Source organism: Nocardiopsis sp. YSL2 (genome assembly GCF_030555055.1).
GTDB lineage: Bacteria > Actinomycetota > Actinomycetes > Streptosporangiales > Streptosporangiaceae > Nocardiopsis.
Genome location: NZ_JAMOAO010000001.1, coordinates 2,872,400 through 3,095,758, shown reverse-complemented (window position 1 = coordinate 3,095,758; position 223,359 = coordinate 2,872,400). Strand labels below are relative to the sequence as shown.

At 70.8% G+C, this 223,359-nt stretch carries 238 protein-coding genes, 1 tRNA gene, 3 pseudogenes and 1 riboswitch (1 of these 243 running past the window's edge); of the genes and pseudogenes, 77 read left to right on the top strand and 165 right to left on the bottom strand.

Annotation, left to right across the window (positions count from 1 at the left end):
• The first annotated feature begins 82 nt into the window (after positions 1-82).
• Positions 83-619, top strand: a complete 537-nt coding sequence (locus tag M1P99_RS13660) for a GNAT family N-acetyltransferase (RefSeq protein ID WP_304453033.1) — start codon at positions 83-85, stop codon at positions 617-619.
• A 76-nt stretch (positions 620-695) separates the two neighbouring features.
• A complete protein-coding gene (locus tag M1P99_RS13655) occupies positions 696-1,637 on the top strand; it encodes a TAXI family TRAP transporter solute-binding subunit (protein WP_304453032.1) in 942 nt (313 codons plus the stop codon).
• Between the two features lie 52 nt (positions 1,638-1,689).
• Here M1P99_RS13655 and M1P99_RS13650 read toward each other — a convergent pair whose 3' ends face one another.
• The 4 genes from M1P99_RS13650 to M1P99_RS13635 form a co-directional block, all read right to left on the bottom strand.
• Positions 1,690-3,207 (bottom strand): HAMP domain-containing sensor histidine kinase, encoded by a 1,518-nt coding sequence (locus M1P99_RS13650; RefSeq protein WP_304453031.1) that lies wholly within the window; start codon positions 3,205-3,207, stop codon positions 1,690-1,692.
• Between the two features lie 3 nt (positions 3,208-3,210).
• Positions 3,211-3,879 (bottom strand): response regulator transcription factor, encoded by a 669-nt coding sequence (locus M1P99_RS13645; RefSeq protein ID WP_304453030.1) that lies wholly within the window; start codon positions 3,877-3,879, stop codon positions 3,211-3,213.
• A gap of 199 nt (positions 3,880-4,078) precedes the next feature.
• Entirely contained in the window at positions 4,079-4,522 is a 444-nt protein-coding gene (locus M1P99_RS13640; RefSeq protein ID WP_304453029.1) for a DoxX family protein, read from the bottom strand.
• A gap of 140 nt (positions 4,523-4,662) precedes the next feature.
• Entirely contained in the window at positions 4,663-5,142 is a 480-nt protein-coding gene (locus M1P99_RS13635) for a MarR family winged helix-turn-helix transcriptional regulator (protein ID WP_304453028.1), read from the bottom strand.
• An 81-nt stretch (positions 5,143-5,223) separates the two neighbouring features.
• Here M1P99_RS13635 and M1P99_RS13630 point away from each other — a divergent pair, with 81 nt between their 5' ends.
• The 4 genes from M1P99_RS13630 (at position 5,224) to M1P99_RS13615 (ending at position 8,111) form a co-directional block, all read left to right on the top strand.
• Positions 5,224-6,012, top strand: coding sequence for a dioxygenase (locus tag M1P99_RS13630; protein ID WP_304453027.1), 789 nt, complete (start codon positions 5,224-5,226; stop codon positions 6,010-6,012).
• Between the two features lie 53 nt (positions 6,013-6,065).
• On the top strand, positions 6,066-6,632 hold the full coding sequence (locus M1P99_RS13625) for an NADAR family protein (protein ID WP_304453026.1): 567 nt from the start codon (positions 6,066-6,068) through the stop codon (positions 6,630-6,632).
• A 66-nt stretch (positions 6,633-6,698) separates the two neighbouring features.
• Positions 6,699-7,433 (top strand): SDR family NAD(P)-dependent oxidoreductase, encoded by a 735-nt coding sequence (locus M1P99_RS13620; protein WP_304453025.1) that lies wholly within the window; start codon positions 6,699-6,701, stop codon positions 7,431-7,433.
• A 435-nt stretch (positions 7,434-7,868) separates the two neighbouring features.
• Complete coding sequence (locus tag M1P99_RS13615; protein ID WP_304453024.1) at positions 7,869-8,111, top strand: hypothetical protein; 243 nt, start codon at positions 7,869-7,871, stop codon at positions 8,109-8,111.
• Positions 8,112-8,179: 68 nt separating this feature from the next.
• Here the strand turns inward: M1P99_RS13615 and M1P99_RS13610 are convergent, their stop codons facing one another.
• Positions 8,180-8,938, bottom strand: coding sequence for an SDR family NAD(P)-dependent oxidoreductase (locus M1P99_RS13610; RefSeq protein WP_369696558.1), 759 nt, complete (start codon positions 8,936-8,938; stop codon positions 8,180-8,182).
• Between the two features lie 68 nt (positions 8,939-9,006).
• Between M1P99_RS13610 and M1P99_RS13605 the strand changes: the two genes are divergently transcribed.
• Positions 9,007-10,002 carry a helix-turn-helix transcriptional regulator gene (locus M1P99_RS13605; protein ID WP_304453022.1) on the top strand — a complete coding sequence of 332 codons (996 nt, stop codon included), beginning with the start codon at positions 9,007-9,009 and terminating at the stop codon, positions 10,000-10,002.
• A gap of 75 nt (positions 10,003-10,077) precedes the next feature.
• On the opposite strand, the gene M1P99_RS13600 is transcribed toward M1P99_RS13605, so the two are convergent.
• Together M1P99_RS13600 and M1P99_RS13595 are read right to left on the bottom strand one after the other, a co-directional pair.
• A complete protein-coding gene (locus M1P99_RS13600) occupies positions 10,078-11,385 on the bottom strand; it encodes an Ig-like domain-containing protein (RefSeq protein ID WP_304453021.1) in 1,308 nt (435 codons plus the stop codon).
• A 477-nt stretch (positions 11,386-11,862) separates the two neighbouring features.
• Positions 11,863-12,681: a helix-turn-helix transcriptional regulator gene (locus M1P99_RS13595; RefSeq protein WP_304453020.1), complete on the bottom strand. Its 819-nt coding sequence runs from the start codon at positions 12,679-12,681 to the stop codon at positions 11,863-11,865.
• Between the two features lie 186 nt (positions 12,682-12,867).
• On the opposite strand from M1P99_RS13595, the gene M1P99_RS13590 reads away from it, so the two are divergent.
• Positions 12,868-13,419, top strand: a complete 552-nt coding sequence (locus M1P99_RS13590) for a TIGR03086 family metal-binding protein (protein WP_304453019.1) — start codon at positions 12,868-12,870, stop codon at positions 13,417-13,419.
• 180 nt (positions 13,420-13,599) lie between these two features.
• On the opposite strand, the gene dacB is transcribed toward M1P99_RS13590, so the two are convergent.
• From dacB to M1P99_RS13565, 5 genes are all read right to left on the bottom strand, one after another.
• Complete coding sequence (gene dacB, locus M1P99_RS13585) at positions 13,600-15,261, bottom strand: D-alanyl-D-alanine carboxypeptidase/D-alanyl-D-alanine-endopeptidase (protein WP_304453018.1); 1,662 nt, start codon at positions 15,259-15,261, stop codon at positions 13,600-13,602.
• A gap of 279 nt (positions 15,262-15,540) precedes the next feature.
• Positions 15,541-17,712, bottom strand: coding sequence for an ABC transporter ATP-binding protein (locus M1P99_RS13580; protein WP_304453017.1), 2,172 nt, complete (start codon positions 17,710-17,712; stop codon positions 15,541-15,543).
• Positions 17,709-18,629, bottom strand: coding sequence for an ABC transporter permease (locus M1P99_RS13575; RefSeq protein WP_304453016.1), 921 nt, complete (start codon positions 18,627-18,629; stop codon positions 17,709-17,711). Before M1P99_RS13575 ends, M1P99_RS13580 begins: the two co-directional genes overlap by 4 nt.
• Positions 18,622-19,632 (bottom strand): ABC transporter permease, encoded by a 1,011-nt coding sequence (locus M1P99_RS13570; RefSeq protein WP_304453015.1) that lies wholly within the window; start codon positions 19,630-19,632, stop codon positions 18,622-18,624. Before M1P99_RS13570 ends, M1P99_RS13575 begins: the two co-directional genes overlap by 8 nt.
• Before the next feature lie 162 nt (positions 19,633-19,794).
• Positions 19,795-21,495, bottom strand: coding sequence for an ABC transporter family substrate-binding protein (locus M1P99_RS13565; protein WP_304453014.1), 1,701 nt, complete (start codon positions 21,493-21,495; stop codon positions 19,795-19,797).
• A 658-nt stretch (positions 21,496-22,153) separates the two neighbouring features.
• On the opposite strand from M1P99_RS13565, the gene M1P99_RS13560 reads away from it, so the two are divergent.
• Positions 22,154-22,627 (top strand): hypothetical protein, encoded by a 474-nt coding sequence (locus M1P99_RS13560; protein WP_304453013.1) that lies wholly within the window; start codon positions 22,154-22,156, stop codon positions 22,625-22,627.
• 428 nt (positions 22,628-23,055) lie between these two features.
• The gene (locus M1P99_RS13555) at positions 23,056-23,670 is read left to right on the top strand and encodes a rhomboid family intramembrane serine protease (RefSeq protein WP_304453012.1); all 615 of its coding nucleotides are present in this window, start codon (positions 23,056-23,058) and stop codon (positions 23,668-23,670) included.
• A gap of 92 nt (positions 23,671-23,762) precedes the next feature.
• On the opposite strand, the gene M1P99_RS13550 is transcribed toward M1P99_RS13555, so the two are convergent.
• The 4 genes from M1P99_RS13550 to dcd form a co-directional block, all read right to left on the bottom strand.
• Positions 23,763-24,695, bottom strand: a complete 933-nt coding sequence (locus tag M1P99_RS13550; protein WP_304453011.1) for a glycine betaine ABC transporter substrate-binding protein — start codon at positions 24,693-24,695, stop codon at positions 23,763-23,765.
• Positions 24,696-24,744: 49 nt separating this feature from the next.
• Positions 24,745-25,980, bottom strand: a complete 1,236-nt coding sequence (locus M1P99_RS13545; protein WP_304453010.1) for a proline/glycine betaine ABC transporter permease — start codon at positions 25,978-25,980, stop codon at positions 24,745-24,747.
• On the bottom strand, positions 25,977-26,972 hold the full coding sequence (locus tag M1P99_RS13540) for a glycine betaine/L-proline ABC transporter ATP-binding protein (RefSeq protein WP_304455683.1): 996 nt from the start codon (positions 26,970-26,972) through the stop codon (positions 25,977-25,979). Before M1P99_RS13540 ends, M1P99_RS13545 begins: the two co-directional genes overlap by 4 nt.
• A gap of 425 nt (positions 26,973-27,397) precedes the next feature.
• The gene (gene dcd, locus M1P99_RS13535; RefSeq protein WP_304453009.1) at positions 27,398-27,988 is read right to left on the bottom strand and encodes a dCTP deaminase; all 591 of its coding nucleotides are present in this window, start codon (positions 27,986-27,988) and stop codon (positions 27,398-27,400) included.
• 156 nt (positions 27,989-28,144) lie between these two features.
• On the opposite strand from dcd, the gene M1P99_RS13530 reads away from it, so the two are divergent.
• A tRNA-Gly gene (locus M1P99_RS13530) sits at positions 28,145-28,218 on the top strand.
• 98 nt (positions 28,219-28,316) lie between these two features.
• Here the strand turns inward: M1P99_RS13530 and M1P99_RS13525 are convergent.
• The 6 genes from M1P99_RS13525 to M1P99_RS13500 form a co-directional block, all read right to left on the bottom strand.
• A complete protein-coding gene (locus tag M1P99_RS13525; RefSeq protein WP_304453008.1) occupies positions 28,317-29,465 on the bottom strand; it encodes a tyrosine-type recombinase/integrase in 1,149 nt (382 codons plus the stop codon).
• Complete coding sequence (locus tag M1P99_RS13520; protein WP_304453007.1) at positions 29,465-29,689, bottom strand: helix-turn-helix domain-containing protein; 225 nt, start codon at positions 29,687-29,689, stop codon at positions 29,465-29,467. The genes M1P99_RS13525 and M1P99_RS13520 overlap by 1 nt, the downstream gene beginning before the upstream one ends.
• Positions 29,689-31,368 carry a replication initiator gene (locus M1P99_RS13515; RefSeq protein WP_304453006.1) on the bottom strand — a complete coding sequence of 560 codons (1,680 nt, stop codon included), beginning with the start codon at positions 31,366-31,368 and terminating at the stop codon, positions 29,689-29,691. The genes M1P99_RS13520 and M1P99_RS13515 overlap by 1 nt, the downstream gene beginning before the upstream one ends.
• Complete coding sequence (locus M1P99_RS13510; protein WP_304453005.1) at positions 31,368-32,771, bottom strand: FtsK/SpoIIIE domain-containing protein; 1,404 nt, start codon at positions 32,769-32,771, stop codon at positions 31,368-31,370. Before M1P99_RS13510 ends, M1P99_RS13515 begins: the two co-directional genes overlap by 1 nt.
• Positions 32,771-33,019 (bottom strand): hypothetical protein, encoded by a 249-nt coding sequence (locus M1P99_RS13505; RefSeq protein ID WP_304453004.1) that lies wholly within the window; start codon positions 33,017-33,019, stop codon positions 32,771-32,773. The genes M1P99_RS13510 and M1P99_RS13505 overlap by 1 nt, the downstream gene beginning before the upstream one ends.
• A gap of 106 nt (positions 33,020-33,125) precedes the next feature.
• Complete coding sequence (locus M1P99_RS13500) at positions 33,126-33,533, bottom strand: plasmid replication, integration and excision activator (RefSeq protein ID WP_304453003.1); 408 nt, start codon at positions 33,531-33,533, stop codon at positions 33,126-33,128.
• A 287-nt stretch (positions 33,534-33,820) separates the two neighbouring features.
• Here M1P99_RS13500 and M1P99_RS13495 point away from each other — a divergent pair, with 287 nt between their 5' ends.
• The 3 genes from M1P99_RS13495 to M1P99_RS13485 are packed head-to-tail and all read left to right on the top strand — an operon-like array spanning position 33,821 to position 35,508.
• Positions 33,821-34,558: an XRE family transcriptional regulator gene (locus M1P99_RS13495; RefSeq protein WP_304453002.1), complete on the top strand. Its 738-nt coding sequence runs from the start codon at positions 33,821-33,823 to the stop codon at positions 34,556-34,558.
• Positions 34,559-34,574: 16 nt separating this feature from the next.
• The gene (locus M1P99_RS13490; protein WP_304453001.1) at positions 34,575-35,030 is read left to right on the top strand and encodes a Clp protease N-terminal domain-containing protein; all 456 of its coding nucleotides are present in this window, start codon (positions 34,575-34,577) and stop codon (positions 35,028-35,030) included.
• 4 nt (positions 35,031-35,034) lie between these two features.
• Entirely contained in the window at positions 35,035-35,508 is a 474-nt protein-coding gene (locus tag M1P99_RS13485; protein ID WP_304453000.1) for an NUDIX hydrolase, read from the top strand.
• A gap of 4 nt (positions 35,509-35,512) precedes the next feature.
• Here M1P99_RS13485 and M1P99_RS13480 read toward each other — a convergent pair whose 3' ends face one another.
• Positions 35,513-36,025, bottom strand: a complete 513-nt coding sequence (locus tag M1P99_RS13480; RefSeq protein WP_304455682.1) for an HD domain-containing protein — start codon at positions 36,023-36,025, stop codon at positions 35,513-35,515.
• 49 nt (positions 36,026-36,074) lie between these two features.
• Positions 36,075-36,560 (bottom strand): GntR family transcriptional regulator, encoded by a 486-nt coding sequence (locus M1P99_RS13475; protein WP_304452999.1) that lies wholly within the window; start codon positions 36,558-36,560, stop codon positions 36,075-36,077.
• Positions 36,561-37,573: 1,013 nt separating this feature from the next.
• Here M1P99_RS13475 and M1P99_RS13470 point away from each other — a divergent pair.
• Positions 37,574-38,308: an XRE family transcriptional regulator gene (locus M1P99_RS13470; RefSeq protein ID WP_304452998.1), complete on the top strand. Its 735-nt coding sequence runs from the start codon at positions 37,574-37,576 to the stop codon at positions 38,306-38,308.
• Between the two features lie 482 nt (positions 38,309-38,790).
• On the top strand, positions 38,791-39,309 hold the full coding sequence (locus tag M1P99_RS13465; protein WP_304455681.1) for a DUF2335 domain-containing protein: 519 nt from the start codon (positions 38,791-38,793) through the stop codon (positions 39,307-39,309).
• A gap of 1,008 nt (positions 39,310-40,317) precedes the next feature.
• On the opposite strand, the gene M1P99_RS13460 is transcribed toward M1P99_RS13465, so the two are convergent.
• From M1P99_RS13460 to M1P99_RS13450, 3 genes are all read right to left on the bottom strand, one after another.
• Positions 40,318-40,983: a DUF4333 domain-containing protein gene (locus tag M1P99_RS13460; protein ID WP_304452997.1), complete on the bottom strand. Its 666-nt coding sequence runs from the start codon at positions 40,981-40,983 to the stop codon at positions 40,318-40,320.
• 346 nt (positions 40,984-41,329) lie between these two features.
• Positions 41,330-42,409: an ACR3 family arsenite efflux transporter gene (arsB, locus tag M1P99_RS13455; protein ID WP_304452996.1), complete on the bottom strand. Its 1,080-nt coding sequence runs from the start codon at positions 42,407-42,409 to the stop codon at positions 41,330-41,332.
• Complete coding sequence (locus M1P99_RS13450; RefSeq protein WP_304452995.1) at positions 42,406-42,720, bottom strand: helix-turn-helix transcriptional regulator; 315 nt, start codon at positions 42,718-42,720, stop codon at positions 42,406-42,408. Before M1P99_RS13450 ends, arsB begins: the two co-directional genes overlap by 4 nt.
• A gap of 92 nt (positions 42,721-42,812) precedes the next feature.
• Here M1P99_RS13450 and M1P99_RS13445 point away from each other — a divergent pair, with 92 nt between their 5' ends.
• The 3 genes from M1P99_RS13445 (at position 42,813) to M1P99_RS13435 (ending at position 45,208) form a co-directional block, all read left to right on the top strand.
• Entirely contained in the window at positions 42,813-43,220 is a 408-nt protein-coding gene (locus M1P99_RS13445; RefSeq protein ID WP_304452994.1) for an arsenate reductase ArsC, read from the top strand.
• A gap of 184 nt (positions 43,221-43,404) precedes the next feature.
• A complete protein-coding gene (locus tag M1P99_RS13440) occupies positions 43,405-43,980 on the top strand; it encodes a TetR/AcrR family transcriptional regulator (protein ID WP_304452993.1) in 576 nt (191 codons plus the stop codon).
• Between the two features lie 115 nt (positions 43,981-44,095).
• Positions 44,096-45,208 (top strand): SDR family oxidoreductase, encoded by a 1,113-nt coding sequence (locus M1P99_RS13435; protein ID WP_304452992.1) that lies wholly within the window; start codon positions 44,096-44,098, stop codon positions 45,206-45,208.
• Between the two features lie 173 nt (positions 45,209-45,381).
• On the opposite strand, the gene M1P99_RS13430 is transcribed toward M1P99_RS13435, so the two are convergent.
• On the bottom strand, positions 45,382-46,059 hold the full coding sequence (locus M1P99_RS13430) for a hypothetical protein (RefSeq protein WP_304452991.1): 678 nt from the start codon (positions 46,057-46,059) through the stop codon (positions 45,382-45,384).
• Between the two features lie 314 nt (positions 46,060-46,373).
• Between M1P99_RS13430 and M1P99_RS13425 the strand changes: the two genes are divergently transcribed.
• Both M1P99_RS13425 and M1P99_RS13420 read left to right on the top strand, forming a co-directional pair.
• The gene (locus M1P99_RS13425; protein ID WP_304452990.1) at positions 46,374-47,156 is read left to right on the top strand and encodes a hypothetical protein; all 783 of its coding nucleotides are present in this window, start codon (positions 46,374-46,376) and stop codon (positions 47,154-47,156) included.
• 389 nt (positions 47,157-47,545) lie between these two features.
• The gene (locus M1P99_RS13420; protein WP_304452989.1) at positions 47,546-50,131 is read left to right on the top strand and encodes a glycoside hydrolase family 9 protein; all 2,586 of its coding nucleotides are present in this window, start codon (positions 47,546-47,548) and stop codon (positions 50,129-50,131) included.
• A gap of 15 nt (positions 50,132-50,146) precedes the next feature.
• Here M1P99_RS13420 and M1P99_RS13415 read toward each other — a convergent pair.
• From M1P99_RS13415 to M1P99_RS13400, 4 genes and pseudogenes are all read right to left on the bottom strand, one after another.
• Positions 50,147-51,024 (bottom strand): annotated as a pseudogene (locus M1P99_RS13415) (IS5 family transposase).
• A 291-nt stretch (positions 51,025-51,315) separates the two neighbouring features.
• Positions 51,316-52,455 carry a sorbosone dehydrogenase family protein gene (locus tag M1P99_RS13410; RefSeq protein ID WP_304452988.1) on the bottom strand — a complete coding sequence of 380 codons (1,140 nt, stop codon included), beginning with the start codon at positions 52,453-52,455 and terminating at the stop codon, positions 51,316-51,318.
• A 75-nt stretch (positions 52,456-52,530) separates the two neighbouring features.
• Positions 52,531-53,274: a spermidine synthase gene (locus M1P99_RS13405; protein ID WP_304452987.1), complete on the bottom strand. Its 744-nt coding sequence runs from the start codon at positions 53,272-53,274 to the stop codon at positions 52,531-52,533.
• A gap of 96 nt (positions 53,275-53,370) precedes the next feature.
• Complete coding sequence (locus tag M1P99_RS13400; RefSeq protein ID WP_304452986.1) at positions 53,371-54,501, bottom strand: aromatic acid exporter family protein; 1,131 nt, start codon at positions 54,499-54,501, stop codon at positions 53,371-53,373.
• A 199-nt stretch (positions 54,502-54,700) separates the two neighbouring features.
• Between M1P99_RS13400 and M1P99_RS13395 the strand changes: the two genes are divergently transcribed.
• Positions 54,701-55,066, top strand: a complete 366-nt coding sequence (locus M1P99_RS13395; RefSeq protein ID WP_304452985.1) for a DUF3140 domain-containing protein — start codon at positions 54,701-54,703, stop codon at positions 55,064-55,066.
• Between the two features lie 60 nt (positions 55,067-55,126).
• Here the strand turns inward: M1P99_RS13395 and M1P99_RS13390 are convergent, their stop codons facing one another.
• The gene (locus tag M1P99_RS13390; protein WP_304452984.1) at positions 55,127-55,603 is read right to left on the bottom strand and encodes a hypothetical protein; all 477 of its coding nucleotides are present in this window, start codon (positions 55,601-55,603) and stop codon (positions 55,127-55,129) included.
• Positions 55,604-55,869: 266 nt separating this feature from the next.
• A complete protein-coding gene (locus M1P99_RS13385; RefSeq protein ID WP_304452983.1) occupies positions 55,870-56,394 on the bottom strand; it encodes a hypothetical protein in 525 nt (174 codons plus the stop codon).
• A 112-nt stretch (positions 56,395-56,506) separates the two neighbouring features.
• Here M1P99_RS13385 and M1P99_RS13380 point away from each other — a divergent pair, with 112 nt between their 5' ends.
• Entirely contained in the window at positions 56,507-56,740 is a 234-nt protein-coding gene (locus M1P99_RS13380) for a hypothetical protein (protein ID WP_304452982.1), read from the top strand.
• 65 nt (positions 56,741-56,805) lie between these two features.
• On the opposite strand, the gene M1P99_RS13375 is transcribed toward M1P99_RS13380, so the two are convergent.
• Together M1P99_RS13375 and M1P99_RS13370 are read right to left on the bottom strand one after the other, a co-directional pair.
• The gene (locus tag M1P99_RS13375; protein ID WP_304452981.1) at positions 56,806-57,153 is read right to left on the bottom strand and encodes a hypothetical protein; all 348 of its coding nucleotides are present in this window, start codon (positions 57,151-57,153) and stop codon (positions 56,806-56,808) included.
• A gap of 176 nt (positions 57,154-57,329) precedes the next feature.
• Positions 57,330-57,839, bottom strand: a complete 510-nt coding sequence (locus M1P99_RS13370; RefSeq protein WP_304452980.1) for an ATP-binding protein — start codon at positions 57,837-57,839, stop codon at positions 57,330-57,332.
• Positions 57,840-58,104: 265 nt separating this feature from the next.
• On the opposite strand from M1P99_RS13370, the gene M1P99_RS13365 reads away from it, so the two are divergent.
• The 3 genes from M1P99_RS13365 to M1P99_RS13355 all read left to right on the top strand — a co-directional run bounded on the left by M1P99_RS13365 (position 58,105) and on the right by M1P99_RS13355 (position 60,611).
• Complete coding sequence (locus tag M1P99_RS13365; protein ID WP_304452979.1) at positions 58,105-58,929, top strand: helix-turn-helix transcriptional regulator; 825 nt, start codon at positions 58,105-58,107, stop codon at positions 58,927-58,929.
• A gap of 11 nt (positions 58,930-58,940) precedes the next feature.
• Positions 58,941-59,150 carry a DUF397 domain-containing protein gene (locus tag M1P99_RS13360; protein WP_304452978.1) on the top strand — a complete coding sequence of 70 codons (210 nt, stop codon included), beginning with the start codon at positions 58,941-58,943 and terminating at the stop codon, positions 59,148-59,150.
• 165 nt (positions 59,151-59,315) lie between these two features.
• On the top strand, positions 59,316-60,611 hold the full coding sequence (locus tag M1P99_RS13355; RefSeq protein WP_304452977.1) for a hypothetical protein: 1,296 nt from the start codon (positions 59,316-59,318) through the stop codon (positions 60,609-60,611).
• Between the two features lie 53 nt (positions 60,612-60,664).
• Here the strand turns inward: M1P99_RS13355 and M1P99_RS13350 are convergent, their stop codons facing one another.
• The 5 genes from M1P99_RS13350 to M1P99_RS13330 form a co-directional block, all read right to left on the bottom strand.
• Positions 60,665-61,828, bottom strand: coding sequence for a VWA domain-containing protein (locus tag M1P99_RS13350; RefSeq protein WP_304452976.1), 1,164 nt, complete (start codon positions 61,826-61,828; stop codon positions 60,665-60,667).
• Positions 61,825-64,308 carry a DUF5682 family protein gene (locus M1P99_RS13345; protein WP_304452975.1) on the bottom strand — a complete coding sequence of 828 codons (2,484 nt, stop codon included), beginning with the start codon at positions 64,306-64,308 and terminating at the stop codon, positions 61,825-61,827. The genes M1P99_RS13350 and M1P99_RS13345 overlap by 4 nt, the downstream gene beginning before the upstream one ends.
• On the bottom strand, positions 64,308-65,342 hold the full coding sequence (locus M1P99_RS13340) for an AAA family ATPase (protein WP_304455680.1): 1,035 nt from the start codon (positions 65,340-65,342) through the stop codon (positions 64,308-64,310). The genes M1P99_RS13345 and M1P99_RS13340 overlap by 1 nt, the downstream gene beginning before the upstream one ends.
• Positions 65,343-65,468: 126 nt before the next feature.
• Positions 65,469-66,986 carry a DUF5691 domain-containing protein gene (locus M1P99_RS13335; RefSeq protein ID WP_304452974.1) on the bottom strand — a complete coding sequence of 506 codons (1,518 nt, stop codon included), beginning with the start codon at positions 66,984-66,986 and terminating at the stop codon, positions 65,469-65,471.
• Entirely contained in the window at positions 66,983-68,272 is a 1,290-nt protein-coding gene (locus M1P99_RS13330; RefSeq protein ID WP_304455679.1) for an SWIM zinc finger family protein, read from the bottom strand. Before M1P99_RS13330 ends, M1P99_RS13335 begins: the two co-directional genes overlap by 4 nt.
• Before the next feature lie 495 nt (positions 68,273-68,767).
• On the opposite strand from M1P99_RS13330, the gene M1P99_RS13325 reads away from it, so the two are divergent.
• Positions 68,768-70,048 carry a cytochrome P450 gene (locus M1P99_RS13325; protein ID WP_304452973.1) on the top strand — a complete coding sequence of 427 codons (1,281 nt, stop codon included), beginning with the start codon at positions 68,768-68,770 and terminating at the stop codon, positions 70,046-70,048.
• Here the strand turns inward: M1P99_RS13325 and M1P99_RS13320 are convergent.
• From M1P99_RS13320 to M1P99_RS13310, 3 genes are all read right to left on the bottom strand, one after another.
• Entirely contained in the window at positions 70,023-71,000 is a 978-nt protein-coding gene (locus tag M1P99_RS13320; RefSeq protein WP_304452972.1) for a TIGR03557 family F420-dependent LLM class oxidoreductase, read from the bottom strand. The two genes, M1P99_RS13325 and M1P99_RS13320, sit on opposite strands and share 26 nt — an antisense overlap.
• A gap of 12 nt (positions 71,001-71,012) precedes the next feature.
• Positions 71,013-73,109, bottom strand: coding sequence for a catalase (locus M1P99_RS13315; protein WP_304452971.1), 2,097 nt, complete (start codon positions 73,107-73,109; stop codon positions 71,013-71,015).
• A gap of 183 nt (positions 73,110-73,292) precedes the next feature.
• Entirely contained in the window at positions 73,293-73,706 is a 414-nt protein-coding gene (locus tag M1P99_RS13310; RefSeq protein ID WP_304452970.1) for a ChaB family protein, read from the bottom strand.
• Between the two features lie 324 nt (positions 73,707-74,030).
• Between M1P99_RS13310 and M1P99_RS13305 the strand changes: the two genes are divergently transcribed.
• Complete coding sequence (locus M1P99_RS13305; protein WP_304455678.1) at positions 74,031-74,867, top strand: serine aminopeptidase domain-containing protein; 837 nt, start codon at positions 74,031-74,033, stop codon at positions 74,865-74,867.
• A gap of 72 nt (positions 74,868-74,939) precedes the next feature.
• On the opposite strand, the pseudogene M1P99_RS13300 reads toward M1P99_RS13305, so the two are convergent.
• Positions 74,940-75,329 (bottom strand): annotated as a pseudogene (locus M1P99_RS13300) (DUF6177 family protein); the annotation flags it as partial.
• A 483-nt stretch (positions 75,330-75,812) separates the two neighbouring features.
• On the opposite strand from M1P99_RS13300, the gene M1P99_RS13295 reads away from it, so the two are divergent.
• Entirely contained in the window at positions 75,813-76,259 is a 447-nt protein-coding gene (locus M1P99_RS13295; protein WP_304452969.1) for a hypothetical protein, read from the top strand.
• Between the two features lie 692 nt (positions 76,260-76,951).
• Here the strand turns inward: M1P99_RS13295 and M1P99_RS13290 are convergent.
• The 8 genes from M1P99_RS13290 to M1P99_RS13255 form a co-directional block, all read right to left on the bottom strand.
• The gene (locus tag M1P99_RS13290) at positions 76,952-78,277 is read right to left on the bottom strand and encodes an ABC transporter substrate-binding protein (RefSeq protein ID WP_304452968.1); all 1,326 of its coding nucleotides are present in this window, start codon (positions 78,275-78,277) and stop codon (positions 76,952-76,954) included.
• Between the two features lie 68 nt (positions 78,278-78,345).
• Positions 78,346-79,533: a branched-chain amino acid ABC transporter permease gene (locus tag M1P99_RS13285; RefSeq protein ID WP_304452967.1), complete on the bottom strand. Its 1,188-nt coding sequence runs from the start codon at positions 79,531-79,533 to the stop codon at positions 78,346-78,348.
• A gap of 2 nt (positions 79,534-79,535) precedes the next feature.
• The gene (locus M1P99_RS13280; protein WP_304452966.1) at positions 79,536-80,387 is read right to left on the bottom strand and encodes a branched-chain amino acid ABC transporter permease; all 852 of its coding nucleotides are present in this window, start codon (positions 80,385-80,387) and stop codon (positions 79,536-79,538) included.
• 11 nt (positions 80,388-80,398) lie between these two features.
• Complete coding sequence (locus tag M1P99_RS13275) at positions 80,399-81,196, bottom strand: ABC transporter ATP-binding protein (protein ID WP_304452965.1); 798 nt, start codon at positions 81,194-81,196, stop codon at positions 80,399-80,401.
• Positions 81,193-82,041 (bottom strand): ABC transporter ATP-binding protein, encoded by an 849-nt coding sequence (locus M1P99_RS13270; RefSeq protein ID WP_304452964.1) that lies wholly within the window; start codon positions 82,039-82,041, stop codon positions 81,193-81,195. Before M1P99_RS13270 ends, M1P99_RS13275 begins: the two co-directional genes overlap by 4 nt.
• A 129-nt stretch (positions 82,042-82,170) precedes the next feature.
• A complete protein-coding gene (locus tag M1P99_RS13265) occupies positions 82,171-85,065 on the bottom strand; it encodes a LuxR family transcriptional regulator (protein WP_304452963.1) in 2,895 nt (964 codons plus the stop codon).
• Positions 85,066-85,521: 456 nt separating this feature from the next.
• Positions 85,522-86,454, bottom strand: coding sequence for a carbohydrate kinase (locus tag M1P99_RS13260; RefSeq protein ID WP_304455677.1), 933 nt, complete (start codon positions 86,452-86,454; stop codon positions 85,522-85,524).
• Positions 86,455-86,495: 41 nt separating this feature from the next.
• Entirely contained in the window at positions 86,496-87,827 is a 1,332-nt protein-coding gene (locus tag M1P99_RS13255) for an AGE family epimerase/isomerase (RefSeq protein WP_304452962.1), read from the bottom strand.
• A 257-nt stretch (positions 87,828-88,084) separates the two neighbouring features.
• Between M1P99_RS13255 and M1P99_RS13250 the strand changes: the two genes are divergently transcribed.
• Positions 88,085-90,082 carry a cation:proton antiporter gene (locus M1P99_RS13250; protein ID WP_304455676.1) on the top strand — a complete coding sequence of 666 codons (1,998 nt, stop codon included), beginning with the start codon at positions 88,085-88,087 and terminating at the stop codon, positions 90,080-90,082.
• Between the two features lie 164 nt (positions 90,083-90,246).
• On the opposite strand, the gene M1P99_RS13245 is transcribed toward M1P99_RS13250, so the two are convergent.
• The 5 genes from M1P99_RS13245 to putP form a co-directional block, all read right to left on the bottom strand.
• Entirely contained in the window at positions 90,247-91,149 is a 903-nt protein-coding gene (locus M1P99_RS13245; RefSeq protein WP_304452961.1) for an alpha/beta fold hydrolase, read from the bottom strand.
• Positions 91,150-91,295: 146 nt separating this feature from the next.
• The gene (locus tag M1P99_RS13240) at positions 91,296-92,630 is read right to left on the bottom strand and encodes an acyltransferase (RefSeq protein WP_304452960.1); all 1,335 of its coding nucleotides are present in this window, start codon (positions 92,628-92,630) and stop codon (positions 91,296-91,298) included.
• Between the two features lie 260 nt (positions 92,631-92,890).
• Positions 92,891-93,730 (bottom strand): ammonia-dependent NAD(+) synthetase, encoded by an 840-nt coding sequence (gene nadE / locus M1P99_RS13235; protein WP_304452959.1) that lies wholly within the window; start codon positions 93,728-93,730, stop codon positions 92,891-92,893.
• 61 nt (positions 93,731-93,791) lie between these two features.
• Positions 93,792-94,376 carry a putative glycolipid-binding domain-containing protein gene (locus M1P99_RS13230; RefSeq protein ID WP_304452958.1) on the bottom strand — a complete coding sequence of 195 codons (585 nt, stop codon included), beginning with the start codon at positions 94,374-94,376 and terminating at the stop codon, positions 93,792-93,794.
• A gap of 137 nt (positions 94,377-94,513) precedes the next feature.
• The gene (gene putP, locus M1P99_RS13225; RefSeq protein WP_304452957.1) at positions 94,514-96,094 is read right to left on the bottom strand and encodes a sodium/proline symporter PutP; all 1,581 of its coding nucleotides are present in this window, start codon (positions 96,092-96,094) and stop codon (positions 94,514-94,516) included.
• A 1,435-nt stretch (positions 96,095-97,529) separates the two neighbouring features.
• Between putP and M1P99_RS13220 the strand changes: the two genes are divergently transcribed.
• From M1P99_RS13220 to M1P99_RS13145, 16 genes are all read left to right on the top strand, one after another.
• Positions 97,530-98,243 (top strand): LuxR C-terminal-related transcriptional regulator, encoded by a 714-nt coding sequence (locus tag M1P99_RS13220; RefSeq protein ID WP_304452956.1) that lies wholly within the window; start codon positions 97,530-97,532, stop codon positions 98,241-98,243.
• A 496-nt stretch (positions 98,244-98,739) separates the two neighbouring features.
• Positions 98,740-100,545, top strand: coding sequence for a fatty acyl-AMP ligase (locus M1P99_RS13215; RefSeq protein ID WP_304452955.1), 1,806 nt, complete (start codon positions 98,740-98,742; stop codon positions 100,543-100,545).
• A gap of 44 nt (positions 100,546-100,589) precedes the next feature.
• On the top strand, positions 100,590-102,305 hold the full coding sequence (locus M1P99_RS13210; protein WP_304452954.1) for an acyl-CoA dehydrogenase family protein: 1,716 nt from the start codon (positions 100,590-100,592) through the stop codon (positions 102,303-102,305).
• Positions 102,302-104,032 carry an acyl-CoA dehydrogenase gene (locus tag M1P99_RS13205; protein WP_304452953.1) on the top strand — a complete coding sequence of 577 codons (1,731 nt, stop codon included), beginning with the start codon at positions 102,302-102,304 and terminating at the stop codon, positions 104,030-104,032. Before M1P99_RS13210 ends, M1P99_RS13205 begins: the two co-directional genes overlap by 4 nt.
• A 34-nt stretch (positions 104,033-104,066) precedes the next feature.
• Positions 104,067-104,357 (top strand): acyl carrier protein, encoded by a 291-nt coding sequence (locus tag M1P99_RS13200; RefSeq protein WP_304452952.1) that lies wholly within the window; start codon positions 104,067-104,069, stop codon positions 104,355-104,357.
• Positions 104,354-105,289: a 3-oxoacyl-[acyl-carrier-protein] synthase III C-terminal domain-containing protein gene (locus tag M1P99_RS13195; RefSeq protein ID WP_304452951.1), complete on the top strand. Its 936-nt coding sequence runs from the start codon at positions 104,354-104,356 to the stop codon at positions 105,287-105,289. The genes M1P99_RS13200 and M1P99_RS13195 overlap by 4 nt, the downstream gene beginning before the upstream one ends.
• Before the next feature lie 18 nt (positions 105,290-105,307).
• Positions 105,308-106,684, top strand: coding sequence for an ATP-grasp domain-containing protein (locus tag M1P99_RS13190; RefSeq protein ID WP_304452950.1), 1,377 nt, complete (start codon positions 105,308-105,310; stop codon positions 106,682-106,684).
• A complete protein-coding gene (locus M1P99_RS13185) occupies positions 106,681-107,973 on the top strand; it encodes a type III PLP-dependent enzyme (RefSeq protein WP_304452949.1) in 1,293 nt (430 codons plus the stop codon). The genes M1P99_RS13190 and M1P99_RS13185 overlap by 4 nt, the downstream gene beginning before the upstream one ends.
• 3 nt (positions 107,974-107,976) lie before the next feature.
• On the top strand, positions 107,977-108,255 hold the full coding sequence (locus tag M1P99_RS13180; RefSeq protein WP_304452948.1) for an acyl carrier protein: 279 nt from the start codon (positions 107,977-107,979) through the stop codon (positions 108,253-108,255).
• 3 nt (positions 108,256-108,258) lie between these two features.
• A complete protein-coding gene (locus tag M1P99_RS13175) occupies positions 108,259-109,167 on the top strand; it encodes a hypothetical protein (RefSeq protein WP_304452947.1) in 909 nt (302 codons plus the stop codon).
• Complete coding sequence (locus tag M1P99_RS13170) at positions 109,164-109,826, top strand: acyl-CoA dehydrogenase family protein (RefSeq protein ID WP_304452946.1); 663 nt, start codon at positions 109,164-109,166, stop codon at positions 109,824-109,826. The genes M1P99_RS13175 and M1P99_RS13170 overlap by 4 nt, the downstream gene beginning before the upstream one ends.
• Complete coding sequence (locus M1P99_RS13165) at positions 109,823-110,986, top strand: acyl-CoA dehydrogenase family protein (RefSeq protein ID WP_304452945.1); 1,164 nt, start codon at positions 109,823-109,825, stop codon at positions 110,984-110,986. The genes M1P99_RS13170 and M1P99_RS13165 overlap by 4 nt, the downstream gene beginning before the upstream one ends.
• Entirely contained in the window at positions 110,983-112,311 is a 1,329-nt protein-coding gene (locus M1P99_RS13160; protein WP_304452944.1) for an MATE family efflux transporter, read from the top strand. The genes M1P99_RS13165 and M1P99_RS13160 overlap by 4 nt, the downstream gene beginning before the upstream one ends.
• Positions 112,312-112,341: 30 nt before the next feature.
• Complete coding sequence (locus M1P99_RS13155) at positions 112,342-113,739, top strand: condensation domain-containing protein (RefSeq protein ID WP_304452943.1); 1,398 nt, start codon at positions 112,342-112,344, stop codon at positions 113,737-113,739.
• A 136-nt stretch (positions 113,740-113,875) separates the two neighbouring features.
• Positions 113,876-115,324, top strand: a complete 1,449-nt coding sequence (locus M1P99_RS13150; RefSeq protein WP_304452942.1) for an NAD(P)/FAD-dependent oxidoreductase — start codon at positions 113,876-113,878, stop codon at positions 115,322-115,324.
• A 472-nt stretch (positions 115,325-115,796) separates the two neighbouring features.
• A complete protein-coding gene (locus M1P99_RS13145; protein WP_304452941.1) occupies positions 115,797-116,228 on the top strand; it encodes a DUF732 domain-containing protein in 432 nt (143 codons plus the stop codon).
• Positions 116,229-116,412: 184 nt separating this feature from the next.
• Here the strand turns inward: M1P99_RS13145 and M1P99_RS13140 are convergent, their stop codons facing one another.
• Together M1P99_RS13140 and M1P99_RS13135 are read right to left on the bottom strand one after the other, a co-directional pair.
• Positions 116,413-116,604 (bottom strand): DUF397 domain-containing protein, encoded by a 192-nt coding sequence (locus M1P99_RS13140; protein WP_304452940.1) that lies wholly within the window; start codon positions 116,602-116,604, stop codon positions 116,413-116,415.
• Between the two features lie 9 nt (positions 116,605-116,613).
• Complete coding sequence (locus tag M1P99_RS13135; protein ID WP_304452939.1) at positions 116,614-117,465, bottom strand: helix-turn-helix transcriptional regulator; 852 nt, start codon at positions 117,463-117,465, stop codon at positions 116,614-116,616.
• Positions 117,466-117,691: 226 nt separating this feature from the next.
• On the opposite strand from M1P99_RS13135, the gene M1P99_RS13130 reads away from it, so the two are divergent.
• The 10 genes from M1P99_RS13130 (at position 117,692) to M1P99_RS13085 (ending at position 122,279) form a co-directional block, all read left to right on the top strand.
• The gene (locus M1P99_RS13130) at positions 117,692-117,973 is read left to right on the top strand and encodes a hypothetical protein (protein ID WP_304452938.1); all 282 of its coding nucleotides are present in this window, start codon (positions 117,692-117,694) and stop codon (positions 117,971-117,973) included.
• 139 nt (positions 117,974-118,112) lie between these two features.
• Complete coding sequence (locus M1P99_RS13125; RefSeq protein WP_304452937.1) at positions 118,113-118,385, top strand: hypothetical protein; 273 nt, start codon at positions 118,113-118,115, stop codon at positions 118,383-118,385.
• Between the two features lie 5 nt (positions 118,386-118,390).
• Positions 118,391-118,654 carry a hypothetical protein gene (locus tag M1P99_RS13120; RefSeq protein WP_304452936.1) on the top strand — a complete coding sequence of 88 codons (264 nt, stop codon included), beginning with the start codon at positions 118,391-118,393 and terminating at the stop codon, positions 118,652-118,654.
• A gap of 89 nt (positions 118,655-118,743) precedes the next feature.
• A complete protein-coding gene (locus M1P99_RS13115) occupies positions 118,744-119,181 on the top strand; it encodes a hypothetical protein (protein ID WP_304452935.1) in 438 nt (145 codons plus the stop codon).
• A gap of 94 nt (positions 119,182-119,275) precedes the next feature.
• Positions 119,276-119,467, top strand: a complete 192-nt coding sequence (locus tag M1P99_RS13110) for a DUF397 domain-containing protein (RefSeq protein WP_304452934.1) — start codon at positions 119,276-119,278, stop codon at positions 119,465-119,467.
• 65 nt (positions 119,468-119,532) lie between these two features.
• Entirely contained in the window at positions 119,533-119,880 is a 348-nt protein-coding gene (locus tag M1P99_RS13105) for a hypothetical protein (protein ID WP_304452933.1), read from the top strand.
• Positions 119,881-120,099: 219 nt separating this feature from the next.
• Positions 120,100-120,933 carry a hypothetical protein gene (locus tag M1P99_RS13100; RefSeq protein WP_304452932.1) on the top strand — a complete coding sequence of 278 codons (834 nt, stop codon included), beginning with the start codon at positions 120,100-120,102 and terminating at the stop codon, positions 120,931-120,933.
• A gap of 69 nt (positions 120,934-121,002) precedes the next feature.
• The gene (locus tag M1P99_RS13095) at positions 121,003-121,128 is read left to right on the top strand and encodes a hypothetical protein (RefSeq protein WP_304452931.1); all 126 of its coding nucleotides are present in this window, start codon (positions 121,003-121,005) and stop codon (positions 121,126-121,128) included.
• A gap of 17 nt (positions 121,129-121,145) precedes the next feature.
• On the top strand, positions 121,146-121,532 hold the full coding sequence (locus tag M1P99_RS13090) for a hypothetical protein (RefSeq protein WP_304452930.1): 387 nt from the start codon (positions 121,146-121,148) through the stop codon (positions 121,530-121,532).
• Positions 121,533-121,613: 81 nt separating this feature from the next.
• The gene (locus M1P99_RS13085; protein ID WP_304452929.1) at positions 121,614-122,279 is read left to right on the top strand and encodes a hypothetical protein; all 666 of its coding nucleotides are present in this window, start codon (positions 121,614-121,616) and stop codon (positions 122,277-122,279) included.
• Here the strand turns inward: M1P99_RS13085 and M1P99_RS13080 are convergent.
• The 6 genes from M1P99_RS13080 to M1P99_RS13055 all read right to left on the bottom strand — a co-directional run bounded on the left by M1P99_RS13080 (position 122,276) and on the right by M1P99_RS13055 (position 126,238).
• A complete protein-coding gene (locus M1P99_RS13080; RefSeq protein ID WP_304452928.1) occupies positions 122,276-122,572 on the bottom strand; it encodes a hypothetical protein in 297 nt (98 codons plus the stop codon). The genes M1P99_RS13085 and M1P99_RS13080 overlap by 4 nt on opposite strands.
• A gap of 273 nt (positions 122,573-122,845) precedes the next feature.
• Positions 122,846-123,982 carry an IS30 family transposase gene (locus M1P99_RS13075; protein ID WP_304455660.1) on the bottom strand — a complete coding sequence of 379 codons (1,137 nt, stop codon included), beginning with the start codon at positions 123,980-123,982 and terminating at the stop codon, positions 122,846-122,848.
• A 534-nt stretch (positions 123,983-124,516) separates the two neighbouring features.
• Positions 124,517-124,765: a hypothetical protein gene (locus tag M1P99_RS13070; protein WP_304452927.1), complete on the bottom strand. Its 249-nt coding sequence runs from the start codon at positions 124,763-124,765 to the stop codon at positions 124,517-124,519.
• Positions 124,749-125,024: a hypothetical protein gene (locus tag M1P99_RS13065; RefSeq protein ID WP_304452926.1), complete on the bottom strand. Its 276-nt coding sequence runs from the start codon at positions 125,022-125,024 to the stop codon at positions 124,749-124,751. The genes M1P99_RS13070 and M1P99_RS13065 overlap by 17 nt, the downstream gene beginning before the upstream one ends.
• On the bottom strand, positions 125,021-125,185 hold the full coding sequence (locus M1P99_RS13060) for a hypothetical protein (protein ID WP_304452925.1): 165 nt from the start codon (positions 125,183-125,185) through the stop codon (positions 125,021-125,023). The genes M1P99_RS13065 and M1P99_RS13060 overlap by 4 nt, the downstream gene beginning before the upstream one ends.
• Positions 125,186-125,233: 48 nt before the next feature.
• Positions 125,234-126,238, bottom strand: a complete 1,005-nt coding sequence (locus tag M1P99_RS13055; protein ID WP_304452924.1) for a DUF932 domain-containing protein — start codon at positions 126,236-126,238, stop codon at positions 125,234-125,236.
• A gap of 220 nt (positions 126,239-126,458) precedes the next feature.
• On the opposite strand from M1P99_RS13055, the gene M1P99_RS13050 reads away from it, so the two are divergent.
• A complete protein-coding gene (locus M1P99_RS13050) occupies positions 126,459-126,956 on the top strand; it encodes a hypothetical protein (protein ID WP_304452923.1) in 498 nt (165 codons plus the stop codon).
• Positions 126,957-126,997: 41 nt separating this feature from the next.
• Positions 126,998-127,258, top strand: a complete 261-nt coding sequence (locus M1P99_RS13045; protein WP_304452922.1) for a hypothetical protein — start codon at positions 126,998-127,000, stop codon at positions 127,256-127,258.
• A 60-nt stretch (positions 127,259-127,318) separates the two neighbouring features.
• Here M1P99_RS13045 and M1P99_RS13040 read toward each other — a convergent pair whose 3' ends face one another.
• The 9 genes and pseudogenes from M1P99_RS13040 to M1P99_RS13000 form a co-directional block, all read right to left on the bottom strand.
• Positions 127,319-128,461, bottom strand: a complete 1,143-nt coding sequence (locus M1P99_RS13040) for an N-acetylmuramoyl-L-alanine amidase (protein ID WP_304452921.1) — start codon at positions 128,459-128,461, stop codon at positions 127,319-127,321.
• Positions 128,462-128,464: 3 nt separating this feature from the next.
• Positions 128,465-128,797, bottom strand: coding sequence for a hypothetical protein (locus M1P99_RS13035; protein WP_304452920.1), 333 nt, complete (start codon positions 128,795-128,797; stop codon positions 128,465-128,467).
• A 90-nt stretch (positions 128,798-128,887) separates the two neighbouring features.
• Positions 128,888-129,172: a hypothetical protein gene (locus M1P99_RS13030; RefSeq protein WP_304452919.1), complete on the bottom strand. Its 285-nt coding sequence runs from the start codon at positions 129,170-129,172 to the stop codon at positions 128,888-128,890.
• A complete protein-coding gene (locus tag M1P99_RS13025; protein WP_304452918.1) occupies positions 129,169-129,660 on the bottom strand; it encodes a hypothetical protein in 492 nt (163 codons plus the stop codon). Before M1P99_RS13025 ends, M1P99_RS13030 begins: the two co-directional genes overlap by 4 nt.
• A gap of 51 nt (positions 129,661-129,711) precedes the next feature.
• A complete protein-coding gene (locus tag M1P99_RS13020; protein ID WP_304452917.1) occupies positions 129,712-130,251 on the bottom strand; it encodes a hypothetical protein in 540 nt (179 codons plus the stop codon).
• Positions 130,252-130,262: 11 nt separating this feature from the next.
• On the bottom strand, positions 130,263-130,787 hold the full coding sequence (locus tag M1P99_RS13015; protein WP_304452916.1) for a hypothetical protein: 525 nt from the start codon (positions 130,785-130,787) through the stop codon (positions 130,263-130,265).
• 5 nt (positions 130,788-130,792) lie between these two features.
• Positions 130,793-131,170, bottom strand: coding sequence for a hypothetical protein (locus M1P99_RS13010; RefSeq protein WP_304452915.1), 378 nt, complete (start codon positions 131,168-131,170; stop codon positions 130,793-130,795).
• An 89-nt stretch (positions 131,171-131,259) separates the two neighbouring features.
• Entirely contained in the window at positions 131,260-134,898 is a 3,639-nt protein-coding gene (locus M1P99_RS13005; RefSeq protein WP_304452914.1) for a carbohydrate binding domain-containing protein, read from the bottom strand.
• Positions 134,899-137,399: 2,501 nt separating this feature from the next.
• Positions 137,400-138,278, bottom strand: a pseudogene (locus tag M1P99_RS13000) (phage tail tape measure protein); the annotation flags it as partial.
• Here M1P99_RS13000 and M1P99_RS12995 point away from each other — a divergent pair.
• Positions 138,277-138,825 carry a hypothetical protein gene (locus M1P99_RS12995; protein ID WP_304452913.1) on the top strand — a complete coding sequence of 183 codons (549 nt, stop codon included), beginning with the start codon at positions 138,277-138,279 and terminating at the stop codon, positions 138,823-138,825. The pseudogene M1P99_RS13000 and the gene M1P99_RS12995 sit on opposite strands and share 2 nt — an antisense overlap.
• Here the strand turns inward: M1P99_RS12995 and M1P99_RS12990 are convergent.
• The 18 genes from M1P99_RS12990 to M1P99_RS12905 all read right to left on the bottom strand — a co-directional run bounded on the left by M1P99_RS12990 (position 138,822) and on the right by M1P99_RS12905 (position 152,395).
• A complete protein-coding gene (locus M1P99_RS12990) occupies positions 138,822-139,235 on the bottom strand; it encodes a hypothetical protein (RefSeq protein ID WP_304452912.1) in 414 nt (137 codons plus the stop codon). The two genes, M1P99_RS12995 and M1P99_RS12990, sit on opposite strands and share 4 nt — an antisense overlap.
• 95 nt (positions 139,236-139,330) lie before the next feature.
• Entirely contained in the window at positions 139,331-139,840 is a 510-nt protein-coding gene (locus M1P99_RS12985; RefSeq protein ID WP_304452911.1) for a hypothetical protein, read from the bottom strand.
• 4 nt (positions 139,841-139,844) lie between these two features.
• Positions 139,845-140,267, bottom strand: coding sequence for a hypothetical protein (locus M1P99_RS12980; RefSeq protein ID WP_304452910.1), 423 nt, complete (start codon positions 140,265-140,267; stop codon positions 139,845-139,847).
• Between the two features lie 3 nt (positions 140,268-140,270).
• Positions 140,271-140,612 carry a hypothetical protein gene (locus tag M1P99_RS12975; protein WP_304452909.1) on the bottom strand — a complete coding sequence of 114 codons (342 nt, stop codon included), beginning with the start codon at positions 140,610-140,612 and terminating at the stop codon, positions 140,271-140,273.
• Positions 140,609-141,262, bottom strand: a complete 654-nt coding sequence (locus tag M1P99_RS12970) for an FkbM family methyltransferase (RefSeq protein WP_304452908.1) — start codon at positions 141,260-141,262, stop codon at positions 140,609-140,611. Before M1P99_RS12970 ends, M1P99_RS12975 begins: the two co-directional genes overlap by 4 nt.
• Positions 141,255-141,914, bottom strand: a complete 660-nt coding sequence (locus M1P99_RS12965) for a hypothetical protein (protein WP_304452907.1) — start codon at positions 141,912-141,914, stop codon at positions 141,255-141,257. Before M1P99_RS12965 ends, M1P99_RS12970 begins: the two co-directional genes overlap by 8 nt.
• The gene (locus M1P99_RS12960) at positions 141,911-142,831 is read right to left on the bottom strand and encodes a glycosyltransferase (protein ID WP_304452906.1); all 921 of its coding nucleotides are present in this window, start codon (positions 142,829-142,831) and stop codon (positions 141,911-141,913) included. The genes M1P99_RS12965 and M1P99_RS12960 overlap by 4 nt, the downstream gene beginning before the upstream one ends.
• The gene (locus tag M1P99_RS12955; RefSeq protein ID WP_304452905.1) at positions 142,828-143,277 is read right to left on the bottom strand and encodes a hypothetical protein; all 450 of its coding nucleotides are present in this window, start codon (positions 143,275-143,277) and stop codon (positions 142,828-142,830) included. Before M1P99_RS12955 ends, M1P99_RS12960 begins: the two co-directional genes overlap by 4 nt.
• On the bottom strand, positions 143,277-143,837 hold the full coding sequence (locus tag M1P99_RS12950) for a hypothetical protein (protein WP_304452904.1): 561 nt from the start codon (positions 143,835-143,837) through the stop codon (positions 143,277-143,279). Before M1P99_RS12950 ends, M1P99_RS12955 begins: the two co-directional genes overlap by 1 nt.
• A 3-nt stretch (positions 143,838-143,840) precedes the next feature.
• Positions 143,841-144,350 (bottom strand): histone-like nucleoid-structuring protein Lsr2, encoded by a 510-nt coding sequence (locus tag M1P99_RS12945; RefSeq protein WP_304452903.1) that lies wholly within the window; start codon positions 144,348-144,350, stop codon positions 143,841-143,843.
• 56 nt (positions 144,351-144,406) lie between these two features.
• The gene (locus tag M1P99_RS12940; RefSeq protein WP_304452902.1) at positions 144,407-145,882 is read right to left on the bottom strand and encodes a phage major capsid protein; all 1,476 of its coding nucleotides are present in this window, start codon (positions 145,880-145,882) and stop codon (positions 144,407-144,409) included.
• A 79-nt stretch (positions 145,883-145,961) separates the two neighbouring features.
• Positions 145,962-146,915, bottom strand: coding sequence for an HK97 family phage prohead protease (locus M1P99_RS12935; RefSeq protein WP_304452901.1), 954 nt, complete (start codon positions 146,913-146,915; stop codon positions 145,962-145,964).
• Positions 146,908-148,320: a phage portal protein gene (locus M1P99_RS12930; protein ID WP_304452900.1), complete on the bottom strand. Its 1,413-nt coding sequence runs from the start codon at positions 148,318-148,320 to the stop codon at positions 146,908-146,910. Before M1P99_RS12930 ends, M1P99_RS12935 begins: the two co-directional genes overlap by 8 nt.
• Before the next feature lies 1 nt (position 148,321).
• Positions 148,322-149,830: a terminase large subunit gene (locus tag M1P99_RS12925; protein ID WP_304452899.1), complete on the bottom strand. Its 1,509-nt coding sequence runs from the start codon at positions 149,828-149,830 to the stop codon at positions 148,322-148,324.
• Positions 149,751-150,023 carry a hypothetical protein gene (locus tag M1P99_RS12920; protein WP_304452898.1) on the bottom strand — a complete coding sequence of 91 codons (273 nt, stop codon included), beginning with the start codon at positions 150,021-150,023 and terminating at the stop codon, positions 149,751-149,753. Before M1P99_RS12920 ends, M1P99_RS12925 begins: the two co-directional genes overlap by 80 nt.
• A 189-nt stretch (positions 150,024-150,212) precedes the next feature.
• A complete protein-coding gene (locus tag M1P99_RS12915; RefSeq protein WP_304452897.1) occupies positions 150,213-150,515 on the bottom strand; it encodes an HNH endonuclease in 303 nt (100 codons plus the stop codon).
• A gap of 805 nt (positions 150,516-151,320) precedes the next feature.
• Positions 151,321-151,536 carry a hypothetical protein gene (locus M1P99_RS12910; protein ID WP_304452896.1) on the bottom strand — a complete coding sequence of 72 codons (216 nt, stop codon included), beginning with the start codon at positions 151,534-151,536 and terminating at the stop codon, positions 151,321-151,323.
• A 55-nt stretch (positions 151,537-151,591) separates the two neighbouring features.
• Positions 151,592-152,395 carry a hypothetical protein gene (locus tag M1P99_RS12905; protein WP_304452895.1) on the bottom strand — a complete coding sequence of 268 codons (804 nt, stop codon included), beginning with the start codon at positions 152,393-152,395 and terminating at the stop codon, positions 151,592-151,594.
• An 84-nt stretch (positions 152,396-152,479) separates the two neighbouring features.
• Here M1P99_RS12905 and M1P99_RS12900 point away from each other — a divergent pair, with 84 nt between their 5' ends.
• On the top strand, positions 152,480-153,283 hold the full coding sequence (locus M1P99_RS12900) for a hypothetical protein (protein ID WP_304452894.1): 804 nt from the start codon (positions 152,480-152,482) through the stop codon (positions 153,281-153,283).
• Positions 153,284-153,319: 36 nt separating this feature from the next.
• Here the strand turns inward: M1P99_RS12900 and M1P99_RS12895 are convergent, their stop codons facing one another.
• From M1P99_RS12895 to M1P99_RS12630, 54 genes are all read right to left on the bottom strand, one after another.
• Complete coding sequence (locus tag M1P99_RS12895) at positions 153,320-153,778, bottom strand: hypothetical protein (protein WP_304452893.1); 459 nt, start codon at positions 153,776-153,778, stop codon at positions 153,320-153,322.
• A complete protein-coding gene (locus M1P99_RS12890; RefSeq protein WP_304452892.1) occupies positions 153,775-154,461 on the bottom strand; it encodes a hypothetical protein in 687 nt (228 codons plus the stop codon). The genes M1P99_RS12895 and M1P99_RS12890 overlap by 4 nt, the downstream gene beginning before the upstream one ends.
• A gap of 139 nt (positions 154,462-154,600) precedes the next feature.
• Entirely contained in the window at positions 154,601-154,954 is a 354-nt protein-coding gene (locus M1P99_RS12885; RefSeq protein WP_304452891.1) for a hypothetical protein, read from the bottom strand.
• Positions 154,951-155,295, bottom strand: coding sequence for a hypothetical protein (locus M1P99_RS12880; RefSeq protein WP_304452890.1), 345 nt, complete (start codon positions 155,293-155,295; stop codon positions 154,951-154,953). Before M1P99_RS12880 ends, M1P99_RS12885 begins: the two co-directional genes overlap by 4 nt.
• 378 nt (positions 155,296-155,673) lie before the next feature.
• A complete protein-coding gene (locus M1P99_RS12875) occupies positions 155,674-156,258 on the bottom strand; it encodes a hypothetical protein (protein WP_304452889.1) in 585 nt (194 codons plus the stop codon).
• Positions 156,255-156,644 (bottom strand): hypothetical protein, encoded by a 390-nt coding sequence (locus M1P99_RS12870; protein ID WP_304452888.1) that lies wholly within the window; start codon positions 156,642-156,644, stop codon positions 156,255-156,257. Before M1P99_RS12870 ends, M1P99_RS12875 begins: the two co-directional genes overlap by 4 nt.
• Positions 156,641-156,853 carry a hypothetical protein gene (locus M1P99_RS12865; RefSeq protein WP_304452887.1) on the bottom strand — a complete coding sequence of 71 codons (213 nt, stop codon included), beginning with the start codon at positions 156,851-156,853 and terminating at the stop codon, positions 156,641-156,643. Before M1P99_RS12865 ends, M1P99_RS12870 begins: the two co-directional genes overlap by 4 nt.
• A complete protein-coding gene (locus M1P99_RS12860; RefSeq protein ID WP_304452886.1) occupies positions 156,850-157,599 on the bottom strand; it encodes a hypothetical protein in 750 nt (249 codons plus the stop codon). The genes M1P99_RS12865 and M1P99_RS12860 overlap by 4 nt, the downstream gene beginning before the upstream one ends.
• Positions 157,596-157,766, bottom strand: coding sequence for a hypothetical protein (locus M1P99_RS12855; RefSeq protein WP_304452885.1), 171 nt, complete (start codon positions 157,764-157,766; stop codon positions 157,596-157,598). The genes M1P99_RS12860 and M1P99_RS12855 overlap by 4 nt, the downstream gene beginning before the upstream one ends.
• Complete coding sequence (locus M1P99_RS12850; protein WP_304452884.1) at positions 157,759-158,109, bottom strand: hypothetical protein; 351 nt, start codon at positions 158,107-158,109, stop codon at positions 157,759-157,761. The genes M1P99_RS12855 and M1P99_RS12850 overlap by 8 nt, the downstream gene beginning before the upstream one ends.
• Positions 158,106-158,279 (bottom strand): hypothetical protein, encoded by a 174-nt coding sequence (locus M1P99_RS12845; RefSeq protein WP_304452883.1) that lies wholly within the window; start codon positions 158,277-158,279, stop codon positions 158,106-158,108. Before M1P99_RS12845 ends, M1P99_RS12850 begins: the two co-directional genes overlap by 4 nt.
• Positions 158,276-158,671 carry a hypothetical protein gene (locus M1P99_RS12840; protein WP_304452882.1) on the bottom strand — a complete coding sequence of 132 codons (396 nt, stop codon included), beginning with the start codon at positions 158,669-158,671 and terminating at the stop codon, positions 158,276-158,278. The genes M1P99_RS12845 and M1P99_RS12840 overlap by 4 nt, the downstream gene beginning before the upstream one ends.
• The gene (locus M1P99_RS12835) at positions 158,668-158,988 is read right to left on the bottom strand and encodes a hypothetical protein (RefSeq protein WP_304452881.1); all 321 of its coding nucleotides are present in this window, start codon (positions 158,986-158,988) and stop codon (positions 158,668-158,670) included. Before M1P99_RS12835 ends, M1P99_RS12840 begins: the two co-directional genes overlap by 4 nt.
• Positions 158,985-160,115 (bottom strand): hypothetical protein, encoded by a 1,131-nt coding sequence (locus M1P99_RS12830; protein WP_304452880.1) that lies wholly within the window; start codon positions 160,113-160,115, stop codon positions 158,985-158,987. The genes M1P99_RS12835 and M1P99_RS12830 overlap by 4 nt, the downstream gene beginning before the upstream one ends.
• Positions 160,112-160,309, bottom strand: a complete 198-nt coding sequence (locus M1P99_RS12825) for a hypothetical protein (RefSeq protein ID WP_304452879.1) — start codon at positions 160,307-160,309, stop codon at positions 160,112-160,114. The genes M1P99_RS12830 and M1P99_RS12825 overlap by 4 nt, the downstream gene beginning before the upstream one ends.
• On the bottom strand, positions 160,306-160,794 hold the full coding sequence (locus tag M1P99_RS12820) for a hypothetical protein (RefSeq protein ID WP_304452878.1): 489 nt from the start codon (positions 160,792-160,794) through the stop codon (positions 160,306-160,308). Before M1P99_RS12820 ends, M1P99_RS12825 begins: the two co-directional genes overlap by 4 nt.
• 7 nt (positions 160,795-160,801) lie before the next feature.
• Complete coding sequence (locus M1P99_RS12815) at positions 160,802-161,086, bottom strand: hypothetical protein (RefSeq protein ID WP_304452877.1); 285 nt, start codon at positions 161,084-161,086, stop codon at positions 160,802-160,804.
• A gap of 100 nt (positions 161,087-161,186) precedes the next feature.
• A complete protein-coding gene (locus M1P99_RS12810) occupies positions 161,187-161,828 on the bottom strand; it encodes a hypothetical protein (RefSeq protein ID WP_304452876.1) in 642 nt (213 codons plus the stop codon).
• 20 nt (positions 161,829-161,848) lie between these two features.
• Positions 161,849-162,232: a hypothetical protein gene (locus M1P99_RS12805; protein ID WP_304452875.1), complete on the bottom strand. Its 384-nt coding sequence runs from the start codon at positions 162,230-162,232 to the stop codon at positions 161,849-161,851.
• The gene (locus tag M1P99_RS12800) at positions 162,229-163,056 is read right to left on the bottom strand and encodes a hypothetical protein (protein WP_304452874.1); all 828 of its coding nucleotides are present in this window, start codon (positions 163,054-163,056) and stop codon (positions 162,229-162,231) included. The genes M1P99_RS12805 and M1P99_RS12800 overlap by 4 nt, the downstream gene beginning before the upstream one ends.
• A complete protein-coding gene (locus M1P99_RS12795) occupies positions 163,056-163,343 on the bottom strand; it encodes a hypothetical protein (protein ID WP_304452873.1) in 288 nt (95 codons plus the stop codon). Before M1P99_RS12795 ends, M1P99_RS12800 begins: the two co-directional genes overlap by 1 nt.
• Positions 163,340-163,750, bottom strand: coding sequence for a hypothetical protein (locus tag M1P99_RS12790; RefSeq protein ID WP_304452872.1), 411 nt, complete (start codon positions 163,748-163,750; stop codon positions 163,340-163,342). Before M1P99_RS12790 ends, M1P99_RS12795 begins: the two co-directional genes overlap by 4 nt.
• On the bottom strand, positions 163,747-164,070 hold the full coding sequence (locus M1P99_RS12785) for a hypothetical protein (RefSeq protein WP_304452871.1): 324 nt from the start codon (positions 164,068-164,070) through the stop codon (positions 163,747-163,749). The genes M1P99_RS12790 and M1P99_RS12785 overlap by 4 nt, the downstream gene beginning before the upstream one ends.
• Positions 164,067-164,291, bottom strand: coding sequence for a helix-turn-helix domain-containing protein (locus M1P99_RS12780; protein ID WP_369696584.1), 225 nt, complete (start codon positions 164,289-164,291; stop codon positions 164,067-164,069). The genes M1P99_RS12785 and M1P99_RS12780 overlap by 4 nt, the downstream gene beginning before the upstream one ends.
• A 68-nt stretch (positions 164,292-164,359) precedes the next feature.
• The gene (locus M1P99_RS12775) at positions 164,360-164,641 is read right to left on the bottom strand and encodes a hypothetical protein (protein ID WP_304452869.1); all 282 of its coding nucleotides are present in this window, start codon (positions 164,639-164,641) and stop codon (positions 164,360-164,362) included.
• Positions 164,638-165,117, bottom strand: coding sequence for a hypothetical protein (locus M1P99_RS12770; protein ID WP_304452868.1), 480 nt, complete (start codon positions 165,115-165,117; stop codon positions 164,638-164,640). Before M1P99_RS12770 ends, M1P99_RS12775 begins: the two co-directional genes overlap by 4 nt.
• A complete protein-coding gene (locus M1P99_RS12765; protein WP_304452867.1) occupies positions 165,114-165,818 on the bottom strand; it encodes an ATP-binding protein in 705 nt (234 codons plus the stop codon). The genes M1P99_RS12770 and M1P99_RS12765 overlap by 4 nt, the downstream gene beginning before the upstream one ends.
• Positions 165,811-166,944 (bottom strand): hypothetical protein, encoded by a 1,134-nt coding sequence (locus M1P99_RS12760; protein ID WP_304452866.1) that lies wholly within the window; start codon positions 166,942-166,944, stop codon positions 165,811-165,813. Before M1P99_RS12760 ends, M1P99_RS12765 begins: the two co-directional genes overlap by 8 nt.
• Positions 166,944-167,252 carry a hypothetical protein gene (locus tag M1P99_RS12755; RefSeq protein ID WP_304452865.1) on the bottom strand — a complete coding sequence of 103 codons (309 nt, stop codon included), beginning with the start codon at positions 167,250-167,252 and terminating at the stop codon, positions 166,944-166,946. Before M1P99_RS12755 ends, M1P99_RS12760 begins: the two co-directional genes overlap by 1 nt.
• Before the next feature lie 56 nt (positions 167,253-167,308).
• A complete protein-coding gene (locus tag M1P99_RS12750) occupies positions 167,309-167,506 on the bottom strand; it encodes a hypothetical protein (RefSeq protein WP_304452864.1) in 198 nt (65 codons plus the stop codon).
• 71 nt (positions 167,507-167,577) lie between these two features.
• The gene (locus M1P99_RS12745) at positions 167,578-167,919 is read right to left on the bottom strand and encodes a hypothetical protein (protein WP_304452863.1); all 342 of its coding nucleotides are present in this window, start codon (positions 167,917-167,919) and stop codon (positions 167,578-167,580) included.
• A gap of 49 nt (positions 167,920-167,968) precedes the next feature.
• The gene (locus M1P99_RS12740; protein WP_304452862.1) at positions 167,969-168,271 is read right to left on the bottom strand and encodes a hypothetical protein; all 303 of its coding nucleotides are present in this window, start codon (positions 168,269-168,271) and stop codon (positions 167,969-167,971) included.
• 16 nt (positions 168,272-168,287) lie between these two features.
• Entirely contained in the window at positions 168,288-168,473 is a 186-nt protein-coding gene (locus M1P99_RS12735) for a hypothetical protein (protein ID WP_304452861.1), read from the bottom strand.
• On the bottom strand, positions 168,470-168,730 hold the full coding sequence (locus M1P99_RS12730) for a hypothetical protein (protein WP_304452860.1): 261 nt from the start codon (positions 168,728-168,730) through the stop codon (positions 168,470-168,472). The genes M1P99_RS12735 and M1P99_RS12730 overlap by 4 nt, the downstream gene beginning before the upstream one ends.
• Positions 168,727-169,038: a hypothetical protein gene (locus tag M1P99_RS12725; RefSeq protein WP_304452859.1), complete on the bottom strand. Its 312-nt coding sequence runs from the start codon at positions 169,036-169,038 to the stop codon at positions 168,727-168,729. Before M1P99_RS12725 ends, M1P99_RS12730 begins: the two co-directional genes overlap by 4 nt.
• Positions 169,035-169,178 (bottom strand): hypothetical protein, encoded by a 144-nt coding sequence (locus tag M1P99_RS12720; protein ID WP_304452858.1) that lies wholly within the window; start codon positions 169,176-169,178, stop codon positions 169,035-169,037. Before M1P99_RS12720 ends, M1P99_RS12725 begins: the two co-directional genes overlap by 4 nt.
• Entirely contained in the window at positions 169,175-170,143 is a 969-nt protein-coding gene (locus M1P99_RS12715) for a hypothetical protein (protein ID WP_304452857.1), read from the bottom strand. Before M1P99_RS12715 ends, M1P99_RS12720 begins: the two co-directional genes overlap by 4 nt.
• Positions 170,136-170,678 (bottom strand): hypothetical protein, encoded by a 543-nt coding sequence (locus M1P99_RS12710; protein WP_304452856.1) that lies wholly within the window; start codon positions 170,676-170,678, stop codon positions 170,136-170,138. The genes M1P99_RS12715 and M1P99_RS12710 overlap by 8 nt, the downstream gene beginning before the upstream one ends.
• Complete coding sequence (locus M1P99_RS12705) at positions 170,671-171,054, bottom strand: hypothetical protein (protein WP_304452855.1); 384 nt, start codon at positions 171,052-171,054, stop codon at positions 170,671-170,673. The genes M1P99_RS12710 and M1P99_RS12705 overlap by 8 nt, the downstream gene beginning before the upstream one ends.
• A complete protein-coding gene (locus M1P99_RS12700; protein WP_304452854.1) occupies positions 171,051-171,401 on the bottom strand; it encodes a hypothetical protein in 351 nt (116 codons plus the stop codon). Before M1P99_RS12700 ends, M1P99_RS12705 begins: the two co-directional genes overlap by 4 nt.
• Positions 171,401-171,922 (bottom strand): hypothetical protein, encoded by a 522-nt coding sequence (locus M1P99_RS12695; protein ID WP_304452853.1) that lies wholly within the window; start codon positions 171,920-171,922, stop codon positions 171,401-171,403. Before M1P99_RS12695 ends, M1P99_RS12700 begins: the two co-directional genes overlap by 1 nt.
• Complete coding sequence (locus M1P99_RS12690; RefSeq protein WP_304452852.1) at positions 171,919-172,893, bottom strand: helix-turn-helix transcriptional regulator; 975 nt, start codon at positions 172,891-172,893, stop codon at positions 171,919-171,921. Before M1P99_RS12690 ends, M1P99_RS12695 begins: the two co-directional genes overlap by 4 nt.
• Entirely contained in the window at positions 172,877-173,203 is a 327-nt protein-coding gene (locus tag M1P99_RS12685; RefSeq protein WP_304452851.1) for a hypothetical protein, read from the bottom strand. Before M1P99_RS12685 ends, M1P99_RS12690 begins: the two co-directional genes overlap by 17 nt.
• Positions 173,200-173,487 (bottom strand): WhiB family transcriptional regulator, encoded by a 288-nt coding sequence (locus M1P99_RS12680; protein ID WP_304452850.1) that lies wholly within the window; start codon positions 173,485-173,487, stop codon positions 173,200-173,202. The genes M1P99_RS12685 and M1P99_RS12680 overlap by 4 nt, the downstream gene beginning before the upstream one ends.
• Positions 173,484-174,185 carry a hypothetical protein gene (locus M1P99_RS12675; protein ID WP_304452849.1) on the bottom strand — a complete coding sequence of 234 codons (702 nt, stop codon included), beginning with the start codon at positions 174,183-174,185 and terminating at the stop codon, positions 173,484-173,486. The genes M1P99_RS12680 and M1P99_RS12675 overlap by 4 nt, the downstream gene beginning before the upstream one ends.
• Complete coding sequence (locus M1P99_RS12670) at positions 174,182-174,916, bottom strand: hypothetical protein (protein WP_304452848.1); 735 nt, start codon at positions 174,914-174,916, stop codon at positions 174,182-174,184. Before M1P99_RS12670 ends, M1P99_RS12675 begins: the two co-directional genes overlap by 4 nt.
• A 51-nt stretch (positions 174,917-174,967) precedes the next feature.
• Positions 174,968-175,516, bottom strand: a complete 549-nt coding sequence (locus M1P99_RS12665) for a hypothetical protein (RefSeq protein ID WP_304452847.1) — start codon at positions 175,514-175,516, stop codon at positions 174,968-174,970.
• Between the two features lie 2 nt (positions 175,517-175,518).
• Complete coding sequence (locus tag M1P99_RS12660; RefSeq protein ID WP_304452846.1) at positions 175,519-175,764, bottom strand: hypothetical protein; 246 nt, start codon at positions 175,762-175,764, stop codon at positions 175,519-175,521.
• Positions 175,764-176,186, bottom strand: a complete 423-nt coding sequence (locus tag M1P99_RS12655; protein WP_304452845.1) for a hypothetical protein — start codon at positions 176,184-176,186, stop codon at positions 175,764-175,766. The genes M1P99_RS12660 and M1P99_RS12655 overlap by 1 nt, the downstream gene beginning before the upstream one ends.
• Positions 176,183-176,419, bottom strand: a complete 237-nt coding sequence (locus M1P99_RS12650; RefSeq protein WP_304452844.1) for a hypothetical protein — start codon at positions 176,417-176,419, stop codon at positions 176,183-176,185. The genes M1P99_RS12655 and M1P99_RS12650 overlap by 4 nt, the downstream gene beginning before the upstream one ends.
• Positions 176,416-177,057 (bottom strand): hypothetical protein, encoded by a 642-nt coding sequence (locus tag M1P99_RS12645; RefSeq protein WP_304452843.1) that lies wholly within the window; start codon positions 177,055-177,057, stop codon positions 176,416-176,418. Before M1P99_RS12645 ends, M1P99_RS12650 begins: the two co-directional genes overlap by 4 nt.
• The gene (locus M1P99_RS12640; protein WP_304452842.1) at positions 177,050-177,883 is read right to left on the bottom strand and encodes a Rad52/Rad22 family DNA repair protein; all 834 of its coding nucleotides are present in this window, start codon (positions 177,881-177,883) and stop codon (positions 177,050-177,052) included. The genes M1P99_RS12645 and M1P99_RS12640 overlap by 8 nt, the downstream gene beginning before the upstream one ends.
• A gap of 173 nt (positions 177,884-178,056) precedes the next feature.
• Positions 178,057-178,632: a hypothetical protein gene (locus M1P99_RS12635; RefSeq protein WP_304452841.1), complete on the bottom strand. Its 576-nt coding sequence runs from the start codon at positions 178,630-178,632 to the stop codon at positions 178,057-178,059.
• Positions 178,629-179,096, bottom strand: a complete 468-nt coding sequence (locus M1P99_RS12630) for a hypothetical protein (RefSeq protein WP_304452840.1) — start codon at positions 179,094-179,096, stop codon at positions 178,629-178,631. The genes M1P99_RS12635 and M1P99_RS12630 overlap by 4 nt, the downstream gene beginning before the upstream one ends.
• A gap of 45 nt (positions 179,097-179,141) precedes the next feature.
• Here M1P99_RS12630 and M1P99_RS12625 point away from each other — a divergent pair, with 45 nt between their 5' ends.
• A complete protein-coding gene (locus M1P99_RS12625; RefSeq protein WP_304452839.1) occupies positions 179,142-179,423 on the top strand; it encodes a hypothetical protein in 282 nt (93 codons plus the stop codon).
• 17 nt (positions 179,424-179,440) lie between these two features.
• Here the strand turns inward: M1P99_RS12625 and M1P99_RS12620 are convergent, their stop codons facing one another.
• The 3 genes from M1P99_RS12620 to M1P99_RS12610 form a co-directional block, all read right to left on the bottom strand.
• Positions 179,441-179,644, bottom strand: a complete 204-nt coding sequence (locus tag M1P99_RS12620) for a hypothetical protein (RefSeq protein WP_304452838.1) — start codon at positions 179,642-179,644, stop codon at positions 179,441-179,443.
• A gap of 671 nt (positions 179,645-180,315) precedes the next feature.
• Entirely contained in the window at positions 180,316-180,525 is a 210-nt protein-coding gene (locus tag M1P99_RS12615; protein WP_304452837.1) for a BldC family transcriptional regulator, read from the bottom strand.
• Positions 180,526-180,555: 30 nt separating this feature from the next.
• Entirely contained in the window at positions 180,556-180,870 is a 315-nt protein-coding gene (locus M1P99_RS12610) for a helix-turn-helix domain-containing protein (RefSeq protein WP_304452836.1), read from the bottom strand.
• Positions 180,871-181,268: 398 nt separating this feature from the next.
• On the opposite strand from M1P99_RS12610, the gene M1P99_RS12605 reads away from it, so the two are divergent.
• Positions 181,269-181,469 carry a hypothetical protein gene (locus M1P99_RS12605; RefSeq protein ID WP_304452835.1) on the top strand — a complete coding sequence of 67 codons (201 nt, stop codon included), beginning with the start codon at positions 181,269-181,271 and terminating at the stop codon, positions 181,467-181,469.
• Positions 181,470-184,278: 2,809 nt separating this feature from the next.
• Here the strand turns inward: M1P99_RS12605 and M1P99_RS12600 are convergent.
• From M1P99_RS12600 to M1P99_RS12580, 5 genes are all read right to left on the bottom strand, one after another.
• Positions 184,279-185,361, bottom strand: a complete 1,083-nt coding sequence (locus M1P99_RS12600) for a ribonucleotide-diphosphate reductase subunit beta (RefSeq protein ID WP_304452834.1) — start codon at positions 185,359-185,361, stop codon at positions 184,279-184,281.
• A gap of 110 nt (positions 185,362-185,471) precedes the next feature.
• Positions 185,472-188,045 carry a ribonucleoside-diphosphate reductase subunit alpha gene (locus M1P99_RS12595; RefSeq protein ID WP_304452833.1) on the bottom strand — a complete coding sequence of 858 codons (2,574 nt, stop codon included), beginning with the start codon at positions 188,043-188,045 and terminating at the stop codon, positions 185,472-185,474.
• Between the two features lie 157 nt (positions 188,046-188,202).
• Positions 188,203-188,396, bottom strand: a riboswitch (cobalamin riboswitch).
• Between the two features lie 307 nt (positions 188,397-188,703).
• Positions 188,704-189,276 (bottom strand): hypothetical protein, encoded by a 573-nt coding sequence (locus M1P99_RS12590; protein WP_304452832.1) that lies wholly within the window; start codon positions 189,274-189,276, stop codon positions 188,704-188,706.
• Between the two features lie 26 nt (positions 189,277-189,302).
• The gene (locus M1P99_RS12585; RefSeq protein WP_304452831.1) at positions 189,303-191,030 is read right to left on the bottom strand and encodes an NYN domain-containing protein; all 1,728 of its coding nucleotides are present in this window, start codon (positions 191,028-191,030) and stop codon (positions 189,303-189,305) included.
• Positions 191,031-191,226: 196 nt separating this feature from the next.
• Entirely contained in the window at positions 191,227-194,109 is a 2,883-nt protein-coding gene (locus M1P99_RS12580) for a sigma-70 family RNA polymerase sigma factor (protein ID WP_304452830.1), read from the bottom strand.
• Between the two features lie 205 nt (positions 194,110-194,314).
• On the opposite strand from M1P99_RS12580, the gene M1P99_RS12575 reads away from it, so the two are divergent.
• Positions 194,315-195,058 (top strand): hypothetical protein, encoded by a 744-nt coding sequence (locus tag M1P99_RS12575; protein WP_304452829.1) that lies wholly within the window; start codon positions 194,315-194,317, stop codon positions 195,056-195,058.
• 269 nt (positions 195,059-195,327) lie between these two features.
• On the opposite strand, the gene M1P99_RS12570 is transcribed toward M1P99_RS12575, so the two are convergent.
• From M1P99_RS12570 to M1P99_RS12545, 6 genes are all read right to left on the bottom strand, one after another.
• Complete coding sequence (locus tag M1P99_RS12570; RefSeq protein ID WP_304452828.1) at positions 195,328-196,170, bottom strand: hypothetical protein; 843 nt, start codon at positions 196,168-196,170, stop codon at positions 195,328-195,330.
• Between the two features lie 986 nt (positions 196,171-197,156).
• Complete coding sequence (locus M1P99_RS12565; RefSeq protein ID WP_304452827.1) at positions 197,157-198,047, bottom strand: ATPase; 891 nt, start codon at positions 198,045-198,047, stop codon at positions 197,157-197,159.
• 13 nt (positions 198,048-198,060) lie between these two features.
• Positions 198,061-199,386 carry an EsaB/YukD family protein gene (locus M1P99_RS12560; protein WP_304452826.1) on the bottom strand — a complete coding sequence of 442 codons (1,326 nt, stop codon included), beginning with the start codon at positions 199,384-199,386 and terminating at the stop codon, positions 198,061-198,063.
• 55 nt (positions 199,387-199,441) lie between these two features.
• Positions 199,442-200,401: a TNT domain-containing protein gene (locus M1P99_RS12555; protein WP_304452825.1), complete on the bottom strand. Its 960-nt coding sequence runs from the start codon at positions 200,399-200,401 to the stop codon at positions 199,442-199,444.
• 69 nt (positions 200,402-200,470) lie between these two features.
• Complete coding sequence (locus M1P99_RS12550) at positions 200,471-200,770, bottom strand: pore-forming ESAT-6 family protein (protein WP_304452824.1); 300 nt, start codon at positions 200,768-200,770, stop codon at positions 200,471-200,473.
• Between the two features lie 26 nt (positions 200,771-200,796).
• Entirely contained in the window at positions 200,797-201,126 is a 330-nt protein-coding gene (locus tag M1P99_RS12545) for a hypothetical protein (RefSeq protein ID WP_304452823.1), read from the bottom strand.
• Between the two features lie 504 nt (positions 201,127-201,630).
• Here M1P99_RS12545 and eccCa point away from each other — a divergent pair.
• The 6 genes from eccCa (at position 201,631) to M1P99_RS12515 (ending at position 211,510) form a co-directional block, all read left to right on the top strand.
• A complete protein-coding gene (gene eccCa / locus M1P99_RS12540) occupies positions 201,631-205,635 on the top strand; it encodes a type VII secretion protein EccCa (protein WP_304452822.1) in 4,005 nt (1,334 codons plus the stop codon).
• A 121-nt stretch (positions 205,636-205,756) separates the two neighbouring features.
• Positions 205,757-206,125 (top strand): DUF6507 family protein, encoded by a 369-nt coding sequence (locus M1P99_RS12535; RefSeq protein WP_304452821.1) that lies wholly within the window; start codon positions 205,757-205,759, stop codon positions 206,123-206,125.
• 57 nt (positions 206,126-206,182) lie between these two features.
• Entirely contained in the window at positions 206,183-209,023 is a 2,841-nt protein-coding gene (locus M1P99_RS12530) for a DNA/RNA non-specific endonuclease (protein ID WP_304452820.1), read from the top strand.
• Positions 209,023-209,481, top strand: a complete 459-nt coding sequence (locus M1P99_RS12525; RefSeq protein WP_304452819.1) for a hypothetical protein — start codon at positions 209,023-209,025, stop codon at positions 209,479-209,481. The genes M1P99_RS12530 and M1P99_RS12525 overlap by 1 nt, the downstream gene beginning before the upstream one ends.
• Before the next feature lie 8 nt (positions 209,482-209,489).
• On the top strand, positions 209,490-210,851 hold the full coding sequence (locus M1P99_RS12520) for a DUF6177 family protein (RefSeq protein WP_304452818.1): 1,362 nt from the start codon (positions 209,490-209,492) through the stop codon (positions 210,849-210,851).
• Between the two features lie 80 nt (positions 210,852-210,931).
• A complete protein-coding gene (locus M1P99_RS12515) occupies positions 210,932-211,510 on the top strand; it encodes a hypothetical protein (RefSeq protein WP_304452817.1) in 579 nt (192 codons plus the stop codon).
• 15 nt (positions 211,511-211,525) lie between these two features.
• Here the strand turns inward: M1P99_RS12515 and M1P99_RS12510 are convergent, their stop codons facing one another.
• The 3 genes from M1P99_RS12510 to cutA all read right to left on the bottom strand — a co-directional run bounded on the left by M1P99_RS12510 (position 211,526) and on the right by cutA (position 213,278).
• Positions 211,526-212,182 carry a GNAT family N-acetyltransferase gene (locus tag M1P99_RS12510; RefSeq protein WP_304452816.1) on the bottom strand — a complete coding sequence of 219 codons (657 nt, stop codon included), beginning with the start codon at positions 212,180-212,182 and terminating at the stop codon, positions 211,526-211,528.
• A 140-nt stretch (positions 212,183-212,322) separates the two neighbouring features.
• Positions 212,323-212,946, bottom strand: coding sequence for a hypothetical protein (locus M1P99_RS12505; RefSeq protein WP_304452815.1), 624 nt, complete (start codon positions 212,944-212,946; stop codon positions 212,323-212,325).
• Entirely contained in the window at positions 212,943-213,278 is a 336-nt protein-coding gene (cutA, locus tag M1P99_RS12500) for a divalent-cation tolerance protein CutA (protein WP_304452814.1), read from the bottom strand. Before cutA ends, M1P99_RS12505 begins: the two co-directional genes overlap by 4 nt.
• 75 nt (positions 213,279-213,353) lie before the next feature.
• Here cutA and pyrE point away from each other — a divergent pair, with 75 nt between their 5' ends.
• Complete coding sequence (pyrE, locus tag M1P99_RS12495) at positions 213,354-213,887, top strand: orotate phosphoribosyltransferase (RefSeq protein WP_304452813.1); 534 nt, start codon at positions 213,354-213,356, stop codon at positions 213,885-213,887.
• A 161-nt stretch (positions 213,888-214,048) separates the two neighbouring features.
• Here the strand turns inward: pyrE and M1P99_RS12490 are convergent, their stop codons facing one another.
• The gene (locus tag M1P99_RS12490; protein WP_304455675.1) at positions 214,049-214,438 is read right to left on the bottom strand and encodes a RodZ domain-containing protein; all 390 of its coding nucleotides are present in this window, start codon (positions 214,436-214,438) and stop codon (positions 214,049-214,051) included.
• A gap of 411 nt (positions 214,439-214,849) precedes the next feature.
• On the opposite strand from M1P99_RS12490, the gene fbaA reads away from it, so the two are divergent.
• From fbaA to M1P99_RS12455, 7 genes are all read left to right on the top strand, one after another.
• On the top strand, positions 214,850-215,872 hold the full coding sequence (gene fbaA / locus M1P99_RS12485) for a class II fructose-bisphosphate aldolase (RefSeq protein ID WP_304452812.1): 1,023 nt from the start codon (positions 214,850-214,852) through the stop codon (positions 215,870-215,872).
• 187 nt (positions 215,873-216,059) lie between these two features.
• Complete coding sequence (locus tag M1P99_RS12480) at positions 216,060-216,476, top strand: DUF3151 domain-containing protein (RefSeq protein ID WP_304452811.1); 417 nt, start codon at positions 216,060-216,062, stop codon at positions 216,474-216,476.
• Positions 216,477-216,718: 242 nt separating this feature from the next.
• Complete coding sequence (locus M1P99_RS12475; RefSeq protein WP_304452810.1) at positions 216,719-218,002, top strand: adenylosuccinate synthase; 1,284 nt, start codon at positions 216,719-216,721, stop codon at positions 218,000-218,002.
• Between the two features lie 56 nt (positions 218,003-218,058).
• On the top strand, positions 218,059-219,309 hold the full coding sequence (purD, locus tag M1P99_RS12470; protein WP_304452809.1) for a phosphoribosylamine--glycine ligase: 1,251 nt from the start codon (positions 218,059-218,061) through the stop codon (positions 219,307-219,309).
• Between the two features lie 251 nt (positions 219,310-219,560).
• A complete protein-coding gene (locus tag M1P99_RS12465) occupies positions 219,561-220,466 on the top strand; it encodes a phosphoribosylaminoimidazolesuccinocarboxamide synthase (RefSeq protein WP_304452808.1) in 906 nt (301 codons plus the stop codon).
• A gap of 370 nt (positions 220,467-220,836) precedes the next feature.
• Positions 220,837-222,132 (top strand): UDP-N-acetylglucosamine 1-carboxyvinyltransferase, encoded by a 1,296-nt coding sequence (gene murA, locus M1P99_RS12460; RefSeq protein ID WP_179829732.1) that lies wholly within the window; start codon positions 220,837-220,839, stop codon positions 222,130-222,132.
• A gap of 265 nt (positions 222,133-222,397) precedes the next feature.
• Positions 222,398-223,359: the 5' portion of a transcriptional regulator gene (locus tag M1P99_RS12455; RefSeq protein WP_304455674.1), read on the top strand. The gene runs 289 nt beyond the window's last position; the window shows 962 of its 1,251 coding nt (coding positions 1-962); the start codon lies at positions 222,398-222,400; its stop codon lies beyond the right edge, outside the window.

The window sequence follows — 223,359 nt, the reverse complement described above, 5'->3', positions numbered from 1 at the left end:
GGTCAGTGAAGCCTGTGTTTCTCCGTGTTTCACCGTGTTAAATGGTTTGCCGCCGATCGGCCGCCTCCGATAGGAAGCGGGAATGCTGAGAGGTAGCAAGGTCGGGCTCAGGGCCCGGCACGCGGAGGACATCCCCCTCCTGCGGACCGAGCTCTACGACGACGTGGTGAACGGCTCGCGCGCCGAAAGCCGTCCGTGGCGGCCGATGACGCCCGGCCAGGAGGACTTCCCGCTCGCGGTGGACGACACGGTGCAGGGACTCGTCCCGTTCTCCGTGGTGGAACTGGACGGCGGCACGCTGGTCGGCACCGCGAACCTGTGGGGCATCGACAACCACAGCCGGTCCGCGCACATCGGGCTGGGGCTGCGGCCGTCCTTCCGCGGCAGGGGCTACGGCAGCGACGTGGTCGCGGTGCTGTGCCACTACGGCTTCGTGGTGCGCGGGCTTCGGCGGCTGCAGATCGAGACGCTGGCGGACAACGCGGCGATGCTGCGCGCCGCCGAGCGCAACGGCTTCGTCCGCGAGGGCGTGCTGCGCTCCTCGGCCTGGGTGCTGGGCGAGTTCCTGGACGAGGTGCTGCTCGGGCTCCTCGTCGAGGAGTGGAAGCCGGAGGACTAGGGCGCCGAGGGTGCGAGTCCGCCGGGCCCGAGGCGCCGGGGCGACGAGAGCGCCGACGTGTGCCTAAGCTGCGTCTATGCGAGTGAGTGGACCCGGTCGGCGCGCCGTCCTCCTGGGCGCGACGGCCGTCGCGCTCGGCGGATCCGTGGCCGGCTGCGGCCGGGGCGGCGTGCGCGGCCTGCCCGAACTGGTGGTGGCGACGGGGCCGCCGGGCGCCGTCTACCGGCAGATCGGCGGGGAGATCGCCGCGATCCTGGACGAACGGCTCCCGGACACCGACGTGCGTGCCGTGCAGACGGGCGCCTCGCACGCGAACCTGGCCCTGCTGGCCTCCGGTGAGGCCCACCTGGGTCTGGCCGCGCTCGACTCGATACTCGACTCCGGCGACGGCGGCGCCCTCATGGCGATCGGCCGCCTCTACGACGCCTTCGTGCACCTGGTCGTGCTGGTCGGCTCTCCCGTGTGGCGGGCGTCCGACCTGGAGGGCCTGCGCGTGTCGGTCGGCGCGACCGACTCGGGGACGGAGTTCACCGTGGCCCAGATCGTCGCGGAGACCGGCCTGGACTTCGAGGCGGTCCGCCTCAACCAGTCCGAGTCGGCCGCGGCCCTGGCCGACGGGGAGATCGACGCGATGTTCTCACTGACGGGACTGCCGACTCCGGCGATCGCCGACCTCGCGGAGGAGCGCGCGGTGCGGCTCATCGACCTGTCGGACACGGCCGACGCCCTGGCCGACGCGCACCCCGACTCGTACCTGCCGGCGAACCTTCCGGCCACCACGTACGAGGACGTGCCGTCCACGCCGACGGCGGCCATCCCGAACCTGCTGCTGTGCCGGGAGGACCTGTCCTACGACGCCGCGTACACGGTGACCGACACCGTGTTCACCAGCGCCGCGCGACTGGCCGACGGGAGCCCCGTGGCGGCGCAGATCAACGTGCGGACCGGGATCTCCACGGGGGTCGTTCCACTGCACCCGGGCGCGGCCGACTGGTACCGGGAGAACAAGCCGACCTGAGGCGCGGTGGTGGCGGCCGGCCCCGGTGGCGCGGCGCCGCGGGACCGCGCGCTCACCGCCGCGGCCGGTCGACCCCGCCCGGACCGTCCTCGTCGCCGTCCCCTGGCCGGGCCTCCCCGTGAGCGTGCTCGGCCGCGTCGCCGTCCGCGTCATCCGTGTCGTCGGCGCCGTCGCGTGCCTCGGCCCGAGGCAGGGTGATCACCACGCCGAACCCCCGCCGGTCCCCGGACCGCAGCCCCTCCTCCAGTGCCAGCCGGCCGCCCGCCTGGCGGACCAGGTCGGCGACGATCGCCAGCCCCAGACCGGTGCCCTCGGTGTTCTGGTGCCGCGAAGACCGCCAGAACCGGGCGAGCGCGGCTTCCCTCTCCTCCGTCGGCAGCCCCTCGCCGTCGTCGAGGACCAGGAGCCTGACGTCGTCCGCACCCTCCGGCCGCAACCGGATCTCGACGCGGGAGCCGCGCGACAGCCGGATGGCGTTGCTGAACAGTTCGTCCAGGATGCTGCCCAGACCGCCCGCGGGGGCCTGCGCCCACACCCCGGCGGGAACGTCGGTCGCCACCGTGAAGCCGCGTGCGTCTCCCAGGGCGCGCCAGCGCGACACACGGGTGTCGATCACGGCGGCGACCTCCACAGCGTCCGTGCCGGTGATGCTCTCCAGGCGCGTGGCCGCCAGGAGCGAGTTGAGCATCCGGTGCATCACCATGGTCTCGTCGACGGCGACGGCGTGCGCTTCCCTGGCCTCGTCCGTCGTCAGGTGCGGCGCGAGGTTCTCCACGGACAGCCGCAGGCTCGCCAGGGGGTTGCGCAGCTGGTGGGAGGCCTCGGACACGAACGACCGCTGGCGTTCGAGGGCGCCGCGCACGACCGCGACCATCGTGTTGAACGACTCCGTGAGCCGCCGCAGCTCGGGCGGGCCGCGCTCGGCGTCCACGCGCACCTCCAGGTCGCCCGAGGTCACGGCGGTGGTCGCCGCGTCCAGGCGGCCGATGGGGCGCAGCACCCATCGCGACAGCGGCATGGCGGCCGCCGCCAGCAGCACGAGCGGCGCCAGGCTGATGAGCGCGAGCCACCCCCAGGAACGCAGGACGGACGCGCCCAGGCCCTCCGGGGAGACGGCCACGACGATCGCGCCCTCGACCTCGCTGTCCCGTCCGATCGGCTCGGCGACCACGAGGGCCTCGGTCGTCCACGGCCACACCGTGGCCGGCGCCCCGGGCCGCTCCCCGGCCAGCGCCAGCCGCACGGCGCTGACCTCCCCGGCCGACTCCACGATCTCCCGCAGATGCCCGGGCGGTTCGGAGCCCACCACGAGTTCCTCGGCGGGCGAGACCACCGCCACCGGGGTGTCGTAGAGCTCCCGGTAGCGCTCGAGCTCCTGGGCGAGGGTGTCCTCGCGGCCGGCCTCCAGGGCGGTGCGCGCCAGCGAGGCGAAGCGGCTCGCGTCCGCCAGGCGGTCGACGTACACGTCCTGGGTGCGCTGGTGCGCGATGACCGTACCGATCGGCACGGCGACCGCCGCCACCAGCACGAACGCCACGGGCAGCAGGAGGATGAGCAGTCGCCGGATCACGGGTTACGCCCGATCCAGGACGTAGCCGACACCGCGCACGGTCCGGATGCGCACGTCCTGGCCGATCTTGCCCCGCAGCGAGGCGACGTGCGTGTCGAGGGTCCGCGAGGACGCCTCCCAGGACGCGCCCCAGACCTGGTCGAGGATCTGGTCGCGCGCCACCACGGCGGGCGAGCGCTGGGCGAGCAGGACCAGCAGGTCGAACTCCTTGCGGGTCAGCCTGAGTTCCCGGTCCCCCACCCGTGCCTCGCGCGCGTCGACGTCCAGGGTGAGCGGTCCCACCGACACCGCGGGTTCGCCCTCGTCGGCCTCGGCCCGCGCGGACCGCGTCCGCCGCAGGACGGCGTCGATCCGAGCCAGGAGTTCGGCCACCCCGAACGGCTTGACGACGTAGTCGTCGGCGCCGGCCCGCAGTCCGCGCACCCGCTCGCGCTCCTCACCCCGCGCGGTGACCGCGATGATGGCGGTCTGGGGGCGGTCGCGGAGCCGACGCAGGAGGTCGATCCCGTCCAGGTCGGGCAGCCCCAGGTCCAGGAGTACGACGTCCGCCGGCGGAGCCTCCAGCGCCCGCTCGGCGGTGGCCACCCGCTGCACGTCGTAGGACGCCGACCGCAACGCGGTCACCAGCCCGCGCGCGACCCGGTCATCGTCCTCGACCACGAGTATCCGCATGCCAGCATCGTAGGCCGACTCAGGATGGGTCCGGCGCCGCGTCGGGGACGTCCGCGCACGTGGCCCTCCCTCTTCCGACTCGCAGACGGGCGACGCGAACCGTCGCCGCCACCGGACGACCGGAACCGCGCGCGCGGGAGTCGGCCGCCCGGTGCTCGGGCGGCCGACGACGGTGCGTGGGGCGGCGGTACCGCCGGGGTCAGGAGTTCCCGGCGGGCGCGGCCTCGGCGTCAGGGCGGGTGCGGGTTCGGCCCCAGGGCAGGAGGCGGTCCAGGGCGAAGCGCCCGCCCGCGAACCCGAGGGCGAGGGCGGCGGCACCGAGGACCAGTGGAAGCTCGTAGCCGCCCACGAGGGGCTGGCCCGCGTGGACGGTCGCGATGGCGACGGCCATCTGCGCGGCGAGCACCGGGCCGGCCGCCGGCAGGACGAGGCCGAGGATGAGCAGCGCACCCCCGATGATCTCGACCCCGGTGCCGAGCAGGGCGCTGTACTCGGGGAAGGGGATCCCGACCGAGCCGAAGAACCCGGCGGTCCCTTCCAGGTCGGCGGCCTTGTCCAGGCCGTGGGCGACGAAGGTGGCGCCGACGACGATCCTGGCGAGCAGGGCCGTGACGTCGCTGATCCGGAGTGACCGGTCGGTCATCGGGTTCTCCATTCCGTGAGCGGGTGTCCCGGGAGGCGAGTCAGCACTGTTGAGAGCGCAATCTTTTCCCAGGAAGCTACATACTAAAGCGTACGCCACGGATACTCAGCGTGTTCCTCGCCACGACGGGCGCCCGTGGGTCAGGCGCTCCAGGGCGTGGGGGACTCCGCACCCAGCGCGTCGAGCATGGCCGCCGAGATCTCCCGCAGTCGGTCGACCTGCTCGTCGGTGAGCGGGTCGAACACCACCCGCCGCACCTCGTCCACGTGACCGGGCGCCGCCTCGCGCAGAGTCGCCAGGCCGGACTCGGTCAGCGCGGCGACGGTGGTCCTCCGGTCACCCGGGCGCTTGTACCGGCGGATCAGCCCGTCGGCCTCCATCCGGGAGACCGCGTGCGAGAGCCGACTCGGCGACGACAGCAGGCTCTCCGCCAGCGCCGTCATCGTCATCTCGCGGTTCGGCGCCTCCGACAGCACCACGAGCGCGTGGAAGTAGGCGTGCGGCAGCCCTGAATCCCGCCTGAGCTGGCGGTCCAGCGCGCTCTCCATCAGACGGACGGCGGCCATGAAGGTGCGCCAGGCCTCCTGCTCGCTGTCGCTGAGCCACCTCGTGTCGGCCATCGGGCCCGGCCCCTCCGAAATATTTGAGCGTTCAATTATGTTCTGGTCAGACATCAAGAGATCCTAGCCCCGGAGGCTTCCATGCAGACGCGTCCACAGCGCATGCCGGCCCTCTACCTCAGCCACGGAGCGCCGCCGCTGGCCGACGACACCGAGTGGACCCGTGAACTCGCCGCCTGGTCCGCCGACCTCCCCCGGCCCCGCGCGATCCTCATGGTCTCCGCGCACTGGGAGGACGCCCCGCTGACCGTGGGCGCGACGACGGACGCGGCGCCGCTGACCTACGACTTCTGGGGCTTTCCGCAACGCTACTACGCGGTCACCTACGCCCACCCCGGAGCGCCGGAACTCGCCCAGCGCGTCAGCGCCCTCGTCTCCGGGCCCGGGCGACACGTCCACCAGGACCCGTCCCGCGGCCTGGACCACGGCGCGTACGTCCCGCTCAAGGAGATGTACCCGGACGCCGACGTCCCCGTCCTCCAGGTCTCCATGCCGACCCTGGACCCCGCGGAGCTGCTCGACCTGGGCCGGCGCCTGGCACCGCTGCGCGAGGAGGGCGTACTCATCGTTGGCAGCGGGTTCACCACGCACAACCTGCGCGAGATGTCGCCCGCGGCGCACGGGGACGTGCCCGCCTGGTCGTCGGAGTTCGACGACTGGGCGCACCGCACCGTGCTCGACCACGACGTGGACGCGCTCCTGGACTTCGAGCACAAGGCGCCCGCGGCGTCGCTGGCCCACCCGCGCAGCGACCACTTCGCGCCGCTGTTCGTCGCACTCGGGGCGAGCCTGGACGCGCACGACCGGTCGAGGTCCACCGTCGACGGGTACTGGCACGGCATGGCCAAGCGCTCGTTCCAGTTCGACTGACCGCGCCCGAAAACCAGTGTGGGAACGTCGGTGCTTCCTGCCAGAATCACGGCATGTCCCACGGCACCCACCCCACGGACGCCCGATCCGTGAGCGAACTCCTTCTGGCACGGGAACGCGCCAAGTTCCTGCTCTTCTGGGGCCACCGACCCCCGGTGTCCGGCGGCGTGTCGGCCTCCTGCCTCTCCCAGTGGTGGTCGGCCGAGTTCACCGTGGACGGGGTCACCTACGCCACGGCGGAGCACTACATGATGGCCGGCAAGGCCCGCCTGTTCGGCGACGACGCGGCCGCCGAGCTGATCGTCGCGGCGGGCCACCCCCGTGACGCCAAGGTGCTCGGCCGCCAGGTGCGCGACTTCGACCAGGAGGTCTGGGAGGCCGCCCGGTTCGAGATCGTGGTGCGCGCAAACGTCGCCAAGTTCGGACAGAATCCGCGGCTACGCGACTTCCTGCTCGGCACCGGGCGACGGGTCCTGGTCGAGGCCAGCCCGCGCGACAAGGTGTGGGGGATCGGCATGAGCGCGCGCGACGAGAACGCGGAGAGACCCGGGGCCTGGCGGGGGGCCAACCTGCTCGGCTTCGCCCTCATGGAGGCCCGCCACCGCCTCGCCACCGGCTGAACGGGGCCGAACGAGGCGTCGGATTTCCGCCAGCACGGGATTCCCGGGTTCGCCAACCTGGAACACATGAACGAACTGGAGAGCAGGACGGCACTGGTCACCGGCGGCAGCCGAGGGATCGGCGCGGCGGTCGCGCTGCGGCTCGCCGAAGCCGGGGCCAACGTCGCCATCACCTACATCAGCGACGAGGCCGCCGCGACCGAGGTCGTGCAGAAGATCAGGGCGACCGGGCGGCGGGCCGTCGCCCTGCGGGCCGACAACGGGGACGCCGTCCAGGCGGCCGGTGCCGTCGACCGTGTGGTGGCGGCCCTCGGCGGCCTGGACATCCTGGTCAACAACGCCGCTTCCGTCCCCTTCGTGCCCTCCGACGAGGTCACCCAACTCGACCGGGTCCTGGCGGTGAACGTCAAGGTCCCCTTCCGGACCACCCAGGCGGCACTGCGCCACATGGGCGAGGGCGCCAGCGTGGTCACCATCGGCAGCAATGTCACCGAGTATGTCCCCTTCCCGGGGCTCACCCTGTACGCGATGAGCAGGTCGGCGCTCCTGGGTATGACCCGCGGTCTGGCCCGCGAAGTGGGACCGCGGGGAATCACCGTCACCCTCCTCAGCCCGGGGCCGATCGACACCGACGCCAACCCGGCCGACGGCCCGAACCCCGACGGCATCCGTTCCCTGGTCCCGCTCGGCCGTTTCGGGCGCGCCGAGGAGATCGCCGACACCGTGGTCCACCTGGTCGGCCCGGGCGGCCGGTTCGTGACCGGCACGGAGATCCACGTCGACGGCGGTATCAACGCCTGAGCGAACCACGGGCGACACCACCCGCGCCCCGCGGCGGTGCCACCGCGGGGCGGGCGCGAAACGAGCGAAAGGGACCGGAGCCGAAGGCTCACCGTTGAGGGTGGAAGCCCCCACCCTCCGCGCAGCGCACCGTGGGGGCGATGGTGGGAGACGGGAGGGAAAGTCCGAGATAAAGTCGAAATCCACCGACTCGCGTGAAACGGCAACAGAATTCCCGTGACGTACACCCGGATTTCGCACCCGGCCGCCCCCTGGCAGGAGTAGAGTCCGAAATCGCGGACAGCACGGTGCCCCAGCACCACAGGCACTCGCGCGCGCCGACCGACGGCTGCGCGCACCCCAGGAAAACGTTCCTTCGAGCGCGATATTCGCGCTGATCGATGTGCCGGGCACCGTCCTTCCTTTCGACAGGACGAGATCACCCAGGGGATTCCCATGGCCTATTACCGCATTCAGCTGAGCGACGGTTCCTCCCACACCCTCCAGGCGGTGCGCATGCGCACCGACGCCCGCAGCCTCTACCTGGAGGAGCACAGCGCCGGGCAGTGGCAGGAGGTGTTCGCCAACCCGCTGACGGACGTCGAGCGCGTCCAGCGACGCTTCACCGAGAACGACGGCACCTGGACCTGGCTCAACGAGCGCCTGCCCGCCCCGGTCGGCGGCGTGCGCGCCTGGTGACCGGCCCCGGGTGACCCGTGGGGCCGCGCGGAGCGGTGCCCGGCGGCCCCTGTGGGACCTTGCCCCTCCTACCAGTCCAGGACCCCGTACGTGTCCGGGTCCTGTGCCAGGGCCAGGTGGCCCCACAGCACACCGGACGGGCCGTCCTCCGGCAGCGTGGCCAGGTGCAGGCTCACGCGGGCGCCCTGCTCGGCCGAGCGGGGGCCGGAGTGCCCGTTCATGTCCGTGGCGCAGTACCCGGGGTTGGCCGCGTTGACCTTGGCCGGCGTCCCGGCGAGCGCCTTGGCGTACAGGGCGGTCACCATGTTCAGCGCGGCCTTCGACGCGGGATAGGCGGCGTCCATCTCGACGTCCTTGAAGGGGTCCTCGGGGTGGGTCAGCGACGCGATCGAGCCGAGTTCGCTCGACACGTTGACCACCCGGGCGGCCTCGGACCGGCGGAGCAGGGGGAGGAAGGCGTCGGTCACCCGCACCACCGACACCACGTTCACGTCCAGCACCTCGCGGAACTGGTCGGTGTCCGACCGTCCCATCCCGCCCCAGCCCAGCGCGATCCCGGCGTTGTTGACCAGGGCGTCGAGTCGCCCGAACTCCTCCTCCACCCGGGCGGCCGCCGCCTTGACGCTCGTGGCGTCGGTGATGTCGATCGCCAGAACGCGCGCGTCGACACCCTCCTCCCGCAGCGCGCGTTCGGCCTCCGCCCCGCGCTGGGCGTCCCGGGTGCCCACCAGTACCGTCATGCCCTCCAGACCCAGCAGCCGCGCGGTCTGGAATCCGATTCCCCTGTTCGCCCCAGTGACGAGGGCGACCTTCGTGTGTTCGCTCATGGGCCCCATCGTGGTGGCCGCCGCCCTCCGGCGGGAGAGACCCGTCGAGGCTGGTATCGGCTGTACCAGTGTCAGACGGCCGCCGGTACGGCACTCTGGAGGTCACCGACGGACAGGAGGCCCCGACCGTGGACCGCACCGAACTCGCGGCGTTCCTGCGCGACCGCCGGGCGCGCATCGGCCCCGCCGACGCGGGTCTGCCGGAGACCGCGCGGCGCAGGACACCCGGGCTGCGCCGCCAGGAGGTCGCCCAGCTCGCCGGGATGTCCGTGGAGTACTACGTGCGCCTGGAGCAGGCGCGCGGCCCCAATCCGTCCCGCCAGGTGCTCTCCGCGCTCGCTCGCGCCCTGATGCTCAGTGCCGACGAACGCGCCTACCTGTTCCGGGTGGCCGGGACGGAGCCGCCGGCCGTCCGGTCCCCCGACCGGAGCATCACCGACGGCGTGCGCCACCTGCTGGCCAACCTCACCACCACCCCCGCCTACGTCCTCGACGCCAAGTACGACGTGCTCGCCTGGAACCGCCTCGCGCCGCACTTCATCGGCGACGTGTCGTCTCTGCCGGAGGACCGGCGCAACATCATCGAGTGGCTGTTCTCGCTGCCGGAGGACGACCCCCAGTGGGCCGACGCGAGCACCGACCACTTCAGCCGCTACTCCGTGGCCGACCTGCGCGCGGCCTACGCCCGCTACCCGGGCGACCGGGACATCGCCCGCATGGTGACCACCCTGCTGGGCTCCTCACCCCGGTTCGCGCACCTGTGGGCGTCGATGGACGTCCACGAGCGCCGCGGATTCGCCAAGCGGATCCACCACCCGAGCCTGGGCACCCTGGAGTTCGCCTGCCAGGTGCTGCTCGTACCCGACACCGACCAGCGGGTGATGATGTACTGCCCGGAGCCGGGCTCGCCGACCGAGGAGGCCATGCGCCACCTGTACGCCCAATCGGCGGGCCCCTCCGCGGACCGGCCGGGCGACGCCCCGCAGCCGGAGTTCCGGGCACCGTGCGGACCCGGCGACTTCGTCCACGCGCAACGGCTCCGAACCGTGTCCGAGGCGCTCTGACGGCCCCGGGCACACGGAAGAGGGGCGCCGGGAACCTCGCGGTTCCCAGCGCCCCTCGTGCGCGCGTCGGGCGGCCTACTCGGTCTCGCCGAAGACGGAGCCGGGGGTGCCAGAGCCGTCGGTGGCCTGCGGCTCACCGGTGGCGCTGCCCTCCAGCCACTCGTCCCAGGACTTCTGCCAGTAGCCCCAGCCGTTGTTCCACTCGATCTCCCGATCGGTACCGGTCGTGTCGAGGACGTCGCCCATCAGGATGTTCTCGAACATCCACCGGGCGTCCTCCGACCGCATGTTGGTGCAGCCGTGGGAGGTGTTCGCGGAGCCGATGCTGGGGTTGTAGTCCGCTTCGTGGATGAACTCGCCGCTGTTGGAGGTGCGGATGGCGTACTGGACGTCGACCCGGTAGGAACCCGGGGAGTCCGGGGGCACGCCGAGCGTCGCCGAGTCCATGGTCAGGTGCCGGTAGCGCTCCATGAACACGTGCGTTCCGGAGGTGGTGGTGTAGGCCCGGGTGGTACCCATGCCGTTGCTCACGTCCAGGGTGCGCTCGTGCTCCCCGTCGATGGTGATCTCCATCTCGTGGTCGGGCACGTGCTGGGTCGCGATCAGCTCGCGACCGACCTCGAAGTCGATCTGGTAGTTGCGCGCGCCGTAGACGCCCTCGGAGGCCTCGACACCGGCGAGGTGGAGGTCGACGGTGACGTTCTGGTACGGCTCCCAGTACTCCTCGGTGCGGAACACGGCCATCTGGTCGGAGACCCAGTTCCAGGCCCCGTCGACGTCCTGCTCGGCCGTGACCTCCATGGAGTTCTCGACCTGCTCCTTGTTGGCCACAGGGAGGTCGAAGTTGATGACCACCGGCATACCGACACCGACCGTGTCACCGGAGTTCGGGAAGTTCGACGCCAGTTCCAGCTTCATGCCGGGAGTGGCGGGCAGGGTCGTGAACTCGTGGACCAGCTCGGTCTCCTCGCCGGCCGCGTTGGCGGCGGTGGCGGTGACCACGACCTCGGCGCCCGGGGTCAGGGCCCAGTCGCTGGTCCACTCGGTCTCGTCCTCGCTGAGCCGACCGGTCATCTCGAAGGGGTCCTCGGCGGCCTCCCCGCCCTCGACCCCGGCCTCGGAGGGGACCACCTGGTCGACCTGGACGTCGGTGATGACACCGTGCTCCGCGGTGACCTGGATGGGGGAGTTCGGCGCGAGCTGCTCGGTTCCGTCATCCGGGGTGATGGCCAGCTCGGCGGGATCGGTGTCCTCCGGGGCGGCGGTGTTGCTCTGCGTCTCCGCTTCGCCCCCAGAGGAGGTGCAGGCGGTGGCGGCCAGCGCGAGCGCGGCCAGCGCGACGCCGAACCGGCGCACCGTCGTCGGGTGGGTGATGCCCCTCACGTCTGGACCTCCGTGTTTTCCGTTGAGCCGTGTCCGACGCCATACGTCCATAGCAGTTAAGACGCACGGAACCGGAAATGGTTCTGAAATCCCGCGCATCGGTATCAAGCGGTTATCCCGGTCGCCGCCGGCCCGTGGTCAGGGGAACCGAACCGCCGACGATACAACCCGGGGGAACCCGTTCCGGCCCCGGGGGCCGGATGATGTGTTCGTACTCCACTCGATCCGTGCGGCCGGTCTCGCCCGGGGCGAGGAGGCCCGACTCGGTTCCGCGCTCTGCCCTCCCGGCCGCAGGACGGTACGGATGGGGAGACGGCGCGCGGGGTGGGACGACCGCGGGCGGTCGGGGTCGAGTGCCGAGGAGCGCCCGTCCACTGAGTCGTCGAGGTCGTGGGGTACGTCGGGCCATTCTACGCGCATTCGGATGCACCACTGAGGCCACACCGTCCGTCCGAAACCCCGCCCGCGACGGCTCGGTCAGGACCCCGCGACCGGCCGTGAGCCCGCCGCGGCACCGCTGCGCGCCGCGTAGGCGGCGGGCGGAACACCGATGACCGAGGTGAACTCCCGGGTGAGGTGCGACTGGTCGCTGAACCCCAGTTCGGCGGCCACGCCGCTCCAGTCCATCACGCCGCCCCTGCGGGCGCGTTCGGCCGCCTCGTAGAGCCGGTAGCGGCGGATCACCGTCTTGGGGCCCAGCCCGACGTGGTCGGCGAAGCGGCGTTGGAGCAGGCGCACACCCATGCCCTCGCGCCGGGCCAGCGGCGCCACACCCACGACGGTCGGGTCGGCCGCGACGCGTTCCACCACGTCCATGGTGTCCTCGGCGGGGTGGCGGTCGGCGGGCACGCGCGCGGCCAGGTAGCGGTCCACGTCGGCGATCAGCCGCGTCGGATCGTCCTGCCGGAACTCGGCCCCGTCGAACACCTCGCCCAGCGGCAGGACGGCGTCCACGATCCCGTTCATCGGACGGCCGAGGAAGGGCCGGAATCCGGCAGGCCGGAACATCACCCCGAGCGCCCACCCGGTCCCCGTCAGGCGGCGCGAGGTGAGCCGCGTGGTCGGTCCGTGCACGGCGGCCCCGCCCCCGGCGAACACGACGTTCACGACGGGGTGGGCCAACACCTGCTGGGTGAAGGGTTCGTCCTCGGGCAGGTCCCAGGAGGCCACCCAGTAGCGGTCCACGAACCGGGCGAGGCCTTCCGAGGGCGCGGACCGGTCCAGCCGGAACCGGGTCAGCCCGGCGCCGGGGTCGATGATGCCGCGCGCGTCCTCGTCCACGGGAAGGGGATCCACACTCCCAGCCTAGAACGTGTCCGACGGCCCGTTCCGGGTACCCGGCGGCCGGATCGGTCCCCGACCGTCCAGGTCAGGGCGCGCGTGACGAACACGCGTTCCCGTGTCGCGTTTGTTCAAGACGGCGCGTTCCAGGATGGGTGAATCTGGACCTCCCCACCCGGTGAACACGACCAGGAGAGCGCGATGAGCGACATTGCCACCCGCTACGCCCGTCTGTCCGACGACTTCGCCGCCACCGTGGCGGCCGTCCCCGGGGACCGCTGGTCGTCCGAGTCCCCCTGCGAGGGGTGGACGGCCCGCGACGTGGTCGCCCACGTGGTGGAGACCCAGGGCATGTTCCTGCGGTTGGTCGGCCGCGATCTCGGCGACATCCCGTCGGTCGCCGAGGACCCGTCGGCCGCCTGGGACGCGGCCCGCGTCGTGGTCCAGGCCGACCTGGACGACCCCGAGCGCGCCGGCGCCGAGTTCGACGGATTCTTCGGCCGGACGACGTTCGCCGAGGCCGTCGACCGCTTCCTCAACTTCGATCTCATCACCCACCGCTGGGACCTGGCACGCGCCACCGGCCAGGACGAGCGGATCGATCCCGCGGACATCGCCTGGGCACGCGAGGCGACCAGGGTGTTCGGCCCGCACCTGCGCCGAGAGGGCGTGTGCGGACCCGAGCTCACCCCGCCGGACGGCGCCGACGAGCAGACCCGGTTCCTGGCCTTTCTCGGCCGCCGGGCCTGGTAGCGCGCGCCCGGCCCGGCCCGGCTCCCGGTTCCCGGATGCCCGCTCCCGGCACGCCCCGTCCACAGGGTGTGGACAAGGCGGGGGCCGCGCGAGGGCGTCCTCGCGCGGCCCCGACAGCACATCCGGTCGGCCGGTCAGCGGGGCGTCCTCACCGGTCCGACCCCAGCGGCCCAGTGGCCGTCAGCAGGCCTCCACCCACGTGCACTCCAGGTCACCGCTTCCGGCCGGAGCGGTGCTGGGGGCCTCGGCCCCGCCGCGCGCGAGCGTGCGCACCGGGCCCGTGTGGCCCATGTACTCGGCCAGCCGCGCCGCCACCGCGTCCTGCACGCCCCACGGCGCCCAACCGGTGTGCCCGTTGTTGATCACGCTGAACACCAGATCGTCGCCGTCGGCGCCGTGCACGTACCCGGACAGGGCGCTCACGCCCGACAGCGTTCCGGTCTTCGCGCTCACCACGCCCTCGGCGGCCGTGTCGCCCATGCGCCCGGACAGCGTGCCCCCCACGAACGGGTCGGGGTCGCCCGCGACCGGCAGGGAGTCGTGCCACGCCTCGAACCAGGGTTCGTCCCGCACCTGCGTGTAGAGGTCGACGACGCTCGACGCGGTGGCGAGGTTGCCGCGCGACAGGCCGGAGCCGTCGTGCATGCGCATGTCGCCCGTGTCCACGCCCAGCCCGGTCAGCGCCTCCTGGGTCCCGGCCAGCCCGGCCTCCCACGAGCCCTCGCCCGCGACCTCCCGGCCGATGCCCTTGACCAGCATCTCCGCGTGCATGTTGTTGCTGAACTTCAGCAGCGGGACCAGGGTCTCCTCCAGGGTCGGGGACTCGTGGTCGCCCAGGACCACCGGCCCCTCGCCCTCGGGCAGCGCCCCCAGGTCCACGTCTCCCTCGACCTCGACGCCGTGCCGCTCCAGGGCCCGCTCGAAGACGTGCGCCGTGAACGCGGCCGGCTCGTCGACCGTGCGGACCCTGGTCACCGGCTGGGAGCCCTCGGGCAGCGAACCGGTGACGGCGATCGTGTTGGTGTCCAGGGGACGGGTGATGGAGAGCGTGTCGGTGCTGTCGGCGGCACCGGTCACGGCCTGGTTGTCCAGCTCCATGTACCCCTCGGCCAGGCCCAGGTCGACCTCGACCGGCTCGCCCTCGGTGCCCGCCGCCACCTCGACCTCGGTCACGCCGGTGTCGTAGCGCTCCCCGTGCGCCAGCGTCAGCGCCGAGATCTGCGCCGCGTACGCGTACGGCTCGTCGGTGGGGTCCCAGTCGTCCACCTGGCGCTGGTCGTCGAACCAGGTGTCGTCGGCGTACAGGTCGCCGGTCACCGTGGTGACGCCCGACTCAGCCACGTCGGCGGCCAGGGCGTCCAGGTCGGCCTCGGAGAGCATGGGGTCACCGTTGCCGACCAGGTAGAGGTCGGTCACGGAGCCGCCGTAGTCCGGGCCCTCCTCCACCGCGACCTCGGTACCGAACGTGTGGTCGGGCCCCAGGACCTCCAGGGCGGCCACGGTGCTGAACAGCTTCAGGTTGGAGGCGGGCAGCAGCTGGGTGTCGGCATCGCGCGAGTACAGCCGTTCACCGGTGTCGGGGTCGGTGACGACCACACCGGAGACGGCCCCTTCGAGCGAGGGGTCCTCCAGCAGCGCGTCGATGTCGGCACGGAGCTCGTCGAGCCGGGCGGCGTCGTCGGTGCTCTCCACGGTGTCGGCGAGGACCGGCCCGGCCGCCAGCGTCGAGAGGGGCAGGAGCGGCACGGTGACGAGTGCGGTGGCCGAGAGCCACGCCCATCCTCGCTTCCTCTCACCCCGTCTCCTCCGGGTCGCGGGGGTCGGTCGGGGAGTGGCAGACATTGATCTCCTCGGGGGATCAGGCACGTATGCGCGGCAAGAACCTACACGAATCCCATCGGGTACGGGCCTTTCCCACGTTCACCCGGCGCGCCGTGATGTGGGTCACATGTGCACGCCGCGGCACGAAACCGCTGTTCACCCGCCCACGCACCGGACCACCGCCACCGCGCCTGCCACCGCACACCCGCGCCCCCGCACACGAGGGCGCCGGGGGAACCGGCCTGACGGCCTTCTCCCCCGGCGCCCTCACCGTGCTGCACCGGCCACGGCCGGTCCGGTTCAGATCAGCTCGACCACCTGCGAGTAGTGGCAGGCGTCGAGGTGGCCTGTCCCCCGGTCCAGCAGCTCCGGCGGCTCCTCCACACACCGCACGCGCTCGGCCTCGCTCAACTGCCCCGCGAACTTCGGGCACCGGGTCCGGAACCGGCAGCCCGACGGCGGATCGGACGGACTCGGCACGTCGCCCGTCACGATGATCCGCTCCCTCGTGCGCTCCTTCACCGGGTCCGGGAACGGGATCGCCGAGATCAGCGCCTGCGTGTACGGGTGCGCGGGCGCGCGGAACATCTGCTCCGTCGTCCCCGTCTCCACGATCTTGCCGAGGTACATCACCGCCACCCGGTCGGCGATGTGCCGGACCACCGACAGGTCGTGCGAGACGAACAGGTACGACAGCCCCAGCTCCTCCTGGAGGTCCTCCAGCAGGTTGATCACGCCCGCCTGGATGGACACGTCCAGGGCCGAGACCGGCTCGTCCAGGATCAGCACCTTCGGGTTGAGCGCCAGGGCGCGCGCGACGCCGATCCGCTGCCGCTGCCCGCCCGAGAACTCGTGCGGATAGCGGGAGCTGTGCTCGGCGTTGAGCCCCACCAGCGCCAACAGGTCCTTCACCCGCTTGCGCGCGTCCGGCCCCCGCTGACCGTGGATGCGCATCGGCTCGGCGATGATGTCCGCGACCGTCATCCTCGGGTCCAGCGAGGCGAACGGGTCCTGGAAGACGAGTTGGAGGTCGCGGCGCAGCGGGCGCATCTGGCGCGCGGACAGGGTGTGCAGCGGCTTGCCCATGTAGTGGACCGCGCCGGAGGTCTGCTTGATCAGCTGGAGGATCAGCCGGGCCGTCGTGGACTTGCCGCAGCCGGACTCGCCCACCAGGGCCAGGGTCTCGCGCTCACGCAGCTCCAGGGAGATCCCCGAGACCGCCTGCACCTCACCGATCCGCCGCTTGAGCAACCCCTTGGAGTGGACCGGGAAGTTCTTCACCAGGTCGGTGACGGCGACGATGGCCTCGCCCCCGCCGCGTTCCCCGGCAACGGCCGTATCCGACTCGCCCTCTTCCGTCGTGTCCGTCCCGGCGGACCGGAACAGGTCGTCCGGGCCGGACTCCCCCAACTGGTCGCTGAAGTGGCACGCGGCGACGTGCGCGGTGGTGTCGCCCTCCGGCACCCGGACACGCTCCCCGTGCTCGTCGGTGGCCAGCAGCCGGGGCTCCTCCTCGTGGCAGATCTCCTTGGCCATCGGGCAGCGCGGGGAGAAGGCACAGCCCTTGGGCATCGCCAGCAGGGCGGGCGGAGTGCCCTTGATGGGAGTCAGCCGTTCGTGCCGGTCCTCGTCCATCCGGGGCAGCGATCCCAGCAGCCCCAGGGCGTAGGGCATGCGGGGACGGTAGAACACCTCCTCCACGGGCCCCATCTCCACCATGCGGCCGCCGTACATCACACCGACCCGTTCGACCTGCCCCGCCACGACGCCCAGGTCGTGGGTGATCAGGACCAGGGCCGCCCCGGTCTCCTGGCGTGCGCGGTCCAGCGCCTCCAGGACCTGCGCCTGCACGGTGACGTCGAGCGCGGTCGTCGGCTCGTCGGCGATGATGACGTCCGGTTCGTTGGCCATCGCGATGGCGATCACCACCCGCTGGCGCATACCGCCCGACAGCTCGTGCGGATACTGCTTCAGGCGCTGTTGCGGGCTGGGGATCCCGACGATCTCCAGCAGTTCCAGGGCCCGGTCCATCGCGGCCTGCTTGGTCACCTTGCGGTGGGCGAGCACGGCTTCGGCGATCTGGAAGCCCACCGTGTACACGGGGTTGAGCGAGGTGAGCGGGTCCTGGAAGATCATCGCGATCCGGTTGCCGCGCACCTTGCTCATCTGGGCGTCGGTGAGGCCGACGATCTCCTGCCCCAGCACACTGGCCGAGCCGGTCACCTTGGCGTTCGGGGGCAGCAGGCCCATGATCGCCATGGAGGTGACGGACTTGCCGGATCCCGACTCGCCCACGATGCCCAGGGCCTCACCCCTGCGCAGGACGTAGGAGACATCGCGGACGGCGGGCAGCGGCCCGTCGTCGGAGGGGAAGGTGACGCTGAGGTCCCGGACCTCCAGCACCACGTCGTCGTGTGCCACGGTGACCGCTCTCTCGTCTTTCTCGTCGCTCGTGTGGTCCGTCGGGTTCATCGCCGTCCCACCGCCTGTCGCGGGTCCAGGGCGTCGCGGAGCCCGTCGCCGATGAAGTTGATCGTCAGGCAGATGATCACGAGCAGCACACCCGGCGGGTAGAAGAGCCAGGGGCGCGTGGACGCCGCGGTCCGCGCCTCGCCGATCATCTGTCCCAGGGAGATGTCGGGGAGCTGGATACCGAAGTTGAGGAAGGACATGCCCGCCTCCAGCAGGATCGCCACGGCGACCAGCAGTGTCGCGGCGACGATGATCGGACCGGCGGCGTTGGGCAGCAGGTGGCGGACGATGATCCAGCCGGGCGAGGCCCCCGCCGCCCTGGCGGCCTCCACGAACTCCTGTTCGCGCAGGGACAGCACGACGCCGCGCACCACGCGGGCGATCTGGGCCCAGGAGAACATCGCGATGATCAGCGCGACCGCGTACCAGGTGGTCCCGCCGCGCACGCTGCCCGCGATGGCGGCCACCATGACCAGGAGCGGCACGATCATGAACACGTCCACGACGCGCATCATGAGGGCGTCGATCCGGCCGCCGTAGTAGCCGGCGGTGGCGCCCCAGAGGGAGCCGACGACCGTGCCGAGGATGGACACCGTGAACGCGACCTTGAGCGTCTGCTGGGTGCCGCGCATGAGCTGGCCCAGCACGTCGTGCCCGGCCGTCGTCGTACCGAAGGGGTGATCGGCGTTGGGCGGCACGCTCGGCGGGATCTCCCGGTGGACCAGGTGGTCCCAGGTCCACACGTAGGGTCCCACGAAGGCGACGAGCGTGATGATGACGAGCAGGACGAGGCTGATCATCGCCGGCCGGTGCCGCAGGAACCGGCGGGTGATCATCTGCAACTGTGTGCGCTCGGCACCGCCGACGCTCTCGGCGTCGGCCTTGGGAGTGGCGATGGGCGCCCTGTTCTCACTCAAAGCGGATCCTCGGGTCGAGCACGCCGTACAGCAGGTCGGCGATGAGGTTGGCGACGATGACGGCGGTGCCACTGAGCATCAGCCACGCCATGAGCGCGAAGGAGTCGTTGGCCTCCACCGCGGCGATGAAGAACTCGCCGAGGCCGCGCCACTGGAAGACGCGTTCGGTGAGCACCGTGCCGTCGATGATCCCGGCCATGCCGACGGCGACCACGGTCGTCAGGGGGATGAGCGCGGTGCGCAGGGCGTGCCTGCGGATGACGACGCGGTTGGGCAGCCCCTTCGCACGGGCCAGGCGGACGTAGTCGCTGTTCAGCACCTCCAGCATCGAGGTCCGCTGGTAGCGGCTCCACGAGGCGAAGCTGGTCAGCATGAGCACGATCGTGGGCAGCGTCATGTAGGCGAGGGCGTTCATGAACCGCCCCCAGGTGTCGAGCCCCTGGGCCTGGTAGGTGCCGTCGCCGATGGTCGCGAAGACCTGGACTCCGACGAGTTCGTTGAAGCCCACCCCCGCCTGCTGCATGATCCCGGCGAACCAGAAGGTCGGCATGGCCAGGGCCAGGAATCCCACGAAGGTCAGGGTGTAGTCGAGTTTGGAGTACTGGCGCATGGCGCTGATCACGCCGGACAGGACCGCCAGGCCGAGGGCGAAGACCATGGCGGCCGTCACCAGGCGCAGCGTGACGCCCAGGCGGTCGGCGATGTTCTCGCCGATGTCGTAGGTGGCGCTCTGCGTGGAGGGGCCGAACTGCCCCTGGAGCAGGCCGATGTCTCCATTGCCCCCGATCCCGGTCATCCAGAGCCAGTAGCGCTCGGGCATCGACCTGTCGAGGTAGAGGCGTTCCTCCTGGAGTTCGATGACCGAGGGGTCGGGCGGCGGCTGCTGCATGCGCAGGTCGGAGAGGGGGTCTCCGGAGACGTCGATGAGGACGAACGTGAGAACGGAGGCGAGGAAGAGGACGGGTATCGCGCCCAGGACGCGCCGCACCGTGTATACGAGCATGGGTGTGATCCTTCAGGGGTGAACGAGGACCGGCCCGGGCACGGGAGGATGTCCCGCACCCGGGCCCGAGGGGGCACTGCGCCGAAAGCGGCCATTGAGGGTGCCCCTCCCCCGTGTCAACGCCGCCGGGGCGGTGGCGTTGACGGGAGGGCCTGCGCCGAGTTACTCGGCGAGGTCCCACTCGCCGATGTTGTAGGTGGCGCGGTAGCTGGACTGGAGGTTGTCCTCGATGTTGGCGACCCGGTCGTTCACGAAGAAGTAGTTCGGCTCGTGCATGATCGGGAGGACGTAGGCCTCCTCGACCACCAGCGCGGCGGCCTCGTTGGCGTACTCGGCGGCCTCCTCCTGGCTCGCCGCACCGCCCACGGCCTCGACGAGCTCGTCGACCTCGTCGTTCGAGAGCTTGCCGAAGTTGCTGCCGCTGTCGCTGTGCCAGTACTGCTCCGGAGCGGTGGTGAAGTACGGGGTACCGCTCCAGCCGAACTGGATGATGTCGTAGTCCTGCTCGGACAGGACGCCGCCCAGGTCGTCGATGACCTCGATCTCGGCCTCGATGCCGATCTCGGCGAGGTGCGCCTGGATGAGCTGCAGGGAGGTGCTGCGGGTCTGGGTGTCGGTGGCGCGCAGACGGAGGGGGCCGACCTGCTCGCCGTCGAGGGTGAGGGTGTCGCCGTCCAGCTCGTAGCCCGCGTCCTCGAGGATCTCGATCGCGGCGTCGCTGTCGCCGGTGCCCTGGCCGGAGTCACCGATGACGTCGGTGAAGAACTGGCTGTCGTTGCCGAAGACGTGGTTGTTCTTCAGCTCGTACTCGGGGTAGCCGGCGCCGAAGTTGCGGCTGGCGATGTCGTCGCGGTCGATCGCGGTGAAGATCGCGCGGCGCAGCTCGACGTCCTCGAGCCACTCGTTCTCGAGGTTGAGGTCGACGTGCTCCCAGATGTTGCCCTCGCCGACGGAGAGGCTCACCTGCTGGAGCCCTTCCAGCTCCTGCATGACGTCCTCGGAGTACTGGGCGGGGTTGGCGCCGTCGATCTCACCGTTGTTGATCGCGTTAACGAAGGTGCTCTCGTCGGTGTTGAACGGCATGATGATGCGGTCGAGCTTGGGGGCCTCGCCGAACCACTCGGGGTTGGGCTCCTTGACGACCTGGTTCTCCAGGTCGCCGTCGGTGATCATGTACGGACCACCGGACCACTCGGGCCGGGTCTCGTGCAGCCACGTGAAGAACTCGCCGAGCTGGTCGGGGTCGTCGACGTCCCAGCCGTTCTCCTCCGCCAGGTGGGCCGGGTAGAAGCCGCCGCCCGTGCTGTGGGCGTCGACCTGGCTCATCCACTCGGCGTCGGCCAGGCCCTCCTTGAGGGTGAAGGTGATGGTCTTGCCGTCGACCTCCATCTCCTCGACCATGTCGGCGGTGGTGCCGCCCCTGGAGTCACAGGTCGTGCAGTATCCGGAGTCCGGGGAGGCGGACATCATCACGCTGACGCGGATGTCCTCACCGGTCATCGGCTCACCGTCGCTCCACACCGCGTCGTCGGCGAGCGTGAAGCTGTACTGGAACGGCCCCTCGTCGAGGTCGTCGTTGATGAGCGTGGGCTCCTCGGCGAGGACGTCCATGTTGTACTCGTAGGTACCGTCCGGCTGCCACTGACCCGTGTAGGGGAGCACACCGGAGAGCGTCTGGATCGTGTAGACGCTGCCCCCGGCGGAGCTGATGCTCGCCCACGCGGCGGGAAGACTGTTGATCACCCAGGTGACCTCCTTCTCCCCCTCCGCATCGCTGCCTCCGCCGCCAGAGCAGGCGGTCAACACCATCATCGCGGAGGCGCCCGCCGCGCCGAGCGCCAGGAGTTTCCTTCGTTTGTGCATCAGTTACACCCTTGATCACTTATCGCAGCCAACGCGCGCAGATTGCCTGGTTCGCGCATACCCGCCGAACTTAGGCGATTAGTGCTCTAGAAGACCAGTGGGTGAAATGTCTGTATAGCCCTACTGCCGGATTCGTGACCGAGCCGCAACCGGTTCGCCGCCATCGGCGCCCGACTACTTCACACGTGCTACACGCATTCGTTATACGAATGAGCGACGCGCATCCGCGCAGGCCACGGAGCACCCCGCCGGCCCGCACACCGACCCCGGATTCGGTCGCACCGGAATGAGCGGGTATGCCCATCCATGCCACTGGAAGAACATTCGAGAAAGTAAACGGCGTTTAACTACAAAGGCCACACACGCCGCTACGCAGAGAGAAGCAGGCGGGTCGCCGCAAAGCGCTTCAGCGGACGAGGCGGGCGCGGACTCCCCGGCGGGGAGGGTCACCCCGAAGACATCTGAATACATGGGATCTTCGGATGATAAGCAGAATTACCCGACAAAGAAGACAGAGGACTTAAATCCGCACATACCACGCGACGAAGCACGCACATCGACCTGTCCGAAACCACGCAGCCGTGCCCTCAGAGCCGATAGGGTTTCCAACGGCGACAGCCGCCGCCCCCGTGAGATCTCCACGAGAGAGGCATGTTCTGTGTCCGATACAGTCCGCCTGGTCTGCCCAGCAGGCCGCAAACACGTGGAGTTGTGGGCTGGCTACGCACTGGTGGTCCTGGGTATCGTGGCGTTGGCCGCCGATCCAACGCACTGGGCCAACATCACGCTCGGAGTACTGATCGCCGCCATGGGCACTGCCCTGGCGGTCCACGGCCACCTGATCAGGGTCCCCGTGCTGGAGGTCTCCGACGGCGAGTTCCGCTACGAGCGGGGCCGGTACGTCGTGAGCGTCCCCTTCCACGACATCGGTTCCTACTACGTGCTGCCAGGCCGGATCCGCTCGCTGGGGCTCTGCGACACAGCGGGGCGCCCCAAGCGCTTCCCGTCGCTGCAGAGCCGCCGCTCCTCGCGTACCTACCTGCCGCTGACCGGCATGACCAAGCCCGCCAAGGTCGAGTCCTTCATGGCGATGGCCGGCATTCCCCCGCGCAAGCGCTCGCTGTCCGCCTGAGCGGGGCGGAACGCGCGGCCGGGCCTGGGTGCCTCTGCGCCTCGACCGGCGTGAACACCGGTTTCCGCACCCGCCGACGGCCCGCCGCGCGCCGAAGGGTGGCGGTGCCGGGGCGCCGCCCCGCGCGGCCCGTGGACGGACGTGCCCTCCCGCCCGGTTTCGGTCCCACACCCTGAGCACTGGATCGTGAACCGGAAGCGGTACCCGGTCGCGTCGCCGGGGCCGCGTCCGACCAGGCGGCGACTTCCGACTCCCCCTGACCCTTCCTTTCGGTCGCGGTTGAAACACTGTGAGCATGTCCGGAACTCGGCACGGGCTGAGCGGATCATCCCCGACCAACCCACCAGACGCGCATCACATCGGACAAAACCACCCCACACGCCCCACGCGCATACCGCCACAAGGTCGGGTCCTCTACCCTCGATGACGTGAACCGCTCCAGAATCACCGCCATCCTCACCGTCGCGGGGATGCTCGCGGCCATGTGGGTCTTCGAGATCATCGACAGCTTCATGCTGCGTGGAGACCTCGACCGTGAGTTCGGTCTGCGCTCGTGGGACATCGACGCGCCCTGGACCCTGCTCACCGCGCCCCTCATGCACGGCAACCTCGCACACCTGGTCGGCAACTCGCTGCCGTTCCTGGTCCTCGGATCGCTCGTGGCCTTCAGCGGCCTGAGCCGGTTCCTGCTCACCACGCTGATCGTGGCCGTGGTCAGCGGTGTGGGCGTGTGGCTGTTCACCGCTCCCCCGTCGATCACGGTGGGCGCCAGCGGACTCGTCTTCGGCTACTTCGGCTACACGGTCCTGCGCGGCATCATCGAGCGCAAGACCGTCGACATCGTCATCATGATCTGCGTGATCATCTTCTACGGAACGATGATCTGGGGGGTCCTGCCCCAGTACCCCGGCGTCTCCTGGCAGGCGCACCTGTTCGGGTTCATGGGCGGCCTGCTCGCGGCCTACCTGCTGCCCCGCCGCGAGAAGCCGCGCCAGATCAACCAGTGGAACAACGGGGCCCAGGGCGGCTACTACGCCCCCTGAGGCACACGTGCCCCACACATGACGGACGGGCCGTCTCCCCGCGGGGAGACGGCCCGTCCGCGTCGGTCACGACGCAGGATCGGAACCCTGTCCTAGAACTCCACGCCCTCGGCGGCGTCGCCCAGGGTGCGCTCGACGAACTCCGGGTTCTCCGAGAGGTAGACGCGAGCGCCCTCCTCCGGGTCGTCCTCGTACTCGTCCAGCGTCAGACGCTCCAGCTCACCGAGCTCGTCGTCGGACATGGTGAACTCGCCCATCCACTCGGCGACCTCGGGGAAGTCCTCCGCGAAGCCCTCACGGCCGATCGCGTGGATGCTCTCCGCGTCGCCCATGAGGCCCTCGGGGTCCTCGAGGTCCTTGAGGTCGTACTGGGCGTAGGCGATGTGCGGCCGCCACAGGGTGACGACGATCGGCGCCTCCTCCTGGTAGGCGGAGTCGAGCTCGGCGAGCATCGCGGACGTGGAGGACTCGATGAGCTCGAAGTCCTCGTCCAGCCCGTAGCCCGGCATCGCCTCTTCCTTGGTGACGCGCACCAGGCCCGAGCCGGACTCGATGCCGACGATGCGGTTGTCGAGGTCCCCGGCCGCGTCGGGCAGGTCCTCGATGCTGTTGACGTCCTCCATGTAGGTGGGCACCGTCAGCGTGAGCTTGGCGTTGTCGTACCAGGAGCCGAGGTCCTCCAGCTGGTCGCCGTACTCGTCCCAGTAGTCGGCGTGCGTGACCGGCAGCCAGGTGTCCAGGAACAGGTCGACGTCGCCGTTGGCCGCGCCCTGGAAGACCGGGGCCACGTCCAGGTCGGTGACCGTGACGTCGTAGCCCTTCTCCTCCAGGAGGACCTTCCACATGTTCGTGGCGGCGATGTCCTCCTCCCACGGGATGAGGGCGATGCTGATCTCGCCGCCACCCGCGCCCTCTTCCTCCTCGGGACCGTCGGCCAGGCCGCTGCCCCCGTCGTTGCCACAGGCGGTCAGCATCAGCACGCTGCTCAGGCCGAGGGCCGCGAAACTCGCGAAACGCTTGTTCATGGTTCCTCACTCTTCCGTCGGGAATCTGCTTCGGTCACGTCGGGCGGTGTCACGAACTGGAGCGTCCGGCACGCGCTTGCGGGGAGTTGCTGCTGACCGCCGCGGTCAGCCGGTCGAGGAAGATCGCCAGGATGACCACCGCGATGCCGGCCTCGAAGCCCAGGGCACCGTCGTTGCGGGAGATGCCCTGGTAGACCTGGTTGCCCAGGCCGCCGGCGCCGACCATGCCCGCGATGACGACCATCGACAGGCTGAGCATGATCACCTGGTTGACGCCGGCCATGATCGTGGGCAGGGCGAGGGGCAGCTGGATACCGGTGAGGATCCGTCGGGTCGGCGCACCGAAGGCCTCCCCCGCCTCCACCAGCTCCTTGTCGACCTGCCGGATGCCGAGCTCGGTCAGGCGCACACCGGGCGGCATGGCGAACACGATGGTGGCGACGACGCCGGGCACGGAACCGATGGAGAAGAAGAAGATGGCCGGGATCAGGTAGACGAACGCCGGCATCGTCTGCATCAGGTCCAGGACCGGCTTGGCGATCTTGCTGACCGTGGTGTTGTAGGCGGCCAGGACGCCGATCGGGATCGCGATGACCACGGCGACGAGGCTGGCCACGAGCACCAGGCCCAGCGTGTCCATGGCGTTGGCCCACTGGTTCACCGAGGCGACCAGGGTCAGCGCGATGACCGCGAACAGACCCATCCGCCAGCCGGCGATCGTGTACGCGAGCAGGCTGAACAGCAGGATCATGACCAGCGAGAGCGGCGCGACGACCAGCATGGGCAGGACGAGCCACCCCAGCAGGACCGTGACGAGCCAGCCGCCGGCGACCACCGCCGTGCGCGTGCGGGTGCGCTGCTCCATGGCGCCGAGCACCGTCACCGCGACGAGGAACAGCAGCGAGATGCAGAAGTAGGCGTCGACACCGTTCTGGTCGAACAGCGCCATGGCCCACAGGAACAGCTGCGGCGGCAGGCTGTTGATGACCAGGTTGCCGAAGAGGAACAGCCACTGCAGGACGTAGAGCAGTGAGGCCGCGCCCACGATCGCCAGCAGGGGGACCCGGCGCACACGCAGCAGCGGGGCGGCGATGATCACCGCGGCGATGAAGGCCAGCTGGCCGGCCGCGGGCTCCACGAAGAAGCCCGACAGCGCTCCCACGGCCCAGCTGATGAATTCTCCGACCGCGTCGAAGAACCAGCCGAAGCTGCTCTTCAGCCAGCGGTTGAGCGCTTCGAAGCCGACGCCGAGCGGCAGGGTGGGCGGAAAGTCGATCGGTGTCACGAGGTCTCCTTCCCGGCCGAGAGGGCTGCGAGCACGGAGGTGCGCGTCACCACCCCCAGCACGCCGCCGTCCCCGTCCACCACCCGCAGGCGGTCGGCCGTGGTCATCTCGGCGTACAGGTCGGCGATGGGTGTGTCCGCGCCGACCTGTGCGAGACCGTCGTCCGGCGTGACCGCGGGATCCAGCGCCGATGCGGCGGTCAGCACGCGCGTGCGGTCCACGTCCTCGGTGAAGCGCTCGACGTAGTCGTTGGCCGGTTCGCTGAGGATCTCCTGAGCGGTACCGACCTGGGCGACCCGGCCGTCGCGCAGCACGCAGATGCGGTCACCGAGGCGCATGGCCTCGTTGAGATCGTGCGTGATGAAGATGATGGTCTTGCCCAGGCTCTCCTGGAGTTCCAGGAGCTGGGTCTGCATGTCGCGGCGGATCAGCGGGTCCAGCGCGCTGAAGGCCTCGTCCATGAGGATGATCTCGGTGTCCGCGGCCAGTGCGCGGGCCAGGCCGACGCGCTGCTGCATGCCGCCCGAGAGCTGCTCCGGGAGCTTGTCCTCCCAGCCGCCGAGGCCCACGAGCCCCAGGGTCTCCCGCGCCTTGGCCTCGCGGTCGGCGCGCGACAGGCCGCGCAGCTCCAGACCGTAGGCGGCGTTCTCCAGCACCGTCCGGTGCGGCAGGAGCGCGAAGTGCTGGAAGACCATGCTGACCTTCTCGCCGCGAAGCTTGAGGAGGTCCTTCTTGCTCAGGGCGGTGATGTCGACGCCATCGACCTCGACCGTTCCCGCGGTGGGGTCCAGAAGGCCGTTGAGCATGCGGATCAGGGTGGACTTACCCGATCCGGACAGGCCCATGACGACGAAGATCTCGCCCGGTTCGACCTCGAACGAGACATCGATGACGGCGGCCGTCACGTCGAGGTCGGCGATGGTGTCCCGGTGGCTGCCGTCGGCGAGCCGCTCGACGGCGGCGGCCGATTGTCGTCCGAACACCTTGTACAGGTTGTCTGCGCGTACTGCTGGCACGGTCTCCTCTATGGGGCTGTCCCGGCCGCGGGACACAGCGGGACGACCCTTGTCAGCCCCATTGCTACCCGCGGTTGTCTCAGGTGAGCGGTGTGCGCAGAGCCCCCTGGCGCGCCCCTGTTCAGGGCGAGACCGCTACCTGGTTCACGTCGGGGCGCCACCCTACCGAGATGAGAACGCACAGGTCAGACACAATGTCACTAGCAGATAACATGTTTACTTGCCGTAAGAAGCGTCCGCCGACTTGTGACACCGGATGGCGGGGCTCGAAAGCGCCATTTTGTGATCTATACCACAGACCATTTTAGGGTTATCCGGGTCACAGTTGTGAAACAGGCGCACAGAGAGACAGAACGTGTCAAAGCATGATCATACCGTAAGGTCCATTTGAGCTCCAGACCTCAGTCCGTCTCCGCGGCGACGCGTGTCCGGCTGAAGTTCAGGTGCGACCGCGAAGGAGTCGGCCCGCGTTGTCCCTGGTAGCGGGACCCGTATCCGGCGGAACCGTAGGGGAATTCGGCCGGGGAGGACAGCCGGAACATGCAGAGCTGGCCGATCTTCATCCCGGGGTACAGCTTGATCGGGAGCGTGGCCACGTTGGACAGCTCCAGGGTCACGTGCCCGGAGAAGCCGGGGTCGATGAACCCGGCCGTGGAGTGGGTCAGCAGACCGAGCCGCCCCAGGGAGCTCTTGCCCTCCAGCCGGCTGGCGATGTCGTCGGGAAGGCTGACCACCTCGTAGGTGGACGCCAGGACGAACTCGCCGGGATGGAGGATGAAGGCCTCGTCCCCGTCGGTCTCGACCAGCCGCGTCAGGTCGGGCTGTTCGACCGAGGGGTCGATGTGGGGGTACTTGTGGTTCTCGAACACCCGGAAGAAGCGGTCCAGTCGAACGTCGATGCTCGACGGCTGGACCAACCCGGGGTCGAAGGGGTCGATCCGGACACGTCCGGAGTCGATGTGGGACCTGATGTCGCGATCGGAGAGCAGCACGCTCCGAACTTACCGCCTGCGAGAACACCCCGTCGTGGGCCGGGCTCGCGAGCGCGTGGAAGCGGCGCGGGAGCGCGTCCCGGCGCCGACTTGCCCACCGGGCCCGGAGTTGGGCTAGGATGACATGCGTTGCCAGCCGTACCAAGGGCAGGCCGCGCGGATGTAGTTCAATGGTAGAACTTCAGCTTCCCAAGCTGATAACGCGGGTTCGATTCCCGTCATCCGCTCCACAGAGCAAAAGGCCAGGTAGATCGGTGAAAACCGAACACCTGGCCTAACGCGTTTCTTGGGGTCCATACGGGCCGCGTGCCCGCTACGTGCCCGATGCTCAGACCGGAGCACCCGCCGAGGGCGGATCGTCGCCGTCGTCCGCACGGGTTCGCCGCAGCTCCTCGGCAGCCCTCTCCCCCAGCCGGTCCGCCACCTCCTGAGCACGCTCGTCCCGGGCGTGAAGGTAGATCATCGCCGCCCGGGGACTGGAGTGCCCCATCCTGTTCATCAGCTCCCTCAGCGATGCCCCGGCCTCAGCCGCGTAGGTGTTGCCCGTGTGCCGCAGGTCGTGAAGGTGGACGTCCTCCAGACCGGCGTCAGCGCAGGCGTCCGCCCAGTACTTCGAGAAGTTGCTACGCCGAAGCTGGTTGCCCTTGACCCCGACGAACACGAACCCGTTCGGCCCAGGAGCGGCATAGGTCTCCAGGTGTTCCCGTAGGTCCGCGATGATCAGTGAGGGAAGCCGCACGGTACGGGCACCCGCCTTGGACTTGGGCTTGCCCTTCTCCAGACTGCCGATGTCGTAGACCGTCTCCCGCACGGTCACCGTTCGCTTGTCCAAGTCGAGGTGACGGCGCCGGAGGCCGGCCAGCTCACCCCACCGCAGACTGCCGAACGTCGCCAGCAGCACGAGCGCCCGGTAGCGCGGCTTGATCGCGTCGGCCAGCTTGAACACCTCGGCGACCGACAGCACCGGGCGTTCCTCGCTGTCCTCCTGGCCCGCGCCCTCGATCTGGCACGGGTTCTCACGGATGAGCTTGTCCCGCACGGCGGTGTTCAGCACGGCCCGCATGAGCCGGTACGCCTTGGGAACCTGAGCCCTGCCCCGGGCCTTCCTGCGCTTGGCCGCCCGCCACTTGCGGATATCGGCCTCCTGGATGTCCTTCAATCCCATGTTGCCGAACGTGGGGTTCAGGTGGAGCCGAAGGAGGTCTTCGTAGGTGCGTCGACTCTTGGGGGTCAGTTCGCGGTTCTCCACCCACTCCGCCGCGTACTCGGAGAAGACGTCATCACCCGCGTTCGGGTCCCACCAGCCGTCTCGGTTGATCTCAGCTTCCTTCAAGGCCAACCAGCGGTCCGCCTCCTTCTTCGTCGCGAAGGTGTGCGGGGCCGGATGGTCGACGCCGTCAGGGCCGGGATAGCGGACCTGGTAGCGCCCCGAACTGAGCTTGCGGATACGGCCGAACCGTCGCTTCTTCGCAGCCACTACGCGGCCCTCCTCATGTGGAGTCGCAGCGGTTCCACGACGCCAGCGGTGATGAACTCTTCAAGCGCGCTTTCGGGGATGCGCACGTGCCGTCCGATACGGACGAAGGTGATGCGCCGTTCCTCGATCAGGCGTCGGGGGTAGCGCTCGGAGGTGTTGAGGCGTTCGGCCGCTTGCGCCACGGTCAGCAGGCGGCCGGTCGGACGGGTCTTGGTCGAAGCCATCAGGCAGCCCTTTCCATTGCCGAACGTTCGGGGGTACGTGCTGCATCGAGTTGGGCCCGGCGTTTGAGTGCTTCGCCGACCGCTCGGAGGAGGCGTTGTTCGCGGGGAGCGACGTCGGGGTCTGTGGGTCGGGCCAGCTCCCAGGCGAAAGAGCCGCTAGCCACCGACAACACCAGGGGACGGTGGTTGTCTTCGTCGCCCTGGCCGTCGTCGGTGGGGTCGACACCGAGGGCGTACAGGACCCAGGCCAGCCGGTCAGCCTTGTGATCAGCCAGGGTCTTGCCCGACCACTTGCGCGAGACCAGGACGCGGCGGCCCGCGTAGCCCAGGTACTCGCGACGGTGAGCCTTGGACCGGCAGAACCCGGGGCGCATCCCCGGCTTTGCGTTCTCGGGCTGGATGCCGTAGCGGAGCCAGTTCGAGCACCGGGGCGAGCACGGCTCGAAACGCAGAGCGTCCAGGAGGCGGTCAATGTGCTGTTCCTGGCGCACCGTCTCGGCGGCATGGCACTCGGCGATGTCCTTCGTCAGATACTTCGCCAGGTAGCGCACACACCGGTCAGCATCAGCCGAACCAGCCACCACCCCCTTGGCATCGACCTGACGGCCGAACCGCGCCACGTGATGGGGCTCCGCGTCGGGATCGGCGTCGAGTTCATCCAACGCCTCATCCCAGGTCGGCAGTACTTCCCCTGTCGACGGGTCGACAAAGACACCTGTCACCTCATCCCACTCGGGAAGGTGGTCGCCCTCGAAGACCACACGATCAGCGTTGGGCCACCACACCTGGTGGTACGTCGCCGCCGCGATCTGCCGCAGCTCGGCCCGGGGAATCGTGCCCCGTGTGGCCATGTGCAGATGCGGGGCCAGGCGGCGTTGGGGTTCCACGGCCGCGAAGTACTGCACATCGAATCCGGCCACCCGTCGAAGGTTCTGCACGAACCGGTCGATGAGCTTGGAGAAGTGCAGCGCGTCCCGAGCCGCACGCCGGTAGTCGTAGGTCGAGAAGTCCACCGGGGTGCCGTCCGAGCGCACCCGCCCGTACGAATCCAGGGTGAGCGTGATGAACAGCGAGGGCCGGAACACCTTGCCCGAGGCCGGATCGGTGAAGGCCCGCCCGACCGTCTTACGGGTCATCGGTCGCTTGGGAAGGTCCGGGACGTCCTGACGGCGCTTGGTCGAGCGCACCCGACGCGACCCCGACGAGGAGGTATCAGCCGAGCGGGTGACCGACCCCCGCAGCCCGGACGCCGTGATCTCCTCATCCAGGTCAGCGATCACCGCGTCGAGTCGCGCCAGGTCCTCAGCCGAGGCCGCCCCCGTGGAGGCGAGCCGGTCCCGCTCGGCCGTGACCATCGCCCGCTGTTCCACCCAACCGCGTTGTTCCTCTGAGGGCGGGTCAGGCTGCACGACGGGCTCTGAGGCCAGGTGCCAGCCCTCTTCACACTGCGTCCGTCGCAGGGACCTCTTCCGCTTCGCGCAGGCCGGGCACCGGGATTCCAGCGTGGAGCCGCACGGAACATCGATCACCTCCGTCCGGCCCGTGGCGATGTCAGTACGTCGAAGCGAGACGGGCCGGATGCACACGCCGTGGTCGGCGGCGACCTGTTCGGCGACCTCACGGGCCAGGGGTTGTGCGAGCCGTTCGGCCCGAGTGCTCTTCCCCGTGGGTGTGGGCATCAGACCTCCTCCGAGCCGTAGACGTCGGTCATGGCCGTGATGTTGTCGTCGGAGACGTAGGCGGCCCGGACCCGGACCGGGGCCGGTGAGGTCTCCATCCGCACGAAGCCCACCCCGGGAAGGGTCGGGTCGATCAGGTGGGCGTTCGCACCCCGGTCCCGGGCCCCTTCTCCGAGGATCATGTCGACCTGGGACGCCTCGTCCAGACGGAGCGCGACCTTGTCCGGAAAGAGGTTGCGCAGGTTCATGACCTCTTTGCGGGGGTCCTGGAGTGCGGCCAGGACGGAGAAGCCGACCGAGCGCCCCTGCGAGGTCAGGGTGGCGATGGCGTTCTCCGAGCGCTTCCGAATGTCCCGGTCGGGGTGATACGCGGTCAGGAACGCCACCTCGTCCAGGACCACCAGGACGAACGGGTCCTCAACGGTCGGGGTGTGTGAGCGCCGCTTGCCCGCATACCGGCGAGCCCGGTCCTGCATCCATTCCACCGCCGCTTCCAGCACCGCCACGGCGGCTTCCCCAGTGTCCGCGTACTGGGCGAACAGAGTCCGTCCGTAGGACAGCTCCATGCGCTTGGGGTCGATCGCCCACACCTGCGCCGTTCCGGAGTCGATCGCGGGCAGCATGGCTCGGATAGCGGACCAGATCACCGATCCCTTGCCCGCACCGGTCACCCCAGCCACCAGGACATGAGTCCCGTGCAGACGGAGCCGCCATTCAGAGCCGTCCTCACACACCCCCACGGGCAGCGCCGCGAGGTCGACCCGCTCCGGCAGGTCCAGGGCAGGGACGGGTTCGGCGAGGGTGTCGTGCCGGAGGAACTCCAGAGTGATCTTGCGCGGCCCCTCCACCACCACCCGGCAGGACGGGGCACCGAACCCGTGGGCGAGTTCGGCCACGCGGGTCTCAAACTCCGCAGGCGAAGTCCCAGCCACCAGGGCGACGCGGACGCGGTCGGCCCATTCCGAGCAGGTGACACGGCGGATGCGGGGCAGGTAGCGGCGTTCCTGGTAGGACTCGGCCAGCCCGGAGATCACCAGCACGGGTTGCCAGTGGCGCCGGTAGACGAACACGTGCCGCCACCAGGCAAGCAGGCGAAGCGTGACGCAGGTCCGGTAGGAGTCGGGCCAGGTCCGCCACCACACCAGCGAGGCAACCGCAGCCGTGGCCCAGAGTCCGGCCAGGCCGGGCCAGTCCAGCCACCACCAGGCGGCGAACGACACGGCCACGGTGGCGACGAGGACGGGGAAGCGGAACGGGAGAGTGACCAGGAAGCGGGTCAGCCGCCAGATCCAGGAACCCAGGACAACGATCCCGGGCGTCTCGACGATCGGGGTCGTCCACCGCACACCCTGTGCGGGAGTCGGCAGGGTCGGGGAGGTCTGCGGGGTACCGACCTTGGCCATCACCGCTCACCCCCGCCCACAGAGTCGATCCGGGCCAGGATGCGGTCGCGCATCAGGCGGGCGCAGTCGGCGACCTCGGCCGCGTCCGGGTTGCCGTCCTGGGCCAGGACCGTGAACAGGCGTGCCTTGAAGTCGAAGAAGGCCGCACGGTCGGAGTCGGTGGAGGGGTGGGAGTCGACCGCGTCCAGGAACAGCCGGACCAACTGCGGACCGGTCAGGCCGGACAGGTCGGTGGGGTAATCGGACATACTGAAGACACCTCTTCGCGGAGCTTTCGCAGGTAACGGGAGGGGTGGAAGGGGCGGTCGACGGTGTTGCAGCACCAGGCCGCCCCGCTTACATGTCAGGAGACGGTCACGCCGCTTCCTTGGCCGGAGCACGACGACCACCAGCAGCACCGCCGGGAGCCTTCACACCACGGGCCCGCAGCGAGTACGCCACCCGGGGACGGCGGCCGTTGTCGTCGACGTAGGGCATGACCGCCATCGCCTCGAACTCGATCGGCCGGAACGGCAGGCCCGGGACCTCGTCCGGCAGGGTCGGGCACACCTCGGCGGCGACCTTGACCTTCACCGACTTGGCCTTGCCCCGCGCCTCGGGATCGGCGTCGATCACGTCCACCGCCCACAGCGGCAGACCGGTCTCCTTGTCCATCTGCGGACGCTTGGTCTCGAAGTCCGTAATCGCCTCCACACCCAACGCGAAGGCACCGTGCGGGAACACCGTCCCGAAGCTCACCGGCAACGCACCCTGAATAGCCATATCGGCAGTCCTCTTCTCATGGTTTTCGCAGTTCGCGGCCCTGGTTAGCGATCGCTCGGCGATCACTCGGCCAACTTAGATACATGTATAGCATGTATCGAAGTGATGGACCAGTGGTCAGCGGACGGGGTCGGGGTTGGTCGTTGAGTCCGCTGTCACCGGAGGTTCGGCGACTGTGACCACTGTCCCCTGGCAGGACGGGACGAGATCACTACATGGCTGGACGTGTTCAGGACGTCTCGATAATGTGAGCGCGTCCCTAGACATCCAGCGAACCCCCGGAGTACATGCCGAACGAGAGGTTGCGAGCCGCGCTGCTCCAGCGCGGGGCCACGCCGGCCGAACTGGCCGAGGCGATCGGTGTCGATGCCAAGAGCGTGGAGCGCTGGATCACCCAGGGCCGCACGCCCTACCGCCGGCACCGCTTCTCGGCTGCCTCGTTCCTCGGCGTGGAGGAGACCTACATCTGGCCCGAGGCCCTGTCCCCGGAGCAGAGCAAGGCCGCTTCACAGAGCGAGATCGTGGAGCTCTACCCGCACCGGTGGAGCGTCCCCGCGGATCTGTGGAAGCGCCTCTTCGAGGCCGCCCAGCAGGAGATCTCGGTCCTGGTGTTCAGCGGGTTCTTCCTCGCGGATGACCCGAGCATGATCAAGCTCCTGTCGGACAAGGCCAAGGCCGGGGTCCGTGTGCGCATCCTGCTCGGCGATCCGGAGAGCGAGGCGGTGGCCCAGCGCGGCAGGGATGAGGGGTTGGACGACCTGTTGGCGTCCAAGATCCGGAACGTGATCGTGCTGTACAAGTCGCTCCGCGCTGTCGAGGGCACGGAGTTCCGCCTGCACGGGACGACGCTGTACAACTCGCTCTACCGTGCTGATGACCAGTTGATCGTGAACACGCATGTCTACGGCGCGATGGCGTCCCAGGCCCCGGTCTTCCACCTGCGTAAGATCCCCGGCGGCGAGATGATGAGCACCTACCTTGAGAGCTTCGACAAGGTGTGGGGCCAGGCGACCCCGCTCGACTGACCCTGGAGTGACGACCATGTTCGAGCTGTTCAACGACGAGGCGCGTCGGGTGGTCGTCCTGTCTCAAGCAGCGGCGAAGGACCTCAAGCACAAGCAGATTGGAACTGAGCACCTACTGCTTGGGCTACTCGCGGAGAGCGCGGGATTCGCCGCCCGTGTACTGGCCCCTCATGGGATCGACCACGACATAGTTCTAGCAGAGGTGGTCCGGACTCGGGGCCGCAACAGATGGCTCTTCAAGAGGTATCTGCGCTTCACCCCGGAGACCAGGAAGACATTGGAGCAGTCCCTGCACGAGTCGATACGGCTCCAGCACAACCACATCGGTGCGGAGCATCTGTTGCTCGGCTTGCTCCACGATGGCCACGGTCCGGCGGTTTCCCTGCTAAGCGGACTCGGCGCTCCCCCTGAGTTGGTGCGTGAACAGGTGAACCGGGTCTGTGCCGACCGATCGAACCACATCCGGGAGTAGATGCGTGGGAAAGCGGATCGACTACTACGACGACCCCGAGGCGCCGACCGCGAACAGCCTCGTCCCGTCAGTGAACGTGTTCGTCGTCAACGAGCGCGACGAAGTCCTGATGATCTGCCGCACCGACAACGGCAACTGGGCCGTGCCCGGGGGCGCGGTGGACCTGGGCGAGTCCGTGCCACAGGCCGCCGTGCGGGAGACCCTGGAGGAAACCGGGATCACCTGCGAGATCACCGGAATCGCCGGGATCTACAGCGACCCGAAGCACATCATCTTCTACACGAGCGACGGTGAGGCCCGGCAGGAGTTCTCCATCGCCTTCACCGCCCGCCCCCTCGAAGGCGAGCCCACGCCGAGCGACGAGTCGAAGGAAGTCGTGTGGGTGCCCAAGAACGAACTGGGCGGTTACCAGATGGACCGCTCCATGCGCCTACGCGTGGACCACTTCCTCAGCGGAGGCCCCACCCACATCGGATGAACGGTCAACGCACCTCGGCCAGGCGTTGTTCGACGGAGCGCACCGACGCCGTCAGCAGCGGCGAGGAGCGCGTGATGGAGCGGTGAACCAGGTCCTCAGGCGCGTAGCGTTCCAGAATCTCCGACAGCCGACGCTCGACAGGCAGATGGACGCCGTCCGGCCCCGTGGTCATGTCGGAGTAGGTGAGCGCGTCCAACAGATCTCCCGGAGGAGCGGCGAACTCGTCCTTGAGAGGAGCGAGCAAGCCGCGTTCCTCAGCTTCGACCACAGCGCAGGAGTGGTAGGCCACCAAGGAGCACAGACCTTCGTCGGCCTCCTGGACCTCGCGCAAGTACCGCGCACCGTCGAGAGGATGGAAGCCCGTGGTCGCCAGATCCGGTGAGTACCCGATGTCATGCAACCAGGCAGAGGCTTCCACCAAGTCGGCGTCATCACCGAGCACGGCCCGCAGGGAACGCGCCTGTTCCGCTACCCCCTGGGAGTGCGCCCAGCGTCGGGGAAGCGGTCGTTCGAGCAGTTCTCGCGCGAGATCCCGCGCCCAGTGAACATGTCTCACATGTACCAGGCTAGCCGTCGGTCGTTTCGGCCCTCATAACGAACCGGCCCTTACCGTGCACGACGACGACGAGCCCGGTCCCCTCCAGTTCGGACAGGGCTTGACGAGCGGTACCCCGGGATACCTCGTACTCCCGGACGAGTGCGGCCTCACTAGGTAGGGCATCACCGGGAGCCAGTTCCCCGCTGGTGATCCGTTCCCTGAGGTCGGAGGCGATGCGCCGGTACTGGGCCGGAGGCGCCGAGTCAACGCCGGCACTTGCGCGTTCATCAGCGGTGCACACGACTCGCCCTGTTCCTGGGAGTGCTTTGATCAGCCGCTCCTTCTCCAAGGTGGCCAGAGCCCGGCGCACGGTGGTTCGCGCGACTCCGAACTCTTCACCGAGGGCCGCCTCAGAGGGCAGGGCTCCCCCAGGCGCGAACTCTCCACTGTCGATGCGGGACCGCAGGGCGTCCGCGATCTGGTGGTAGGTCCCCCAATGGGTGCGCGAGCTCAAGCGGGTTCCTCCGAGGCAGAACGGCGATCAACCTTGTCCACGATCAGGACAACGTTTCCAGGACATCAGTATGGGCGAGGGGCGTGCAGATCCGGCTCCGGAGGCAGAGGCGAGACACAGTCCCCGTACTCATAGTCGGACTCACTCAGCGGTGGCGCTCCCCACTCCTGTTGCACGGCGATCACCTCGCCCTGGCGCTCGACAGCCCGCCGTTCCCTGGCGGTGAGTCCGTCCGGGATCGGGTCCACCTCGGGCGTTCGGTCGCGGTGAGTCATGACTGCCGCCTCTGCGAAGGTATGGCGGGAGTAACGCCCCGGGTGCGCAGACGCTCTTCCAGTGCTTCGGGGCTGTACTCGATCTCGGTGCGCCAGGGAGCACACCGGTCGTAGGCGGTGGCCACCCAGAAGCGCCCGGTCCACACGATGCGATGGCTTCGCCCCCACCGCCGGCGCAACCGATCCAGGACGACGCCGGGTGGTTCCCAACGGTCGCCCCGGGTGTCCTCATGGTGACCGGTGTGGCCGGGGTCCCGCTGGCAGGTGCGTAGAAACCCCGAGGCGTCAAGTCGGGCCTCGCCGCAGAGAGGAGATCGGAAGCTCATGCGGCAACCGCCTCTCGGGAGATCTCCAGAAGGAGTTGCAGACCGAGGGTCGAGCGGTCGGCCGGCCGCGGCTTCTTCGCGTGCAGGACGTACGGCCGGACGATCTGCGCCCGTGGCGCGACCCCGTAGGGCGGAGGCGCAGGAGTGAACGGCAGGCGGTCGCACGTCCTGGGCGTGACAGGTCGGCGCTCTGTCGGTCCGCATGTCCGAAGGTGGGTGATCAAGTTCCGCATGGTGTCCCCTGGAACAGTCCGGGTCGGCCCAGCGGGATCGCAGGATGCGCCGGGCCCTCACATGCGGAAACGATGCTCTGAGTAAGCGGACATGTGTACCACGTATCGGACATCTACAGGGACGTCTAGGGACGTCTTCTGTTATCGTCGGGTCCCCGCACACCGGAGGACACCGCGACGTGAACGCTGCACTGCGCAATGCCCTGGCCGCATCCCAGCTCACCGAGACCGACGTAGCCGCTCACCTTGGAGTTGATCCCAAGACCGTCCGCCGATGGCTCTCCGGCCAACGGCCTTACCCTCGCCACCGCTGGGCGCTGGCAGATCTTCTCCAGGCCGACGAAAACACCCTCTGGCCAAAGAACAGGCGAGAAGATGAAGCACACGCACCCGGGTCCGAGCACGTTAAACGTGTCTATGCACACCGCTGGCAGGTACCCAGGGAAGTGTGGTGGGACCTGTTCAGCTCAGCAGAGCAAGAGATCGGCATCCTGGTCTACAGCGGGCTCTTCTTCGCAGACGATGCGGGCATGGTGGAACTTCTCGCCTCCCGAGCCCGCGATGGCGTGAAGGTTCGGATTCTGCTGGGAGACCCGGACTCGCCCCATGTGAAGCGGCGCAGCGAAGAGGAAGGCATCGGTGATGCGCTGGCGGCCCGAGCGCGCAACGCTCTGACCCTGCTCCGCCCACTCACAGATATCGACGGCGTCGAGATCCGGCTCCACTCCACCGTGTTGTACAACTCCATCTACTTGACCGAAAAGCGTGCACTGGTCAACCAGCACATCTACGGCCTACCGGCAGCCAAGTGTCCAACGGTCGACGTCCATCGAACCTCATCTCTCGACATACTGGAAATTTATTTCCATAGTTTCGAACTCACCTGGAAAGGTGCGCATCCAGGTGATGCGTGATACTCCCGTGGTTATTGCCGAGTTGAGACGTGTGGTGTGAATTAAGATAAAACTCACGGCAGTGACCCTACCCATACCCTCAGTCCTCACAAGATCCAGGGGTACCCACCCCTACATCTTGACAACGCTCCATCATGAAGTCCCATATATAGTGGCAGAAGGCTCTGTGGATGAGATTCTTGAAGGAGTGGGACTCGGCTCACCCGACCTACTTCCCTGCTGGAATTTCATGAGATAGAATGGGAACAGGAAAATGAAGAGGGCTGGTGAACCATGGGAAGAAAAAATGCTCCTCGAAACATTGGAATCGGGTCCATCTTAGACATTCGAGGCGAGACCACTGTTAGGGCACTAAGAAAGAAGAAACCACACGAAAAACCCTCATCGGTAGATGCAAAAAAGATCAATGGGGATTGGGTGATCGTCGGAAAAGAGATATCAAAGTCCAGTCGCAAGATTCGTGAAAAGTAATATAGGTGGTCATGCAGGACGATTCAGAATCTAGCGACAAGGGAAAATCCTCAGGCGAGGAGGAGGCGGCGCTCGAACTTCCTCAGGATTCGGAGGAACTTGAGGAAGCCGAACTGCTCGACCCTCAAGCGAAAAAAATACGCCAGATCGTCAGAAGAACTATCGTGGAGACGAGCGGACCTCTTCCGCAACCATCGATCCTCCGCGAATACGATGAAATTCTTCCCGGCCTTGCTGACCGCATCGTTTCCATGGCTGAATCTGAACAAAAGCATCGACACCGGATCGATGAAGTTGATTCAAGGATGCCATTTGAAATAGCAAAAAGGGGCCAGCGGTACGGGATGACGTCTGTCATCCTTGTAATTTCCCTTTCCGCAATCCTTGTCTTTCTTGGCCACCCTACAGCGGCCGTTGGGCTGGCCTCGGCCGTTTTGGTTGCGCTCGCAGCCGTCTTTGTTACTGGGCAATTTAGCTCAAGGAAAAAAGAAGGGAGTGAGGCTGCAGACGATGAAGAATTGGACAAATAATAACATTCAGAGAGCGTCTAAAAAATTATTGCCGAGTTGGGCTGTATGGGATCAAGGCGACGGCGCAAGCGCCGTCGCGGCGGCTCGCCGCCCGGCGAGGGCTGCGGGCTGCCGCCCGGTCCCTCGCTCGGTCGGCAGCCGCATCCTCTTGTCTCTATGAAGCGACCGCACGCGATCAGCGGACCCAGTCAGGGTCTGGTGGTACCAAGGGGCCGTGCCCCCTGGACCCCCCGGGCCCGCATGGAACCTGGCGCGACACAGGACGTGCGGGGGTACAGGCCGATCGCGCCAGAACCCATGCGGGATCGGAACCGTGGTGAAGGACCATCCGGGGTTGCTGAATCGGGGCGTAACGTGGGTGCGAACGCGCCGGCCCCGCAGGCGCATCCGTCCGCCCATCCGTGAGCAAGACCCGTCACTGACGCCGTGCCCGATACGTGCCCGTCAGGGAGGCGACGGAGGGGGACTCACGGTCACTCAGACGCTGATCGCCCGCTGTGGCCCAGGTCAAGGGTTCGCAGATCAGCCGGATTCCACGGCCTCGAATTCCCAAGCTGATAACGCGGGTTCGATTCCCGTCATCCGCTCCACGCATGAATAAGGCCAGGTAGTTCGGGGTTTTCCGAACACCTGGCCGAACTGCTTTCCGGGGCTCCGTCCAGGTCGCCGTGCCACATACGTGCCCGATGCTCAGACCGGAGCACCCGCCGAGGGCGGATCGCCGCCGTCGTCCGCACAGGTTCGCCGCAGTTCCTCGGCCGCCCTCTCCCCCAGCCGGTCCGCCACCTCCTGAGCACGTTCGTCCCGGGCGTGAAGGTAGATCATCGCCGCCCGGGGACTGGAGTGCCCCATCCTGTTCATCAGCTCCCGCAGGGACCCCCCGGCTCAGCCGCGTCGGTCCCGTGTCGTCCGACCGCACCGCGGCGTACTGCCGGGGCGAGCGCACGGCCTGACCCGCGTACGGGACATGCCGCCGCACCCACCCCGGCAGTGCGCCGGCGCGCGGGCCTATTCGTCGAACTCGATGTCCCACATGACGGTGCTGCCCTCGACGGAGGTCACCGTGACGGTGATGTAGCGGGTACCGCCGTTCTCGGAGAACTGGCAGCCCAGCTGGGCTCCCACCTCCGCGAGGAGGTACATCCCGTCGCAGACCATGTTCTCGGGGGAGTGCCCTGCCGCCTCCAGCACGGCGGTCGACTGGTTGATGACCTCCGTGTTGGTGACCTGGCCACCACTCGCCGCGCCGCTGGAACTGCCGTTGGAGGCCTCACCCGCGGGGGCGGCCTCCTCTTCGGGCGCGGTGTCCTCCTCGGGGGCGTCGCCCGCGGCGTCGCCGCCGGTGGTGTCGTCGACCACGACGTCCCACTGGACGTCGCCCCCCTCGACCGAGGTCGTCGTGACGGTCACCCCGAGGGTCTCGCCGCCGTGGGTGAGCTCGCAGCGGATCTCGGCACCCACCTCCGCGGGCAGGTCCTCGGGGCAGGTGAACTCGTCGGGAGTCTCGCCGACCTGCTCGGCCAGGATCTCGCTCGAGCGTTCGGCGACCTGCTCGGCGTCGACGGCGCCGGGGCCGCCGATGCTGAAGTCGAACGAGCAACCCGTGGACAGGAGCAGGGGAAGCGCTCCCAGTGCCGCTCCGGCGATGATTCCGTGACGTCTGTTCTGCCGCATCGCGGCCTCCTGGATCTTGGGGGACTTGCCACATGGAGTGACGCCAGGAACGGTGCGCTGGTTCGGCATCCGCGCGTTTCGATATGCCGTCACGCTCAGGTACCCGGTTCGACGACCGGGTACCTGGAGCGCGGACGGGAACCGGCCACGGGAACCGAGGAGTCGCTCTGCTGCCACGGCTTCGCTGGTCAGGGCATACCTGAACGCGAACCTGGCACGTGGGCGCCACCGCTGACGACCGCGGAACCGGCCAGGGCACCCGTGGGATGGTGCTCGCCGGCTGCCGACCCGGCCGGTTCCTCCCCAGCCGGGTCGCCACCGCCCGCGGCCGGTCCCCGCGGACCCGCTACCGGCGGTCGGCGGCGAAGCGGCGGCGCCAGGCCAGGGACACGTAGACCAGGGCGATGAGCACCGGCACCTCGATCAGCGGGCCGACGACCCCGGCCAGGGCCTGGCCCGAGGTGACGCCGAAGGTGGCGATGGCGACCGCGATGGCCAGCTCGAAGTTGTTGCCCGCCGCGGTGAAGGCCAGCGTCGTGGTGCGGTCGTAGTCCATCCCGATCGCCTTGGCGAAGGCGAAGGTGCCGAACCACACCAGGACGAAGTAGACCAGCAGCGGAACGGCGATGCGGGCCACGTCCAGCGGTCGGCTCGTGATGGTCCCGCCCTGCAGCGCGAAGAGCAGCACGATGGTGAACAGCAGCCCGTACAGCGCCCAGGGGCCGATCCGGGGCAGGAACGCCGACTCGTAGCGCTCCCGTCCCATCCGGCGCTCACCCAGGAAGCGGGTCAGGAAGCCCGCCGCCAGGGGTATGCCCAGGAAGATGACCACGTTCAGCGCGATCATCCACGGGGAGACGTCGATCCCGTCGGTGTCCAGGCCCAGCCAGCCGGGCAGCAGGTCGAGGTAGAACCAGCCCAGGAGTCCGAACGCGAGCACCTGGAACACGGAGTTCAGTGCGACCAGGACGGCGGCCGCCTCCCGGTTTCCGCAGGCCAGGTCGTTCCAGATGATGACCATCGCGATGCAGCGGGCCAGTCCGACGATGATGAGACCGGTCCGGTACTCCGGCAGGTCGGCGAGGAAGATCCAGGCGAGGGCGAACATCACCGCGGGGCCCACGACCCAGTTCACGACCAGGGAGGAGATGAGCAGCCGCCGGTCGCGGGTGACGGTGTCGAGCCGGTCGTAGCGGACCTTGGCCAGCACGGGGTACATCATGACGAGCAGGCCCAGGGCGATGGGCAGCGAGATCCCGCCCACCTCCAGGGCGGCCAGCGCGTCGTTCAGTCCGGGGACCAGGCGGCCCAGGCCGAGGCCGATCCCCATGGCGAGCAGGATCCACACCGCCAGGAAGCGGTCGAGTGTGGAGAGTCTGGCGGCGACGGAGCCGGTGTCCGGGGCCGTGGTGTCGGAGCGGGTCATGGGCAGGCCCTCTTGGTGTCGGCGGCGATGGTCGCACGGGCGGTCGCGGCCAGGTCGCCCAGCGCACCGGAGAGGGACTCCAGGGCCTCGGGACGCAGCCGGTAGTAGGTGAACCGACCGCAGGGCTCGGTCTCGACGAGGCCCGCCTCGCGGAGGACGCGCAGGTGGTTGGACAGGTTGGTCTGGCGCGCACCGGTCTCCTCGACCAGGTGCGTCGTACAGAGGGTCTCGTGGGCGAGCAGGGAGACGATGCGCATGCGCAGCGGGTCCCCCAGAACCCTGATGAGGTCAGTGTCCACTGATGTCAGCATGCACTGATGATGCCATATCATTCGGGACTGATACGAATCCTCCGCTGCCCCGGGCTCCCGCCGGGGGCACCCCCGGAAGAAGGTGGCACCCCATGACCGACCGGCCCTCCGTGCTGTTCGTCTGCGTCCACAACGCGGGCCGTTCCCAGATGGCCGCCGCCTGGCTGCGGCACCTGGCCGGCGACCGCGTGGAGGTGCGCTCGGCGGGCTCGGCCCCGGCCGACACCGTCAACCCCGCCGTCGTCGCGGCCATGGACGAGGTCGGCATCGACATCACCGACCAGAGGCCCAAGATCCTGACCACCGACGCGGTCGAGGCCTCCGACGTGTGCATCACCATGGGCTGCGGCGACGTGTGCCCGGTCTTTCCCGGCAAGCGCTACCTGGACTGGACCCTGCCGGATCCGGCGGGCCAGGGTGTGGCGGCCGTGCGGCCCATCCGCGACGAGATCGAGCAGCGTGTCCGCACGCTCCTGGCGGAGCTGGGCGTCTCCGTCTGACGCATCCGCCGCGCCCGGCCCCGCGACGGGCCGGGCCAGGACGCCCGCGGACGCCGGGGCCTGACCATCGGGCCCCGGCCGCCGGGCCCCAGGTGCCGAGCATCGGACCCCGACCGCCGGGCGCCGGGCATCGGGCGCCGTCATGGGCTGGAAAAAATATGTAGATCGGTCTAGTGTGACCCGCATGGGAACCAAGGGGACGGCCACACGTGCGCGGCTCATCGGGGGTGCGCGCGAACTGCTCGAGGCCCACGGCTACGCGGGAACAGGACTCAACCAGGTCCTGGCCGCCAGCGGGGCCCCACGGGGCTCGCTGTACTTCCACTTCCCCGGCGGCAAGGACGACCTGGTCACCGCGGCGCTGGAGGCCGCGGGCGCCGAGGTGGGCGCCGCACTCGCCGACCTGGCCGACGAGGCGCCCGACGCGGTCGCGCTCGCCCAGCGAATGATCGACCTGTTCACGGACAGGATGGTCGGGTCGGACTTCACCAAGGGCTGCCCGATCGCCGCCACCGCGGTCGACGTCGCCGCCACCAACGACCGCGTGCACGAGGTCTGCACGCGCGTCTACTCGTCCTGGCAGCGGGAGCTCGCGCTCCGGCTCGCCGCCGAGGGGCGCGACCCCGGGACCGCGGACGCGCAGGCCTGGTCCGCGCTCTCCCTCGTCGAGGGCGCCATCCTGCTCGCCCGGGCGACCCGCAGCCGCACTCCCCTGGACCGGGCCCGGGGGTCGGTCGCACTGCTGCTCAAGGACGACTGACCCCCCAGGACCAGCCCTCCGAACGACCCGGACACCGCCCCGGCACACAGTGATCCGGGCTCGCGAAGCGGGCTTGTGCGCCAAAAATATGTAGACCGATCTATAAAGGAGAACCATGCGACCTCTCCACGCGGAAACGAACCCACGGGCCCTCGTGCTCGGGGCGACCGGACTCATCGGGCGCTGGCTCCTGGCGGAGCTGCTGCACGACGGCCAGGCCGCGGCCGCCGGTACCCGCAGCGGCGGCAGCGAGGAGGCCCTGCTCTCCTGGCTCCGCGAGCACTCCGTACCCACCACACGACTCACCACTGTCCGCGTCGACCTCGCCAGGCCCGACCTCGGACTCGACGACGCCGACGCGCGACGGCTGCGGGACGTGCGCGACGTCTACAACTGCGCCGGGAGCTACCGCTTCGGCATGGACCGTGAGGAGTCCCGGGCGGCCAACGTCGACAGCGCGCTGCACGCGCTCACCTGGGCGTCGCGCCGGCCCGGGCTGCGGCGCGCGGTCCACGTCACCGGGTACCGCGCGGGCGCGGTCCTGACCGCTCCACCCACGCCGGCCGAGGCGGACCGGCTCTACCGGGAGCGCGGCGCCTACGAGGCGGCCAAGATCGAGGCCGACGCCCTCGTGCGCGACCTCGCCGCGCGCGAGGGCGTTCCGCTGAGCATCGTCAACCCCTCGACCGTCATCGGCGACTCCGAGACGGGCGAGTCCGGGCAGTACATCGGCCTGGCCCAGACCGTCCGCGACCTCTGGCGCGGACGGCTACCGCTCCTGCCGGGCGGGTCGTCGACCTTCGTGCCGGTGGTGACCGTCGACCACCTCGCGCGCTTCCTCGCCGCGGTCCCGGGCCACGACTCCGCCGGAGCCGGTGCCGGTCCCGGTGCCGTTCGCGCCCACTGGGTGCTGGACGACGGCACTCCCCCTCTGCACGAACTCCTCCGCGGGCTCGCCGCGCACCTGGGCGTCCGGGCCCCGTGGGGCAGGGTGCCGGTCGGGCTGCTGCGCCGCCTGCCGCGCGGGCTGACCGGCGTCGAACCCGAGACCCTGACCTTCCTCAGCGCCGACCGCTACGACACGGCATCGGCCGACGCCCTGGCCCGCGCGGCGGGCCTGTCCCATCCGCCGGTGTGGCCCGCGCTCCGGCTCTGGGCCGACCGGCTGGTCGCCGAGGACTTCGGTGACGGCCCCCGGCCCCGGCCCGTACGCACCGCGGGCCCGTGAGCCGGCACGGCGACCGCCTCCGCGGCGACCGCACGCGGGCGGTGCGCCCTCGCCCGCCCTGGTCCCGCCCCTGACGGGAACGTCGGCCGTCCTGAGGGGCGGGCCGCAGGGCCTGCCCCTCCGGCCTTCCCCGTGGGCCGGTCGAATCACAAGGAACCGGATGTCCCCACGGATCAGTCCAGATATCGCAGGAACCAGCCGCCGACACCGCCCAGAACAGCACCGGCCATCGTTCCCGTCCCCATGCCCAACAGCAGAAGCACGGGAGCCGGCCACTCGGCGGGCGCCGCGGAAGCACCCAGGAAGATCACGGGCATGGCTCCGGCCCAGGCCAGGGCACTGGCCCCCACCCACCGCCATGGATGGGCCACCCGCCGGCGGAGCACGAGCGCCTGCGCCGCGCCGAGGGCCGCACCCATGAGCGCGCCCAACGAAGCCGCGAGACCGACCACGACCGGCACGGCCGGTTCGGTCATGCCTTCCGTGTCGGACAGCACCGACGGCAGTGAGCCGGCGGCCCAGCCCAGGCCCGCGACCACGACCGTCGCCACGATCCACGGGACGGCCGTGCCGGGCAGCCACCGCCGCAGACCCAGGGCCTGCGCGGACCCCAGGACCAGCCCCTCCACCAGGCCGCCCGCCAGGACGAGGCCGACCACGCCCGCGACCCCCGGAGCACCGGCCGGTTCGCCGACAAGGGCCTGCGACACCACGACGGCGCCGACGGCGGCGGTCATGCCCACGGCTTCGGCACCGGCGCACAGCAGGACCCACAGGCCGACCGAGGGCGGAGCGGCGGTCCGCGCCGGAACCGCCGCCCCACCCGGTGCCGTTCCCGCGCTGTCATCCATTCGAGCGACCTCCTCCGACCGCCCCAGCGTCTCCCCTGCGCGCGGCCCTGCCCAGGGTCGATCGACCCCATCAGGGCAGGCCGCCGTCCAGCCCCGGCGCGTCCGGGCGCACCCTGAGACGGCCCGGCGCGGACCGGCGTACCCGGAAGCAGCCCCGCCAGCGGCCGGGACCGGCCGGAGACCGCGCGGCCCGCGACGGGTCGGATCGGCGACAGGGCCGTGGGAGCTGTACGATCGGTGCGGCCAATCCTCCCTCATCCGTGCCCCCGGGCAGCGTGCGGCGGGGCCCACGGCGACCACGGAAACGGACACTCATGGACGTCGAGGCAACCCAGGTGATGACCCGCACGGGTCAGTTCACCACCCCTGTCAGCTGGGAGACCCCCGTGCGCAGCCGGCTGGCCGCGGCGATCGACCGGCTGTCGGGCCCCCTGGCCGAACTGGTCGAACGCGACGCCAACGACGGAGACACCCGCCTGCTGGTCGCCGACTTCCTCAGTGTCGGCCTGAACTACAGCAAGTACCAGGAGCTGACGACCGAGTACCGCACGAGCGGCGACTCCGTCGACTACGCGATCATCCTCGACGGCGACGTGTTCGCCCCGGTCGAGGTGAAGGGTGTCGGCCAGGAGCTGGACATCCGCAACATCCAGATGGCCCGCCGGGTCGCCGCCGAACAGGGCGCGCGCTGGATCGTGCTCACCAACGGGCGGCTGTGGAAGGTGTACCACCTGCGCCCCCAGGAGGACGGTGACTCGACCCAGCCGGTGCCGGTGATCGACGTCGACCTCATGGACCGCGACTCGCACGAGCGCACGGTCGATCTGCTGTTCCACCTCACCCACGAGGCCGTCGAGCACGGTCGGCTGGACGCGCTGCGCCGCTGGCGCGAGTCGACCGAGGCCGCGCCGCTCGCCCGGATCCTGCGGTGGGACACGGTGGTGTCGGCGATCCTCGCCGAGCTCCGCGAGGTGTCCGAGCACCCGGGTCACGCCGGGGACGCCGCCGAGGTGCTCCGCGCGCTGACCGAGGAGGTCATCGCCAAGGGCCTGCTGCCCGCCGGCGACGAGGGGAACGACGAGGCCGAGGAGGCCTGAGCGCACACGCTTCACGACCCGCCCGCCCCGGCTCCGCCGCGGGCGGGCCTCGTCGTGTGCCGCCGCCCCGGCCCCTTCGCGGTGTCGCGAACCCGGAATCCTGTCCACACCCTGTGGACGGATCTGGCTGAGCGCGACACCGTCCACACCCTGTGGACAGGACCGGACCCCGGCAGGCCCCTGTCGGCGACCGCGCGGAACCGACTCCTGCAAGCCGTGGGTGGGGTCGGGCTCTGAGCACGGCTCCGAACGCTCGGGCGGCGCCGGGCCGCGCGGCGTCTGCGCTTACCCCCATTGACAGGGGTGGCCGCTCCCACGACCATGCGTCTGGGAGCGCTCCCAACCTCCGCGGCGGCCGACCGGTCGCCCACCCCCAGCGGAAGGAAGCCATGACCACCCCGACCAGGGTGCTCGCGCTCAGCGCGTGCGCCGCCCTCACCTGCGGCCTTCTCACGGCCGCACCCGCCAGCGCCGCCGACGACCCCGTCGAGCAGATCGTCAACGGCGACTTCTCCGACGGCGCCACCGGATGGTGGGCCAGCGCCGGCATCGAGATGGGCGTCATCGACGGCGCCCTGTGCGCCGACGTCCCCGGAGGAACCGAGAATCCCTGGGACGCCATCATCGGACAGGACGGCGTCCCCCTCCAGGCCGACGAGTCCTACGACTTCACCTACACCGCCTCCGGAGCGGACGGAGTCGTCGTGCGGGCGCTCGTCCAGGAACCCGTCGACCCCTGGCGCACCGAACTGGACGAACGCCCGGCCCTCGGCGCCGATCCCGCCCGCTTCGAGCACGTCTTCACCGCCTCCACGGACATGCCCGACGCCCAGGTCGCCTTCCAGATCGGCGGCGCCGCCGAGGACTGGACCTTCTGCCTGGACGACGTGTCCCTGCTCGGCGGGGCCGAACCCCCCGTGTACGAGCCCGACACCGGCCCCCGCGTACGCGTGAACCAGGTCGGCTACCTGCCGCAGGGCCCCAAGAACGCCACCGTGGTCACCGACGCCGAGCAGCCCCTGCCCTGGGATCTGGCCGACGCCGACGGCACCGTCGTGGCCGAGGGCGAGACCGTTCCCCGGGGTGTGGACCCGAGTTCCGACCAGAGCGTGCACTCGGTCGACTTCGGCGGGTTCACACAGGCGGGCACCGGCTTCACCCTGACCGCTGACGGCGAGACGAGCCACCCGTTCGACATCGCCGCCGACCCCTACGCAGACCTGGCGACCGACGCCCTGGACTTCTACTACACGCAGCGCAGCGGCATCGAGATCAGCGACGAGATCGCCCCCGGCTACGGCCGCCCGGCCGGTCACGCCGGAGTCGAGCCCAACCAGGGGGACACCGAGGTCACCTGCCATCCCGACACCCCCTGCGACTACTCCCTGGACGTCTCCGGCGGCTGGTACGACGCCGGGGACCACGGGAAGTACGTGGTGAACGGCGGCATCTCCGTCCACCAGCTGATGAGCGTGTACGAGCGGGCGCACCACGCCCCCACCGGCGATCCCGACCGGGTCGCCGACTCGACTCTCGCGATCCCGGAGCGGGACAACGGCGTGCCCGACGTCCTGGACGAGGCGCGCTGGGAAATGGAGTTCCTGCTCAGCATGCAGGTGCCCGAGGGCGAGGAGCTGGCGGGGATGGCGCACCACAAGGTGCACGACGCCGCGTGGACGGGCCTGCCGCTCATGCCCGACCGCGATCCACAGCCCCGCTACCTGCACCCGCCGTCGACGGCGGCCACCCTGAACCTGGCCGCCACCGCCGCCCAGTGCGCCCGGGTGTTCGCACCCTACGACGCCGACTTCGCCGACACCTGCGCGCAGGCGGGCGAGGCCGCCTGGGACGCGGCCCTGGCGCACCCCGACCGCTTCGCCGAGGCCGGCGGTGAAGGCGGTGGCCCCTACGACGACGACACCGTGGCCGACGAGTTCTACTGGGCGGCGGCCGAGCTGTACCTCACCACGGGCGCGGCGGAGTACGAGGACGCCGTGACCGGCTCGGAGCTGCACACCGGCGGGGCCTTCACCGCCTCGGCCTTCGACTGGCGCTGGACCGCGCCCCTGGGACGGCTCCAGCTCGCGACCGTCCCCAACACCCTCGACGGCCGCGACGAGGTCCGCGCGTCCGTGGTGGCCGCCGCCGACCAGTACCTGGCGGCCGCCGAAGAGCACCCGTACGGCCTGGTCCTGAACCCGGAGGACGGGGTCCTCGTGTGGGGGTCCAACGGACTGGTCCTCAACACCATGGTCGTCCTGGCGAGCGCCTACGACCTGACCGGGGAGGCGCGCTACCGCGACGCCGTCCTGGAGGGGATGGACTACGTGCTGGGGCGCAACGCGCTCAACCAGTCCTACGTGACCGGGTACGGCGAGAACGACGCGGTCAACCAGCACAGCCGGTGGTACGCCGCCCAGCTGGACCCGTCGCTGCCCCCGCCGCCCGACGGCACGCTGTCGGGCGGACCGAACTCCGACACCGCCACCTGGGACCCGGTCAGCCGGGCCAACCTGACCGGTTGCGCACCGCAGTTCTGCTACATCGACCACATCGACGCGTGGTCGACCAACGAGTTGACGATCAACTGGAACTCGGCGCTGGCGTGGGTGTCGGCGTTCGTCACCGACCAGGGCGAGGCGGCGCCCCCGGCCGCGCCGACCTGCGAGGTGGACTACACGGTGCACGGCGCGTGGGACAGCGGGTTCACCACCCAGGTGACGATCCGCAACACCGGGGACGAGCCCGTGGACGGCTGGGAACTCGGGTGGTCGTTCACCGGCGGGCAGTCGGTGGGCCGGCACTGGAGCGGTGAGCTGGAGCAGTCGGGCCCCCGCGTGACCACACGGGACCTGGGCTGGAACGCGGCGATCGAGCCCGGGGAGCAGACGACGTTCGGCTTCGTCGGCACGCGCTCGGGCGGACCCGACCCGGCCCCCGAGCTGTTCCGCCTCAACGGAGCGGTCTGCGGCTAGGGCCTGTTTGGAAAGTCAGAGCCATTCGTTGATGGCAGCGATCTGGACGGTGGCCTCGTAGCGAAGGGCGAGCTTGTCATAGCGCGTGGCCACCGCCCGGTTGCGTTTGAGCCGGTTGATCCCGCACTCCACCGCGTGCCGGGCCCGGTAGTCGACCTTGTCGAAGCCGGGCGGACGACCCCCACTCCGCCCCTTGCGTTTGCGGTTGCGCACCCGGTCGGCGGGTTCGGGAATCGTCGCTCTGATCTTGCGTCTGCGCAGGTAGGCACGGATCTTCTTCGAGCTGTAGGCCTTATCCGCGCGTACCCGCACCGGCCGGGTGCGCGCCGGACCACTGCGATCCCGCCCCGCCACGCGGATACGTTCCATGACCGGCTCGAACTGAGGGGCGTCCCCGCGCTGGCCGGCCGTGACCACCACCGACAAGGGCTTTTGGCGCTGCTCGCAGGCCAGGTGGATCTTGGTGGTCCACCCGCCCCGCGAGCGTCCCAGAGCGTGGTCGTCGGGCTCGTCCGTTTCGTGATCTGGGCCCTCCCCCTTTTCGCGGCTCCGGCGGCGTGCTGGTGGGCGCGCACGATGGTGGAGTCGACGTTGACCTGCCAGGTGATCAGGCCCGCCGCGTCGGCCAGGGCGCGCAGGGCGTCCAAAATTCGGGCCCAGGTGCCGTTGCGGGTCCAGCGGCGGAAGAGGTCGTAGACGCTCTGCCAGGGGCCGTAGCGCTCGGGTACGTCGCGCCAGGGGGCGCCGGCCCGCACCCGCCAGCGGATGCCGTTGATCAGGGTGCGCTTGGAGCGCGAGGGCGGACGGCCGGTGGCCGGCACGGGCAGGAGCGGTTCGAGCACAGACCATTGGGCGTCGGTGAGGTCACCGCGCCCGGGGCCGGGTAGGGTCACAGCGAAGCCTTCGGTGGGCTTGGTCTTCTTGGTCGTTGACTGATCTACCGAAGGCTTCGCCTATGTGCGGGGTGACACGCCTGGCGTGACCAGATCGGTGCTTTTGCCCCTGATCACACCAGTTACCAAACAGGCCCTAGGCGCGGCGCGGAACTCGCCCTCAGGGCGCCCGCGGGGAGGGGCCGGCACGGTGCCGGGCCCTCCCCGGCCGGGTGCGCGGTGGCGGGCGGCGGTGCCCGTCACCGGCCACGCGTCGTCGCCTGTCGGCCGTCGGCCGTCGGCTTTCCGGCCCTACCGCAGGGGGACCCGCAGTACGCGGTCGTCCCCGTCCTCGGGCGACCCGCGGCCGTCGAGGTTGCTGGTGGTGAGCCACAGCGCGTCGCCGCCCGGCTCGGCGACCACCGTGCGCAGGCGCCCGTGGTCGTCCTCGAAGTACGCCTCCGGCTCGCCGAGTCCGCCCTCGCCGTCCAGAGGAACCCGCCACAGGCGCTCGCCGCGCAGCGCGGCCACCCACAGGGCGTCGTCCGCGATGGCCGCGCCGCTGGGCGAAGCCTCCGTGGGCGACCACGTCAGCAGGGGGTCGGTGTACTCGTCCCCTCCGCCGGGGCCCTCCACCTCCGGCCACCCGTAGTTCGCTCCCGGCTCGATCAGGTTGACCTCGTCGAGCGCGTCGGCCCCGAACTCGGTCGCGTACAGGCGCCCGTCGGCGTCCCAGGCCAGACCCTGCACGTTGCGGTGCCCGTAGCTGTACACGTGGTTGTCGAACGGGTTGCCCTCGGCGGGCTCGCCGTCGCCGGTGACGCGCAGGATCTTGCCCGCCGGCGAGTCGGTGTCCTGGGCCAGGGGCCCCTGGGCGGCGTCGCCGGTGCCCACGTACAGCAGGTCGTCGGGGCCGAAGGCGATGCGGCCGCCGTTGTGGCTGCCCGCCTTCGGCAGGCCGTCCAGGATGACGTCGGCCCGGCCCAGCTCGCCCTCGTCGGCGTCGTACCCGATCCGGCTGATCCGGTTGTCGGACCGCGCCGTGTAGTACACGTACACGTACGGGTCGTCGGGGAACGCCGGATCGACGGCCAGCCCCAGGAGGCCGCCCTCTCCGCCGGGCACGACCCCCTCCACCCGCCCGGCTCCGGTCACGGTGCCGTCGGCCGCCACGTGCGCGACCTCCGCGGAGTCGCGCTGGGCGACGAGCGCCGATCCGTCCGGGAGGAAGCCCACTCCCCACGGGACCTCCAGGCCGGTGGCCAGGTCCGCGGGCTCGCCGGGTTCCCCGGAGCCGGTCCCCGGGGCCTCCTGGTCGGTGCTCTCCCTCCCCGGCGAGCCGGACTCTTCCGGCGCCGGCGGCGTGTTGGTCCCGTCCGTCGCGCACGCGCCCGCCAACAGCAGGACACCGAGCACCGCGGCGGTTCTGGAGCGGTGTCCGCTATGTGCCATACCGCTCCCCTGCCCCGCCCACCGCGGCCCTAACTCCCGCCCGGGTCCGCGACCCGGGTGCCGCGCCCGCTCACATCACTCGCGCGGCTTCGACGCCACGTAGACCGTGTTGGTGGCGGGTCGGTCCTGGTACGGGTTGGGGAAGCTGACGACCTCGGCGCGTACGCCGGTGAACTCCCCGCGCAGGACGTCCATGTAGGCCTCGTCGGGCGGGTCGTTGGACCACAGGGTGAACACGCCGCCGGGCCGCAGGTGCTCGGCGAGCCGGCGTGTGCCCTCCGCCTCGTAGAAGGGGGCGTGGGCGGGGTTCAGCAGGTGGCGGGGCGAGTGATCGATGTCCACGACCACCGCGTGGTAGCGGGCTCCGGGCGAGCCGGGCTCCAGCCCGCCGGCCGGGTCGGCGGCGCGGGCGAAGAAGTCGCCCTGGGACAGGTGGCAGCGCGGGTCGGCGCTCAGCGTCTCCCCGGCCGGGATGAGCTTCTCCTCGTGCCAGTCGATCACCTCCTGGAGCGCCTCCACCACCACGAGGGAGCGGACGGCGTCGTCCTCCAGGACGGTGAGCGCGGTGTGGCCGAGCCCGAGCCCGCCCACGGCGACGTCGAAGCCGCCCTCGGGCGGCGGGCCGGCGGACCGCAGCGCGGCGAGGGCGATCCGTGCGACCTCCACCTCCGCGGCGACGAACAGGCTCGACATCAGGAACTCGTCGTCGAGCTTGATCTCGTAGACGTCGGCGCGCGCGGCGGGGTCCCAGCGCCGGCGCAGGCTGATCTCCCCCATCGGGGTGGCGCGCCAGCCCAGTTCCTGGATGCGTAGGCTCATCGGACTCCCTTGTCACTGCGGCGGTCGTGGACCCGTCCTCCGACCCTACGGGCCCCGCGCGCCGCGACCGCTCGTCGACGCCGGGGCCGCCACCGCTCACCCCCGCTCGGCGACCGAACGGCCTTCCTCCAGCTCGTGCAGCAGGCGTTCGACGTCGGTGAGCAGGGACCCGCGCACGTGCCAGGCGTGCTCGTCCCTCCCGCGTTCCAGATCCTCCTGGCACCGGTCGACGGTCTCCTTGGCCGACTCCAGCCGCCGGCTGAGGCCGTGCGGGACACGGTCGCTCTCCCAGGCCCGGTCCTCGTGCAGCGTCCACAGCACGTCCGAGACCGCGTCGAGCAGGCCGCCGTACGCACGCAGGAAGTCCTCGCTCTGCGCGGGCAGCCGACTCGTGCCCCGCTCCAGGGTGTCGAGCGTGCTCGTGATGGACCGCAGGTGCCAGGACGCGCGGTCCAGGGCGTTGATCCAGTCCCGGTAGGTCCGCAGGCTGACCGTGGAGCCGCTCCGGGCCAGGGCCCGGCGCGGATTGAACCGGAACCGCTCGTCCTGGCTCTCCACGGCGGCCCGGGCGTTCTCCCTCGTGGCGGACAGGCTTCGGGCGATCCTGACCCAGCGGCGGGTGTCCAGTCCCTCCCGCCCCTCGCGCAGTCCCTCGGCGATCTCGTCGACGAGGTAGGCCATCGCGTCGGCGAACCCGCGCACCGCGTCCTCGGCGTCCCGGAAGCGGACGGACGGGGCGAGGACGAGCTGGGTCAGCAGGGCCGAGGCCGAGCCCACGCAGACCATGATCAGGATCTCGCCCAGCGACGCCGCGCTCGCCGCGGTTCCTCCGGCGAACGCGAACGCCGCCACCACGGGGATCTGTCGCCCCTGCTCCCGGAACAGGGACGCCTGTCCCACGACCAGGGCCGCCAGGACGACCAGGGCGAACGCCCACAGGTGCACGCCGACCGTGAGACCTGCGGCCCCGGCGGCCAACACCCCGAGGAAGACCGCGGCGACGTAGCGGCTGGAGTCGAGCACGGACCGGTAGACGCTGGGGCGGACCACCAGCAGAGCGGAGAACGGCGCGAAGGCCACCTGCGAGCTGTCCATGATCAGGGCCGCCACCGCCCAGGCGAGTGTGGACGCGACCACACTCCGCAGGATGAGGACCACCCGCTCGCGCTCGCGGCCCCGTCCGCGGACGGCGCGCCGCAGGCTCTGCCCCAGGTGTTCGCCCAGCACGGCGTCTCCTCGGTTCCTCGCTCCCGCGGCCCGGCCCCGCCGCCGACCGCGTCCCCCGTCGTGTACCCGTCCGTCTGCCCCGAGGGCGACAGGGCGAAACGGCGGGTCCGCTGGCCGGGCCGGAGCACGTATGACGGGCGGCCCGCCCGGGTAGCGCCCCCGTTGAGGCCGGACACCCGTCGAAGAGAGGAGGAGGACCATGGCTCACCACGATCCCGAGGTGGACAAGGTCTGGGACGACTTCCACTCCATGGTGAACATGACCGGGGAGGAGCTGCGGGTGTGGCTGCTCACGGACGCCTCCGGCGAGAAGTCCTTCGAGCAGCCCGAACCCGATCTGAACGTCTCCAGCCAAGGCGAGGAGATCGTGGCGGTCCTCGACAAGCGCAAGGCCGACGTCACGGAGTCCGACGTCCGGCTGATGGGCGACGTGGCGCGCTTCGTCCACGACGAGCTGGCCGAACCGAACCGTGAGGACCCGGGCTGGCGCCGCCGCCTGATGTCGGTGGGCCACGACCCGCTGCGGCCGGACTCGGTCTGGCCCGGTGAGGAGGGCGCGCCGTAGGCCGTCCGTATCGCCCCGGGCCGTTCCGACCGCCCGGACGGTTCGGGCCTCCCGGGCCGCCTACATGCGGACCAGCACGAGCACACCGCAGGACCAGCCGAGCAGCGGCAGGACGGCCCAGCCCGCCCGCGACTCCAGGTCCGCCACGAGTTCGTCGACGGCCCGGTGGTGGTCGTCGGGCACCGCGTCCCTGGGTTGCCGGTCCAAGTCGTCGATCGCCGCCAGGGACGCGGGCCGCCCGCCCTCGGCGGCCTCCGGCCCACCAGTGGCGGGCGGGTCGGAGGGCTCCGAGGGCTCCGGGGGCTCCGGGGGCTCCGGGGGCCCGGCGGTCGCCGAGGCTTCGGAGGATTCCGGTGGGGCGGTGCGCGACGCGCGGTCGAGGACGGGCAGCTCCGCTCCGTGCACCGTGTCCCCGATGTCGTCCAGGAGGTCCCCGCCCTCCGGTTCCCCTGCGCTCCGCCGCTCGGGCGCGTGGAAACCGAAGTAGGCGGTCACGGCCCTGCGGGCGTCGCCCAGCCCGTCCGCGAATCCAGTCACACCGCTCCCCCGTTCCCGGACACCGACGACGGCCCACCGGTCCCGACCGGGCCGTCCAAGGGATCCATCGTCCCCTGCTGGACGGTCCAGCAGGTCGGCCTGTCCGGAATCGGACACCCGGCGCGAACCCCGCGCCCTCCAGGCGGCCGCCGGTCAGGATCGCCAGTACGGCACCGACCACGGCGATGGCGACCGTCTCCCGGGTGAGGCGGGCCACGTCGATGCTTGTACCGAGCCGGTCCGCGCCGCTTGGCTGATGTCACTCGTCAAAGGCCCGGCCCGACGGTACGGCTCGAGACCAAGGCACGGGCCGCGATCCGCAGCTGCGCTTCCCACACCGCCTCCTCAAGCCCCAGTGTGTACTCGATGCAACACGCGCATGGCGGGAGGAGCGCCAGGAATGCTCTCTCTTCAGCGGTCTCGACCTCTACCTGCGACCACTCGTCCGATGCCGATTCGGCGAGGGCTACCTCCCCGGCGATGAATCTCGTGGCCAGCCTTCGCAGCGCATACCGTCGGGCCAAGTGGTGATCGGGTATCGCGATCCCCGATTCTGCGAGAGCCTGCTCAAACGCGTCGCGGATGTACCGAGGATCGGCAAGGCGTGGCAGACCGGCAAGCTCGCACAGGGCGGGGGTGTCTACACCCGCCGCGATTGCCTGGGCAGCGGTCATCGGCAGGTCTTCCGGACACATCTGATCCGCCTGATACAGCCATGCCGCCTCTTCCAGAGGCAGATAGGCGCCGCATGCGGGGTCGTCGGATTCGGACGCGTTTCCTATTGCCGCCATGGTGCATGCGAGGCTAGCACTGCAGGCGAGGGCGCCCGGATTCTGACCGCACCAGCAGATTGCTCTGCGGGCCGACCCGGCACTCGTGCCGTTTTCCTGCACGGCAGTCGGTGTGGCGTTCTGGGCTTTGACGTGGCCGATCGACCTGGACATCCACCGGATTCCAGCCAACACGGCGAAGGCCGAGCCCGAACACTGGCACTTCGACTTCCGTTACCTGTACCGGATCGAGGAGTCGTCCGTTCAGCTCCAGGCCGAGGAGGTCGGGGGCCACGCTTGGCATCCGCACACAGAGATTCCGCAGGAACGGCTGGCGCAGAAGTTGGCTCGGGTTCTCGGCGACTGAGCAGGGAACTGGCTTGGGCCGCACCGAACACCTCGCGCTGGTGCGGCCTCCACGCTGGCTCACAGTCAGCCCAGTAGCGCGATGAAGGGTTGGACGAGGGTACCGGCCGCAGTGGCGAGGGCGTAGCCGACCCACGGCCAGCCGACGGGGCGGCTGCGGGGCCTGCGGTGGCTCGCCGGGCGGCGGGGGCGGTCCGAGCGGCGCGGGAGCGGCGGGCGCTCGCGCCTGGGGCGGGGAATGCGCACGGGTTCGGGTACCGGTGCGGGTCCGTCACCTGGCCGGGAAGCGGGGTCGGGCTCCCTGCGCGGGCGGGACTCCCCTTGGAGGCGGGGTTCCGCGGGCTCGGCCTCGGCCATCCACAGGGGCAGGTCGCCGTGGACGAGCCGGTGTCGCAGCCGAGGAGTGTCGGGCATCTGAGCCAGGAGCGCGCGTTCCCTCGGGGTCCGGCCCAGCGAAGCGAGCGGGGCCGCAGGAGCGGCCGAGGGACGCGAGGGAAGCGTGGGACGGCTGAATCGCCGCCCCCTGGGCGCGTTCAGAACTCGGCGCATGTCCGGGGCGATACCGGAGGCCGGGGCGGACGTCGCCGTCGTCATACCGTCTCCCGAAGTGTGGGATAGGTGAACTCCGCCCAGATCACGGTGCCGAGGACACTGTGCGTGCCGGTACCGGACCAGCGCTGGGTGCCCCACTCCGTGGCCAGGTGGTCGATGAGCAGCAGGCCGCGGCCACGTTCGGCCTCCTCCCACTCCTCAGCCGTGCGCTGGGCGGGGATCATCGGCCGGGAGTCCACGGGCCCGTCGTCGATGACGGACAACCGGAGCGTGGTCTCCCAGGTGGTGACGACAGGCGTGGACAGGATGCGCATCACCGTCCCGTCGGGCCGCCCGGACCTGCTGTGGGCGACGGCGTTGGCGAACGCCTCGCTCGCACACAGGGCGGTGCTGTCGACCAGGTCGTCGGGGATCCCGACGAGTTCGGCGAGGTCCGCACGCATGTCGGCGCGGACGCGGGCCGCGATCGCGGGCCTTCCGGGGTAGAGGCGCGCTGCCCAGCGCCGCCCCGGGTAGGCGGGCGTCGGACTCTGCGATACAACAGGCATGTCGGTGACTCCTCAGTTCTGCACGAATTGACCCGCCGACCATGCCCTGGGGGTGTTACCAGCACCCGCCAGGGCTTCGTCGCACCTCGTCTTAGGGCACGTTGCCAGCGAGAACAGCCGGTTCTCAGCACGTCGATCTCCCTGAACTCCCGTGCTAGCGGGGCGAACCAGCCATAGTTAGAGTATGACCCTGAGTAATCTCATTGGCAAGGCTAACTGGCAACTCTAATTAGATGGGACGTTTATGCCAATCACCACACCCACCGTGGCCCAGTGGCAACTGGGCAGGGAGCTCCAGCGACTCCGGGAGCGGCACAGTCTCACGATCACCGACGTCGCCCGGATTCTCGAAGTCACCATCTCCACCGTGAGCCGTTGGGAGGCCGCACTACGGGTGCCTCGCGAGAAGGAGCTTCGGCAGCTCACCAGGCACTACGAGTTGTCATCCCAAGAAGCCGAGGCCCTGATCCAGATTCGCCGTCAAGCGGGCAAGCGGGGTTGGTGGCAGTCCTACGACCTGCAACAGCGCTACGGGACGTTCATCGGGCTGGAAGCGAGCGCCTCGGAGATCGAGGCGTACACGAGTTCCGTCGTCACGGGTCTGTTCCAGACGGAGGACTACGCGCGCGCCGTGATCACGGGAGTCAGTAACTCTGTCACCCCTGACGACCTCGAACGGCAGATCGAGGTTCGCCGACAGCGCGTCAGTCGCGTGCTGTCAGAGGACGGGCCCGACATGTGGGTGATCCTCGGCGAGAGCGCGGTGCGTCAGCAGGTCGGGGGTCCGGACGTCATGCGTGCGCAGCTCACGCACCTGCTGGACCTGTCCGCGCATCCCAAGGTCACCCTCCAGGTCATCCCGCATGTCGCCGGAGCCCACATCGGGATGGTGGTACCGACCTTCATGATCCTGAAGCTGCCCATGTCCGGACTCTCGACCGTTTATGTGGAGAGCTACCGGAGTAACCTCTTCCTCGAAAGTGCTGAGGATCTGCACGACCACGAGGCGATCTTCAACCAGCTTCGGTTGGCCGGGGTCGGCGGGAACATGTTGCGGAAGCTGCTGTCGGACATCCGCAGAGATCTGTAGAAGGACGAGCGATGACACCTGAGAGTCAGTCCATCATCCCGACGGCGGCGAGCTGGAGGAAGGCGAGCTACAGCGCCGACCAGACCGCGTGTGTGGAGGTGGCCGACTGGGCGACGGGGGCCGCTGTCCGCGACACCAGGCACAGAGACCTCGGCAGCCTCGCCTTCACCCCGGGCGAGTGGCAGGCCTTCCTGGACACCGCCAAGACCGACCTCCACTAGGCACCCCGGACATCGGCCACCCTGCCAGCACGTGGTGGCCGGTGCCGGTCCGTGCCGACCCGACGAGTGGAGCCCGCCCCCATGTGGTCCTTCTTCCGTCGCGGAAGCTCTTCGACCGAACCCCCGCCGCCCCCTCCGCCCCCTCCGGTCCCCCCGGTCCAGGAGATGGAGGGCGAGTTCCCCCGGCACTACGACCACGAGGTCCGGCTCGGCGTACGCGTCCCCCAACCCCAGGCGGCGGCGTTCCTCGCGCTGGTGCGCGGTCGGCCATGGCGGTTCCGTGAGGTCGGAGCGACACCCGAACACCGGGACTACGACGTGCACGTCCCGGTCTCCGGTGCCGCCCTCGGCTCGACCGTGGCGGCCGCCGTCGGGTTCCGCAAGGCACGTGACCGTTCTGGAGTCGACGCGCGGATCATCACCTCCGCACGGCTGCGGCCCCGCCAGGCCCGCACCCAGACCTACCTCGTGCTGCCACGCGTGCAGGCGAAGAAGGTACCGGCCGTCCTGCTCCTCGCGCTGACCTGGTGGCGGGCCAGGGGGCGGGTCCACGCGCAGAGCCTGGCGGAGGCCCGGTCCCTGTTGCCGGAGTTCGCGGCCAGGCACCCGGAGGCCGGGCCGGCGGACTCGCTCACGGTCGTCGGTCTCCCTGACCGGGTCCACTCCTCCGACCACCACCCGGTGCTGGGCGCCGTGGTGCTCGGCGCGTTCCTGCTGGTGTGCGGCGTCCTGCTGTTCGTCGCGTGGCGCGCCGGAGAAGCCACCCTCACGACCATGTTCACCGTGTGGATCGCCGTTCCCTGTCTGTACGGCGCGTGGCAGGTCGTGATCCGGATCCCGGAGAGCCTGGCCAACACCTGGTTCCCGCTGGTCATCACCGTCCTGGCGATCCCCGCAGCGCTGGCGTTGGGCGACTTCAGCCTGACCGTGTACCTGGACGCCTTCGGCATCGGCGCCAACGAGGTGGCGCTCTCGGGGATCAGCCGCTTCGCGGCGACGACCGAGAGCGCGCCCCGGGTGATCCAGGCCGTGGTCGTCTCACTCGGCCTGTTCGGACTGGTCCGGCACTTTCACCTGCTCAGTCTCGGTGTCGCCCCGTTCCTCATCGGGCTGATGGCGGTCCTTCTCGTCCTCGTCCACGTGCTGGGCGCGCTGACGGACCAACTGCGTGAGGACACCGCCGGGGGTGAGGCCCATGTCGAGGCCTACCGGACCGAGGGCGGCGAGGCCCGATTCCACAGCGGTGTGGAGCCGACGGTGGTGTGCGTCGATCCGGGTGAGGCCCCCGTCATCCGTGTCGGCCCACCGCTGACGACGGACCGGCCGGTCCTGTACTTCAAGGGCGCGAAAGACGTCGACCTGCTGTGGGACCGGGACGAGGGTGTCACCCGGGTGCCGCGGTTCTCGGTCACCCTCACCCCGGTCGACACACTCGACGATCCCTGCCCGGCGACGGGCTGAGCACCAGGCGGATGGGGCCGCGCCGGTCGGCGCGGCCCCTTCCGCGCCTTCGGTCAGGCGTCCTGGTGGTGGTCGACCCAGGCGGTCAGCGGCAGGCCCTGGATGGCGGCGGCCATGAGCTCCGGAAAGGCGTCCGGGGTGCAGGCGAAGGCCGGGACGTCCATCTCGGCCAGGGCGGCGGCGTTCTGGCGGTCGTAGAACGGCGCGCCCTCGTCGGACAGGGCGAGCAGGACCACCACCTGCACGCCGGCGGACTTCATCGCGGCCACGCGCTTGAGCATCTCCGCGCGGACGCCGCCCTCGTAGAGGTCGCTGATCAGCACGAACACCGAGTCGTTGGGCTTGGTGATCAGACCCTGGCAGTAGGCGATGGCCCGGTTGATGTCCGTACCGCCGCCGAGCTGGGTGCCGAACAGGACCTCGACCGGGTCGGTCAGCTCCTCGGTCAGGTCCACGACCGCGGTGTCGAAGGCCACCAGTGAGGTGCGCAGCGCGCTCATCGACGCCAGCACCGCACCGAACACGCTCGCGTACACGACGGAGGAGGCCATCGATCCGCTCTGGTCGATCGCCAGCACCACGCCCTTCTGCACCCCGCGGCTGCGCCGCCCGTACCCCACGAGGGTCTGCGGCACGATCGTGTTGTGCTCGGGCAGGTAGTGCGCCAGGTTGCGGCGGATCGTGGTGTTCCAGTCGATGTCGGCCACCCGGCGCGGCCGGGTCGTGCGCGAGGACCGGTCGATGGCTCCCCGCACCACCGAGCGGGTCTTCTGCGCCACCCGGCGTTCGAGGTCGTCGACCACCGTGCGCACCACCGCGCGGGCGGACTCGCGGGCCTCGTCCGGCATCACCCGGTTGAGCGAGAGCAGCGTGCCCACCAGGTGCACGTCGGGTTCGACGGCCTCCATCATCTCCGGTTCCAGCAGGAGCCGGTGCAGACCGAGCCGCTCCATGGCGTCCTTCTGCATGACCTGCACGACGGAGGTCGGGAAGTACTCCCGGATGTCCCCCAGCCACCGCGACACCCGCGGGGCGGACGCCCCCAGGCCCGCGGAGCGGCGGCCGTCCGCGCTGCCGGAAGCGCCGTCGCCCCGGTTGTACAGGGCCTCCAGGGCGGCGTCCATGCCCTGGTCGGCGCTGGTCAGCCCGCCCCCGCACTGCGCCTCGCGGCCCAGCACCAGGCGCCAGCGGCGTTCCCGTTCGTCCACGGCGTTCACGCGTGGCTCCTTCCGTTGGTGAGGACGGCCAGTGCCGCGGCCACGGCGGGCGCGGCCCGGTCCGCGTCGACGAGGCGGCGCTCGGACACGGAGTGGTCGGGCCGCGGCGACCCGCCGATCCGGGCGGCCGCCTCGCCGATCGCGCGCCGCTCCGGGGCGTCGAAGGCGCCGAACGTGCGCCGCAGCAGAGGCAGCACCGCCGTGAACCGCTCCTCGGGCAGGCTCAGCAGCCAGGTGTCGATGAGCCCGAACAGCTGCTCGTCGTGGACCAGGATGAGCCCGCTGCCCTGCAGGAACCCCTCCAGCCACGCGGCGGCGTCGGCGGGTTCGGTCCCCGGCGACATCGCCAGGCCCAGCCGGCGGCGCAGTTCGTCGGCCGACAGCAGCCCACCGTCCGACAGCATCCGGTTGATCCGTCCGGCGATGCGCCCCGGGAGGGTGTCCCGCCGGGACAGGGCGACGAGCGCGCTCGTCCACTCGTCGGCCGCGTCGCCGCCGAGCAGGGACGCCGCGTCGTGCGTGTGGTCGATGCGCCGGACGAACTCGGCCGCCGCGTCGTCGTCCAGCCCGTGCACCGCCGGGGCCAGCCCCACGCACACCCGCCGTAGGATCTGCTCGGCGACCGCGCGCAGGTGGCCGCCGTCGGTGCCGCGCACGTCGCCGTACCGGGCCGAGCGCGCCAGCGCCGGGAGCGCGGCCATCAGGTGGGTGACGTCGCTGTCGGTGGCGGCGCGGTCGGTGAGCAGGGACAGCACGTGCGGCAGCGCGTCACCGAGTTCGGCCAGCAGGCACTGCTCGGTGAGGGCCGTGAGCGCGGGCAGGTCGGCGTCCGCGGCGAGGTCGACCGCCCGGGCGGCGGCGGCCGAGGCCACAGTGGTGCCCCACCGGCTCGCCTCGATCAGCGCGACGTCCATGTCGGGTTCCCAGCGCAGGCGCCAGGCCTCCCGGAACGTGCCGCGCCGCCCGCCGCCGGTGTGGCGGGGCACGCCCCAGGCCACACCGAGCATGCGCAGCCGGTGCAGCAGCACACCGCGCTCGCGCTGGCTCTCCTTGCGCAGGTCGAGATCGAGTTCGCGGTCGAAGGGCTCGGGCCTGAGCCGCAGCCGCTTCTGGGCGGCGGTGAGGTCGCGCTGCAGCGGCACCATGGGCGTGCTGGGCGGAACGGCGCCCATGCGCTCGCCGATCGCCATCCGGCGGTGGACGAGCGCCGCGCGGGCGGTCTCGCCCTCGCACAGGACGGAGGTGAGCGCCTCGGACACCTCGTCGAGCCCCGCGAGCGGCCGCCCGCGCAGGACGGACAGTGTCTCCGAGAGCCGTACCCCCTCGATGACGTGCGAGGAGGAGACCGCCTGCCCCTCCTCGCGCAGCAGGCGCGCGGCGTCGGTGAGCCAGCGGTGCACCGGCCGGTCCGGGGCGGTGAACAGATGGTGGTACCAGCCCGGGGAGGACACCCCCGCGCCGTAGCCGCTGTCGGCCGCCAGCCGCCCGTGGGTCCACGGCACCCACGTGGCGTTGACCTTCGCCTTGGGCAGTCCGCGCAGCAGCGCGGTGTCGTCCTTGATCGGGTAGTCGTTCACGTCGCGCAGGGCGGGGGCGTGCCAGGCCCCGCAGACGACGGCGACCCGGTCGTGCCCCTCCTTGAGCACTCTGCGCAGGGTCTGGCGCATGTACGCCTCCCGGCGCGCCTCCCGGCCCCGCTCCGGTCCCGTCTCGGCGCGCACGGCCGCCATGGCGTCGGCGATCGCGGGGAACGGCGACGGCTGGTCGTCGCGCCGCTGCTCGATGACGTCGTCCCACCAGCGCTCGGTGTCGTCGTAGCCCGCGGCCCGGGCGAGCACGCCCAGCGGATCCACCCGGACCCGGTCGGCGGACCGTTCGGCCGCGGATGGGGCCTGCTGCCCCGGAGCCTCCTCCTCGTCCTGCCTCGGAGCCTTCTCCCGGTCCTGCTCCTGGTGCTCCTCGCCCGGTCCGTCCTTCTCCTGCTCGGCCTCCGCCCGCGCCTCGGCGCGGGCCACCCGCTCGGCCAGGGTGTGCGCGGCGGGCAGGTCGCAAAAGCGCACGGGGACGTCGTGCTCGACGGCGTAGCGCAGCGCCTGCCATTCCGGGGAGAAGGAGGCGAAGGGCCAGAACGCCCACCCGTCGCCCGCCGCCACCCTCAACGGACGGCCTCCGGCCGCAGCGCCTCCCGCTTCGTCGCCCGCCGCCACCCTCAACGGACGGCCTCCGGCCGCAGCACCTCCCGCTTCGTCGCCCGCCCTCGGCGTGTCGCCCTTGGGGGTGTCGGCGAGGTAGGCCAGCAGGGCGACCGGCGGCTCCAGCTCTCCCACCAGGGAGGTGAGCGCGTCCGCCTCGGGCGGCCCCTCGATCAGCACGGCGTCCGGCTTGATCTCCTCCAGGGCCGCCCGGACCGCCCGGGCCGAGCCCGGGCCGTGGTGCCGCACGCCCAGGACGTGCAGTCCACCGGTGTCCAGTCGGGGCATCAGGCGCTCACCTCGCGGCAGGCGCGGTAGAACTCGCTCCAGCCCTCGCGGCCGCGCGCCACGGTCTCCAGGTACTCGCGCCACACCACGCCGTCGGAGACGCGGTCCTGCACCACCGCTCCCTGGATGCCCGCGGCGACGTCGGCCGGCCGCAGCAGGCCGTCACCGAAATGGGCGGCCAGGGCGATGCCGTTGGTGATGACCGAGATCGCCTCGGCGGTGCTCAGCGTGCCGCTGGGCGACTTGACCTTGGTGCCGTTGTCCTCGGTCACCCCCGAGCGCAGCTCGCGGAAGACGGTGACCACGCGCTGGATCTCGGTGAGGCTGGTGGGGACCTCGGGCAGGTCCAGCGAGCGGCCGAGCTGCTCCACGCGCTGGGTGACGATGCGGACCTCGTCCTCCGCGCTGTCGGGGACGGGCAGCACCACCGTGTTGAAGCGGCGGCGCAGCGCGCTGGAGAGGTCGTTGACGCCGCGGTCGCGGTCGTTGGCGGTGGCGATGACGTTGAACCCGCGCTGGGCCTGGACCTCCACGCCCAGTTCGGCGACGGGCAGCGCCTTCTCCGACAGGACCGTGATGAGCCCGTCCTGGACGTCGGACGGCATGCGGGTGAGCTCCTCGATCCGTGCGATCGACCCGCGCGCCATCGCGTTCATCACGGGACTGGGGACCATGGCGGCTTCGGAGGGCCCCTCCGCGAGCAGCCGGGCGTAGTTCCAGCCGTAGCGGACGGCCTCCTCCGAGGTGCCCGCGGTGCCCTGCACCAGCAGGGTCGAGTCGCCGGCGATCGCGGCGGCCAGGTGCTCCGACAGCCAGGTCTTGGCGGTGCCGGGCACACCGATCAGCAGCAGCGCGCGGTCCGTGGCCAGCGTCGCGACGGCGACCTCCACGACCCGGCGGGAGCCGATGTACTTGGGCGTGATCTCGGTACCGTCGTCCATCGTGGTGCCCAGCAGGTACTGGGTGACCGCCCACGGGGACAGCTTCCAGCCCGGGGGCCGCTGGCGGTCGTCGGCCTCGGCGAGCGCCGCCAGCTCGGTGGCGTAGGTCTGCTCGGCGTGGGGGCGAAGGGCAGCAGAGGGGCTGGGCCGAAGGTCTCCGTTGAGGGTGGTGGTGGGCGACGGGTGGGAGGGGGTGCCGGCGTCAGTGGAAGTGGACAACTAGAGCTCCCGGGTCATGTCGTGTCGGAATCGGAGGGTGTCCCGCAACCGGAGGTAGGGCGCCTCGGCGGCGGTGTCGTCGCCGCCGGGCGGGCGGTCGGGGAGTGCGGTGTGGAGGTCGGGGGACAGGTGTTCGGCGGCCACGAAGCAGAACACCCGGAAGCCCGAGATGTCGCTCTTACGCTTCAGGGGCCGGTGCAGGCGCCGCACGACCCAGTCGCACAGCTCCGGCGACCACGGGCCCGGCACCGTGCGGATCACCTGGTCCAGGGCCAGCAGCGTGGTGTCGTCGTCGGCGGCGTCCAGCAGCGCGCGGCAGCGCTCGTCCGGGGAGAGCGCGGCGAACAGTCCGGCGAGCTGGAGCGCGCCGCGGTCGCGGTAGTGGCGCGAGCGGGGATCGACCAGCCCGGTGCCGATCGCCCGGAGCAGGGCGCGGGCCCAGGCGGCGTCACCCTGGAGCCCGGCCGCTCCGGCGAACGTCTCGCGCAGCCGGGTCTCGTCGGCGCGGTCCAGGCGGGCGACGATCCGGTCGGGCGTCTGGCCGAACAGATCGGTCCACACGTCCAGCGGCGCGTGCGTGACCAGGGTCGAGGCGCGCTCGGCCCGTGTCGCGGCGGTATCGGGCTCACGGCCGGTCACCACGAGGGTGAGGTCGCGCAGGATGTCGCGCCGGTCGGGGCCGACCGGGCCCACGGCGATGCCGCCCCGCTCGTCGGTGCGCGCGAGTTCCCGGACGTAGCCGCGCAGCCGGTGGGCGTGCGCGCTGTCGGGCAGCCGGGTGAGCAGGGCCAGGGCCTGTCCGCGCACGTTGGCGCTCCGGTCGTCCAGCGCGCGGTCGAGCAGTGGTTCGTCGTCGGTTCCCAGTCCCGTGGCGAGGGTCTCCAGCAGGTGGCGCCGCTGGTCGGCCTGGCGCAGTCCGGGCCAGGCCTCGGCGAGCAGCTCGCGTGCCGCGGCGGGGTCGGTGGCGCGCAGGGCGGCCAGCGCGTGGCGGCGCTCGCCCGGAGTGCCGTGGGTCCAGTCGCGCTCCCGGTAGCGGTCGCCGGGCAGGAGGACCGCGTTCGCGTAGGACCAGGCGGGCTTGAACCGGGCCAGCCACCGGGCCCGGGGCCCGACCGCCGCCACGATCATCGGCCGCAGCTCGCTGTCGCCCACGCCCCGGTCCAGCAGGGTCGGCACGGTGGCGCGAGCGGGACTGAGACCGGAGTCCGCGGCCAGGCGCAGCCACTCCGGGAGGAGCTCGGGCCGGGAGGCCAGGATCTCGGCCAGGCGGCGGTCGGCGGCGGCGCCGACCTCGGGCCGTTCGGGGTCCTCGTCCGGTGTGACGGGCGTGCGGGCGGAGGGTGCGTACCCGGCGTCTCGGCGCACCGCGGCCAGGACGGCGCGGTCCAGCAGAGCGCGGGCGGGCACGTCCGCCGGGGTGGCGGGCAGGTCGGGGGTGTCCGGAACCGCGCGGCGGCCGGTGCCGACCAGGGCGGCGGAGACCAGGCGGTCCCAGGAGTCGGAGGGAGGGGTGGTCACAGGGAGATGGCCTTTCCACGTGCGTCCCACACGGTCAGGGGTGTGAGTCCGTCCCGGGGCGACCACTCCCCGGCCACGGTGGCCGGGTGCCCGCCGGTGACGGCGAGGAGCCGCCAGGGTTCGGGGTCGGACAGCGGCAGCGCGGCGCCGGCGGGGTCGGTGAGGTACCACCGCCCGTCGAGTGCGGGCGCGGCCGCGCCCAGGACCACCGGCCAGGCGTCCCTCCAGGGGTCCTCGGCCAGGGCGGCGGCGTAGGAGTCGAGTGCCTCGGCGACCGTGCCCGCCTCGGGCGACGCCGCGGGCGCGGCGCGGTGGCCGTCGTCGACGGGGACGGCGCGGTGGCCGTCGGGGTAGAACGCGAGCTCGGTGTCGGTCTCGGTCGCGTCGCGGAAGGGGGAGACGGGTGTCTGTTCCGGTCGGGCGAAGGACAGCGACAGGGCGATCCTCCCCGTGCCCCGGCCGCGCAGCCACACACGGCGGGCGCGGATGTCGGGGTCGGCGGTGCCGACGTCGCGCCTGCCCAGGACCTGCCACGTGTCGCGCACGCGCTCGCCCTGGGCCAGGACCTCCTCGACCCGGGTGGTGATCCCGGCCCGAGTACGGATCACACCGCGCATCCGCGCGCCGAGCCCGTCCCCGGGGTCCCCCTCGGGGGACGCCTCCGTGGGCTCCTCCGGGGCGGTTCCCACCGCCCGGTACCCGTTGACCAGCAGGTGGAGCCGTCCGAGCCGGTCCAGGACCGCCTCGGGCCAGCCCTGCTCCCGGAGCGCGCCGGGCAGCTCCGACACGAGCGCGGCGGCACCGCCCGCCTTGGCGTCGACCAGGCGCCTGGCCATGCGGTCCCAGTGGTCGTAGCCGTGCTTGGGCGCCTCGGCCAGTCCGGCGTCGAGCTGGTCGTCCAACCACATGCGGAGCTCGTCCATGCCCGCGGCGACGGATTCCTCCCGTGCCCGGAGCGTGGCCGCGGCCCGCTTGGGGTCGGCGGGCCCGGCCTGCGGCCCGGTACGGCGCGCGGCCCGCCCGGCCAGCCACTTCGCGACCCACTCGGGCCGCTCCTCACAGGTCTGGACCTCCTCCTGCGCCCACAGGGCGAGCAGCCCGAGGACGTGCTTGCAGGGGATCTTGCGACTGGGACAGCTGCACTTGAAGGCCGGGCCGCCGTCCATGTGGACGGCGGCGAGGTAGGGCTTGGACCCGCTCCCCTTGCACTCGCCCCACACGGCGGCGGTACCGCCCGTGTCCGCGGCGACCGCTCCGCGCTGGGGCCAGGAACCGGTCCTGGCCACCTTGAGAGCGGCCTTGTGCGATGAGGGGTCCGGGGCCAGGGCCCAGACGTCGTCAGTACTCCATCGATCGCTCACAAGGACAACACTAGGGATCGCCAGTGACAGAACCGGGGCTTCTCGGCACCCTTTTCCCGACGAATCCGGAAGCTTCAGGAACTGTCCGATCGGCGTGAGATGATTCCACACCGGGCCCCTCCCCGGGCACCGCTTCCGGGCGCCCTCGGGCGCCCCGCCCCCAGGTCGTCGCGACCCCGTGCGCGCTCCGGGCGCCGACGCACCGGCTCCCGGAATCCCTCGCGCGATCCGCTGCCGTGGCCTCCCTTTTCCACTCAAAAAGGAAAACGGCTCGACGGATGTCCAGGAAACATCGCACGATTCTCCTTTCCCCGCCTAGAATTCCACGACCGGCGCTTCCCAGCGTCGTCGGCCCTCCCACGTGCGCCCACTCCCGGAAGGGAGGGAAGCGGGTCCGGTGCCGCCGGGTCCGCGCCCCCGATGTCCCCCACTCGGCCCGCCCGCCTCTACGCCCCGGTCCCGTCCTCCGGCCGGGCCGAACTCTGGGAACGGCTCCGCGAGATCCACGGCGCCGTCGCCCCGGTGGAACTGGATCCTGGCGTACCCGCGTGGCTCCTGCTCGGGTACCACGAGAACCTCTCCGTCCTACAGAACCCCCACCTGTTCTCCAGGGACACGCGCCAGTGGCGCGAGGTCACCGACGGACGCGTGGACCTGGCCGCCTCCCGGCCCGCCCTGTCCTGGCGCCCCAACGCCCTGTACGCCGACGGCCCCGAGCACACCCGGCTGCGCGCCCCCATCGCCGACGGCCTGGCCCGGGTCGACCTGTCGGCCACCACCCGCACCGTGCGCCGGATCGCCGACGACCTCATCGACGCCTTCACCGCCGCCGGCCGCGCCGACCTCATCGGCGACTTCGCCGCGCCCCTGCCGGTCCTGGTGCTCAACCACCTCTACGGGCTCCCCGACTCCTACGGGCACATGCTCGGCGACCTCACCGCCGTGCTGTTCGAAGCCGACGCCCGGCGCGGCGAGGCCGCCGTCGCCCGCGTCCACCAGTACTTCGCGGGCCTGGTCTCCCGTAAGCGCGACCGGCCGGGCGCCGACCTGGTCTCGTGGATGATGGAGCACCCCTCACGGCTCAGCGACCATGAGCTCGCCCACGCGGCCGCGCTCATCAACAACGCCAGCCACCAGCCCACCACACACCTGATCGGCAACACCCTGCGCACCCTGCTGACCGATGCGTGGATCCGCACGGCCCACGCCGACGCCCGGCTGAGCGTCCAGGACCTGCTCGACCATGTGATGTGGACCGACACGCCCTTCCAGGTCCTGCCCGCCCGGATCGCCCTGCAGGACGTCCGCATCGGCTCCTGTGACATCCGCCGCGGGGACGCCCTCCTCATCGGCTTCGAAGCGGCCCACCTGGACCCGGCCGTCCGGTCGGCGGGCGGCGGCCGCTCCCACCTGATGTTCGGCGCGGGACCGCACGCCTGCCCCGCGCGCAACCTGGCCCGGACGATCGCCGCCACCGCGGTCACCGCCGTCCACGAGCGGTTGGGCGGCCTCCGCCTGGGCGTTGACCCCAGGGAGCTGCACCTGACGCCCTCGCCGTTCGTGCGCGGACTGGCGGAGCTACCGGTCGTCTTCACCCCGGACGAGGCCGTCCTGCCCGCGGCCGTGCCGCCCGAACCGAGGGCCGAGGAGCACGCCGACCTGTTGACCCGTCTCCTCAGCTGGTGGCGTCGTGGCGCTTGAGGTCCCGGACCGGCGCGGCCAGCTCCTCCTCGAAGAACCGGAAGAACCCCTCCGGGTCGGGCCCGGCGTTGACCAGGCACAGGTGGTCGTATCCGGCGGCGGCGAACTGCCGGATGACCGCCAGGTGGCGTTCGGGGTCCGGCCCGAAACCCAGCTCGTCGCGCATGTGGTCACGGCTGATCAGCGCCGTGGCCGCCTCGAAGTTCACCGGGTTGGGCAGTTCCGACATGACCTTCCAGCCGGTCAGGCCGAACCGGAAGGTCTCCCGCGCCGAATCCAGGGCGCTCGCCTCGTCCGGCGCCCACGCCAGGGGCACCTCGCAGTAGAGCGGGCCGTCGCCGCCCCCGTCCTCGTAGGCGCCGGTGAGCACACGGCTCGGCTCGGTGCCGAACAGGCCGTCGCCCAGCTCGGCGGCCATCGTCGCGGACCGCTGGCCGCCCGCCGCCACGACGATGGGCGGCGGCTCCTCGGGCAGGTCGAACACACGGGCGTCCTCCAGCGACAGGTGGCGCCCGTCGTAGGAGTGGTAGCCGCCCGACCACAGCAGGCGGATGATCTCGATCGCCTCGCGCAGCATCGCGTGCCGTGTGCTGGCGTTGGGCCACCCCCGGCCGACCACGTGCTCGTTGAGCCGTTCCCCCGAGCCCAGCCCGAGGACGAAGCGCCCCTCCGACAGCAGCGCCGTGGTGGCGGCCGCCTGCGCCACGATCGCCGGGTGGACCCGGATGATGGGACACGTGACGCCCGTGGCCATCTGGATCCGCTCGGTGCGTTCGGCGATGGCGGCCAGCATCGACCACACGAACGCCGAGTGCCCATGGCTGTAGAGCCACGGATGGAAGTGGTCGCTGACCTCCACGAAGTCGAACCCGGCCGCCTCGGCCCGCACGGCCTGGTCCACGATCTCGCGAGGACCGAATCCCTCGGCGAACAGCTTGTACCCCACGTACATGGCACAGCCCCCTCAGGCCGGGATCGTCGACGTCGGACGTGCCCAGAACCGGTGTGCGCCGATGAGCCGGGCGAACTCCGTGATGAGGTCGTCGCCGGCCCGCCCGGACCTGACCACGCCCATGGTGCTGCGGGTCTCGTCCGTCACCGGGCCCGCCACGCCCTCCGGCAGTGGAGGCGTGGTGAACAGGGAACCGCCGGCTCCGATCGCGGCCAGCGGCTTGTGGTGCTTGTAGGCCTCCAGCACGAAGTGCCGGGCCGTGCCGTCCCCCGCCAGCGCCACGGCGCACTCCGGCCCGCCGACGACGGCGACCGCGTCGTAGAGCACCGACGACACCGTCGTGTAGGCGCGATCGACGGAGAGGGCTCCCCCGTCCCCGGTGCGGACCGCTCCGTCCCGGGACGCCAGCAGCTCCACCACCGCGCCCTCCGCGACCAGCGAGTCCCGTACGGCCGCGACGGCCGGACCGTCCGCGCCGTCGGCGACCAGGCAGGCCACCTGTCGGCCCACGAGCGACCCGAACGTGTTCCTGGCCTGGCTGAGCGCGGGCGAGGAGCGCCCGTGGTTGGGAGTGCCGTCCTCCGCCGAGGGCGGCACGACGCCGACCCCCTCGGCCACGTGCACGGCCAGACCGTGGTCCACGTGGTTGAGGTTGGCCACGACCCGCTGCCGCACCTCCAGTTCCTCGCACTTGCCCAGCTCGAACCGGAACGCGGCGCGCAGGTGCTCCCGCTCCCACTCGGCGAGGCTGTTGTAGAAGAGCGTGGCCTGCGAGTAGTGGTCGGCGAAGCTCTCGCTGCGCACCCGGACCTTCCGGCCCTCCACCTTCTCGGTGTAGTGGTGGTAGCCGCCGCCCTCGGCCAGGGCGGGGCACCCGCCGCCGAGCCGGTTGGGGAAGTACGAGGTCCTCCCCCGGTGCACCCGGTGCTGGGCGAACCCGTCCCGCTGGTTGTCGCTCACCGGCGCCACCGGGCGGTTCACCGGGATCTGCTGGAAGTTGGATCCGCCCAGGCGCAGCAGCTGGGTGTCCAGGTAGGAGAAGTTGCGCGCCTGCAGGAGGGGGTCGTTGGTGAAGTCGATGCCGGGCACCACGTTCGCGGTGTGGAAGGCGACCTGCTCGGTCTCGGCGAAGAAGTTGTCCGGATTGCGGTCCAGGACCAGCTTGCCGACCGGATGCACCGGCACCTGCTCCTCCGGGATGATCTTCGTGGCGTCCAGCAGGTCGAAGTCGAAGGCGTGCTCATCCTCCTCCTCCACCAGCTGTACGCCCAGCTCCCATGCGGGGTACTGGCCGCGCTCGATGGCCTCCCACAGGTCGCGCCGGTTGTAGTCCGGGTCCTTGCCCTGGACGCGCTGTGCCTCGTCCCAGACCAGGGAGTGCGTGCCCAGCAGCGGACGCCAGTGGAACTTCACGAAGGTGCCCCGGCCCCCGGCGTCGACGAAACGGAAGGTGTGCACACCGAAGCCCTGCATCATCCGATAGCTGCGGGGCAGCGCCCGGTCCGACATCAGCCACATCATCATGTGCGTGGTCTCGGGCTGCAGTCCCACGAAGTCCCACAGGGTGTCGTGGGCGGACTGCGCCTGGGGGATCTCGTTGTGCGGCTCGGGCTTGACGGCGTGCACGAAGTCCGGGAACTTCACCCCGTCCTGGATGAAGAAGACCGGCATGTTGTTGCCGACGAGGTCGTAGTTGCCCTCCTCGGTGTAGAACTTCACCGCGAACCCGCGCACGTCGCGCACCGTGTCGGCCGAGCCGCGCGACCCGGCCACGGTGGAGAAGCGTACGAAGACCGGGGTGGTCACACCGGGCGCCCGCAGGAAGTGCGCCGCGGTCACGTCCTCCATGCCCCGGTACGTGGTGAAGTGGCCGTAGGCCCCGGCCCCGCGGGCGTGCACGACGCGTTCCGGGACGCGCTCGTGGTCGAAGTGGGTGAGCTTCTCCCGCGCGTGGAAGTCCTCCAGCAGGGTGGGGCCTCGGACGCCCGCCCGCAGCGAGTTGTCCGTGTTCCCCACCGGCGTACCGGTCTCGGTGGTCAGGGATTCCGTGGAGTCGGTTCTGTGCTGGTCGAGCTGGCGGTCCTTCGCGTCCCGTCCATCCGTGCTCATCACTACCTCCGCGGCGGTTCGCGTTCGGTCCCCCCCTCCTCTGACCGACCGCTCCCGCGCACAAACACCCCTTGTCCCGAATTGACCCGCCCCGTCCGCGCAGCACATCGGCCACACGATCGGTCGGGTCCCGGGGTCGCAGAAGGGGTTGCCCCGTGGACCGACCAGCGCGCGGCAGGGCCCCTATGAGCCGCGCGCACGCGAGGTGCGTCGTTCGCTCTCCCTGCGCAGCGCGTCGACGAGTTCGTCCTTGTCCATCTTCGAGCGGCCGGAGATGTCGAGGTCGCGCGCCTGCCGGTACAGCTCCTTCTTGCTGGCGTTGGCGTCCACCCCGCCGGCGGTCGGCTCGTCCCTGCCCCGCGCGCGTGCGGCGTCGGGGTTCTCCGCCTGCGCGTCCGACGGCCCCGGCCTCTGCTTGGGCACCCAGCGGTCGCCCTTCTTCTGGTACGTGTGCTTGAGCGCGGCGAACGCGACGCGGTGCGCCCGTTCGCCCTCCCCGTACTCGTCCACGGCCGAGTCGTGCGCCTTGATCCAGGTGCGCTGGGCCTTCTCGGGCGATCGCTTCAACGTGTCCGGTAGTTCGCTGGCTCCCGGCATGGCCGTCACCCCCTACGCACGGCACTGCCCGAGCCCCCTCCGCACCAAACCCTACCGGCGAGTTAACAACCACTGGTGATCTCACGGATGCGAATTCACGCATTCGTCATCATAGTTGAGGCGTCCAATGAAATGAGAAGCATGTGCGATATCGGGATACCCCTGACCCGATACGCGCTCTCGTTTCCCCCCCAGGGACACCCCGCGTTCTACGCGGATTCCCGCTGCACGAGATAAGGACAACCCGTGCGAACAAAGAATGCCCCCGAGAAAACGACCCCCCGCTCCTGGGCCGACCGGCTCGCCGTCAAGACCGCCCTCGTCCTGGGCGTCGCCGTGGCGACCGCCGCCACGGTGGTCGCGCCGGCCCAGGCGGCCGGCTACGAGCGCGGCCCCGACCCCACGGAGTCCAGCATCGAGGCGCTCCGCGGGTCCTTCGACACGGACACCGAGTCGGTCTCGTCCTGGGTGAGCGGCTTCGGCGGCGGCACCATCTACTACCCCACCGACACCAGTCAGGGCACCTTCGGCGGTGTCGTCGTGGCTCCGGGCTACACCGCGAGCAGCTCGACGATGTCGTGGCTGGGCCACCGGCTGGCGTCGCAGGGCTTCGTGATCTTCACGATCGACACCAACACGCGCTACGACCAGCCCAACAGCCGCGGCCGCCAGATCGAGGCCGCGCTGGACTACCTGGTCGAGGACAGCGACGTCACTGACACCGTGGACCCCGACCGCCTCGCGGTCATGGGCCACTCGATGGGCGGCGGAGGCACACTCGCCGCGGCCGACGACCGGCCGGAGCTCAAGGCCGCCATCCCCCTCACCCCGTGGCACACCCAGAAGAACTGGTCGAGTGTCACCGTTCCGACCATGATCATCGGCGCGGAGAACGACAGCGTCGCCTCCACCCGCTCCCACGCCATCCCGTTCTACGAGAGCCTCAACGGCTCGCTGGACAGGGCCTACGTGGAGCTGGACGGCGCGAGCCACTTCGCCCCGAACTCCCACAACACCCCGATCGCCCGGAACAGCATCGCCTGGCTGAAGCTGTTCGTGGACGAGGACGAGCGGTACGAGCAGTTCCTCTGCCCGGCGCCGAGCACGGGCTGGGGTTCGGACTACTCCGACTACCGGGACACCTGCCCCTACGGTTCCTGATCCCCGACGCTTGACGCACGAACGGCGGGCCGCACCCAGCGGTCCGCCGTTTCCTGCGCCCGTACGGCGATGTCAGCCGGGTATCGCCGCGCGCAGGTGTGCCATCTGGTCGAGCAGGAGCCGGGTTCCTACCGGAGCGTCGTCGAGGTAGCCCTCGGGCGGTGCCACCGATCCCCGCTCGTCCGGCTGGGGCACGTAGGCGTACTCGGGGTCCCAGGCCAGGGGCAGCCCGGTGATGCCGTCGAAGTGGCTGCCGTCCTCGGCGCGCACCACCCACCAGGCCATCGGCCCGGCCATGAGCGTGCGCACGGCGTGGGTGAGCCGGGACGTGTGCGGGGTGAGGAGCTGGAACGCCATCCCGCGGGCCGCGTGGGTGGACACCGCGTCGGAGATCCACGAGGACAACGGGACGACGTCGCGGCCCTGGGCGATCACGAACGCCTGGCGCGCGACGCGCTCGACCGCGGGGTGCGCGGTCTCCTCCCAGGCGGAGAAGTCAGCCGGGCCGGAAGTCCATACGGTTCAGCCCAGTCGTTCCCTGGGCTGGAGAACCCACGGCAATTCGAAGTTGTGCAGTGGAACGGCGGTCACGTAGTCGGGGTCTCTGAATACGGAGGCATACCAGAACACTTGAACCAGGCCGCCATGATAGACGACGCCGACAAGCACCGAAAGAACGACTGGGGCCTCGGCAGTTCCTACAGAAACTTCGAGACGGCCATGCTGGACATCCTCTCAACAGAGACCTATCTGGTCTCGCAGAGATAGAGTGAGTCAAGTCTACGATCCTTCGCTCTCGGAGATCGAAGTCAGGTCCAAGCGAGGAAAACTACTGAAGACCCTGTCACCACCACCAAGCGCCATTGTCATTGACTACGAGATCAACGGTACACCACAAAAGAGAATCACTTATCCCAACATCCCTGACCTTAAGTAGGAGGAATAATGGTGTACGGACTCCATAAAGGCGACATGGGCCCGGCCGAAGAGGAGGAGGCAATCAGGGACATCGCCGCCGACCTCTCCACCGCCCTGCCTGAGGGCTGGACTTCAGCGACCTACACGGCCGATGTCATCGGCGGTTATATGAACGAACTCATGCAAACTGCGCTAGCCGATGGCGAAACCGTTACCGCCAGGATGCCACGCGACACGGGAATGAAGACTCTGCGACTACGATCGGGCATGTACAAACCAGGAAAGGGAACCTGGTTCACCATGGAATTGAGCTTGTGGAGCAATGGGAAATACCGATGCAATTTTAACTACGAAAGCGAACCTGAATTTGATTTCGACCCCGACGAACATGAGTATACGCGAGAGCTGAAAACCTTCCCCCGAAACGAGGACTTCATGCCGGAATGGCTGCAAGCTAAGGCTACTGACAATTAGATCACCCAATGAGGGTTAGTGCTATTGATTGGCCAGGAGTTCCGCCAGAGGGGTGAGAAGTTCCCGGCATGACCATTTTTTGGTGACGAATCGCAGGACAGGTCGAAGCTGATCGGCGTATTCTGTCGAGTGATTCCCGAACATGGCGGTCACCCGGGGGCGCCCACTTCCGGAGCATTCCGCCTTCGCTGGGATCGTAACTCTTCAGCTGGCTTTTGGAACTCGGTCTCAACGGGCGGGGGATTCCCGGTCCTGTGAGCCGGCTGCGAAACAGCGCGCTGCTCGTCCCGGGCTCGGCGACCCCGCCCCACGTGGCACCGCCGCTCTGGAGCAGGGCGACCCGCCAGGGCAGGTACAGCCACGCTGCTGCCCCGGGTGCTCAGACGGCACGGTGCACATCCGCCCAGGAGCAGGCGCACGGTGTCCGAGCACCACCACAGGGGCTCGTTCGTCACGCCGCCACCGGAGCGGTCGGCCGTGACCCCCTGCGCCCACCGGAACCGGGGAAGGTGGACGGGCAGGGCCCGCGGCCCCGCCACACCGACCAGCCCCTGCCGCGGACCCGCCCTCGGCGCCGCGAACCGCCGACCCGCACACGACGGCGGCCCGCGGGGAGATCCCCACGGGCCGCGGTCCGACTGCACGGTTCAGAGTCCCGGTCGGCCGGTAGGCGGCGCGCCCGGGTCCGCCGGTCAGTCGTGGAAGTCCAGCTCCTCGGGCAGCGCCCGCTCGAAGTCCGTCTCCTCCACGGGGCCGCCCTCGCGGTCGGTCACCCGGGCCTCCTGGACCATCTCGATGTCGTTGCCGGCTCCGTACTGGACGACGTACACGCCCTGGTGGCCGCCGTGGTCACCGTTGGAGGAGGAGAACGGCACCAGGCCCGGGCCCTGCCACTCCTGGGTCTCCAGCGCGTCGATCAGGGACTGGCGGGTGAGGTCCTCCCCCGCCGCCTTCAGGGCCTGCGAGAACATCACGGCCTGCGTCATGCCGAACAGGTGGGTGTTGGTCAGGGGACCGTCCTCCCCGTACTCCTCCCACACGGCGGAGAAGAACTGGGACCACTCGTCCTCGGTGTCCTCCACCCGCGGGAGGTAGCTCGTGATGACCATCCCGTCCAGGAAGGCGTCCGCGGGCACCTCCTCGGCGTCCGTGCCCTCGGTGAAGTTCGCGAGCAGCCCCTGGAGCGTGGCGGTGTCACCACCGATGCTGGAGACCACCCACTGCGGCTCGTAGCCGATGCTCGCCGCCTCCAGCAGTGAGAGGGCGACGAACGCCGGGATGCAGGAGCACACGACGACCTCGGCGCCCGAGCGCTCCAGCTCGGCGATCTGCGAGCTCATGTCGGTGTTGTCGGACTCGTAGTGCTCCCGGGCCACGACGTCGTTGTTGAGGTACTGGTCGAGGCCGGTCTGGGCGTCCTCACCGACGTCGTCGTTCTGGAACAGGTAGCCGACGGGCTTGTCGGGGAAGTTCTCCACGACGTACTCGCCCTGGATCTTGGCTTCCTTGGTGTAGTCCGTCTGCCACCCGTACGTCAGCGGGTACTCTTCCGGGTTGTTCCACGCCAGGGCCCCCGAGGACGGGAACACGTCCGGGACGCCCTCGTCGTTGAGGTAGTCCAGGACACCGCTGTGCGTGGGTGTGCCCAGTCCGCCCACCATCGCGAAGATCTCCTGCTCGATGACGAGCTCGCGCGTGACGTCGATGGTCTGGGAGGGGTCGTAGACGTCGTCCTCGACCCGGTAGTCGATCTGGCGTCCGTTCACACCGCCCTGCGCGTTCACGTACTCGAACACGGCGGCCGCCGCCTGGGAGATCGACTGGTAGCCGGGCGCCGCGGGCCCCGTCAGGGGCTGGTGCGTGCCGATGACGACGGAGTCGTCGGTGACGCCCGGGGACACGTTCAGGTCGACGTCCCCGGTCTCGGCGACCTCACCGGCGCCCGTACAGGCCGACGCCATCATCGTCAGCGCGAGGGCCGCCGCCGTGGCGGCCAGTGTTCCTCTGCGGTATCGCATCGTGTTCTCCTTCGTCAGGGGGTGGAGATGAGGTCTCACGGGCCCCGAGATGGGTCCCGCCGCGGGTTTCATGAGGCGCCCCTGGAGCCGTCGGTGTCCGGAGCGGCACCGTTGGGCGGGGCACTGGTGGAAGAGGCGCCGGCGGACCCGGCACCGTTCGTGGAAGCGGTCCCGGCGGCGGTTCTGCGCTTGTACGCCATCCGCTGGAACACGCCCTGGATCCCGTAGGGCCAGAAGCGCAGGACCAGGATGAGGATGACGCCGAACACGACCACCGGAAGGTTGTTCTCGACGTCCGGGCTGAAGCTCATGGCACCGGCGAGGTCGGAGACCCAGACCTCCAGGTAGACCAGCGCCAGTGCGGCCCAGAAGGCGCCCCACATGCTGCCGATGCCGCCCAGGACGAGCACCGCGAGCAGGCTCAGGGACAGCGCCAGCGTGAACGTGCTGGGTGTGACCGTGCCGAGCACGTAGGCCTGGAGTCCCCCGGCCAGCCCGCCGGCGGCCGACGCGATGACGAACGCGACCACCTTGGTGCTGCCCACGGGCACGCCGGACATGGCCGCCGCGGTCTCGTCGTCGCGCACCGCGCGCATGCGGCGCCCGAGGCGGCCGGTGGTCACCGTCGCCAGGACCGCGAGTCCGATGACGACCGCGGTCCACACCACGATCGCCTTCCACTCACTGCCGGAGAAGATCCCCTGCAGTGCGGGCGGGGCGCCGGCGGTGCGGATGTTGAGTCCGTTGCTGCCGCCGAGGAACTCGTGGTAGCGGTGCGTGAGCCCGGGCAGGCCCACGGCCAGGATCAGCGTGGCTCCGGCCAGGTAGGGACCGTGCAGCCGAGCGGTCGCGGCGCCGACCGCGATCCCGGCCACGACCGACACCACCACGATGATCAGCAGGTTCACGGCGATCGGCAGCATCGGCTGGTGCAGGACCATCAGCGCCATGGTGTAAGCGCCGATCATCATGAACGCGCCGTGGCCCAGGGACACCTGGCCGCTGCCGCCGACGAGCAGCTGCAGGCCGGCCAGCGCCAGCATCGTGTAGCCGACGGCGGCGAACCGCAGTGCGGTCAGGTCGCCGGTCACGAACAGCAGGGCCGTGACGGCGCACAGTCCGAGTGCGGCGAGCAGCAGGTGGCGCAGCGGCGAGGGCAGGCCCCGCCATCGTCCGCCCGCGCCTCGGGGCGCGGCCGGGGCCGGCCGGTCAGGGGTGGTGGCGCGCTCCGCGCGCTGTCTGGTGGGCGAGGACATTGCTACACCTTTCGCGCGGTCGGGCGGGACAGGATGCCGTCGGGACGCACGCTCAGCACGAGGACCACGATGGCGAGGGCGGCGAGGGTCGCCAGTTCGGGTCCCGCGTAGCCGGACACGTAGGTCAGGCCCAGGCCGATGAGCATGCCGCCGATGACGGCGCCGAACGGGTTGTCGAGACCGCCCACCACGGCCGCGGTGATGCCGAAGACGAAGACGATGTCGAACACGTTGGGTGAGAGGAACGGCGGGCCGGCGAGCATGCCCGCCAGAGCGCCGATGGCCGAGGCGATCCCCCAGCCGGCGGTGAGCATCAGGCCCACCTTGACCCCGCTGAGCCGGGCCGCCTCCGGTCGGAAGGCGGCGGCGCGCATCCGCAGTCCGAGCGGCGTGTACCGGTACAGGGCGAACAGCAGCAGGGCGACCGCGGCGACGGACCCGAGCGCGAAGGCGTCGGCGGGCGAGAAGCGCCCGACGTAGCTGAACGCGTACTGGAGTCCGTGCTGCTCGTTGCCCCAGATCATCCCGACGCCGCCCTGGACGATGAGTAGGAGTCCGAGGGTGACGATGATGCCGTTGAGTTCGGAGACGCGGGCGATCGGCCGGATGATGATCCGTTCGACCACGGCTCCGGCGACCAGGCCGACCGTCAGAGCGCTCGCGAAGCCGATCCAGTAGGAACCGGTCAGCTGGACCACGGTGTAGGCGGTGTAGACCGACATCAGGGCGAGCGCGGGCTGGGCGAAGTTCACCAGCCGTGTGGCCTGGTAGATGATGACCAGGGACAGCGCCAGCGCCGCGTACGTGGCCCCGGACGCCAACCCGCTCAGGGTCAGGTTGATGAAGTGGTTCATGGGGGGTCTCCTCAGAAGCCGAGGTAGGCGTGGCGCATGCGGTCGTCGGAGAGCAGGTCCGCCGAGGAGCCCTCGGCGGCCACGCGCCCCTGGTTCAGGACGAACCCGTGGTCGGTGACCGACAGGGCGCCGGCCGCGTTCTGCTCCACGAGGACGACCGTCAGGCCGGTGCGCTCCCGCAGGTCGCGCAGCAGGGCGAAGATCTGCTGCGTGATGAGGGGGGCCAGGCCCAGGGAGGGCTCGTCCAGGAGCAGGACCTTGGGGCGGGCCATCAGCGCACGCCCGATGGCCAGCATCTGGCGCTCGCCGCCGGACAGCGTGCTGGCGGACTTGTGCCGCCGCTCGGCCAGCGGCGGGAACAGGTCCATGACCTCGCTCAACGTGGAACGGTCGCGCCGGTCCCTGCGCCAGAGGCCGCCCAGGCGCAGGTTCTCCTCGACGGTGAGTTCGACGATCACGCCGCCGCCCTCGGGGACGTGGGCGAGGCCGCGGGTGATGACCTTCTCCGCGGGAAGCCGCGTGATGTCCTCGCCCGCCAGTACGACCCGTCCGGAGGAGGCGCGGTGCAGTCCGGTGAGGGACCGCAGGAGCGTGGTCTTGCCCGCGCCGTTGGCGCCGAGGACCCCGCACATGCCCTGAGGCGGCACGGCCAGGGACACGTCGGCGAGGGCGCGCACCGCGCCGAAGTGGGCGCTCAGGCCCTCCACCCGCAGGATGGGCTCGGCGCCGCCGTTCCGGGCGGGGTCCGCCGCCGGTGCCGTGCCGGTGTTCGCGCCCGGGGCGGCGCCGTTCGCGTGCTGCGCGCTCATCGTGTGCCTCCGTCGGAGTGCGAGGGTTCGGACGTGGCGGGACCGCCGCTGGGCGCCGCGGCGGAGCCCTCCACCGCGGTGCCGAGGTAGGCCTCGGTGACGGCGGAGTCGGCCTGCACCTCCTCCGGCGTGCCGGTGGAGATGACCTTGCCGAAGTTCAGGACCACGATGTGGTCGCACACCCGCATGACCAGGTCCATGTGGTGCTCGACCAGGACCACGGCCATGTGCTCGCTGAACCCGCGGATCTGGTCGGCGAGGTCGTCGATCTGCTGGCCCGAGAGTCCGCTGGCGGGTTCGTCCAGGAGCAGGAGCTCGGGGTCGGAGACGCACGCGCGGGCCAGCGCCACCTGCTTCTGGATGCCGTAGGGCAGAGTGCCCGGCAGCCGCGCGGCGAACTCTCCGATCCCGAAGCGCTCCAGGGTCGCCTCGGCGCGGGCGCGCAGCTCGCGCTCGTCGCGGTGGTGCCGGCCCAGGCCGGTGACCAGCGACAGGGGGCCGCCCCGCGCGTTCCGGTCGGCGCCCGCCACCACGTTCTCCAGGACCGACATCATCGGGAAGAGGTTCAGGCCCTGGAAGGTGCGCGAGATGCCGGCCCGGGCCAGGTGGTGCGGGCGGCGGCCGGGAGGCGGCGCGCCCTTCCACGAGATGGTGCCGGACGTGGGCCGCAGGATTCCGGAGAGCACGTTGAACAACGTGGTCTTGCCCGCTCCGTTGGGGCCGATGAGACCGACGACGCTACCGGGAGCGACCTGCAGCCCGACGTCGTCGAGGGCGGTCAGGCCCCCGAAGCGCACGGTCACCCCGTCCGCGCTCAGTAGTTGGTCACGTGCGGTCGTTGTCATGGAGTCCTCTCTCCCGGTTGACCTGCGATTCCGTACCGACCGGTTGGTACGGAATCGTGATCGAGCCGCACCGCCCCGCCGTCCACCGGACCGACCGTCACCCGCCCGGTCGGCGCCGGTCCGACGTGGTCAGTTGAACAGGCGTGCCAGGTCCACCCGGGACCTGATGTTGAGCTTTCGGAAGATGCCGCGCAGGTGGTGTTCGACCGTGCGCGGGCTGATGAACATGTGCGCGGCCACCTCGCGGTTGGTGGCCCCCTCCGCCACGAGCCGCGCGATCTGCTGTTGCTGAGCGGTCAGCTCGCTGGTGGCGGAGGGATCGGGCCCCCTCTCGGAGGTCCCGATGGCTCGCAGCTCGGCGCGGGTCTGTCGCACCCACAGCCGGGCTCCGAAGCGTTCGAACGACTCCAACGCGTTGTAGAGGTGTTCACGGGCCCGGCCGGGAAGGCGGGCCCTCCGCAGGAACGCGCCGAAGAGCAGTTGGGTGCGCGCGTGTTCGACGTCGTCGTCACCGCAGGCCCGGTGCAGGGCCAGAGCGTTCTCGAAGTGGTCCGCGGCCTCGTCGGCGCAGGCCAGCAGTCCGGAGCAGCGGGCGGCCAGGGCCAGTACGCCCGGGCTGTCCACCGCCTCCGCCCAGCGGCGGTAGCCCGCCAGGGAGGTGTGCGCCCAGTCGGTCTCCCCCATGCGGGTCGCGGCCTCCACGAAGTGGGGCGCGGTCAGCAGCCGCATGGTCGGGTGTCCGTGACCGGGACCGGCGTGCGCGAGCGCGCGCAGCCGGAAGAACGCGTCGGCGGCGTTGCCGCGCGACAGCTCCAGGACGGCCTGGGCCCAGGCGGCCAGCGCCGAGGCCAGGCCGAGACTGTTCTCGCCCGCCTGCGCGGCCACGGCCTTGGCCCTGATCCGGCAGGTCTCCACGTCCCCCTGGATGGCGGCGATCATGGCCAGCGACGCCAGGTGCTGGGTGGCCCACACCGACTGTCCGCACTCGCGGGCGACCCGCAGACCGGTCAGCGCGGTGCCCGCCGCTGACGGGAAGCGTCCGCTCCAGAACTCCGAGAAGACGAGGAAGCCCAGCGCGGCGGGAACGTTGGCGGTCTCGACCCGGGCGCGCGCGACCTCCACGGCCCGCGAGGTCACCGACCGCACGTAGGGCGCGTCGCCCAGGCGGAGGCCGGTGACACCGGCCCAGATCAGCTCCGACGGCCTGTCGATCTCCACGGCCAGTGCGTTGACGCTGCGCAGCAGGGGTGTGGAACGGACGTAGTCGCCGCGGAAGGAGACCGCGCACCCCTCCAGGTAGGCGCCGATGAGGCGCGTGGACGGCGAGCTGTCCGGCCGCACCAGCGGCAGGGCCAGGTCGGTGATGCGGCCGAAGCGCACGGGGTCGCCCGCCAGGGACGCGGAGTCGGCGGCGCGGACGAAGGCGCGCAGGGCCAGCCCGTGGTCGTGCGGGAGGAGTTCGCGTCCCGCGGCCAGCAGCCGGTCGGCGGCGTCGATGGCGTTCCCGTCGCGCATGTACAGCTGGGCGTCGATGAGGTCGACCGTGGCCCGGCGCCGGTCGGAGACCGCGAGGGGGCGCGCGCGGCCGAGCAGCCGGGCGGCGCGGTCGGAGCGTCCCGCCACGTAGGACTCGTAGGCCGCCGAGGTGAGCCGGCAGGCGCGCTCGTCGGACTCGGGGGTCAGGCCCGCGGCGCGCTCGTAGGTGAGCGAGGCGGCCAGGGAGCCCTCCAGCCGCTTGGCGTGGAGCGCGGCCCCCGCGACGGCGGCGGCGAGGTCGGCGTCCGGGCTCCCGGTGCCGGACGAGGTGTGCAGCGCGAAGTCGACGGGGGCGTGCTCGGCGTCCACGACCGCCGCCAGCTCGCGGTGGGCGGCGCGCAGGCGGCCGGCGGCGCCGCCCTGTGCGATCGCCTCGCGCAGGAGGGGGTCGGTGAAGACGACGGCGTCGCCGTCCACGCGCACCAGGCCGCGCTCCTCGGCGGGCTCCAGGTCGGCGATGGTCGGGGCGGGGTCCCGGCCCGCTTCCCCGCCGGCGCCGGCCGCGAAGCCCCCGTCGGCCTCATCGGTTCCGCCGTCCGCGCTCTCCTGGCCGCCCGCGCGGGCGGCCAGGATCACGTGGGCGCGCGGCTCCCTGGAGAGCGCGGCGAGGAGGAGCAGGTGCCGTGTGGGCCCGGCGAGCTCCATGTAGGGGGTGAGGAGGTCGGCGCGCAGGCGGCCGTCGAGACGCAGGGTCTCGGGCAGGGGGTCGTTCCCGAGCAGCTGGGCGTCGGTGAGGCAGCGCAGGAAGCCGAGGACCGCCGCGGGGTTGCCGTGCGCGGCGGCCACGAGCGCCGTGCGCACGGCCGACCCGACCGTGACCGGGGCGTGGTCGGTGACGATGTCGTGGATCGCGCGCTCGGGCAGCGGCTCGACGAGGTGCTCGGTGACGCCGGGGATGAGCGCGTCGGGGGTGGGCTCTCCGACGGAGGAGGGCAGCCGGGCCCCGGTGGGCTTGTCGTGGCCGCCATGCGCGGCGAAGACCGCGGCCACGGGGGTACCGGTCAGGCGCCGGGCGACGAAGGCGAGCGAGTCCAGCGACGGGCCGTCCAGCCGGTCGGTGTCGTCGACGCAGAGCAGCAGCGGCTGTTCCTCGGCCGCGAGGGTGAGGAGCTCCAGGACGCCGGTGTAGAAGGCGAACCGGTCCGCGTCGGCGACCGCGCCGCCGCCGAGCGTGCGGCGCAGCAGGTCCCGCCGGTCCTCGGCCATGCGGTCGGCGACGGACTCGACCGGGCGCAGCAGCCGCTGGAGCCCGGCGAAGGGCAGGTCGCCCTCGTCGGGGATGCCACCGGCGAACAGGACGGTGAAATCACCGGCCATGGCGCGGGTGTGCTCCAGGAGCGAGGTCTTGCCGCGGCCGGGACCGCCGGAGAGCAGCAGGCACGCCCCGCGCCGGGCCCTCGCTTCGCCGAGTGCGTCGGCGAGGAGCCTCAGTTCGTTTTCGCGACCCCGGAGCCGAACGCTCGGGGGTCCCGTGTAACTGCCAGCCACGTGCTCACAGTTTCACACGAGGGCCCCATCGCGGCAGGTGCGAGCAGGCACACTGGTCGTTTCACCGATACCCGCACGGAGTCGCACGGGACGGTCGCACGAGGCTCGGAAGGGGGTGGAGCGGGGGTGCGCGCGAGGTGTGAACCAGTGTGACAGACGAGTGCCCACCTGCGGTTCCGTTCCGGGGTGAGCGTGACGCGACTCACGTGAACGGGCGCCTCGGGACGGCGGCACGCCCCTCTGTCGGCCACATCACGGTTACCAAGCCGTAATGCGCGGACCACACTCCCCCGCGATCCCGACACAAAGGACAAATGACTCAAAGTGTCATGTTCGACCTGTTTTTCCCGCCGGTCCACCCCGCTTCCCTCCCCCCTCCGCTCCACCCCCGTGTGATCCCCGGCCCCGCGTTCCGGTCACGCCGGTCGGCCCGCGGGGCCAACGACGGGACCCTCCTCAGGCCCCGCCGGTCTGGCGCACCTCCACCTGCGCGATGGTCGGCGGGTCCGCGCCCTCCCGGGTCACGGTGTACGCGGCGGCCCGCGCGGCGAAGCGGAGCAGGTCCTCCACGTCGGCCGTGGTCAGGCCCGCGAGCCGCGCCCGGGGGCCGTCGCCCAGCAGGTCGGCGCGGTCCAGCCAGTACAGCAGGGCGCCCATGAAGGAGTCCCCCGCACCGACGGTGTCCACCACCTCCACCTCGGGCGCGGGGACCGCGACCTCCTCCCCGTGGCTGACCGCGAAGGCCCCCTTCCCGCCGAGCGTGGCCACGACCAGGGCCGGACCCAGCGCCGCGAGCGCTCGGACCGCCTCCCGCGGAGCCAGGTCCGGGTACAGGAAGGCGAGGTCCTCGTCACTGGCCTTGACCACGTGTGCCTGGGCGGCGTGCCGCAGCGCCAGGGCACGGGCGGACGCCGGATCGCCGATCACCTCGCGGCGGATGTTGGGGTCGAGGGTGATCGTGACGCCGCCCCGCCCGTGTTCGCGGCGCAGCATCGCCTCGATGAGCGTGGCACCGGGCTCCCGGAACAGGGCGATGGAGGCGGCGTGCAGGGCGCGCACGCCGGACTCCAGTTCCTCCGGAAGCTCTCCCGGGCGCCACCTCCAGTCGGCCGCGTCGTCCATCCGGAAGTCGTAGCGGGCCGAGCCGTCCGGGCCGAGTGAGGCGAGCGCGAGCGCGGAGGGCTCCTCCGCCGCGAGCAGGCCGACCGGGTCCAGGCCCTCCGCCAGGAGCCGCCGCCGGATGCGGTCGCCGAACCCGTCGGACCCGATCCGGGCCAGCAGGCGGGTGGGAACGCCCAGCCGGGACGCCGCGACCGCCGTGTTGGCGGGACCGCCGCCGGGCGCGGCGCGCAGGAGGCCGCCGTCCTCCCCCGCGGGCAGCAGGTCCATGACGTTCTCGCCGACGACGAGGAGACGGGGGTGTCCGTGACTCACGTGCTCACCTCGGGGTGCTCGGAGGGATCGGAGGAGCCGGAGCCGGGGCCGGCCGGGATCCCGGCCGCGACCGAGGCCGCCAGCTCCCCCTGGGGCAGAAGGACCGCCTGGTAGGCGTGGTAGACGTCGGGTTTGCCCGGCCACACCGTGGCCGCGGGGGCGTTGGCCGCGTCGAGCTCGTGCCGCCAGCTCCCGAGTTCGCGGTCGATGTGGAAGCGCTCGGCGTAGGCCCACCAGCGCTCGTAGTCGCGGGTGTAGTTCGCCCCGCCGGTGCGCCTGGCCAGGGCCCAGGCGGCCATCGTGGCCTCGGCGACCACCCAGTGCATGCGCTCACGCACGACCGGGCGGTCCTCCCAGTCCAGCGTGTAGACGAAACCGTCGGCGCCGTCCACCGCCCAGCCCCGCCGGACGGAGTGCTCGAACAGGAGCTCGGCGTCGGCGAGCAGCCAGTCGGGGACCGGGTCGCCCGCGCGGGTGAGGGCGGCCTCCAGGTGCAGCAGGAGTCGCGCCCATTCGAGCAGGTGGCCGGTGGTGCTGCCGAACGGGCGGAAGGGGTGGTCGGGGCGGTCCCGGTTGTAGTCCGGCAGCGGCGACCAGTCGGCGGTGAAGTGCTCGGGCAGCCGCCAGTCGTGCGCGGCGGCCACTCCGTGGACCAGGCGCTCGGCGATGGCCAGGGCGCGCCGGGTCCACCGGTGGTCACCGGTGGCGTCGGCGGCGGCGAGGAAGGCCTCGACGCTGTGCATGTTGCTGTTCGCGCCGCGGTAGTCCTCGGTCTCCGTCCACGCGGCGTCCCAGCTCTCGCGGACCGCGCCGGCGGACTCCTCCCAGAACCGGGTGTCCACGACCTCCAGCGCCTCCGTCAGGAGCGCGGCGGCACCGGGACGTCCGGCGGCCGTGGCGGTGGCGGCGGCCAGGACGACGAAGGCGTGCTCGTAGGCCGACTTGCGAGGCGGTTCCGGGGCGTCGTCGGCGGACCCGGAATGGGCCTGGGAGCGCTCCCAGGAACCGTTCGGGACATCGGCGGCGGGTACATGGTCGAACCAGCCGCCGTGCTCGGCGTCGCGCAGCGGGCCCGACAGCGCCGCCAGCCCGTGGTCGGCCAGGCGGCCGGCGTCCTCCTCGCCCCGCAGGGACGCCAGGGAGAACACGTGCGTCATGCGCGCGGTGATCCAGGTGGCGGTCGGCCGGTCCCGGCCCACCCCGCCCCGCGAGTCCAGCCAGCCGAAGCCGTCGGGTACCGCCGCGCCCTCGGCGAAGGCGTACAGCCTGCGTTCCTCCTCGCGCAGCCACGCCGGGCCGCCCGGAGCGGAATGTCGATTCTCAGTCAATCCACTGCCTCCTGTCGGTTCACCGCTCCACGCTATCCCCAGCGCTCGCGTCGGCGGAAGCCCGGCCCCGCCCCTGGCCAGGGGGGCGGACACCGGACACGCACCCCGCGCGCCTCCCGCGCGACGGGACGCGCCACCAGCCCGGATAGGGTCCATAACGCCCCTCCGTGCGCGGGTCACCTGACCGGGTTCCCGGCCGAAGGGGCGGCACGCGCCCGGGAAACGGGGCTCCAGAGCCGAACGGGAGGCACACAGTGATGCTCGCGGCGGGCGAGACGCCCGAATTCCTCGGCCCGATCGTGGCACTGCTGGTGTCGGCGGGCCTGATCGGCGCGCTCTTCGTCCGGATCAGGGTCGTCCCGATCGTCGGCTTCCTCCTGGCGGGGGTCCTCCTCGGCCCCCACCAGCTCGGACTGATCGCCGACGAGGAGTCCGTGCGCAGCGCGGCCGACATCGGCGTGATGCTGCTCCTCTTCACCATCGGCGCGGAGTTCTCCGTCGAACGGCTGTCCAGGATCAAGCGCTTCGTCCTGGGCGGCGGCACCGTCCAGGTAGCGCTGACCACGACCGTCGTGGCCGGGCTCTTCGTCCTCTTCGGCCAGGACTGGCGGATCGGTGTCTTCACCGGCTTCCTCGTCGCCCTGTCCTCCACCGCGATCGTGCTCAAGGTGATCGCGGCCAAGGGGGTCACACAGCAACCGGTCGGCCAGGCCGCGGTGGGAACGCTCATCTTCCAGGACCTCGCCATCATCGTCATGGTCCTGCTCATCCCGGTCCTGGGCGGCGAGAGCGACGGAGGCGCCCTGGGGATCGCGCGAGCGCTCGGCACCGCCGCCCTGGTCCTGACCGCCGTCCTGGTCGTGGCGCGCAAGGTCATGCCGCCGCTGCTGGAGCGCGTCGCCCGGCTGTGCTCGCCCGAGGTCTTCCTGCTGACCATCGTGGCCATCGCGCTCGGTGTGGCCTACGTGACCTCGCTCGCCGGGATCAGCGAGGCCCTGGGGGCGTTCCTCGCGGGCATGGTGCTGAGCGAGTCCCGGCACAGCGCCCACGCGCTCAGCGAGATCATGCCGCTGCAGATGATCTTCAGCGCGGTGTTCTTCGTGTCCATCGGCATGCTGCTCGACGTCGGCGCGCTGGCGCGGCTGTGGTGGATGGTCCTGGTCGCGGCCGCCGCCGTCGTGGCGATCAAGGTGGTGACGGCCTACACCGCGGTCGCCGTGCTGAGGGTCGGAGCGCCCACCGCGGTGGGCACCGCCTTCCTCCTCGCGCAGATCGGCGAGTTCTCGTTCGTCCTGCAACAGGTCGGGGCGGACTACGGGCTGACCCCCGCCGGCCTGGGCGCCGAGGGCGACCAACTGCTGGTCGCGGTGACCGTGCTCCTGATGGCGGCCACGCCCGCGCTCGGCGCGCTCGGCGGCACCATCGCCCGGCGCCTGCCCGAGCGCGCGGCGCCCGCGCCCGCCGACGGCGACGGGGGCGAGCCCTCGGGCGACACCCGCGACCGGGTCCTGCTGTCGGGGTGGGGGCCCGTGGCCAGGAACCTGAGCCACTACCTGAGCGTCAACGACATCCCGGTCACCGTGACCACGCTCAGCCCCGACCTCGCCGCCGAGGCGGAGGCGTTCGGGCACACGGTCGTCCGCGGTGAGGCGATCAGGGCCGGCGTGCTGCACGAGGTCGACATGGAGCGCGTCAAGCTCATCGTCATCGCGGAGAACTCCGCGGAGGAGGCCACCCACATCGCGCACGTCCTGCACGGCGTCGCCCCCGGCGTGCCGATCGTGGTCCGGCCGACCGACGCCCCGGACGTCCCGGGCCTGTACGAGGCCGAGGTGGACCGGGTGGTGGACACCCACCGCGCGGTGACGGAGCCGCTGGGGCGGACCGTCCTGGACCTGCTCAAGATCGACCACGTGGACATGGGCCGTCCCAACCCGACCGCCGTCGACGCCTTCCGGGCCGACCCCGCCACCGCCTGCGCGCACGCCGAGACGATCCAGCCGGTCCTGCCCAAGAGCGCCGGGTGCACCGAGTGCCTGCGCCAGGGCCGACGCGACTGGATCCACCTGCGACTGTGCACGAGCTGCGGGTTCGTCGGCTGCTGCGACGACTCCCCGGGGCGGCACGCCGCCCTGCACACCGAGCGGTTCGGCCACCCGATCGTCCGCTCCGTGGAACCCGGCGAGACCTGGGCGTGGTGCTACCTGGACGCGGTCATGCTCGCCTCCGCCGACGCACCCGCCGAACGGCCCTGACCCAGGGCGTGTTCCGTGGATGCCGCCCGTCGCGAGCGGCGTTCCGGTGCGGCCGTCACAAGGCCGAAGAAGAAGGCGTCCCGGTGTGGCTGTCGACTGATGAGAACGCGGCGAGAGCCGTGCCGGGGCGCCGCGCAGCAGGGTCAGTATCCGCGGAACACGCCCTAGCGCCCCGGGCGCGGGCCGAAGCGGAGAGGACTGCGCCGAAGGCGTCCGTCGGGGGTGGTGGCGGGCGACGGCGCGGGTACGAGCGGCGGCCCAGGCAGGACACGACGGTCGGCGGCACGGCAGGTCCAGCGGATCTGGGCCGCGACGGAGGCCGGATCGTCGACCATCGGGATGTGGCCGCAGCCGATCAGCGACACCATCCGCGCGTGCGGCACCCGCAGGTGCGCGGCGACCGCGCTGGACGGCAGCAGCGTGCGGTCGCGGTCGCCCCAGGCGATCGTGACCGGGCACTCGATCGGCCGTGCCTCGAAGGAGTACGCGGCCACCCTGGGCACCATCCGGAGGAAGGGCGACCCGGGTTCCAGTCCGCGCACGGCGAAGCGCGTCGCCTTGGCCTCGGGTGAGGCGGGGTTGCCGCGCAGGACGGCACGGGCCAGGGCCCGGGCCGGACCGGTGTCGGCCAGCCGCTCCTTGACCCGCAGGGGCACGCGGCCGACCAGGTGGGCGGCGCCGCCGGCGGCGCGCATCCCGAGGCGGGCCAGCGGGTCGGAGAAGCCGATCGGTGAGAACACCGTCACCGACCCGGTGACGCCGCGCACCCCGAGTTCGAGTGCGATCGCCCCGCCGAGCGAGTTGCCCGCCACGTGTGGCCGCTCGAACCCGTGCAGGGCGCAGAACTCCTGGACGGCCGTGGTCAGGGAGTGGACGTCGTAGGGCTCGCCCGTGGCGGGAGCCGGACTGGACCCGAAACCCGGCAGGTCCACGCACACGATCTCGTACTCCCGCAGGAGGTCGGCCGACACCGAGCGCCAGCACTGACGCCGGTCACCGAGGCCGTGGAGCATGATCAGGGGGCGTCCGACGCCCCGGCGCTCACATCTGATGAGTGTCGGATCCATGAACATCGGTCTACCTCCCGGCGACCCCTCCCTCCAAGCCGGAACACTCCCGGTTCGGTCAAGGACTCCACCGGCCGCGGCGTGACCCGCGAGAGCGGGACCGGCCGGAGTGCGACCGGGAGCGGGGCGGGCGCGGGCCGGAGCGCTCAGCGGATCCAGCGCGGGCGCGCTGCGCGGGTCAGGACCAGGCCGGCCACGACGGCGAGCAGGCCGAGCAGGGGCACCGTGCCCACGCCCAGGCCGGACACCGTCAGGACCAGCAGGCCCCCGCCCACCAGTGCGGCGGCGGTGAGCGCGCGGACCGTTCCGGGGACTCCGGACAGCACGGCGGGGGGCTCCTCCAGCCGGACCGCGTAGCGGGCCAGCGGCACGACGAGCGCCACCAGGGTCACCGTCCCCACCACGCCCCACAGGGCCCACAGCCCGGTCATCGGCTCCGGAGTGTCCATCCCCAAGCCGAACACCAGCACACCGGCGACCACGCTCAGGGGCACCATGTGCCAGAGGTAGACGGTCATCAGCTGCGGGCACACCCAGTCCAGCAGCCGGGCGGTACCGGGACGGGCAGCCCAGGCGTTGATCCGGTCCCGCAGCAGGACGGCGACACCGACCTGCGCTGTGCCCACGGCGGCGAGCACCAGCGTCGGAGGCGAGACGTTGGAGGACTCCAGGGCGAACACGCCGGTCATGTTCGGCGAGTACGGGCCCACGATCGCCAGGGCCACCGCGGCCGCCGCGCCGCCGACCGCCATCAGCACGGCGTGGCGGCGGCGGATCGCGCCGTGGCCGTAGAGGAAGCCGAGCTGGTGGACTCCAAGCCACACGAACGCGATGTTGGCGAAGCCGAACGCGTCCGTGCCGGTCCCGAAGCGGAGCACGTCCACGACCGCCGCCCCCGTGAACAGGACCGCCGGGACACGCCAGCCGAAGCGCTCCTGCGCGGCGGACAGCACGGGTGTGCACACCACCACGAGCACGTACACCGCGAGGAACCACAGCACCATGCCGGCCGCACCCGAGCCCGCCGCCATCGTCGTCTCCGGGACGCCGCCGAGCACCATCACGTGGCTGGTGACGATCCACAGGACCGCGAGCGGGACGACCGGCCAGGCCAGCCGCCGCAGGCGACGGGCGATCCACGTGGACGCCGCGGTTCCCCGCCCGGAGGCCGAGTGCCAGCTGATGAGGTTGGCGGCTCCGCCGACGAAGAAGATCAGCGGCATGACCTGGACGGCCCACGTCAGCAGGTACCCGCCGTCGTGGGAGAGGACGCTGCCGACCGAGAGCCCGTCCGCGTCGCCGACCAGTGTCGGCAGCCACCAGTGCTGCGCCACGACCAGCCCCATGACCAGGAGTCGGATGACGTCCAGGAAGCGGTCCCGCCCGGCGTGCGGGCGCCCCTGCTCCGGGATCCGGACGAGCTGGGCGGTGGGCGGTGGTGGCGGCCCGCCCTCGGGTGCCGACTCGACGGTCACGGTCATCGCTCGCTCCTTCTTCTTCCCGGCCGTGCGCGCCCACGTGGGCGCGCGCGGCCCGCATGGGCCGTGTCGACCGGGATCAGGGGGTCGTGACGCGCGGATGATCCGAGTGACGCGTCGTAGTACGACCCTAGGTGGGAGCCCGTGGCTCGCGCGATGGATACAGCGCCACTTCCGTCGCGGTGGGCCACCCACCCCGCAGGGGTGGTGGCTGCACCACCCCCCGTCCCGGGCGCCCCGAGACGAAGTGCCGTCGTGCCAGGTCAGCCGAGTTCGGGCGCGGTGGGGACCGCGCGCTTGTGCGCGGTGACGCGGTAGCGGTCGACCAGGGTGGTCTCGACGTGCTCGGGCACGGGCAGGCCCTCCAGGAAGTCGTCGATCCGATCGTAGGTCAGACCGAGCGCCTCCTCGTCCGGCTTCTGCGGGGCCAGCGTCTCCAGGTCGGCCGTGGGCACCTTGTGCACCAGGTCCTCCGGGGCGCCGAGTTCGGCGGCGAGAGCACGCACGCGGCGCTTGGTCAGGCCGGTGAGCGGCACGATGTCCACGCCACCGTCGCCGTACTTGGTGAAGAAGCCGGTGACGGCCTCGGCCGCGTGGTCGGTGCCGACCACCAGTCCGCCCAGGCCCCCGGCGACCGCGTACTGGGCGATCATGCGCTGGCGGGCCTTGACGTTGCCGATGACGAAGTCCTCGGCGGCGGGTCCGGCGTAGGCCATCCCGGACTCGGTGACGGAGGCCGCCATGGCGTCGGTGGCGGGTTTGACGTCCACGGTGAGGCAGCGGTCGGGCGCGGAGAACTCGACGGAGCGCGCGGCGTCCTCCTCGTCCTTCTGGACGCCGTAGGGCAGGCGCATGGCGATGTACTCGGCGGCGTGCCCGGCTGCGACCGCGCGGTCCACGGCCAGGCGGCAGAGGCGTCCGGCGGTGAGGGAGTCCACGCCGCCGCTGATGCCCAGGACCAGGGCCGCGGAACCCGTCGTGGTCAGCCGTTCGGCGAGGAAGGCGACGCGGCGCTCGATCTCCGCGCGCGCGTCGAAGTCGGCGGCGACCTCCAGGTCGCGGATGATCTCGCGTCGGGCCCGGCTCAGGCTGGTCTCGGTCACTGTGCGTCCCCCGTGGGTGTGGTGCGTGTGCCCGCCGATTATCGCGTGCGGGGGAGGCCGCTCACTCCTCGGGGCGCAGTCGGCGGGCGAAGCGCTCGTAGTCGACGACGACCCCGTCGCCGTCGACGGACAGGTGGTACTCGCCGTGGTGGGGGTCGCGGTAGGTGTAGTGCTCCAGGCCGTTCTCCGGGGGGTGGCGCGTGTAGCGCTGCCGGACCCGGCGGATCCGCAGGGAGGGGATGTCGATCCAGGCGACGGCGATGTCCCGGTACTCCCCGGGTCTGAGCCCCAGGCGGCGGATGGGCAGGGTGTTGGTGAGCGGAGTGGCGGCGACGTCGGTGTCCTGGCAGCCGACGAGCTCGGGGACGGGGCGGCCCGCGGCGTCGGTCCAGTGCCCGTCCCGCGCGGTGAGCGTGACGGAGGTCAGCCCTTCGCGGGAGACGACCTCCACACGCACCTCGCGCGTCGTCCAGGCCAGGTCGGTGCGGACCGTGAAGCGGGTGAAGAAGCGTTCCTCGCCCTCGACCACGGTCTCGCCCCCTTCCAGACGGAAGCCGCCGGGCTCGGGGATGAGGGCACCGAGGCCGAGTCCTTCGGGCACGTCGGTGCGAGTCCATGCGGCTGGGTGTTTCGTCAGTGACGACATGTCACCGTTCTACCGCTCCACCGCGCACGCGCGCCAGAGAGGGCTCCGGGCCCGCGCCGCGGCTGCGGCGCGGGCCCGGAAGGCCTGCGGTCGGGGCGTTCCGGCCGCTCGGGGACGGCCGTTGCCCGGGGAGGGCCTCAGCCCGCGGAGACCTCGTCGGGCGCGGGGCCGGACTTGGCCGCGCGGACCTCGGCCTCGACGCGGTCGAAGTCGCTCTCCATCGCCCCGGTCACCCTGCCGAGGCCGTTGAAGAGCACGATGGCCAGGAAGCTCAGGATCACGGCCGGAACCATCGCGTACAGACCGGTCCCGAAGTAGTTCGTGTCCAGGATGTCCCACAGGATCGCGGTGCCGCCGCCGACGACCATGCCGGCCATCGCGCCGATCGCGGTCATCCGCTTCCAGAACATCGCCAGGAGGAGGACCGGACCGAACCCGGCACCGAACCCGGCCCAGGCGTAGCCCACCAGGTCCATGACGGACTGGTTGCCCCACAGGGCGATGCCCGCTGCGGCGACCGCGACCGCCAGCACGGTGCCGCGGCTGATCCACAGCAGGGTGCGCGGGTCGGCGTCGCGGTCCACGAAGGCCTTGTACCCGTCCTCGGTGAGGGAGGAGGCGGCGACCAGCAGCTGCGAGTCGGCGGTGCTCATGACGGCGGCGAGGATCGCGGCCAGCAGGATTCCGGCGACCAGCGGGTGGGTGAGCGCCTCGATCAGCTGCGGGAAGACCTGCTCGGGGTTCTCGAGCGGGGTGCCGAAGTACGCGATGCCGATGAAGCCGACCACGACGGCCAGGGTCATGGCGGTGACGGCCCAGGCGACGCTGACCGTGCCGGCCACGCGGATGTCCTTGACGGAGCGGATGCCCATGAAGCGGGCGAGGATGTGCGGCTGGCCGAAGTAGCCGAGGCCCCAGGCCAGACCGGAGACGATGACGACCCAGCCCAGCGTGTCGGTGGCGACCCACTCACCCAGTTCGGTGTCGAGCGCGGCACCGCCGACGGCCGACATCAGGCCCTCGTGGTTCGCGCTGACGCTCTCGGCCACGCCGCCGAAGCCGCCCAGGGCGACGATCGCCATGACCGGGACGACCAGCAGTGCCAGCCACATCATGGCGGCCTGGATGACGTCGGTGTAGGAGACGGCGAGGAAGCCGCCGAGCACGGTGTAGAGCACCACGATGCTGAGGCCGATCGCGATGGCGGGCGCCGGGGCCAGGCCGAAGACCTGGTCGAAGAGGGCGGCCATGGCGACGAGGCCGGAGGCGACGTAGAAGAAGTAGAAGACGATGATCAGGACGGCCGAGATGCCGCGCAGCAGACGGGTCCTGTCGTTGAAGCGGTTCTCCAGGAAGGAGGACAGGGTCAGCGAGTCGGAGTCGCCGCCCACCCGGGAGTCGGTGACGCGCTCGGTGTACACGCGCAGCCGGGGCGCGAGCAGGATCCAGCTGCCCGCGAAGCCGGCGGCCAGTCCGACCGCGATCCAGGCCTCGCCGAGACCGGACACGTAGATGGCGCCGGGCAGGCCGAGCAGGAGCCAGCCGCTGAAGTCCGAGGCGTTGGCGCTCAGACCGGCGACCCACGGGTTGAGCTGGCGACCGCCGAGGACGAAGTCCGACTGCGAGACGGTGCGCCTGTACACCCACAGACCGATGGCCACCATCACGGCGAGATACACGCCGAAGGTGGCGATCGAGCCGAGAACGGAGTTGTTCACGACGCCTTCTCCCTTCCTTGAGCGCGCGGCCGAGACCCTGACGCGCTGATTTGTGGACTGGTGGCGATCATGTCCCGTTGTCGGCACGGTCACAATGCCCTGTAGGTGGAACAACACCGCTTCGAGACCCCGTTGAGTCCTTGACCAGGCACGATTGTCCGCCAGGCCACGGTGGGGGCGCCCCGTTTGTCCGATCGGACAAACGATACTGCGGATGACCATGTCATCCGATCTATTAATGCGAATCAGCCCCCGACCCACGGTTCCACGGGCCGCTTCCGGACGGCCCGAAGGCCCGGCGGGCCCGGAGCCGGCCCTCCATTCACGCGCACGCGCACGCGCGGAGAGTGCCGCGTTCGGGCACGTGCGGCCCGCGCTGCGGGGCGGGCCCCCGGCGGACACGCCCCGATGGCTGGGCAGCGGCGCCCGCCCGGGCTACCGTTACGGCATGGACGCTCAGCCCGCTCCCGCCCGTTCCCGCACGATCGGCCCCTCGGGGATATGCCCCCGTGGCGAGCACGACTGGCAGCCGCCGTCGCCCGGATCGGCACGTCACATGTGCACCAAGTGCAACTCCATGATGATGCGCAACTATGAGCCTCGCCGTTCCGAGAATTCCGAGAATCCCCAGACTCTAAACGCGCCGCAATAGGCACATAAGCATCACTGGTTTCTTCATGCACTCGGCCGGCCCCACCCTCTGGCGGCAGGGGGCGCGGCGGCGTCAGACGTACGGGAGTCCGGGGGCGGTTCCCGCCGCGGATCACGCGGAGGCCGACCCCGGCGATGGTGTCGAACCCGTCGGCTCACGGGCCCGCCGAGCGAGCCGATGGCGTGCGCGGGCCCGCCGAGCGGGCGGACGGCGTGCGCGGGCCCGGCCCCGGGCAGAGGGCGGCGCGGGGAACTTCCATTCGACCGGACCGGCCCCTGCTCTCCCCACCTGAAAAGACGCAGGTCACATCCCCACCACCCCACTTCGCCGAACCCCGCGGGGCGGTAATGAACATTTCCGCCGGCTTTCGCGGGTGCCGCCGGAAGCGCCCTCCCGCGGATCACAGCGGCCCGCGCCGGTTCAATCGTGGAGCGCCCCTTTCGAACGGCGTCAAGTCTTGACAGTGTGAGGATGCCCTCCTTATGATGGCTTCTGTTGCGAACTGATGGGAGCGCTCCCACTCACAGTCGCACATCCAGGGCAAGGACCCGAGGGGTCTTTGCCCGTGCGGATTTTTCGCACCTCCCCGTCGAAAAGGTTATTTCTGGAGGGAGAAAACTCAAGACGATTCTTCCCCGCTGATTCAAAGGTTCCCTTGGAATCATTGCGGGGCTATTTTTGTTTTCTCCTGTGTTCTGTCCTGGGAGACTGGGGTCTTGGCGGGGGTTTGAAGGATCTCGGTCGACGGATTTACTTCTTATATTCCTTCTTTTGGATACAATCATGACCGTCAGTGAAGCAGAAGACAACTTCTTGACCAATCAGGTTCCCGCATCGGCGGCGCACGAAGTGGAGCTGCTGCGGAGATACCCGGACCGCCTGGTCGGCGTGCAGGTGATTCTCTCGGTCGCCGACAGTGTGTTGAGGCAGGGCATGCAGACCCTCCTGTCAGAATTCCCCTTCTGGGGGCTGCGTACTTCACTGAACGTGCAGGACGTCGACTTCGGGTCGATCGATCCGTCCCGCTCCGTCCTGATCCTTGCTGATTCCGATGCCGGATCCGTCCAGTGGTCCGACATCCCCCTCTCGTGCAAAGTCCTCATCCTGGTCGGAGATACGGCAAGAATCGACCTGCTGAAGAACTTCTCCAGGGCGGACGGTTTTCTCCTCCAGGGCAAGCTGGATTCCGCAATCCTTGCCGATGCGGTGCCCCGTGTACTTTCCGGAGATTTTCCGATGCCCTCCGAAGTGGCGAGGATACTTCTGTCCCAGGAGTCGTCCCAGGACCCCTCACTGGCGCGTCCCACACGGATGACCGAGCGTCAGCGTGAAACCCTGCTTCTGCTGTCAGAAGGACTCAGCAATCGACAGATCGGACTGCGCCTTCGTATTTCAGAACACGGCGCCAAGCGGTTGGTGACGAGCGTGCTGGCCAAACTCGATGCCCCTAACCGTGCTTCTGCCGTCGCCTCGGCCATGCGTCAGGGGATCTTGTGATGACAATATGAATTCTATCTCCGACAGCAGATCCGGGGCCCACGATGGGCGGTGCAGTTCTGCGTGTTCGATGGGAATTCCACCTTGAAGAAGCAGGTCAGAGGCTCGCAGAGTCCTTGCGGTCGTATTTCTCTGCGGGCGGTCCGATCGGAGGAGAGGCACACCCCGGGTCGAGGGCGGCACCCCGGCCAGAGAGGCCCAGAGGATCCGACCGCACTCGAAAACCCGGATCATCCGATCTGCTCCTGGAGAGGGAGATATGAGTGCTGTGGCCGGCCGTTCCCTCAGGAACGCGGACCGAAATGTGGCCGCGCCGGCCCGGCCTCGAAGAACTCGAAGAATACGCCGCTCCCCGCATCTCGTGGCCGCGCGTGTCCGACCGGGTATACCCGGTCGGGTGTGTCTGTTCATCCGCCGGATCGTCCCTTGTTCCCGGGCGACCCGCCTCTGCATGATCGGGGTGTTCCGGGGGTGAGGGCTACCGAGAGGTGAATCGATGGATGTTCTTCCGAAAGCCGGACCAGATCCCACTCTGGTCTCCTGTCTGAGGGCGCACGCGCGTTCGGTTCCGGAGAAGGAAGCCGTCAGTTTCGCGGCCAGGCCCTTGGAGAACTCGGTAGAGACCCTCGACTACGCGGCACTCGACCGGGGCGCCCGCCGCGTGGCGGCCCTGCTGCAACGGGACTTCTCCCTCGGGGAGCGGGCGCTGTTGCTGTACCCGCCGGGCACGGCGTTCTTCACGGCCTTCATCGGGTGCCTCTACGCCGGGGTCGTCCCGGCGGTCGCACCACTGCCGGACGGCCAGCGGCACCGCAACGACCGGTCGGGAGAGATGGTGCGCAGTATCGGCGCGTCCGCACTGCTGACCGAGGAGTCGGCGGCCGAGGACACCAGGGCGTGGATCGGTGCGCTCGCGGACGCCCCTCCGATCATCGTGACCGACCGACTCGGGGATCTTCCGTCACCTGACACCTGGGTCGACCCCGAGGTCGGACCCGACCACGTCGCCTTCCTGCAGTTCACCTCCGGATCGACGAGCACGCCCCGCGGGGTCGTGGTGCGCCACCACAACATCCTCGACAACGCCGAGCACTTCAGCCGGGTCAACGGGTGCGGATTCGAGAACCGTTTCGGCGGCTGGCTGCCGATGCACCATGATTTCGGCCTGCTGTCCATGTTCCTGTTCCCCCTCTACTACGGAGCGAGCACCGTCCACATGCCCGCGTCCGCCTTTCTGCGGCGTCCGCATTCCTGGTTCCACCTGATCGACCACTTCGGCCTCGACTTCTCCTCGTCTCCGAACTTCGGGTACGACCTGTGCGTCCGCCGTGTCACCGATGAGCAGGCCGAGGGGATCGACCTCTCGCGGTGGAGGTGGGCGATCGACGGTGCCGAACCGGTGCTGCCCGCGACCCTGCGCCGGTTCTCGGAGCGGTTCCAGGGCTTCGGATTCCGCCCCGGGACCCTGGTCCCGGGCTACGGACTCGCGGAAGCCACGCTCATGGTGACCTGCGACGCCGGGGACGAGCCGCCCACCGTGCTCCGCGCCGACGCGGCCCGCCTGGAGAAGGGCGAGGTCCACCCGGTCCCGGAGGACGAGCCCGGACGCGAACTCGTGCGCTGCGGCGACATCCGGACCCCGGGTTCGGACACGCGGCTGCTGATCGTCGACCCGGACACCGGAGACGTCCTGCCCGACGGCGCGGTGGGGGAGATCTGGATCAGCGGCTCCAGCGTGACCCACGGGTACTGGAACCGGCCCGAGGAGACCCGGGCGTCGTTCGACGCGGCCACGTCCGACGGGCGGAGGGGGTTCCTCCGTACGGGAGACCTGGCCGCGGTCCATGACGGAGGGCTCTACGTCACCGGCCGGATGAAGGAAGTCCTCATCTACCACGGCCGCAACATCTACCCGCACGACCTCGAAGCCGCGGCCCGCTCGGCGGACACACGCCTGGAGCACGGCATCGGTGCGGCCTTCACCGTGCGCGGTGCCGAGGACAGGGAGGAGATCGTCCTCGTCCACGAAGCGCGGCCGCGCGGTGCCGACGCCGATCAGATCGAGGAGGTGCTCACCCGGATCCACCGGAGGGTCTCGCGGGAGTCCGGTGTGGCCCTGGGCGCCATCGTGCTCGTGCGCCGCGGCGGGGTCAAGCGCACCACCAGCGGAAAGATCCAGCGCTTGAAGATGCGTTCGGCCTTCCTCGCCGGAGACCTCAAACCGGTGGCGGTACGGATCTCGCCCGCGCTGGGCGACTCCGTCCCGGACGCCCTGAACCGTGTCCGGGGTGAGAAGCGGTGAACGGTACGACGCCCCTCCCCTCCCCTCCCCCGCACGGAGACACGGTGACGGTGCCCCGCCTGACCCCCTCGGCACTGACCGCACACCTGGAGCACTCCGAGCCCTTCACCGAACCCGTCCTGGCGCGCTTGGACGAGGCCGAGGAGTTCCCGCTCGCGGCCTGCCGAGAACTCGACCGGATCGGGGTCCCCCGCTACTACGTACCCCAGGCCCTGGGCGGATGGCTGGGGGACTACACCGATCTGATCCGTGTGATCCGCGCCGTCTCCCGCAGGGACCTGACGGTGGCGATCGCCCACGTCAAGACCTTTCTGGGCGGGGCGACGAGCTGGGTCGCCGCCGAGGAGGCCCCCGGGGGCCGCGTCGAGGAGTCGGCCCGGCGCCTGGCCGACCGGATCGCCGGGGGCGCCGTGGTCTCCTGGGCCCTCACCGAACCGGACCGCGGCAGTGACCTGCGCTCCGGTCGGACGGTCGCCGAGCGCACACCCTCGGGCTACCGCCTCACCGGACGCAAGTGGCCGGTCAACAACGCCACGCGCAGCGACCTGGTGAGCGTCCTGGCCCGCACCGGGACCGGGAGCGGAACCCGGGACTTCACGCTTGTCCTGGTCGACAAGGGCACCCTCGCCGGGGGCTACGAGCACCTCCCCAAGGCGCGCACCGTCGGCATCCGGGGCGCGGATATCAGCGGGATCGCCTTCGACGGCGCCGTCGTCGCGGAGGAGAGCACCGTCGGCGAACCCGGGACCGGGTTCGAGCTGGTCCTCAAGGCGTTCCAGCTCACCCGTACCATCTGCGCGGGTCTGTCCCTGGGAGCCGCCGACCACGCTCTCGACGTGACCTGGGACTTCGTACGGCGGCGGCACCTGTACGGCAAGGCCCTGCGAGGCTTTCCGCACGTACGCGCCAGGTTCGGTGAGCTGTTCGCCGCACGCCACACCGTCGAGGCGCTGTCGATGGCGGCGGGCCGGGCGGTGCACGCCCTGCCGGAGGAGATGAGCCTCTACTCCGCGGTGGTCAAGGCGCTGGTGCCGGAGATCGTCGACGACGTCGTCATCGGATGCGGGGAGCTGCTCGGATCCCGTGCCTTCCTGCGGGAGGAGCTGCGGTCGGGAAGCTTCCAGAAGCTGGAACGGGACCACCGGATCGTCGGCATCTTCGATGGCAACCGCTACGTCAACCGCCAGTCGCTGATCCGGCAGTTCCCCCGGTTGGGCATGTGCTGGCGCAACGGTGCACTCCAGGAGCGGGGGCTGCGCGCCGCAGTCGATCCGCACGCTCCCCTGCCCCGGAGCGGTCGGCTCCGGATGATCTCGCGCACCGGCTGCAGTCTGCTGCAGGCCCTGCCGCACGCGGTGGACGAACTGCGCGCCACGGGGGTCGCGCCGGCCACGCTCCGGTCAGCGCAGCGTGTCCTGGACCTGTGCGACCGGATGCACGCGCGCTTCGCCGACGACGACACGCGGGCCGCGCGGATCGGTGCGCACCTGTTCGACACGGCCAGGTCCTACGAGCTCTGTGTCGCGGCCTCGGCGGTCGTCCACGCGTTCCTGAACCGCGTCGGCCGAGGGGGGACGGACACCGAGTTCGACGAGCTGTGCCTGCGGGCGTCCCTGGCCTTCGTCCTCTCCAGGCTGGACGGCCGCCTCGACGAGGAGGCCCGGGCGGTGTACGGCGCCGTCGCCGACGCGCTGGAGGTCCACCTCGGCCAGGCGGCCGGGTTGCCGAGTCTCATGGAGGAAGAGGAGCTCCGCCGATGAACACACCCGTATCGGCCGACCGGGTCGACACCCTGGAGCGCCTGCTCGGGGACCCGGAGGACGCCGGGAACCCCCTGGGATACGGTCCCATCCTGGAAGCCGACGAGGACGACCGGATGTTCGCCGCCGGGGAACGGGCCCTGGACGGCTTCGGGCTCAACGCCGAGTTCGTTCCGCCCGAGTACGGTGGCAGGCTGCGCGGCCTGGACGCGTTCGTCAACATCATGCGGGTCGTCTACCGGCGCGACCCCTCACTGGGACTCGGATACGGGTTCAGCTCGTTCATCGCCGGCGTCAACGTCTGGTCGGCCGGTGACGGGGACCAGTGCCGCACGGCGGCCGATCTGCTCCTGAGCGGACGCCGGATCGCGGCCGCCTACCACGAGCTGGCCCACGGCAACGACTTCGCCGGCACCGACTGCGCCGCGATGAGAGACGCCTCCGGACGCCTCCTCCTGTCCGGCCGCAAGGAGGTGGTGTGCAACATCCACCGGTCGAGGGCTCTGGTGGTGCTGGCACGCACCGCCGAGGGCCGCGGCAGCCGCAACCATTCGCAGCTCCTGATCGACAAGGCCGCGCTTCCACCCGACACGCTCGTCGACCTGCGGCGGTGGCCGAGTGTGGGCATGCGTGGCGTGCAGTTGGGCGGAATGGAGTTCCGGGACTGCCCGGTCCCCGACTCCGCCGTATTGGGCAACGAGGGCCAGGGCACCGAGACGGCGCTGCGTTCCTTCCAGCTCACCCGGATCGCCCTGCCCGGGATGCTGTGCGGCGTCCTGGACTCGGGACTGCGTCTGGCCCAGCGGCTCGCCGTGGAGCGCGAACTCTACGGCGAACCCGTCTCGGCGCTGCCGACCGTTCGGGCGCAGTTGGCCGACGCCTTCGTGGACCTGTTGATCAGCGACTGCTGCACGACCGTGGCCGCGCGTGGTGTGCACCTGCTGACCGAGCAGTCGAGTGTCCACGCCTCGGCGGCGAAGTACCAGGTATCGGGGCACCTGATCGGTGCGATGGACAGCCTGGCCGCCGTGCTCGGTGCGAACTTCTACCTGCGCGAGGGCCGCTACGGCGCCTTCCAGAAGCTGCTGCGGGACCTCAAACTGGCGGGGTTCGGCCACGCCGCCCGTGTCGCCTGCCTCGTCACGATGCTGCCGCAGTTGCCCGTGCTCGCCCGCCGCGGCTGGATGGACGGCCCCGAGGCGCCTTCCGAGGTGTTCCGCCCGGACGTCGAACTGGGCTCACTGCCCTTCCAGCGGTTGAGCCTGTTCGGCCGAGGGCGCGACAGCCTCCTGACGGCCCTCGCCACGGGAGCCGGACGTCTGGCGGGCGACGGCACGGCCGAGGGCGCGGAGGCGGCCCACCTTCGCACGCTCGTCGGGCAGTTGCGCGACGAGTCCGAGGCCCTGCGCCGGGAGTGCGCGCTGCTGCGCCCGTCGGACATCGGAGTGGACGCCCCGCCGGAGGTCCTCCAGCTGCCGGCGCGGTACGCGGCTCTGCTGGCGGCGTCGGCCTGCCTCAACGTCTGGCTCGGGGCGAGGGACCACGGGGACCCGGCCCTCCAGGACCCCGCCTGGCTGATCGCCGCGCTCCACCGCCTGGCCAGGGGCCTGGGGCACGCCGGTACCGAGGGCCTGGGCCCGGTGCGCGAGCGCCTGTACTCACACCTGGCCGAGCGGTACGAGGCCGCCGAATCCTTCGACCTGTCACGACGCCGGTTGCCGTCCTGACCCGGTCCCACAGCGTTCACCAAGGAGAGAACCGATGCCCGAAGACAACAACGACGCCCCCGGCAGCGATCTGGAGCGGTGGCTGACCCAGCAGGTGGCCACCTATCTGAACCGCAGGCCCGAGGAGATCGATCAGCACACGTTGTTCGCCGATCACGGCCTGGACTCCGTCTACGCCCTGACCTTCTGCGCCGACATCGAGGACTTTCTGGGAATCACCGTCTCGGACACGGTTCTCTGGGACTACACGACGATCCGTGAGCTGGCCGACCACCTGGCCGAACTCGTCGCCGAAGCCGGACGGCAGGGGGTCAGCACGCCGTGACCGCGCTCGAAGCGGTGTCCGCGTACCTGCCGCCCGACGCGGTGCCGATCGACGACATCGGCGCGAGGATCGGACAGACCCCGCGCCAGTTGCGCCTCTACAAGAGGTTCCACGGCCTCTCGGAGGTCCGGTACGGCCCGGAGCAGTCGCTCGCCGACCTCATGGTCTCGGCCGCGAGCGGGCTGACCGACCTGTCCGGGCGGGAGCACCGGGTGCGCTACCTCGTCCACGCGCGGACCCTGCAGACGGTGGCCCCCTACCCGGCCAACCCCCTGCACGAGGCACGTCGAAGGCTCGGTCTGGAACACGCCTCGGCGTTCACCCTCACCGAGCACGCCTGCGCGAGCGGGCTGCTCGCGGTCGACCTCATCGGTCGGCTGCTGCGGGCCGACGGCGACCCCGACGCCCTCGGCCTGCTGATCACTGGGGAGAAGGCCTTCACCCCGCTGGTCCAGCACATCCCGGACACCACGTACATGGGGGAGGGCGGGGCCGCGGTCCTCCTCCGGGCCGGGGACGGCGGCGGTGACACCCTGCGCAGCTATGTCTCCCGGACCCGCGGCGAGTTCGCGGCCGGCCTGTGGATGGACCCGGAATCCTCCAGCCGCTTCCAGGAGGTCTATGAGACGACCCTGGCCGAGGTGATCGCGCAGGCGCTCGAAGAGGCCGGGACCGGGCTGGAGGAGTTGCGTCTCATCCTGCCGCACAACGTCAACAGGCATTCGTGGAGACGGCTGTGCAAAAGGATGGGCTACCCGGCCGAACAGGCCTTTCTCGACAATGTCTCCTGGGTCGGGCACTGCTTCTGCGCGGACCCTTTCATCAACTATCGTTCGGCCGTGGACAGTGGGTTCCTCCGTTCGGGTGACTACTACCTGATGGCCGCGGTCGGCCTGGGAGCAACGTTCTCGGCCATGGTTTTCCAGCACTGAGGGGCACGATTCTTCGCCATGTCCACATTCGCGAAAAGACTGAAATCCGCAGTTGCGGACGGCCCCGAATCCGTCCTCGTCTTCCTCGGCAACATCGAGGTGGAGGAACAGTGGGCGCGGGGCGAGGCCGGCCTGCCGACCCTCTCGTCGCAAGGCGCCAGGGCGCTCACCCACCGCATGGACGAGTTCGCCCTGCTGCTCGGTGAGCCGACCGACCACGTCCTGCTCAAGACCGCCCCGGACCCCGATTTCCACTCCTACCTGGTCGACTACGGGCTCGCCCGGGCCCAGGTGCACGCGGTGGGGGCACAACAGACCGGAAGGACCGTGACCAAGGACGTTCTGGAGGACCCGGACACCCTCGCCCTCCTGAAGGAGCTCGGCCGGGAGGGGGCCTACCTCGCGCCCCACGGCGTGTCCGACCTGGAACAGGAGGTGGCGGAGCGCTGCGGGCTCCGCCTCGCCACGAGCCCGGCCGACCTGTGCAAGCGGGTCAACAGCAAGCTCTTCAGCCGCAGGCTCGCCGACCGCCTGCGCATCCGCCAGCCCGAGGGGATGGTCTGCGAGACCCCGGAGGAGCTGGCCGAGGCCGTGGAGTACGCCGAGGGCCTCCTGGCGCAGGGCCGCACGGTCGTCGCCAAGGACGCTTTCGGCGTGTCCGGCAAGGGCGTGATGGTGGTGGAGGAGCAGCGTCGGCTCGCGTGGCTGAGGCGCACCGTGGAGCGGGCCCACAGCCGCAGCGGCAAGCTGGGCCTGATCCTCGAGGAGTGGATCTCCAAGGACAGGGACCTGAACTACCAGGTCATCGTCGCGAAGGACGGGTCGGTCGCGTTCGACTTCGTCAAAGAGGCCATCACCGAGAACGGGGTCCACAAGGGCCACCGCATTCCGGCCGGGCTCACCCCCGGCCACGAGGCCGAGATCCGCGACGCGGGCCTGGCGATCGGCCGTGCCCTGGCCGACGAGGGATACCGCGGGGTCGTCGGTATCGACGCGCTCCTCGGAACGGACGGCAGGGCCTACCCGCTCACCGAGATCAACGCCCGCTACAACATGTCCACCTACCAGGCCGCGTTGCAAGAGGTCCTCATGCGGGACCACAGCTGCGCCGAGGCCCGGCAGTATCCCCTGCGCCTCAACGCTCCGCTGCCGTTCGCGGTCCTGCGCAGGGAACTGGACCACCTGATGGTCGCCTCGCCGGGCGACCCGGGGATCGTCATCAACAACTTCGCCACGGTCAACGCCGTCGGAGGACCGTCGAAGGGCCGTGAGCACTTCGACGGACGGCTGTACGCCTTCCTGGTCGGACCGGACCCCGAGTCGGTCTCGGCACTGGACCACCGGCTCGGCCGCATCCTCGCCGACATCGAGAAAGGAGAGGTGAGCCGCGCGTGAGCGAACAGCACCGAATCCAGGGAATCGCCGTCACCGAACTCGCCGAGCGGTTCGGGACCCCCCTCTACGTGTACGACGGGGAGGAACTGGAGCGGACCTACCAGCGGATCCGTGGGCCACTGCACCCCGCGGTCGAGATCCTCTACTCCCTCAAGGCCAACCCCAACCTGTCGGTCTGCTCGCTCCTCGGAGGGCTGGGCGCGGGGGCCGAGGTGTCCTCGGCCGCCGAGCTCGCCGTGGCGCGCGAGGCGGGGATCGCCCCCTCGGACACGATCTTCCTCGGTCCGGGCAAGAGCGAGGAGGAGATCTCCGCGGCCCTGGCCGACGGAGTCCACTCGTTGATCTGCGAGTCCTACGGCGAGCTCGACCTCATCGACAGGATCGCCGAGGGCATGGGGACCACCGCACAGGTGGCGTTGAGGGTCAACCCCGAGGAGGCGGCCCGGGGGGCCGGACTCAGGATGGGCGGGAAGCCCCGCCAGTTCGGGATCGACGAAGGCCTCCTCATGTCCGACCCCGGCCTCGCCGACCGATACCGCTCCATCCGGCTGATGGGGGTGCACGCCTATCTCGGCACCCGGATCCTGGACGCGAAGGCGGTGGTCGAGAACACCGAACAGATTCTCGACATGGCCAGGCGCCTGTCGGAAAGGCTGCGCTTCCCGCTGGACCTGGTCGACTTCGGCGGCGGAATCGGCGTCTCCTATTTCCCGGGCGAGAGCGACCCGGATATCGAGGCACTGGCGCAAGGCGTCGGTTCGGCGGTCGGGAGATTCCGCGAACACCACCCGCAATCGCGCGTGTTCATGGAACTCGGCCGGTTCCTCACCGCCACCGCGGGTCTTTACGTGACGCGTGTCCGCTACGTCAAGGAGTCCATGGGCCAGCGGTTCGCGGTCGCCGACGGCGGGACCAACCACCACATGGCCGCCGTGGGCATCGGCTCCTTCGCCAAGAGGAACTTCCCGATGAGTGTCCTGAACCGCGCCCAGGAGCCGGCGGACCAGAAGTGGAACGTGACCGGCCCGCTGTGCACCCCCAACGACACCCTCGGCAAGAACGTCGAGCTGCCCCGGGTGGAGGCCGGCGACCTGATCGGTGTGCACCGTTCCGGGGCCTACGGCCCCACCGCGTCGCCCACCCGGTTCCTCAGCCACGGCTACCCGGCGGAGGTCCTGATCCACCAGGGGACGCCGCTGCTCGTGCACGAACGGGAGAGCGTCGCCGACATCCTGTCCCGCCAACCCGTGCACGAAGTCCTGACGATGAAGAGAGAAGACGGAGCCTGAACCATGGAACGAACCGACACCGAGGCCGCGCAGGCCACAGAAGAGACCGTCAAGCGGATCACCGGGGTGCTCGCCGGCTTCGTCACGGACGAGGGGGTCGAGATCGTGCGCTCGACACGGCTGTTCGACGACCTCGGACTCGACTCGACCAACGTCCTGGAGATGCTGGTCGAACTCGAAACGGAGATGGACATCGAGTTCGACACGGACTCGCTGGAGTTCGGCCACTTCGAGACGGTGGAGAGCCTGGCGGCCTTCGTCACCGGGATGATGAAGGCCTAGCCCGTGACCGTCACCCAACAGTCCCCCGGAGATGTCCGCATCCTTCCGGAACCGATCCGCACGACCGCGAGGATACTGAGGAGTTTCCACCACGACCTGTCGACGTCGCCCGATGCGGAGGTCTCCGAGGCGCCACGGCTCCAGAGCGACGTCGACGAGTACCTGGGTGACATGCTGGCCGCCTACGGGCACGCCTACCAGGGGCTGCGGAGCAGGGAGCCCTCACAGACCGCCTACAACCGGCTGGCACGCCACCTCCTGGACGAGGCGCACTCCAGCGTGGGGCGCATCGACCGCGTCGTCCTCGCCTACGCCTTGCCCGACAGCCAGCAGGGGTACTCGGTGTGCGCCTCGATGGTCCACTCCTCACCCGGGCTCGCCACCGCTTTCGCGGTGTCCGACCAAGGGGTGACATCGCCGTTCACCGCCCTGCGCGTCGCGGGCGGGACCCTGCGCGGCGACTCCGGGGAACGGGCGCTGGTGATCGCCCTCGACCAGGGGGCGATCCCCTGGGAGCCCCCGCCGGAGACCCCTGTTCCCGGCCGCGACCTCGGCGCCGCACTGCTCCTGGGCGGAGAGGACCCGTCGCGCGGGGGCGGCCTGCTGCACTGGCAGGCCACGCCGGTCGACGCGACCGGTGCCGCACGGGCGGTCGAGGAGGTCCTCGCCGACGTGCGGTCCCGGACCCCCGGCCCGTGCACGCTCGTCCTGGGATGCCGTGTCCCCGGGCCCACCGCCCCGGGACCGGAGGTCACCGTTCTGCGCGCCCCGTCCGACCTGGTCTGCACCGCGGTGTGGAGCCGGGCCCACGGTGCGGGGATCGCACACGACGGCGACCCGGTCGTGGTCGTCGAGTACGACCCGGTACTCGGATACTTCTGTGCGGTCGCGACCGGTCTGGAGGGACAGTGACGATACGGAGCCGGACCCGCGCCGCGCGCACCGTGCCGGAACGGCCGTGGTCGGCGTCGGCCAGGGAAGGACGCCCCGACGAGGCGTGGAAGGACCTGCCCGAAGGACTGTCCGGAGCGCCGGTCCTCGGGCCCTCGGGGCACGGCCTGAGCTGTGAGCCGCCGACCGGCGCGGCGGCGCCCGCCACGGCCGTCGTCGGCGTGCTCGCGGCGGCGGGCTGCTCGTGGACCCTGCTGGCGCGACTCGACCATCCCGAACGCGCCGCGGCCCCGCCTCAGGGATGGCTGGTCGGCGTCGCCGCGATCCGCCTGGGGCTGTCGTTGTGGCTGCGGGACCAGGCGGTGGCCCGGCTGCGCGGACGCAAGGTCGGCGGAACGGCACTCGTCTACCAGCAGCTCGTGCGGGACGACCTGGCGCGGGCCGCCACGGAGCAGGCCATGGCGGAGAGTCTGCTCACGGGCCCGACAGAGCACTCGGACGCCCTCGCGACGGTCCGGGCCAGCCGCCACATCACCGCCGCCGACCGGCGCGTCCTGAGACTGTTCGGGGCCTCCGGCTTCCTCAGCGACGGCCCGGGACAGGTGGCTTATCTGTCGGAACTGATGGCGGACGCCTATCTGGAACCGGTGCCCGCCGACACGAAGGGGGACACGCGGTGATCGAGTTGGACGACCGCCTGCGGGCACTGCGGCTGGCCGCTCGTGAGTGGGGCGAGGAGCTGAGGGAACTCGGCGCGGACCTGGACCGTGATCCGCAGGACACGGGCCGTTTCGCCGACGCGGAGGCGGTCCGCTACATCGCCCGGATGATGATCCCCCCCGAGTTCCAGGACACGGCGCTGCGGGCGTCGGGCCACTCCTTCCACGGCGACCGGGCACTGGAACGCGTGATCGCGGTGGAGGAGTTCGGCCGGGGCGACGCCGGGGCCTTCCTGGCCGCTCCCGGCCCCTCGCTGTCGGGAGGCATCGTCGCCCTCCTCGGTGACCGGGCACAGAAGAAGTGGTTCTTCGAGCACTGCGCCGACGACGCCGACGGGCCGGTGTGGACCTTCTTCGGCCTCACCGAACCCGACCACGGTTCGGACGCCTCGGCGATGCGGACGGCGCTGGTCCCGGCGGCCGGAGGCGACGGTTCGGTCCTCACGGGGGAGAAGCGCTACGTCGGCAACGCGGCACGCGCCCGGCTGGGCACGGTGTTCGCGCGGACCGGCCCCGGCCCTCTGGGCATCTCCGCGGTGATGGTGGAGACGGGCACCGCCGGGTTCCACGCCTCGCCGCTGCCGACCATCGGTCTGCGCGGGGCACAGATCTGCGCGGTGCGCCTCGACGGGGTCGCGATCCCCGAAAGCCGTGTCCTGGGGCGCCACCTTCCCGCCTCCTCCCGCGGCATGCACGCGGGCACCCGGATGTTCAACCAGTTCCGTCCCGGCGTGGCCGCGCTCGCGCTCGGTATCGCCCAGGCCGCCTACGACTACCTGGAACAGCACCGCGCCGAACTGGTTCGGGGCGGCGGGGCGGCGCTGGCGGACCTGGCGGACCGGTTGTCGGATACGCGCCAACTGGTGTGGCGGGCCGCGATGAGCGTCGATCACGACCCCGCCCAGGGCGCTCTGGCGTCGGCTGCCAAGGCCCGGGCCACGGACCTCGCCGAACACGTCACCCTCCGGGCCCTGGAACTCCTCGGCCCGGGAGCCCGATTCGCCCACCCCCGCCCGGAGAAGTGGGCCAGAGACGCCAGAGGAGTGGAGTTCATGGAAGGGACGAACCACATGCAGCGGCTCAACGTCGCCCAGGGAGTAGTCACCGGACGGATCGCATGAACCAGGAGTGGAGAGGCGTCCTGCGCTACGCGGCGCCGATGATCCTCGCGGAGGGCATCGGTACGGCGGTCCCCGTCGTGGTGATCGCGCTCATCGGGTGGATGGGTGACGACGCGCTCTATGTGCGCTCGCTCTTCATGCCCGTCGTCTTCGCGTTCATCGCGGTCCAGCTCAGCATCGCGGTGACCACCCAGGTCGCCGTGGCCCTGAGCGCGGGGAGGCGGTACAGCTCGGCGGTGTCCTCGGCCTGGTGGCTCGCGCGGGTCGGCTTCGCGGCGACGGCCGTGGTGAGCGCGGTCTTCGTGTTCGGGGCACCGCTGCTGGCCGACCTCCTGTCCGTGCGGCCGGACGTGCGCGAGCAGTTCGAATGGTTCGTGCGGTGGGTGGCCCTGGCCCAGATCACGGGGATCGGCCCGGTGGTGTGCGCCGCGCTGCTGCGCGGAGCCGAGCGGCCCCGGTCGGCCGCGGCACTGCTCCTGTCGGCCGGCGGACTGGAAGTGGCCGGAGTCGCGGCGCTGGGCCTGCCGGGCGCGGTCGGCTGGGGGCTGTGGTCCGTTCCGGTCGCGATCGCCTCGTCCGGTCTGATCGCCACCGTGGCGGGCTGCTGGCTGATCCGGCGCGTGGGCCTGTGGAGCCGGGACCGTCCGATCGGCGGCGGCAGTGAGTCCACACTCCTGAAGCAGGTCGGGGTTCCCGTGGGCGCCGCCTACGGCGTCATCTTCGCCAGCAACTTCGCGCTCACATGGGTGGTCAGTGTCTTCGGCACCGCCACCATCGCGGGCTTCGCGGTGGCCTACACACTGCAGACCATGATCATCGTGCCGGGCATGGCCATCGGGTCCGCGACCGCGATCGTGGTGAACCAGTGCCGAGGCCGGGAGGAGTTCGACCGCCTCCGGAAGGTGGCCCAGGCGGGTCTGGCCATCACCGGGGTGCTGTACGCGCTGATCGCCGCGGTCTGCTGGTCGGGGCGGGAATGGATCGCACTCGCGATCGCCCGGGATCCCGGCGCGGCGTCCGAGGCGGCGGCCTTCCTGGCCCTGGTCGCGCCCACCTATCTGTTCCTCGGAGTGGTACTGGCCTCGCTCTCGGTACTCGAACAGACCGGGGCCGGTGGACTCGCCGTGATCCTGAACGCGACCTACTTCGGGCTCATCTGCGTGATCGGCGGCTACCTCGCCCGCGGCGCGGGGGACGTGACGCCCCTGTACCAGACGATGGCGGCCTTCAACCTTCTCGGCGGGGTGGTCGTGGCCGCCGCTCTGTGGCACGTCCGGCGACTCCAGCGGCCGGGAGCCGCAGTCGCGTCCCCCCAGCAGTCGTGAACCCCGCCGGCCCAAGGAAAGGACGACGCCATGGCAAGACTGCGCACGGAGAGGATCGCCGTCCGGGGCTGCCTCTCGGGCCGCGGGCCCGCGACGCTCGGTCAACGCAGCATCTGGACCGACATCGAGTACATGATGCCCGACACCTCGTTCTACAACTCGGTCGTGCCGGTGGAGATCGCTCCGGGCGTCGACATGGAACGGCTGTTCACGGGGTTGCGCACCCTGGTCGAGCGCCACGGCGCCCTGCGGAGCCTCTTCTCCGTGGGAGCGGACGGAGAGCTCGTCCAGGAGGCGACAGCCGAGGGGGAGCTCGTCGTCGAGCTGTGCGAGGCCGTGAGCAGTCAGGACGACGACCTGTACGGTCTGGCCACGGACCTGGAGGCCCGGGTCAAGGGGTACCGCTTCGACCACGGGGCGGAGTGGCCGGTCAGGGTCGGCATCGGCGCGTTGGACGGCGCCCCTCTGGTGGTCCTGCTGTCGGTCTCCCATATCGCGACCGACTTTCCCGGCCTGCGCCTCCTCGCCTCCGAGCTGCACGCGATCGTGCACGGTGAAGGTGTGGGGCCGCCGCCCGTCCAACCGCTCGACTTCGCCGGATGGGAGCGCTCCCCCCAGGGGCGGCGCGTCCAGGAGCGGGGCCTGCGGCACTGGCGGCGCACGCTGGAGTCGATGCCGCCGAGGCTGCTGTCCGAAACCGACGGTGCCGCCGAGCAGCCGCGCTATCCGAAGGTCTGGCTCCGTTCGAAGGCCGTGCAACTGGCTGCGACGGCTCTGGGCACCCGCTGCCGGGTGGGCAGCTCGGCCGTGCTCCTGGCCACGGCCGCGCTGCTGCTCGGCCGGGCCGCCGGGGAGCCGAGTGTGACGATGGTGCTCATCGCCGGAAACCGGGGGCGCCCCGAGCTGCGCGGCTACGTGGGAAACCTGGCCCAGGACGTCCCCGCCGACGTCGACCTCACCGGCAAGGACTTCGCCGCCGTGGCCCGTAGCGCCTGGTCCTCCTCCGTGACCGCCTACCGCAACGCGCGCTGCGACAGGGCGCAGACCACACGACTGCGCGAAACCGTGGCCAGGGAACGGGGTACCGACCTGGACCTGGCCTACTACTTCAACGACCTGCGCCCCGTGGGCCGCCAGGCGCCGACGGGCGGCGTTCCGACGGCCGAGCAGGTCAGGGCCGCGCTGCCGAGCACGAGTACCGGGGTCGGGGCCGGGGCCGAGCGTGACAACCTGATGCTCTTCCTCAACATCGCCGATGCGGGTGAGCAGGGGATCGAGTTGAGCCTGAGGGCCGACTCCCGGCGGCTCGGATCATCCGCGATGAGGGATTTCCTCCTGCGCTTCGAGGGCCTGCTGCTCGCGGCGGTCGAGCACGGGGAGGGCAGCGGATGCGAGCAGCTCCTGGAACTGGCGGACGCGCCGGTGTGATCGACCCGCTCCCGGGCCGGGCGGGTGCCTTCCGATCGCGGCACGGCCCGGCCCCGTGTCCCGGCCGCCGTACCGGACACCGCCCACGCGCGCGTGAGAGGCTGGGAATCCGACCGGCGACAGCGGAGGAACCCCCATGGCAGGCGTCGACGCGGTGGTGGTCGGCAGCGGACCCAACGGGCTCGCCGCGGCGGTCACCCTCGCCCGCGCCGGGCTGGCCGTGGAGCTCCACGAACGGCACGACGCGGTCGGCGGGGGCCTGCGCACGGAGCCGCTGTTCGACTCCGACGTCGTCCACGACCTCTGCGCGGCCGTCCACCCGATGGCCGCGTCGTCCCGCTTCTTCCGCGAGTTCGACCTCGCCGCCCGGGGGGTGGAACTCCTGCGGCCCGCCGCCTCCTACGCCCACCCGCTTCCCGGCGGCGGCGCGGCCGTGGCGTGGTCGGACCTGGAGGACACCTGTGCCGGACTGGGCGCGGACGCGGACCGGTGGCGCCGCCTCATGGGCCCGCTCGTGGCGCACAGCCGCGGTGTGGTCGACCTGGTCATGTCCGGTCAGCGCTCGCTCCCCTCCGACCCGGCAGCGGCGCTCCTGCTGGCCCGGCGCGTCCTGGCGCACGGGTTCGGCCGCGGCCCCTTCACCACCGAGGCGGCCAGGGCCCTGTTCGCCGGTGTCGCCGCGCACGTGGTCGGCCCCCTGCCCTCGCTCCCCGGCGCCGCCGTGGCCGCCCTGCTGGGGCACCTCGCGCACACGGGCACCGGATGGCCGCTGCCACGGGGCGGGAGTGCCACCGTCGCCGACGCCCTGGCCGCCGACTTCACCGCGCACGGCGGCGTCATCCGCACCGGCCACGACGTCGGGGACCTGCGCGACCTCCCGCGCGCCCGCTCGGTGCTGCTGGACGTGGCGCCCCAGGGCCTCCTGCGTCTGGCGCGCGGCCGGCTACCGGCCGGCTACCGGCGGGCGCTGGAGCGCTATCGATACGCGCCCGGTGCGGCCAAGGCGGACTTCCTCGTCGGCGGGCCCATCCCCTGGGCCGCCCCGGAGGTGGGCACGGCGGGCACCGTCCACCTGGGCGGCACCGCCGCGGAGATCGCCGCCGCCGAGACCGCGACGGCCCGCGGCCGACGCGTGGCGGAACCGTTCGTGCTGCTGGTGGACCCGGCCGTGGCCGACCCCGGCCGCGCCCGGAACGGCCGTCGCCCGGTGTGGGCCTACGCCCACGTGCCCAACGGCGACACCCGCGACCCCGTGGACCTGGTCCGCCGCCGCATCGAGGCCTTCGCCCCCGGCTTCTCCGACACCGTCATCGCCGCGCGGGGCGTCTCCGCCGCGCGGATGGAGGAGTACAACCCCAACTACGTGGGCGGCGACATCTCCGCCGGGGCCATGTCCCTGCGCCAGGCGGTCCTGCGCCCCGCGCCCCGGTGGGACGCCCACCGCACGCCGCTGCCGGGGGTCTACCTGTGCTCGGCCTCCACACCGCCCGGCCCCGGGGTGCACGGAATGGCGGGCTACCTGGCGGCCCTGTCCGCGCTGCGCCGCGACCACGGCGTGCGGACCCCGCCGAGCCTGGCTCCGTGACGCCGCCCGCCGCCCACCCGTCCCGGACACGACCGTGGCCCCGGCCATACGTCCGGCCGGGGCCACGGTGGGAAGGGAGGCGTCCGGTTCCACCGGAGGGCTCCCGAGACGGCTCCGCGCACCCTCCGCCGAAGGGCCCGGGGGGCCGTGTCCTCGCAGGTCAGTCCCAGTCCAGGCCGCCGCCGGTCTGGTACTCGATCACGCGGGTCTCGAAAGGGTAGACCGGTTCTCCCGATCAGCGACAACGCTTCCGTCGCAGGTCAGACACAGTGACTGCCGTGGGCCTTCGGGGCCTCGCGTGGTCTGACGGGGTCTGCCGTCTCCCAAAAATCTCCCAACTCTGCGCCCTCCGGGTCCGCCCGGAGGGCGCACTCATGTCCGAATCGCCCACCCGGACCGGGACTGCGGCGTAGGATCTGGCCACGGCGTCCGCCCCGCCGCGCCCTGCACACCCGGCCCCTCGGAGACCCCCATGAGTGCCCCCTCCCCCCACCGAACGAAGTGGATCATCGGCGGCGGCATCCTCGCCGCCCTCATCGCGATCGCCGCGGTCATGAACGCGGCCGGCCTCTTCGAGGATGTCGATCCCGCGCCAGCGCCCGCGGCGACCGAGACCACGGAACCTGAGCCCTCCGAGGACCAGGCGGCCGCCGACGACAGCGGAATGTCCGAGGACGAGCAGGCGTTCCTCGACGCGCTCTACGAGGATGCGGCCGCGGCCGGCAGCGGCATCCACGGATTCGGCGACGAGGACAACGTCGAACTGGGGTACGCGGTGTGCTCCGACATCGAGGACGGCATGGCGCCGACCGAGGTCGTCCAGTCGCTCCAGGGCGTGGACGGGCCGATCGCCGACGTAGCCTCGGAACTGGTCGGGCACGCACAGGCACACCTGTGCGATTGAGCTCGACGCGCCGGACATCGTGGTTCCGTCGTGTCCGGCCCTGTCCAGAATCGTTCAGGATCATCTTCGGCTGTTCGAGTGCTAGTCCAGGTCACCTGCTGCCGGTAGAGTGTTCCTGGGTTGCTTTCAGGTAAAGCACGAACGGGCCCCCAGCTGATGCTGGGGGCCCGTCTCGTTGTCGGTGCTACCGCCGGGTGATGAGGTTCTGGAACGCTCTCCACTCATCCGCCGGGAACGTGATGTGTCCTTCATCCGGGTGCTGGGAGTCGCGCACGGCGGCGCCGCCAGGGAGGTCAGCGACCTCCACGCAGTCCTGTGTGGTCGGGCCGCTGTAGCTGCTCTTGCGGAAGTTCAGGGTGTGGGTTGTCTCAGGCATCGGTGCTTCCTATGGGTTCAGCAGGCCCCGAATGTAGTCCCGTGACTGATCTACGGGCAGGGCCGCTGCCTGTACATGATCGTATAGGTGCTGATAGTGCGTCACCTGTTGCGGCTTTTCCAGGTAGAGCTCTTCGCTGAGAACCTCGATGTAGACCACCGGCGGGTCGGGAGCGGGGAACTCCAAGAGGACCATCTGCCCAGTCATCGCCGCGTGTAGACCGTAGCTCAGCGGCAGCACCTGGATGCCGATGTTCGGCTGGAGGCTGGCCTCGATCAAGTACTCCAGCTGCCCGTGGAGGTCGGGCGGGATGCGCGCCAGCGCGGCCTCGTCGATGATCGCCCATAGAGTCGGGATCGGAGCCGTGTTGAAGATCGACTTCCGGAACATCCTCGCCTGCACACGCAGGTTCAGCTCCGTCTCGTCGACCATGCCGCGTGTCGAAATCATCGCCCGCGCGTACTCGGGCGTCTGAAGCAATCCGGGGATGGTCATGCACTGGTAGGTCCGGATCCGGCTCGCCTCAGACTCCAGGCCGACGAACTGACCCGTGCCGAGCGCGTCCCCGAACGAGGCCCACCAGCCACGCTGGTTCCCCTCGCGCGCCAAGGTGATCAGGTCCAGGCGCTCCTGCGTATCCGTGATCTCGTAGATATCCAGCAGGACAGCCAGATCGTCGAGGTTCAACCTCTTCCAGTTGGCCTTCTCCATGCGGATGAGTTTGCTCAGCGACCACCCGCGCGGCTTCCCAGAGCGACGCTTCGCCTCGGCCGCGACATCCTCGGCATTCAGCCTGCGCTCTTCCCTCAGCTGACGCAGCTGCCGCGCGAGTCGCTTCCGCCTCAGCGTCGGGCTGCTCACGTCGTCGGTACTCCCCGGGGGCTCGGCCTGTCGGTCTCCCGATCCTACGGCCCCTACTGAAGATCCAGACATTCCACGCAACCTCCATGTCCCAGCGGCATGCCATAGAAGATTCTTGCATTCATCTAAAGATGGCATTGCAAATAACCGCTACGCGGGGGCACTATGGACTCACCTGAAAGCACGCCGGACCACCCATCCGGCCACCGACCCAGGAGGTCGCCCTGTGCGATACCTGACCTATGTCCTACTGCTGACGCAGCGGCTCGCCTGCGCCGGCGCCGCCGAACTCCGCAGGCGCCGTGACCGTGACCGGTCCGAGCCCGGCCCCGCGCCAGCCACCGGCCCCGTCCGCGTCATCCTGCCGAGCATGATGACCGGGCGCCGGGCACCGGACCTGCCGCTGCAGTCCCGCGCCACTCGCCCGGCAGAGCCCGCCCTGGCGATCGACTTCTCGCGGCGGGCTCAGGCCCGCCACGCGACGGGCCGAGGGCAGGTGGCAGCATGACGCGCCTGTCACGACGCCGCATGCGTGTGCGCCCTTACGCCCCCGAACCGACTCCCGGGTCGGTGTCCGTGCCCGAGGACCTCCTGATAGCCGTTGCGACCGGCACCATCAGCCTGTGCCTTATGGCGGTGAGGCTCCGATGAGCAACCGCATCGACCAGGGCACACGCGAGCTGTTGGACGCGATCGAGGCCACCCTCACTCCCCCACCCGCCGCCCCGCACGCATGGGAGGAGCGGCGTCAGCTGCTCGCGGCCCGTGCCCTGTACATCCGCGGGGTTCTCGGCTCGGCCGGTTCGCCTGACGCCACCGCCGTCGGCCTGGCGGAGTTGATCAGGCAGGCCGACGCCGACCCCGAGCTCGCGGTCACCTACGAGATCGCGCCCGTCGACGACGAAGCGGTGACCCCATGACGGCGATGACCGATCACGCCCCGAAGTGCCGCACGCGGCCGCGCGTGCGCACCGTCGTCGAGGTGCACGAGCTCCCGGACATGAAGTCCCTGCGGCAGTGGGCCAGCGCACATCACGTGACCGTGGAGCACCTCGGCTCCACCTGGGAGAAGCCGGGTGAGGTCTACGGCGCCCGCGACGGCGTCCAAGTCCGCGTCTGCCGAACCTCCCAGGACCGCCTCCCGCCAGTCTCCTGGGAGTCCCCGCTGGAGCACCTGCCAACCACCTAAGACCGGCCGCGCGTCGAGCCGTCCCCTTGTCCTCGGCGCGCGGCCCCAGCCACGTCCTGAGCCACCCCCCGAAGTCCACGAGGAGCAGCATGGCCACCGCCAATGACGTCGTCCGCATCATCGCCGCCGCCGAGCAGATCGGCCTGGAACCGGTCGCGGAAACCACCAGTGACGGGTCCCCTTGGGCGGTGGACCTGCGGGTCATGGATGGGGCTCGGGTGGCCGCCGCAATCCGCGTGTACCCGTACCTGGGCACGTGGCGGTACGAGGCCCCGGCGCGGGTCGGCGCCGCCCAGCGTGACGGTCTGAGCAGTCGGCATCTGGCGTCCCTGCCCCGTCAGTTGACCCCCGCGGCCCTGCGTCGCCTCGACCACTACTTCGCGAAGGTCACCAACCTGCGTCCCCCGGCCCCGAAGCCGCCGCGCGTGCGCGAGGACGTGCTGCCGTGGATGCGGCCCGGCTACTGGGAGGAACGGCTGAAGCGCCGCCATGAGAATTCTGCGCACCTGTCGGGTGTGCGGGCATGACGTCGCCCCGGCCTGCACAGGTCGGGGCGACCCCGGGGTTTCGCGGCTGCAACCGCCCCCGGCAATCCGTAGCGGATCACTAGGAAGGGTAGACGTGAAGAACCTGCAGACCCAGAGGCGGAAGTCCTTCAACTGGCACAAATCCAAGTACTCCCAGGGCGTGTCGAACTGCGTGGAGGTCGCGGAGGGAGCGGAGACGGCCGTCCGAGACACGCAGAACCGGGATCTGGGATACCTGCTCTTCGGCGCGGGGGAATGGACCGGGTTCCTGCGCGCAGCGTCCTGACGATGCGGCCGCGCGCCGGGCCGTCCCCCGGCGCGCGGTCCTCTCCCCCGACCATGGAGCCCCCGATGCCCCCGACTGCGTGCCCCCACTGGTGCGAAGCCGACCACTCCGCAGAACGCGGCCAGCCCTTCAAGCGCCACATAGCGCTGATCCTGGATCTCGATCAGCGCATCACCATCTGGGTGACCAGGTCCGACACCTTGGTCGGGCAGATGAGAGAGCCCGAGCGCGTAGAGGTCACCGTGGCGCTCCGGACGGGTCAGGTGCACTACATCCACTGGGACGCCCCGGCCGCACGAGACGCCGCCGAACTCCTGGCTCATGTGGGTGCGGATGAGATCAGCCATTCGCTCCGACAAGCCGCCGACCTCATCGACCCCCGACCAACCGAGAGCGTGCCTCAGGCACGCTAGGAGACACCCGTGCCCAGGCAAAGCGGCCCTTTGGGGAAGGTACTGCTGCCGAGCCGGGGCACGGGCAGCCGCCTCGCACAGCGGGGCGGCGGGGGGCCGCAGGAGCGATCCTGCGGCCCTCTCTCATGCCTTCTCTCGGACGCAGAAGGGCCCGGCCGGTGTGTCCTCACCGACCAGACCCGCGTCCGCCTCCATCAGCTCAGAACCCTGGAGACGAACGTGCCCAACACCGTATCCTCCTCTGCTCCCAGCCGCAGGGGCCCGGCGATCACGATCAGCGGGTCCCTGGCCATCGCCGTGGGCCTGGCGGCAGTCAGCTACTCCCACCTCTTGGAGGCCGTGATGGCCGGCGGCGCCGACCTGTGGGAAGCCATCATCATCGCCGGCACCGTGGACTCGCTGATCCTCATGGCGATCTGCACCATCGCCGACGCGCGCCGCCGCGGTGTCCCCGTGCCCGCTGTCGCTGTCGTCGCCCTCCTGGCCGGGATTGTCGCGACGACAGCGGCGAACCTCTACGGGGGTGTCGCCCACGGGTGGCTCGGTGTCGCCATCTCCCTGTGGGTGCCCATCGCGGCCCTGCTCGCCGAGCAGCTCGTCGCCCGGGTGATTCGTCAGACCCGGACGACACCAGTCGCCGCCGAGACGACACCGGCGGCCGACAGCGACACCGCGACGGACGCGCCCAGCGACACCCAGCCCCCGACACCGGATGGCACCCGGCCGCCGACACGCCGCGACACGACCCGACCGCCGAGCCGCCACGACGGCGGCCGTGTCGGCGACATTGCCCAGGTCGTGAGCCTCGGTCAGCTCTCGGACCGCGACCGGCAGGTGCTGGCCCTCATCGAGGAGCAGCCGGACATCACCGGCGTGGAGGTAGGTGAGCGTCTGGGCGTTCACGCCCGCACAGGCCAGCGAGCACTGACCCGTGCGCAGGCGCTCGCCCGAAAGGCCGCGGAGCAGGCGACAGCCACACCCGACACGGCGACACCGGCGGTGTCGTGCGACACGACAGGCGACACGGACGGTCGTGTCGCAGCGGCCACCTGACTGTCGCCGTCGGCGTACCCGGCCTGTGGACAACCGCTCGGGCGACACCGGGCCGGGTACGTCCACCGCATGGACGACCTGACTCCCGAAGACCGCGAGCTGCGCGCCTGGCTCGCCGAGCTCCTCGACGACACCGGCCCCGAGGGCGCCCGCCTCATCGCTGAGGCACTCGGACTCGATCCCGACGAACTCTGACCTGCGACAATGGTGAGGTGTCCCGACTTCCGTCGCCGCCCAGTCCACGCATCACCGGATACCCGCGCCGTGCCGCGGCGTGGGTGTGCCTGCTGGTGGACACCACGCTGCTGCGCGCGTGCCCAGCGCTCGCGGCATACCCGCGGGCCGCCGGCCGGGTGGCGTGGGCGACGACGCGCGCGGTCGTCTCGGCCCGCGGCCTGGGCGAGACCGACGCGGTGCTGTCAATGAGCTCGGTCATCTCCCACGAGCTCCTCGCAGGGTGGTTACCCGAGGAGGACATCGCTGTCCTTCGCGGTCTGCAGCTGGACATCCGCGAGGTGCCGGACGAGGACGAGCTGAAGCAACGACTCGTCCTGCTTCGGGAGGTCGGCCCCCGCCTACCGCGATACTTCCAGGACTGACTGCGCCTCAGCCCTGCCGCCGTCTATGCTCCGATCATTCCTCAGGATTGGAGCCCTCATGTCGCAGTACGGAGTTTTGCGGTGACTGGCGACCAGATCATCTCAGTGTTCGCCCTCACCGTCACCATGATCGCCTGTCTCGTCACCGTGCTCGCCTGGTTGGCGAACAGGCGATCAGCAGCCGCTGCTGAACGGTCCGCTTCGTCCTCCGAGCGGTCCGAGCGATCGTCAGTGCGCTCTGCGGAAGCCGCAGAGCGCAGTGCGTACGACAGCGCGCGCATGACCGCCATACAGATCGATCAGCGGCACGAGGAACTCCAGCCACACGTGCCGCCTGCCTTGGAGACCTTCACGGTTTCGGATCCGAACCGGGCGGGGCTTCACATGGTGAAGGCAATCCTGGTACTCGAACCGGGTGAGGGGCCGCCTCGTGACTACCGCCTCGACGTAGTCGGCCGCACCCTGCACAGCACGACGCCCATATCCGGACCCCCAACCGTGCGGCCGGGTCAGAGGGTAGAGCTGTACCTCGGATCGGTTCGGGCGGAGGAGCGGCTCAGCATCGTCGAGTTGTCGCTGCGGTTCCGACCCAACACGGCCGGAAGTGGCGAACCGAAGCTCACGACCTGGTCGTGTCCCTGCGGTCTCCCGGATCTGGAGAGCGGGCACTGGTTGTCCGTGGTCGGAATCGACTTCGATCCCGTTCCCGCGATCGACGTCGAGGCCGACGACGGGTACAGCTTCTAGTCCGCGGCCTCGGTCTTTGGTGGCCGGCCCCCGCCGGCGCCCTTGCCGGGCCGGGCCTCTGCCCAGGCGTCGATGGTGTCGGGCGTCCACACCGGTGACCGGCCGTAGACCTCGTCCGGCGGCGGGAAGTCGCCAGGGCGAGGGGCGCCGTCGCGGCGCCGCTTCGCGGCGTGGCGGTGGTAGCCCTCGACGGTAGCGGCCGAGAGTGGGCCGCCGCCCTGGCCGGTGATCTTGTGGTGCTTCGCCAGGTACTTGGGCAGGTCGGAGAGCGCTAGATACGTTGGCACGTTCACCGTGTCAACGTTACACGTAGGTGCGCGTGCGTCGGAAGACGCGCGCGTCCGCCGGGCCGGGATAGCGTCGCGACGGCACCCCGGGACGCGCCGAAGGAGGGTGTGCCATGGACGACGCCCGCGCGAGCCTGGCGTGCCCGAGCCGTGCGTTCGCGCATCGGCCGCAGGCGGGATCGGCCCGCCTCGGAGCGCTCGGGGGCGAGCACCCCACTGAGCCGACACGAAGAAGCCCCCGGCGAGGGCGAATTCGAGGGGTCGTCGCAACACAGCTGATCAACTGGCCACGGCCAGGAGCTTAGCCAAACGCTCGGCTGGGGTCTCCCAGCCGAGCGTCTTGCGTGGGCGGGAGTTCAGTTCGGCAGCGACCTCCTTCAGGCGCTCACGGCCGTGCGCGGCCAGGTCAGTGCCCTTGGGGAAGTACTGCCGCAGCAGCCCGTTCGTGTTCTCGTTCGACCCCCGCTGCCAAGGGCTGGAAGGGTCGCAGAAGTAGACCGGCATGCCGGTGGCCATCGAGAACTCGTGGTGCAGCCCCATCTCCGAACCCTGGTCCCAGGTCAGTGACCTGCGCAGATGCTCGGGCAGGGTCGAGACGGTCTCGACCAGGGCGTCACGGACGCTCATCGTGTCGCGCGTTCCGGGCAGGTGGACGAGCATCACGTAGCGGCTGGACCGCTCGACCAGCGTGCCGATCGCCGAACCGTTCTCCTTGCCCACGATCAGATCGCCCTCCCAGTGCCCGGGAACCGCCCGGTCAGCGACCTCGGGCGGGCGCTCGCTGATCATGACCATCGGGTACGGGAAGCGCGGCGTGCGCTGGTCTGGGCGGCGGCGAGGCCGACGCAGGGTGCGGCCGGTGCGCAGCGCCTTGGCCAGCTCGCGGCGCAGCTCGCCGCGGCCCTGGACGTAGAGCGCCTGGTAGATCGTCTCGTGGCACACGTGCATCTCCGCTTGGTCGGGGAAGCTCAGCCTCAGGTGGTGGCTGATCTGCTCCGGACTCCACTTCATGCCCAGGCGGTGCTGGATGATCTCGCGCAGGAGCGGGTTGGCTCCGATCTTGCCGCCCTTGGGGCGGGCCCGCCGGGCTCGCGCTCGGGCGTGTGCGGCGTGGGGGCGGTAGTCGTGGTTGCCGGGGTGGCGGTTGCGGCGGATCTCCCGGCTGATCGTGGAGGGATTCCGGCCCAGCTCGGCGGCGATGGTGCGCACGGACGCCTTCTCACGCCACCGGTCAGCGATGTGGATGCGTTCGTCTTCGCCCAGGTAGCGGCCGGATCGGACCTCGATCTTGCGTGTGAAGCCGGGACCGGTCGAGGTCGCCGGTGCGTCCTTCGCCGGCAGCCTCGACCGCTTCCTACGGCCCTCGGGGCGCCCGTAGCGCCACTCCCGTCCGGTGCGTGGGTTGACGCCCACCATCCGGCTCGCCTGCGTGTTGCTGTAGCCCTGTTCCACCAGGGCAAGGTAGCGCTCACGCTCGATCAGGAGCTTCTTGCGCCCCTGTGGTTTCCGGCTCTCGCGGATCTCGAAGTCGTCCACCGCACCCCTTCAGAGATGGGGTGTTGCAACGACCTCTAGAACTCAAGGAGGCCGGGGGCTGATGAGGGCTCAGTGGATCAGGTGCTCGACGACGAGCACAGCGACGAGGTGGTAGCCGATACCGGCCAGGCAGATGTGCAGCACGGTGAGGGCTCGGCTGGCGAGGGTGGGCTTCTTGTCGTCCATGGTGCGACCTCCGTAGGAGCGGAGCGGGTGTGACGGAGCAAGCGGCCATCCCGGCACAAGGGCGCGCGCAACCCGGCCCGACGAAGGAGGGCCGGGTCCCTGCTCTGTTCGCGTCCGCGCCTCGCGCACGGCGACGCCCCGGGGGGTTGTCACACCCGGTCCCCGGGGCGTCTGTCCCGCCAGCGGCGCGGGGAGGTCGCACCTTCCGCGCGCGGCGGGGGTCTCATTCTACGATCGCGTCCGCGCCTCGTAGAGGTCTGCGAGGCGTCCGATGTCGGCCGCCTCGGCGACACCGACGACCTTGCACGCCGCCGCGAGCGCCTTGGCGCGCTCCATGGCCATCATGAGGCCGGGGCCCCACCGGCTGATGTCGGTGTCCGGCCAGACTTCGCCGCGGTCGGCGAGGATCTCTGAGACGGTCCCCCACTCGTCGAGGGCCATCTCGGTCAGGGTCTTGCGCTCACTCGCCGTACTCACGGATGCCTTCCTCTCTCAGGTGGTCGTGCCGGTCGCCCTCGTCGTCGGCGCGGGCGTGCGCGAGCAGCCACGCGTGACCGGCTTCCGGGGCGCCGAGTTCGGTGAGGATCTCGGCGAGGTCGTCGGCCTCGGCGCAGGACAGCTGCGGGCCGATCTCGCACCGCAGGTCGGGGTCCGACCAGGTGTCGGTGTACCGGTCGGCCGCCCCTGCGTTAACCAGGATCACGCGGGGCGCGGGGTGAAGGGTGTGGACGGTCATCGCGGCCACCGCCCGCTGCGGAGCCGGTGCCGGTAGACCGTGGAGGCCATCCGGTGGCGGATGCGGTCGCGGGCGGCGCGCTCGGCGGCGGCGCGCTTCCACTCGGCGAGCATCGCCTCGAACTCGTCGTCGGAGGCGTTCATCCAGTCGGAGTTGGACATCGCGGGCTCCTTCCGGGGCCCCGGCTGGATGCCGGGGCCCGTGGTGGTTCAGGCGGCGAGCCGGAAGGCGTCGAACGCCTTCGTCTTCAGCGCGGTGATGGCGGGCTGAACGAGGATGCGCTCGGCGCGGGCGGCATCGGCGGCGTCGCCGTGCTTGCCCTTGACCGGCGCGTAGTGGTCGAGGTACTCGACGACGGACTGGTACCCGGCCCACGCGGTGCCCCGGATGGACTCCTGGGTGTCAGCCTCGACGAACAGCTCGTTGACGTCAGCGAGGATCCGGGCACGGTTGTTGATCTTGCGCTCGGTCGGTTCCTGGGGCTCGGGCCACAGCTCGCGGCCGACGATGTCCATGAACCGGCCGTCGGTGAGCTGCTGGTCGAGCATGCGCTCGGCCTCAGTCTGGAACTCCTCCAGGTAGGTGAAGCTCATCCCGAGCGCCTCGCGGGCGGCGGCGATGCGACCCCGGGCGCCGGAGGTGTGCCGGATGGCGTACACCGAGCGGGCGTCGGCCAGCGCGGCGGCCTGGGTGTTGGCGCACACGACCCTGACCGGGGAGACGAGCAGTCGCATCGCGGCACTGCCGTCGTGGCTGTTGAGTGCGGCCAGGTAGAGGTCGAGTTTGTCGGTTCCGGCGATGGTCATGGTCTCGGGGAGGCGCATGGTCACGAACACCTCGCGGCCCGCGCGCAGGGACCCGGCGGTCTCGAAGTGCGCGCCGGACTCGTCGGTGATGAAGTCGAGGACCTCGGTGAGCTCCTCGTTCTGGATGGGGAGGTAGCGGCCCTTGACGACTCCGAGCACGTCGGGGAGGCCGGTCTCGGGGTGGGTGCGGACGGTGGCGTAGGCGTCGGGCACGGACAGGGTGGCGCCGCTCTCGGTGATGTGCAGCGGGCTGGTGTGGACGTTCCACCGGTCCAGGCGCGCGGTGCGCAGGGCGGTGGTGGCGTCGAAGGTGTCAGGGAGGACGGTTCCGAGTCTGTGCCATGCGTCCTGCTGGGCGCTGACGAAGCTGGCGGTCCCGTCGGAGAACCTCTCTAGTTCGTGAGCCATGGTGGGTGCGACCTCTCGGTAGATCTGAAACCTTGACACGCTTACCGTGTCTATGTTTAAGTGTACCCGGGTGCGCCCGAGATATCCACGGTTACCGTGTCTAAGTTTCGGCTTCGCGGAATCACCTCCGACGTGCAGTTTGCTCCGGCACACTGGACATCACCCGCGCGCCTCCCGCTCAGACGCACCAGCACCGAGAGGCAGTCTCATGCCCCGCACCATGACCGCAGCAGCGACGGTGTCCCTGCTCGCCCTACTCACCGCCTGTGCCAACCAGGGACCGCAGCAGGCCGACGCGGACCCCGACACCATCGACATCCTCGTCACCCTGACCACCACGGACAACAGCGTCGGCCAGGCGCCCGCTGGAGACACACTGCAGTGTGTCTGGCGGGACCCCACCTACACCATCCGAGACGGCGCCGACGAGATCATCTCTACCGGCGACGCCACCAGCACCCTCGACGGAGACGCCACCGCAGCTGACCACCGCGCCGAACGCGGTCGCCAGCGCACCAACGATCCCTACCTGTGCACCCTGCCCTTCCTCGTGGAGGGCGTACCGGCTGCGGACTTCTACACGATCGAGGTCACCACCGTCGCTCTGGACATACGCGGCATCCTGGATGGCGACAGGTCCGGGCAGGAGGTCACGGCCGAGGTGACCGTGGAACGGTCCGACGCAGAGTCAACTACGCCAGTTGAGATCGAACTGTAGAAGTACGTGCGGTGACCTGCGTCGCGGCGTACGGTCGGGCTATGAATGACCTCGAAACCAGGATCCTGGGCATCGTCGCGCGAGAGCCTGGTACCCATCAAGCGAATGCAGTGGCTCGCGAACTCGGCGTCGAGAACGACGACAGGTTCAAGGACGCGGTCGAAGCCCTCAACCAGGAGCACGACGCTCTCTCGCACGTCCACTACGTTGGGGCCGACCAGCTTCCAAAGCCCGTCGTCGGAACGATCACGGGCCCCACCGTGCCGGGCCGTGAGCTGGCCCTGGCACTCGACCTGATCTGAGCACACGAAAGAGGCCCGGCACCCCCATTGGGAGTGCCGGGCTTATTCGTTGTCCGGAGGTCAGCCGAACATCTTGCCCCAGGTCTTCGGGCCCGTGAGTCCGTCAACGTCGCGGCCGATGAACCCGACCTCGCGCTGCCAGGCGGTCACGGCCGCCTTGGTCTTCGACCCGTATCGGCCATCCTGCGAGGCGCCGACCTTGCCCTGGATGTCCTTGATGTGCGGGCGGTCGGATGACCAGTAGTACCCGGAGTGGTTCCGGTCGTCCGCGGCCGGCGGGCCGAACCAGTGCCCGCGAGCCAGCGGAAACGGCTTCGGTGCGGGAGTCGGGTCCGGGGCTGGATCGGATGCGGTCAGGGCCCGCCGCAGCTCCTTCGCCGATTCGGGACCGTAGACCCTATCGATGGTGATACCGCGGGCGCGCTGCAGCGCCTCGACGGCCGCTTCCGTCTCGCCGCCGAAACGGCCGTCCGCGCCGTACCCGGGCAGCAGGGATGGCCGCCACTTGAGCAGTGCCTTCTGGAGCCGCAGGACCGGGGTTCCGGTCATCCCCCGCAGCAGCCACGGGTCACCAGTCGGAACCTGGAGCCCGGCCACGTCCCAGTAGGAGAACGTGGGCGCCGGGGCCGGGGACGATCCCCCTCCCCAGTTGCCGGAGCGGACCCGCCCGTAGAGGTGGTCGCCGGGGCAGGACGTCGAGATCCAGTCGCGGTGCCCGGTGATCGAGGCGCGCACGCCACGTGCGGCCAGCCAGGCCATGAGGGCGACGAACGCTGCGAGCTGCTTCGCCGACGGCTTCTGGTTGCCTCCGAGGATGAACTGGATGCCGATGTGTGTCGAGTTGGCGCCGGGCGCGTGGGCGCCGATCCGGTTGATGCCCCGGCCGGTGAGCACGATGCCGTGCCAGCAGATCAGCAGGTGGTAGCCGATGCCTGCCCACCCGCGTGAGCGGTGGTAGGAGTGCATCTGCCGGACCTGGGCGCGGCAGTTGGCGTGCGACCCCCACGCCAGGGCGCCCCCGTTGTAGTGGATGACCCGGCCCGACCGGGGGCGGCCCGAGGAGCCGATCACCGAGGGGATGCCCACGGTCGGCGCGCTCTCAATGACCAGACCCATCAGGACCGGCAGGGTCGTGACGACGGCCAACAGCCGCATCAGGTCCGCATCCGGTCCCAGCAGGTCGAGGAGCTGTGCGAGGTCCATGGGTCAGCCCTCGCTGGGGTCCTCGGTCGGGTCGACCGCCAGGTGGAGGTCGAACTCGACGGCGTCCTCCATGGCGGGGTAGGCCTCGCGGGCAGCGAAGATGTCCTCGACGCTCTCGGGGCTCCACACCTGGAGGCGGGTGAACACCCCGCCCGCGAGGATGAGCATCGACTCGATGTAGTGCTCGGTGAACACGTCCTCGATCGCCATGCCGTTGGCCAGGCGCCACCCGGTGAGCACAGCGACCAGGCCGACCGCGACATAAACCGCGGGGTTGCGCCGGTAGCGCACGAGGCGGCGCACGCGGCCGTAGAGCGTGAGCAGGAAGTCGGACATGGTGATCTCCTTGCGGGTGGGTGGCCGGGCGTTCCCCGGACATGCGAAAGCCCCGCGCGATGACGGGGCGAATACGGCTGGTGGCGAACCTCAGGTCAGTCCGGTGACCAGGCCGACGATCCCGCCGACGATGACCACGACCACGGAGATCACCGTGATCGTGTGGGTGCGCATCGCCTTCAACTCGGACTTCGTCACGTACTCGGGCAGGCGCTGGGACAGCGTCAGCAGCTCGGACTTCTTCGGCAGGTCGGCGATGCGCTGGTACAGGTCACGGATGCGGCCCTCGTGGTCGTCCTGGCGGTTTATGACCACGTCGATCTTGGTGCTGATGGCCACGAGCAGGTCGCGCATGTCGCGTTCGGACTCGCTCATGCCGGCACCGCCACGTCGGCCTCGATGGCCAGCTTGAACTGGGCGTGCGTGATCCTCCGACTCACGGAGTCGTTGTGCTTGACCAGGAACGCGACCGGAGTCCCGGGGTGCACGAACATTTCGTGGTGCTTGGACTTGTACTGGCCGCCGGGGGTGGGCTGCTCATCCTCTGTGGCCGTGGAGTCGTAGCCCGTGGACAGGTTGAGGGGGTCGCGGACGAACCGGTCCCGGGTCTCCGAGTAGCTGCCGCCCTCCCAGAACACCATGGCGGTCAGCCAGCCCCACCCGGTCACGTGCGGCCAGATCAGTCCCGATCGGCCGTCGGTGTCCCAGGACGTGATCGAGTAACCGTCAGGCTGAGCGACCTGGTGCATGTCCCACGCGTCGTAGCTCTCCGCGGCTCCGAAGGGGAAGCGGACGATCGTGTACTGATTCGGCGGGATGAGCTGGTCCGTGCTGCGAATGAGCGAGCACACGTACAGGGCCACGGAGCCCTCCTCTGGGTCGGGGATCCTGCGCGGGGGTGCGCAGGGTGCGGGTCAGTACGGCAGGACGATGAGGCGCCTGCGCTGGAAGGTGGCCTCGCCTGAGCTGGTGCGGTACTTCATCGTCCACGTGTTCTCGCCCGGGTTCAGATCATCGAAGAACACAGCGTGGGTGGACTGGTGGCGGCCGGCGGCACCAGTCGAGTTGGTGAGCGCCCGGATGTCGTCGCCGGCGATGGTCGTGTCACCCGTGACATCGACGGTGACCCGGCACGTCGTCGGCTCGCTGTTGGAGGACCGCATCTCGCAGGACCACAGCGCGAGCGCGAGCTCGCCGGTCTGCACAGTCACCGTCGGCCCCTGCGTGGCCAGGTCGTCGTAGCTGGTGGAGGTGGTGGCCTCCTCAGTGCTGATGGTCTGCCTGCGGCCGACTCGCTCCACGATGCGGTGCGCAGTGTCGGTCACGAAGTAGCCGCCCTGCTCGGTCGCTTTCGCGGGGGCGGTTTCCAGGAAGTTGTCCCTGAGGTGGGTGTTGAGTTGGGCGGCAGTCAGGGGGCTGTTCGCCACGAAGGTCATGGGCGCTGTCCACGCCATCGGGGTCCTCCTCAGAAGGGGATGACGATGAGGCGCCGGTGCCGGAACTCGCCGGTGCCGCCGGAGACGCTGTACTTGGCGGTGAACGTGTGGCTGCCGGGTGTCAGGTCGAGGCCTGCGCCGGCGCCGTGCATGGCGAGCGTGGAGGTGGTGATGGACACGCCCGCTCCGCCGAACACCCCGACGGACCGGTTGTCGGCTGGGCCCTGTGAGGTGGCGCCGGATGTCTCGTAGGACATGCGCGCGGACCCGGTCGAGTCGGTGTTCTGGGCCTGGCCGTGGACGATCACCAGGGCCTGGGCGCCGGTTTCCACGGTCACGGACGGCCCGAACGTGTCCAGGTCGGTGTAGGACGTGGACGTGGTGGTCTCGGTGACTAGGACACTGTCCGCAACGATCTGCCGTTCGGCGATCGAATTGGAGCCGTCGGCCACGAAGTAGCCCCCCGCAGTGGTGGCCACCCCTGGCGCGGTCTCCAGCAGGTTGTCCCGCACGCTGGCGTTCCACTGTGCGGCGGTGAGCGCAGCTCCGGCCACAGCGGTCAGTGGAGCAGACCACGCCACGACGTGCCCCCCTCCACGCCAGGTGCCGCGCCGCCGGGCATGAGCTCGTTCTCGTGCTCGGCCGCCTCGGCGTAGAGCTCGACAACGCTCTGCCCGTGCGGGCACCCGGCGCGCACGGCCACCGGGTGGTCGACGGGGAACCAGTTCCGGGTGGCCGGCACGGGCCGCTCCATGAGCGCCTCCCAGATCTGGCCGGCATCGGGTGGCCACTCGACCGGGGTGACCAGGTGGCATTCGAAGCACTCGCTGACTGACTGGTGGCGGCGCAGCAGTTCGGCGCCACCGCAGTGCGGCCGGATGCAGTCCGCGACCCAGCGGCCGTGGTTGACGTAGGCGCGCACGGGCACCGCGGTCACGGGTGTACGCCAGATCGACGGCGTCTCAGGGGCGGCAGGGCCGCCGCGCACGAGCCGGTTCATTGCGCCCATCAGGCGGTAGCGAGATTTCAATGTCCCAGGAGCCCTTCGTCGAGGTTGGACTGGTCGAGGACGAACAGGGTGTCGGGGTCATCGACCCCGGCCCGCCCGAAAACGCCTTCGTCGAAGCCGCGGTCGTCGTCGTCGAACGTCAGCGCATTCGTGAACTGCTCGCGCACTCGCTCGCACCCGAACGCGGCGCGGTGGTCGTGGCCGACCTCGGCGATGTCGTGCTCGATGCGCTCGATGTAGTGGTCGTGGTCGGTGAACGACTCGCTCTCGACCAGCCGGACTCGGTCGGACAGGTCGCGCTGCAGGATCTGGTCCATGCGCGCGGTGTGGCCCTTGCCGACGATGGTGATGGTCATGATCGGGAGCCGGTCGGATCGCTGCCCGAGGATGAGGCGCGCCATGTCCGCCACGTCGTGCACGCCCGCCAGGTCGAGGTCGCCCTCGTAGTCGCGGCGGCCGTAGGCGGCGATGGACTCGGTGTCCTCGATCAGGACCTGGACGGTCCGTGCGACCGGCACGGGGGTGGCCCGAAGTCTCAGCCCACGGATGGTCGCCCCGGCGGTCCCCGCCTCCAGCCGGATCTCGGTGGACTGGCCCGAGGTGCGCGACAGCGACACGGCCAGCTCGCCGGACAGCACGACCAGGTCGTGGTCGACGGGGTAGATGTGCTCGGCGTCCGCGGAGGTGACCCGGGATCCGGCGACCGGCGTGTGGGCGTACACGAACGGGTCGTCGGCCTGGACCCGGATGGTCCTGACCTCGCCCGCGGCCAAGGTGATGATGCCCTCGTCCTCCCACACCACCTCTTCGCGGGCGGGGGCCCTCTCGGGTACGTCTACCTGCAGGGTGTTGACGATGTCCTTCCACCCGATGTCGTAGTCCACAGGGCGGGAGAAGACGGGTTCGGTGCCGGTGTCGCGGATGGTCGCCTGCGAGGTCAGCGAGGCGTCGCGCTGGAGACGGTGGTGGCGGTCACGGAACACGAAGTCACCGGAGGAGGACACGAACGCGAACGCTGCCGGGCCCTCCGCCTCCACAACCTTGGAGAGCACGTCGAACGCGTCGTCGCTCTCACCCCACCACCACCGGAGTGTCGATGCCCCGGGGTCCAGGTCGCGGCGGTCGGCAGGCCAGCCGATGGCGTCCAGGATGATGCCGATCGCCTCTCCGGTGCGCACGGAGGCGTACAGCTCGGTGGACAGCTTCGCGCCGCGGAGCCGCGCGAGGGTGTCCAGCGCCGTCAGCTGCACTGACCGGGATTCCCGCGAAGGGTCCAGCTCGTAGTCGTCGAGGTGGCCGCGGAACAGGTCGTAGAGCTTGTCCTGCCAGGTGGCGCGGATGAGGACCGGCCGCCCCGGGCCGACTTGCCCGACGAGCGGGCTGTTCGGGTTGTCCGGGGAGTAGTCCTGGGACCGGTTGTCCAGCTCCCAGCCTGTCTGCCCCGGAGAGATCGCTGACAGCGACCGGGCGTGGTCCCGCCCGTAGGAGATGTCCACTGTGGTCCGCAGCCCCAGGACCCGGTCGGTGATGTCCTCGCCGGGCCCGAGCAGCTGCACGACGTCGACGGACGCCTCTTCACCTGAAGCTGCGGACTCGTCGACGCGCATGATCGAGACCTGGTCGACGAACACCGTCTCGCCATCGTTGACGTCGTCGACCGCGATGATCTTGACGTTGACCGTCGTGGAACTGGCCGTGAAGGTCCGGCTGATCCGCTCCCAGGTGTCCGTCGTGACACTCGCTGTCCCGAAACCGCCCTCCGCGAACGGGCTGACGCCGGGCCCGCCTGCCCCCTCGGGGACGAACACCCACGCGCTGAACTCGTACTCCGCTCCGACCTCGAAGCCGGGCACGTCCCGTTGGATCTGCGGGAACTCGCCGGAGGTCGCGGTACCCCAGGTGACGAACAGCGACCCGGCCCCTTGGAAGCTGCCCTGCGTGGAGTGGGCCAAGACCGGCGGACCGCCACCGCCCGGCACCCAGTGCGTGGCGCTGTCACCGCCGCTGTTGGAGATCTCCGAGTCGTCCTCGAAGGTCGACTCCAGGATGACGTCCAGGTCTGGGCGCACCACGGCGGTGTGCGACGCCCCGTGTGCGGTGAAGGAGTAGGTGAGCTGCTCCCACGCATCGTGGGTGGTGGACACGGTTCCCGCGCCGAAGCCGTTGATACCGAGACGCACCGGCGTGGAACCGGTCGGGACGTACACCCACGCGGACAAGTCGTAGGCGCGGCCGACGAGCAGACCATCGAGCACACGGCGCGCCGACTGGCCGGGGCTGTCGTCGGTCCACTCCGCGAGCAGGGACTGGCCGCCCGAGCGGGCGCGGGCAGCGGACACCGACACGGTTGGGGACAGATCCGGGTCCGGGGTCGGCTGGAGCGACGCGACCGCGATCGTGACGCCGTGGGCGCGCACGAACTCGGCGTTGGCGTCGAAAGCCAGCGACGCCGTGGTTTCGGCACCGTCGAGCTGGCGGGTCGCCAGCGCCCCGGCGGTGAAGTCGTTCGAGGACTGGTCGGTGCGCCGGGTCAGGCCCGAGGGCCCGTCGATGGTGACGGGCTGGCTCCCGGCGGTGGTGTAGGTGATGCGCAGGCGCGGGCGCTGGCTGCTGCTGGCGTCGTACCCGCGGAAGTACCCGTAGTCGTTCCGGTTGCCCGCGGTGGGCCGTCCGGTGGTGATGCCGGTCGTGGTGGCGTCCCGCAGCTCCTCACCGATCGTGGTCGGCAGGTCGACGTACTTGGTCTGGCCCTTGTTCCACGAGTGTGAGGAGCGGTTGAACGTGCCGGACGTCGACGATGACCCGCCGGGCTCGGAGGTGTTGGCGTGGGTGCCGAACCGCGCGGTCAACCCGGAGTTGTACCAGGAGTGCTCGTTGGACATGCGGAGCTCGACCTGGTCGATCGTGCTGCCCGCGAGGTCAGTTTGGATCGTCGAGTGGTCGAAACCGATCTTGCCGTACTGGTAGCCCGTGCCATCGCCCAGCAGAGTGGCGCCCTGGTACAGCCGGGTGCCGCTGCGCTTGCCGTAGTCGTACCAGGACGCCGACCAGGTCGCCGTGTACGTCTTGGTCAGGGTCTCCGGCGGCGGGGTAGTGTACTGGGCGCCCACCCACCGCAGCTCCACGTCGTCGGCGTTCGTCGGCGTGATCCCAGGTGTGGGGATCGACGTGTCGTCGGCGAACGGGTCGAACGCGGCGACGGCGGGCGTGACCGCACCGTCCGCGCCCTGCACAGCCGCGATGGACACGCACCCGTCCGCACCGGACCCCTGAGTGAATCCATAGCTCGCTGGTTCGGCCCCACCGGCCTCCTTCCACCACACCTTCGTGTGGAGGCTGTCGGTGCCACCGGTGATCGTGCTGCCGAGCTGCTGCCACGTGGCCCCGCCCGTTGGGGTGCCTAGGTCGGAGGCGTCACCGAGGTTTGAGGTCTGGCACGCCACGAGGATGTCTCCCTCGCTGGCGCCGGAGGGCTTGGTCACCGAGAACGACGCACTGTCCGACTCGGCCGAGGACACCGACCGGATGCTTGCCGGGGTGGGCTCGGGCGGCACCGGCGGATCCGGGTAGCCGTCCCATCCGTCCAGACCGGCCTCGAATCCGCCGTCGTTGTCCCAGTCCACGAAGAACCCGTACTGGGGGATCTCTCGACTCATCGGCGAGCCCTCACGGTTCCGGCGGCGACCCGGCCTTTGCGCTCGGCCTCGGACAGCGCTGCCACGACCATGTCCTCCGCCTGCCGCTTCGAGCCGACTGGCCCGTGGAAGTGCAGGTGAAGCTCACGCGGGCCGCCCGCGTCGTAGTCGGCCCGCGTGAGCGCCTCAGGCTTGCCGAGCCGGTTGTCCAAGAGGTTCAGCCCCGGGGCCAGTAGTGCGCCCTTGTCAGCGATCGTTGATGAGCCACCGCCTGCCACTCCATCGCCCATGACCGGACGGAACCCGTACCTGGTCGTGAACATGGAGTCCCTGGCACCCCTGGCGCGGGTGCCGACGTTGACCCCCTTTCCGCCGCCGGCCGCCTCAACGTCGACCCCCATCAACGTGCCGGCCATGTGCCCTACGCCGGCGTGCGTGTTCCCGATCATGAACGGGGACTGCAGGCCCTGGACCCAGCCTGCGGGCGCGGATGCCCCGCGGAAGAGATGGGTGCTGTACCTGCGGAAGTACGGGCCCACGCCCCTGATCTCGTTCTCGATGGCCGCCATGAAACCGCTGCAGTCGTACCCGGCCGGACCGGCGCCGCCCCAGATGTAGGGTTTGCCGTGCTGGGCGCGGGCGAAGGCTGCGGCGCGGCGCAGGCGGGCGCTGGCGGACTCCAGCCCGACCCACCCGGCGGCGCCTCCAGCCATGGACGCGGCGTGATCGTCGTCCGCGCGGCCGAACCGGCTGAGCACCTTCTCCCGGACCATCTTGAAGGCGTGCCAGGGGATGCCGTGGAAGTCGTCACCGGTGCCGAACTCGGACTTGATGTTGTCCCGGATGGCGTTGAGCGGCGCGGTGGCCCAGGATTTCGCCTTGCCGACGATGTCATTCCACTTGTCGCTGATCCACTGGCCCACGATGCCGCCGCGGGCGAACCCGAGACCGCGCGCGAAGCTGGGCAGGCCGTCGGCGGGCGCCTGGCCGAGTCCGAGTGCGGAGGTGCGGTCCGACAGCCGCCGGACTGCGCCGACACCGCCGTTGTTCGCGGCGTGGTTGAGGTTGTGTACGAAGCCGGGGCCGAGCGCCTTGACGACCTCGGGCACCAGAACGGCTTCACCGGACCGCATGGGGGTGAGCACGTCGTCGCGCTTGGAGCGCATGTACCCGGGCAGGATGCCGCCGCGCCGGAACCCGCGCGGAAGCGTCATCCTGCCGAGCTTGGAAATCCCTGGGACCTTGTCGGCGACCTTGTTCCAAAGCTCTCGGAGACCGTCGTTGTAGACGGTCTTTATGACGAATTTTACGGGTGCTTTTGCGACCTTTTCGAGCTTGTTCCAGACCTTTTCGACGCCGTCCTTCGCCTTGGTGAATGCACTGATCACCTTGTCCTTGAGGGACACGATCGCGCTGACCACACGGTCACGCAGCGACTTGGCCTGTGCGACGTGCCAGGACACCAGGGCGCCGAAGATCGCGCGGGCCCGGTCCCGCAGGGTGGTGACTCGGGAGAGGAACGCCGCGACCAGGTTCGCGATCGTGGAGACAACCCGCTTGTGCAGGTTGAGGACCTTGCCCACGATCCAGTTCACGATCGCGAGGAAGATGGCGAGGGCCATGGCCTTGAGCTTGTTGAACCAGGCGACGATTCCGAGCACCAGGTCGGGGATGATGGAGTTCCCGACGATCCTGTTGTACAGGTCGATGATCGGCTGGATGATGATCTGGTAAAGCGCCTTGAGAATTCCGCCGATCAATGTGACCGCGCCATTGAAAATGCCCACGACGGCGGTCCACAATCCGCTGAAAATCTTGACGACACCCTCGCCCATTCGACGCCAGTCGCCCGTGAAAAGCCCGATGAAGATATCGAGGATTCCCGAGATGACGGTCAACGCGCCGGAGAACACGCCGGAGATGATCTGCCAGGCCGCCGTCACGACCGCGACGACCAGGGCAAACGCGCCCTTGAGTCGGCCGATCACGGTGCTCGCCAGGAAGCCGAGCCACAGCATGATAATGGCGCCGTGCTCGTCCCATTTCTCGGACAGCCAGCCGAGAACTCCGCCGACGATTTCCTGGACCTGGCCGAATATCTCCAGGAATTTGGGTTTGACTTCCTCGAATTTGGCTACCACTGCGGCCCACGCCTGGAGGGCGGCGTCCTTGATTTTTGGCCAGGTCGCGGACCACCAGGCGAGCAGGGCACCCAGGCCGGGCTTGAGGGCGCCGGACCACAGGGCGTTCCAGCCGTCCTTGATGCCCTGCCAGGTCGCCATGACCCCGGCCCGGAAGGTGTCAGACCGTTTCCACGCCATCCACACGGCGACGCCGAGCGCGATCAGCCCGGCGACCACGGCGGCGACGATGCCGACGACCGGTGTGAGGACGGCGCCGATGGCGCCGACCGCAGCGACCAGCGCGCCGATCATGACCAGGAGCGGGCCGATGACCGCGACGACGATGCCGATGATCACGCCGACCTTGAACAGCATCGGGTTGGCCTGTGAGAACGCCTGGATCCATTCGGTGACCTTGCTGGTCAGCTCGGTGGCCCACGCCAGGAGACCGGACTCGGCAACGGCGATCGCCAGGCCCTCCAGGGCGGACTGCAGTTCACGGACGCCGCCGTTGAAGCCCTCCATCTGGGTCTCGGCGATGGAAGAGGCTGTGCCCCCTGCGTCTTGGAGGTTGCCGGTCAGCTCGGACAGGGCCCCCGACCCCTGCGACAACAGAGCGGTCATCGCAGGGCCGGCTTCCAAGCCGAAGATGCCGAGCATGTCGGCGGTGTCCGCGCCGGAGTCCTCCAACTGCACGAGGATGTCGTTCAGGGAGCGCAGGTTCCCGCTGGAGTCGAGGACGGACACGCCCAGTCGGTCGAGGATCCCCTGGACCTGCGTGGTCGGGGACAGCAGGGCACCGATGGCGCCGCGCAGCGCGGTGCCCGCTTCGCTTCCCTGGATGCCCGCGTTGCCGAGCAGGCCGATCGCGGCCGAGACCTCTTCCAGCTCCAGCCCGGCGCTGGCCGCCACGGGAGCCACGAACTTGAAGGACTCGCCGAGCATGGTCAGGTCGGTGTTCGTGCTGGTGAAGGTCTTCGCGAGGATGTCGTTCAGCCGACCGACCTCGGAGGCTTCCATGCCGTAGCCGGACAACACGTTGGAGGCGACGTCGGCCGCCACACCGAGTTCGACCGCGCCCGCAGCCGCGAGGTTGAGCACGCCCGGGAGGGCGTCCATGGTCGCGGAGGCGTCGAACCCGGCCATGGCCAAGAAGCTCATGCCCTCAGCGGCTTCCGAGGCGGAGAACTGCGTCGTGGAGCCGAGGTCCTTGGCCATGTCACGCAGCTGCTGGAACTCGCTGCCGGTCGCCCCGGAGACGGCCTTGACCCGCTGCATGCTGGCCTCGAAGTCGCCGCCCATTTTCAGGACGGCGGCCCCGACGCCCACGACCGGAGCGGTCACGCTCGCGGTCATCCCGGCACCGACGGAGGCGATCGAGGACCCGACCGACTGCATCTTCCCGCTGAAGGTGTCGAGGTCCTTGCGGGCGTCCCGGAATCCCTTGCCCTTGTACTTGCTGAAGATGGAGAACCCGAGGCTGGTCAGCGTGGCCATGGTTCACCTCCTCAGCACGTGTTCACTTGTCGTCGCCGCTGTCGGCGTCGTCTTCGGACTGCTGTTCGGCCAGTGCGGCCAGCTCCCACGGGCGCGGATAGTGCTCCGCCTTCTTCGGGAGGTTGTGGCGTTTCCCCGGATCGGTGTTGACCCGCGCATACGCGAGCCGCAGCTCGCGGATCTCCTCGATCAGCTCCGCGACCGCCCGCGAGAGATAGGAATCGTCGACCGGGCCCGCGATCTCCTCGTAGGCCTGCCATTCGGTCAGCTCCGCCGAGGAGGTGCCCTTCAGCAGCGCCTCGACGCTGACCCCCCGAGAGCGCGCTAGTCGGAAGTAGAAGGCCCGCTCGGGTCGGGCTCGGAATTTCCCACCAGCTCGTCCACGTCGCTGTCACTGAGCCCGGACAGCTCCTGGGCCTTGTTGACCACGCGCTCCAGGGCACGGGCCGACTTCCCTCCGAGCCACTCGACGTCGGCCTCGGTGAAGATGGGATTGCCGTCGGCGTCGACCGCGGACATGGCGATCAGGCGCGCACGGAAGCCCTTCATGTTCACGTCACGCTTCTTGCCGCGGCCCTGGATCGTGGACTGTTCCAGCTCGTCGCGCTCGTCACCGGACAGGCCCTTGAGGCGGACGCAGTCGGGCTTGGCCGGGTTCTTGGACCACTCGGGGACGGGCACCTCTTCGTAGGCGGCGTCCTTGGCGGTCTTGATCTGGTCGCGTGTCAGTAGCGCCATGCGGGTCTCTCCTTGGTGCTGTCGTGTGTTGTGCTGCGGGTCGGTGTTGGGGGGTGGCCCGGCCGGGGACCCGCATCACCCGGCCGGACCACGTCTCATGCGCCGGCGCTCGCGACTTCCGCGGCGGCCTCGTCGAGGACCTTGCGGATTTCAGCGGTGACCTGCGGCTGCATCTCCGAGAGCGGGCGCACGAACCAGTCGCCGCCCTTCTGGTCGACCCAGGTCCACTCGGTGCGCGGTGTGCCCTTGGGCGCGAACACCGGGTGGCGCCAGCCGCCGTCGGCGTGCCGGGTGCGCGAGTCGAGGCCGCGGGGGATGATCGACTCGGCCGACTCCGGCATCGACGTGACGATGCGCATCCCGCTCTTCGTCGAGGCGCGGGCCCGAACGCCGCGGGCCACACGGCGGCGCAGCCCAGTGGACCCGTGGCGTCCGGACACCGGCATGCGCCGTACTTCGCCCTTGACCCGCTTGACGCCGACCCCGGCGGCCTTGCGCAGCTTCGAGCGCAGCTTGGTGGGCAGCTTCGCGTCGACGTCGCGGAGCTTGGCCGCGACGCGGGTGACCTCGCGGCCAAGCTCGAACTCCAGGGACGGCGCACCCATCAGGTCAGGACTCTGCGGTGACGCGCTCGATGCCCTCGCGCTGGCTGGGGAACGTCACGGACGTCTCGGACAGCTCACCCGGGGAGCCCGCCAGCGGGGTGTACTCCAGGAGGATGCAGGTGCCCCGGTAGCCCGGGTTCGTCTCCGACACCACTCCGGAGCGAGGCCGGACCTCGACCACGAACTCGGCCTCCTCGTCCCACAGCGGGTAGAGGGTTGCGTCGACGCTTCCCGGGTCGAAGTCCTGCTGGAAGTTCAGCTCAAAGTTGTCGTCCTTGAGACCGTGCGCGCGTTCGCGGCCCTTGCCTCCGAAGTTGGTGGTGTCCACCTCGTCCTTGGACAGGGTGACGGTCACGCTGGACACGTGACTGGAGAAGTTGACGCCGTCGACTTCGACGTCGACGTCCTTGAGGATGACCTTGCCCACGGCCTACTCCTTGCTGTCGTCGGCCGGGGTGTCGGCCGGGTCTGGGACATGCGAAAGCCCCGGCGACTGCCGGGGCTTGGTGGTGGTCTTGGTCTTCCGCCGTGGCGGGCGGCCGGGGTCCGGTGCGGAGTCCGAGGACTCCGCGCCCGGGTCCGGCTCCGCCGGGGGCGGGGCGTCCTGACCGGACGCCGAGGATGTGTCGCCCATGGGCGGGTCCGGTTCCTCGGGGGTGACGTGGCCGCCGCGGGTCAGCCGGTCACCGTGCTCGTCCTCCAAGTACACGAACTGGCCGCGCCTGCGGCCCAGTACCGGCTGCTTGCCGACCACCAGGTACTTGCGTGTCATCGCTGCTCCTCTCGGGTGAACACGACGTCGCGGACCTCGCCGGGCCCTGGCGCGGGCTGGCCGGGGCCGCGCGCCCACCGGGCGACGAACGCGTAGTCGCGCACCCACCGGTCCGCCTCGGTGAACCCTGCGGCGGCCATCCGCTCGACGACCGCGCGGTGAGGGGAGGCCATGGTGGGGTCGGCCACGGTGCACGTCTCCACCACCACGAGATCGAGGGAAGCCAGGTCGGCGCCGTCGAGTACGTCGAGCTCGCGTCCCTGGGCGTCGATGACGGCGGCGTCCGGCGCCACCTCGGCGGCGGCCTGGATGTGCGCGAGGGTGGTGACCTCTACGTCGACCGCGCGCGTGCGCCCATCCGTGGTCTGCGGGGTCGCGAGGGTGGCCATGTTGGTGCGGCGTGGGATGTGCAGACGAGCGCGGCCGGGCGTGGATGCGCAGGCCGCCTCGATGACGGTCGCGTCGGGGTGGGTACGGCGCAGGGCCGCGACCAGGCGCGGGATCGGCTCGACGAGGGTGACGTGGCCGACGCCCGCCATCCGGTAGTAGGGCATCTCCTCGCCCTGGTGGGCGCCCACGTGCACGAGGTGCCGCACGTCCAGGCCGAGCCGGGACACCAGTTCGGGGAAGGAGCGGAAGACGCTACCCACGGGTGCCTCCGAAGGCGGGGTGCCGGTCGTAGTCGGCCGGGAAGTCGATGTCGTCGGTGAGGTCGTCGATCTCGGTGAAGAACCGCACCGAGACGCGGTGCTTGGCGAGCGGAGTGCCCTGCCAGGCGCGCAGGAGCATCCACCCGGGCGGGCGGGTCACCGTCCCCGCGGCGCGAGTGCGGTGGACCAGGTCGAGGTGGGCGTCCATCTGCTGGTGGTGGGCGGGCCACCACGAGGCGGCGAAGATCTCCCCGTAGGGGGTGCCGGTGTGCTTCGACGCGCGGTAGCGGCCGAAGCACCGGTAGGCGCGCCGGGTCTCACCCACGATCGTGGCCAGGGCCTCCCGGGTGAAGTACACGTCGCCGAGCAGCAGCACCGTCCGGTCGTCGGCGCTCCACAGGTCGCGGGTGGCGGCGTACTCTGACGGGTAGTCCCGGCCGCGGATGTGCGCGGTGGCGCCATCGGCGGCGTCGGCGTACCGGGAGTCATCGGGGATGATCACGTGCACGTCGCCGGTCAGCGTCAGCGCCTGGGAGACGGTCCGCGCGAGCAGCGGCTGGCCGGTGTCGGCGACCGGGACCAGGTGGGAGCACGTGCCCAGGTGCCCGGCCCACTTCGTCTGGCCGCCGGACGCCGCGATGACGATCCTCATGTGAGCCCCACGGTCTGTGCGATCTGGGCCATGCGGTGCCGGAACAGGTGCCGCTCGGAGATGAGGGTGAGCGCGTTGTCGGTCAGCTCGCGGCGCCGGGCGTCGGTGAGGGCGTCGATCTGCCGCCCCAGGCCGGCGAAGTCGAACCGGTCGAACAGGAGCATGGTGTCCTCGGTGAAACCCTGCTCGGCCAGGCCGGGGGTGCGCGGGTAGGCGAGCAGCCCCCCGCGGCCGAGGGTGCGCGGGATCCGGTCCGACCAGTAGAAGTCGGCGGGTGCCGAGTCGCCCAGGACCACGCGCACGGACGCGTAGGCGTCGTTGAGCTTGCGCCCCCACACCTTGCTGCGGCCGGCGCCCACGTGCCGGAACCTCTGCTCGAATCGGCGGCGCGCCCATTCGATGAGCGCCGTGCGGTGGCGGCCGTGGATGGTCGAGGAGTTGGAGCCCACGAACAGGGCCTCGCGGCGCGGTCCCTTCGGGGTGCCGCGGCCGAAGTAGCGGGTGCCGAACGCGGGCGGCATCCAGTGGTGGTTCACGCCGCGCTCGCCCCAGGGGCGGGGGCCGCCGTCGGCGGTGAACACGTGCTGGGCCGTCCACCAGGACTCGTTGCCGATGCGTGTCTCCCGACGGCCGAGTCCCCAGTACAGGTCGAAGTGCACGCCGACGGTGACGGTGCCGGCGTCCTCGATGCGGCGGAGCATCGCGTCGGCGTCGCCGACGGGGTCGTGGCCGTAGGTGCGCGCCCAGATGAACAGGTCAGCGCCACGGGCTGCCTCCACGATCTTGCGTGTCGGCACCCCCAGAGCTTGGCGGAAGTCGACGTCCCAGCCGAGATCGCGGCAGCCGTCGGCGATGTCGTCATGCCAGCAGTCCCCGTCGCCGCCCATCTGCGGGACCCCGAGCAGCACCACCTTCACCGCGTCAGCACCCCGACGTGGAAGTCGGCGCCGAGGTAGTCGACGCCGCCCCACTGGATGAACCCGTAGTGCGTGACGGCAGGCACCAGGGCGTAGTCGGCGACGAGCTCGTCGTCGACCTCCAGCGGTTCCGAGTCGGCCTCGATAGCGGCCTTGATGGACTTGGGGCCGTCCTTGGCCAGGTAGGCGTCGAGCTCTCGCTGGGAGACGTCGGACAGGGTCGCCGACACCGCGACCTTGACAAGGAAGTTGAGCATGGCCGCGCCACGGTAGGACTTGTCGTAGTCGATCGCGGGTCGGCTCATCGACGTGTCCGGGCCCAGGCCCACAAGGAGGGTCGCGGTCGGAGGGCTGACGGACCCCTCGGTGTACTCCTGCACTCGCAGGCCGGTGATCGTGGCCAGGCGGTCGGCGAGCACGCTGCGCACTGCGGAGACGTCGGCCATCACGCCACCGCCACGACGCGCCGCCGGTACGGCGCCAGCATGGTGGTGATCCGGTGGTTCTCCCGGATCCTGATCAGTCCCATATCTGCCTGTCCCTGGATGCCGAACGGCGCGTCCTTGAGCTTGAACAGCTCGACGGCCGTGATGAATGTGGCCTCGACGACCGAGGTGGGCACGGCGGCCCACCCCCAGTGGGCGGTGACCGCGACGCGGCCGGAGAACCCCGAGCCGCGGATGCGCCAGTATGGCCACCCGGGCTCGCCGTCGACGATGCCGTCGGCGGGCTCCAGTGCGTGGGTGTCGGCGTCGAAGGCGTCACCACCGATGACCAGGTCGTCGGTGGTGTGGAAGTCGTCCACGACCAGCAGCCCCGAGGTGAGGGGCTCGTAGTGGCGGGTGGACGCCGTCTCGGCCTGGTTGAACTGGCGTGCGCAGAACTGGTTCACGCCCCGGCTGGCGGCGGCCAGCGCACCGGTGAGGGCGTTGTCGTCGCCGTCGTCGACGATGTTCAGCCGGGCCTTCAGCACGGCCAGGGTCAGGTACGACTCACCGAGGGCCATGGGTCACCAGCCGCCGCCGTGTGCCCGCCGGTAGGCGGCCATGACGTCGTCAGGGATACGGCCGCGCGGCGGGACGTCGATGTTCTTGTCCTTGCACCAGGCCCGGACCTCCTTGGCCGTCGGCTCCGCGGCCGGCGCCCCGTCCGTCGAGGGCTCGGCCTCCGGCTCGGGCCCGACGTCGCCAGCGGCCGGGGCCTCCTGTCCCGCGTCGTCCTGGGCCCGGTCGTCCTGGCCGTCGCCTTCGCTGGTCTCCTGCGGGTCCTCGCTGGAGACGGTCAGGTCCGGCTCGCGGGTCTGGCCGGGGTCCGCCGTAGTTTCCTCCACCACCGGGCGACGCCTTTTCGACGCATCGCCGCCCCCGATGTAGGGCACCTCCAGCGGCTCGAACAGGTTCTCCCTCCCACGGACGAAGGAGTCGTCGGCGTTGACGATGGTGACGCCCTTGCGGATGCGCACGCGTCGGCGGCCGATGGCGACGACCGCGCTGGTGCGGGCGACGAGCAGGTCGGGCATGTCGGGTCCTCCCAAGAAGAGGCCCCGCCCAGGACGTGCCTGGGCGGGGCCGGGGATCAGCTCGCGGTCGGGTCCGTCAGGACTCGGAACGCGTTGTCGACCAGCACCTTGCTGGAGTTGCGCCACATGGCGACGACGGCCCGCTGGCCGGTCCACCTCCGGTTCGCGCCGAGCACGTGCTGCTGCAGCTCGACGGTCATGCCCAGGCGGTCGACGATGATGAACTCGGAGAAGTCGCCGAACAGCAGGACCCTGCCGTCGGGGTCACCGACCGAGTCCATCGCGGACGCCTCGTGCGCGGAGTAGCCCAGCAGCTCCGAGGGCTGGCCGGACGCCAGCCGCACCCACAGGTCGCCGCCGTCGGAGCCGGTGGACAGGCCGCGGGTGTGGTTGTACGTGGACTTGTTGCCCAGGAACTGCGCGTTGCGACGGAACCGCACCGGCAGCTCGGACTCCAGGTCGTACAGGTCGTCGACGTCCAGGGTGCCCGCGGCGCCCATCGGCACCTCCGAGCCCGCATCCAGCGTCTTGACCACACCGAAGGGGTTGTCGCCGGTGCCGTCACCGATCACGAACGCGCTGTCTTCCTCGCGCTCCTTGGCGTCCATCAGCAGGCGGCTGATCTCGCTGCGCAGCTGCGGCCAGTCCTGGCCGATTTCTACGGAGTAGTCGATGTTCGCGATGACCCGGGTCGGGGTCACCGTGGGCCGGGCGATGGAGAAGCTGTTGTCGTCGGCCTCGTCGCCCTCGCCGGACCGGGACACGGTCACCCCGGAGGAGGTGATGCCGCGCCAGGTGTCGGTGGTGATCTGCTCGACCCGTGCGATCTGCCGCAGCGGCGACGTGGATCCGTCCGAGGTGAGGATGACGGTCGGGTCGAGAGCGAACGGGACGGCCAGGCCGCCGGCGGTGTCGGGGGACAGCGCCATCTGCCGCTGCTCCTCGGCGGTCCACGTCTGCGGGCCGCCAGCGACGATGGCCTTGCCGAACGCCCGCTCGTAGACCGGGTTGCCGGTGATGAGGATGCGCTTGGCCAGCCACTTGTCGCGGTCGTCGGCGCGGGTGAGCAGCTCCTCGACGTGCTCGGCGGTGCGCTCCTTGGACTGGCCGGACATGGGAGCGAACTTCGCGCGCTCGACGGCCCGGCGGGCGTTGTCGAACAGCTTCTCCCGGTACTCGTCCTCGGAGTGCGCGTCGGCGCGGATCCGGGAGATCTCGTAGATCTCCACGCCGCGCTGCTTGTGGAACGCCGGGGCGGCGCCCGGGGCCGGGGCCCCGGGCTCGCCGCCGCCGGGGTTCGCGGAGATCTGGCGCAGCCGGTCCCGGCGGGCCTTCATCTCCCGCACGGTCGCGGCGTGCTCGTCGCGTTCGGCGTTGAGGGAGTTCCACTCCTCGCGGGCCTCCGGCGTCATCATCGTGCCGGTGAACTCCGCGTCCAGCTCGGCGATGCGGGAGTCGATCTCCTTGACTCGCTCTTCGCGCTCTTCGAGGAACCGCGGCTCCTCCGACGGCGCTACGGGCTTGGCACCCATGGCTGCCTCCTTGGGCATGCAAAAACCCCGCGACCTGGTGTGGTGGCGGGGTTCGGGTTCGGTCAGGTGGTGGCGGGCCTCAGTAGAGGCCGCTGTCGTGCGCGGGCAGGTACCAGTCGGCGGTGTACTGCTCGCTGTAGACCGAGTGCGTGCCGGCCGGAGGAGGCGTCTGCTTCCTCTCGGTGGGTTGCGGCTCGTTCGTCTTCTCGTCCTTGGTGGGCTCCGGCTCCTTGGCGTGCTCGCCGGCCGGGACCTCGTCACGGTCTCCGGTGGCGGGCGGCGCCTGCCCGGTGCCCTGTTCGGCCGCGTCCGCGAGAAGGACGGCGCGGGCGAGGGTCTTGCGGGTGTCCGGGTCGCCGAGGCGGCCCAGGTCGATGACGGCGGAGCGCACACCGACCGACGTGTCGTCGTAGGCTGGCCACACGACGGGGCCGAGCTCGGGGACGCGCAGCTCCTTGAGGTCGCGCACGATGAGCTCGTCGTCGGGCACGTCCTCGTACCAGGTGCGGCGCAGCTCCTCGCGCAGCTGCTCCTCGTCCTTGATCTCCTTGCCGTCGGCGCCGTACCACTTCTGGCGGACCACGCCGAAACGGAAGCTCATGCCGTCCACGCTGCGGGAGGCGATGGCGTCCCTGACGGGCTCCATGAGCCAGTTGTCGTGGATGCGGCCGATGACGTGCGCGCCGCCCTCGGGGGCCAGCTCGGGATCGGTGTCCTCGGAGATCGACCGCAGCGACGCGATCGGCAGGCTGCCGATGAGGGGGTGGCGGCCGTGGTCGAACTGGATCTTCGGGGGGTTCTCGCGGAAGGACTTCTTCATCGCGCCCGGCGAGATCTTCTCCTTGAACCGCCCTTCCCAGGAGTCGATGATCGTCTCCCGGTTGAACACCGCGGCGTACCCGTCGAGGGTCAGCCCGTCGCCTTCCTCGCCCTCCTCCGCGGCGCGTAGGCCGAACGGGGCCATGCGCAGGACGTCCTCGCGGGGCGGGATGTCGGCGCGCTGCGGGAGGCGCTTGTCGATCAGATCACTCATCACTACCTCCGAGCGCCCCGGAGGCGCCTTCCTGGTTCCCGTTACTGTTCTCGCCGCTGGTCAGCGGGGGTTGGAGCTGCACGGACATCAACGGGTTGCCGTGCTCATCGGTGCGTGGTTTCAGCTGTGACCAGTCGTGGGTCGTGACCGCCGCGATCGCTGATTCGTGGGTGAATCCGTCCTTGACCAGGGCCACGATCGTCTGCGCTTCCTGGCCCTGCACTGCGGCGGCGTCGGAGGCGTCCATCGCCAGGAACGGCATGCCGCGCGTGGTGTACCACAGGCGCGGCGGCGGCCCGTCTCCGCCTGGCGGGAGCAGGATCATCTCCAGGGACGCGGCGACGTTCTCCCACAGGTGCCGCATCGTGCCGTCGCCGAAGCGCCGGCGCGCGCTGGTGAAGTTGCCGGCGTTCAGGGCGCTGCCCTGGAGGCCTTCGCTGAATCCGACCCAGGACGGCGGTACTCCAGCGGCGGACGCCAGCCTGCTTTCGGCCTTGCCCTGGGTGATGGCGAATTCGAGCTGGGCGAAGTCCTTGCCGATGGCGTCGTAGTCCGCGCCGCCACCGAGATACAACGTCTTGTAGGCGTTCGCGGCGCCCTGGTGCTCGGCCTCGAACAGCTCCTTGAACTCCTTGACCTGCTCCAGCGTCACGGCCGCGTCGAACTTGATCACCCCGTTCGGGGTCGCCGCGTTGCGCAGGAACGCCCGCTTGTGGTCGGTCTGCAGGTTGTCGCCGAGCACGTCCCGGATCACCGGCGTCACCCAGCTCATGCCGACGAACACGCCGTCGGGGTCGGGGTAGGGGGCGTAGTGCGCGACCTCGTCCGGGGCCAGCAGGACCATCCGGTCGCCGTGCTCGCCGCGGGGCATGTACGCGTACCCCAGCAGCTCGACGTCCGCGGCCTCCGCGGGGTGATCGGCGTCCTCCTGCGACCCGAGGATGATCGTCATCCACTCGGGCCGCAGCCGCACCACCCGGTCCGTGACGATGCGTCCGCCCGAGCGGCGCCGGATCCGCCGGATGTAGGCGTTGCCCGCGGTGGTGATGTCCAGCTCCATGCGGGCCAGCAGGTCCGCGGTCGTGCCACCCAGCCACGGGCGTTCCAGCACGCCCAGCTCGGGGCTGCCGAACAGGTCGGTGGGCTCGCCCCTCATGAACCGGGTCCACTGGAACCGGGTCTGGGAGAACACCTGCATCCGGGCCAGGGTCAGCGCCCAGACGGGGCCGTTCGACTTGACCAGGTTGGACAGGGTCGCGCCGACGCGTTCCTCGTCCAGGGTGCCCATCGTGGTGCGCAGGACGCCGTGCTCGTGAGCGGCGATGACCGCGTCCACCCAGTCCTGCACGTTCCCGCGGACCTCGCCGCGGCCGCGCCCCAGGAGACGGTCCCACCAGCGGGCCATGTCAGTTCCCCACCAGAGCGAATGGCGCGTTGGGCTTCTTGAACCCCCACTTGCGGTAGCCCCACAGTGCCTGGGAGGCGGCGACGAGCGGGCAGATGTCCGCGGACAGGGTGTCGCGGCCCCACACGAACGCGCCGTCCTTGCCGACCTTCTGCTTGACGGCGGACGCCATCGCGGTGGTGAGCGGGGCCTGCCCGATGTGGCGGACCGTGGACCGCCAGGTGGGGGGCGCCGTGGCCGGGCGCACGCAGCCGTCGACGAGTCCTCCGGCCGCCGCCGCGCGCTCACCCATCGACGCTTTGATCACCTTGATGTCCTTCGCTTCCAGGTCGGGGATCAGCGCTGCGGCCGGGCCGAAGTTGCCCACGACCACGGCGCACGGCTTCCACTTCTTCACCAGGTCCACCATTCGGGGCACCATCCATGTCACGCCGGGCAGGTGCGCGATGATCTCCACGTGGTAGAGGCCGTCCGGCCGCGCGCCGGCGACGCCGATCGCGCCCATGCTGCGCTCGGGGTTGACGTCGAGGGAGAAGCAGACGGGGTTGCGCGGGTTGGACAGCGGGTCGGTCAGGTCCGTCCACGCCTGCTCCTCCATGACCTGCCAGCCGGTGCCCGTGGTCGGGTAGTTGCCGACGCCCAAGACCTCGCGGGCGAACGCCCGGCGGGACAGGGCCGTGTACTGGCCGCGCGTTTTCTCCTCCGACAGGCGGATCCCGAACCCGGGGTTGGCCTTGGCCCACGTCACCGGGTCCGCGGGGTCGTCGTGCTGGTCGCACTCGGCCGGGCACCAGTCGGTGTGCGGGTCGGCCAGCCACTCGAAGTACGCGAGCCGCTCGTGGTCGCCGTCGATGGCCCGCTTGCGTACGCCCGCGATCACGTCGCAGGGCGCCAGGTCCTTGTCGGGGGCCGACGTGGTGTAGATGACTTGCGGGTTCTCACGGGCCTGGAGGGTGGGAAGGAGCGCGGCCATGTGGTCGTCGCTCAGGTTGTAGGCCTCATCCAGGATCACGCGGTCGCCGGACAGGCCGCGGCCGCCGCCGCCCGTGCGGGTGGTGAAGCGGATCTTGCGGCCGTCCTTCAGCAGGACGCCCTCCTCTCCCTTGGAGAGGATGACCTGCGCGACCCGGGTCTTCAGCTGGCGATTGCGGTTGATCAGACCGACCAGGCGGTTGAAGGCCGCCTTCGAGGTTCGGAATTCGTGCGCGCTGTGGATGATCTCGCCCTCTTCCCACACGAACAGGGCGGCGAGTTCGATGGCCTCCAGGATCGCGCCCTTGCCGTTCTGCCGGGGCACCAGCAGGGCGACCTCGAACGCCGCCCACTGTCCGTCGGGGCGTTCGCCGAGCGCGTCCTCCAGGACGAGCTTCTGCCAGGGGTCGAGGATCAGCCCGCACGAGGCGGCGATGTCGATGGCGTCCTGGCCGGCGCTACTCGGCGCCGGCGGCGCCACCCGGATCTGCGGCACCTGCGCGCCGAGCAGCCCGACGCTTGGCGAGGTCGTCGACAACGTCTGCCTCCTCGCCGGTGTCCAGGGCTTCGAGCTCGGCCAGGATCAGGCGGAGCTGGGTGGTGAGGCCGACCGCTTCCCGGTCGGCGGCGCCCGGCAGGCGCCGGCCGATCTCCGTGCGGAGCGCCTCCAGGGACGCCCGCCGGTCCCCGCCCGCGAGGACCTCGGGAAGGGGCTCGCGGTCGTCGCTCATGGGGCCCTCGCCAAATTTCACGTCAGGGAGAAAAGCGGTCAGGTAGGGGGCGGGGTCAGCCGTGGTCACAACCCGTGACAACCCCTCCCCCTGTCTGTGCAGGTCACAGGGGTGCGGTGTGTGGTGCGTGACAGTGTGTGCCCGCCCGTGTCCCCCCGTGCCGGGTGGCCTGCGGCGACGCGTTCGCGGTCACCAGTTGCGGCTGTTCACCTGCTGGGCCGGTGCGCTGTCCGCGCGGTTGCCGCGCGCGGAGTTGCATCGGCGGTGCGCCTCGCGGTGGTTCGCGGGATCCAGTGCGGAGCCACCTTGTGAGAGCGGTGTGAGGTGGTCGAGGGTCCAAGCGTCTGCGTGGTTCGGCGCGACGGCGGTGAGCTGCATGTCGATCGCGCCACCGCAGCGCCAGCAGAGGTTGGAGCCTTCGCGCTTGAGCTTGGCCTTGGCGCGGGCGAGCGGGCGACCGGAGCGGCCGCGTCGGTACTCCAGCGAGTCCACTGCTGCTCTGCCTTCCTGGCCCCGGTGTGTGTGCCCTGCCGGCTGGTGGTGTGCGAGCAGAGCAGCGGTTGGGCCGTGGGGTGCTGGGGCGGTGGGTTCCCGTGGTGGGTCCGGGTGTGGGGGTGGGCCGTGCGCGGGTGTGCCCCGAAGCGTGGGCCTGGGCCCGGATGGTGCCCACCCCGTGAACGGGCGCCCCTGTGCCTTGGCGGCCCCTGATATGGGACGGCCCCCAGGATCCAGCAGGGCCCCGTGCTGAGCAGGCCCCCGTGTGTGGGCGGAGCCACCCCGGGCCGCCAGCCACGACCGGCCCGGGGTGCTCGACGCCATCCCCGCCGCCCGACGGGGAGTTGGACCCAGCCCGCACCCATGAGCGCGTGCACGTCCACCTGCTCAGGACAGTGCGGGTGTGGGCTGGGAGTGTGTGCCCCGCCCTCCAGGAGGCCGCCGGTGGGGGCGGTGGGCGGGGCCATACCCGGCGCGGCGGGACGCCGACGGGGTTGTGGTGCCGGGTACGAGACGAGGGCCCGCTGTGTGCCGGGGCGGGCCAGCCCGGCCGGGGCGCGACTCCCGGTTCTGCGCGGGTGAGACAGAGGGCCCGGCGCCACCACGGAGGGGTTGTGGTGGGGCCGGGCGGGCCGGGCCGGTGGAGGTGCCGCGGGGTGTGTGTTCCGCACGGTGGCGGGCCACGGGGATGGGACTTACCGCTCCAGCTTCCCGGGGGCATGAGTAACGCCCGGGGCCGCGGGGGCCGTCGGGCGTTGGGGTACATGGGTTCGACTCTGTGATCAGAGTAGGACACGCGAGGTCAAGCAGGCAAGCGGGCGCCTGGTCTTCCTGGGTTGCGGCGGGCGCGTTGAGCGGCCTCGGCCTCGAACAGGGCGTGGGCGTTGACGTGGCCGAATCGGAGCTGGAGATGTCCGTCGGCGATCCACCGGTTGATGGTGCGGACGCTGACCCCGGCTTCCTCGGCGGCTTCGCCCTTGGTGTACCAGCGGTGGCGCGGGTCGGTGTGGTCGAGCATCACGACTCCCCTCATCCAGCAGGGCAGCCTACCCGCTGCGGATGAGGGGACCCCCTCACGACGGTGTGTCCTCAGGCTGTGTAGGCGGCTGGGTTGGGGGTGCGGGATCGATGGGGGTGGCCGATTCCCAGAGGTCCTCGCAGAGTTCTCGGAAGGTGCGTTGAATCTCTTCCGAGGGTGTGACGATGGCGGTCATGACCTTGCCCACGCCGTTGATCGACCCGCCGATCATGCTCAGCCGGCCGCCCTCGTCGAGGATGAAGCGGTCGTGCAACCTGGGGTCCTCCGTGTGCCTGATCTCCGGAGGGTCCGCGTCTTGGAGCTGGTGAAGCGCGTATCCCAGAAGGTCGTTCTCGGGACGGCGACGGGTACTGTTTTTGCTGCTGAGGAGGATTCGCTTGACCGTCGTTGAGTCACAGACCGTCTTGAGCATCTCGGTCTTGAAGTAGGGGTCCACGATCATCCCCGCGCCCGCTGCATGGATTCGTCCGATGAGGTTGACGATCGACAGGGGGTTGTCAGGGTCGAGGGCTACATCGACCACGTCCTCCTCACCTTGGTCTGCGTGGGCCTTGAGCACGGCCAGCCCCAGAGGGGTGAGTTCCACTCCGTCCGGCCCGTCGATAGTCCACCCAACGGCATCCAGGTACGCGGCGACTGGCTCAGGTTCGGCGGTCCTGACCTCGGCCCAGCCTGCGCGCCGCAGACTGCGGAGCCCGGCCAAACCGTACTGTGCGGCCTTCGGGGGCTGTTGGTGAGCGAACGCGTCCACCTCCCATTCCCGTAGCAGTCCTCCGTTGGCTGTGACTGCTCGGATGTAGCGGAGTGTCCGGATCACGTGCGGAGGGGCGATGTCCATGGTGCGAGTCTTCCAGAAGTCTCAGCACGCACTCGGCAGGTTCGAACAGCCCCGAAGCCGGTTCAGGGGCATTACGGTGCTTCCATGACGAATCCAGCCACGTCTCTCGCTGACCTGCTCACTTCCTGGAACGTCCCTCAAGGAGGGAACGTGGCCAAGGCCCGTGGCGCCCGCAAAGGCGTCGGTTTGGCCTTCTGGCGAACACAGGTCCAGGCGGTCGAGCTACTCGCTGAGGTTGATCGGAACATCGACGCCTTGGAGCACATGGGCGAGAACGTTTCCCACCTCCGCGACGATCTCCCGAAGCTCTACCAGGCGGTCTTCGGCTTCAATCCTCCGTGGAGGAACCCTCACAATCAGGGGGTGTCATCACCCGTACCAGCGGCGCCGCTTGAGAGCGTGAACATGCTGCGCACCCTGGGGATCCTCATCGACCGCTACCTCTCCCACGCCATCGAGCCCGCCGCGTCCGAACAGCTTCTCCTGTTGCTAGATGACGCCGTCCGGTTGGTCACCGCACTCGACACCGACGACAGGACCAAGCACTACCTGTTCGACCTCATCTCGGACGCTCGGAGAGCCGTCAGTGAGGCGGAGCTGTTCGGTGCTGCGCGGGTCAGGTCGACGTACATGGCTCTGACCACAGAGCTGAACGCACAGGCCGTTGCCGCGGAAGCGAAGACTCCGGGATCCGGAGTCGGGCAGAAGATCTTCGCCTGGGTTGGCGCCACCATGATGGCCTTGGGGGCCGCCTTTGGAACCGACGTCGGCAAGGGGGCTGCTGACTGGGTGATCGGCCAGGCTGCTGAGTTGCAGCAGATCGCGCCGCCCGAGGACACGGGCATCGTCGATGCGGAGATCGTCGACGACGATCCCAAGGAGAGTTGAGGGGCGCCACCCCTGGCCGGAACCCAGCGCCCACTCTCACTGGCGGTGGTCGTGCCGGGTCCGGTCGGCCATGTACCGGTCGACTTCCGCCATGGTGGGCTCGCCCGATCGGCGCGGGGCGAACTCTTCCCGGATGGCGTCGAGCGACCGGGGACCGCGGCGCCGACGGTGGTGCGCGAGAGGCGGTGCACTGTCGAGGTCGACGATCCGGGCCTCCCACTCTTCTGCGGTCAGGGAGACCTCGCGGACGGCGCCGGAGAACTCGTAGATGGTGACGTCTGCGTCCTCTCCGAGGCGGGTGTAAGCGACCGGGAGTGCGCGCAGGGGCCGAATGACGTCGTCGCGTTTGAAGAAGGTGGCGGTGTCCTCCTGGGGTGGCCGGTAGTAGACGATGTCGGGGGTCACGTCGGCGCGGAACTCCTCGTCATCAAGGGGACCGTCGACAAAGCGGACCCGGGTGCCGTCCGGGCCTCCGATGCGGTCGATCTTCTTCATGGTGTCCACCTCATCGCGTCCGTGGTGGGCACAGGGCCTGTCTGGGTGTCGGCAGGGATCGGCGTGCCGTGCGGGATGTCCAGGTGGGGCAGGAGTGCGCGCACCATGTCCACGAGCCTGGGCAGGGCGATCTGCGGGTGGGTGTCCAGTCCTGCGCGAAGGGCATCGGGGACGTGGTCGCCTGCGATGGCGAGTAGGGCGGGCGTCAGCCGTTTCATGTCGGAGCGCAGTGGCCTGTTCTCGTTGATGCGGTCAGCGAGGGTGAGCGCCTCCCACGGGTCGTCGGCGCCGCCGGTGGCGTGGATGTGGTGGGCGACGAGCCGAACGGCGTGGTCGGCGGGCCGGATGATGGTGTGCATGGGTTCCCCGAGGTCGACGATCCGCGGCTCCCACTCCTCCGCGGACATGAAGACCTCACCGGCGGGCCCGGCGTACTCGCCGGCGTACTCGTAGACGGTGACCCCTGAATCGACCCCGAGGCGCCGGTAGGCGACCACGGGCCTCCGCGAGGGCGTCAGGGCCTGCGGGCGGCCGAAGTCGGTGGTGTCGGTCGTCTCGGGCTCTCGGTAGTAGACGATGCCCGGGGTCTGGTCGGCGTTGATCGTCTCGGATTCCAGAGGGCCGCCGACGAAGCGAACCGGAGTGACAGTCTCCCAGGGTGCGGCGCCCGCGATGTGCTTCATGGCCTCCAGACCTCCTGGTAGTCGGGGTGGACCGGTTCTGGCATGAGGACCGCCGCGCCGGGCGGGACGCGGTCGGACACGACCATGTGGAAACCGAACGGGCCGGACCGGGGAAGCCCGCTCGCGCGCCCGGAGCCGCTCATGAGCTTGTCCCCTTGGTCTCTCGGGGCTTCTTCTGGAGGTCGGAGGCGAACCCGACCAGGCCGAAGGCAGCCACGATCGCGCACACCACGGCGCCGGCGATCCACCAGCCGCCCAGGGCCCAGAGCTGCCACGCGCCGGCGCCGAACCCGGCAGCGAGGACGGCGCCGAGGGCGATGCCTGCCCAGTCGCGGCGGATATCGAACCTCTGTTCGATTTCTCGGACCGTTTCCGGGTCGTGCTCGCCGAGGTGGGCGCGGTGGACTTCGAGGCCGGAGGCTTCCAGGGCGCGGACGGCGCGGGCCTTAGTGATGTTGTCGGCGTTCTCGATCTTGATCCACAGGTGGGTCACGGGGTGGGCCTTCCGGTGTTCAGGAGCGGCGTCAGGGGCACCTTTGGGATGGTGCCGGTGGCTCCGGCGTCGCGCATGGCGGCGACGATGTCGGGGTCTTCTCGCCAGATCGGGGTGATGTCGCGGTGGTGGCCGCGGGCCAAGCCGTTGAGGGCGTAGGTGCGCAGCCAGCGGCGGAAGTAGATCGCGCCGCGGTCGTGGACGACGTACCCGCTGGGCACAGTGAGGGGCCACCGGTCTCCGGCGGCTTCGAGGCGGCGCCGGGTGATGCGGGTGCCGCGCGGGTCGCGCACGTGGATGAGGGCGCGGCCGACTCGGGCGAGGGCGGCTCGGATGCTCATGCGGTCCTCCAATCGTTCGGGGGCCGGGCGGCTCCGGGCCTCCGGGGGGCGGGGTTGAGCGGTCGCCCGTCGGCGTCGGCCCATGCTCGCCGGTTCGCGGGGAGCTGGGTGTCGCAGCCTGGGCAGAGCCAGGCGAGGGTATCGCCGGTGACGACGGATTCGACGGGGACGGCGTCGGTGTGCGCGCACCGGCCGGGGTTGGCCGGGCGGTCCTGGCGGTCAGCGAACGCCGGGTGCCGAACGGACGGCCCGTCGGCGGGTGGCCACAGCAGCGGGCCCTGGCCGGGGCCCGGGAGGATGCCGCCCCAGGTGTACCGTTCACGCTCGAAGGCGCGGCGGAACTCGGCGATGGCTGGCTCGCTGACGCGCTTGTCGAAGCTAATGAGGGAGCTCCCGGAGACGAAGGTGCGGCGCGGGGCCGCTTTCCGGGTGCGGCGGCCGATGGCCATGGCGGCGGCGCCTCCGGCGAGCACCAGCGGCGCCGCCAGGAACAGCCACGGCAGGAAGCCGAAGGCGAGGCAGAGTCCGAGGGTGAGCGCTGCTCCTGCTGTGCACCCGGCCACCCACGTGCCGTACCAGGTCACCGTTCGTCGCCCCTTCTGCTACGCGCTCCCGGCGGTTCTTGATCCAGGTGCGCACTTCGAGGATGTCCACGATGATCTGCAGGGCCGTGAAGACGTACACCAGGGGCCTGGGGCCCAGGACCACCCACATGGGGATGAGGGCGGTGTTGCCGATCACGAGCAGGGCGCGGTCGAGGACGCGCGGGGTGAGGGGTGTCCACCGGGTGAGCGCGTAGTAGGCGGCGGGTGCGGCCAGTGCCGCGGCGAAGAAGAGGACGGCCTTGGTGCCGTGGTCGCGGATCGTCGTCGCCCATAGTGCGATGGCGAGCGTGGTGAGCAGGACCAGCACGGCGAGGTAGACCGCGGCCAACCGCCGGCGCCGGGTGCGCAGCGTCGTCATGGCCGTCCCCTGCTTTCTCGTGCCGCGGCCAGGAGCGCGTCGGCGTGTTCGCCGCTGATCGGTTCGTCGTTGAGGTAGGCGGCCCACATGCCCGGCACCTTCCGTGGGGTGCCGGGCCGGATGCCAGGGCTGATCTGTTCCCCGCACAGTCGGCACTCCAGGTGGTCGAACTGGTGTTCCTCCTCGCAGTCCGGGCACCAGTACGGTTCGTCCATCACCGTGACGAGGGTGGGGTAGTGGTCGCCTTCGCCGGGGTGGTAGCGGTGCTCGTGGCCGTGCTGGTCGGTGTAGACCCAGTTCGGGTCGGGTTCGGCCGCGACGGTGACGTCAACGAAGTCGCGTTCGATGCGTAGTTCGCCCTCGGGCGTAGGCACGATGGTGCTCATGACGTGGCCTCTCCGAGGTTGATGCCGCCGCGGCCGTTGGTGGTGTCCCAGCTTCGGCCGCAGCGCTGGCAGACCACGCCGAGCGGGTAGCTGTCGCCGCCCACGGTGTGGATGTCGTCGACCCTGAGGTTGTGGCCGTCTGCGCGGCACTCGCGGTAGTTGAGCTCCCGCTTGGCTTCGGACAGCGTGTAGGTCGGTTCTGCGCTCATGAGGTGACCTGCTTTCCCTGCTCGGCGACGTGGGCGTCGTAGTCGGTGGTCGTCATGACCCGGCCGCAGGAGGGGTTCTCGCAGCGGATGAGGTCGCGGTCCTCTTCGTGGACGAGAGTGCGCCGGTCGCACCGCGGGCACGGGACCGGTTTGCGGCGGCCGGGCGGGCGGGCCTTGGCGAGGTGCTGCAGGACGCGCTGCCAGCGGAGCACCCCAATGCCGAAGGGGGCGCTGCCGTGGTTGTTGAGGATGTCGTCGAGGTGTTCGCGCAGCCAGGCGATAACGACGGTGCGGGCGGCGGCGCCGCGGGACCGCTCGGGGCGGGGCCCGTACTCGCGGGCTTCCCTCCAGTCAGCCTCGGTGGTGGCGAGGAACCCGTAGAGCTCGTCCAAGGTGTCGGCGGCCGGGGACGGGGAGGGCGCGGACTTGGATGCGCGGACCCGGTCGGAGTCGTCACCGCGGCCGCGGTGGCCGTCGGACTCGGCCGCGACCAGGGCGGCGAGGTTCTCCAGGTCGGCGAGGGCGACGCGGATCGCTCCGCGGCACCGGCCACACCACACGGGATCGCCGGACACCCACTCGATGTCAGGCTCGGCGGGGCGTTCGGGACGGTCGCCGCGGGTGTCGGGGTTGGCGGCTTCCCAGTCGGTGATCGCGGCCTGCCAGGCGTTGACGGCGTCCTCGTAGTCGTAGCGGGCCTGGCGGGCGCCACGGTTGCACGGGCCTTCGCAGTGGTGTGCGGTCATCGGCTTTCCCCTTCCTCGTCTTCGTCGAGGTCGTACGTGTCCCAGTGGATGGCGGCGAGTGGGTCGGCGACGTGCTGGGCGACGACGTGCCCGACGGTCATGGCGAGGGCTGCGGGCGGGCTGTCGGTCTTGAAGCTGAGCGTGACGCTCACACGGTGGTCAGCCATCGGCGTCTCCGATGCCGTTGCGGCGCTCCAGCTCGGCGATGTACCGGTCCTTCTCCTCCAGCTGGTGCCGCAGCTCGTGGTCGGTAAGCGGCGCACGGCCTGAGATGTTTCCGGTGAGTGCCCGCCATCCCAGGTAGAACGGCCAGACGAGGGCGATGCCCACCGCATCGGCTGCCGCGCTTTTCCGTCTGTCGTGGACGTACTTGTGCGGCGGGAGCTCGTGGCGGATGCGGTCTTCGATGTGTTCGTCCACCTGCCGGGTGACGTAGGCGGGCGCGATGATCCGGAACCCGTACCAGAGGTACGTGGCGAAGGCCGCGAGGATGGTGAGCAGGATGATCACGGGGTTCCCCCCTCGTCGGCCTCGTCCTTGGGCGGTCGAGGGCCGCCAGAGAGCATGGCCGCCACCAGATACAAGGCCTCCTCGCGGGTGAATCCTGCCTTGCGCAGGCCCATGTACTGCTCGTGGCAGGCGACGCCCACCTCGTTCATGTTCAGCGGGTTGTCGCTCACGCAGTCACCTCCGGGTCGATGCGGTAGCAGGCGGCGTCCGGCAGGCGCCGGTCCTCGGGGAGGTCGACCTGCCACGAGGCGTTGCCGTCGACGGCGACGAGGCCGCCTACCGGCCAGGTGGCCGGGGTTGGGTCCTGGCCCTCGGGGACCGCAATGCGGGTGAGGTCGTAGTCGATGAGGGTGAGGCCGCACCAGGCGCACCGCTGCCGCAGGTGCGGCGGGATATCGAGCAGAAGCCCGGCGATGTGCACGGTGCCGGGTTCGGTCGGCACCGTGGGACGGATGGCGGTGTTCTCGGAGGCGACCAGGTCGATGCGGGCGGAGCGCTTGAGCTCCCGGACGAACTGCGGCCAGACGTCCGCCAGGGCCTTCTTCATGTAGTCGCCGCTCATTCGGTGCCCTCCAGGTCGATGTCGTCGGCGGTGTCGCCGGTGAACTCGAAGCTCACGGCGCGCCACCCGGATGCCTCATCGAGGGCCCCGCGGATGACCGTGTAGCCGTGGTTCATGGCGATGAGGTCGACCTGCGGGAGTAGCCGGTCGTCGATGTAGCGCTCGCGCGGGGTCGCGCACGTGAGGCGCAGGACCCTGAGTTCTTCCATGAGGGCGCCGCAGGTGGCGCCGGCGACGAACGCGGCGTCGTTGAAGGGGCCGCCCTGGCTTGTGACGAGCACAAACGGCACGAGGAGTGTGTATTCGGAGTTGCTCACGGTCGCCTCCCGGCGCGTCGTGGGGTGATGGTCGCGGACAGGGTCCGCGGGTCGGGGCCGCGGCGGTGGTGGCGCCGGGGCCGGTGCTGGGGCCCGGCGGTGTACGCGGTCCACGGGCGAGGCCGGCGGTCGCGCCAGTCGAGGAGGACCTCACGCGAGTCGTTGGTGATGGTGACGGTGCGCGGGTCGACGGGCGCCCCGGGGTCCCAGCCGGGGACGAGGACGAAGTCGCTCCGGCGGGCTTCGTGGGCCGCACTCATGGCCCGGCCGAGGGCGCTCATGGCGGGCCTGATCCGGTCGAAGGCGTCCGCCATCGCCTCAGCCATCGGCCCCCAGGCCGCCCGAAGGTTCTCCCGGAAGACGTCCCGGTTGCTGGGCTCGGGCTCCCACGGCTCCCCGAGGGCGCGGGAGATCATCGAACGCTCGATGCAACTCCAGTCGACGGGGAGCGGAGTCCCTCGGTAGTACGTGAGCCAAGCGGCGATGACCTCGTCGGCAGTCTCTTCGGTGAGGCCGAGCGCTCGGCCGGTCAGGCGGAGCCGTTCGTTCCGTTGGCCGTTCCTGCGGCTGCGAACGAAGACCTCTCGTTGTATGTCCTCGGAGCGGACGCCGGCCTCGGAGAAGTGGATCTGCACTCTCCTCGTGGCGTGCCCGCCGACGTCGAGCAGTCGCTGGAGTTCGCGGACCCTGTGCGGGGTGAAGCGTGCGGCCTCGTCGAAGATGCACATGGTCGGGGAGATGCCGCGCATCCCGGCGGGCTGCTCGCCCTCGTCCTCGTTCTCCGGGGCGGTCTCGGGTTCGGGCCCGAGCATGAGCGGTCCCGAGACGTCGACGCCGGAGGTGTAGTCGTAGGTGCGGACCGTCATGGGCGAGGTCGGCCTGTCGGGGTCGATCTCGTCGATCATCGGCCGGATATGGTGGCCGTCGTCCTCGTCGTAGGCGCCGGGGCCGGGCTCCCACCGCGTGATCATCACGTTGCGATCGACGTTGATCGTGGTCGAGGCGACGTCGCCGACCTGCTTGCGCTCCCATTCCTGGAACGCGGCGTCGGACCAGTGCAGGTCTTCGGCGCGGCGGAGCGTCTCGGTGATCGTTCGCAGGGTCGCGGTGGCGTCGGTGTGCTTCACCGGTCACCTCCGGTCGTCGCTGAGACGATGCGGACGCCGGGCCGGATTTCCAGGGGCGTCTCGTAGGGCAGGTAGGCGCGGATGCGCACCTGGGTGCCTTCCGGGCCCGGAATGATCGCGAGGATCTCGGCGTCGTAGGGGTCGCCGCCGGGCTCGGTGATGGTGACGCGGTCACCGACCTTGATGGTGCTCATGGCTCGGTCACCTCCCCTGACGGGTCGCGCCGTGCGCCGATGGGTATCGCCGCCAGCGCCCTCGCGCGGGCAAGGCGTTCCGGCGTCATCCCGAACGGGCGGAACCGCCCGCAGAACGCGCACTCGCCGTGGGACTCGTACTCCGGGAGCGGTTCCGTGCACAGGCACGTGGCGTGGGCGTCGTGGATGCGGATGCAGTCGCCGTGGAACACGTGGATCTCACCGCGCCACCAGGGGGCCCGGGGGTGCCCGGGGTGCCCGGTGTTGACCGGGTCGGTCCGGCGGTGTCGGCCGCCGCACCACGCACACCGGGTGAGCAGGCGCCGTCGGAGGCTGATCAGCGGGAGGCAGCGGATCCGCCAGTGGTGGACGTGCCACCGCCATCCGGGGCGTGATGTGCAGGAGTGCCGTCCGGGGTCGGTGTCGACGTGCCAGACGTCGAGCAGGTTGCCGAGTCCGAAGGCGAGGGTCTTGGAGCCGCGCATCAGAGCATCACCTTCCGTTGTCTGGGGTGCCGGTGCCGCGCGGGATACCGAGCTGGTCGCAGCAGCCGTCACAGCGGGGCAGGCCCAGGCGGGAGAAGATGCCGGCCCACTGCCAGGTGTCGGTGGCGCTGCACGCGACGGCGGCCTGGATGCCTGCGTTGCGGAACTCCTCGACAGCGTCGGCGTTCTTCGGGTCGACCACGGCCCGAGGCAGCGCGTGCAGGGCGTCGTAGTTCGGGCCGGTGTACACCCACCAGTGGTCGTGGTTCTCGGCGGTCGGTTGTGCGGTCATGCGGTCTCTCCGATCGCGTCGACCGCGGCGAACGGCAGCGACGGGGCCAGGCCGGGCTCGGCGTAGCGGCCGATCAGGTCGGCCAGGCGGGTGAGCAAGGTCATGAGACCTCCAGGTCAAAGAGGGGTGCCTGCACGGCGGCAGGCTGCGGGGCCGGGCCGGTCGCCGCGGCGGGACGGTGCGGACGCGGGGCCGGCGCGGCCGTGGGCGGCTTCGCGGTCTCGCAGGAGCACGCGCACTCCCGGGGCGCCGTCCACACCAGGTAGCGAGAGCCCTCAGCCCAGAACAGGTCCGAGCCGTCGCTGTCGCGGATCCACGTCTCGTGCAAGCTCGGCCACGACCAGCCGGAGCAGCCGCCGTGGTATCCGCGGGCGCACCCGCCGCAGACGGGGGCAGCCAGGTGCAGGCACTCGTCCTGCCCCATGACGTGCGGTTGGAGAGAGCGGCGCCCCAGGCGCGGCCGGTGGACCTCCGCGAGCACCTGGTCGGCGACCTCGATCGGCATTCGCGATGGCATCCGGCGGGAGTTGCACTCCCAGCAGCTGCACGTCGGACGGCATGCGTGGCCGACGATCCACACGGGTATCCCGGCGAGCCGGGTCTCCGGCCGCGGGGCGCTGTCGGGGCTGTAGTCCTCGCGGCAGTCCTCGCACTGGGCCCACACGCAGGGGCACGAGCACGGGCACCAGTCCGGCCAGCCGGGCTCGCCTACGACGTGGCCGGCGAGAACCTGCTCTCGCACGACGCGGGCCTCCTCTGGGGTCATCGGAATGCACCGCCTCCCAGCCACGGGAGCGCTTCCTTGTCGAAGCCTTCGGGCGCGGCCTGGGCAGCGGGGTCGAAGGCGTGGGCAGCTTGGACGGCGCGCTGGAAGACGTCCCATCCGCGACCGAAGTAGCACCATCCGCCCTCGATGAGCATCGGGTGGCGGATGAAGGCGATGGTGACGCGCCAGTTGAAGAGCATCTCCATCAGCTCGACGCGGATCGGGTCGTTGTCGCGGATGTGCCAGACGCCGGGCACGGCGGTGGCGGTCACTATGAGGTCGCCGTTGGCACCGGGCACCGTCAGGGTGTCGCCTTCATTGGCCCGGTGGCGCAGCTCGAACAGTTGTTCGCGTGAGAGGCGATCGTCCAGAGTGGTCATGGCGATTCCTTCTCGGAGTGGTGGCCGACGTACTCGGTGCCGGAGACGAGGCCGGTTTGGGGCGTGAAGAACCCGTTGGGTGCCCAGCCCGCGGCGACGAACTTCGCGGCGGCGGGCGGCGGCAGCCAGTCCCTCCCGCGGTCGGGGTGGGACATCCACCCAGCCAGCGCGTCGGCGGTGGGGAACACGGGACTGATCGGGGAGCCCTCGGAGACGGTCTCCCAGAGCTGCCAGCCATCCCCCTCGGGCGGTCCGGTGCGCTCCCATTCCTCGTGGGCAGCACGCTGCTCGGGGGTGCCGACGTCGCCCTCGCCGCCGCAGGTGCGGCATTCGACGCGGATACCGAGCTGCTCGCAGCGGAACCGCACGAGGATCTTGTGGTTGATGGCGTCGTGGTGCAGGTTGTCGCCGAGCGTGCGCGCGCCGACCCGGTTGGCGGCGTTGACCTCCTCGGCCGTGCGCGGAACACTCACCCACTCCCAGTCGCGCGGGTTTTCCTCAGTCGGCTCGCGGCGGCGCAGCTCCCGAAACCGCCCCTGTGCCACGAGGTTGTCGACCTCGGCTTGGCCGAGCTTGTCGCACCAGGCGAGCCGGTCCGCGTGCTCGCGGGCACCGAGCCACGCCCCGGCGTGCACGATCTGGTGCGGGTAGAAGGTGTCGGTGATGGCGTGTGCCTCCGGGCTGTACCCGGTGGAGTAGCCCTTGCCGTAGTCGCAATCGGGGCATTCCGGAAGTTTGAGCTCCTCAGGCATGAGGAACCCCTTCCACACCTCGCCCTGCGGCCAGTCGAAGTCGACCGGCACTCGACGCACTTCACGTCCCATCAGGCACCTCCTCCAGGGGTCTGCTCGTAGTTGCCGCACCGGTACTGGTCGCGGATGGAGTAGTGGCCGCTCTCGTCTCGCGGTCCTTCGGTCCACTCGGCCGGCGTGCGACGGGACAGGGCGACCATCAGCAGCGGGCAGCCGGGGCCAGTCATCGCCTGACCGTCGACGTCATGCACGCAGGTCGCGCACCAGCGGGCCTCCCAGTCGAGGCCCTCGGTACCGTTCGAGAACGGCACCTGATCGCGAGCGCGGGCGAAGGCGTCGTCGTAGGTGGGGAGGGTCATGATCGGCTGCCCCTCTGGTCGATGTCGGCGACCCACGCGGCGCAGACGGCAGCGACCTGGATCAGCTCGGCGCGCAGCGTGGAGGCGTCGCTCTCGGCGAGGGCCTCGGCGACCTCTTCCAGGAGAACGGGGGCCCACTGGGTCCTCGGCGCGGGCGGCGACGGGATCAGATCCATGCCCGGAACCTCCATCCCCCGCCACCTACTCGCGTCCCGGACGTAGTCGTTGTGGCCCTTGAGCGCCTCGGCGAGTTCAGAGAACCGGACACCGAACACGGCGTGGTCGGGGCCAGTGCCGTCCGGGTGGTGTTGGTCGCCCCACGTGGCGAGCTGTCGCTGCCGTTCGGCGTCGACCTCGCGGACAAACGCGGCCAGGCCGGGCGTGGCGATCGGGGTCTGGTAGGTCACGGCTGCTCCTTCATGCCGGGCCGGCGCGCCATGGTGGCGTCGGTGGTACGGCGGACCCGGTCGGGCCAGCCGTCGGGGACGTCGCCGAACAGGTCGGGGTCCTTCACGTCAGCCACGGGGCGCGCCGGGGGATCCATGGGCCAGTCGTCGTAGGCGTCGTCCTCGCACGGGCAAGGGGTGCGGGCGTCGCGGATCTCCTCAGCCAGGGCGAGCGTGGCGTGCGCCGTGGCCATCTGCGCACGGGCCAGCGCCCACGCCGGGTCGGTCTCCTTCGGGGCCTCGGCGAGCTGCTGCTCGGCTGCCTCGCGGTGGCCGCTCACTCGGCACTCCCCTCAGCCATGGCCTCCAGGGCCTCGACGGCCACGATCGGGATGCGGTAGGCGCGACCGATGCGGACCGAGGCGATGGTGTCGGACTGGCACATCCGGTAGACGGTCATCTTCGACAGGCGCAGACGCTCGGCAACCTCCTCCACAGTGAGGAACGTCAACGACGAGGGCCGCTCGGCCGGGCGGCGCAGGTGCGGGGCCAGGACCCGCATGATCACGTCGAGCTGGTGGTCATCGACGGTGTGCGGCTCCAAGGCCGTGCGGATCTTGTCGTGGATGGTCATGGCTGGTCTCCCTGCTTCGGGAACTTCTTGCGGAGGTGGGTGAGGTAGCCGCTCACCTGCTCGGGTGTGGCCGGGCCTTTGCCGGGGCGGTGGGCGGCCGGTGGCACGGGCCGCACAGCTGGCACGAACCGCAACCCCAGGGCGGCCAGCTCGACGAACAGCGACTCGGCGAACGGCTCCGGGTCGGCGCGGTCGGCGTAGGCGGTGTGGTCGCGCTCAGCGACGCGGCGGGCCATCAGCTCGATGGCCTCGGCGCGGGCCTGCTCCCTCGTGGTCACGTCGGACTCGCCTCCTCAGCGGTGTCAGCCGCGGTCAGGTCGATCTCGATCCAGTCGACGTCGTCGTCGCCGAGGAGCAGGCCGACCTCGGTCGGCTCGTACACGGCGCCGGTACCGCCCGGGTCGACATCGGTCAGCGTCACCCGGAGGTGGCCGTGGCCCTCGGCGATGAGCACACCGAGTTCCTCGTGGAGGTCGGCGGCGGTCATGGCGGTTCCCTTCGTCGGGGCCGGCGCCTGGGCGGCGGGCTGGGTCCACCCGAGGGTGAGCAGGCGGCCGATGATCCGGCGGGCGGTGGACTCGGCCGTGGGCGTGGCCCCGTAGATGGGGCACGCCGCCGGGTCCTCCAGGCGGCTCACGGTGACCTCGTCGGCGACCTCGATCTCGATGGCCGCGCGGCGCACCGCGTGCTCGACGGGGTCCTCGCCCTGGGCGTAGGCGTGGCGGGCGATGCCGTCCTCGATGTGCTCGGTCACGTCGTCCTCCGGTCGGGGCCGTCGAAGTGGTAGCGGACGGTCATGCCGAGCAGCCGGGAGGCGATGCGGTCGTCGCACACCTGGGCCAGGCCACCCGGCGGGATGTTGCTGGTGAAGACGGTGGGCAGCATGTGGGTGTCGCGGTGGTTGACGATCCGGTAGGTGATCTCCTCGGTCCACACCGAGTCGCTCGCGGTGCCCAGGTCGTCCAGGAGCAGCAGCGGGATCGTCATGATGCGGCGCATCCGGCGCTCGCGCTCCAGGCCGTCACCGGCCCCGGGGCGCAGGGCGGCGAACAGGTCGGGGAACGTCGACCCGATGAATCCGAACCGGTGCGGGCCGGACAGGGCGATCCGGCGGATCGCGGCGTAGGCGGCGTGGGTCTTGCCGGTGCCGGTGTTGCCCCACAGCAGCAGCGACGGCGCGGTCGTGGGTGAGGCGGCGACCTGGTCGGCCCACGCGAGCACGCCGGGGTGGTCGGTGGTGGCGCCCGTGTACCGGGGCGGGCAGGCGGCGTCGAACCGGCCGAGCGCGGACAGGACGCGCTGCCGGTGGTGGTACTCGGGGTGGCCGGGCTCGTCCGGGGACGGGCCGTCGGCGACCGCGCCGGGTGTGGTGTCCTCGCCGCGTTCGGCGATGATCCGGGACAGGCGGGCGAACAGGTCGCCGCCCCTGGTGGTCAGGGTGGTGGGTTCAGACATGTGTTCCTCCGTTCATCCACGAGCCCGCCTGCGGGAACGGGTCGGGGTCGCCCTGGAAGGTCTGGTTGCGGTAGGGCTGGCGGCCGTTGCGGGCGGCCAGGGGCGCGGGGTGGTCCTCGTCGTCCCAGCGGCCCTGGTTCAGCCAGGTCGCCGGGTGCGGGATGAACTTGGGGTCTGCGCGCGCCTGGGCTGTGGCGAACCGGTGGGTGGCGTCGATGATCACCTGCGGGTCGACGGTCTTCACGGCTGTCCTGAACGCCTTCTCCGCGGCCTTACGGCCGACCTTGCGCGGGTAGGCGCTGTAGAACTCACCGAAGCGGGCGTTGCGTTCTCGGGCGATGACGGCCTTGGTCGTGGGGTCGTGCTCGGGAGCGGAGCGAGCGTCGGGGTCTTCCTGCGCGGCCGGGTCGGCGGCGTGCGGGCCTCCCCCCGCACCCCCCTGCTCCCTGTCACCTGCTACCTGCCACCTGCCACCTGCAAAAGCGCTGATCTGTTCGGGCGAGTCTGCGCGCGGCGCGGACTCGTCTGCGCCGATCTGCGTAGAGCCGTTGACCTGCGTGTTCTCTTGCCCCTGGTCGGGTTCGGCCGTGGGCGTCCCGTTGGTGGGCTCGTGGGCGGCCGCCGGGCCGCTCTGGGGCGGCCGCATGCCGGGCGCGGACTCCTGCGGAGCGCCCTCCGGGGCGTCGCGGGTGTCCGATTCGCGGCGCCCCGCTTCGTCCGAGCCGCGCGCGGACTCGTGTGCGCGGGGCTCGGACGAGTCCGTGTCGGGCTCGGTAGGGTCGGCGTCCTCCGGCGCGGGCAGGCGCGACGGGACCTTCGCGGCTTCCAGGCGCTGGTGCTTGGAGAGCTTGGGCAGGAACAGGTACGGGTCGCCGTCCGCCACGTACGGGACGATTCGACCGGCGGCGGCCAGCTCGGCGAGCAGCCCGTCGATGGCGACGTCGTCCAAGTCGTCGTCGTAGGGGAAGCACTGGCCTTTGATGTATCGGGGGTCACCTTGCACACGAGCGTGCTCGTCGGCGAAGTTCCACAGGGCGATGTAGAGCAGGCGGGCGTCCCGGCTCAGCGACCGGGCGAGCTTGCGGTCAGACCAGAACTCCGGCTTGGTGGATCGGATGCGGGCCATCAGCGACCCCAGTGCCGGACGCGCTGCCAGACGGTCGCCGGGCGCCACCGCAGCCCGATCGTGCACACGCCCCGGTCGTGGTAGCCGTAGCGGTCGCACCAGTCGCAGGCGTCGCCGAGGCGCCACAGGGCGCGGCAGGTGTCGCACCTCCACAGGTCGCCCTGGTCGCCGTCGGCGAGGGTCTCGGTGTGGCTGTGCGGGAGCGTGCTGTCCGAGCCGTCGACCGGCGCAGGCAGGGACCAGGTGACCTCACGCGTCGGCAGGTCGCACTTCTGCTGCTGGGATGGATCGCGGCGGCGTACCCACATCGCGGGCCTCCTTCCTAGGTGGTTCGGGTGTCGGGAGTGAGCCACGGCAGGGCCGTTCAGCTCTCCTCGTCAGGCGGCAGTAGGCGGGACCCGCAGGGCGCCACATTGTTCTGGTGAACGACCGCCGACTCGGTCCGGAAGTCGTCGCGCTCCTTGGGCGTCATCGCCTCCCACTGGGCGCGATCGACCTCGACGACGTCACAGACTGTTTCGAGGCCCGACTCGACGAACACCTCGATGCGGACAGGTTTCATACGTCCTCGTTTCCGTGTGGTCCGCGCCCGCCGCGGAGTCGTGTCACGCGGCAGGCGCCTGGGTCAGTGGGTCAGGTCTGCGAGCGAGGGATGCGGCGCTGTGCCCGCACCACGGCGGAGGCCGCCGCCAGCCCGTCCGGGCCGGGGGCCTGGACGTTGACCACGTGCGTGGCCTCGCCCCACGTGCGCGACCGCGGGCTGGCGGCCATGTGGGCGGCGGCCAGCGCGAGGGTCGCGTGGATCTGGCCTTCCGCGGCCAGGGCGGCGCCGGTGACCGGGTCGCCGCCGTCGCCATAGGTGTAGTGGTGGGCTCGGTCGGCGAGGCGCTCGGCCTCAGCGACGTGCTGCTCGTAGTCGCGGACGTGGGCGTCCCGCGGGTCCGGGCGCTTCTCGATCCTCTTGGCCTTGGCCATGTCGTCCTCCAGATGGTCAGGTTCGTCAGGTCAGTCGGGGCCGGCCGTGTCAGAACGGGAGCGTGTCCGCGGTCTCCCAGTCCGGGCAGTGGGTCTTCAGCCCGCCGGTGATGTCGATCCCCTGTCCGCAGGACTCGTCGGTGACGTTGCGGTCGCAGTCCTGTCCGGGGATGCAGCCGCCCCTCTTGCCTCCGGCGGGGGTGTGGAAAATGCAGGTCTTGCAGCCGTGGTTGTCGGGGTTCTTCCAGCACCGGCCGATGTGGACGGTGGCGGGGTACCGCTTGGCGTGGCCGCGAGAGCAGTAGGGGCACACGTACCGCGTGACCGTGATCTGTCGGGGCTCGGTGGCCATGTGGTCCTCCAGGTGGTCAGGCGCCGTGGTCGCGCAGGTAGCGGGACAGGCGGGCGGCGCGGCGGTCGAGGCGCCGGCGGGCGATCGGGTCGGTCTCGCGGACGCGCTGCCGGTCGATGCGGGTGAGGAGCACGCGGGCGACCGCGATGCGGTCGGCCCGGCACTCCAGGTAGAAGGCCGGAGGCTCCAGGTCGCCGGTCACTGTCCGGCCTGCTTCCTCAGGGCGTCGCCGTGCTCGCGGAACGCCACGGAGAGCTCGGTCGGCATGCCGTGGCCGGTGCCGCCGTTGGCCTGCATGTAGTCGCGGGCGATGTCCTTCATCTCGTCCATGGACGTGGTCGCGCGGACCTCGGCCACCCAGTCACGTCCGGCCGGGGCCGGAGGGTCGAGCAGGGTTCCGCTCAGGAGCGCGTCCATGGCGTCGGTGAAGTGACGGTGGTGCGCACGGTTGTCGGTCATGAGGTGGCCTTCCGCTTGGTCGGGATCATGGTGATGACCTCCACGGGCACACCGTCGTAGCTGCCGGTGATGCTCAGGTGGTCGTAGTCGCCTGCTACGGCGTGGGTGACGGGCCCGGCGCCGAGGACCCGCTGCCATGCGGCCAGGCCTTCGAGCTGGGCGCGCTCGTCGTTGTCGGCGAACACGTGCCCGTACAGGCCCGGCTCGTCAGCGGACAGGGTCCACTCGGCGGGCGAGGCGTCCTCGACGACGAGCGCGAGCAGGGTCTCGGCCAGCCTCTGCTGGCGTAGGCGCTGGTTGACGGTCATGGGGTCACCACCAGGAGAAGGTCGACGGGGCCGCGCGGCCCGAGCGCGGCCTGGATCAGGGCGAGGGTGATCACGAACGAGCAGATGCCGGCGAGGACGGCCTGGCCCCAGGACGGGGACCAGCGGCGGTGCGGGTTCACTCGCCCTCACCGCCTTCGGCGCGGTCGCGGTGCGGGCTGCATCGGCCGTCGTGGCCGATCCGACGCGCGCACGCGTACTCGTCGCCGCTGGGCAGCTCACGGGTCGCCCCGCAGTGCCGGTACTCGTCGTCGTCGCTGGGCTCGACGTCGGCGCGCGTCGGGGTCCCGGCGGGCGCCTTCTCCCCGCGGTCGGTGTCCTCCAGGGCGTTGACGCGGTCGATGACGGCGGCCAGCTGGCCGGCCAGCGCGTGCTCCCGGCACGGCTCGGACTCGATGGGCTGCCCGCACATGCCGCTGGGCGTAGGGGCAGCGCACACGTACCCGCCGGGGGCAGCCTCGTCAGACCACACGACGGGCCCCAGCTCGGCCTCAGCGCTGCGGACGCGGTCGTCGAGTAGCGCGAGTCGGGCCTGGTCTTCGGCGCGGTCACGCTCCAGCCGCCCCATGTCCTTCTCCAGCTGAGCGACCCGATGTGCGGTTCCCTGTTGCCGCACAGTCAGGCGCTCGGCCCGTTCGGAGGTGAGCGCCTTGCCGAGCTCTCGCACGACCAGGTCCCGGTCGCGGGTCACCTTGGCGAGCTGCTCGCGGAGCGCCTCTACCTCGTCGTCAGCGGCCGGGGCCTCGTCGTCGGGCAGCACCGACAGGGCGGTGATGGCCTCGGCTGGGGTATACGGGGTGCCAGGCGCTTCCACCGCGGCTTGGGCGGACCGGTGGCGCATGTTCAGGGCGGCATGGCGTGCACTCGCGCGAGCGATCGCTTCGACCTCGTCGGGCGACAGCACCCGGTACCCGGTGAGCCCGGCGGCGGCCAGAACGGCCTCGACCAGAGCCACGGCGTCGAGCCCGACGGGGACCTTCACGATCGCGACCCGGTTGCCCTTGGCCAGGGAGATGCGCCCGGAGTCGACGACCATCTCGTCGCCGTCCTCATCCGTGTAGCGGTACGGGAGCTTGACGTCAGCCACGGCCGACCTCCTCGACTTCGGCGGCCTCGCGGGCCAGGTAGTACGTGGACAACGGCACTTCCTCCCACACGACGCCGAGGCCGAGCTGGGTCGCGATCTTGTCGGGAAGCTCCTTGGGCCAGCCGACGTACAGGTGTCCACCGAGGACCTCGACGGAGGGGTGCATGAGTACGTGGCCTGCGAGGCAGTGGTCCGGCATCTCGCCGGGCAGGAGACGGCGGCCGTTGGCGTGCGGAATCCCAGCCAGCTGTTCGTCGATCTTCTTGCCGTGCTTGGTGCGCAGGTTCGGGACGATGGCGTCAGGGTGCCGCCGGTCGACGCGCCACCCATAGGGAGTCGCGTCAGGGTGGCTGTTCCGGACTCCGATGACCCGCCCGGTGCCTTCGTCATGGGCGTAGACCTCGGTGTCGGGGTGGCAGCCTTGCTTGTCGAGGAACGCGGCGAGGGCGGCCTTCCGGTCCTCGACGGCCTGCTTCAACGCGGTCGAGTAGATGGATGTCGCGGCCTTGGTGGCGCGGTAGACGACCTCAACCACGGCTGGCCTCCTTCTGGCGGCGGTGCGCGCCGCGGCGACGCGCGGGCAGCAGTTCGGGGTCCTCGTCCGCCCACGCGGTCTCACCCGGCATCAGCAGCGCGCCGATGAGCGCCTCGCGCCGGGCCGCGGTGAGGTTCAGCTCGGTGGGTCGGCCGTCGGCCGTAGCCAGGGAGACGACTGCGGACCCGTCCGGGTAGAAGGTGACCTCTTCCTCCCAGACCAGCTCCCGGCCGGTGACGCCGATCTCGGTCGGCCAGGACACCCCGCCGTGCGCGGAGGTGTAGTGGTTCCCGGGCGGGTGGCCGGCCTCTCGGCCGCACACGACCTCGACGCCCTCGTGGGTGTGCGGTGATCCGCACTCGCGCAGCCGGTTCATGGCGCCCCTCCCATCTGCGCGAGACCGACCTCGGTCTTGTGCGCGGAGAAGATCGACCGGCCCACGTCCACGCGGGCATGCAGCGCCCGCAGGTGCGCCTTGTGCACGTACACGGTCGACTCGGCCAGCGACCAGGTACGCCACAGGGCGTCGCACGCCTCGGTCGCCTGCTGCTTGCGGTCCTCCACGGACCCGGACGCGTTCCGGAACGCGCGGGAGTAGGCGATCTTGTAGTCGCCCTCCGCGGCGATGCGGGTGGCGTCGAGCTCGCCGAGCTTGGCCACGGCCTTGTCCAGTTCGCGGGACAGGTCGGCCAACTGGTTGACGACGGTCTGGATGGCGCCCATCAGATGCCCGCCTCGCCGTCGACCTCGTCGTCGCGGGCGTGGTCGAGCGCCTCGGTCAGGCCCTGGGCGACGGTGTCGAGTTCGTGCCGGAGCTCCGTCATGGTCAGCTGCTCGGTGCGGTTCACCCTGCGGATGTAGGCGCCCCAGTGCTTCATCGAGGCGGTGAGGCGGGCGGCCTCGATCGCGTGGAGCATGCCGCCGGTCAGCGCGAGGGTCTGCTCGGCCAGCTCGACCTGGCCGTCCTCGGTGAGAGTTCCGGTCGCGGTGCGCTGGAGGAAGAGGGCCCGCTGGGCCTCGCGGATCGTGTCTTCCTGTTCAGGGCGCGCGACCTCCACGGAGGCGATGCGGGCCTTGACCCACAGTCCGGCCTCGCTGTCGGGGGCAGGGCTGTTCTTGTCGTCCTGCTTGAGTTCGACGATCGCCATGATGCGCAGGCCGGGTGTGGTGTAGAGCTTGGCGACGTAGGGCTCCAGGGCGGCCTCGGCGGCCGAGCCGAGCTTCGGGTCGATCTTGAGCTTCATGCAGCGTCCTCGGTGGTGGTGTGGGCGGTGGGCTGGAGGACTACGTCGAGGCCGACGGCGGCGGCGTAGTCGTCGAGGTTGTCCAGGTTGGGAGCGGACTTGCCGGACTCCCAGGAGCGGATGGTCTGCTCGCTGTAGCCGCCGCGGGCGGCGAGCTTGGCGACGGACAGGCCCATGGCGGTGCGGGCCGCCTTGAGCTGGGTGATCAGTGGGTGCGGCTCGGACACGGGCCCTTCCTTCGGTGCGGGGACGGCGCGGACGGTGAGTGGCTGGCCGCCGAGGTGGCCGGTGAGGGTGATGTGGGACAGCCCGTCGGGGTAGCGGTAGGTCCGCTCGGGCCGGTCCTCGTCGAACCACAGCACCCACTCGGCCATCCAGTCCTTGACCCACCGCAGGGGCGGGTTACCGCGGCCGTGCAGGGCCGCGTCGACGAGGTCGCGCTCGGGTGCGCCGTGCGCGTAGGTGTAGGTGACCGTGGACCCGTCCGCCTCGACTCGGCCGGCGGCCAGCGAGGGGCGGGCGGCGAGCACGGCGTCGATGGTGCGGTCCGGCCGCTCCGGGGTGCCGGACGGCCCGAGCAGCTGCTCGAAGTCGTCGAGGATCGCGACGGCCCGGTCGGCCATCTCCTGGTAGCCCATCGGGCGGATGCCGCTGGCGGGGTCGGGGCGGCGCGGGCATCCGGCGTGGTCGCGAGTGCACCAGTGCACGCCGAACGCATCGCAGGTTCCGTGGAGGTGGGCGGCCGCGGCCAGGCCACGCGCGAGCGCGTTGAAGGCGTGCGCGGTGGTCCGGCGTCCGGCCGTGGACTTCGCGGGGAACTGGAGGCTGTCGCCCTTGTGGCCGGCCTCCTGGCCCGCCCCGGCAGCGATGGCCAAGAGTTCGGCGCGCGAGTGTCCGGTGAGCTGCAGGATGTGCAGCGGCACCGCCACCCGCAGTCCCTCCACGAGGGCATCGTCAACGTCGGCTGCCACGGTGCCACCCCCCGTCGGGCATGGCGGGCAGGACACGGACCACGAGCGGCTTGCCACCCATGTGACCGCCGAGGGTGGCGTAGTCCAGGCCTTCCACCTTGGTGATGCGGTGGATCTGTCGGGCGCCGGCGTCCAGGGCCGCGCGCCACTCGGGCAGCCACGCCTGGATGTCGTCCAGCGTGGGCAGGGTGTCGTCCGGGGCGGCGTCGTGCGTGTAGGAGTAGATGACGCACGCCCCCTCACCCGTCGGCCGCACGGACCCACGGTTCAGGTACGGGCGGGCGGCGAGGAACTCGCGGATGGCGGTCATGCGGCGGACCTCGCTCTCGCGGCCCGGATGCGGCGCCGGCGGACGGCCTTCTGTTCGTCGCCGTTCAGGCCTCCGCGCACCCCGCACAGCTCGGTCGGCGACCCCTCCAGCGCCTCGTCCAGGCACTCGGTCCGCACCGGGCAGCCAGCGCACACGTCCTTGGCCTTCTCCTCGCGGCTCTCGCGCTGGTCACCGCGCTCACCCGGTGCCCCGAAGAACAGCCAGAGAGGCAGTTCCCGGCAGGCGGCGTCGTCGCGCCAGGCCTGGTCTCGCAGGTCCCTCATGCCGCCACCCCCCGAGCCCCTTGGGGCTGAGCAGCCGGGTCATCGAGCTCGTCGTCGTCCCACGCCATCGGCGGCGGCCACCCTGCCTCGGTGGCGAACCGGCGGGCCCGGCTGGCGGCAGCGCGCTGGCCAGGCGTCGCCTGCGGGGGCGCGGTGTCCCACAGCCGGTCGTAGAGGTCGATAACGCTCTGGTGGGTGGCCAGCGACACCCGGGTGGCGTGCAGCCACCGGCTGATCGTGGGCTGCTGGGTTCCCAGCAGGGCGGCCAGACGGCGCTGTGACCAGCCGATCCTGATGAGCGCAGCGAGACGGCGCTGTGTCCCTGTCGCGTCCACCACGGTTCCGGGTGCGAGCTGGTCCGCGTGCTGCATCAGGTCGATGTCCAGGGCGAGGATCGCCGCGGCGGTGGTCGGCCGCACTCTGCTTGCCGGGGCCCGGCGGCCGCGCGGGTAGAGGATGCCGGACACCGAACTCTTGCTGACCCCGGCCAGTCGGGCGACCTGCTGCCAGCCGATGCCGCTCTCATTCAGGCGCCGGATGTGCTCGCGCGCTGGTGCGGCGTCCGTGAAGGGCTTCCACTGGCCGTAGGCGATCAGCCGCGACCGGCGGTTCTCGTAGGCGCGCAGGGCCTCGTGGCACACCGGGCAGCCACAGCGGTCGGCCTTGGCGCGCATGAATCCGTGCGGGCGTTCGCTCACCGTGGCACCTCCGCCTCGTTCTCAAGGCGCTGGCGGAGCTCCGCCAGTGTCAGCGAGTGGGCCTCGCCGCGGCGCACCTCCCGGAGGATGGTGACGGGCTTGCCCAGGTGGTCACGGATCCCCTGCTCGGCGGCTTCCGCTTCGGCGAACCCGGCGGGGTCGTTGGCCCACAGGGCCGACCAGTGCTTCTTGCCGGCGCGCACGCACCGGCCCCAGCAGTTGTTGTGGTCGGCCCACCGGTACAGGCGGGGCGGGGTGATGCCGAGGTCGCGGCACCACGCGAACATGTCGTCCTTGGTCAGGTGCGGCGGCTCGGTCATCGGGAACTGGACCTGCCAGGGCTCCCAGCCCTTCCGGGTGCCGGGCACCCGTCGTTCCTCGGTGTGGTCGTAGCCGACGTAGAGGACCGTCTCGTCCGGGTCGGCGTTGGCCTCCAGCCACCGGCGGCAGGGCGCCTGCTTCAGGAGGTGCGAGCAGGGCGCGAGCCGGGAGTTGCCGAGGAATCGGACGTCGCGGAACACCTCGAAGGGCGTGCGGCCGTCGGACACGATGACCGGCTCCACTCCCAGGTGGCGGGAGGTGTCGGCGACGAAGCGCCACAGGTCGGGGTCCTCCGCGCGCGAGTCGGCGGTCAGCAGCACCAGGTCGTCCGTGCCGTAGCGTTCGGCGACGCGCATGGCGGCAGCCCACGACCCGATACCGCCGGAGTACTGGACGATGTGCCGGGTCATCGCGTCCCCTCCGTGTTCTCGACGGGCGGTGTCCGCCCGGTCTTGACGTGGCTATGCGGCATCGGAGTCGGTCCTCTCGGCGGGGTGCTGGCCGGCCTCCAGGACGGCGGTCAGCGTGGACTCGGGCATGTCGGCGAGTTCGGCGACGTCGTAGGCGCGCGCCTCGGGCTCGGGCTCGTCGGGCTTGTAGCCGACCTTGCGCTCGCAGGTGCGACAGGGCGTCTCGCGGTTCCTGATGTGCCGCTGGTAGGCGGCGAGGGTGCCGTGGCTCGGCGGCGCGGTCTGGCGCCGCTTCGGAGCGGGCTTCTCGTGGGCGGGCTCGGCCGGGGCCTCGTCGGCGATGTCGAGCATCGCGATCACGTCCAAGGCGGCGGCGACGTCGCGCCGGTGCGCAACCCAGTCGCCGCACTGCTCGGCGGTCCCCGGGCAGTCGTGCCGGTTGGCCAGGCGGCGGACCATCCACCGCGCGGCGTCCTCCTCCTGCGCGGGGATGGGTGCGTCGGATCCGGCGCACAGCGCCCGCTCTCGCCCCTGAAAGTCGGAGGTCCGGGCTGGCTTCTCCGGCCGGTCGGCCTGGCGGATCTGGTGTTCGAGTGCCATGGTCATCGCCCCCAGCCGGTACGCATGATGAGGTAGAACAGGTCCCGGTCCAGGGCCGCCATGACGATGTCGTCGAACTCGTCCTGGCCCTCGGGGTCGATGTCGGCGATGCGCTCGGGGTGGCCCGGCATGTCCTCATGCAGGGCGGTGCCGAGCAAGTGCCGCCGCCATCCCGCGGCGTACTCGTGCACGCTGATCTCGGTGTCGAGGATCCGGCGGTGTATGCGCCTCCAGGTGCGGTCGATCATCAGCGGCCTCCCTGGGAGATCGAGCACGGCGAGGGCTGCCCACACCGGCAGCAGGGCGCGCCCGGTGTGCGGCCATCGTCTGGCCGGTGCTGGGCTCGGTCCACGTAGTCGGCGACCGACCACATCAGGTGCAGGACCGTGGAGTCAGCGCTGCGCTGGTGGGCGACGAGCAAGGTGCCGACCTGGCTGGCCATCGCGAGCAGCACGGCGGTCACGTCGTCAGGGGCCACGCCCGTGATCTCGGTGATGGCAGCGGCGATCTCGTGTGCGTGCCCGTCCATGTGGGCGTCGGCGCGGCCCGTGGCGGCCTGGCGCGCACGCTGCTCGCGGACGATGTCGAGCAGCCGCTCGGGCGCCCACTCGGTCAGGACAACCGCGCCCCGCTCGGCGGCGAGGGCACGCAGTCGGTCTTCGGCACTCACAGGGTGCCCCCCGTCTGCCGGTCGGCGGGCACGGCCCGGCCGGTTCCGCAGTGGCCGCACCGGATCGACAGCTTCGTGTTGACCTCGCGCAGCCCGCGGTTCTCGTTGCGCAGGTGGTACAGCTCGATCTGCTTCTGGTCCTGGCGGGCCGCCGTGGCGAACCAGATGAAGGCCGCCAGGACGGCCGCGCCGCAGAGCAGGCCGCTGCCGAAGGTGAGGGCGAAGACGGTCATGACTGGCCTCCTGGGGGAAGCGTTCCGGTGGGTTCGTCGGTCGGCGCGGGCTCGGGGGTGCGCTCGATCTGCGGCACCAGCGACTCGCCGACGCCGGCCAACTCGCCGCGGTGCCACGCCTCCAGCACGGCCTCTTCCGCTCGGTCGCCAGGCGTGAAAGTGAACGCGCCGGTGACCGGCGTGTGGTCGACGTCGGCGACCTTGACGACCTCGCCGGTGCTGTGGTCGGTGAGGTGGCCGTCGTCGGAGAGGGCCTCGTCGAGCTTCTTGATGAAGGCCTTGCGCACCGACCGGCGGAGAAGGTCGGGCCGGGTCTCACGGATGACGTCGAGCAGGTCGGCGTCCTCCAGTGCGGCCGGGTCGATCTCCTCGACCAGCTCGGCCGGGGCGGTGCGTTCGACCAGGTCGACGAGCGCTTCGGTGTGCCACGTGACCTTGCGGCGCGGGCCGCTGATGGTCAGGGATCCGGCGGACTCGCCTGCGGGCATGAGCACGTCGAGGCTCTTGACGCCCCAGGTGTTGCGCATGTCCTTGAAGTGGGCTTCTGCGTCAGTGCGGGCACCGTCGTACTCGGCGGTGACCCGGTCCTTGAGGACGCGGAGCGCGGCGACACGGGCGGGGTGGGACAGGTCAGGCATTGCGGCCTCCTCCTCGGTACGGCTGGGTCTGGGGTGCCTCTGCGGCGGCGTCTTGGGCGGCAGCAGCCTGCTGCGGAGTCGGACCGGCGGTGAGCTCAACGAGCCGGGCTTTGAGTGCACCCTTGAGCTGGTCCGCCCACTCAGGCGCGAGTCCGGCCCGCTCCTCCTCGTTCACGCGGCGGCTGATGGCGTTGAGCGTCGCGTGGTCGGGGGCGTCGACGATGTCGTGGATGAGGGTGTCCATAAGCAGGGCGTCGTCCTCGTTGCTGGGCACGTCGACGGGCCCGGTCTGCTGGGTGATCTCCAAGTCCTTGGGCGGGTGCGCCATCGACCAGATGACGGACGCCTGCGCCTTGAGGTCGTCGGGGCCCTTGCGGTACAGGCTCAAGCCCAACTGGTCGCCCAGGTTGACGGCGGCGCGCTTGAGGGCGCCGGTCAGCGAGGCCTTGAGTGCAAGGTCGTGGGCTGCCCCATGGGTGACCTGCTTGGATGCCTCCTCGACGGCGCCGTCGTCCCAGAAGCCCAGGACGCGGCCGTCGACGGTGCGGACGATGAGGCGCACCTGGGCCCGGTAGGTCGCCCAGAACCGCGTTCCGCCCTTGGACTCCTCGCTGGGTGGGATCGTCCGGGCCATGTCGCGGATGCAGGTGGACTCCAGCGTCACGACGGACCATCCACCGAACCCGAAGATGCGGATCAGCGATCGGCGTACGTCCCACCCCTGCAGGTGGGCGTTGCCCCGGTGGACTTGGACGCGGGCGGGGTCGATCGGGCGGAACAGAACGTCGATCTGGTAACCGGTCAGGTCCTTGGGGCCGGCCTCCACGTGTGGGGTGGCCGGACCGGAGGCGGGAGCGATGGGGGCCTCCGGTCCGGCCTGGGAACCGGACGCAGGGCGGGTCTTCGGGCTGGATCCCCCCAGGGGGCCCTCTCCTCCCTTACTTCCTGGCGTGGGCTTCCCCGCTCGCGCGCCAGGTGAGCTTGACGTCCGGGACATGGTCAGTACTCCTTCGTGATGAGGTTCAGGGCAGCGCGGTGCGCGCCGGTAGCGATGGTTCGGATCCTCAATGGGGCCTTGGGCCAGACGAGGGCGAAGCCCGCCTGGGTGACGGCGAACCCGTAGTCGCTGGCCTCAGCCCACACCTGAAAGAAGGTGTCGGCGGGGCGGCCCGCGCGGACCGCCGAGTCCGGCGACGGAAGGAAGCCGTGCCCGCAGTCGGGGTCCGGGCAGGTCCGGGCGGACATGTCGACGGGGCGCTTGCGGTAGTGGTCCATGGACCCGGCGAGCATCGGGCAGGCCTTGATCGCGTAGGCGGCGCACTCGGGGTGCATGCCGGGCTCCATCACGTATCCCCGGGCCCGGTCGGAGGCGCGTCCGAGCAGGACGTACCGGTCGGTGTAGAGCGGCTCGCCGTCGATCTGGCACTGGTGCATCTGCAGGGCGCGGACCCGGCGCGCCTCGGAGACCTGCCCGAGGTGGTGGCCGCGGTCGGACTCCAGGGACACCCATGGCACGACCAGTCCGCCGACGGTGGGTCGGTGCGCGAGGCGCGCGGGGATCGGCGGGGCGCTCATCGCAGGCCGTCCATCTGCAGGAGTTGCATGGTCGGCGCCGGGGCGTCCTTCACCCATCCGGCGTACTCGCGCACGTCCGACTCCCACGCCAAGGTGCGCGGGGTGGGCGGCGGCCCGTCTGGGCGCTCGGCCTTCCCGAGGGCGACGAGCACATCCCGGTGGGTGCGCTCGATCAGGCCACGGTCGGTGAGGCTGCGGATCTCACGGATCGGGTCCCAGCCGGTGAGGACCACCGGACCCGCGTAGGGGAGGCCGACGGCGCCGAGCGCGAGCAGGACACAGGAGCCGACCGTGTTGCGCGGGTAGCCCTGCGCGTGGCCGTCGTCGTTGGTCCACCCGGCGGCGAGCACGGAGGTGGCCAGTCGCACGCGTGCGGGCCCCTCGGGTCCGACCTCGGATCGCAGGTCGAGGTCGCGGTCGTGGGCGGTCAGGGTGCCGTCGGCGGCGATCACGATGTACCTCACGGCGCTCACCGCCCCCCAGCGCGGCGCATCCGCCGCAGGTAGTCGGTGCGGATCCAGGAGTTCCACGTGGTTCCCGCCTCGGTAAAGGTCACGTGGACGGCGATGCCCCAGCCGGGGCGGCGGGCGTCCCCGCGCGCGGCGGCCGCGGACGGCAGCACCGACCAGGCGGCGTCCTCGTCGGCGCCGGTGGTGCCGCAGGGAACCCGGCTGGCGTTTGTCGCGGGTGATGACGCCGCGCATGCCGGTGGCGGTGTGGACGACGTGGGAGCCGAGTGGCCAGCGGGCTCGCGCGATGGCGACCCTGTCGGCGATCTCGGCCTCGCGTGAACGCAGGCGTGTGGTGGTCATGGGGTCCCCCCGTGGTTGGCGACGGACACTCCGACCCCGGCGGCGGCCGGGTCTAGGCGCACCCAGGCGTGGCTGTCGTCGGTGGTCGGGTAGCGGATGAGGATGCGTCCGTCGTGCTCGATGGCCTCGACGACGCCGGTGATGTGGGCGTCGACCTGGTCGCCGACGACGGCGTCCGGGGCGTGGGTGTGGTGGATCACGACAGGGCCTCTTCGATGTGGTCGAGGACGTGATCGGTGTCGTCGAGGGACGGTCTGGGCGCGGTCGTCGACGTCCGCTGGGATTGGCGCCGGGGCGGGTGTCGGGCTCGGTGCGTCGCAGCCGAGACTGGATGCGGATGCGCTCAGCCATCGGAGCTCGCCCCCTCGGGGCGCCGGTCGACCATCGCCCAGATGCGGATGTCCACGCCGCCGGACTTCGCGGTGGTCTCCACGTGGGTCCACATGTCCGTTCCGGTTGCGCTTCCGCGTGACCTCGGAACCGAGCACGGTGGCCCACGCGGTGATCTCGCGGCTGGCTTCCCTCGTCGGATTCGCTGGAGACCTGGCCGATCGCCTGTTCGGGGACGTGGTCGTAGATCGTCCAGCTCACGGGCGGCATGTCCGGGGTGGGAGGCCGCGAGGCTCGCGATGGCGGCCAGGGTGCGCGCCTGCCGCTGCGTGGTGGTCATCTCCTGTGGGGCGGCCGGTACGGGGATCGTGGGGGCCGGGGTGAGGAGCTTCTCCAGCTCGGCTCCGGCCTGCACGATGAGCTGGTGTGCGGCGCGCACGGTCTCGGCGCGCGGGTGTCGGCTACGTTGTCCATGGCCCTGTCTCCTGGGTTGGGGCCTCGCCCCTGCCGGGTCGCATCCGGCGGGGGCCTTGCTGTGCCGCTACTTGGCGGTGTTGTGGCGGTTGATCAAGTCCTCGACCTGGTCCGCGAAGAACCTGCGGTGACCGGCTGGGGTGCGGATCGAGTCGAGGAGTCCGCGTCGCGCCCAGCGGCTGACGGTCTTGGCGTCGACTCGGAAGAGCTCGGCGACCTCGTGCGGCGCGAGCAGGCGGGCGGGCTTGTCGACGGTGATGTGGGTCTGTGTGGCCATGGCCCTCTCCTGGTGGGGCCGGGCCGCCGGTCACCCGGCGGCGGGGATGGTGAGGCGCCGTCGCGGCCGCAGCGGGGTGGCTTCCGGAGCGGTCGGCGGTGTGGTGGCGGCGGTGGGCCGTTTCGTGCGGGGCCCCGTCGCGCGGGCGGGCGGCGACGGCTCGGCCTCGGGCCGCTCAGCGGTGATGCGGATGATCTCGGCGAGGTCCTCGTCGGTGAACCGGTACTCGCCAGAGAGTTTGTGGAACGGGATAGCGCGTGCCTTGGCCTTGTCCTTGAGCCAGGACTCCCGGCACTGGAGGATCTCGGCGGCCTGCGCTGGGGTGTACACCGCGGGAAGGCTCATCGGCTGGCCTCCGGTATGTCCCTCGTCGGACTGGTAGGTCTCGGCCAGCAGGCCCTCATCGGTGACAGCCCAAGGTGTCCTTGAGGCGCTTGTAGAGCGCCGGACTGGGGCGTCGGTCGCCCCACTCCAGCCGTACATGTGCAGTGGCGTGACACCCATCTCCCGCGCCAGCGCGGGGACGCTGAACCCGGCCAACTTGCGGTGGCGCTCCAGTGATGCTCTGTTGGAGCTTGAGGTCTGTCATAGCTCAATATTGAGGCCTAGCTTGAGTCTAGGTCAGCTGTACCGACGAGTAACTTCAAGATAGATTCTATGAGACGACCATAATTTGAGGTAAGCTTGACCTAACTAGGCCAGATATAGACGCGATCTAGAATCTAGTCGGCTATCCTGTAGCCATGCCTTCACCCGACTTCAGCTACCTCGTCGACGCCATGGACCGGCGCCGCGACGAGCTAGACCTACACGTGGAAGAGGTGATCCAACGTGCCCAGATTTCGACTCAGACCTACTACGACCTGCGAATAAGGCAAGGGGCGCCCGAGGCGCAAGACCCAAGAGGGATCGAGCACGCCCTGGAGTGGGAACCGGCAGTGTGAAGGACGCCCTCGCCGGCACGCCGCCACGCCCCCTCGCCAGAGAGCCGGACACCACACCGCCCCCCCCCCCGGACGCCGACGTCGCCCCGCGATGCAGCCCGCCCCCCTCGGCCGCCTGGACGGCCAACCCCATGCCTCCCAACGAGACCCTGGAGTGGCGCGGAGTGGCGCGCCCAGCCGGGAAGCTCTACTACACCCTCAAGATCGTCTTCGTCCCCCCCCACAGGCGCAGACGCTGGCGACTGGGGAAGCAGACGTCCATGCCGGTCCCGACGGCGTGCCACGCGAGAAGGTGGTGTCCGAGATGAGGGATCACATCATGCGCATGCGTTTCGGAGGGTGATCGGATGACTGCCGTTTGCGCAGGTCAATTGCCCGGATTTTACTTTTCGCCCTTCCGAACGCCTGTCCAATGTGATCTGTGCCACATACAATGATGCGACCTTCCCCGGCCAAATTGGTTCGGACGAAAGGTCGCAATGAGTAGTGCGTCCTCCCCAAAGGACACGGCGGTCCCGCCCACCGTCTACGTCCGCCCAGCGTCACTGTCCCTGTCCGCACGAGTAGCCCTGAGCGAGCGATTCGACGCCATCTGCATCGACCCTCCAAGTCGGTTGCCCGGCCGTCGAGGTAGTGGAGGAGGTGATCCACCAGTCCCCCGACGTGGTGGTGAGGCACTGGATCAACAACTTCGGCGTCTGGGTGCCGATCACCCTCGTCCGGAGAGACCCCTGGGCCTATCTGGGGCACCTGCGCCACGTGCGCGTGTGCGATGAGTCCGTCCCCGAGGGACTGCGCGACCCTCGGCACACGTACAGCCAGCCACCTGCCGCCAGCCTCATCCGCACATCAGCGGGCCAGGGGGCCGCTCGTGAACGTGCCCGGCTCCAGTACAGGACACGACGGTCCCGTCCACCGTCGACCTTCAGCTCGGGGCCTGGCCGACGGAGTTCGTCCCAGAGGAGCTGCGCGACCCGACCCACCAGTACTGACCGCCGCCCGCCCGCACTCCGGGCCCTGACCAGATACGCCCCCTCCAACCGGAGGGGGCGCTCTACTACCCCCAACAGGAGAGGCCCATGGCCTTCGTGGAGAAGCGCTCGTCCAAGAAGGACGGCGACTACTACCGCGTCCGCTACCAGACAGCCGACGGCACCTACGCCACCGCGTCCCGCGATGACCAGGGCAACCGATGGACTCGCAAACGCGACGCCGAGAAGTGGGGCACAGAGAAGGAAGCCAAGATCCGAATGGGCTTGGACGCCGAGTCCGCCCCCTCCGTAGTCGAAGCCGCCCGGCGCTTCCGCCAGCAAGACGGCATCACCTTCGGCCAGTGGTCGAACACCTGGTACCCGCTCCAAGACGTCGGCATCTCCCACCGAAGCGGCCTGCGCAACCACCTGGAGAACCACCTCCTCCCCCATGAACCGCACGGCCCCGACGGTCCGATGTGGGCGGACATGCTGCTCGCCGACATCACCTCGGAGCAGATCACCGAGTTCAAGCGGGTCAAGCGGGCCGCCGGGTACGCCGAGTCGACCATCCGCGGATACTGCTCCACGCTCTACACCTTGTGCTCCGACGCGATCGAGGCGGGACACCTCACCTCCAACCCCGCCGAGGTCAAGTCCAACCGCGGCCGCCGCTCGGGCACCGGACGGACGAAAGGCACCCGTGGACGGGAGCGGGTGACCACCGACGCGCTCGGCGCGCTGCTGCTGTCCGAACGGATGGCGCTGCTGAGTGGTCGGGACGAGGAGTTCATCGCCGGCATCACGATGTACAACGCAGGCCTCCGGTTCGGCGAGATGGTCGGCCTCGAACGGGAGTACTGCCGTCCGGACGAGGGCCTGATTCGCGTGGAGTGGCAGCTCTACGAGCACGGCGGCGACTGGTACCGGCAGGCGCCCAAGGACGACTCCTTCCGCGACATCGCCATCCCGAAGTTCGTGTGCGAGCTGCTCCGGCACCAGATGAAAGCCCTCCCAAACAAGCCGACGAAGACGTGCGCCTGCCACCGGCCGCGCACCGTCCACCGGTTCCTGGTGGCGGCGCTCAAGCGGCGCAGCGCCTGGTCGGAGGAGATGGAGAAGGCGCTCCTCGCTCACCCGAAGGATCGGTCGCTCACGGAGCTGGGCATCGACTCCGACCTGGCAGAGCGGTTCGACGGCGACTTCCTCCGCGGCGGCCAGGAGCCGGCCCACCGCGGCGGCGTGCACGTCTTCACCGGGCGGGACGGAGCGCCCCATCACCGACGCGGGTCCTACAAACCGTGGCTCATCGGCGCGGCGTCCACGGGCCTGTATCCGGGCGCCAAGAACGGCCAGGGCGAGGTCCAGGAGGAGCGTCCGGTGCCGCTGCTCGCCGAACCCTGGCCGGGGATGCCGGTGCGCGGCCGGTCTCCGCGCAAGCGCTCAGAGATCACCTGGGATCCGATCGCGCCGGGGATCACACCGCACGGGCTGGCCCGGCACTCCCACAAGCGGGCGATGATCGAGGGCGGCGTGCCCGAGGTCCTCCAGCACCAGCGGCTCGGACATGAGATGGGCGGCATCGGCGCCGTGTACAGCCAGGTGACCCCGGCCATGACGGCGGCGCTCCTGGACATGCTGACGCGCAACTGGGAGGCGTCCCTGAAGGCCCGCGCGGCGATGCACCCGCACTCGCCAGTGGCCCTGCTCGACGAGCTGCTGGCGCCCTACCGGAGGCAGGGCGCCAGGGAGATTTCCGGGGTCGTCTCCCAAATCTCTCCCAAAACGGCCCCCCCGTACCCTCCGCCGAAGGGTCCAGGGGGCCGTGTCCTCGCAGGTCAGTCCCAGTCCAGGCCGCCGCCGGTCTGGTACTCGATGACCCGGGTCTCGAAGAAGTTCTTCTCCTTCTGCAGGTCCATCATCTCGCTCATCCACGGGAAGGGGTTCTCGCTCTCCCCGAAGATCGGCGCCAGGCCGATCTGCTCCGCGCGCCGGTCGGTGATGAAGTGCATGTACTTCTCGCACAGCTCGGCGTTGAGCCCCAGCACGCCGCGCGGCATGGTCTCGCGGCCGTAGGCCACCTCCAGCTCACAGGCCTCGGTCAGCATGGTGCGGACCTCGGCCTGGAACTCGGTGCTCCACAGGTGCGGGTTCTCGATCTTGATCTGGTTGATCACGTCGATGCCGAAGTTCAGGTGGATCGACTCGTCGCGCAGGATGTACTGGTACTGCTCGGCGATGCCGACCATCTTGTTGCGGCGGCCCAGCGACAGGATCTGCGCGAAGCCCGTGTAGAACCACATGCCCTCGAAGATGACGTAGAACGCCACCAGGTCGCGCAGGAACGCCTGGTCGGCCTCGGGCGTACCGGTGCGGAACTCCGGGTCCTCCAGGTTCTGGGTGTACTTGAGCGCCCAGGCGTCCTTGGCCGTGATCGAGGGGACCTCGCGGTACATGTTGAAGAGCTCGCCCTCGTCCAGGCCGAGGCTCTCGCAGATGTACTGGAAGGTGTGGGTGTGCACCGCCTCCTCGAAGGCCTGACGCAGCAGGTACTGGCGGCACTCGGGGTTGGTCAGCTGGCGGTAGACGGCCAGGACGATGTTGTTGGCCACCAGCGACTCCGCGGTGGCGAAGAACCCGAGGTTGCGCTTGAGCATCAGGCGCTCGTCCTCGGTCAGACCGTCCTTGGACTTCCACAGGGCGATGTCGGCCTGCATGGCGACCTCGGTGGGCATCCAGTGGTTGTTGCAGCCCGCGAGGTACTTGTCCCACGCCCAGGTGTACTTGAGCGGCAGCAGCTGGTTGACGTCGGCGCGGGCGTTGATCATCGCCTTGTCGTCGACGTTGACGCGCTCGGCGTCGCGCTGGATCTCGCCGAGGCCGCTGGTGGCGGCGGCGCTGTTCTCGGAGACGGTGGTCATCCTCGGGTACTTCCGTTCTCCGGCCGTCGTGGCCGGAACTGTCGTGTCTGGGGAGAGTGGTTCGCCGGGGCGGCGGCTCGCGAGCCGCCGCCCCGGGGGGCTGCCTTCTACTACTGGCAGGCCTCGCACTCGGGGTCGTCGATGGAGCAGGCCTGGCCGTCCACGATGTCGAACTCGTCCTCACCGGCGTCGGCGGGTGCGGCGTTCGGGGCGGGGGCCGGAGCCGGGCTCGGGGCGGGCGACGGCGACGGGCTCGGGGACGGCGCGGGCGACGGAGCCGGGGCCGGGGCCGGGCCGGAGGAGACGGCGTTGAGGCGGCCGTCTGTGCCCTTGAGCGTGCTCTTCTCCACGTGCGTGGCGCTCTGCGAGCGCAGGTAGTACGTGGTCTTGAGCCCGGACTTCCAGGCGCGCCGATACAGGGCGTCCAGCTTGCGGCCGCTCGGCGCCGCCATGTACAGGTTCAGCGACTGGGCCTGGTCGATCCACTTCTGGCGGCGCGAGCCCGCGTCCACCAGCCACTCGGGGTCGACCTCGAACGCGGTCGCGTAGAGCGCCTTGAGGTCGGCGGGGACGCGGTCGATGGCGCCCAGGCTGCCGTCGTGCATCTTCAGGTCGGAGACCATCTGGTCGTCCCAGAGTCCGCGCTCCTTGAGGTCGCGGACCAGGTAGGGGTTGACGACCGTGAAGTCGCCGGACATGTTCGACTTCACGAACAGGTTCCGGTAGACGGGCTCGATCGACTGGCCGACGCCGGTGATGTTGGCGATGGTCGCGGTGGGCGCGATGGCCATCACGTTGGAGTTGCGCATGCCGGTCGAGCGGACGCGCTCGCGCAGCGAGTCCCAGTCCAGGGTCTCGCCGCGGTCCATGTCCAGCACGCCGCCGCGGGCCTCGGCCAGCAGCCGCAGGGAGTCGATCGGCAGGATGCCCTGGCTCCACAGCGAGCCGTCGAAGGACTCGTAGGAGCCGCGCTCGGCGGCCAGCTCCGCGGAGGCCTCGATCGCGTAGTAGCTGATCAGCTCCATGCTCTCGTCGGCGAACGTGACGGCGCCGTCCGAGGCGTAGGGGGTGCGCAGCTTGAACAGCGCGTCCTGGAAGCCCATCAGGCCCAGGCCCACGGGGCGGTGGCGCATGTTCGCTCGGCGCGCCTCGGGGATCGTGTAGAAGTTCACGTCGATGACGTTGTCGAGCATGCGCACGGCGGTGCGCACGGTCCGGCGCAGCCGCTCGGCGTCCAGGCCCTGCGGTCCCACGTGCTGGGCGAGGTTGACCGATCCCAGGTTGCAGACGGCGACCTCGTCGGCGCTGGTGTTCAGCGTGATCTCGGTGCACAGGTTGGAGGAGTGGACCACGCCCGTGTGCTGCTGGGGCGAGCGCAGGTTGGAGGGGTCCTTGAAGGTGATCCACGGGTGGCCGGTCTCGAACAGCATGGTGAGCATGCGGCGCCACAGCTCGACGGCCGGCAGGGTCTTGGACACCTTGATCCGGCCCGCCGCGGCCTCGGCCTCGTAGCGGGTGTAGGCCTCGGCGAAGTCCGTGCCGTACTTGTCGTGCAGGTCGGGCACCTCGTTCGGCGAGAACAGGGTCCAGTCGCCGCCCTCCTCGACCCGCTGCATGAACAGGTCGGGGACCCAGTTCGCGGTGTTCATGTCGTGGGTGCGGCGGCGCTCGTCACCGGTGTTCTTGCGGAGGTCGAGGAACTCCTCGATGTCGATGTGCCAGGTCTCCAGGTAGGCGCAGACCGCGCCCTTCCGCTTTCCCCCCTGATTGACCGCGACGGCGGTGTCGTTGGCGATCTTCAGGAACGGGACGACGCCCTGGCTCTTGCCGTTGGTCCCCCGGATGTGCGATCCGAGGCCGCGGACCGGGGTCCAGTCGTTGCCGAGGCCGCCCGAGTACTTGGACAGCATCGCGTTGTTGCTGATGCCGTGGAAGATGTCCTGCAGGTCGTCGCCGACGGTGGTGAGGAAGCACGACGACAGCTGGGCGCGGACCGTGCCCGCGTTGAACAGGGTGGGCGTGGAGGCCATGAAGTCGAACGAGGAGAGCAGCTCGTAGAACTCGATCGCGCGCGCCTCGCGGTCGTCCTCGTTGAGCGCCAGGCCCATCGCCACGCGCATGAAGAACGCCTGCGGCAGCTCGTAGCGGACCTCGTCGCTGTGCAGGAAGTAGCGGTCGTAGAGGGTCTGGATGCCCAGGAAGGTGAACTGCTCGTCGCGCTCGGGGCGCAGCGCCTTGCCCAGGCGGTCCAGGTCGAACCGGGCCAGCGCGGGGTCGAGCTGCCCGAGGTCGATGCCGCGGCCGACGTAGGCGGCCAGGTAGGCCGGGTAGCGGTCGGCCATCTCGGACTGGCCCGCGGCGTCGGGGGATCCGCTGATGAACGTGAGGGCCTCGCGGCGGAGCTTGTCCAGCAGCAGGCGCGCGGCCACGTGGGAGTAGTCGGGGTCGACCTCCACGAAGCTGCGGGCCGCCATGACCAGCGCGAGTTCGACCTCGGCGTCGGAGATGCCGGGGAAGAAGCCGCGTCGGGCCTCCGTGAGGACCTTGTCCGCCGAAACACCCGACAGCCGCGCGCAGGCCTCGGTTACGACGTGCTCGATCCGGTCGATGGCGGCGGGGGGCGCGCCGTCGGTGGCCGTCTCGGGCCGGACGGATGCGGGCACGGCCTCGACGTCAAGGGTCATACAGCGGCTCCAACCTCGGTAGAAGAGTCCCGGCGGGGAGGGGACACGAGTCAGCAAGGCGCACGGCACACCGGGGGGACCGACGCACTGGATGCGAGCGGTCGACGGACCGGTGGGTCGGCGCGGCTCACCCTCGAAGCCCCGTCGTCGGCGCACGTCTGGCGTGCGCGCCGGTGGCAGGTCTTCGGGCTCGTGGGCGGCCTACCGACTGTCGCTTCCCGGGCACTCTCAGGGGTTCCCAGTGCGTGTGACGGCCTTCGTTCCCACTTACCGCTGCGGGGCAGCCCCGGATTCACACCGGGTTCCCTCTCGCCTCACCCCGCGGGGTGAACCACCAGCGGGCCCGATACTACATCTAGGGGATGGCGCCTCGGAACACCGCAAGATGATGGCGTGTCGCCGATTTCTCGGGTTCCACCCGGACGAGGATGAGCACACCGGGGGCGTGGTATGGCACGCCTCGGACCCCCGCCACAGCGGGGGGTTCGGGCAAGGGCTCGGACGCCGCGGGAAGGCGGCCGGACTCAGACTAGGCCCCCGTGGGGGCGATGGCGATCAGGGCGCGTGGTGAAGTTCCCGACGGTCGTGGTGCGGCCGCCGGGGCGGTGGGGTGGTGTGGCCGGGCGGCGCGGTGCGGCGCCGCGGGGGACGCACGCGCTCAGAGCGCATCGGCCCACTCGTCCAGATCGTCCTCGTCCAACCCGAGATCGGTGCGGATACGGAACCGGATGCGCAGCAGCTCCATCAGCAGATCGTGCACGTAGGGGGTCACCTCGCCATCGACGTGCCGGCGGGCGCCGGCTGTGGCCCACCTCTCGGCGCCTTCCAGGTCGTCGTGGGCGTAGAGCGCCTCCGCGATGTGGATGTGGGTGGACAGGCCGTGCGGCCCCTCGGTCTCCAGGCGTTTGAGCTGCGCCTGTGCCCGCTCCACTTCGTCCAGGTGCAGGAGCGCGCCTGCGCGCAGGGCGCGCGCGTCGATCACCGTGGAGCCGCCGTCGTCGATCGCCCGCTGGTAGGCCGCGCAGGCACGCTCGAACTCCTGCGCGATCTCCCACTGCTCCCCCGCCCGGACGAACAGCTCCGCGCGGCCGATCTCACTACCGGCGTCGACCCGGTTGGCCAGCTCCAGTAGCTGGGCGGCGACTCCTCCGTGTTCGCCGGACCTGACGGCATGGAACTCCAGACGATCGAGCTCCGCCGTCGTCACGTGCGTCAACCGCATCGCCGCCATCCCCTACTCGCACTCCCACGCGCCGCTCAGGGCCTGGCGCGCTCCAGTGCCTGCCAGAACCCCTGGCGCAGTCCGTCCCGGACCTCGTCGCGCAACAGGTGGTCGATCGGTAGCGAGGACCCCTGGAGCAGACGCGCCTCCAGATCGGAGGGCATCCGGGGCCTACGCGCGAGAACGGCCTCCACCCACAGGGCGGGCGCCTCGCGGGCGATCGACTCCGCGAAGTCGTTCCCTTCTTTGTGCGCGACATGCACCGCTTCGTCAACGGTATTCGCGCCGGGACCGCTCTGCTGGGGATATCCAGGACTTGAACGCGGTTCCTGATAACCGTCGGTACCGTACCGGACGGTGTCGTGGTCGGGACCAGTAGGCGGCCGCACCCCGTATCCGGGTGCCGGCCCGCCGCGTCGTGCGGCGTCAGTTTCCGTACTGGTCCCATAGGTAGGGTTTGTCTCGTGCCCACCCCCGAAACCGGAGTCGTCCCCGGGTCCGAACCGCTGTTCCGGCGGTGGCGCGCTTCTCTGCGGTGGCGCGTGTCCCGTCTGGGGGTCGGCGGCGAACGAGGGCTGTGGTCCCGTCCCCGACGCGAAGGACTGTTGTGGCCCGGTCCCACCGGCGAAGGACTGTTGCGGTCCGGTACCGCCCGCGAAGGAGCGCTGCGGGCCCGTCCCCGGCGAGTACGGTCGCTGGGCCCCGGTCATCGGCTGCCCGTTGCCCATCGGCTGGCCGTTCCCCGTGGGGGCCTGTCTGCCCGGCAGGGTGTAGCCCTCCGGCCGGCCCAGACCGCCGTGGGAGCCCGTCATCGGGTAGTTCCCCTGGCCGTTGGGGGTCGAGGGCGCCCCGCCCGCGGACGTGCCCGGATAGCGGCCGCCGCCCATGGCGGGCTGTCCCCCGGACGGAAACCCGTTGGCGTCGATCGGACCGGACGGCTGGGAGTCGGCACCGCGCCCGGCCAGGTGGTCCCCGCCGCCGCGCTGCTGTGCGAGCGACCTGCGCATGGCGCGCAGCTGGTCCATGGCGCTGCCCTGGGGCGCGGGCTGCCCGCCGGTTTCGGCGAACATCGCCTCCAGGCCCCCGCTGGACGTGGTGGCCGGCTCGACCCGGCTCGCACCGGGCTGGGCGACCACGGGCTGGCGGGGGGTCTCGGGCGCCGAGCGGGCGCGGCCGTTGGCGAACGGCGTGGTGGTCTTGGAGGCGCTCTCCTGGGAGGCCTCACTGCCGGTGAGCAGGTTCACGTGCGGCCGGAGGTGGCCGGCGCCGATCTCGATGAGGTCGTCGCATTCGCGGCGCAGCTGGCGGGAGATCGTCCAGTTGCCCTCGACGGAGATGTGCACGACGGTGACGCGCACGCCGAGGTCCTGCACGTCCGCGACGACCGACGCCATGTCCTCGTCCCCGCTGACCAGGACGGCGTCGCACAGGACGCCGGTGCGGGCCAGGGTCGTGAGGTCCCGTTGGACGTAGCTCTCCACGCCCTCGCGCCGTCCGGGCCTGATCCGCGCCGCGCGGAACTTGATGCCCGGGATGTCGGCGATGCCGTCCTGTTCCTGCGTGCGGCGATCGTCGGCGACGGCCTCGTACCAGTAGCACCGCAGCAGCGGCAGGCCGGTGCGGTCGCGCGCGACCTCGTTGAGGAACTGGACGAGTCCGGAGTAGTCCCAGGAGACGGAGTCCCGGTTGCGGGTTCCGTGTACGGCCATCGCGCCGTCAGCGAGAAGGTACCCCGCGTCGACGAACAACGCGCAGCGGTCCACGTGACACCGCCCCCTTCCCTATCAACTCTGGGCCATATCCATGGCCGGGGCACAGCCTAGCCAAAACTGTCTCGTTTTGTGTGCCACCTTCAAATACTGAGAGTTACTTACTAGGCACGCATAGTCGGATTTCGGCATCCGTCCCGGTGAGCCGGGTCCACGGAGCGTCACCGCGGCGGCACCGGCGGACCCGCTGTCAGGTCCGCATGGGCGCCGTCACCGCCACGACACCGATCAGCACGGCGTCCCCCTCCGAGGCGACGCGCAACTCCGACTCGCGCCCGAGCACCGGCGCGGTCCGGAGCACGTCGGTTCCGAAGGCCATGGGGTCGCCGACCGCGCCGCGCGCCGACCCGACGAAGGCGTTGTCGCCGGTCGCGTACCCGTCCTGGGGGACCAGCACCCGGCCGTCCACGGTCACCCGGTCCCCGTGGAGCTCGTCGTCGCCCTCCCAGGCGACCACGTCGACCACGGCCGGAACCGACGCCGGCAGCAGGCCCGACACCGGGAAACCGAGCCCGTCCGGGTCCTGGAAGACCGCGCCGGTCTCGTCCAGGACCATGGCCTGCTGGTAGGAGCCGACCTCCGGGTCCTCCATCACGACCACCAGGCTCCACCCGGCGTAGACCGCGCGGCCCTCCCGGGCGGGGACGTCGGCCACCCACCACTCACCGCCGCCGTGGGCCCGCACGAGGTCGGTGACGTCGGCGAAGGCCTGGTAGGCGGGGTAGCCGGGCAGGTCGGCGACGGTCGTGTCGGCGGCCTCGACATCGGCGTAGGAGACCATGCCGGGGCCCTTGATCCGAGCGGTGGCCGCGTCGGGCGCGCCCCCGCCGGAGAAGTACAGTCCCGCCCAGCGCACGGACCCTCCCTCGGGCAGCCGCCAGGTCGCGGAACTGGACGACGCGGTGGTGGGATCCCAGTCGCGGTCGAGCGCGGACATCTCCCAGTGGTCGTTGTCGCGGCGGTCGCCCTTCCGGGCCCGGGCCTGGGCACAGGGACCGTCCGTGCCGCCCTGCTCGACCTCCGGAAGGGCGCTCGGCGAGGGGCCGGGGTAGCCGTCCTCGGGCCCGTCGGACTCCTCGGCCCCGTCACTCTCGGGAGCGGAGGGAGCGCCGGGCGCCGACGTCGGAACGGGCACATCGTTGTCCGATTCGTGATCCGGCGCCTGCGGTGTCACATCCGCCCCGGAGAGAACACTTTCCTCAGACATCCCTGGCGTGCTCTCCTGCCCTGGGCTGAGGGGACCGCCCGGGTCCGAGGGGGCCCGCCGCAGATCACCGCCGTCACTCCCGCCGACCGCTCCACCGGGCACGTCGCCGGGGGTACCGGCCCCGTCGGAGCCGCCGAGCCCGGGCACCTCCGGGGGCTCCCCGGGCACCTCCGGGGGCTCCCCCGGCTCCGCACCGGGGGTACCGGGGCGCCCCCACCAGGGCCAGGGCCAGTGCGGGGACTCCGGTTCGACACAGGTCATGAGGGCGTTGCCGACCGTCTCGGTCCGGACCCGTCCCGCCGTCGCGTAACGCGCGGCCACTCCCTGCGCGCTCACGCCCCGCTCGCCCGTCGCCGTGGCGGTGACGTCCCCCGAGGAGACGGTCACGTCCGCGGGGACACCGAGGTCGGCGTCGGGAGCCACGCGCACGTCGAAGAACTGGGTCCCGTCCTCGCCCGCCTCCATGCCCGCGTGCACGCAGCGGCCGCCGTCCGCTTCCGCGGCGCAGCTCCAGTCACCGTTCCCCACGGTCGCGGGCACGGCCGCTCCGGCCCCTCCGCCGGCGATCATCGAGACCCCCGGCGGCAGGGTGATGAGGGCGACGACGTCCTCGATCGTGGCCGCGCCGATGTTGCGCACGTCCAGGACCATGACACCGTCCTCGCCCGGGATCAGCGCGCCCACCGGGTCGATCCCCGCCGCGAACAGGGGGCCGGGCGCCTCCTCCAACGGGAGTTCGTCCTCGGGGATGTCGGCCGGGGGCCGGGCCTCGCTGGGGGCGGGCGGCGGGTCGGCGTCGGGGGACTCGTCGGGCGGCGGGTCCGCCGGTGCCCCCGCCGGGGTTCCGGGCGGATCGGCGGGGGCACCCGGCGGCGGGTCGTCCGGCGGGGCGGCATGGGCGGGAGGCGCCGCCGCGGGGGCCGTCTCCTCCTCCCGCAGCGGTTCCTGGCCTCCGACCAGGGCGAGGGCGATCGCCACCGCCATCCCGGCCGCGGCGGTGGTCCCGGCCGTCAGCTGCTGCTGGCTCCGGGACATGCGGCTCCACATCGCCCCGGTGGCCGCGCCCCCGGGTGTGGTCGCCAGGTAGCCCGCGGCGCCCGCGCCGACGAAGATCGGCAGAACGACCCCGCGCAGTCCGACGTTGACGTCCATGAGCTCCGCGTACACCTCGCGGCAGTCCGCGCAGCCGTCCATGTGGCTGTCGACCTTGGCCGTGTCGCGCTTGGACAGGCCGCCGCGGACGTAGGCGCCGAGCAGGTTGAGGGCGGGGCGGCACGCCTCGGGCGCCGCGCCGCCCGCCAGGTGCATCTGGAGATAGGCCTGTCGGAGCCCTTCCCTGGCGCGGTAGGCCAGGGCGGCGACGCCGTTGGCGTTCATCCCGAGGATGGGCGCGGCCTCGGCCGGCTTGATGCCCTCGATCTCGGTGTGCCAGAGCACGGACTGCCAGCGCTCGGGGAGGGAGAGGAAGGCACGCGCGATCAAAGAGCGTTCGAGGCCCTCCAGAGCGGGATCCACGAACGGCTCACCGGAGTCGTAGCTCTCCATGTCGTCCGTGACGACCTGGCGCTTGTCGCCCCGGCCGCGGTCGTAGGCGGCGTTGCGCACGGCGGTGAGCAGGTAGGGGCGGAAGGAGTCCGTGGGGCCGGAGCCCCGCTGGATGACGCTCAGGACGCGGGTGAAGGCCTCCGCGACCGCGTCCTCGACCTCCGCGTCGCCGCGGAGCAGCTGCCGGGCGAGGCCGCGCGAGGCGGCCGCGTGGCGCTCGTAGAGCGTGGCGTAGGCACCGGTGTCACCGCCGCGGACCCGCTTGATGATTTCAGCGTCACCGAGGAGTACCTCTGTGTGATTGCCGTCGGCGTCGGTCACCAGCGCCCTCTCTCATCGATCCCGCCACAAGCCAGAAGGAACGCTGGTCGGGGGTCAGAAAACTCGTGCTCGAAAAAATATCCCGCATCCGCGTCATGGTCGCCACCGATCTCCGTATTTAGGTCGAAGGCGAGAGGGGCGGTCCACCGCGGGGGCGCGGACCCCGCCTCTCGCCCGGAGAGATCCACCGACCGGGAGCGGAGCCATGGGCGAGACGGAAGTCAGTGCCGGGTGCGGCCGTACGGCCCACGCCCACGAGCTGCGCGCCGCGTGGGGGCGGCGCAGCCAGGAGGCCGGATGGGACCCGCCCGGCGGATGGTGGACGCCTTCCGTCGACACGGTGTGCGAGGCCTACACGTCGGGGGCCGACCTGGTCGATCCCTGCACCCGCCTGGGTGAGGCCCGGGGGAGGTCGGGGGTCGACATCGGCCACAGCCTGGCCGACCTGGCGGCGTTCACCGGGGTCGCCGGATGGGAGCACGCGCCGTTCGAACTCGTCCGGGCCCTGGCCGAGGGATGGGTCGACGCCGGACGTACCCAGGACCACTGCCAGGATCCGCTGACCGGGCTGGGCACGCCTGCCTACCTGCGCACACGCGTCGGTGAACTCTACCGGTCGCCGGAGGGCACGGCCCCGTCGGCGCTGGGCCACCAGCTCGTCGTTCTGGCCCTGGACCCGTCGATCGACCCGTGGCGGCGGGCGGCACGGCTCATCGTGCTCGGCTACGAGCTGCGGCGGTACTTCAGCCGCGGGGAGTCGGTGTGCGTGGTCGACCGGGGCCGGATCGCGGTGGTCGCGTCACGGTCGGAACAGGTCGACCGGGAGTTGGAGGTCCTGCGCCGGGGTCCGGGCTGGGAACACGGTGTCGCCGTGTGGTCCGTGCCGCTGCCGCCCACGCACCGGGAGGCCCTGACCCTGCTCGACGGCCTGGGGAGGCGGCGGCGATGACCATGTGACGCCGTCCGGCGCCGCGCGGTCCCACCAGAGGGGGGAGGGACCCGGTGCCGGGCGGTCGCGCCGACCGCTGTGTGGCTCTGAGGGGAAGCACACGGCCCGGTCGGCGCCCCGGACGAGGACCGCGGGGTCCTCTGGCCCCCACGAGAGGGCGGCCCCGCGCACTCGTCCGGACGAGGGGAGGTGCCGCTGGTCGGCACCCCCGGAGGCGCGTCCGCATGGGGAGGCGGGCGCGCCTCTCCCCAGGTCAGCCGACCACGGGTTCACCCCAGGTTCAGACGTCCGCCGGTCGCGGCGAAGAGCGCCCTGCCCCAGCGTGAGACGGGGACGGGGGCGAGCGCGATGATCCGTTGTTCGTATCCGCCCGGCACGGGGACGTGCTCGGGTTCCGCGGGTGACCCGTCGACGGGCGCGGCCGCGTCCGGGGCCGACGGAACGGCTTCACCACGGGTCGCGGCCGACGCCCTCCGGTCGGCGGCGCGCACGACGAACGTGTCGGTCTCCTCCGCGTCCGGGTTCGGGGAGTCGCCCGCACCGGGCACGGTGACCACCGTCGGCGTACCGGGGTGCGGCGGCCGGACCGCCGGGGGTCTGCGTGCGGCGGTGTCCGAGCCGGTCCCGAACCACGCCTGCGCGGGCCGGACGAACGTCTCCGTGGCCTCCGCGTCGACCGTCGCCGCGGGCACGTCCGGGACCTCCGGCTCGCCGGCGGCGGGAGCGCTCGGCTCGGGTGCGGTGTCGCCGGACCCGGGTGTCCCTTCGGACACGGGGACCTCCGGCTCCGCACCCGCGGGCGGCGACACGGCGGCCTGTGGTTCCGGGGACGCGGCAGAAGCGGCCTGTTCCGCGGGCCCGTGCGCGTCCTGGGAGACGGAGGCGTCGGGCCTCGTCGCGGGAGGCGGCGACACGGCCGTCCCGGGCTCAGGGGGCGTCACGACCGGGTCAGCCGGTTCCGCGGACTCGGGCCCGTCACCGGCCACCGGGGCGTCCGGCTCCGACACACGGAGCGCGGAGTCCGGTACCGCGGCAGGAGGACCGGGTTCGACGGGCTCGACCGTCTCCTCGGCCACCGGCGGGTCCGGCTCCGCGGCGGGAGTCGGCGCCACGGGCTCCGGCTCCACGGGCCCGGCGGGGGCGCTCGGCCCCGCGGGCCCGGACGCCTCCTCCACCGGCCACACCGACCGGTCCCGCGCTCCGCGGGGCTCGGGTTCGGGAGCGCGCGACGGCGCGGCCGAAGCGGGGGGCGCGTGCCGGGACCTCGGTTCGGCCGGGGGTTCCGGGGCGGTGCGCGGCGGCGCGGGCATCGGCGCACCGGAGAGGAACGCCTCCGCCACCGAGTCACTGGCCACGGTGTTCGGGGCCGATCCGCCGTGGGAGGCCTGCGGCCCGGACAGGCGAGGGTCCGGGGCAGCGGGCGGGTACGCATACCGCTGCCCGGTCGGCGGATGCGGAGCCCGGGCGCCCCCGGGCCCCTGCGGCGCGTACGCTCCCGGCGGCGGGGGCGCGCCATGGGGAAGTTGCGGCCCGGACGGGCCCTGAGCGGTCGGGGGCGGCTGCGGCCCGGGCCCGGACCGCTCGCCTGAGCCGTGCGGGGGGACCTGCGGCCCACGGGGTACCTGGGGCGCCGGCGGTGCGTACGCCCCCGACGGCCACTGGGACGCCTGCGGCCCCGACGGCCCCGTGGGAACCCCTCCCTGCGAACGCGGTGGCACCTGCGGACCCGACGGGGGCTGGGATCCCTGGGGAGACTGCGGCCCGGAGTGCCCTCCGGGTACCGGACCGCTCCGAGGCCCGTGCCCGGCTGGCGCACCATGGGGCGCCTGCGGCCCCGACGCAGGAGGGGGACCCTGCGGTCCCCAGGTGCCCGGGACCGGCGGCGGTCCCGGCGGCGCGTAGGGCGACGGGGCGGGTGGCTGCTGCGAGGACGGCACGGGGTGTCCGGGCGGAGGCTGCGGGGCCGGGCCCTGCGGGGAGTGCTGGGGGCCGGTGGGCTCGCCGGGTGCGGGGCGCTGCACCGCGTAGGGGAACTGGATGTCGTCGGGCAGCACAGGCGTCTGCTCGTCCGGTGGCTCGGGGCGTGGATCGTGCTGGTTCATGGCGCGCTTCCCTGTCGCACGGTCGGGCGATCACCATCGACCGCCCTGTTCAAGGCTTCGGCGGCCACGTGGAGGACCGTTCTGTGCGTGGCCTCGGAGATCCGGCGGGGCGCGACGGCCACGCCCTGGGCCAGGTGGCGGTCGAACGGCCAGATCACCGCGTCGGCTCCGGACTCGGCCACGATGCGGGCCGTGCGCACGGCGTCGAACGCCGGGTCCTCGCGGTGCCGGTGGTCGAGGACGACCACCACGGTCCGCCCGAGCTCGTCCCCCCGCCCGTCCCGGACGAGTCGGTCGATCTCACGGCCCACCCGCGCGGCGGCGTCCCGGGTCGCCCGGACCACCCGGACACGGGCGTGCGCGCCCGCTCCCACCGCGTCCACGAAGCCGCCGTCCGATCCGGCCACGAGGGTCACCCCGAAGAACCTGGACAGTGGCAGCAGGCCGGCGACGTAGGCGCTCGCGTCGCCCGGATCGGCCGGAGCCGTCCACAGCCGCTCACCGACCTCGCCCAGCGCGGACCGGGCCGACTCGAACGACGTGGTGTCCATCCCGCCGCCGATCCCGCCGTCGTGCACGGTGGCCAGCCTGGTGCCCAGTGAGGGAAGGCCACCGGTCGCGTCCACCGCGAGCACGCGGTCGTGCCGGTAGTGCGCGAACACGCGGCCCAGGAGCGCGGTCACGACAGCGGTGTCCGCCTCCGTGCCGAGGTCGTCGACCAGGATCCGCCGCCCCGTCGCGGTGGACCGCTGCAGCCGTGCCCCCACCTCGATCGCGTCGGCCACCTCGCCCACCGGACGGAAGGGCCGTAGCACCGCCCGGCCCACACGGCGCGGCCAGCCGTCCCCCGACACGGTCCGGGGCGCCGCGGTCTGCGTTGCGCTCATCGTCTCTCCCCGGTCAGAACGTCGCGAGCAGGCGCTCGTAGGTGCCGAACGCACCGATCGCCACCGGCACCATCACCACGACGGCGATGGCCTCCAGCCTGCTGGTCACCCCGCGCAGCCTGGCTCTGACGTGCTCGGGCTGCTCGACGGACAGGACCACGACCGGGATCGCGGCCACCGCGGCGGCGATCCCCAGCGCGGGCCACACCCCCCAGGGCACCGCCTGGGTCAGGGACGCCAGGAAGCTCAGCAGCACCGTCAGGCTCGCGGCGACCAGCACCGCCTTCTGCGCCACGAGCGGGAACAGCCGGGCCCGGCTGGCGACCACGAGCGCCAGCACCACCAGCAGCGCGGCGGTCCAGGGCGTGAGGTCGGAGGCCAGCCCCACACCCGCGCCGGCGGCCCCCACCGCCACGGAGACCGTGGCGATGACCAGGCTCCGGTGCGCCCCCGCCACGGAGGTGAACACGTCGACGCGGGCGACGGCACCGCCGGAGCTGCGCTCGTCGTCCAGCACCGCCAGGCCGGAGAACATCAGCGCCAGCCGCAACAGCACGCTCAACAGGACCATGGAGGCCACCGCGACGATCACGCCGACCTGGTCGGCGGGCAGACCCAGCGCGGCGCTCACCGACCACACCGCGGCCAGGGCCAGCCCCGCCCCTCCCCCGGTCAGCCCGCCCCGGCCCAACCCGGAGGTGAGCCCCAGCAGCAGGACCAGCGCCGCCGCCAGCGCGGCCAGCCCGCCCCATCGGACCCACTCCGGCCAGTCGAGGAGGTCGCACGCCGACCACAGCGCCAGCCCGCCCATCGCGGTGCCGCCGATCGTCAGCGCGGTCCCCAGGGGTTCGCGCCAGGTCGGTCCGACGGCCGCGCCGACCGCCACGAGCACGGCGGCGACCGACGCCACGGCCAGCACCCCCGAGGTCCCGGGCCACTGCGCCACGGCCACCCATCCGGCTCCCAGGGCCAACGCGACCAGGGCGGACGTCGCCGTCCACCGGGCCGCCACCGGAGACCAGCGCCCGCCGTGCTCGTCCAGCGCCCGCGACACCGCCTCGGGCACCTCGTGGACCACCGGTGCCGGGACGGGGTCCTCGGCGCGGACCAGCCGCAGCACCGCGCCGTCGGCGACCTGCCGGTCGGCGAGCGTGACATCGCCGTCGAGCACCGCGCCCGAGGCCGTGACCAGGTGGCGCAGGCGCGCCGGGTTCTCGACCCGGTCGCCGAGGAGGTCGAGCACCTCCGGCATGAGCGCGCCGACGGGTTCGGCCGCGGGCAGGACGGCGTCGACCCGGCGCCCCTCGCCGACGAGGGTCACCCGACTCCAAGCAGTCATCGCCTACTCCTGAATGTCGTGCTGGAACCGCCGCTCGCGCGACGTCCGCGTGTGGTCAGTCGGGGACGTCGGAGACCGCGACTCGTTCGAGGTAGCCGCTGCCGATCAGCCAGCGGATGGTGGGTGCCGGGGGAACCTCGGCGAACCCGGCGGTGTCGAGGGTGAACCGGACGCCGCCCCCGGAGGCGATGGTCGCACTCACCTGGAACGGGTGCAGGACCCGGTACCGGTGGTAGAGCTCCTCGTCCTCCGGCCCCGTGCGGACGTAGCCGGGCAGACCGCGTTCGCCGAAGGGCGTGCCGTCCGGGTTGAGGACCCGGCCGCTCTCCTGGCCGAAGGCGTCCAGGACGTCACCGACCTCCAGTGTGTGCAGGTAGGAGTCGCCGCTGCGCTCCTCCAGGTCGGCGTGGACACCGTCGACCAGCTCCGCGGTGGCCTGCTCGGCCGCCGTCTCCTCGGCGGGCGTGAGGACCACGGGGGCGGGCTCGGTGGTGGCCAGTTCCCGGAACAGCCACCGCGCGGCCTGGTCCTCGGTCGTGAACTCCAGCCCTGGGCGGCCCCGGTCGAAGTCCATGACGGCGGCGGACAGGTAGCCCTCCGAGTCCTGGGTGAGGAGGTAGTAGCTGTCGAGGGTCTCCGGCGCGGGGCGGGTGTCGCCCGGCAGGACGTAGAGGCTGTCCGGGACGCCCGCGGCGTCGAGCTCCTCGCGCAGCATGTCCAGGGTCACCTCCGTGCCCACCCAGTCGCCGGGGAGGGGCGGCACCGCGTTGTTGGCGGGCCCGGAGGAGGCCTGTTCCTGCTCGATCCGCTGACTGCTGAGGGTGTTGCTGACGAAGGACCAGCCCACGGTCCCGCCACAGACCACCGCGGCGAGACAGGCGCTGATCACCACCTTGCCGATGTTCTCGTCCAGCCGGCGACGCGTGCGCTGGCCACCGAAGAGCACCGCCTCGCGCAACCGCTGGCGGCGCACGGCGACGGATTCGAGTAGCTGGCTGTCGTAGTCGCGGGCCAACAGCACTCCTTCGCAGTGTCCCGCGTGCGCGGGGGTGGTGATTCCGGCTACCTGTCCCGCCGTCGGCGGTCAGATGTTGGCGACCGCCGCGCTCGCGCGGCTGAGGGACTCCTCCGCGGTGGCGTCGTTGGTCTCCAGGGTGTCGCGGACGAGACGGATGATCGCACGAACCTCGTTAGCGGCGTTGTGCCACTTGATCTCCTTCTCGTTGTACTCCTCGGAGACACCGTCGATCTCCATGTCGGCCATCGCCTGGCTGACGTCGGTGTCGTGCTCGCCGATGATCGCCTCGAGACGGCTGACGATGGTACTGATGTCGCCCTGGACCTCCTGGGAGGCACCGACGTCGTACGAGTTGCGTCCACTCATCGTGTTGCTCCTTCAGGGGTGGTCGGTCAGCGGAACTTGGCGGCGTCGAAGTTGGCGGAGCCCATGTTCTGGTTGGCGTCGTCGGCCATCGTCTGGGCACCGCTGCTGAGCGAGGTGTTGACGCCCGACTGGCCCTCCTGGATGGAGCCGAGCCCGGCCCTCAGGTCGGCGGAGATGCCGTCGGCTCTGGACTTGAACGAGTCGAAGGCGGCCTTGCCCGGGCCGTCGAACTTGCCGGACAGCGGTTCCGCGGCCTGGACGAGCTGTCCGATGAGGCTGGAGAGCTCGTCGCCAGTGCCCGCGGTGCTCTGCGAGAGCGTGGTCAGCGTGCTCTCGCCGACGTCCCAGCGTGACATCCGTTCACCTGCTTTCCTCGGGGGTCCACATGAGGCGGTCGCCTCGCGTAGGGGATGATGCGCGCACGGTGTCAGTGGTTCACCGTCGTGGGTCGAAACCGTTCACGGGGCACCATCGTCCCGCGGCTCGGAATTCCGGATACTACAGCGGACGATCACGACGAAACAGGGACGATGGCGGGCCTGTGGACAAGCGACGACGGGGATTCGGAGCCGTCGGGCGGGCCATGACCGGCCACCGGCTCCGCCGCCGGGCCGGCGGCCGCGGATCGGCCGACGTGACGTCCGACACCTTCCCGGCCCCCGGCCGCCCGAAGGGCCGCCCGTCGACCCGCGGGGCCGCGCACCCCGCGGCGCGAACCAACACCCCGTTCCCGCCGTCGGAGACGAACGGGACCGTACGCGCCCCCGGGTTCCGGAACGCCCCGATCCGTCCGCCTCCGATAGGGTTCCGCACGTCGCACGTCACTCGTGTTCCCCGCACATGAGCCGAGAGGAAAGCCGATGAGCCTCCGCGTCGTGCACCGTCCGGCACGGACTGTCCACCCGACTCCCGCGCAGGAGCCGCACGAGGTCGAGGCGCCGCCGACCCTTCCCGACGGCAAGGCCCAGGGCAACCCGCTCATGACCATCCTGCCGATGGTCGGCATGATGGCGTCGCTGACGATCATGATGGTGATGCGCAACCCCGCGTTCATGGCGCTGGGCGCCGTGATGCTGTGCGTCGCACTGCTCGCGGCCCTGGCCATGCTCTTCTCGCGACGCGGCCAGGTCGGCCGCCAGCGCCGCAACCAGCGCGAGCTCTACCTGCAGTACCTGGAGGAGCTGCGTGAGGAGCTCAGCGGCTGGGAGCAGCGCACCCGCGCGCACGCCCGCCTGCTCGACCCTCCGCCCGAGGCGCTCTACGACGTCGTGCGCGACCCCACCCGCCTCTGGGAGCGGCGCCGCCGCAACCGCGACTTCCTGCGGGTGCGCGTGGGGACCGGCCTGACCGAGGGCCGCCACCTGCGCCTGGCCGAGCAGGGCACCGCGCTCACCCCCACCGACCCCTTCATGCTGTCCGAGGCCCAGGCGGCCATCCGCCGCTTCGAGTCCATCCCCGAGATGCCGCTCACCCTCCCCCTGGACATGGCGGGCAACGTGAGCGTGATCGGGGAGCGCGAGGACGTGATGCGCCTCGTGCGCGCGCTGGCCGTCCAGTTCGGCGCCTTCCACGCCCCCGAGGACGCCGGGCTGGCCGTGTCGTACCCGGCCGACCGCGCCGACGACTGGGCATGGCTGCCGTGGCTGCCCCAGGTGCTCGATCCCCAGCGGCGCGAGGGCGGCGCGGCCGTGCGCCTGATCGCGCCGGACCCCGGCAAGCTCGGCGGGCTGCTCGCCGACGAGCTGCGGTCCCGCACCGACTTCGCCTCCGAGGTCCGCCGGGGCATGGGCAAGCGCGAGGCGTACCAGATGCTGCGGCGCCTGCTCGTCATCCACGACACCCACGGCGAGGTCGCCGCCGAACTGGTGCGCCCCGACCACGCCATCGACCCCGTCGACCTGGGCGTCACCGTGCTGCACCTGGTGTCCCGCCAGGTCGACGAGCCCAGCGACGTCAACGTGCGCGTCACCGTCGACGGCGACCAGGTGCGCGTGGAGGAGCTGCGCGGCTCCGACCCGATCGTGAGCGCCGGCACCGTGGACGACGTCCCGGCCGCCACCACCCTGGGCCTGGCGCGCATGCTCGCGCCGCTGCGGCTGTCCCCGGAGTCGATCGAGGAGACCGCCCAGGAGGGCGGCAGCGTGGACTTCCCGGCCATGATGGGAGTCCACGACCCCGGCGACATGGACGTCCCGCGGATGTGGGCGCCGCGGAGCGAGCGCGCGTTCCTGCGGGTGCCGATCGGCGTCGACGACATGGGGCAGCCGGTGGTGCTCGACCTCAAGGAGTCCGCGCAGCTGGGGATGGGCCCGCACGGGCTGTGCGTGGGCGCCACGGGATCGGGCAAGAGCGAGATGCTGCGGACGCTCGTCCTGGCGCTGGCCGCCTCCCACCCGCCCGAGCGGGTGAGCATGGTGCTGGTCGACTACAAGGGCGGCGCGACCTTCGCCCCCTTCGAGGACATGCCGCACGTCGCGGGCGTGATCACCAACCTGGAGGACGACGCCGCGCTGATCGAGCGGGTCCACGCCAGCCTGTCGGGCGAGGTGCAGCGCCGCCAGCAGGTGCTGCGCGACGCCGGCAACGTCCCCAACATCGGGGACTACACCTTCAAGCGCGAGCAGGACCCGAGCCTGCCGCCGCTGCCGCACCTGCTCGTCATCATCGACGAGTTCGGCGAGCTGCTCACCGCCCGGCCGGACTTCATCGAGCTGTTCCTGTCCATCGGCCGGATCGGGCGGAGCATCGGCGTGCACCTGCTGCTGTCCAGCCAGCGGATCGAGGGCGGCAAGCTGCGCGGCCTGGACACCTACCTGTCCTACCGGCTCGGCCTGCGCACCTTCTCCGAGGAGGAGAGCCGCACCGTCCTCAACACCCCCGACGCCTTCCACCTGCCGTCCCTGCCCGGGTTCGGCTATCTGAAGGTGGACACCAGCGTCTACCAGCGGTTCAAGGCGGGCTACGTGTCCGGCGCCTACCGCGGGCCGGTGGCCGAGGAGGAGCCCGGCGACGGCAGGCCCTCCGTGCGCCCCTACACCGCCTACAACACCGGTGACGAGGAGCCCGCGCGCGGGCGGGAGAGCGCGCCCGCCGACAGCGGTCCCGTCATGCCGTCCCGCACGACCGGGCCGACCCTGCTGGACGTCATGGTCGGCCAGTTCGACCGGCACGGCGAGCACACGCGCGAGATCTGGCTCCCCCCGCTCCCCGCGGCGACGACGCTGGCCTCGGTGCTCGGCGAACCCGAGGAGACCGACCGCGGCCTCCGGCTGCCCGGCGACCACGAGGTGCTGAACGTCCCACTCGGCCTGCTGGACGACGCCACCAAGCAGTGGCAGGGCCCGTGGCGGCTGGACCTGACCGCGTCGGGCGGGCACGCGGCGGTCATCGGCGGGCCGCAGAGCGGCAAGACGACGCTGCTGCGCACCCTGGTGCTGTCCCTGTCGCTGACCCACACCCCCGAGCAGGTCACCGTGTACTGCCTGGACCTGCTGGGGGGAGGGCTGCAGTCGCTCTCGCGGCTCCCGCACGTGGGCGGTGTGGCGGTGCGCACCGACGCCGAGCGGGTGCGGCGCACGGTCGAGGAGGTGCGAGGGATGCTCGACCAACGCCAGGAGGTCTTCCGCACCCGGGGCATCGACTCCGTCCAGCAGCTCCGCCGACGGCACGCCCGGGGCGAGGTCCCCGAGCTGGCCAGCGCCGACGTGGTGTTCTGCATCGACGGCTTCGGGGCGATCCGCAAGGACTTCGAGGACATCGACCCCATCGTCACCGACCTGCTCCAGCGCGGTGGCGGCTACGGCATCCACGTGGTGGCGGGCATGCTGCGGTGGAACGACGTGCGCATCGCCGCCCAGTCCAACTTCGGCCAGAAGGTGGAGCTGCACCTGAACGACTCCTCGGAGTCGCAGATCGACCGGAAGCTGTCCGAGACGATCAGCGCCGGCGCCCAGGGCCGCGTGCTCACCGACAGGAAGCTGTTCGGCCAGGTGGCCCTGCCCCGCCTGGATCTGGAGGCGCACGACCGCGACCTGGGCGAGCGGGTCGAGGAGGCGGTCGCCGCCGTGGACCGCGCCTGGCGCGGCGCACGCGCGCCCGAGGTGCGCATCCTGCCGCACGAGCTGCCCGCCCGCAGCCTGCCCACCGCCGAGGCAGAGCCCAAGGCCGTGCCGATCGGCGTGGACGAGCGGGCCATGGAGCCGGTGCTGCTGGACCTGTTCGACCGCGACCAGAACCTGCTGGTCCTGGGGGACGGGGAGTGCGGCAAGACCAACCTGCTCCGACTGGTCGCCGAAGGGCTGGTGGAGCGCTACCCGTCGGACGAACTCGTGTTCGCGGTGATGGACCCGCGGCGCACCCTGCGCGGTGTCGTCCCCGAGGAGTACACGGGCGGATACGCGAGCAGCCCCAAGGTGTGCGCCGGGCTGGCCGCGGGCGTGGCCAAGGAGCTGGAGGCGCGGATGCCCGAGGACGGCGACCTGGACGCGCTGGAGCCGGGTTCGATCAAGGGCCCGCGGATCGTGGTGCTCGCGGACGACTACGACGTGCTCACCACGGCGGGCCAGAAGCCGCTGGCCCCGTTCGTGCCGTTCGTGTCCAACGGGCGCGACATCGGCCTGCACTTCGTGGTGGCCCGTCGCATCGCGGGAGCGAGCCGGGGCATGTTCGACCCGCTCGTGCAGTCGGTGCGCGAGATCGGCACGAGCGCTCTGGTCATGAGCGGTGACCGCAGCGAGGGCCAGATCCTCCCCCGCCTGTACGCCACCGCCCAGCCGCCGGGCCGCGGCCAGTGGGTGACCCGCGGCGGCTCGGCCCGCCTCATCCAGACCGCCCTGCGCGACTCCGGGGCCGCCGACCAGCACTGACCTGATCCGGCGCGAAACAGAGGAAATCAGAGCGAACCACTCATGGCGGACGCACGTCTACTCACGGTGACGGAGTCCCACGGCGGTGCGCCACAGCACCGCCCCGAGCCGGGAGGCGCGCGTGTCCGCATGGAACATCCAGTCCGGGCCGGTCGGCGCGGTCCTGACGACCGTCAACGGGCACCTGGGTGACCAGGACGGCACGTCGGGACTGACCGGCCACGTGAGGGACCTCGGCGACGCGGTGGTCGCCGCCTCCGAGGCGTGTGCGGACAGCCTGCCCGTCAGCGTCGCCCTCAACGGCTTCCTGGAGCACTACTCGCCCGACTGCCGGGCGATGATCGAGAAGACCGCCAGCGCCATCACGGGGTGCTCGGAAGCGACCAACCACTACCTCGCCGGTGCGTTGGAGATGGCGGCGGAAGCACAGGCCAACGCCGGCGCCGTCTTCGATCCGAACGACCCGAACGACCTTCCCCCCAACCTCTGACGCGTCGGCGTCTCCCCCGCCTCCCCTCCCCACGCCCCCGAACCCCATGGACGGCGCATGAGCGAATCCGCTCTGAACGACCCCTTCCTCAACGACCTCGGAGCCAGCGCGTGCTACGGCGACGGCGCGATCAATCCGAGCCAGATCCCCGTGCCCCGCATCGACGCCGACGAGCTGGAGGGCCTCGGCCAGAGCATCAGGACCGCGGGAGCGGGCATCGCCGAGAGCGGCGGTGACATCGTCTCCGCGTGGGGCGGCCTCAGCGGAATCTACGAGGCGCCCGAGTCCGAGACCCTGCTCGCGGCCGTCAACCCGGTCGGGACCAAGGGCGACGACATCGAACCGGCGGCCGCCACGACCGGGGACGCGCTCATCGCGTTCGCGGAGCGGGTCCGCGAACTCAAACCCCGGCTCAGCGGTCTGCGCGCCGACGCGGTGGAGCTCAGGACGCGGATCAACGCCGACGAGGACTGGCGCAAGGACGAGGACCTCCACGAGGAGCACGAGACGCTCCTGAGCGACGTCAACGCGGCGGTGGCCGAATACCAGGAGGCCGAGCGCGAGTGCGCGAACGCCATCACCGCGCTGTACGGCGGGCCGACCTTCCTCGCGGCGGACGCGCTGGGCGGGCGCGCACCGGGGGACGACGAGATCCCGTACGGCTTCGAGGAGGTCCCCGAGGGGGCGGCGATGCCCTGGGGGACCTCCCAGGACTTCGACCACCCCTGGTACGTGGACGCCTGGGACGGAGGCGCCGACCTCGTCACGGGCTTCGCCCAGGACCTGGGCGGCCTCACCGGTGTCTGGCACGACGGGCAGTGGGCCTGGTCGTACTTCGAGCAGGACGGCCGGGACAACTTCTCCGGCTACATGGAAGAGAACCTCGAAGGGCTGTCCCTGCTCACCGGCTTCTACGACCCCACCAAGCCCGAGGGCGACCAGTGGGGCGTGGACAGCGTCGACGAGTGGTGGGGCAACTTCGCCCCGGTCGCCTACGAGGTCGGACAGGGCATCGTCCCGACCGACGAGTGGGACGACCGGCCCGGCTACGTGATCACCCAGGGCGTGATCAACGTCGGGTCGATCGTCGGCGGCGTCGTGCTGACCGCGACGGGCATCGGCGCGCCCGTGGGTGTGCCGCTGGTCCTCTCGCGGTTGCAGACGGGCTTCCGCGCGATCAACGTCCTGGGATCGGACTCGCCATCGATCCCCGGGAACGTCGACGTGGAGTCCTCACAGACCCCGGACCTGGGCCGGGTCGACATCGGCGGCTCCTCGTCGTCCCCTGACGGGACAGCGGTCCCGGACGACGGCGGGATCCTGCCGAGCCCGTCCACGTTCGACGGCATGAACGAGTCCCTGGAGAGCCTGCACACGAACAACGCCTCCGGTTCGGACGCGTCCGGTTCGCCGGACACCGGTGGAGAGGCTCCGGAGCAGGCCGGCGCGGACACGGCGGACGGCTCGCGGGGCGGCACCGACGCCTCGGACTCCTCCGGCGACGCGGAGTCGCTGGAGACCGCCGAGACCCCTGACACGCGTGGGTCCGACGAGTCCACCGCCCAGGAGCAGGACCGCGCGGACGGCCAGGACACGGCCGGCGAACGCGACGAGGTCGACACCCAGGCGACCCCGGCCGACGTGGAGCGGATGCTCCAGGAGGTCGATGAGTACACGGCGCAGCATGCGGGCGATCTGGACGCGCAGGCCCAGGTCCACCAGAGCCGCTGGGACACCGAGGGAGTGGGGGCGGACAGCCGTGTCAGGGAGATGGCCGTGGCCCACGGCGGCGATGGCCCCTCCGCCCTCACGAACGACACAGTCACCAACAGCACCGGAGGGTCCGGTGGCGGTCCCGTCGACACCCCCGGCGGCGGTTCCGGCGACCTGCGCGTCGACAGCTCGTCCGGGTCCGGAGGCGGCGTGACGACCGGCCACGGCGGCACCCTTGGCCTCGGGGGAAACGGCCACGGCGGCGGCCCGAGCGGCGATCTGACCGGCGGCTCCCCCAGCGGCGGTTCCAGTTCGAACGACCGCCCGCCCACGATCGGCGACCCCGAACCGATCTCGGACACCGACCCCCGGTTCCCAGAGGAGAGGGAGAGGTTCGGCGAGGGCGTGACCCTCGATCCGAACAAGGCGTACGTCGTCGATGGCCGTGGAACCTTCATCACCGACGACACCGGCAAGATCATCCACATCGAGACGCAACCCGGATCGACCAGGCAGGGCAACCCCGAACTCGTCCATCCTCGGGAAGACGCCACCTACAAGATCACGCATCCGCGGTCCGGCGCGGAGTACACCTACAGGACCGATCACGAAGGACGTACCGTGTCGGTCGAAGGGGACCTGAGGTCGGGTTACTCAGTCCGGGGAGCGGAACAGACAGCCATCGGCGGTGAGGGGCGAGACTACTTCCGGGACCTGAACAATGACCCCACAGAAAGCCACACGTACGAAACGGTGGACTGGAACGGGGGCCACCTGATATCCGGAAGCGAGATGGGAGGAACCGGGGAGCGACTGAATGTCATCCCCATGCTCAAGGACCTCAACCAACAGAGGGGAACCGACTTCACGAACAACTACCGACGCCTTGAGCTCCTGTGGGACGGCCTGGTCAGCGGCAACGACGCGAAATTGAAGAGCTCCTTCTCCAAGATACAGCCGGACTCAGCACGTGACCTGGTGATCCAGCAATGGAAGGACAAGGTCGCCAACGGACCACAGCCACCAAACATCCGCATCAAGATCACCAACGTCTTCGACCCGGACATGAAATCCAGAAACGGAATCCAAGCACCACCGTCCGACATGATCATCGAATGGTCGTTGAACGGTGAAAAAATGGATCCGATCACCTACGAGAACCATCCTGAGAGCAGGCCGCGCTGATGAGCACTCCCGACAGGCCCCACATTGATCCGACAGAGCAGTACGACCTACTCCACCAGATGGGGATCGCTCTCCTGGGCAAGGCACCGGACAACTGGCACGAAATCGTCTATACGACTAACAGGCTCGTCGGGTACGGGACTCACCGCCCGCTGGTTCGCTTTGCAGACGATTCGAGTGAGGTCTTCTCCCTGCCTCCGGAGATCCTGTCCAAGGAGAAGAAACTCAGGGAGGCAATGTACCAGGAGGGCAAGGGGACCTGGTTCTCCATGATCTACAGGATCGTCCGCCCCGGCAAGTTCACCACGGAGTTCAACTACGACAACCCACCCGAATTCACCATTCCCCCCAACCCCTCCAGCTACGCCGCTGACCTTGAGTACTTTCCACGGGACCCCGAGCACATCCCGGACTGGCTCCAGGAGCAACTCCGCAGAGCCGAAACGGAAGAGGACTGAGCACACCCGTGACCTACGATGTGGTCGCTCTGACCGAGGAACTCCCGGACGTGCGCGGAGTGGTCGCCGCCCTCGTCCAGGCCGGCCCCGACCTGGGGATCTGGGGTGCCGACCGTGGTGGGGCCGTGCGGCTGCGCGATGGCGAAGGCCGCCATGTCGTGACCGTCGAGGCCCCCCGGGGCATCGCGACGCCGTGGGAGGTCGTCCGCCTCCTGGGCGAGGATGCGGCAGAGGGGCTCACCGCGAACACCTGGTGGGTGGACGTCCGCTCCCCCTCCGGGAACCCTGAGGCCGCGCAGGCGGCCCATCGGCTCGCGGAGTCCCTCGTCAAGCGGCACGGGGGTACTGCGTGGCCGCCCTCACCACAGGCGCCGTGGGCCCAGGACCTGCCCCGGGGGTCGTCGGAACACCCGGTGGCGCTGACGGAGACCGCGCAGGCCCGGGTACTCGCCAACGGCTCCCCCGTCGTGTCCCTCACCGCAGTCGTCGCCGACGCGATGGCGGAGAGCGGCCGCGACGGCCGCGCATTCCACCTGCTCACCCCGGCCGCGTCCCGACTGACCCATCCGCTCCGCGTGGTCCTCGCGGGTCCCGGCCACCGCTGGGTGGTGGAGCGACCCCACGGCCGCGGCCACGTCGACGGGATCACCGGAGTCCCCCTCACCTGGGACGACGAACTCGGCTACCGCCCCCGGCGGGATGGCACCCCACCGGCTCTGGCCCGCGGAGACGGCGGAAGCGGGCTGGTCGTGGACCTGAGAGTGCTGCACAACGCGACCGATGAGCTGCGGGTGGGCGGGACCGTCGAGCGGATCGGTGAGCTGCTCTGCTCATCGGCTCCGCGGGGATGGGGCACGAGTGAGCCCGCGCTCTCCGACTGGGACGCCGAGCGCATCACCGACCTGTGCCGCGACCGTGCGCCACGGCCGACCCGGCTCGTGGTCACCGGCCCCGCGTTCTCCGGCACCCTCGACGTCCGGCGCGTGGTCGAAGGAGTCCGGGAGGACACCAGCCTCGCGGTCGGGACCACGGTGAAGACCGACGACCTGCCGGATCTGGTGGCCGAGTTCGCCGACTCCCTCCAGACGCTGACCGTGCGCCGCGTCCCCGGTGCCGTCGACGCCCAGCACAGGCCGGTGCTGTCCGGGGCCTCGGCACCGGTCGGTCTCGCGATCGGGCCGTCCGGTGTGAGCGACATCGGGTTGGACCGAGCGCTCAACGCCCCCGTCCCCGCCCAGACCGTGGGCCCACGGCTGGCCCCGGCCGTGTGGTACCGACTCGACGAGGACCGGAGCCAGACCGAACTCTTCCAGGACTTCCGCGCGCTCATGGACCACCTCCGGCCACCGGACAGCCGCTCTCGGCCCTGACCGCGAACGCCGGTACCGGACCCGGCCCAGGGCCGCCCCCGGCACTACCGGCACCGGTCCGCCGCTGCTAGGTTCGCGCGGTGACGCGATTCCTCGGGGTCTACATCGGCGCGGGTTTCGGGCTCGCCTTCGTCCTCGCCAACACGGGGCCTCCACTCGACCCGGCCCTCGCACTCGTCCTGCGCGTCCTGGCCGTCGCCGCGCTGGTCGGCGTCGTCGCCCTGAGTCTGGTCCTCGGGCGACGCCCCGCACCGGACGGCGGTAGGCCCGGAGACGACACCCCGGCACTCCGGTTCGGGCCGTTCTACGGCGCCGTGGTGGCCGCGGAGGTCGTCCTGATCCTCGGCGGTATCCAGGCGCTGCGGCTCCTCGACGCCCCGGACCAGGCCAACGTCTGCTGGATCGCCCTGGTGGTCGGACTCCATTTCTTCCCGTTGGCCCGGTACTGGCGGACCCGCGAGATCCTCGTCGTGGCCCTCTACCTGTCGGTGCTCGGTGCCGCCGGCCTGGCCATGGTGTTCAGTGGCCACCCCGCGTGGGCGCCCTTCGTCAGCGGTGTGCTCTCCGGGGCGGGCATGCTCGGCGGCCTGCTCGTCTCCCTCGCCGTCCCCTTCCTCTCCGGACGGCGTGCCGCGGGGCCCGGCGCCACCGCCGCCTGAGTCCGGACGCGCCGGTCAGGCCGCCCGGGGGCCCAGGCCGAAGAACGGCAGGCACGGTTCCAGACCGGTGACCGTGACCGGGACGGTCCGGTGCCGCTCCCAGTCCTCGCGGGTCATCCGGTAGCGCTGCTCCCGCACCGGCTCGCCCCGGACGGCGACGACGTCGACACCGTTCGGGCGGTAGCCCAGACGGCGCGACACCCCGTGGGAGGCCTCGTTGCCCTCGTGGGCCTCCGTCACCGCGCTCCGCGCGCCCAGTCCCTCGAACGCCAGGTGGAGCACCGCCGCGCGCATCTCGGTACCGATGCCCCGGCCCTGGAACGACCGGCCGAGCCACGAGCCCGTTCCCACCTGCCGCCGGACCGCGAAGTCCTTCGCGCCCACGTCCTGGACGCCGACCACGGTGTCCTCGTACACGACGACCAGGTTCAGGTTCCAGTCCACCGGCGTCCACGAAGCCAGCTTGCCCAGGTTGTACTGGATCACCGACAGCGCGACCTTCGCGGGGGGCTGGTCCGTCCACGGTTCGGAGAACGGCATCTGTTCCGGGGCGTGGATGCCCTGGGCCGCGACGTCCCCCAACCGCGCCAGGTCCTCCATCGACGGCAGGCGGAGTTCGAGGCGCGGGGTGCGCACGCGCAGCCCCATGGGTGGGAAGTGCTCACTGATCATGCGCCGATTCTCCGGGCCGGGCCGACCGCTGTCACCCGGATTTCGCCCGCCCGCGCACCGTCCCGCCCTTCGCGCCGTCCCGCCCGCACACCGAACCGGTCGGGCCCGCGCTCCCGACGCCTCGGTGCCACTCCACGCGGTCAGGTCCCGCGGAGTTCGCTCAGCAGGTCGGCCAGTGCCGCCGGTGCGGCCTCCGGGGCGGCCTCGCGGACCGCCCATCCGCGCATCCGGGCCAGGTGCGCCACGTGCGCGCGGTCCGGCCGCGTCAGCAGGTAGCCGCACGGCGCGTCGGGCCAGTCCGACACCATCGGCAGGTGCTCGGTGCGGTACCCGGGCGGCTCCGCTTCCCCCGACGCCCCCACACCCGCTTCCGACTCCGCCCCGGCCCCCGTGGGCTCTCCCGGCCCGGCCGGGGCCTGGGCGGCCGTGATCTCGGCCAGCGTGGGACTGCCCGGCTGCGGGAGGAAGGCGTCCACCAGCACGTATCCGAGAACCGGGCGGTGCGCGGCGCGCTGGGCGGCGCCGACGGCCCCCACCAGCGGACCCGCGTCGCCCTCGGCGACCAGGGCGATCCGGGCGTCGGCGGCGACCGCGGCGTTGATCTCCAGGCTGGCGTGCGCGACGTAGCGGCCCGCGTACGGCGGCCGGTCGTCGGCCCCGCCGTCGATCCGTGCGGTGGGAACGCCGTGGTCGGGCAGCCGGTCGGGCAGGTCGGGCAGGCTCCGGGTCATGCCCAGGGGCGGCGGCAGCAGGACGGCGATCACGCGGCCCCCGCCGTCTCCTCGCGCACCCAGTCCAGGTACGCGGGGTTGCCGCCCGTGACCGGGACGGCGACGATCTCGGGGACGTCGTAGGGGTGGACCTCCACCAGATGCGCCGTGAGGTCGGACAGGCGCGCGGCCGCGGTCTTGATCACCACGGTCCACTCCTCGTCCGCCTGGACCGCGCCCTCCCACCGGTAGAAGCTCCGGATGGGTCCGCCCACCTGGGCGCAGGCCGCCAGCCGGCGCTCGACCACCGACGCCGCCAACCGTTCGGCCGCCTCCCGGCCGTCGACGGTGGTCTCGACCCGGACGGTGTCCGCGGACTGCGGCATGGTCACCCCTTACGGCCTGGGAACACGTGCGGCCGGGTCCGTGCCGTACCGCCCGGTGTTCTAGGCTCACTGATCATGAGCGAACGTGATGAACTCCTGCGACACATCAACGATAAGGCGGTCGTGCGCGGGAAGGTGACCCTGTCCTCCGGCATCGAGGCCGACTACTACGTCGACCTGCGCCGGGTGACCCTGGACGGGGAGGCCGCGCCGCTGGTCGGCTCGGTCATGCTGGACAACGTCGGGGACCTGGACTTCGACGCCGTGGGCGGGCTGACCCTGGGCGCCGACCCGGTGGCGACCGCGATGGTGCACGCCGCGCACGCGCGCGGGCGCAGGCTGGACGCCTTCGTGGTGCGCAAGGCCGGCAAGGCGCACGGGCTCCAGCGGAGGATCGAGGGACCCGACGTCAAGGGGCGGCGCGTGCTGGCGCTGGAGGACACCTCGACCACGGGCAACTCGGTGCTCACCGCGGTGGAGGCGCTGCGCGAGGCGGGTGCGGAGGTGGTCGCGACCGCGCTGATCCTGGACCGGGGCGCGCGCGAGCGGGTCACCCGGGAAGGGCTGGAGTACCGGTCGGTGTACGAGGTCTCCGACCTCGACCTCTGAGGTACGCCGGAGTCGGACAGGGCGCGAGGGTTCCCGGCGGGTCCGACGGGGAACCGGGCCCTTCGGGGCCCGACCACGCGGCGCTCCAGGGGCGCGCTCCCGCGAAAGTGCGGTTCCGGTGCCGGGGTCGTGTGCGCCCAGCGCGGGCCCCGGGCCCGGGATCAGCCGTCGCCGCTGATGGTGAAGCTGTAGCCGGCGTCCTGGTCGGATACGTCGCGCTGCTCGCCGTTGACGAACACCTCGACCGCGCTGGGCTCGTCGATGGTCACCTCGAGCCCCTCGCCCGCCTCGGCGAAGTTGATCGAGCCGCCCTGCCTGATCACCTGGTCGTGCAGGACGTCACCGCCGGGGACGCGCACGAAGACATTGCTCGACTCCCCGATCACCCGGATGTAGAGCGCCCCCATGTCCCTCTCGTCCTCACTCCCGGACGAGGCTTCGGAGGCGTTGGCGCTCACGCTCGTTCCGGTGCCCGGAAGTGAGCGGTACAAGAAGTACCCGCCGAGGGCGACCAGCGCCACCAGGAGCACGACAGCCCCGACGATGGCCATCACCTGGCCGGCGCCGCGCGGATCGTTCCTATGCCTTCCCACGGCGTTGAATGTAGCGTGTATCACGACAAAAAGCGACAGTGCTCCCTGTGGAACCGCGTCCTTCCACGGATGCGGCGGTGCCGCGGGCGGATCGCGCGCCCCGTGCTTCCACTCAGCGACACGGCTCGAATCGCGACACCGTGAGCTGCGTGAACGCCCGCAAGTTCGGGCAATTTGGTCTAGACCTTTCCAACGGCTCCGGGGATTCGGGATACTTGGTCGACACCTGGTGGACACGTCCGGACGCTCGGCCCCGCAGGGGGCCTCCCCCAGCCGTTCCGGACCTTCACCGGGGCAACGCACGTGGGGTGCCGCGGGTCCACGACCGGCGGCCGCTCGCTCCAGGCCGAACCCAGGGAGAGTCAAACCATGCCCATCGCCAGCCCCGAGGTCTACACCGAGATGCTGAGCCGCGCGAAGTCGGAGGGCTTCGCGTACCCGGCCATCAACGTGACCTCCAGCCAGACGCTCCACGCCGCGCTGCGCGGCTTCGCCGAGGCGGAGAGCGACGGGATCGTCCAGATCTCCACCGGCGGCGCCGACTTCCTGTCCGGCACCACCGTCAAGGACATGGTCACCGGGTCCGTCGCCTTCGCGGAGTTCGCCCGCGTCGTGGCCGACAAGTACCCCGTGAACGTCGCCCTGCACACCGACCACTGCCCCAAGAACAAGCTCGACGGCTTCGTCCGCCCGCTGCTGGAGATCTCCAAGGAGCGCGTGGCCAAGGGCCAGGAGCCGCTGTTCCAGTCCCACATGTGGGACGGCTCGGCCGTCGAGCTGGGCGAGAACCTGGAGATCGCCCAGGAGCTGCTCGCCGCGTCCAAGGAGGCGCGCACCATCCTGGAGATCGAGGTGGGCGTCGTCGGCGGCGAGGAGGACGGCATCGTCGGCGAGATCAACGAGAAGCTGTACACCACCCCGGAGGACGCCCTGCGCACCGCCGAGGCCCTGGGCCTGGGCGAGAAGGGCTACTACATGACCGCCCTGACCTTCGGCAACGTGCACGGCTCCTACAAGCCGGGCTTCGTCAAGCTGCGCCCTGAGGTGCTCAAGGAGGCCCAGGACGCCGTGGCCGAGAAGTACGGCAAGGCCAAGGCGTTCGACTTCGTCTTCCACGGCGGCTCCGGCTCCACCATGGAGGAGATCCACGAGGCGATCGGCTACGGCGTGGTGAAGATGAACGTCGACACCGACACGCAGTACGCGTTCACCCGTCCGATCGTCGACCACATGATGAAGAACTACGACGGTGTGCTGAAGGTCGACGGCGAGATCGGCAGCAAGAAGGCCTACGACCCCCGTGCCTACGGCAAGGCCGCCGAGGCGGGCATGGCCGCGCGCGTGGTCGAGGCCGCGCAGCACCTGAAGGCCGCCGGCAACAAGATGAATTAGCCGGACGGCGACGGGGACCGCGGGCGCCCGGCGCCCGCGGACGCCCCGATCATCCCCACGGCCCGCGCACGCCACCCGGCGCACGCGGGCCGTGGGCCGGTGGCCGCCGCGGCGAGGAGACGGCGACGGCCGCGGCTGGGCCCGGCACCGTCCGGGATCGGTGCGGCCGCGGTGGCAGGATGGGGGCATGAACCTGCACCAGAACCTGCTCGGCGAGCCGCCCGCCACCCGCCTGCCCGACCACCCCGAGGCCCGCGAGGCGCTCGCCGCCGCCGACGACCCCACCCCGGTCGCCGGCCGCTTCCCCGACTTCTCCGCGGCCTGGGCCTCCCTGGCCGAGAACGCGCTGACCGCCGACGAGCCCGTCACCGCCTACGCCTACGCGCGCACCGGCTACCACCGCGGCCTCGACCAGCTGCGGCGCGCGGGCTGGAAGGGCCACGGACCGATCCCCTGGGACCACGAGCCCAACCGCGGCTTCCTGCGTGCCCTGCACGCCCTGTCCGTGGCGTCCGAGCGCATCGGTGACGCGGAGGAGGCCGAGCGCTGCGCCACCTTCCTGCGCGACTCCAGCGCCGAGGCGGCCGACGCGCTCACGGCCTGATCCGCGGCCGGCCCGGGGCCCGCACGGGAGCATCCGGGGCCCTGGCCGGCGCCGGCTCGGGGCCTGTCGGCGCGTGTCGGCGCGTGTGTGACCGGCGCGGCGCCACCACCCACTTAACCGTGTTCAACAGGTCGTGTACGCTCTATACGCAACGGCCCCTGTCGCTGCCTTGCGCCAGGGGTTCTTCCATGTTCGGGGTCGAGAGTGCCCCGGTCAGGTGTCGAGCGAAGAGGTAGAGACCAATGCCGGCGATCACGCTCGTGGGTGCCCAGTGGGGCGACGAGGGCAAGGGCAAGGCGACCGACCTTGTCGGCGACCGCGTGGACTACGTGGTCCGGTACCAGGGCGGCAACAACGCTGGTCACACGGTGGTCATCGGCGACCAGAAGTACGCCCTCCACCTGCTCCCCTCGGGCATCCTGTCCCCGAACGTCGTCCCGGTGATCGCCAACGGCGTCGTCATCGACCCAGGCGTCCTGCTGGAGGAGCTCCAGGGGCTCGACGAGCGCGGTGTGGACACCTCGCGACTGCTCATCTCGGCCAACGCGCACCTGATCATGCCCTACCACCGGGCACTGGACAAGGTCAGCGAGCGCTTCCTCGGCAAGGGCAAGATCGGCACCACCGGACGCGGCATCGGCCCGACCTACGCCGACAAGGTCTCGCGCCAGGGCGTGCGCGTCCAGGACATGTTCGACCCCAAGATCCTGCGCAAGAAGATCGAGCTGGCCCTGCACGACAAGAACCAGCTGCTCACCAAGGTGTACAACCGGCGCGGCCTGGAGGCCGAGCCGATCATCGAGGAGTACCTGGGCTACGCGGAGAAGCTGCGCCCCTTCGTCGCCGACACCTCGCTGATCCTCAACAAGGCGCTCGACGAGGGCAAGACCGTCTACCTCGAGGGCTCCCAGGGCACGCTCCTGGACATCGACCACGGCACCTACCCGTTCGTCACCTCGTCCTCGCCCACCTCGGGCGGCGCGGCGGCCGGCTCCGGTATCGGCCCGACCCGCATCACCAAGGTCGTGGGCATCCTCAAGGCCTACACCACGCGTGTGGGCTCGGGCCCCTTCCCCACCGAGCTCCTCGACGAGCAGGGCGAGTGGCTGCGCACCCAGGGCGGCGAGTACGGCGTCACCACCGGCCGCAACCGCCGCTGCGGCTGGTTCGACGCGCCCATCGCCCGCTACGCCACGCGCGTCAACGGCATCACCGACTTCTTCCTCACCAAGCTGGACGTGCTCACCGGGCTCGACCGCATCCCGGTGTGCGTGGCCTACGACGTCGACGGCGTCCGCCACGACGAGATCCCGATGACGCAGACCGACTTCCACCACGCCACGCCGGTCTACGAGTACCTCGACGGCTGGTCCGAGGACATCACCGCGGCACGCGAGTTCGAGGATCTTCCCAAGAACGCGCAGAAGTACGTGCGTACCCTGGAGGAGATGGCCGGAGCCCCCATCTCCGCCATCGGCGTCGGTCCGGGCCGCGACGAGACACTGCAGCTGCGCTCCCTCGTCTGACCCGGCGCACCAGCGCCAGACCGTCTGTCCGCCTTCAACACGAAGAGGCCCCCGTAGTGAAAGCCCTCGTTCTCGGCGGCGGAGGCCGCGAGCACGCACTCGTCCGCGCCCTGTCCCTGGACCCGGGCGTCACCTCCATCCACTGTGCCCCCGGCAACCCGGGCATCTCGGACCTGGCGGAGAACCACGTCATCAACGTGACCGACGGGCTCGCGGTGACCGAGCTGGCGGCCCGCATCCGCGCCGAGCTGGTCGTCATCGGCCCCGAGGCGCCGCTGGTCGCCGGTGTGGCCGACGCGCTGCGCGACCGCGGCATCCCCGTGTTCGGTCCCGACCAGGAGGCCGCTCGCCTGGAGGGCTCGAAGGCCTTCGCCAAGGAGGTCATGGAGGCCGCCGGCGTCCCCACCGCCAAGGCGAGGGTGTGCCGCTCGGCCGGACAGGTCTCCGAGGCGCTCAACGAGTTCGGCCCCCCGTACGTGGTCAAGGACGACGGCCTCGCCGCGGGCAAGGGCGTCGTGGTGACCGAGGACCGCGCCCTGGCGGAGCAGCACGCGCGCGAGTGCGGCCGCGTGGTCATCGAGGAGTTCCTCGACGGGCCCGAGGTCTCGCTGTTCGTGCTCAGCGACGGGCTGCACGCGCTGCCCCTGCTGCCGGCCCAGGACTTCAAGCGCGCCTACGACGGCGACCAGGGACCCAACACCGGCGGCATGGGCGCCTACGCCCCCGTGCCGTGGGCGCCGACGGGCCTGGTCGACGAGGTGATGGAGTCGGTCGTGCGGCCGACCCTCGCCGAGATGAACCGCCGTGGCACCCGCTACCAGGGCCTGCTGTACGTCGGACTGGCGCTCACGTCCAAGGGACCGCGCGTGGTGGAGTTCAACGCCCGCTTCGGCGACCCGGAGACCCAGGTCGTGCTGGACCGCCTGGCCACGCCGATCGGCGCGGTCCTTCAGGCCACCGACACCGGCGGGCTGGGCGCCATCGGCTCGCTGCAGTGGAAGCCGGGCGCCGCGGTCACCGTGGTGGTCGCGGCCGAGGGCTACCCGGCCGACCCCGTCAAGGGCGACGCCATCGGCGGTCTGGACGCCGCCAACGCCCTGGACGGCGCCTACGTGCTGCACGCCGGCACCGCCTGGGAGGGCGTGCGCGACGTCAAGTCCAACGGCGGGCGTGTGCTGAACGTGGTCGGGACCGGAACCGACCTGCGCCAGGCGCGCGAGCGGGCCTACGAGGCCGTCGGGCGCATCGAGATGCGCGGCTCCTTCCACCGGACCGACATCGCCGAACGCGCCGCCGCCGAACTGTAGGAGCGTGTCCGGCCGCCGTCGGCGGCCGGACACCGGCCGGAGCGACGCGAAGGCCGCAGAAGGCACGACGAGGGCGCCGACGGGCTTCTGGAGGCCCCACAGGCGCGCTCGCGACACGTTCCGCGCCGAAGGCGTCCGCTGAGGGTGGTGGCGGGCGGCGACGGGCGGGCACGACGGAGTACACCGGAGGGGCCGCCGCGTCTCCTTCGCCCCGTTCCCGTACCCCAGGCGCCCGAAAGACCGAGGATCCCATGAGCGGTTTCGTCAAGCAGCCCGGCCACGTCGAGGTCGAAGGGCTGACCCATCTGCACACCGGCAAGGTGCGCGACCTCTACTCCACCGCCGGGGGCGACCTGGTGATGGTGGCCAGCGACCGCGTCTCGGCCTACGACTGGGTGCTGCCCACCGAGATCCCGGGCAAGGGGCGCCTGCTCACCCAGCTGTCCCTGTGGTGGTTCGAGCGGCTGCGCGACCTGGTGCCCGACCACGTGCTGTCCGACACGCCCCCGCCCGGTGCGCCCGCCGACTGGGCCGGGCGCACCCTGGTGTGCCGGAACCTGGACATGGTGCCGGTGGAGTGCGTGGCGCGCGGCTACCTGGCCGGGTCCGGGCTCGCCGAGTACCGCGTGGACCGCACGGTGTGCGGCGTCCCGCTGCCCGAGGGCCTCACCGACGGGTCCGAACTGCCCGAGCCGATCTTCACCCCCGCCACCAAGGCCGCGGTCGGTGACCACGACGAGAACGTGTCCTTCGCGGTCGTCGCCGAGCGGCACGGGGAGAAGCGGGCCGCGGAGCTGCGCGACCTCACGCTGGCCGTGTACGCCCGCGGCCGCGGGATCGCCCGTGAGCGGGGCGTCATCCTCGCCGACACCAAGTTCGAGTTCGGCCGCGACGCCGAAGGCAACCTCGTGCTCGCCGACGAGGTGTTCACCCCCGACTCGTCGCGGTACTGGCCCGCGGACGAGTGGGCACCGGGCGGTCCGCAGCCCTCCTTCGACAAGCAGATCCTGCGCGACTGGCTGACCTCCCCCGCCTCCGGCTGGGACCGGGCCGCGGACACGCCGCCGCCCGAGCTCCCCGCGGAGGTGGTCGAGCGCACGATCGAGCGCTACAAGGAGATCCACCGGCGTCTGACCGGCGGCGAAAGCGGGCTCTGAACCGACGCGCACGCGTGATTCCGCGCACGTGGGCACCGATCGGCACCGCCGAGAGCGTATGGTGGTCACGTTGTGCCGGGCGCCGACCCATGGTGACCACACGCACGACACCCTGGTCTTCTCCGCCGGAAGAGTGCCTTCCTGGCCGTTCGGTGGGACTCTGTCCGCGATCTGCGGGTATACCACGCTACAGGCGGTTTCAGGCACGCAGGTGCTATAGAGTCGTCGCGAACATCGGTTCACTGGCCGCGCAGGTCACGCGCAAGTTGGTCGCAACGTTCCGGGGGAAACCCGCGTCTAAAACGCATAGAGGCGAAACCCGACGAGGGTGGCCTTTCTACACATCTGCCTCACAAAGGAGCACATGAGCATGGGCCAGGAGGTTCGTTACCGCGTCCGCGGCGGACGCCCCCTCAGCGGAACGGCGTTCATCCAAGGCGCGAAGAACGCCGTCCTGCCGATGATCGGCGCCGCCCTCCTCGCGGCCAAGGGTCGCACCGTACTGCGGAACGTCCCGGTCATCGAGGACGTGTACCGCGCGCTCGAACTCGCCGAGCACATCGGCGCCAAGGTCGCCTTCCACGAGGACGAGCGCACCGTCGTCATCGACGCCTCGAAGCTCAACGACCCCGAGCGCGCCGTCCTTCCCGCCGAGATCGCCGCGCGCTTCCGCGGCTCCGTGCTCTTCGTGCCCGCGCTGATGCACCGCACCGGCCGCGCCCGGATCGAGGGCGTGGGCGGCTGCAACCTCGGCAGCCGCAACCTGGACTTCCACTACCGCGGCTTCGCGCGGCTGGGAGCCGAGGTCACCGAGGACACCGAGCGCAACCACATCAACGTCGAGGCCAGCAACCTCCGCGGCGGCCGCCTCTACCTCGACACCCCCTCGCACACGGGCACCGAGAACCTGCTCATGGCCGCGGTCCTGGCCCCCGGGACCACCGTGATCGAGCACGCCGCCCTCGAGCCCGAGGTCATCGACGTCATCAACTTCCTCTCCGCCATGGGCGCGAAGATCACCGGTGGCGGCACCGGCCTGATCACCGTCGAGGGCGTGGAGGAGCTCACCGCGGTCGAGCACACGATCATGTCCGACCGCATCGACGCCGGCGTGTTCGCGATGACCGTCGCCGCCACCGGCGGCGAGGTCAGCCTCGTGGGCGCGCACCTGGACCACCTCGGTGTGGCCCGCTGGAAACTCGAGCAGATGGGCGTGGGCTTCTCCCAGGAGGGCGCCGTCCTGCACGTCCAGCGTGACCCCTCCGTGCCGCTGCGTCCGATCAACGCGGTCACGTCGCCGTTCCCCGGCTTCGCGACCGACCTCCAGTCGCCGCTCATGGCGCTGGCCACCCTCGCCGAGGGTGAGAGCTACATCCACGAGGCGATCTACGACGGCCGCTTCGCCCTGGCCGACGAGCTCAACAAGATGGGTGCCAAGATCGAGGTGGAGGGGACCCGCGCGATCGTGCACGGCCCCACCAACCTGCACGGCACCGAGGTGATCGCGCACGACCTGCGGACCGGCGCGGCGCTGGTCCTCGCAGGACTGGTCGCCGAAGGTGAGACAATCGTGGCGCCCGGTTATCTGGTGGACCGAGGTCACGCTCAGTTCGCATCGCGGCTTGCCGCGCTGGGCGCGGACGTGGAGCGCGTCGTCGTCTCGTAGGAGCCGAATGCGCAGTTCAAGCCGGGGTGGGAGCTCGCCTCCCACCCGGGCTTTCGGCGTTGATATGGAAAACGATCTTCTTTGGCCCCGCACAATGGGTACGATCTCGGCAATCATGCCGTGACAGAGATCGGGTCGGGAAACCAGTGGGCGCACATAGTGAAGAGCGTGGAATGGTAGCGGGGAGCAACCCGAGGTGAGTGCCCAGCGTACTGGCGATTTGACGATCGGCGTCATAGGGCCCCATGAGGTGGTCGAACGGGTCATGCTCATGGGCCCGGGGTCCACGGGGCCCCTCAACGCCAGACTCATCGCCGCCGCGTACCGAGATGAGCAAGAGGCGACGGACAAGGTCGTGAGACTGGGTTCGGCGATCGACGCCTACCTGTTCGCCAGTCCCGTCCCCTACGAGTTCGCGCGCAAGGCCGGGGTGCTGACGATGCCCGCGACCTTCGTGCCGCTCGGCGGGGCGAGCCTGCACGAAGCCCTGCTCCGAGCGACGCTGGACGAACGCTACGACCCGACCAGAGCCAGCCTGGACGTCCTCAGCCGCGCCGACGTCGTGGAGGCCTACTCCGAGGTCGACCTGCCCGTCGACGGCATCCACGTGCACGAGGAGCTCACCAACACCGCCCAGCTGACCTCGTTCCACGAGGGGCTGTGGCGGCGCAAGGCCACCCGGATGGCGATCACGTGCGTGCGCGGTGTCGCCGAACGCCTGGAGGCCATCGGGGTCCCGGTCGTGCGGCTGCGCCCGACCAACGCCGGGGTGCGCAGCGCGCTGCAGACCGCCGGCCTGCTCGGCGCCCACCACCGTTTGGAGGAGGCCCAGCTGGGCGTGGTCGTGGTGGACGTGCCCACGCTCCGCGACTCGTCCAGGCGGTCCACCCCGCGGTACTGGCGGGAGGAGCTACGGCTCTCGCTGCACCGGCTGCTCCTGCAGGAGGCGCACCGGATCAACGCCACGGCGCACCGGCTGGACGATCATTCGTTCATGATCACCGCGACCCGCGGGTCACTGGTCACCGCGACCGAGGGATTCCGGCAACCGCCCTTCGTCGAACGGATCAAGGCGGAGCTGGGCATCGCGATCGAGGTCGGGATCGGGATGGGGCGCACCACCCAGGACGCCGAGGCCCACGCCAGAGCGGCTCTGAACCGCGCTCAGGCGTCCCGTCAGAGCTTCGCGGTGGACCGTGAGGGCCGTTCCCTGGTCCCGGCGCAGCG

Bases quoted from the DNA above. Each gene is read 5' to 3' on its own strand.
- M1P99_RS13660 (WP_304453033.1), top strand. From the start codon at position 83: ATGCTGAGAGGTAGCAAGGTCGGGCTCAGGGCCCGGCACGCGGAGGAC.
- M1P99_RS13655 (WP_304453032.1), top strand. From the start codon at position 696: ATGCGAGTGAGTGGACCCGGTCGGCGCGCCGTCCTCCTGGGCGCGACG.
- M1P99_RS13645 (WP_304453030.1), bottom strand. From the start codon at position 3,879: ATGCGGATACTCGTGGTCGAGGACGATGACCGGGTCGCGCGCGGGCTG.
- M1P99_RS13640 (WP_304453029.1), bottom strand. From the start codon at position 4,522: ATGACCGACCGGTCACTCCGGATCAGCGACGTCACGGCCCTGCTCGCC.
- M1P99_RS13635 (WP_304453028.1), bottom strand. From the start codon at position 5,142: ATGGCCGACACGAGGTGGCTCAGCGACAGCGAGCAGGAGGCCTGGCGC.
- M1P99_RS13630 (WP_304453027.1), top strand. From the start codon at position 5,224: ATGCAGACGCGTCCACAGCGCATGCCGGCCCTCTACCTCAGCCACGGA.
- M1P99_RS13625 (WP_304453026.1), top strand. From the start codon at position 6,066: ATGTCCCACGGCACCCACCCCACGGACGCCCGATCCGTGAGCGAACTC.
- M1P99_RS13620 (WP_304453025.1), top strand. From the start codon at position 6,699: ATGAACGAACTGGAGAGCAGGACGGCACTGGTCACCGGCGGCAGCCGA.
- M1P99_RS13615 (WP_304453024.1), top strand. From the start codon at position 7,869: ATGGCCTATTACCGCATTCAGCTGAGCGACGGTTCCTCCCACACCCTC.
- M1P99_RS13610 (WP_369696558.1), bottom strand. From the start codon at position 8,938: ATGAGCGAACACACGAAGGTCGCCCTCGTCACTGGGGCGAACAGGGGA.
- M1P99_RS13590 (WP_304453019.1), top strand. From the start codon at position 12,868: ATGAGCGACATTGCCACCCGCTACGCCCGTCTGTCCGACGACTTCGCC.
- dacB (WP_304453018.1), bottom strand. From the start codon at position 15,261: ATGTCTGCCACTCCCCGACCGACCCCCGCGACCCGGAGGAGACGGGGT.
- M1P99_RS13580 (WP_304453017.1), bottom strand. From the start codon at position 17,712: ATGAACCCGACGGACCACACGAGCGACGAGAAAGACGAGAGAGCGGTC.
- M1P99_RS13570 (WP_304453015.1), bottom strand. From the start codon at position 19,632: ATGCTCGTATACACGGTGCGGCGCGTCCTGGGCGCGATACCCGTCCTC.
- M1P99_RS13565 (WP_304453014.1), bottom strand. From the start codon at position 21,495: ATGCACAAACGAAGGAAACTCCTGGCGCTCGGCGCGGCGGGCGCCTCC.
- M1P99_RS13550 (WP_304453011.1), bottom strand. From the start codon at position 24,695: ATGAACAAGCGTTTCGCGAGTTTCGCGGCCCTCGGCCTGAGCAGCGTG.
- M1P99_RS13520 (WP_304453007.1), bottom strand. From the start codon at position 29,689: ATGGCTTCGACCAAGACCCGTCCGACCGGCCGCCTGCTGACCGTGGCG.
- M1P99_RS13515 (WP_304453006.1), bottom strand. From the start codon at position 31,368: ATGCCCACACCCACGGGGAAGAGCACTCGGGCCGAACGGCTCGCACAA.
- M1P99_RS13510 (WP_304453005.1), bottom strand. From the start codon at position 32,771: ATGGCCAAGGTCGGTACCCCGCAGACCTCCCCGACCCTGCCGACTCCC.
- M1P99_RS13505 (WP_304453004.1), bottom strand. From the start codon at position 33,019: ATGTCCGATTACCCCACCGACCTGTCCGGCCTGACCGGTCCGCAGTTG.
- M1P99_RS13500 (WP_304453003.1), bottom strand. From the start codon at position 33,533: ATGGCTATTCAGGGTGCGTTGCCGGTGAGCTTCGGGACGGTGTTCCCG.
- M1P99_RS13495 (WP_304453002.1), top strand. From the start codon at position 33,821: ATGCCGAACGAGAGGTTGCGAGCCGCGCTGCTCCAGCGCGGGGCCACG.
- M1P99_RS13490 (WP_304453001.1), top strand. From the start codon at position 34,575: ATGTTCGAGCTGTTCAACGACGAGGCGCGTCGGGTGGTCGTCCTGTCT.
- M1P99_RS13465 (WP_304455681.1), top strand. From the start codon at position 38,791: ATGCAGGACGATTCAGAATCTAGCGACAAGGGAAAATCCTCAGGCGAG.
- M1P99_RS13460 (WP_304452997.1), bottom strand. From the start codon at position 40,983: ATGCGGCAGAACAGACGTCACGGAATCATCGCCGGAGCGGCACTGGGA.
- arsB (WP_304452996.1), bottom strand. From the start codon at position 42,409: ATGACCCGCTCCGACACCACGGCCCCGGACACCGGCTCCGTCGCCGCC.
- M1P99_RS13450 (WP_304452995.1), bottom strand. From the start codon at position 42,720: ATGCTGACATCAGTGGACACTGACCTCATCAGGGTTCTGGGGGACCCG.
- M1P99_RS13445 (WP_304452994.1), top strand. From the start codon at position 42,813: ATGACCGACCGGCCCTCCGTGCTGTTCGTCTGCGTCCACAACGCGGGC.
- M1P99_RS13440 (WP_304452993.1), top strand. From the start codon at position 43,405: ATGGGAACCAAGGGGACGGCCACACGTGCGCGGCTCATCGGGGGTGCG.
- M1P99_RS13435 (WP_304452992.1), top strand. From the start codon at position 44,096: ATGCGACCTCTCCACGCGGAAACGAACCCACGGGCCCTCGTGCTCGGG.
- M1P99_RS13430 (WP_304452991.1), bottom strand. From the start codon at position 46,059: ATGGATGACAGCGCGGGAACGGCACCGGGTGGGGCGGCGGTTCCGGCG.
- M1P99_RS13425 (WP_304452990.1), top strand. From the start codon at position 46,374: ATGGACGTCGAGGCAACCCAGGTGATGACCCGCACGGGTCAGTTCACC.
- M1P99_RS13420 (WP_304452989.1), top strand. From the start codon at position 47,546: ATGACCACCCCGACCAGGGTGCTCGCGCTCAGCGCGTGCGCCGCCCTC.
- M1P99_RS13410 (WP_304452988.1), bottom strand. From the start codon at position 52,455: ATGGCACATAGCGGACACCGCTCCAGAACCGCCGCGGTGCTCGGTGTC.
- M1P99_RS13405 (WP_304452987.1), bottom strand. From the start codon at position 53,274: ATGAGCCTACGCATCCAGGAACTGGGCTGGCGCGCCACCCCGATGGGG.
- M1P99_RS13395 (WP_304452985.1), top strand. From the start codon at position 54,701: ATGGCTCACCACGATCCCGAGGTGGACAAGGTCTGGGACGACTTCCAC.
- M1P99_RS13385 (WP_304452983.1), bottom strand. From the start codon at position 56,394: ATGGCGGCAATAGGAAACGCGTCCGAATCCGACGACCCCGCATGCGGC.
- M1P99_RS13375 (WP_304452981.1), bottom strand. From the start codon at position 57,153: ATGCCCGACACTCCTCGGCTGCGACACCGGCTCGTCCACGGCGACCTG.
- M1P99_RS13370 (WP_304452980.1), bottom strand. From the start codon at position 57,839: ATGCCTGTTGTATCGCAGAGTCCGACGCCCGCCTACCCGGGGCGGCGC.
- M1P99_RS13360 (WP_304452978.1), top strand. From the start codon at position 58,941: ATGACACCTGAGAGTCAGTCCATCATCCCGACGGCGGCGAGCTGGAGG.
- M1P99_RS13355 (WP_304452977.1), top strand. From the start codon at position 59,316: ATGGAGGGCGAGTTCCCCCGGCACTACGACCACGAGGTCCGGCTCGGC.
- M1P99_RS13345 (WP_304452975.1), bottom strand. From the start codon at position 64,308: ATGCCCCGACTGGACACCGGTGGACTGCACGTCCTGGGCGTGCGGCAC.
- M1P99_RS13325 (WP_304452973.1), top strand. From the start codon at position 68,768: ATGTCCCCCACTCGGCCCGCCCGCCTCTACGCCCCGGTCCCGTCCTCC.
- M1P99_RS13320 (WP_304452972.1), bottom strand. From the start codon at position 71,000: ATGTACGTGGGGTACAAGCTGTTCGCCGAGGGATTCGGTCCTCGCGAG.
- M1P99_RS13315 (WP_304452971.1), bottom strand. From the start codon at position 73,109: ATGAGCACGGATGGACGGGACGCGAAGGACCGCCAGCTCGACCAGCAC.
- M1P99_RS13310 (WP_304452970.1), bottom strand. From the start codon at position 73,706: ATGCCGGGAGCCAGCGAACTACCGGACACGTTGAAGCGATCGCCCGAG.
- M1P99_RS13295 (WP_304452969.1), top strand. From the start codon at position 75,813: ATGGTGTACGGACTCCATAAAGGCGACATGGGCCCGGCCGAAGAGGAG.
- M1P99_RS13290 (WP_304452968.1), bottom strand. From the start codon at position 78,277: ATGCGATACCGCAGAGGAACACTGGCCGCCACGGCGGCGGCCCTCGCG.
- M1P99_RS13285 (WP_304452967.1), bottom strand. From the start codon at position 79,533: ATGTCCTCGCCCACCAGACAGCGCGCGGAGCGCGCCACCACCCCTGAC.
- M1P99_RS13280 (WP_304452966.1), bottom strand. From the start codon at position 80,387: ATGAACCACTTCATCAACCTGACCCTGAGCGGGTTGGCGTCCGGGGCC.
- M1P99_RS13275 (WP_304452965.1), bottom strand. From the start codon at position 81,196: ATGAGCGCGCAGCACGCGAACGGCGCCGCCCCGGGCGCGAACACCGGC.
- M1P99_RS13270 (WP_304452964.1), bottom strand. From the start codon at position 82,041: ATGACAACGACCGCACGTGACCAACTACTGAGCGCGGACGGGGTGACC.
- M1P99_RS13260 (WP_304455677.1), bottom strand. From the start codon at position 86,454: ATGGACCTGCTGCCCGCGGGGGAGGACGGCGGCCTCCTGCGCGCCGCG.
- M1P99_RS13250 (WP_304455676.1), top strand. From the start codon at position 88,085: ATGCTCGCGGCGGGCGAGACGCCCGAATTCCTCGGCCCGATCGTGGCA.
- M1P99_RS13245 (WP_304452961.1), bottom strand. From the start codon at position 91,149: ATGGATCCGACACTCATCAGATGTGAGCGCCGGGGCGTCGGACGCCCC.
- M1P99_RS13240 (WP_304452960.1), bottom strand. From the start codon at position 92,630: ATGACCGTGACCGTCGAGTCGGCACCCGAGGGCGGGCCGCCACCACCG.
- M1P99_RS13230 (WP_304452958.1), bottom strand. From the start codon at position 94,376: ATGTCGTCACTGACGAAACACCCAGCCGCATGGACTCGCACCGACGTG.
- M1P99_RS13220 (WP_304452956.1), top strand. From the start codon at position 97,530: ATGACCGTCAGTGAAGCAGAAGACAACTTCTTGACCAATCAGGTTCCC.
- M1P99_RS13215 (WP_304452955.1), top strand. From the start codon at position 98,740: ATGGATGTTCTTCCGAAAGCCGGACCAGATCCCACTCTGGTCTCCTGT.
- M1P99_RS13205 (WP_304452953.1), top strand. From the start codon at position 102,302: ATGAACACACCCGTATCGGCCGACCGGGTCGACACCCTGGAGCGCCTG.
- M1P99_RS13200 (WP_304452952.1), top strand. From the start codon at position 104,067: ATGCCCGAAGACAACAACGACGCCCCCGGCAGCGATCTGGAGCGGTGG.
- M1P99_RS13190 (WP_304452950.1), top strand. From the start codon at position 105,308: ATGTCCACATTCGCGAAAAGACTGAAATCCGCAGTTGCGGACGGCCCC.
- M1P99_RS13180 (WP_304452948.1), top strand. From the start codon at position 107,977: ATGGAACGAACCGACACCGAGGCCGCGCAGGCCACAGAAGAGACCGTC.
- M1P99_RS13160 (WP_304452944.1), top strand. From the start codon at position 110,983: ATGAACCAGGAGTGGAGAGGCGTCCTGCGCTACGCGGCGCCGATGATC.
- M1P99_RS13155 (WP_304452943.1), top strand. From the start codon at position 112,342: ATGGCAAGACTGCGCACGGAGAGGATCGCCGTCCGGGGCTGCCTCTCG.
- M1P99_RS13150 (WP_304452942.1), top strand. From the start codon at position 113,876: ATGGCAGGCGTCGACGCGGTGGTGGTCGGCAGCGGACCCAACGGGCTC.
- M1P99_RS13145 (WP_304452941.1), top strand. From the start codon at position 115,797: ATGAGTGCCCCCTCCCCCCACCGAACGAAGTGGATCATCGGCGGCGGC.
- M1P99_RS13140 (WP_304452940.1), bottom strand. From the start codon at position 116,604: ATGCCTGAGACAACCCACACCCTGAACTTCCGCAAGAGCAGCTACAGC.
- M1P99_RS13125 (WP_304452937.1), top strand. From the start codon at position 118,113: ATGAGCAACCGCATCGACCAGGGCACACGCGAGCTGTTGGACGCGATC.
- M1P99_RS13120 (WP_304452936.1), top strand. From the start codon at position 118,391: ATGACCGATCACGCCCCGAAGTGCCGCACGCGGCCGCGCGTGCGCACC.
- M1P99_RS13115 (WP_304452935.1), top strand. From the start codon at position 118,744: ATGGCCACCGCCAATGACGTCGTCCGCATCATCGCCGCCGCCGAGCAG.
- M1P99_RS13105 (WP_304452933.1), top strand. From the start codon at position 119,533: ATGCCCCCGACTGCGTGCCCCCACTGGTGCGAAGCCGACCACTCCGCA.
- M1P99_RS13095 (WP_304452931.1), top strand. From the start codon at position 121,003: ATGGACGACCTGACTCCCGAAGACCGCGAGCTGCGCGCCTGGCTCGCC.
- M1P99_RS13075 (WP_304455660.1), bottom strand. From the start codon at position 123,982: ATGGTGGGCGTCAACCCACGCACCGGACGGGAGTGGCGCTACGGGCGC.
- M1P99_RS13065 (WP_304452926.1), bottom strand. From the start codon at position 125,024: ATGACCGTCCACACCCTTCACCCCGCGCCCCGCGTGATCCTGGTTAAC.
- M1P99_RS13060 (WP_304452925.1), bottom strand. From the start codon at position 125,185: ATGTCCAACTCCGACTGGATGAACGCCTCCGACGACGAGTTCGAGGCG.
- M1P99_RS13055 (WP_304452924.1), bottom strand. From the start codon at position 126,238: ATGGCTCACGAACTAGAGAGGTTCTCCGACGGGACCGCCAGCTTCGTC.
- M1P99_RS13050 (WP_304452923.1), top strand. From the start codon at position 126,459: ATGACCGCAGCAGCGACGGTGTCCCTGCTCGCCCTACTCACCGCCTGT.
- M1P99_RS13045 (WP_304452922.1), top strand. From the start codon at position 126,998: ATGAATGACCTCGAAACCAGGATCCTGGGCATCGTCGCGCGAGAGCCT.
- M1P99_RS13040 (WP_304452921.1), bottom strand. From the start codon at position 128,461: ATGGACCTCGCACAGCTCCTCGACCTGCTGGGACCGGATGCGGACCTG.
- M1P99_RS13035 (WP_304452920.1), bottom strand. From the start codon at position 128,797: ATGTCCGACTTCCTGCTCACGCTCTACGGCCGCGTGCGCCGCCTCGTG.
- M1P99_RS13030 (WP_304452919.1), bottom strand. From the start codon at position 129,172: ATGAGCGAGTCCGAACGCGACATGCGCGACCTGCTCGTGGCCATCAGC.
- M1P99_RS13020 (WP_304452917.1), bottom strand. From the start codon at position 130,251: ATGGCGTGGACAGCGCCCATGACCTTCGTGGCGAACAGCCCCCTGACT.
- M1P99_RS13005 (WP_304452914.1), bottom strand. From the start codon at position 134,898: ATGAGTCGAGAGATCCCCCAGTACGGGTTCTTCGTGGACTGGGACAAC.
- M1P99_RS12995 (WP_304452913.1), top strand. From the start codon at position 138,277: ATGCTGGCCTCGAAGTCGCCGCCCATTTTCAGGACGGCGGCCCCGACG.
- M1P99_RS12990 (WP_304452912.1), bottom strand. From the start codon at position 139,235: ATGGCGCTACTGACACGCGACCAGATCAAGACCGCCAAGGACGCCGCC.
- M1P99_RS12985 (WP_304452911.1), bottom strand. From the start codon at position 139,840: ATGGGTGCGCCGTCCCTGGAGTTCGAGCTTGGCCGCGAGGTCACCCGC.
- M1P99_RS12975 (WP_304452909.1), bottom strand. From the start codon at position 140,612: ATGACACGCAAGTACCTGGTGGTCGGCAAGCAGCCGGTACTGGGCCGC.
- M1P99_RS12965 (WP_304452907.1), bottom strand. From the start codon at position 141,914: ATGAGGATCGTCATCGCGGCGTCCGGCGGCCAGACGAAGTGGGCCGGG.
- M1P99_RS12955 (WP_304452905.1), bottom strand. From the start codon at position 143,277: ATGGCCGACGTCTCCGCAGTGCGCAGCGTGCTCGCCGACCGCCTGGCC.
- M1P99_RS12950 (WP_304452904.1), bottom strand. From the start codon at position 143,837: ATGGCCCTCGGTGAGTCGTACCTGACCCTGGCCGTGCTGAAGGCCCGG.
- M1P99_RS12945 (WP_304452903.1), bottom strand. From the start codon at position 144,350: ATGCCCGACCTGCTCGTCGCCCGCACCAGCGCGGTCGTCGCCATCGGC.
- M1P99_RS12940 (WP_304452902.1), bottom strand. From the start codon at position 145,882: ATGGGTGCCAAGCCCGTAGCGCCGTCGGAGGAGCCGCGGTTCCTCGAA.
- M1P99_RS12935 (WP_304452901.1), bottom strand. From the start codon at position 146,915: ATGAGTGATCTGATCGACAAGCGCCTCCCGCAGCGCGCCGACATCCCG.
- M1P99_RS12930 (WP_304452900.1), bottom strand. From the start codon at position 148,320: ATGGCCCGCTGGTGGGACCGTCTCCTGGGGCGCGGCCGCGGCGAGGTC.
- M1P99_RS12920 (WP_304452898.1), bottom strand. From the start codon at position 150,023: ATGAGCGACGACCGCGAGCCCCTTCCCGAGGTCCTCGCGGGCGGGGAC.
- M1P99_RS12910 (WP_304452896.1), bottom strand. From the start codon at position 151,536: ATGCTCGACCACACCGACCCGCGCCACCGCTGGTACACCAAGGGCGAA.
- M1P99_RS12905 (WP_304452895.1), bottom strand. From the start codon at position 152,395: ATGGACATCGCCCCTCCGCACGTGATCCGGACACTCCGCTACATCCGA.
- M1P99_RS12900 (WP_304452894.1), top strand. From the start codon at position 152,480: ATGACGAATCCAGCCACGTCTCTCGCTGACCTGCTCACTTCCTGGAAC.
- M1P99_RS12895 (WP_304452893.1), bottom strand. From the start codon at position 153,778: ATGAAGAAGATCGACCGCATCGGAGGCCCGGACGGCACCCGGGTCCGC.
- M1P99_RS12890 (WP_304452892.1), bottom strand. From the start codon at position 154,461: ATGAAGCACATCGCGGGCGCCGCACCCTGGGAGACTGTCACTCCGGTT.
- M1P99_RS12880 (WP_304452890.1), bottom strand. From the start codon at position 155,295: ATGAGCATCCGAGCCGCCCTCGCCCGAGTCGGCCGCGCCCTCATCCAC.
- M1P99_RS12875 (WP_304452889.1), bottom strand. From the start codon at position 156,258: ATGACGACGCTGCGCACCCGGCGCCGGCGGTTGGCCGCGGTCTACCTC.
- M1P99_RS12870 (WP_304452888.1), bottom strand. From the start codon at position 156,644: ATGAGCACCATCGTGCCTACGCCCGAGGGCGAACTACGCATCGAACGC.
- M1P99_RS12865 (WP_304452887.1), bottom strand. From the start codon at position 156,853: ATGAGCGCAGAACCGACCTACACGCTGTCCGAAGCCAAGCGGGAGCTC.
- M1P99_RS12860 (WP_304452886.1), bottom strand. From the start codon at position 157,599: ATGACCGCACACCACTGCGAAGGCCCGTGCAACCGTGGCGCCCGCCAG.
- M1P99_RS12855 (WP_304452885.1), bottom strand. From the start codon at position 157,766: ATGGCTGACCACCGTGTGAGCGTCACGCTCAGCTTCAAGACCGACAGC.
- M1P99_RS12840 (WP_304452882.1), bottom strand. From the start codon at position 158,671: ATGAGCGGCGACTACATGAAGAAGGCCCTGGCGGACGTCTGGCCGCAG.
- M1P99_RS12825 (WP_304452879.1), bottom strand. From the start codon at position 160,309: ATGAGCACCATCAAGGTCGGTGACCGCGTCACCATCACCGAGCCCGGC.
- M1P99_RS12820 (WP_304452878.1), bottom strand. From the start codon at position 160,794: ATGCGCGGCTCCAAGACCCTCGCCTTCGGACTCGGCAACCTGCTCGAC.
- M1P99_RS12815 (WP_304452877.1), bottom strand. From the start codon at position 161,086: ATGACCGCACAACCGACCGCCGAGAACCACGACCACTGGTGGGTGTAC.
- M1P99_RS12805 (WP_304452875.1), bottom strand. From the start codon at position 162,232: ATGACCACTCTGGACGATCGCCTCTCACGCGAACAACTGTTCGAGCTG.
- M1P99_RS12800 (WP_304452874.1), bottom strand. From the start codon at position 163,056: ATGGGACGTGAAGTGCGTCGAGTGCCGGTCGACTTCGACTGGCCGCAG.
- M1P99_RS12795 (WP_304452873.1), bottom strand. From the start codon at position 163,343: ATGACCCTCCCCACCTACGACGACGCCTTCGCCCGCGCTCGCGATCAG.
- M1P99_RS12780 (WP_369696584.1), bottom strand. From the start codon at position 164,291: ATGCGGGTCCTGGCCCCGCACCTGCGCCGCCCGGCCGAGCGGCCCTCG.
- M1P99_RS12765 (WP_304452867.1), bottom strand. From the start codon at position 165,818: ATGTCTGAACCCACCACCCTGACCACCAGGGGCGGCGACCTGTTCGCC.
- M1P99_RS12760 (WP_304452866.1), bottom strand. From the start codon at position 166,944: ATGGCCCGCATCCGATCCACCAAGCCGGAGTTCTGGTCTGACCGCAAG.
- M1P99_RS12755 (WP_304452865.1), bottom strand. From the start codon at position 167,252: ATGTGGGTACGCCGCCGCGATCCATCCCAGCAGCAGAAGTGCGACCTG.
- M1P99_RS12750 (WP_304452864.1), bottom strand. From the start codon at position 167,506: ATGAAACCTGTCCGCATCGAGGTGTTCGTCGAGTCGGGCCTCGAAACA.
- M1P99_RS12745 (WP_304452863.1), bottom strand. From the start codon at position 167,919: ATGGCCAAGGCCAAGAGGATCGAGAAGCGCCCGGACCCGCGGGACGCC.
- M1P99_RS12740 (WP_304452862.1), bottom strand. From the start codon at position 168,271: ATGGCCACCGAGCCCCGACAGATCACGGTCACGCGGTACGTGTGCCCC.
- M1P99_RS12730 (WP_304452860.1), bottom strand. From the start codon at position 168,730: ATGACCGACAACCGTGCGCACCACCGTCACTTCACCGACGCCATGGAC.
- M1P99_RS12725 (WP_304452859.1), bottom strand. From the start codon at position 169,038: ATGACCGTCAACCAGCGCCTACGCCAGCAGAGGCTGGCCGAGACCCTG.
- M1P99_RS12705 (WP_304452855.1), bottom strand. From the start codon at position 171,054: ATGAACCGGCTGCGCGAGTGCGGATCACCGCACACCCACGAGGGCGTC.
- M1P99_RS12700 (WP_304452854.1), bottom strand. From the start codon at position 171,401: ATGGGCGCCATCCAGACCGTCGTCAACCAGTTGGCCGACCTGTCCCGC.
- M1P99_RS12695 (WP_304452853.1), bottom strand. From the start codon at position 171,922: ATGAAGCTCAAGATCGACCCGAAGCTCGGCTCGGCCGCCGAGGCCGCC.
- M1P99_RS12685 (WP_304452851.1), bottom strand. From the start codon at position 173,203: ATGACCGCCATCCGCGAGTTCCTCGCCGCCCGCCCGTACCTGAACCGT.
- M1P99_RS12680 (WP_304452850.1), bottom strand. From the start codon at position 173,487: ATGAGGGACCTGCGAGACCAGGCCTGGCGCGACGACGCCGCCTGCCGG.
- M1P99_RS12670 (WP_304452848.1), bottom strand. From the start codon at position 174,916: ATGACCCGGCACATCGTCCAGTACTCCGGCGGTATCGGGTCGTGGGCT.
- M1P99_RS12665 (WP_304452847.1), bottom strand. From the start codon at position 175,516: ATGGCACTCGAACACCAGATCCGCCAGGCCGACCGGCCGGAGAAGCCA.
- M1P99_RS12660 (WP_304452846.1), bottom strand. From the start codon at position 175,764: ATGATCGACCGCACCTGGAGGCGCATACACCGCCGGATCCTCGACACC.
- M1P99_RS12650 (WP_304452844.1), bottom strand. From the start codon at position 176,419: ATGACCGTCTTCGCCCTCACCTTCGGCAGCGGCCTGCTCTGCGGCGCG.
- M1P99_RS12645 (WP_304452843.1), bottom strand. From the start codon at position 177,057: ATGCCTGACCTGTCCCACCCCGCCCGTGTCGCCGCGCTCCGCGTCCTC.
- M1P99_RS12635 (WP_304452841.1), bottom strand. From the start codon at position 178,632: ATGAGCGCCCCGCCGATCCCCGCGCGCCTCGCGCACCGACCCACCGTC.
- M1P99_RS12615 (WP_304452837.1), bottom strand. From the start codon at position 180,525: ATGGCCACACAGACCCACATCACCGTCGACAAGCCCGCCCGCCTGCTC.
- M1P99_RS12610 (WP_304452836.1), bottom strand. From the start codon at position 180,870: ATGAGCCTTCCCGCGGTGTACACCCCAGCGCAGGCCGCCGAGATCCTC.
- M1P99_RS12605 (WP_304452835.1), top strand. From the start codon at position 181,269: ATGCCTTCACCCGACTTCAGCTACCTCGTCGACGCCATGGACCGGCGC.
- M1P99_RS12600 (WP_304452834.1), bottom strand. From the start codon at position 185,361: ATGACCACCGTCTCCGAGAACAGCGCCGCCGCCACCAGCGGCCTCGGC.
- M1P99_RS12595 (WP_304452833.1), bottom strand. From the start codon at position 188,045: ATGACCCTTGACGTCGAGGCCGTGCCCGCATCCGTCCGGCCCGAGACG.
- M1P99_RS12590 (WP_304452832.1), bottom strand. From the start codon at position 189,276: ATGGCGGCGATGCGGTTGACGCACGTGACGACGGCGGAGCTCGATCGT.
- M1P99_RS12575 (WP_304452829.1), top strand. From the start codon at position 194,315: ATGGGCGAGACGGAAGTCAGTGCCGGGTGCGGCCGTACGGCCCACGCC.
- M1P99_RS12565 (WP_304452827.1), bottom strand. From the start codon at position 198,047: ATGAGCGCAACGCAGACCGCGGCGCCCCGGACCGTGTCGGGGGACGGC.
- M1P99_RS12560 (WP_304452826.1), bottom strand. From the start codon at position 199,386: ATGACTGCTTGGAGTCGGGTGACCCTCGTCGGCGAGGGGCGCCGGGTC.
- M1P99_RS12550 (WP_304452824.1), bottom strand. From the start codon at position 200,770: ATGAGTGGACGCAACTCGTACGACGTCGGTGCCTCCCAGGAGGTCCAG.
- M1P99_RS12545 (WP_304452823.1), bottom strand. From the start codon at position 201,126: ATGTCACGCTGGGACGTCGGCGAGAGCACGCTGACCACGCTCTCGCAG.
- eccCa (WP_304452822.1), top strand. From the start codon at position 201,631: ATGAGCCTCCGCGTCGTGCACCGTCCGGCACGGACTGTCCACCCGACT.
- M1P99_RS12530 (WP_304452820.1), top strand. From the start codon at position 206,183: ATGAGCGAATCCGCTCTGAACGACCCCTTCCTCAACGACCTCGGAGCC.
- M1P99_RS12525 (WP_304452819.1), top strand. From the start codon at position 209,023: ATGAGCACTCCCGACAGGCCCCACATTGATCCGACAGAGCAGTACGAC.
- M1P99_RS12510 (WP_304452816.1), bottom strand. From the start codon at position 212,182: ATGATCAGTGAGCACTTCCCACCCATGGGGCTGCGCGTGCGCACCCCG.
- cutA (WP_304452814.1), bottom strand. From the start codon at position 213,278: ATGCCGCAGTCCGCGGACACCGTCCGGGTCGAGACCACCGTCGACGGC.
- pyrE (WP_304452813.1), top strand. From the start codon at position 213,354: ATGAGCGAACGTGATGAACTCCTGCGACACATCAACGATAAGGCGGTC.
- M1P99_RS12490 (WP_304455675.1), bottom strand. From the start codon at position 214,438: ATGGCCATCGTCGGGGCTGTCGTGCTCCTGGTGGCGCTGGTCGCCCTC.
- fbaA (WP_304452812.1), top strand. From the start codon at position 214,850: ATGCCCATCGCCAGCCCCGAGGTCTACACCGAGATGCTGAGCCGCGCG.
- M1P99_RS12480 (WP_304452811.1), top strand. From the start codon at position 216,060: ATGAACCTGCACCAGAACCTGCTCGGCGAGCCGCCCGCCACCCGCCTG.
- M1P99_RS12475 (WP_304452810.1), top strand. From the start codon at position 216,719: ATGCCGGCGATCACGCTCGTGGGTGCCCAGTGGGGCGACGAGGGCAAG.
- M1P99_RS12465 (WP_304452808.1), top strand. From the start codon at position 219,561: ATGAGCGGTTTCGTCAAGCAGCCCGGCCACGTCGAGGTCGAAGGGCTG.
- murA (WP_179829732.1), top strand. From the start codon at position 220,837: ATGGGCCAGGAGGTTCGTTACCGCGTCCGCGGCGGACGCCCCCTCAGC.